206 protein-coding genes, 1 other RNA gene, 1 pseudogene and 3 other annotated features (2 of these 211 running past the window's edge) are annotated in these 230,686 nt (G+C 37.2%); of the genes and pseudogenes, 35 read left to right on the forward strand and 173 right to left on the reverse strand.

Annotated features, from left to right (window positions below; genetic code table 11):
* The 20 genes from QBE53_09065 to dapG all read right to left on the reverse strand — a co-directional run.
* Positions 1–511, reverse strand: partial view of a pseudouridine synthase gene (locus QBE53_09065; GenBank protein ID WZL83240.1) — the 5' portion only. Its footprint begins 212 nt before the window's first position; 511 of the gene's 723 nt are visible here — the first part of the coding sequence; it begins with the start codon at positions 509–511; its stop codon lies off the left edge, out of view.
* Positions 508–1,134 carry an SMC-Scp complex subunit ScpB gene (gene scpB, locus QBE53_09070; protein WZL83241.1) on the reverse strand — a complete coding sequence of 209 codons (627 nt, stop codon included), beginning with the start codon at positions 1,132–1,134 and terminating at the stop codon, positions 508–510. The genes QBE53_09065 and scpB overlap by 4 nt, the downstream gene beginning before the upstream one ends.
* Positions 1,135–1,145: 11 nt before the next feature.
* Positions 1,146–1,886, reverse strand: a complete 741-nt coding sequence (locus QBE53_09075; GenBank protein WZL83242.1) for a segregation/condensation protein A — start codon at positions 1,884–1,886, stop codon at positions 1,146–1,148.
* Between the two features lie 13 nt (positions 1,887–1,899).
* A complete protein-coding gene (locus tag QBE53_09080; protein ID WZL83243.1) occupies positions 1,900–2,502 on the reverse strand; it encodes a hypothetical protein in 603 nt (200 codons plus the stop codon).
* 101 nt (positions 2,503–2,603) lie between these two features.
* On the reverse strand, positions 2,604–3,908 hold the full coding sequence (locus QBE53_09085) for a pyrimidine-nucleoside phosphorylase (protein WZL83244.1): 1,305 nt from the start codon (positions 3,906–3,908) through the stop codon (positions 2,604–2,606).
* 10 nt (positions 3,909–3,918) lie between these two features.
* The gene (locus QBE53_09090) at positions 3,919–5,085 is read right to left on the reverse strand and encodes a phosphopentomutase (protein WZL83245.1); all 1,167 of its coding nucleotides are present in this window, start codon (positions 5,083–5,085) and stop codon (positions 3,919–3,921) included.
* A gap of 114 nt (positions 5,086–5,199) precedes the next feature.
* Positions 5,200–6,084 carry a tyrosine recombinase XerD gene (locus QBE53_09095; GenBank protein ID WZL79963.1) on the reverse strand — a complete coding sequence of 295 codons (885 nt, stop codon included), beginning with the start codon at positions 6,082–6,084 and terminating at the stop codon, positions 5,200–5,202.
* Positions 6,085–6,095: 11 nt separating this feature from the next.
* Positions 6,096–6,641, reverse strand: a complete 546-nt coding sequence (locus QBE53_09100) for an NUDIX hydrolase (protein WZL79964.1) — start codon at positions 6,639–6,641, stop codon at positions 6,096–6,098.
* Between the two features lie 21 nt (positions 6,642–6,662).
* The gene (gene proC / locus QBE53_09105; protein ID WZL83291.1) at positions 6,663–7,463 is read right to left on the reverse strand and encodes a pyrroline-5-carboxylate reductase; all 801 of its coding nucleotides are present in this window, start codon (positions 7,461–7,463) and stop codon (positions 6,663–6,665) included.
* Between the two features lie 14 nt (positions 7,464–7,477).
* A complete protein-coding gene (gene purB / locus QBE53_09110; GenBank protein ID WZL79965.1) occupies positions 7,478–8,908 on the reverse strand; it encodes an adenylosuccinate lyase in 1,431 nt (476 codons plus the stop codon).
* Positions 8,909–9,066: 158 nt separating this feature from the next.
* Positions 9,067–10,626 (reverse strand): ribonuclease Y, encoded by a 1,560-nt coding sequence (gene rny, locus QBE53_09115; protein ID WZL79966.1) that lies wholly within the window; start codon positions 10,624–10,626, stop codon positions 9,067–9,069.
* 86 nt (positions 10,627–10,712) lie between these two features.
* The gene (locus QBE53_09120) at positions 10,713–11,351 is read right to left on the reverse strand and encodes a regulatory protein RecX (GenBank protein WZL79967.1); all 639 of its coding nucleotides are present in this window, start codon (positions 11,349–11,351) and stop codon (positions 10,713–10,715) included.
* Between the two features lie 3 nt (positions 11,352–11,354).
* On the reverse strand, positions 11,355–12,407 hold the full coding sequence (gene recA, locus QBE53_09125; GenBank protein WZL79968.1) for a recombinase RecA: 1,053 nt from the start codon (positions 12,405–12,407) through the stop codon (positions 11,355–11,357).
* A 136-nt stretch (positions 12,408–12,543) separates the two neighbouring features.
* On the reverse strand, positions 12,544–13,773 hold the full coding sequence (locus tag QBE53_09130; GenBank protein ID WZL79969.1) for a competence/damage-inducible protein A: 1,230 nt from the start codon (positions 13,771–13,773) through the stop codon (positions 12,544–12,546).
* Between the two features lie 11 nt (positions 13,774–13,784).
* Positions 13,785–14,318: a CDP-diacylglycerol--glycerol-3-phosphate 3-phosphatidyltransferase gene (pgsA, locus tag QBE53_09135; GenBank protein ID WZL79970.1), complete on the reverse strand. Its 534-nt coding sequence runs from the start codon at positions 14,316–14,318 to the stop codon at positions 13,785–13,787.
* Entirely contained in the window at positions 14,315–15,649 is a 1,335-nt protein-coding gene (gene rimO, locus QBE53_09140; GenBank protein WZL79971.1) for a 30S ribosomal protein S12 methylthiotransferase RimO, read from the reverse strand. The genes pgsA and rimO overlap by 4 nt, the downstream gene beginning before the upstream one ends.
* A 13-nt stretch (positions 15,650–15,662) precedes the next feature.
* On the reverse strand, positions 15,663–16,499 hold the full coding sequence (folD, locus tag QBE53_09145) for a bifunctional methylenetetrahydrofolate dehydrogenase/methenyltetrahydrofolate cyclohydrolase FolD (protein ID WZL79972.1): 837 nt from the start codon (positions 16,497–16,499) through the stop codon (positions 15,663–15,665).
* A gap of 26 nt (positions 16,500–16,525) precedes the next feature.
* The gene (locus tag QBE53_09150; GenBank protein ID WZL79973.1) at positions 16,526–18,196 is read right to left on the reverse strand and encodes a formate--tetrahydrofolate ligase; all 1,671 of its coding nucleotides are present in this window, start codon (positions 18,194–18,196) and stop codon (positions 16,526–16,528) included.
* 39 nt (positions 18,197–18,235) lie between these two features.
* The gene (locus QBE53_09155; protein WZL79974.1) at positions 18,236–20,788 is read right to left on the reverse strand and encodes a DNA translocase FtsK; all 2,553 of its coding nucleotides are present in this window, start codon (positions 20,786–20,788) and stop codon (positions 18,236–18,238) included.
* A gap of 16 nt (positions 20,789–20,804) precedes the next feature.
* Positions 20,805–22,001: an aspartate kinase gene (dapG, locus tag QBE53_09160; protein WZL79975.1), complete on the reverse strand. Its 1,197-nt coding sequence runs from the start codon at positions 21,999–22,001 to the stop codon at positions 20,805–20,807.
* Between the two features lie 202 nt (positions 22,002–22,203).
* Between dapG and QBE53_09165 the strand changes: the two genes are divergently transcribed.
* The gene (locus QBE53_09165; GenBank protein ID WZL79976.1) at positions 22,204–22,851 is read left to right on the forward strand and encodes a CBS and ACT domain-containing protein; all 648 of its coding nucleotides are present in this window, start codon (positions 22,204–22,206) and stop codon (positions 22,849–22,851) included.
* Between the two features lie 100 nt (positions 22,852–22,951).
* Here the strand turns inward: QBE53_09165 and QBE53_09170 are convergent, their stop codons facing one another.
* The 5 genes from QBE53_09170 to QBE53_09190 all read right to left on the reverse strand — a co-directional run bounded on the left by QBE53_09170 (position 22,952) and on the right by QBE53_09190 (position 27,641).
* Entirely contained in the window at positions 22,952–23,653 is a 702-nt protein-coding gene (locus QBE53_09170) for an ABC transporter ATP-binding protein (GenBank protein WZL79977.1), read from the reverse strand.
* A 10-nt stretch (positions 23,654–23,663) separates the two neighbouring features.
* Complete coding sequence (locus QBE53_09175; protein WZL79978.1) at positions 23,664–24,422, reverse strand: ABC transporter ATP-binding protein; 759 nt, start codon at positions 24,420–24,422, stop codon at positions 23,664–23,666.
* Complete coding sequence (locus QBE53_09180) at positions 24,422–25,414, reverse strand: branched-chain amino acid ABC transporter permease (GenBank protein WZL79979.1); 993 nt, start codon at positions 25,412–25,414, stop codon at positions 24,422–24,424. Before QBE53_09180 ends, QBE53_09175 begins: the two co-directional genes overlap by 1 nt.
* Before the next feature lie 10 nt (positions 25,415–25,424).
* Entirely contained in the window at positions 25,425–26,288 is an 864-nt protein-coding gene (locus QBE53_09185; protein WZL79980.1) for a branched-chain amino acid ABC transporter permease, read from the reverse strand.
* 198 nt (positions 26,289–26,486) lie between these two features.
* Complete coding sequence (locus QBE53_09190; protein WZL79981.1) at positions 26,487–27,641, reverse strand: ABC transporter substrate-binding protein; 1,155 nt, start codon at positions 27,639–27,641, stop codon at positions 26,487–26,489.
* Between the two features lie 179 nt (positions 27,642–27,820).
* Here QBE53_09190 and QBE53_09195 point away from each other — a divergent pair, with 179 nt between their 5' ends.
* Positions 27,821–29,560 carry an NFACT RNA binding domain-containing protein gene (locus tag QBE53_09195; GenBank protein WZL79982.1) on the forward strand — a complete coding sequence of 580 codons (1,740 nt, stop codon included), beginning with the start codon at positions 27,821–27,823 and terminating at the stop codon, positions 29,558–29,560.
* Between the two features lie 20 nt (positions 29,561–29,580).
* On the opposite strand, the gene recN is transcribed toward QBE53_09195, so the two are convergent.
* From recN to mtaB, 39 genes are all read right to left on the reverse strand, one after another.
* Positions 29,581–31,266: a DNA repair protein RecN gene (gene recN / locus QBE53_09200; protein ID WZL79983.1), complete on the reverse strand. Its 1,686-nt coding sequence runs from the start codon at positions 31,264–31,266 to the stop codon at positions 29,581–29,583.
* Between the two features lie 9 nt (positions 31,267–31,275).
* Positions 31,276–31,731 carry an arginine repressor gene (argR, locus tag QBE53_09205; protein WZL79984.1) on the reverse strand — a complete coding sequence of 152 codons (456 nt, stop codon included), beginning with the start codon at positions 31,729–31,731 and terminating at the stop codon, positions 31,276–31,278.
* Positions 31,732–31,781: 50 nt separating this feature from the next.
* Positions 31,782–32,627, reverse strand: coding sequence for an NAD(+)/NADH kinase (locus QBE53_09210; protein WZL79985.1), 846 nt, complete (start codon positions 32,625–32,627; stop codon positions 31,782–31,784).
* Positions 32,628–32,631: 4 nt separating this feature from the next.
* The gene (locus tag QBE53_09215) at positions 32,632–33,468 is read right to left on the reverse strand and encodes a TlyA family RNA methyltransferase (GenBank protein WZL79986.1); all 837 of its coding nucleotides are present in this window, start codon (positions 33,466–33,468) and stop codon (positions 32,632–32,634) included.
* Positions 33,458–35,356 carry a 1-deoxy-D-xylulose-5-phosphate synthase gene (gene dxs / locus QBE53_09220; GenBank protein WZL79987.1) on the reverse strand — a complete coding sequence of 633 codons (1,899 nt, stop codon included), beginning with the start codon at positions 35,354–35,356 and terminating at the stop codon, positions 33,458–33,460. Before dxs ends, QBE53_09215 begins: the two co-directional genes overlap by 11 nt.
* A gap of 10 nt (positions 35,357–35,366) precedes the next feature.
* The gene (locus QBE53_09225) at positions 35,367–35,951 is read right to left on the reverse strand and encodes a hypothetical protein (GenBank protein WZL79988.1); all 585 of its coding nucleotides are present in this window, start codon (positions 35,949–35,951) and stop codon (positions 35,367–35,369) included.
* Positions 35,952–36,595: 644 nt separating this feature from the next.
* Entirely contained in the window at positions 36,596–37,036 is a 441-nt protein-coding gene (locus QBE53_09230; protein WZL79989.1) for a divergent PAP2 family protein, read from the reverse strand.
* Positions 37,037–37,051: 15 nt separating this feature from the next.
* Positions 37,052–37,966, reverse strand: coding sequence for a polyprenyl synthetase family protein (locus QBE53_09235; GenBank protein WZL79990.1), 915 nt, complete (start codon positions 37,964–37,966; stop codon positions 37,052–37,054).
* Positions 37,963–38,142, reverse strand: coding sequence for an exodeoxyribonuclease VII small subunit (gene xseB / locus QBE53_09240; protein ID WZL79991.1), 180 nt, complete (start codon positions 38,140–38,142; stop codon positions 37,963–37,965). Before xseB ends, QBE53_09235 begins: the two co-directional genes overlap by 4 nt.
* The gene (gene xseA, locus QBE53_09245; GenBank protein ID WZL79992.1) at positions 38,142–39,341 is read right to left on the reverse strand and encodes an exodeoxyribonuclease VII large subunit; all 1,200 of its coding nucleotides are present in this window, start codon (positions 39,339–39,341) and stop codon (positions 38,142–38,144) included. The genes xseB and xseA overlap by 1 nt, the downstream gene beginning before the upstream one ends.
* A gap of 9 nt (positions 39,342–39,350) precedes the next feature.
* Positions 39,351–39,755 (reverse strand): transcription antitermination factor NusB, encoded by a 405-nt coding sequence (gene nusB, locus QBE53_09250; protein ID WZL79993.1) that lies wholly within the window; start codon positions 39,753–39,755, stop codon positions 39,351–39,353.
* Positions 39,756–39,767: 12 nt separating this feature from the next.
* Positions 39,768–40,145 carry an Asp23/Gls24 family envelope stress response protein gene (locus tag QBE53_09255; protein ID WZL79994.1) on the reverse strand — a complete coding sequence of 126 codons (378 nt, stop codon included), beginning with the start codon at positions 40,143–40,145 and terminating at the stop codon, positions 39,768–39,770.
* A gap of 133 nt (positions 40,146–40,278) precedes the next feature.
* Complete coding sequence (gene efp / locus QBE53_09260; protein ID WZL79995.1) at positions 40,279–40,836, reverse strand: elongation factor P; 558 nt, start codon at positions 40,834–40,836, stop codon at positions 40,279–40,281.
* A gap of 90 nt (positions 40,837–40,926) precedes the next feature.
* Positions 40,927–41,994 carry an aminopeptidase P family protein gene (locus QBE53_09265; GenBank protein ID WZL79996.1) on the reverse strand — a complete coding sequence of 356 codons (1,068 nt, stop codon included), beginning with the start codon at positions 41,992–41,994 and terminating at the stop codon, positions 40,927–40,929.
* Positions 41,995–41,998: 4 nt separating this feature from the next.
* Complete coding sequence (aroQ, locus tag QBE53_09270) at positions 41,999–42,436, reverse strand: type II 3-dehydroquinate dehydratase (GenBank protein WZL79997.1); 438 nt, start codon at positions 42,434–42,436, stop codon at positions 41,999–42,001.
* 17 nt (positions 42,437–42,453) lie between these two features.
* Positions 42,454–42,954, reverse strand: coding sequence for a shikimate kinase (locus tag QBE53_09275; GenBank protein ID WZL79998.1), 501 nt, complete (start codon positions 42,952–42,954; stop codon positions 42,454–42,456).
* Between the two features lie 15 nt (positions 42,955–42,969).
* The gene (gene aroE / locus QBE53_09280; protein ID WZL79999.1) at positions 42,970–43,860 is read right to left on the reverse strand and encodes a shikimate dehydrogenase; all 891 of its coding nucleotides are present in this window, start codon (positions 43,858–43,860) and stop codon (positions 42,970–42,972) included.
* Positions 43,861–43,874: 14 nt separating this feature from the next.
* Entirely contained in the window at positions 43,875–44,384 is a 510-nt protein-coding gene (locus QBE53_09285) for a YqeG family HAD IIIA-type phosphatase (GenBank protein WZL80000.1), read from the reverse strand.
* Between the two features lie 33 nt (positions 44,385–44,417).
* Complete coding sequence (locus QBE53_09290) at positions 44,418–45,032, reverse strand: prepilin-type N-terminal cleavage/methylation domain-containing protein (GenBank protein WZL80001.1); 615 nt, start codon at positions 45,030–45,032, stop codon at positions 44,418–44,420.
* Complete coding sequence (locus tag QBE53_09295) at positions 45,022–45,603, reverse strand: prepilin-type N-terminal cleavage/methylation domain-containing protein (protein WZL80002.1); 582 nt, start codon at positions 45,601–45,603, stop codon at positions 45,022–45,024. The genes QBE53_09290 and QBE53_09295 overlap by 11 nt, the downstream gene beginning before the upstream one ends.
* Complete coding sequence (locus QBE53_09300) at positions 45,600–48,353, reverse strand: hypothetical protein (GenBank protein ID WZL80003.1); 2,754 nt, start codon at positions 48,351–48,353, stop codon at positions 45,600–45,602. The genes QBE53_09295 and QBE53_09300 overlap by 4 nt, the downstream gene beginning before the upstream one ends.
* Positions 48,354–48,365: 12 nt before the next feature.
* A complete protein-coding gene (locus tag QBE53_09305) occupies positions 48,366–49,349 on the reverse strand; it encodes a type II secretion system protein (GenBank protein ID WZL80004.1) in 984 nt (327 codons plus the stop codon).
* Entirely contained in the window at positions 49,330–50,448 is a 1,119-nt protein-coding gene (locus QBE53_09310) for a hypothetical protein (GenBank protein ID WZL80005.1), read from the reverse strand. The genes QBE53_09305 and QBE53_09310 overlap by 20 nt, the downstream gene beginning before the upstream one ends.
* The gene (gene pilM / locus QBE53_09315; protein WZL80006.1) at positions 50,435–52,048 is read right to left on the reverse strand and encodes a type IV pilus assembly protein PilM; all 1,614 of its coding nucleotides are present in this window, start codon (positions 52,046–52,048) and stop codon (positions 50,435–50,437) included. Before pilM ends, QBE53_09310 begins: the two co-directional genes overlap by 14 nt.
* 35 nt (positions 52,049–52,083) lie before the next feature.
* Positions 52,084–52,830: a prepilin peptidase gene (locus QBE53_09320; GenBank protein WZL80007.1), complete on the reverse strand. Its 747-nt coding sequence runs from the start codon at positions 52,828–52,830 to the stop codon at positions 52,084–52,086.
* Positions 52,830–53,282 carry a prepilin-type N-terminal cleavage/methylation domain-containing protein gene (locus tag QBE53_09325; protein ID WZL80008.1) on the reverse strand — a complete coding sequence of 151 codons (453 nt, stop codon included), beginning with the start codon at positions 53,280–53,282 and terminating at the stop codon, positions 52,830–52,832. Before QBE53_09325 ends, QBE53_09320 begins: the two co-directional genes overlap by 1 nt.
* Positions 53,283–53,333: 51 nt before the next feature.
* Positions 53,334–54,542: a type II secretion system F family protein gene (locus QBE53_09330; GenBank protein ID WZL80009.1), complete on the reverse strand. Its 1,209-nt coding sequence runs from the start codon at positions 54,540–54,542 to the stop codon at positions 53,334–53,336.
* A gap of 139 nt (positions 54,543–54,681) precedes the next feature.
* Positions 54,682–55,737 (reverse strand): type IV pilus twitching motility protein PilT, encoded by a 1,056-nt coding sequence (locus tag QBE53_09335; GenBank protein WZL80010.1) that lies wholly within the window; start codon positions 55,735–55,737, stop codon positions 54,682–54,684.
* Between the two features lie 13 nt (positions 55,738–55,750).
* Positions 55,751–57,406 (reverse strand): ATPase, T2SS/T4P/T4SS family, encoded by a 1,656-nt coding sequence (locus QBE53_09340; protein WZL83292.1) that lies wholly within the window; start codon positions 57,404–57,406, stop codon positions 55,751–55,753.
* Positions 57,407–57,513: 107 nt separating this feature from the next.
* A complete protein-coding gene (locus QBE53_09345) occupies positions 57,514–58,758 on the reverse strand; it encodes a U32 family peptidase (GenBank protein ID WZL83293.1) in 1,245 nt (414 codons plus the stop codon).
* Between the two features lie 24 nt (positions 58,759–58,782).
* Positions 58,783–59,454: an O-methyltransferase gene (locus QBE53_09350; GenBank protein ID WZL80011.1), complete on the reverse strand. Its 672-nt coding sequence runs from the start codon at positions 59,452–59,454 to the stop codon at positions 58,783–58,785.
* Between the two features lie 62 nt (positions 59,455–59,516).
* Positions 59,517–60,584, reverse strand: a complete 1,068-nt coding sequence (mltG, locus tag QBE53_09355) for an endolytic transglycosylase MltG (protein WZL80012.1) — start codon at positions 60,582–60,584, stop codon at positions 59,517–59,519.
* 14 nt (positions 60,585–60,598) lie between these two features.
* Positions 60,599–60,943, reverse strand: coding sequence for a YlbF family regulator (locus QBE53_09360; GenBank protein WZL80013.1), 345 nt, complete (start codon positions 60,941–60,943; stop codon positions 60,599–60,601).
* A gap of 11 nt (positions 60,944–60,954) precedes the next feature.
* A complete protein-coding gene (locus tag QBE53_09365; GenBank protein ID WZL80014.1) occupies positions 60,955–62,622 on the reverse strand; it encodes a ribonuclease J in 1,668 nt (555 codons plus the stop codon).
* Positions 62,623–62,640: 18 nt separating this feature from the next.
* Positions 62,641–63,108 (reverse strand): Fur family transcriptional regulator, encoded by a 468-nt coding sequence (locus QBE53_09370; protein WZL80015.1) that lies wholly within the window; start codon positions 63,106–63,108, stop codon positions 62,641–62,643.
* A gap of 68 nt (positions 63,109–63,176) precedes the next feature.
* Positions 63,177–63,440, reverse strand: a complete 264-nt coding sequence (locus QBE53_09375) for a DUF1292 domain-containing protein (protein WZL80016.1) — start codon at positions 63,438–63,440, stop codon at positions 63,177–63,179.
* Between the two features lie 14 nt (positions 63,441–63,454).
* Positions 63,455–63,877 carry a Holliday junction resolvase RuvX gene (gene ruvX, locus QBE53_09380; protein WZL80017.1) on the reverse strand — a complete coding sequence of 141 codons (423 nt, stop codon included), beginning with the start codon at positions 63,875–63,877 and terminating at the stop codon, positions 63,455–63,457.
* A gap of 14 nt (positions 63,878–63,891) precedes the next feature.
* A complete protein-coding gene (locus tag QBE53_09385) occupies positions 63,892–64,155 on the reverse strand; it encodes an IreB family regulatory phosphoprotein (protein WZL80018.1) in 264 nt (87 codons plus the stop codon).
* Positions 64,156–64,243: 88 nt separating this feature from the next.
* Positions 64,244–65,557, reverse strand: a complete 1,314-nt coding sequence (mtaB, locus tag QBE53_09390; GenBank protein ID WZL80019.1) for a tRNA (N(6)-L-threonylcarbamoyladenosine(37)-C(2))-methylthiotransferase MtaB — start codon at positions 65,555–65,557, stop codon at positions 64,244–64,246.
* A gap of 127 nt (positions 65,558–65,684) precedes the next feature.
* Between mtaB and QBE53_09395 the strand changes: the two genes are divergently transcribed.
* Entirely contained in the window at positions 65,685–65,918 is a 234-nt protein-coding gene (locus QBE53_09395) for an HPr family phosphocarrier protein (GenBank protein ID WZL80020.1), read from the forward strand.
* Between the two features lie 38 nt (positions 65,919–65,956).
* On the opposite strand, the gene thiI is transcribed toward QBE53_09395, so the two are convergent.
* From thiI to lepA, 11 genes are all read right to left on the reverse strand, one after another.
* The gene (gene thiI, locus QBE53_09400) at positions 65,957–67,138 is read right to left on the reverse strand and encodes a tRNA 4-thiouridine(8) synthase ThiI (GenBank protein ID WZL80021.1); all 1,182 of its coding nucleotides are present in this window, start codon (positions 67,136–67,138) and stop codon (positions 65,957–65,959) included.
* Between the two features lie 11 nt (positions 67,139–67,149).
* Positions 67,150–68,325 carry a cysteine desulfurase family protein gene (locus tag QBE53_09405; GenBank protein WZL80022.1) on the reverse strand — a complete coding sequence of 392 codons (1,176 nt, stop codon included), beginning with the start codon at positions 68,323–68,325 and terminating at the stop codon, positions 67,150–67,152.
* A 127-nt stretch (positions 68,326–68,452) separates the two neighbouring features.
* The gene (locus QBE53_09410) at positions 68,453–68,818 is read right to left on the reverse strand and encodes a response regulator (protein ID WZL80023.1); all 366 of its coding nucleotides are present in this window, start codon (positions 68,816–68,818) and stop codon (positions 68,453–68,455) included.
* A gap of 2 nt (positions 68,819–68,820) precedes the next feature.
* Positions 68,821–69,561, reverse strand: a complete 741-nt coding sequence (locus QBE53_09415; GenBank protein WZL80024.1) for an RsmE family RNA methyltransferase — start codon at positions 69,559–69,561, stop codon at positions 68,821–68,823.
* Position 69,562: 1 nt separating this feature from the next.
* The gene (prmA, locus tag QBE53_09420; protein WZL80025.1) at positions 69,563–70,495 is read right to left on the reverse strand and encodes a 50S ribosomal protein L11 methyltransferase; all 933 of its coding nucleotides are present in this window, start codon (positions 70,493–70,495) and stop codon (positions 69,563–69,565) included.
* Positions 70,496–70,528: 33 nt separating this feature from the next.
* Positions 70,529–71,677, reverse strand: a complete 1,149-nt coding sequence (gene dnaJ, locus QBE53_09425; GenBank protein ID WZL80026.1) for a molecular chaperone DnaJ — start codon at positions 71,675–71,677, stop codon at positions 70,529–70,531.
* 116 nt (positions 71,678–71,793) lie between these two features.
* Positions 71,794–73,668, reverse strand: coding sequence for a molecular chaperone DnaK (gene dnaK / locus QBE53_09430; GenBank protein ID WZL80027.1), 1,875 nt, complete (start codon positions 73,666–73,668; stop codon positions 71,794–71,796).
* Between the two features lie 25 nt (positions 73,669–73,693).
* Positions 73,694–74,296, reverse strand: coding sequence for a nucleotide exchange factor GrpE (gene grpE, locus QBE53_09435; GenBank protein WZL80028.1), 603 nt, complete (start codon positions 74,294–74,296; stop codon positions 73,694–73,696).
* An 18-nt stretch (positions 74,297–74,314) separates the two neighbouring features.
* Positions 74,315–75,346, reverse strand: a complete 1,032-nt coding sequence (gene hrcA, locus QBE53_09440; protein ID WZL80029.1) for a heat-inducible transcriptional repressor HrcA — start codon at positions 75,344–75,346, stop codon at positions 74,315–74,317.
* Positions 75,347–75,463: 117 nt separating this feature from the next.
* Positions 75,464–76,594, reverse strand: coding sequence for a radical SAM family heme chaperone HemW (gene hemW, locus QBE53_09445; GenBank protein WZL80030.1), 1,131 nt, complete (start codon positions 76,592–76,594; stop codon positions 75,464–75,466).
* Between the two features lie 10 nt (positions 76,595–76,604).
* The gene (gene lepA / locus QBE53_09450; protein ID WZL80031.1) at positions 76,605–78,407 is read right to left on the reverse strand and encodes a translation elongation factor 4; all 1,803 of its coding nucleotides are present in this window, start codon (positions 78,405–78,407) and stop codon (positions 76,605–76,607) included.
* Between the two features lie 164 nt (positions 78,408–78,571).
* Here lepA and serS point away from each other — a divergent pair, with 164 nt between their 5' ends.
* Positions 78,572–79,852: a serine--tRNA ligase gene (gene serS, locus QBE53_09455; GenBank protein WZL80032.1), complete on the forward strand. Its 1,281-nt coding sequence runs from the start codon at positions 78,572–78,574 to the stop codon at positions 79,850–79,852.
* Between the two features lie 75 nt (positions 79,853–79,927).
* Here serS and QBE53_09460 read toward each other — a convergent pair whose 3' ends face one another.
* From QBE53_09460 to trpS, 10 genes are all read right to left on the reverse strand, one after another.
* On the reverse strand, positions 79,928–80,380 hold the full coding sequence (locus tag QBE53_09460; GenBank protein ID WZL80033.1) for a ferritin family protein: 453 nt from the start codon (positions 80,378–80,380) through the stop codon (positions 79,928–79,930).
* Between the two features lie 7 nt (positions 80,381–80,387).
* The gene (locus tag QBE53_09465; GenBank protein WZL80034.1) at positions 80,388–81,101 is read right to left on the reverse strand and encodes a lysophospholipid acyltransferase family protein; all 714 of its coding nucleotides are present in this window, start codon (positions 81,099–81,101) and stop codon (positions 80,388–80,390) included.
* A 64-nt stretch (positions 81,102–81,165) separates the two neighbouring features.
* Positions 81,166–83,181, reverse strand: coding sequence for a ferrous iron transport protein B (gene feoB, locus QBE53_09470; protein ID WZL80035.1), 2,016 nt, complete (start codon positions 83,179–83,181; stop codon positions 81,166–81,168).
* Entirely contained in the window at positions 83,181–83,435 is a 255-nt protein-coding gene (locus QBE53_09475) for a FeoA family protein (protein WZL80036.1), read from the reverse strand. The genes feoB and QBE53_09475 overlap by 1 nt, the downstream gene beginning before the upstream one ends.
* A 26-nt stretch (positions 83,436–83,461) precedes the next feature.
* Positions 83,462–84,643, reverse strand: coding sequence for a DUF445 family protein (locus tag QBE53_09480; GenBank protein WZL80037.1), 1,182 nt, complete (start codon positions 84,641–84,643; stop codon positions 83,462–83,464).
* 97 nt (positions 84,644–84,740) lie between these two features.
* Complete coding sequence (gene ppdK, locus QBE53_09485) at positions 84,741–87,362, reverse strand: pyruvate, phosphate dikinase (GenBank protein WZL80038.1); 2,622 nt, start codon at positions 87,360–87,362, stop codon at positions 84,741–84,743.
* A 198-nt stretch (positions 87,363–87,560) separates the two neighbouring features.
* On the reverse strand, positions 87,561–88,949 hold the full coding sequence (locus tag QBE53_09490; GenBank protein ID WZL80039.1) for a glycine--tRNA ligase: 1,389 nt from the start codon (positions 88,947–88,949) through the stop codon (positions 87,561–87,563).
* A 305-nt stretch (positions 88,950–89,254) separates the two neighbouring features.
* On the reverse strand, positions 89,255–90,013 hold the full coding sequence (locus QBE53_09495; protein ID WZL80040.1) for a hypothetical protein: 759 nt from the start codon (positions 90,011–90,013) through the stop codon (positions 89,255–89,257).
* Between the two features lie 3 nt (positions 90,014–90,016).
* Entirely contained in the window at positions 90,017–90,679 is a 663-nt protein-coding gene (recO, locus tag QBE53_09500; protein WZL80041.1) for a DNA repair protein RecO, read from the reverse strand.
* Between the two features lie 26 nt (positions 90,680–90,705).
* Positions 90,706–91,710, reverse strand: coding sequence for a tryptophan--tRNA ligase (gene trpS / locus QBE53_09505; GenBank protein WZL80042.1), 1,005 nt, complete (start codon positions 91,708–91,710; stop codon positions 90,706–90,708).
* 181 nt (positions 91,711–91,891) lie between these two features.
* Here trpS and QBE53_09510 point away from each other — a divergent pair.
* Positions 91,892–92,485: pseudogene (locus QBE53_09510) on the forward strand (metallophosphoesterase).
* A 128-nt stretch (positions 92,486–92,613) separates the two neighbouring features.
* Here the strand turns inward: QBE53_09510 and QBE53_09515 are convergent.
* Positions 92,614–94,566, reverse strand: coding sequence for a BMP family ABC transporter substrate-binding protein (locus QBE53_09515; protein WZL80043.1), 1,953 nt, complete (start codon positions 94,564–94,566; stop codon positions 92,614–92,616).
* 119 nt (positions 94,567–94,685) lie between these two features.
* Here QBE53_09515 and QBE53_09520 point away from each other — a divergent pair, with 119 nt between their 5' ends.
* Positions 94,686–95,162 (forward strand): S-ribosylhomocysteine lyase, encoded by a 477-nt coding sequence (locus QBE53_09520; GenBank protein ID WZL80044.1) that lies wholly within the window; start codon positions 94,686–94,688, stop codon positions 95,160–95,162.
* Here QBE53_09520 and QBE53_09525 read toward each other — a convergent pair.
* The 3 genes from QBE53_09525 to QBE53_09535 all read right to left on the reverse strand — a co-directional run bounded on the left by QBE53_09525 (position 95,145) and on the right by QBE53_09535 (position 101,021).
* Positions 95,145–95,813, reverse strand: a complete 669-nt coding sequence (locus QBE53_09525; protein ID WZL80045.1) for a TraX family protein — start codon at positions 95,811–95,813, stop codon at positions 95,145–95,147. The two genes, QBE53_09520 and QBE53_09525, sit on opposite strands and share 18 nt — an antisense overlap.
* 1 nt (position 95,814) lies before the next feature.
* On the reverse strand, positions 95,815–97,152 hold the full coding sequence (locus tag QBE53_09530; protein ID WZL80046.1) for a methyl-accepting chemotaxis protein: 1,338 nt from the start codon (positions 97,150–97,152) through the stop codon (positions 95,815–95,817).
* A gap of 98 nt (positions 97,153–97,250) precedes the next feature.
* Positions 97,251–101,021 carry a phosphoribosylformylglycinamidine synthase gene (locus QBE53_09535; GenBank protein WZL80047.1) on the reverse strand — a complete coding sequence of 1,257 codons (3,771 nt, stop codon included), beginning with the start codon at positions 101,019–101,021 and terminating at the stop codon, positions 97,251–97,253.
* 123 nt (positions 101,022–101,144) lie between these two features.
* On the opposite strand from QBE53_09535, the gene QBE53_09540 reads away from it, so the two are divergent.
* Positions 101,145–102,032 carry a LysR family transcriptional regulator gene (locus QBE53_09540; GenBank protein WZL80048.1) on the forward strand — a complete coding sequence of 296 codons (888 nt, stop codon included), beginning with the start codon at positions 101,145–101,147 and terminating at the stop codon, positions 102,030–102,032.
* On the opposite strand, the gene QBE53_09545 is transcribed toward QBE53_09540, so the two are convergent.
* Positions 102,012–102,809 carry a hypothetical protein gene (locus QBE53_09545; GenBank protein ID WZL80049.1) on the reverse strand — a complete coding sequence of 266 codons (798 nt, stop codon included), beginning with the start codon at positions 102,807–102,809 and terminating at the stop codon, positions 102,012–102,014. The two genes, QBE53_09540 and QBE53_09545, sit on opposite strands and share 21 nt — an antisense overlap.
* A gap of 185 nt (positions 102,810–102,994) precedes the next feature.
* On the opposite strand from QBE53_09545, the gene QBE53_09550 reads away from it, so the two are divergent.
* Positions 102,995–105,454 carry an EAL domain-containing protein gene (locus QBE53_09550; GenBank protein ID WZL80050.1) on the forward strand — a complete coding sequence of 820 codons (2,460 nt, stop codon included), beginning with the start codon at positions 102,995–102,997 and terminating at the stop codon, positions 105,452–105,454.
* 9 nt (positions 105,455–105,463) lie between these two features.
* The gene (locus tag QBE53_09555) at positions 105,464–107,221 is read left to right on the forward strand and encodes a M3 family oligoendopeptidase (protein ID WZL80051.1); all 1,758 of its coding nucleotides are present in this window, start codon (positions 105,464–105,466) and stop codon (positions 107,219–107,221) included.
* On the opposite strand, the gene QBE53_09560 is transcribed toward QBE53_09555, so the two are convergent.
* The 9 genes from QBE53_09560 to QBE53_09600 form a co-directional block, all read right to left on the reverse strand.
* Positions 107,218–108,180 carry a D-2-hydroxyacid dehydrogenase gene (locus QBE53_09560; GenBank protein ID WZL80052.1) on the reverse strand — a complete coding sequence of 321 codons (963 nt, stop codon included), beginning with the start codon at positions 108,178–108,180 and terminating at the stop codon, positions 107,218–107,220. The two genes, QBE53_09555 and QBE53_09560, sit on opposite strands and share 4 nt — an antisense overlap.
* A gap of 28 nt (positions 108,181–108,208) precedes the next feature.
* Complete coding sequence (locus QBE53_09565; GenBank protein ID WZL80053.1) at positions 108,209–109,645, reverse strand: ATP-binding protein; 1,437 nt, start codon at positions 109,643–109,645, stop codon at positions 108,209–108,211.
* Positions 109,635–110,321, reverse strand: coding sequence for a response regulator transcription factor (locus QBE53_09570; protein WZL80054.1), 687 nt, complete (start codon positions 110,319–110,321; stop codon positions 109,635–109,637). The genes QBE53_09565 and QBE53_09570 overlap by 11 nt, the downstream gene beginning before the upstream one ends.
* Before the next feature lie 8 nt (positions 110,322–110,329).
* Positions 110,330–110,917 (reverse strand): hypothetical protein, encoded by a 588-nt coding sequence (locus QBE53_09575; GenBank protein WZL80055.1) that lies wholly within the window; start codon positions 110,915–110,917, stop codon positions 110,330–110,332.
* An 84-nt stretch (positions 110,918–111,001) separates the two neighbouring features.
* Positions 111,002–111,844: a TPM domain-containing protein gene (locus QBE53_09580; GenBank protein ID WZL83294.1), complete on the reverse strand. Its 843-nt coding sequence runs from the start codon at positions 111,842–111,844 to the stop codon at positions 111,002–111,004.
* Position 111,845: 1 nt separating this feature from the next.
* Complete coding sequence (locus QBE53_09585) at positions 111,846–112,874, reverse strand: DNA helicase PriA (protein ID WZL80056.1); 1,029 nt, start codon at positions 112,872–112,874, stop codon at positions 111,846–111,848.
* 9 nt (positions 112,875–112,883) lie between these two features.
* Complete coding sequence (locus QBE53_09590) at positions 112,884–114,290, reverse strand: SPFH domain-containing protein (GenBank protein ID WZL80057.1); 1,407 nt, start codon at positions 114,288–114,290, stop codon at positions 112,884–112,886.
* 93 nt (positions 114,291–114,383) lie between these two features.
* A complete protein-coding gene (locus QBE53_09595) occupies positions 114,384–115,478 on the reverse strand; it encodes an HD-GYP domain-containing protein (GenBank protein ID WZL80058.1) in 1,095 nt (364 codons plus the stop codon).
* A 173-nt stretch (positions 115,479–115,651) separates the two neighbouring features.
* Positions 115,652–116,242: a rubrerythrin family protein gene (locus QBE53_09600; protein WZL80059.1), complete on the reverse strand. Its 591-nt coding sequence runs from the start codon at positions 116,240–116,242 to the stop codon at positions 115,652–115,654.
* Positions 116,243–116,403: 161 nt separating this feature from the next.
* Here QBE53_09600 and QBE53_09605 point away from each other — a divergent pair, with 161 nt between their 5' ends.
* Positions 116,404–117,294, forward strand: coding sequence for a cation diffusion facilitator family transporter (locus QBE53_09605; GenBank protein ID WZL80060.1), 891 nt, complete (start codon positions 116,404–116,406; stop codon positions 117,292–117,294).
* Positions 117,295–117,298: 4 nt separating this feature from the next.
* Here QBE53_09605 and QBE53_09610 read toward each other — a convergent pair whose 3' ends face one another.
* From QBE53_09610 to QBE53_09620, 3 genes are all read right to left on the reverse strand, one after another.
* Positions 117,299–117,823: a flavin reductase family protein gene (locus QBE53_09610; GenBank protein ID WZL80061.1), complete on the reverse strand. Its 525-nt coding sequence runs from the start codon at positions 117,821–117,823 to the stop codon at positions 117,299–117,301.
* Positions 117,814–119,343 carry a threonine synthase gene (gene thrC / locus QBE53_09615; GenBank protein WZL80062.1) on the reverse strand — a complete coding sequence of 510 codons (1,530 nt, stop codon included), beginning with the start codon at positions 119,341–119,343 and terminating at the stop codon, positions 117,814–117,816. Before thrC ends, QBE53_09610 begins: the two co-directional genes overlap by 10 nt.
* Positions 119,344–119,473: 130 nt before the next feature.
* Positions 119,474–120,358: a cell wall hydrolase gene (locus QBE53_09620; GenBank protein WZL80063.1), complete on the reverse strand. Its 885-nt coding sequence runs from the start codon at positions 120,356–120,358 to the stop codon at positions 119,474–119,476.
* Positions 120,359–120,676: 318 nt separating this feature from the next.
* On the opposite strand from QBE53_09620, the gene QBE53_09625 reads away from it, so the two are divergent.
* Positions 120,677–121,516 (forward strand): hypothetical protein, encoded by an 840-nt coding sequence (locus QBE53_09625; GenBank protein ID WZL80064.1) that lies wholly within the window; start codon positions 120,677–120,679, stop codon positions 121,514–121,516.
* Positions 121,517–121,536: 20 nt separating this feature from the next.
* On the opposite strand, the gene QBE53_09630 is transcribed toward QBE53_09625, so the two are convergent.
* The 3 genes from QBE53_09630 to glyA all read right to left on the reverse strand — a co-directional run bounded on the left by QBE53_09630 (position 121,537) and on the right by glyA (position 127,246).
* Complete coding sequence (locus QBE53_09630; GenBank protein ID WZL80065.1) at positions 121,537–123,894, reverse strand: ATP-dependent Clp protease ATP-binding subunit; 2,358 nt, start codon at positions 123,892–123,894, stop codon at positions 121,537–121,539.
* 81 nt (positions 123,895–123,975) lie between these two features.
* A complete protein-coding gene (locus tag QBE53_09635; GenBank protein WZL80066.1) occupies positions 123,976–125,952 on the reverse strand; it encodes a fructose-1,6-bisphosphatase in 1,977 nt (658 codons plus the stop codon).
* A gap of 58 nt (positions 125,953–126,010) precedes the next feature.
* Positions 126,011–127,246 (reverse strand): serine hydroxymethyltransferase, encoded by a 1,236-nt coding sequence (glyA, locus tag QBE53_09640; GenBank protein WZL80067.1) that lies wholly within the window; start codon positions 127,244–127,246, stop codon positions 126,011–126,013.
* 188 nt (positions 127,247–127,434) lie between these two features.
* Between glyA and QBE53_09645 the strand changes: the two genes are divergently transcribed.
* A complete protein-coding gene (locus QBE53_09645) occupies positions 127,435–128,658 on the forward strand; it encodes an EAL domain-containing protein (GenBank protein WZL80068.1) in 1,224 nt (407 codons plus the stop codon).
* On the opposite strand, the gene lon is transcribed toward QBE53_09645, so the two are convergent.
* Both lon and QBE53_09655 read right to left on the reverse strand, forming a co-directional pair.
* The gene (gene lon, locus QBE53_09650; GenBank protein WZL80069.1) at positions 128,612–130,990 is read right to left on the reverse strand and encodes an endopeptidase La; all 2,379 of its coding nucleotides are present in this window, start codon (positions 130,988–130,990) and stop codon (positions 128,612–128,614) included. The genes QBE53_09645 and lon overlap by 47 nt on opposite strands.
* Before the next feature lie 98 nt (positions 130,991–131,088).
* A complete protein-coding gene (locus QBE53_09655; GenBank protein WZL80070.1) occupies positions 131,089–132,015 on the reverse strand; it encodes a helix-turn-helix domain-containing protein in 927 nt (308 codons plus the stop codon).
* A 287-nt stretch (positions 132,016–132,302) separates the two neighbouring features.
* Here QBE53_09655 and QBE53_09660 point away from each other — a divergent pair, with 287 nt between their 5' ends.
* The 3 genes from QBE53_09660 to QBE53_09670 all read left to right on the forward strand — a co-directional run bounded on the left by QBE53_09660 (position 132,303) and on the right by QBE53_09670 (position 135,529).
* Positions 132,303–133,697 carry an extracellular solute-binding protein gene (locus QBE53_09660; protein WZL80071.1) on the forward strand — a complete coding sequence of 465 codons (1,395 nt, stop codon included), beginning with the start codon at positions 132,303–132,305 and terminating at the stop codon, positions 133,695–133,697.
* A 75-nt stretch (positions 133,698–133,772) separates the two neighbouring features.
* Positions 133,773–134,678, forward strand: coding sequence for a sugar ABC transporter permease (locus QBE53_09665; GenBank protein ID WZL80072.1), 906 nt, complete (start codon positions 133,773–133,775; stop codon positions 134,676–134,678).
* Positions 134,678–135,529 (forward strand): carbohydrate ABC transporter permease, encoded by an 852-nt coding sequence (locus QBE53_09670; protein ID WZL80073.1) that lies wholly within the window; start codon positions 134,678–134,680, stop codon positions 135,527–135,529. The genes QBE53_09665 and QBE53_09670 overlap by 1 nt, the downstream gene beginning before the upstream one ends.
* A 51-nt stretch (positions 135,530–135,580) precedes the next feature.
* Here the strand turns inward: QBE53_09670 and ilvB are convergent, their stop codons facing one another.
* The 11 genes from ilvB to QBE53_09725 form a co-directional block, all read right to left on the reverse strand.
* Entirely contained in the window at positions 135,581–137,236 is a 1,656-nt protein-coding gene (gene ilvB / locus QBE53_09675; GenBank protein ID WZL80074.1) for a biosynthetic-type acetolactate synthase large subunit, read from the reverse strand.
* A gap of 13 nt (positions 137,237–137,249) precedes the next feature.
* Complete coding sequence (ilvD, locus tag QBE53_09680; protein WZL80075.1) at positions 137,250–138,908, reverse strand: dihydroxy-acid dehydratase; 1,659 nt, start codon at positions 138,906–138,908, stop codon at positions 137,250–137,252.
* Positions 138,909–138,922: 14 nt separating this feature from the next.
* The gene (gene leuB / locus QBE53_09685; GenBank protein ID WZL80076.1) at positions 138,923–139,993 is read right to left on the reverse strand and encodes a 3-isopropylmalate dehydrogenase; all 1,071 of its coding nucleotides are present in this window, start codon (positions 139,991–139,993) and stop codon (positions 138,923–138,925) included.
* Positions 139,994–140,025: 32 nt separating this feature from the next.
* Complete coding sequence (gene cimA / locus QBE53_09690) at positions 140,026–141,618, reverse strand: citramalate synthase (protein ID WZL80077.1); 1,593 nt, start codon at positions 141,616–141,618, stop codon at positions 140,026–140,028.
* Positions 141,619–141,693: 75 nt separating this feature from the next.
* Complete coding sequence (gene ilvC / locus QBE53_09695) at positions 141,694–142,683, reverse strand: ketol-acid reductoisomerase (protein ID WZL80078.1); 990 nt, start codon at positions 142,681–142,683, stop codon at positions 141,694–141,696.
* A 30-nt stretch (positions 142,684–142,713) separates the two neighbouring features.
* Complete coding sequence (gene ilvN, locus QBE53_09700; GenBank protein ID WZL80079.1) at positions 142,714–143,214, reverse strand: acetolactate synthase small subunit; 501 nt, start codon at positions 143,212–143,214, stop codon at positions 142,714–142,716.
* A gap of 177 nt (positions 143,215–143,391) precedes the next feature.
* Positions 143,392–143,615 (reverse strand) — a binding site (T-box leader).
* A 137-nt stretch (positions 143,616–143,752) separates the two neighbouring features.
* Positions 143,753–144,211 (reverse strand): hypothetical protein, encoded by a 459-nt coding sequence (locus QBE53_09705; protein WZL80080.1) that lies wholly within the window; start codon positions 144,209–144,211, stop codon positions 143,753–143,755.
* 13 nt (positions 144,212–144,224) lie between these two features.
* Entirely contained in the window at positions 144,225–144,818 is a 594-nt protein-coding gene (locus QBE53_09710; GenBank protein WZL80081.1) for a hypothetical protein, read from the reverse strand.
* Positions 144,799–145,326: a MotA/TolQ/ExbB proton channel family protein gene (locus QBE53_09715; GenBank protein WZL80082.1), complete on the reverse strand. Its 528-nt coding sequence runs from the start codon at positions 145,324–145,326 to the stop codon at positions 144,799–144,801. Before QBE53_09715 ends, QBE53_09710 begins: the two co-directional genes overlap by 20 nt.
* A 10-nt stretch (positions 145,327–145,336) precedes the next feature.
* A complete protein-coding gene (locus tag QBE53_09720) occupies positions 145,337–147,466 on the reverse strand; it encodes a DNA topoisomerase III (protein WZL80083.1) in 2,130 nt (709 codons plus the stop codon).
* Positions 147,463–150,135 carry a calcium-translocating P-type ATPase, SERCA-type gene (locus QBE53_09725; protein WZL80084.1) on the reverse strand — a complete coding sequence of 891 codons (2,673 nt, stop codon included), beginning with the start codon at positions 150,133–150,135 and terminating at the stop codon, positions 147,463–147,465. Before QBE53_09725 ends, QBE53_09720 begins: the two co-directional genes overlap by 4 nt.
* A 139-nt stretch (positions 150,136–150,274) precedes the next feature.
* On the opposite strand from QBE53_09725, the gene QBE53_09730 reads away from it, so the two are divergent.
* Genes QBE53_09730 through QBE53_09740 form a run of 3 tightly spaced genes read left to right on the forward strand, consistent with a single transcriptional unit; the run spans position 150,275 to position 151,961 of the window.
* A complete protein-coding gene (locus tag QBE53_09730) occupies positions 150,275–151,009 on the forward strand; it encodes an AzlC family ABC transporter permease (GenBank protein ID WZL80085.1) in 735 nt (244 codons plus the stop codon).
* Positions 151,006–151,308, forward strand: a complete 303-nt coding sequence (locus QBE53_09735; protein ID WZL80086.1) for an AzlD domain-containing protein — start codon at positions 151,006–151,008, stop codon at positions 151,306–151,308. The genes QBE53_09730 and QBE53_09735 overlap by 4 nt, the downstream gene beginning before the upstream one ends.
* Before the next feature lie 17 nt (positions 151,309–151,325).
* Positions 151,326–151,961 carry a lactate utilization protein gene (locus QBE53_09740; protein ID WZL80087.1) on the forward strand — a complete coding sequence of 212 codons (636 nt, stop codon included), beginning with the start codon at positions 151,326–151,328 and terminating at the stop codon, positions 151,959–151,961.
* A gap of 3 nt (positions 151,962–151,964) precedes the next feature.
* Here QBE53_09740 and amrA read toward each other — a convergent pair whose 3' ends face one another.
* Both amrA and amrS read right to left on the reverse strand, forming a co-directional pair.
* Positions 151,965–153,338 (reverse strand): AmmeMemoRadiSam system protein A, encoded by a 1,374-nt coding sequence (gene amrA, locus QBE53_09745; protein ID WZL80088.1) that lies wholly within the window; start codon positions 153,336–153,338, stop codon positions 151,965–151,967.
* A gap of 5 nt (positions 153,339–153,343) precedes the next feature.
* Positions 153,344–154,198: an AmmeMemoRadiSam system radical SAM enzyme gene (gene amrS / locus QBE53_09750; protein ID WZL80089.1), complete on the reverse strand. Its 855-nt coding sequence runs from the start codon at positions 154,196–154,198 to the stop codon at positions 153,344–153,346.
* A 171-nt stretch (positions 154,199–154,369) separates the two neighbouring features.
* Here amrS and QBE53_09755 point away from each other — a divergent pair, with 171 nt between their 5' ends.
* The gene (locus QBE53_09755) at positions 154,370–155,056 is read left to right on the forward strand and encodes a Bax inhibitor-1/YccA family protein (protein ID WZL80090.1); all 687 of its coding nucleotides are present in this window, start codon (positions 154,370–154,372) and stop codon (positions 155,054–155,056) included.
* Positions 155,057–155,197: 141 nt separating this feature from the next.
* Positions 155,198–156,487: a M14 family zinc carboxypeptidase gene (locus QBE53_09760; protein WZL80091.1), complete on the forward strand. Its 1,290-nt coding sequence runs from the start codon at positions 155,198–155,200 to the stop codon at positions 156,485–156,487.
* On the opposite strand, the gene rnpB is transcribed toward QBE53_09760, so the two are convergent.
* The 4 genes from rnpB to queA all read right to left on the reverse strand — a co-directional run bounded on the left by rnpB (position 156,481) and on the right by queA (position 159,407).
* Positions 156,481–156,813: RNase P RNA component class A (gene rnpB, locus QBE53_09765), an RNA gene on the reverse strand. The two genes, QBE53_09760 and rnpB, sit on opposite strands and share 7 nt — an antisense overlap.
* A 15-nt stretch (positions 156,814–156,828) precedes the next feature.
* On the reverse strand, positions 156,829–157,758 hold the full coding sequence (locus QBE53_09770; GenBank protein WZL80092.1) for a hypothetical protein: 930 nt from the start codon (positions 157,756–157,758) through the stop codon (positions 156,829–156,831).
* A gap of 21 nt (positions 157,759–157,779) precedes the next feature.
* Positions 157,780–158,373 carry a signal peptidase I gene (lepB, locus tag QBE53_09775; GenBank protein ID WZL80093.1) on the reverse strand — a complete coding sequence of 198 codons (594 nt, stop codon included), beginning with the start codon at positions 158,371–158,373 and terminating at the stop codon, positions 157,780–157,782.
* An 8-nt stretch (positions 158,374–158,381) separates the two neighbouring features.
* The gene (gene queA / locus QBE53_09780) at positions 158,382–159,407 is read right to left on the reverse strand and encodes a tRNA preQ1(34) S-adenosylmethionine ribosyltransferase-isomerase QueA (protein ID WZL80094.1); all 1,026 of its coding nucleotides are present in this window, start codon (positions 159,405–159,407) and stop codon (positions 158,382–158,384) included.
* 164 nt (positions 159,408–159,571) lie between these two features.
* Here queA and QBE53_09785 point away from each other — a divergent pair, with 164 nt between their 5' ends.
* Positions 159,572–160,819, forward strand: a complete 1,248-nt coding sequence (locus tag QBE53_09785) for an AraC family transcriptional regulator (GenBank protein ID WZL80095.1) — start codon at positions 159,572–159,574, stop codon at positions 160,817–160,819.
* A 38-nt stretch (positions 160,820–160,857) separates the two neighbouring features.
* Here QBE53_09785 and pheT read toward each other — a convergent pair whose 3' ends face one another.
* The 3 genes from pheT to QBE53_09800 all read right to left on the reverse strand — a co-directional run bounded on the left by pheT (position 160,858) and on the right by QBE53_09800 (position 165,497).
* Positions 160,858–163,248, reverse strand: coding sequence for a phenylalanine--tRNA ligase subunit beta (pheT, locus tag QBE53_09790; GenBank protein ID WZL80096.1), 2,391 nt, complete (start codon positions 163,246–163,248; stop codon positions 160,858–160,860).
* Between the two features lie 20 nt (positions 163,249–163,268).
* Positions 163,269–164,288 (reverse strand): phenylalanine--tRNA ligase subunit alpha, encoded by a 1,020-nt coding sequence (gene pheS, locus QBE53_09795; protein ID WZL80097.1) that lies wholly within the window; start codon positions 164,286–164,288, stop codon positions 163,269–163,271.
* A gap of 112 nt (positions 164,289–164,400) precedes the next feature.
* Positions 164,401–164,626: a binding site (T-box leader), on the reverse strand.
* A gap of 34 nt (positions 164,627–164,660) precedes the next feature.
* A complete protein-coding gene (locus QBE53_09800) occupies positions 164,661–165,497 on the reverse strand; it encodes a hypothetical protein (protein WZL80098.1) in 837 nt (278 codons plus the stop codon).
* A 366-nt stretch (positions 165,498–165,863) separates the two neighbouring features.
* Between QBE53_09800 and gltB the strand changes: the two genes are divergently transcribed.
* Both gltB and QBE53_09810 read left to right on the forward strand, forming a co-directional pair.
* Entirely contained in the window at positions 165,864–170,387 is a 4,524-nt protein-coding gene (gene gltB, locus QBE53_09805) for a glutamate synthase large subunit (GenBank protein WZL80099.1), read from the forward strand.
* A gap of 11 nt (positions 170,388–170,398) precedes the next feature.
* Positions 170,399–171,868 carry a glutamate synthase subunit beta gene (locus tag QBE53_09810; protein WZL80100.1) on the forward strand — a complete coding sequence of 490 codons (1,470 nt, stop codon included), beginning with the start codon at positions 170,399–170,401 and terminating at the stop codon, positions 171,866–171,868.
* Between the two features lie 79 nt (positions 171,869–171,947).
* On the opposite strand, the gene QBE53_09815 is transcribed toward QBE53_09810, so the two are convergent.
* Entirely contained in the window at positions 171,948–173,108 is a 1,161-nt protein-coding gene (locus QBE53_09815) for an aldo/keto reductase (protein WZL80101.1), read from the reverse strand.
* 235 nt (positions 173,109–173,343) lie between these two features.
* On the opposite strand from QBE53_09815, the gene QBE53_09820 reads away from it, so the two are divergent.
* On the forward strand, positions 173,344–174,036 hold the full coding sequence (locus QBE53_09820; protein WZL80102.1) for a hypothetical protein: 693 nt from the start codon (positions 173,344–173,346) through the stop codon (positions 174,034–174,036).
* 20 nt (positions 174,037–174,056) lie between these two features.
* The gene (locus tag QBE53_09825) at positions 174,057–175,052 is read left to right on the forward strand and encodes a GGGtGRT protein (protein WZL80103.1); all 996 of its coding nucleotides are present in this window, start codon (positions 174,057–174,059) and stop codon (positions 175,050–175,052) included.
* 84 nt (positions 175,053–175,136) lie between these two features.
* Here the strand turns inward: QBE53_09825 and QBE53_09830 are convergent, their stop codons facing one another.
* Positions 175,137–175,781 (reverse strand): histidine phosphatase family protein, encoded by a 645-nt coding sequence (locus tag QBE53_09830; protein ID WZL80104.1) that lies wholly within the window; start codon positions 175,779–175,781, stop codon positions 175,137–175,139.
* A gap of 134 nt (positions 175,782–175,915) precedes the next feature.
* Here QBE53_09830 and QBE53_09835 point away from each other — a divergent pair, with 134 nt between their 5' ends.
* Entirely contained in the window at positions 175,916–176,440 is a 525-nt protein-coding gene (locus QBE53_09835; protein ID WZL80105.1) for a peptidylprolyl isomerase, read from the forward strand.
* A gap of 65 nt (positions 176,441–176,505) precedes the next feature.
* Here QBE53_09835 and QBE53_09840 read toward each other — a convergent pair whose 3' ends face one another.
* The 10 genes from QBE53_09840 to QBE53_09885 are packed head-to-tail and all read right to left on the reverse strand — an operon-like array spanning position 176,506 to position 186,995.
* On the reverse strand, positions 176,506–178,038 hold the full coding sequence (locus tag QBE53_09840; protein ID WZL80106.1) for a diguanylate cyclase: 1,533 nt from the start codon (positions 178,036–178,038) through the stop codon (positions 176,506–176,508).
* Between the two features lie 17 nt (positions 178,039–178,055).
* Entirely contained in the window at positions 178,056–178,949 is an 894-nt protein-coding gene (gene era / locus QBE53_09845) for a GTPase Era (protein WZL80107.1), read from the reverse strand.
* 13 nt (positions 178,950–178,962) lie between these two features.
* A complete protein-coding gene (locus QBE53_09850; GenBank protein ID WZL80108.1) occupies positions 178,963–183,255 on the reverse strand; it encodes an acyl-CoA dehydratase activase-related protein in 4,293 nt (1,430 codons plus the stop codon).
* A gap of 29 nt (positions 183,256–183,284) precedes the next feature.
* Positions 183,285–183,878, reverse strand: a complete 594-nt coding sequence (locus QBE53_09855; protein WZL80109.1) for an HD domain-containing protein — start codon at positions 183,876–183,878, stop codon at positions 183,285–183,287.
* 10 nt (positions 183,879–183,888) lie between these two features.
* Positions 183,889–184,341 carry a response regulator gene (locus tag QBE53_09860; GenBank protein ID WZL80110.1) on the reverse strand — a complete coding sequence of 151 codons (453 nt, stop codon included), beginning with the start codon at positions 184,339–184,341 and terminating at the stop codon, positions 183,889–183,891.
* Between the two features lie 47 nt (positions 184,342–184,388).
* The gene (locus QBE53_09865) at positions 184,389–184,808 is read right to left on the reverse strand and encodes a hypothetical protein (GenBank protein WZL80111.1); all 420 of its coding nucleotides are present in this window, start codon (positions 184,806–184,808) and stop codon (positions 184,389–184,391) included.
* Complete coding sequence (locus QBE53_09870; protein ID WZL80112.1) at positions 184,793–186,208, reverse strand: PLP-dependent aminotransferase family protein; 1,416 nt, start codon at positions 186,206–186,208, stop codon at positions 184,793–184,795. Before QBE53_09870 ends, QBE53_09865 begins: the two co-directional genes overlap by 16 nt.
* A 25-nt stretch (positions 186,209–186,233) precedes the next feature.
* Positions 186,234–186,563: a DUF6142 family protein gene (locus tag QBE53_09875; GenBank protein ID WZL80113.1), complete on the reverse strand. Its 330-nt coding sequence runs from the start codon at positions 186,561–186,563 to the stop codon at positions 186,234–186,236.
* An 18-nt stretch (positions 186,564–186,581) separates the two neighbouring features.
* Positions 186,582–186,818 carry a hypothetical protein gene (locus tag QBE53_09880; GenBank protein WZL80114.1) on the reverse strand — a complete coding sequence of 79 codons (237 nt, stop codon included), beginning with the start codon at positions 186,816–186,818 and terminating at the stop codon, positions 186,582–186,584.
* Positions 186,819–186,833: 15 nt separating this feature from the next.
* Positions 186,834–186,995: a hypothetical protein gene (locus tag QBE53_09885; protein ID WZL80115.1), complete on the reverse strand. Its 162-nt coding sequence runs from the start codon at positions 186,993–186,995 to the stop codon at positions 186,834–186,836.
* Between the two features lie 130 nt (positions 186,996–187,125).
* Here QBE53_09885 and QBE53_09890 point away from each other — a divergent pair, with 130 nt between their 5' ends.
* The gene (locus QBE53_09890; protein WZL80116.1) at positions 187,126–188,139 is read left to right on the forward strand and encodes a nucleoid-associated protein; all 1,014 of its coding nucleotides are present in this window, start codon (positions 187,126–187,128) and stop codon (positions 188,137–188,139) included.
* A gap of 15 nt (positions 188,140–188,154) precedes the next feature.
* Here QBE53_09890 and dinB read toward each other — a convergent pair whose 3' ends face one another.
* Positions 188,155–189,345, reverse strand: coding sequence for a DNA polymerase IV (dinB, locus tag QBE53_09895; protein ID WZL80117.1), 1,191 nt, complete (start codon positions 189,343–189,345; stop codon positions 188,155–188,157).
* Between the two features lie 126 nt (positions 189,346–189,471).
* Here dinB and QBE53_09900 point away from each other — a divergent pair, with 126 nt between their 5' ends.
* Together QBE53_09900 and QBE53_09905 are read left to right on the forward strand one after the other, a co-directional pair.
* On the forward strand, positions 189,472–189,804 hold the full coding sequence (locus tag QBE53_09900; GenBank protein WZL80118.1) for a rubredoxin: 333 nt from the start codon (positions 189,472–189,474) through the stop codon (positions 189,802–189,804).
* A 108-nt stretch (positions 189,805–189,912) separates the two neighbouring features.
* Positions 189,913–190,383: a flavodoxin domain-containing protein gene (locus QBE53_09905; GenBank protein ID WZL80119.1), complete on the forward strand. Its 471-nt coding sequence runs from the start codon at positions 189,913–189,915 to the stop codon at positions 190,381–190,383.
* 26 nt (positions 190,384–190,409) lie between these two features.
* Here QBE53_09905 and QBE53_09910 read toward each other — a convergent pair whose 3' ends face one another.
* On the reverse strand, positions 190,410–190,724 hold the full coding sequence (locus tag QBE53_09910) for a hypothetical protein (protein WZL80120.1): 315 nt from the start codon (positions 190,722–190,724) through the stop codon (positions 190,410–190,412).
* A gap of 218 nt (positions 190,725–190,942) precedes the next feature.
* On the opposite strand from QBE53_09910, the gene QBE53_09915 reads away from it, so the two are divergent.
* The gene (locus tag QBE53_09915) at positions 190,943–193,426 is read left to right on the forward strand and encodes an FAD-dependent oxidoreductase (GenBank protein ID WZL80121.1); all 2,484 of its coding nucleotides are present in this window, start codon (positions 190,943–190,945) and stop codon (positions 193,424–193,426) included.
* An 86-nt stretch (positions 193,427–193,512) separates the two neighbouring features.
* Here QBE53_09915 and QBE53_09920 read toward each other — a convergent pair whose 3' ends face one another.
* Positions 193,513–194,574: a DUF3810 domain-containing protein gene (locus QBE53_09920; GenBank protein ID WZL80122.1), complete on the reverse strand. Its 1,062-nt coding sequence runs from the start codon at positions 194,572–194,574 to the stop codon at positions 193,513–193,515.
* Between the two features lie 144 nt (positions 194,575–194,718).
* Here QBE53_09920 and QBE53_09925 point away from each other — a divergent pair, with 144 nt between their 5' ends.
* Positions 194,719–195,321, forward strand: coding sequence for a hypothetical protein (locus QBE53_09925; protein WZL80123.1), 603 nt, complete (start codon positions 194,719–194,721; stop codon positions 195,319–195,321).
* Here QBE53_09925 and QBE53_09930 read toward each other — a convergent pair.
* The 19 genes from QBE53_09930 to QBE53_10020 all read right to left on the reverse strand — a co-directional run bounded on the left by QBE53_09930 (position 195,318) and on the right by QBE53_10020 (position 216,980).
* Positions 195,318–195,749 carry an SUF system NifU family Fe-S cluster assembly protein gene (locus QBE53_09930; GenBank protein ID WZL80124.1) on the reverse strand — a complete coding sequence of 144 codons (432 nt, stop codon included), beginning with the start codon at positions 195,747–195,749 and terminating at the stop codon, positions 195,318–195,320. The genes QBE53_09925 and QBE53_09930 overlap by 4 nt on opposite strands.
* A complete protein-coding gene (locus QBE53_09935) occupies positions 195,739–196,956 on the reverse strand; it encodes a SufS family cysteine desulfurase (protein ID WZL80125.1) in 1,218 nt (405 codons plus the stop codon). The genes QBE53_09930 and QBE53_09935 overlap by 11 nt, the downstream gene beginning before the upstream one ends.
* Positions 196,949–198,088: a Fe-S cluster assembly protein SufD gene (gene sufD / locus QBE53_09940; protein WZL80126.1), complete on the reverse strand. Its 1,140-nt coding sequence runs from the start codon at positions 198,086–198,088 to the stop codon at positions 196,949–196,951. Before sufD ends, QBE53_09935 begins: the two co-directional genes overlap by 8 nt.
* A 14-nt stretch (positions 198,089–198,102) precedes the next feature.
* On the reverse strand, positions 198,103–199,515 hold the full coding sequence (gene sufB, locus QBE53_09945; protein ID WZL80127.1) for a Fe-S cluster assembly protein SufB: 1,413 nt from the start codon (positions 199,513–199,515) through the stop codon (positions 198,103–198,105).
* Positions 199,516–199,529: 14 nt separating this feature from the next.
* The gene (gene sufC / locus QBE53_09950) at positions 199,530–200,273 is read right to left on the reverse strand and encodes a Fe-S cluster assembly ATPase SufC (protein ID WZL80128.1); all 744 of its coding nucleotides are present in this window, start codon (positions 200,271–200,273) and stop codon (positions 199,530–199,532) included.
* A 108-nt stretch (positions 200,274–200,381) separates the two neighbouring features.
* Positions 200,382–202,556 carry an N-acetylmuramoyl-L-alanine amidase gene (locus QBE53_09955; protein WZL80129.1) on the reverse strand — a complete coding sequence of 725 codons (2,175 nt, stop codon included), beginning with the start codon at positions 202,554–202,556 and terminating at the stop codon, positions 200,382–200,384.
* A 120-nt stretch (positions 202,557–202,676) separates the two neighbouring features.
* Entirely contained in the window at positions 202,677–203,120 is a 444-nt protein-coding gene (locus QBE53_09960) for a SoxR reducing system RseC family protein (GenBank protein WZL80130.1), read from the reverse strand.
* A 19-nt stretch (positions 203,121–203,139) separates the two neighbouring features.
* Positions 203,140–204,141, reverse strand: a complete 1,002-nt coding sequence (gene mgrA, locus QBE53_09965; protein WZL80131.1) for an L-glyceraldehyde 3-phosphate reductase — start codon at positions 204,139–204,141, stop codon at positions 203,140–203,142.
* Between the two features lie 111 nt (positions 204,142–204,252).
* Positions 204,253–206,052, reverse strand: a complete 1,800-nt coding sequence (aspS, locus tag QBE53_09970; GenBank protein WZL80132.1) for an aspartate--tRNA ligase — start codon at positions 206,050–206,052, stop codon at positions 204,253–204,255.
* A gap of 2 nt (positions 206,053–206,054) precedes the next feature.
* Positions 206,055–207,329 carry a histidine--tRNA ligase gene (gene hisS, locus QBE53_09975; GenBank protein WZL80133.1) on the reverse strand — a complete coding sequence of 425 codons (1,275 nt, stop codon included), beginning with the start codon at positions 207,327–207,329 and terminating at the stop codon, positions 206,055–206,057.
* A gap of 60 nt (positions 207,330–207,389) precedes the next feature.
* Positions 207,390–207,633 (reverse strand) — a binding site (T-box leader).
* A 72-nt stretch (positions 207,634–207,705) separates the two neighbouring features.
* Positions 207,706–208,620, reverse strand: coding sequence for a UbiA family prenyltransferase (locus QBE53_09980; protein WZL80134.1), 915 nt, complete (start codon positions 208,618–208,620; stop codon positions 207,706–207,708).
* A 4-nt stretch (positions 208,621–208,624) separates the two neighbouring features.
* Positions 208,625–209,332, reverse strand: a complete 708-nt coding sequence (locus QBE53_09985; protein ID WZL80135.1) for a response regulator — start codon at positions 209,330–209,332, stop codon at positions 208,625–208,627.
* The gene (locus tag QBE53_09990; protein ID WZL80136.1) at positions 209,313–210,911 is read right to left on the reverse strand and encodes a sensor histidine kinase; all 1,599 of its coding nucleotides are present in this window, start codon (positions 210,909–210,911) and stop codon (positions 209,313–209,315) included. The genes QBE53_09985 and QBE53_09990 overlap by 20 nt, the downstream gene beginning before the upstream one ends.
* On the reverse strand, positions 210,908–211,264 hold the full coding sequence (locus QBE53_09995; GenBank protein WZL80137.1) for an FMN-binding protein: 357 nt from the start codon (positions 211,262–211,264) through the stop codon (positions 210,908–210,910). The genes QBE53_09990 and QBE53_09995 overlap by 4 nt, the downstream gene beginning before the upstream one ends.
* Before the next feature lie 11 nt (positions 211,265–211,275).
* Positions 211,276–212,244, reverse strand: coding sequence for a polyprenyl synthetase family protein (locus tag QBE53_10000; protein WZL80138.1), 969 nt, complete (start codon positions 212,242–212,244; stop codon positions 211,276–211,278).
* A 30-nt stretch (positions 212,245–212,274) separates the two neighbouring features.
* On the reverse strand, positions 212,275–214,116 hold the full coding sequence (locus tag QBE53_10005; protein WZL80139.1) for an NAD(P)/FAD-dependent oxidoreductase: 1,842 nt from the start codon (positions 214,114–214,116) through the stop codon (positions 212,275–212,277).
* Positions 214,117–214,195: 79 nt separating this feature from the next.
* A complete protein-coding gene (locus tag QBE53_10010; GenBank protein WZL80140.1) occupies positions 214,196–215,116 on the reverse strand; it encodes an FMN-binding protein in 921 nt (306 codons plus the stop codon).
* Positions 215,117–215,236: 120 nt separating this feature from the next.
* Positions 215,237–215,617, reverse strand: a complete 381-nt coding sequence (locus QBE53_10015) for a RidA family protein (GenBank protein ID WZL80141.1) — start codon at positions 215,615–215,617, stop codon at positions 215,237–215,239.
* A gap of 19 nt (positions 215,618–215,636) precedes the next feature.
* Positions 215,637–216,980, reverse strand: a complete 1,344-nt coding sequence (locus tag QBE53_10020; protein ID WZL80142.1) for an APC family permease — start codon at positions 216,978–216,980, stop codon at positions 215,637–215,639.
* Between the two features lie 103 nt (positions 216,981–217,083).
* Here QBE53_10020 and QBE53_10025 point away from each other — a divergent pair, with 103 nt between their 5' ends.
* Complete coding sequence (locus QBE53_10025; protein ID WZL80143.1) at positions 217,084–217,230, forward strand: hypothetical protein; 147 nt, start codon at positions 217,084–217,086, stop codon at positions 217,228–217,230.
* 40 nt (positions 217,231–217,270) lie between these two features.
* Here QBE53_10025 and QBE53_10030 read toward each other — a convergent pair whose 3' ends face one another.
* From QBE53_10030 to QBE53_10040, 3 genes are all read right to left on the reverse strand, one after another.
* The gene (locus QBE53_10030) at positions 217,271–217,699 is read right to left on the reverse strand and encodes a MarR family transcriptional regulator (GenBank protein WZL80144.1); all 429 of its coding nucleotides are present in this window, start codon (positions 217,697–217,699) and stop codon (positions 217,271–217,273) included.
* A gap of 18 nt (positions 217,700–217,717) precedes the next feature.
* Positions 217,718–218,731, reverse strand: coding sequence for an SDR family oxidoreductase (locus tag QBE53_10035; GenBank protein ID WZL80145.1), 1,014 nt, complete (start codon positions 218,729–218,731; stop codon positions 217,718–217,720).
* A gap of 94 nt (positions 218,732–218,825) precedes the next feature.
* Positions 218,826–220,046: an FprA family A-type flavoprotein gene (locus QBE53_10040; protein ID WZL80146.1), complete on the reverse strand. Its 1,221-nt coding sequence runs from the start codon at positions 220,044–220,046 to the stop codon at positions 218,826–218,828.
* Positions 220,047–220,242: 196 nt separating this feature from the next.
* Between QBE53_10040 and QBE53_10045 the strand changes: the two genes are divergently transcribed.
* Complete coding sequence (locus QBE53_10045) at positions 220,243–220,854, forward strand: 50S ribosomal protein L25 (GenBank protein WZL80147.1); 612 nt, start codon at positions 220,243–220,245, stop codon at positions 220,852–220,854.
* Between the two features lie 68 nt (positions 220,855–220,922).
* Here QBE53_10045 and QBE53_10050 read toward each other — a convergent pair whose 3' ends face one another.
* The 6 genes from QBE53_10050 to QBE53_10075 form a co-directional block, all read right to left on the reverse strand.
* Positions 220,923–221,714 (reverse strand): ABC transporter ATP-binding protein, encoded by a 792-nt coding sequence (locus tag QBE53_10050; protein WZL80148.1) that lies wholly within the window; start codon positions 221,712–221,714, stop codon positions 220,923–220,925.
* Positions 221,707–222,870, reverse strand: a complete 1,164-nt coding sequence (locus QBE53_10055; GenBank protein ID WZL80149.1) for an FtsX-like permease family protein — start codon at positions 222,868–222,870, stop codon at positions 221,707–221,709. Before QBE53_10055 ends, QBE53_10050 begins: the two co-directional genes overlap by 8 nt.
* Entirely contained in the window at positions 222,857–224,092 is a 1,236-nt protein-coding gene (locus QBE53_10060) for an efflux RND transporter periplasmic adaptor subunit (GenBank protein ID WZL80150.1), read from the reverse strand. The genes QBE53_10055 and QBE53_10060 overlap by 14 nt, the downstream gene beginning before the upstream one ends.
* A 171-nt stretch (positions 224,093–224,263) precedes the next feature.
* The gene (gene aguB / locus QBE53_10065; protein ID WZL80151.1) at positions 224,264–225,133 is read right to left on the reverse strand and encodes an N-carbamoylputrescine amidase; all 870 of its coding nucleotides are present in this window, start codon (positions 225,131–225,133) and stop codon (positions 224,264–224,266) included.
* Positions 225,126–226,160 carry an agmatine deiminase family protein gene (locus tag QBE53_10070; GenBank protein WZL80152.1) on the reverse strand — a complete coding sequence of 345 codons (1,035 nt, stop codon included), beginning with the start codon at positions 226,158–226,160 and terminating at the stop codon, positions 225,126–225,128. The genes aguB and QBE53_10070 overlap by 8 nt, the downstream gene beginning before the upstream one ends.
* Before the next feature lie 4 nt (positions 226,161–226,164).
* Positions 226,165–226,707, reverse strand: a complete 543-nt coding sequence (locus tag QBE53_10075; protein WZL80153.1) for a hypothetical protein — start codon at positions 226,705–226,707, stop codon at positions 226,165–226,167.
* Between the two features lie 157 nt (positions 226,708–226,864).
* Here QBE53_10075 and QBE53_10080 point away from each other — a divergent pair, with 157 nt between their 5' ends.
* Together QBE53_10080 and QBE53_10085 are read left to right on the forward strand one after the other, a co-directional pair.
* Positions 226,865–227,311, forward strand: a complete 447-nt coding sequence (locus QBE53_10080; GenBank protein ID WZL80154.1) for an Rrf2 family transcriptional regulator — start codon at positions 226,865–226,867, stop codon at positions 227,309–227,311.
* Positions 227,312–227,393: 82 nt separating this feature from the next.
* Positions 227,394–228,173: a hypothetical protein gene (locus tag QBE53_10085; protein WZL80155.1), complete on the forward strand. Its 780-nt coding sequence runs from the start codon at positions 227,394–227,396 to the stop codon at positions 228,171–228,173.
* 5 nt (positions 228,174–228,178) lie between these two features.
* Here the strand turns inward: QBE53_10085 and QBE53_10090 are convergent, their stop codons facing one another.
* The 3 genes in view from QBE53_10090 to QBE53_10100 are tightly spaced (at most 14 nt apart) and all read right to left on the reverse strand, a layout consistent with a single transcriptional unit that may run on beyond the window.
* A complete protein-coding gene (locus QBE53_10090) occupies positions 228,179–229,117 on the reverse strand; it encodes a hypothetical protein (protein ID WZL80156.1) in 939 nt (312 codons plus the stop codon).
* On the reverse strand, positions 229,114–230,259 hold the full coding sequence (locus QBE53_10095) for an iron-containing alcohol dehydrogenase (GenBank protein ID WZL80157.1): 1,146 nt from the start codon (positions 230,257–230,259) through the stop codon (positions 229,114–229,116). Before QBE53_10095 ends, QBE53_10090 begins: the two co-directional genes overlap by 4 nt.
* A 14-nt stretch (positions 230,260–230,273) precedes the next feature.
* Positions 230,274–230,686 carry the 3' portion of a chromate transporter gene (locus QBE53_10100; GenBank protein WZL80158.1) on the reverse strand. 151 nt of this gene lie beyond the right edge of the window, so 413 of the gene's 564 nt are visible here — the last part of the coding sequence; its start codon lies beyond the right edge, outside the window — the gene reads right to left on this strand; the stop codon is at positions 230,274–230,276.

Genomic DNA, 230,686 nt, shown 5'->3' on the forward strand with positions numbered 1-230,686 from the left:
CTAACCGACGCAAACGAATTTCACAGGGAGCTATAGAATAAACACCAATATCGCCACCTTTTCTAAGTTGGCTTAACTTTTCTTTTGTCGGAATTGGTTTTACTTTGATCACATATTTTTTTGTAACTTCATGTTTAGGATGTGTTAAGCGATATGTCACATCTCCATCATTGGTTAGCAAAAGAATCCCCGATGTATTTTGATCAAGTCGTCCAATCGGATACAAACGCTCCTGGTCCGGAACCAGATCCATAACTGTTTTTCTATTTTTTTCATCACTAACCGTACTGACATATCCACGAGGCTTGTTTAACATATAGTATGCATTTTCTTCCGTCATGAAAATACGTTTCCCACGTACATGAACTGTATCTCTTTTTTCGTCAATCTTTACGCCCATTTCTTTGACCACATGTCCATTGACTTTGACTTTGCCTTCTTCAATTAATTTTTCGCTTTGTCGTCTTGACGCCACTCCGGCCATTGCCATAAATTTTTGTAATCGCATCATTCTTCTTCACCTTCTTCGTCATTAAAACGACTTTCTTTTTTCTGTTCATCAAGATGATCATGAAAACTCATCTGTAGCTCTTGTTCTACTTCACCACGTATTTTTTTTAGCTGCTGCTCATCAATATCCGGTAACTCTTCGACAGAAGCCAGTCCAAAACCACGTAAAAAAGCCTCCGTTGTTCCAAATAAAATCGGACGTCCCGGACTGTCCAAACGGCCCTTTTCTTCAATCAATCCATATTCGATGAGTTTATTAACCGCGTGGTCTGTTTTTACGCCGCGTATTTTTTCAATATGCATTTTTGTCAACGGTTGTTTGTATGCAATAATTGACAGCGTCTCAATCAAAACTTCTGTCAATTCATGTTTGACAACCTTATTCGTTGCTTTTTTTATGTATTCATAATATTCTTTTTTTGTGCACAACTGAAATGCACCTTCTAATTCAATCAAGCGAATCCCACGATGCTTATTTTGGTAAGCGTCCATCATTTGATGAAGAATTTTTTTTGTTGTTTCTTCATCCAATTCAATCACCGTAGCAATTTTATCTAAAGAGACGGCTTCACCTAACGTAAATAAAATAGCTTCGATGATTGCTTCATATTCATATATTTCCATAACTATCCCTTCTAGATAAATTCAATATCAATATCATGAAAAACATTAACTTGAACCACTTTAATCTTACTAACTTTCATGAGTTCAAGAACAGCCAAAAAAGTGGCAATTACTTCAGATTTTGTTATTTGTTGAGTAAGCAATTGACGAAAACTTAACTTTGGCATGAGCTTTTTCTTTTGTAAAATTTCTTCCATCTTATCATGTACTGTGAATGTTTCTTTTTTTATTGTTCCAAACTTGCTTCGAATGGGGTCAATCTTATTTTTATTTTTTTTGATGACCTCATTAAATATTTTATACATCATAGAAAAATCTAAGCCTTCTAACAAGGCGTGCGGATCTGCTTTTGGAACAAAGCTACTGACTTCTTGTGGAATTGTCGGCACTTTAAAAAACACCTGTTGCGCTTCTATTTGTTTATCCTTAAGATGTTCTGCCATTAATTTGTATTTTTTATACTCAAGAAGCTGCTCCATAAGTTCTTGTCTTGGATCGATTTCTTCATCATTTTCATCCTTTTTCTTTGGCAACAGCATTTTTGTCTTGATCTGAATAAGCGTAGCAGCCATTTCAATAAACTCGCTCATGGTTTCCATTTTGTTTTGTTCCATTGCTTCAATATAGGCAATATATTGATCTGTAATGATTGCAATAGGAATATCTGTAATAGAGACTTTGTTTTTATCGATTAGATGTAGCAGCAAATCGAGCGGACCCTCAAACGTCTCTAAACGAATTGATAATTTCATACCTCACACCTACTTATATTAATAATTTTTGAATAGGAAGAAATAGTGAATGCACAAATGCATTTAATATGTTAAATGCAATAAGCAAAATAAAGACTGCATGAATAATACGTTCGTTTTGAATCATCTTAAAATAAAAGTTTGGATTAAGGGAATAGATCATTTTAGTCATATCAAGAGGCGGAACCGGCAATAAATTCACAACAATTAATGCAAAGCTATACTGAATTAATCGAAAAACAAACGTTATCGCATAGCTTCCTACCACCGTTGTCGTTGTCCCATAAAAACGTATAAAAATAGGAATAAGTGCTAAAATCAACAACACATTGGCAGCCATTCCAACTAACATCAAAAACACGAATCCTTTTTCCTTATCTTTAAACTGAACCGGATTAAATTCTCCTGGTTTTTGCCATCCTACACTTGTAAATACAAAAAGAATTAACCCTATAGGATCAATGTATTTTAAGGCATTTACTTTTATATCTTTTCTTTTTCGATAAATAGGATGTAACATCGACAAAGAAAAATAATACTTTGACAATTCATGCACAAGCATAACTATACTTGCAGCTATAATAGAAATAATAATATCAATCGTTAAATTTAACATGCTGTCACCTCTTATTCTTATTGAATACGGCAAGTGAATTAACACCTGCCGTTCTATATTATAACACAGAATTCCTTGTTATACATATGAAATTATAAAACTTATGAGATCACTTTTTTTATTATTGGTTGGGGATGAATCACTGTATCTGAGATAACATAGGCACTTTCAATGATTTTTCTTGCATTTTCCATCTTAGTTTTATCATTTCCATGAAGCACTGCTAAAGTATCACCTTTTTCAACATAATCGCCTATTTTCTTTTCAACAAGAATACCGACGCTTAAATCGATGACACTTTCTTTTGTTTCGCGTCCGCCGCCAAGTACAAGTGCTGAATAACCGATTTGCTCCGCTTCAATAGATGCAATGTATCCTGAACTACTCGCTGTAATCGGTTCTACAAATTTAGCTTTTTCAAATTTTTCTGTATCTTGGACATAACTTGAATCGCCGCCTTGAGCCGCAATAAACTCTTTGAACTTCTCAAGCGCCTTCCCATTGTCAAGGACCTCTTGCAACATGTGACGCGCTTCATCAATGGATGCCGCTTTTTTTGCGTGATAAACCATATGACTTCCAAGTTCAAGCGATACCTCAAGTAAATCTTTTGGTCCATTACCTTTTAGTGTATTAATCGCTTCAATCACTTCCAGATTATTGCCCACAGCAAAACCTAAAGGTTGATTCATGTCAGAAATAATTGCCGTTGTATCTCGGTCCAACTGTTTTCCAATAGTTACCATGATTTGTGCAAGTTCAATAGCATCTTTTTCATTTTTCATAAATGCTCCACTGCCAACTTTAACATCTAAAACTATGGCGTCCGCACCAGAAGCTATTTTTTTACTCATAATTGAACTCGCTATAAGTGAGCGTTGATTAACGGTGGCTGTTACATCACGAAGTGCATAGAGTTTTTTATCGGCTGGCGCAAGATTTGCCGTTTGCCCTGCAATGGCAATTTTTATTGAGTTCACATTCTCAATAAATTGTTCGATCGGAATGGAGGTCTTAAATCCAGGAATCGATTCAAGCTTATCAATTGTACCTCCTGTATGCCCAAGGCCTCGACCACTCATTTTAGCCACTGGAACGCCTAGGCTTGCTACCATTGGCGCTACTACTAATGTTGTCTTATCTCCCACACCACCGGTTGAATGCTTATCCACAATGATGCCGTCAATGGCAGACAGCGATAGCATCTCGCCACTTTCTGCCATACTAAGAGTAAGCCAAGACGTTTCTTCATCATTCATTCCATTAAAAAATATAGCCATCATAAATGCCGAAACTTGATAATCGGGTATTGCATCTTTACTATATTCTTGAATAAACCACTGTATTTCTTCTTTGGTTAATGCTTTGTTTTGCTTTTTTTTCTCAATCAAATCATACATTCGCATTATAATCACCTCACATAAGCTCTTTTTTAAAACTAATCCCTTCAGTAATCGGATCAACGCCAATTAAATCAGCAATAGACTGTCCGATATCTGCAAAGGTCTCACGTGTACCAAGATCAATGCCGGCTTTAATTTGTTTTCCATAAACCAAAAGCGGAATATATTCTCGTGAATGATCTGTTGAAGGCGTTGTCGGATCACAACCATGATCTGCATTAATCACTAAGATATCCTCATCATGCATTGAGTGTATAATTTCTGGTAGTCGATTATCAAATTCAACCAATCCATTCGCATAGCCAATCACATCATTACGATGTCCCCAATGGGAATCAAATTGTACGAGGTTTGTATAAATCAAGCCTTCCTCGACACTCTTCATATAATGTAGTGTCTGGTCCACTCCATCCATATTATCTTTCGTATGTATTGCTTCTGTGACCCCTTTGCCATTGAAAATATCTTCAATTTTTCCTACAGCGACCATGGATAGACCGGCTTTTTTTACTTGATCTAGAACCGTAACACCTGGAGGTGATAAGGAAAAATCACGTCGATTAGCTGTACGTTCAAATGCTCCTGGCTTTCCAATAAAAGGTCGTGCAATAACACGAGCAACACCATGTTCTCCTGCCAAAAGTTCACGCGCAATTTGACAATATCTATAGAGTTCATCAATTGGAACCACCTCTTCGTGTGCCGCAATTTGGAACACACTATCTGCAGAAGTATATACAATTAAAGCCCCTGTTTTCATGTGTTCTTCACCAAGTTCATCTAATATATCGGTTCCAGATGCCGGCTTATTGGCCAACCACTTGCGTCCCGTTTTTTCCGAAAATGGAATCATGATTTCATCTGGGAAACCATTAGGATATGTAGGCAATGGATTTGGTGAATGTACACCTGCCATCTCCCAATGTCCAACTGTTGTATCTTTTCCATTTGACTTTTCATTGCATCGTCCAAAACTTCCTATTGGATTTTGAACCTTGTGCAGGCAGTTAACGCCTTCAATATGACCTATTCCCAATTTTTCCAAGTTAGGCAATGTAATACTTGTGGCATTAACGGTGTTGCATAATGTATGACTACCTACATCACCAAATTTATCTGCGTCTGGAAGTTCACCGATTCCAACACTATCTAGAATAATCCAAATAACTCTTTTTCCCATCTTTTATCCTCCTATGACCGTCAAATTTATTTCTATACTTACCTTCTTATTATATCATGTAATTACATAATTACAAATCGATTTATTAAAAAAAAGCAATCGATATATCGATTGCTATGCTCTTGGATGCGCTTTTAAATATTCTTCTTTAATTTTATGATTTTTTTGATTCAAATATAGCTGTGTCGAAGCAATATCCGAATGTCCCATCATTTCCTTCACTGCATTTAAATCCGCACCATTTTGAACCATATGGCTAGCAAATGAGTGGCGTAGCATATGTGGTGTAATGGTTTTTTCGATATTCGCTCGGCGGGCATAGGCCTTAACTATTTTCCAAAAACCCTGACGTGTTAATTTTTTCCCTTGATAGTTTAAAAACACTTCATTCACTTGCTCTTCTTGGCGAAGAAACTGATGCCTTGAATCTTTAAGATATTTTTTTATAGAATGGCTACAGGTTTTACCTATCGGAATAATCCGCGCTTTTTTTTGAGTTTGACACCGAATATATCCCAACGGGATGTTAATATCTGCCATCGTCAAATTAATCAATTCACTCACACGAATGCCTGTTGCATAAAGTACTTCAAGCATGGCCTTATCACGTAAACCTTTTGCCGAATCATCCGGTTGGTTTAAAAAAAGTTCAACCTCTTCAAGTGTCATCACACTTGGTAATTGCATCTGTTTTTTAGGTGTTGTGATTCGCTTGCACGGATTATATTCAAGCACACGTTCCTGTTCTAAATAACGAAAAAACCCTCTAAATGCTGCCAAATGACGTGAAAGTGTTGAATTGGCTTTTCCTTCATGTCGTAAGTGCATCATATAGTCATTTAAATGTGTATATTGAATTTCTGCAAGGTCACCAACATCGGATTCGATAAGATATGTAATCAAACGATTCAAATCTCTTTCATACGATTGTCGTGTATTAGCAGAAATATTTTTTTCCATTTCCAATTCATCTAAATAGTATATAATATACTTACGCATGGTTGTTCTCCTTAATCATTCCCTCGCTGCAGTTGATGTTTATATGCCAATAACGCGGAAATGGTTTTATTATCTAAGATTTCTCCATCAAATATCATTTGTATGAGTTGATCTAAAGGATAGCTTTTTATCTCAACAAACTCATCGTCGTCTAAATTCTGCTCGGTTTTTACTAATCCCTTAGCAACATAAATATGAATAACTTCATCGCAAATTCCAATTGAAGAATAAAATTTAAATAAAAAGTCCATATGCTCACACTGGTAACCCGTTTCTTCTTCGAGTTCACGTAAAGCACATGCACGCGGATCTTCATGTTTGGCATCTAATACTCCCGCAGGTATTTCAAGAGTAATTGAATCCGAGGCTAATCGATATTGTTTAACCATTAGAATATCACCATTTGCATCAACAGGTATTACTGCTGCTGCTCCAATATGCTTGATCAATTCCCAAGTAACTTCGTCTCCATCCGGAGTCAATAATTGTTCAGTCACAAGGTGTACACGATTTCCTATATATATATCTTGATGCTTTAAACGCTTAAATTTTTCCATAGTACCCTTTCTTACATAACACTAATTTTCTTTTTTCTTAAAACTTAATACTTTTTCATGACACCGCATCATGGCTTCAATAATTGAAGAGCGAAATCCTGTCTTTTCAAGGCTCTGTACAGCTGCTATGGTTGTACCTCCAGGAGAACATACACGATCTTTTAGCACTCCTGGATGCTCGCCAGTTTTTAAAACCATTTTTGCGGCACCTACAACACTTTGAGCTGCCATATCATATGCTAACTGTCTTGGCATTCCTTGAATAACTGCTGCATCTGCCATAGCTTCAATAAACATATACACATAGGCCGGCGAACTGCCTGACACAGGAACGACAGCATCCATTAATTGCTCAGGAACTTCTTTTGCCATTCCAAACGAGGAGAACAGCTCCATGATAAGATCTTTTTCCTCTTGGGAAAATCCATTATCACCAAAGGCTATTCCACTCACACCTTCACCAATAAGCGCCGGTGTATTTGGCATTGCACGAACAAGTTTAGGCGTTCCATTTATAAAGGCATTTACAAATTCAATGGTCATACCAGGGGCAATGGATACAACAATCCTATCAGATGGTATGGTTACCTCCATTAAGACCTCTGTATAGTATTGAGGCTTAATGGCAAGCACAATCACATCGGACTGATCAATCAGATCTTGATTGGATTCTAAGTAGTCAAGATTTGTCTGCTCTTTTACATACGCACATCGTTCAAGTGATACATCTGTATACACAATATTATCTTGAAAAACGGTCTGTGCCCCTTTAATCATGGCATATCCCATATTTCCCGCACCGATAAATCCAATCTTCATAATTGCCTCCTTAATATTTATACATGTAATTCTACTTTTTGTCCTAAGATTCCTTTATTCTCATCAAGTATCGGTTGAATATGGGATTGAATAAACTCTTGGACTTGTTCTGGCGCTCTTCCTACAAAACTTTCTGGTTTTAGCATATCTCTAATCTCATGTTCACTCATATCAAATGCTGAATCTTTAAGAATACGTTCTATAAGATCATTACTTTTTCCTTCTATCTTTACGACTTTTCCGGCTTCCATTGAATGTACTCGGATGAGTTCATGAAGCTCCTGGCGATCGCCTCCACGTTTAACCCCTTCCATAAGGATGGTTTCTGTTGCCATAAAAGGTAACTCTTCCATAATGCGTTTACGTATAACTTTTTCATAAACGACAAGTCCATCAACAACATTTCCATAAATATCAAGGAGTGCATCTGTTGCTAAAAAGGCTTCTGAGACAGATAAGCGTTTATTGGCGCTATCATCCAAAGTACGTTCAAACCATTGTGTACTTGCTGTAATTGCCGGATTAAGCGCATTGACAATAACGTGTCTTGCTAGGGATGAGATACGTTCACTACGCATTGGATTGCGCTTATATGCCATCGCACTTGACCCTATTTGACTTTTGGCAAAGGGCTCTTCGATTTCTTTAAGATTCTGAAGCAAACGTAAATCATTGCTAAACTTATAGGCTGATTGGGCAACCGCACTTAGAACGTTTAACATTTGACTATCTAATTTTCTAGGATATGTTTGTCCGGTGACAGGAAACGTCATACTATATCCCATCTTATCGGCCACACGTGTTTCTAGTTGCTTTACTTTGTCATGGTCTCCATTAAAAAGGCTTAAAAAGCTTGCTTGGGTACCGGTTGTCCCTTTGACTCCTCGCAATGCTTTTTTGTTCAATTGATGAACAATGTCTTCATAATCCATATATAAGTCTTCTAGCCAAAGGCAAGCTCTTTTACCTACAGTTGTTAATTGCGCCGGCTGAAAATGGGTAAAACCTAAAGTTGGCATATCCTTATATTCCATAGCAAATCCAGCTAATTTATCCATAATATTAATGACTTTTGTTCGAATCAATTCGAGTGCTTCTGTCATAATAATTATATCCGTATTATCGCCTACATAACAGCTTGTAGCGCCTAAATGAATAATCGGTTTTGCAAGCTTCGCCTGCTCCCCATATGCAAATACATGGCTCATAACATCATGGCGCACTTCTTTTTCACGCGCTATTGCAACTTCATAGTTTATATCATCTGCATATTTTTTTAATTCAGCAATCTGTTCATCTGAAATATCAATGCCTAACTCTTTTTCTCCTTCTGCCAAAGCAATCCATAATTTTCTCCACGTTTTGAATTTCTTATCTGGCGAAAACAGATACAGCATTTCTTTACTTGAATATCTTGAAACTAAAGGGTTATCAAACGTTTGGTACATATCATATCCTCCAATTAACTCTGTTCACTTTTATCGTACACACGTGTTAAAATCGTAATTATTATAACATAGAATGCTGATTAATTCTATGTAGAAACTAAAAAGGCTGTAGATTTTCATCTACAGCCCTAATTTCATCATTCATTGTATATAAGATATTATTTCGCATATTCAATCGAACGCGTCTCTCTTATAACATTTACTTTGATTTGTCCTGGATATTCCAGTTGTCCTTCAATTTCTTTAGCAACATCCCTAGATAATATTACCATATCATCATCACTGACTTGATCTGGTATTACCATCACTCTGATTTCTCTACCCGCTTGGATCGCAAAAGATTTTTCTACCCCTTTGAAATTATCTGCTATTTCTTCAAGTTGTTCTAAACGATTAATATACAATTCGAGTGTTTCTCGTCGTGCACCTGGTCTAGCTGCACTAATGGTATCCGCCGCCTGTACGATAACAGCAATCAAAGATTCAGGTTCCACATCTCCGTGATGCGCTTCAACAGCATTGATAATAATTGGGCTCTCTTTATATTTCTTACAAAGATTGGCTCCAATTGTTATATGCGAACCTTCGACTTCATGGTCTACAGCTTTTCCGATATCATGAAGTAATCCTGCTCTTTTTGCTACACGTACATCAATTCCGATCTCTCCGGCAATAATCCCAGCTAATTGTGAAACTTCAATAGAATGTTTAAGTACATTTTGTCCATAACTCGTTCTATACTTCATTTTACCCAATAACTTGACTAATTCCGGATGAACACCATGAACGCCCGCATCAAAGGTTGCATTTTCCCCTTCTTCACGGATGATGTTCTCAACTTCACGTTTTGCTTTTTCAACCATTTCTTCGATTCTTGCCGGATGAATTCGACCATCCACAATCAATTTTTCTAGTGCCACTCGAGCTATTTCACGACGGATTGGATCAAATCCAGATAAAATTACAGCCTCTGGAGTATCATCTATAATTAGATCAATACCTGTTAGAGTTTCCAAAGTACGTATATTACGTCCTTCTCTACCGATAATTCTTCCTTTCATCTCATCGTTCGGCAAACTAACAACAGACACTGTTGATTCTGCCACATGATCAGCAGCACATCGCTGAATAGCATGGGCTAACAAATGTCTTGCATTTTTGTCGATTTCTTCTTTGGCTCTTGCTTCATTTTCCTTGATTAATACAGCAGTTTCATGTTTTACATCTTCTTCTACAGATTTCAATAGGTATTCTTTCGCTTGATCGAGGGTGAGCCCGGAAATTTTTTCCAGCTCAGATAGGTGTTGTTGCTTGATTATTTCCACACGTTCTTTTTCTTTTTTAAGTGCATTATCTCTGTCACTAAGTGATTGTTCACGTTTTTCAAACGTTTCACTTTTTCTATCCAAAGTTTCCTCTTTTTGGAGAACTCTTTTTTCAAGACGTTGCAACTCATTACGTCGTTCCTTAACTTCTTTGTCTAAATCACTTTTGATTTTATATATTTCTTCTTTGACTTCTAGCTTTGCTTCACGTTTAATGCCTTCTGCATCTTTAATTGCATCATCAACTATTCGACGCGCTTTTGCTTCTGCACTTCCATATTGGGCTTCTGCAACTCGCTTACGATAGTTAACTCCAAGCATGAACGCAACAACAGCTATTGCAACAAATACTAAACCAATTGCTACGACAACGAAAATTGGAATTTGAATCATGCGTAACACCTCCTCTATATGTAATTGTCATAGTCCATGTTGTACTAACTACAACAAATAAATTCTATATCTTTTTGGAGATATTGTCAAGTTTTACTGATGGTTTCATGAAAGCTTTCATATGCTTTTAGGCAAATATCCATAGAATATCCTTTGCGACTTAAAAAAGCCAGCGCTTTTTGCTTTAACATCTTTTCATCCATCTTAAACTGCTTTAAAAAAAACTTTTTATTCAAAAGGTTCGTTGCGCTTGCAAGTTCATCATCCCATGTCACACTCTCTTGGAGTATGTGTTGTATCTCATCCTTCGAAAACCCCTTTTTTTGTAGGTTAGCCTGAATTTCCATACGACTTTTATACGATTTATATCCATTGACCCTTCGCTTGATCAGTTGCGGATCATTAATAATTTTTTTTTCTAAAAAGGGTTCAAGGATTTTATCAATATGATGAAGGACATATCCTTCTCGAAGTAATTTGTCTTGTAATTGCTTTCTAGGATAGTCTTGTCTTCCCAGTAAATACATGATTCTCTTTTTACCGCGATCAATCACATGCTTATTTAACAGCATATATTCATCATCCGTAAGGGCATACCCTTGTTCAAGCATTTTAAATCGCTGTTTTTTTAAATCTCCACTATAAAGAAATAGATGGTATTCACCATCTATTTCAATTTTTATTTTTTTTTCACTTCGATCAATTTTACTAATTTGATGTGTCATGAATTATTTATCCTTTGGTTTATCCTTGGCTTTTTTTGTATCTTCAGTTTCGACAACTTCATCTGTCGGCAGTTCATAATGCTTACGTACAAGCGTTTCTATTTCGGCAGCTAGTTCCGGATTGTTTTTTAAATATTCTTTTGAGTTTTCCCGACCTTGACCAATACGGATATCATTATATGAATACCATGCACCACTTTTTTTGACAATGTCAACTTCTGCAGCTAAGTCAAGTATGTCACCTTCCCGAGAAATTCCTTGACCAAACATAATATCAAACTCTGCCATTTTAAATGGTGGTGCAATTTTATTTTTAACAACTTTTATACGTGTTCTGTTCCCAACCATTTCATTATTTTGCTTTAACGTCTCTATTCTACGGACATCTAATCGGACAGACGAATAAAACTTCAATGCACGTCCCCCCGTCGTTGTCTCAGGACTTCCAAACATTACCCCAACTTTTTCACGTAGCTGGTTGATAAAAATAACGATACAATGGGATTTGTTAATGATTCCTGTAAGTTTTCTCAAGGCTTGACTCATCAATCGTGCTTGTAGCCCCATATGCGAATCTCCCATATCCCCTTCAATCTCTGCTCGAGGAACCAAAGCTGCAACGGAGTCCACAACAACAATATCAATAGCCCCCGAACGCACCATCGTTTCAGTGATTTCAAGTGCCTGTTCACCATTATCCGGTTGTGAAATATATAAATTATCAATATCAACGCCGATTTTTCTTGCATATTGTGGGTCAAGAGCATGCTCGGCATCAACAAATCCTGCAACGCCTCCACGCTTTTGAACTTCTGCCAGCATATGTAACGCCACTGTCGTTTTACCACTGGACTCCGGTCCATAAATTTCAATAATACGTCCTTTTGGAACGCCACCTGCACCTAGAGCAATATCTAAACTTAAGGCTCCTGTTGGAACGGTATCAATGTTGCGTCCGCTATCATGCTCACCCAGCTTCATTACGGCACCTTTACCATATGCTCTTTCGATTTGACTAATTGCTGCATCCAATGCTTTTTGTTTATCAGTATTCATGTAGTTCCCGGATAACCGGGTACCCCCTTTCAAATTCTCACACTACGAACGTTTGTTCTATAAAGTATTATAGCATACCTTTTCAAGGGAAACAAGCACAAAATTCCTATTTTAGACTAGGGCTTAAGACGGATAATTATTTAAGAATATGCCACAAATCAATTAACGCTGATTTTGCACTTTCTTCCCGAACTTTCTGACGCGTTCCCATAAAGTTATATTTTTTTACAGTGATTTTCTCTGGTGTTTTTATACCAATATATACCAAGCCCACAGGTTTTTCAGGCGTTGCGCCATCAGGTCCTGCTATTCCAGTAATACTGATAGCGTAATCAGTATTTAATGCCTCTGACACGCCTCTAGCCATCGATTCAGCCACTTCTTTACTTACAGCGCCAAATGTATCTATTAGCTCTTTATCCACCTTTAATCGTTGAATTTTGCTCGCATTCGAGTAACTGATAACCCCTTCTTTAAATACTTGAGATGACCCGGGAATAGAAACGATATAATCGGATAGAAGTCCACCTGTACATGATTCAGCAACCGAAAGCGTCTGTTTGTTTGCCGATAATTTGTCTAAAAGAACTTCCACGAGTTCTTGGCTGTCTTTTGTATAAATATATTCCCCTAATCGTCGATATATTTCTTCGCATAGAGGAGAAATCGCTTGTACGTTTTCTTCTGGAGTATCTTCTATTGATGTTATTTTGATATGCACTTCGCGTAATTTGGCATATGGCGCAACAATCAAACGCTCGGTTGAGCACATCAAATCATCAAGGATAGTCACCGCTTTACTTTCGCCTATGTTGACTAAACGTAACGTCACTGTTTGAATGCTTTTATCTATATTTTTTTGCATTCGACTAAGTACACAATGCTCAAGCATGGGTTTTAACTCACCTTGCGGACCGGGGAGCAAAAAAATGTGAATACCTTGATGATTATAATACACCCCCGGTGCTGTCCCATTACCGTTTTTTAACGATTCTCCGCCTTGAATCATAAGCGCTTGCTTATAGTTGTTCTGCGTAGGTGTTTGATTTCTCCCTTGAAACCACGCATCAATCTCTGCTCGCATCTGTACGTCTTCATAAAGAGGCTTGTTTAAGTATTTTGCTACGGCTTCTTTTGTCAAGTCATCTTTTGTCGGTCCTAAGCCACCACACAACACAATACATTTACTCCGTTTACATGCTCGGTCTAATTGTTCAATAATATCTTGCTCAATATCTCCAACGACAGAATGAAACCGACAAAACACACCAATAGTTGAAAGTTGATTGCTTATATATGCTGCGTTGGAGTTAATGACGTCTCCAGATAATACTTCTTCACCTACTGCAATGATCTCTCCTAGCATTCCATCACTCCTTATTCATGAAATATGCTGATGTTTTTTATGATATAATCTAATGCTGACACAATGGTAAAAATGGTTGCAAAAACAACAAGAATCCATTCAATCCCATCTATCATCTTACCTTCAAAGTTAAATAATAGTACAATAATCATAATCATGGTTGAAAACGTTTTGATTTTCCCCCAAATACTTGCAGCAATAACTTTGTTATCTAGTGCAGCAACTAAGCGAAATCCACTAATAATAAATTCACGGCTGACGATAATGATGACTACAATAGCCGACAGGCGACCAACTTCAACAAAATAAATAAGTGCAGCTGTCACAAGTAATTTATCCGCTAACGGATCCATAAATTTCCCAAAATTTGTTACTAAATTACGACTTCTAGCTATATAGCCATCTAAAAAGTCTGTTAGCGATGCAACTATGAAAATAATTGCAGCAACATAATTCGCCGTTTGCGAGGTGCCAAAATATAAAACCAGTAGAAAAAAAGGAATCATAAATACACGTAAAAGCGTTAGTTTATTTGCTAGATTCATACAATCTCTCCAATCAAATCATACTCGTTGGCATGAACTATTTTCACGTTGACATATGCACCTGATAAGAGTGGATCATCACTTTCAAAGAAAACGTAACCATCCACATCCGGGGTATCTTTATAGGAACGTCCAATATATACGCCGTCTTTAGGTACATATCCGTCAACCATGACTTCCAATGTTTTCCCAATCATCTTTCCATTTTTATTTTTTGATATTTCTTGTTGTAGAAGCATGATTTTATCTTTTCGCTGTATACTAATGGATTCATCGACTTGATTTTCCATATGATATGCTGGCGTCCCTTCTTCTCTGGAATATGTAAAGACACCTACACGATCAAGCTGCATTGTTTCAACAAACGTATATAAATCTGAAAACGCTTCCTCTGTCTCTCCTGGAAATCCGACAATAAATGTCGTACGAATACAAATATCCGGAATTTGATCTCTTAAGCGAGCAATCAAATGACGTATGGATTCTTGACGACTTTTTCTTGCCATATGTTTTAGAATCGTATCATTAACATGTTGTAATGGCATATCAATATAGTGCAAAAGTTTAGGTTCACTTTTCATCAGTGTAATTAATTCTTCAGTAACATCTTCTGGATATACATACAAAAGACGAATCCAGTGAACGTCTTCAATGGCTGCAATCTTTTCTATTAATTCAGTTAAGGCACGTTTGTTGTAAAGATCCACTCCATATTTTCCAACATCTTGTGCGACAAGAATTATTTCTGTTTTTCCTTGCTCCACTAAATAATGCACTTCTTCAATTAAGCTATCCATCGGACGGCTTCTAAATTTTCCACGTAGTTTTGGAATAATGCAATATGTACAGTGATTGTCACAACCTTCTGCAATTTTTAAGTATGCGTAATGCTTAGTCGTTTCTGTTGTTCGACGAATAAACGTCTCAGGTTCATTGTCAATCGAATCAAACCTTGCATATTTATTGCCTGCCAATGCTTGATTAACGGCTTCAAGGATTCGATCATAATTGGCTGCACCTAAGATGGCATCAATTTCTGGTATCTCTTCCATAACTTCTTCCTTGTACAGTTCTGTTAAGCATCCAACAACAATGAGCGCTTTTAATTGTCCTTGCTGTTTTAATTTGGCAAATTCAATAATTGTATTAACACTTTCTTCTTTTGCATCATGGATAAAACTACATGTATTTATGATAATAATTTCTGCATTTTCCGGGTCCATCGAAAGACCATAGCCTTCATGATTAAGCATTCCTAACATTACTTCTGAATCGACTAGATTTTTATCACAGCCAAGAGACTCAAAATAAATCAACTTCTTTTTTTCCAAAATATTTCCTCCACTATTCTGCTTCAGCACTTTGAACTACATTTGACATAAGCATTGCAATTGTCATTGGACCAACACCACCTGGCACTGGCGTAATAAACGATGTATGTGCCGCTACATTGTCATAATCTACATCTCCGCATAGGGTTCCATCTGCCAAGCGGTTCATTCCAACGTCAATCACCACAGCTCCTTCTTTTACATACTCTTTAGTAATCATTTGTGCTCGACCAATAGCTGCAATAAGAATATCTGCTTGCTTACATTCTTCTTTTAGATTTTTTGTCTTCGAGTGACAAATTGTCACCGTACCATTTTCTCGAAGCAAAAGCATTGATATTGGTTTTCCTACAATGTTGCTTCGACCGACGACAACACATTTTTTCCCTTCGATGGAAACATTATAGCGTTTAAGTAACTCCATGATTCCATATGGTGTACAAGAAATAAAACCTTGATTTCCTGTACTTAAATTTCCCACACTTATAGGATGAAATCCATCCACATCTTTTTTCGGGTCAATGGCCATAATAACTTTTTCTTCAGATATATGGGATGGCAAGGGTAATTGTACCAAAATACCATTAACATCCGAATTATTGTTCAATTCATGAACTAGGTTTAACAATTCCTCTTCGGAGGTTTCGTTAGGAAGTTCATATGCTAAAGACTTAATACCTATGTACTCACAGGCTCTTTTTTTACTTCGTACATATACATGTGAGGCAGGGTCTTCTCCTAATATTACAACCGCTAGCGTTGGTGTGTTTCCTTTTTGTGATAATACAGCAACTCGTTCTTTTAGTTCATCTTTTATACGCTTTGACGTTGCTTTTCCATCTAATAACATTATATTAACCTCGTACTTTCTAAATTTTAAAATAAACCTATGATTTCACCATCTTCAGTGACATCAATAGCCTGGGCAGCAGGCACTTTTGGTAATCCCGGCATCGTCATTACATTTCCAGTTATAACGACAATAAACTCTGCTCCTGCTGATACATTGACTTCTCGTACATGTATTTCAAAATCACAAGGACGTCCAAGTTTTTTTGGGTCATCCGAGAGAGAATATTGAGTTTTTGCAATACAAACCGGTAAGTTAGCTAACCCCATTTTTTCAATTTTTCGAATCGATTGATTTGCTCCTGCACTATATGCAACTTGGCTTGCTCCATATATATTGGACGCAATGGTTTGAATTTTATCTTTAATACTTGATTGCTCATCATAAAGCAGTTTAAAATCACTTTTTTTATTTTCTAGTGTGTGAATTAACGTTTTTGCAAGTTCCAGTCCACCTTTACCTCCATGTTCCCACACATTTGCAACTGCAAACTCTGCTCCTAGTTTTTCACATCTATCTTTTACATATTGAATCTCTGACGCTGTATCTGAAACAAATGCATTTAGTGTTACCACAACAGGAACTTGGTATTTTTTCATATTTTCGATATGTTTTTCCAAATTAACGATTCCTTGTTTTAATGCCTCTAAATTTTCTTCTGAAAGTTCTTTTTTATCTACACCACCGTTATATTTTAAGGCTCTTATCGTTGCCACCAAAACAATAGCATCCGGCTTTAAATTTCCTTTTCGACATTTGATATCTAAAAATTTTTCTGCCCCAAGATCTGCGCCAAATCCGGCTTCTGTAACAACAACATCTGAAAGTTTAAGGGCATATTTTGTTGCACGTAAGCTATTGCATCCATGAGCAATGTTCGCAAATGGACCTCCATGCATAATACATGGTGTGTTTTCAAGCGTTTGCACTAAGTTAGGTTTTATAGCATCTTTTAAAAGCGCCGCCATTGCACCTTCTGCCTTTAAATCATGTGCTGTAATCGGATCACGGTCATATGTATAACCAACAACGATTTGTCCTAACCGTTTTTTTAAGTCCATTAAATCTGAAGCCAAGCATAGGATTGCCATAACTTCAGAAGCTACACTAATCATATAGCCATCTTCACGTGGAACCCCTTGCATGCGCCCCCCAAGACCAACCGTAATATGGCGAAGCGCTCGATCATTCATATCAACGACACGTTTCCATACAATTTGGCGTGGGTCAAGATTTAATGTGTTGCCATGTTGTAGATGATTGTCAATCATTGCAGATAATAAATTGTGTGCAATACTTACTGCATGAATATCTCCAGTAAAGTGAAGGTTAATATCTTCCATAGGAACGACTTGTGCATATCCACCACCTGCTGCACCGCCTTTTACACCCATACATGGGCCTAAAGAAGGTTCACGAAGAGCGATCATACTACGAACACCTAATTGTCCCAACGCTTCTCCCAACCCAACAGTAATTGTAGTCTTTCCTTCACCTGCTGGTGTAGGGTTAATCGCTGTGACAAGAACTAATTTTCCATCGGTATTATTTTTTACACGATTCCATAAATCATCCGACAACTTCGCTTTATACTTTCCAAATAATTCGAGTTCGTCTTCTTCAATACCTAATTGTCGTGCCACTTGTGTAATGGGTTGAAGCGTTGCTTCTTTTGCAATTTGAATATCAGATTTCATAGGGCCTCCTCATTTATATGGTCATTATATTCATTTTATTTATTCATTCGTTGGTGATAACATTTCCTCTGTGCTTTTGAGCTGCTCATTCTCTTGTTCCGCATCTGACTCGGGTGCATTTGCTTTGGCTTTTAACGCTTCAAACTCAGCTTCACTTAGTAACATCTTACGCGGTTTGCTTCCTTCATCATCTCCTACATATCCGGCTTCATGGAGCTGGTCTAAAATTCGTGCCGCTCGATTATAGCCGACTCTAAAGCTTCGCTGAATCATTGAAGCAGATGCTTTTTGCTTTTTAACGCACAATTCCAATGCCTCTTCAAATATTTCATCATAATCATCTGATTTTTTAGCCTCTTCCGATACGGCTTTATTAAGTTGATTCATAATTTTTTCATCATAGTCTTCTTTTTTCCGCTCTTTTAAGTAGCTCACTATGTTTTCTACTTCTTTATCTGAAATAAATGCACCTTGAATACGTACTGGCTTTTGATATCCAACAGGATAAAAAAGCATGTCCCCTTTTCCGAGGAGTTTTTCGGCACCATTCATATCGATGATCGTTCGTGAATCGACACCCGAAGAAACATTAAAAGCAATTCGAGATGGAATATTTGCTTTGATGAGTCCCGTAATAACATCCACCGATGGGCGTTGTGTTGCAATAATTAAATGCAACCCTGCTGCACGAGCCATTTGTGCCAAGCGACAAATAGCTTCTTCTACATCTCCAGCTGCCGCAACCATTAGGTCGGCAAGCTCGTCCACAATAATCACAATCTGAGGAAGCTTTTTCATTTCTTCTTTTTCAAGAACCATCTTATTATAACTTTTTATGTCCCTAACATTGGCTGCCGCAAAAAGCTTGTATCGGTCCAACATTTCTTGTACTGCCCAGTTTAATGCTCCCGCAGCTTTTTTTGGATCTGTAACGACAGGGATTAACAAATGTGGAATACCATTATAAATCGATAACTCAACCACCTTAGGATCAATCATCAAGAGTTTAACATCCTCTGGTGAGGATTTGTATAAGATACTAGTAATAAGGGTATTAATACATACGGATTTTCCAGAGCCTGTTGCTCCCGCAATAAGCAAGTGGGGCATTCGTCCAATGTCTGTGATAACAACTTTACCACTAATATCTTTTCCAAGTGCAAAAGCTACTTTGGATGGGAATTTTTCAAAAGCGTCGCTATCAATGACTTCTCTAAAAAATACTGCCGCTTGATCCTTATTAGGTACTTCAATTCCCACAGCTGACTTTCCTGGAATTGGCGCTTCGATTCGAATACCAGATGCTGCAAGGTTTAAAGCAATATCATCAGATAAATTCACTATTTTACTTACTTTAACCCCTTGACTTGGCTGCAATTCATAGCGGGTTACCGAAGGTCCTACCGATACATCAATCACTTTGGCATTCACACCAAAGCTTGCTAATGTTTCTTCTAATTTTGTTGCACTTTCTTGTAAAAACGTAGTATCATTCTGTTTTTTCGCTAAAGGATTGGTCTTAAGAAGTTCAATCGGTGGTTTTAAATATGTTGCCGGTGTTTTTTTAATTTCCGAAAGAATTTCTTGTTCTATATTAACTTCTTCTGCTGGTAATTCTTCTGTTGGTGACGCTTGCGACGTCTGTTGAACCGCTTTTGGTTTTTGTGTTTTTTGTGTTGATTCTTCCTGAAGCATAACATCGGAAGATTCTTTTTCAACATAAAGATTCTTATTGGCTTCATCTTCAAACATCGGTTCTTCTGCGATTGCTTCTGAGTCGATTGGTATATCTTCTACAGATGCAATCGTTGCTTTTAATAAATCAGCAACATTCTTTTTATTTTCTGGTTTTTTCTCTTTATTTGTAGATGCATCCAAGCCTTGGATTGCTTCTTGTTCTAATGTCTTCATCTCTTTTTGTTTTTCTTTTTGCTTTTCTCGTTGTGTGCTGATATTTTGTAGCTGTGCGCTGATGAATAAAATAAATCGCTTAATTGCACCTACAAGAAAACGGTATGATTTTTTAATGATAACGATAATGGATTTTTCAGTGATTCCTATAAAAATAGACAGAAAAATAACAATCAGGACAAGTATCGTTGCAATTTTTCCAAGCAACTTCAAAAAGAAATCTCCAATAAGCCCTCCAATAAGTCCACCCGCAATGTGATGACTGGAAGACAATTTAAAATACAGTGTTAATGAAGGAAAAAACGCCGTTGTCGTCTCATCATTAATGCGCACAAATAATTGTGGAAACTCAACATAAATGACATGCGCTGTTATTGATATAAATATGATTGCCAAAAATGAAAGCAACAGTATCATATTTAACCGTTTATTTCCTTTGTTAAATGCTTTCATAAAAGAAGCAACAAAGATACCAATAGGTAAAATATAAGCACCTACTCCAAGAAGTCCAAAGAAAAAACTCCGAAAAAAGGCACCAATTATTCCACCACCATTAAGATATATGCTTACCATTATAAATAATGCGAAAGCTAAGACCACCATGACAACAATTTCATATTGAACCATACTCAACGAAGTTGTTGCGGAGGGATGTTTTTGTTTTTTTGTTGTTCGAGCCATAGTACATTCCCCTTTATTACAAATTAAAAGCCTGGTGTAAAGCCATAATTGCTTTTTCCATGTCTTTTTCATAAACCAAACATGCAATCGTACTTAATGAGTCTGCTGTTTGTAAAATTTCTATCTGTTCTTGTTTTAGTGCATGAATAATCTGAGCCATAACCCCTGGAACCCCTGTCATGCGCTCACCAATGACGGTTACTTTAGCGCAGTCACGAATAAGGCTATATGATAAGTCAAAGGATGTGATGACCTCAATAGCTGCAGCTTCACTGCTTAGTTCCGTTGTAAACACACTATGATCCGGAAAAATATTTATAATATCAATGGAGATTTTTTTCTGTGCCAATGCATTATAAAAAGCATCCGTATCAAATGATCCATTAATTGTAAATTGTATTCGTTCAACACGATGCGCAATTCCTGTGATTACTTTATTTGCATCGATTTCTCCAGTGTTTAGTGTATCATAGTGGGTAATCTGCGTACCATTATGGTTAGAAAAAGTATTCTTGATAATCAAGGGGATCCCTGAGCGTTTTGCAATTTCTACAGCCCCCTTATGTATGACCTTTGCACCAGAATCTGCCATCTGAAACACTTCATCATAGCTAATCATTTGAATAGATTTTGCCTGATTGCAGTATTTAGGGTCGGCTGTCATAATGCCATTAACATCCGTATATATTTCAACACATTTTGCATTTAATGCCTCCCCAATAACCGAAGCCGTTGTATCTGAGCCTCCTCGGCCAATTGTTGTCACATTATATTGGGGTGTTCTGCCTTGAAAACCAGCAATTACAGGGACAATCTTTTTCTCCAACAAAGCCTTCAAATATTCAGGGGCAATACCTATAATCTCTGCATTGTTATATTGATCCGTTGTAATAATCCCCGCTTCACCACCAGTAACCGCAAGAGATTCTATACCTTCTTGTCTTAATGTATTGGACATAACCACAGTGGATATGATTTCACCTGTGCTTATTAATAGATCTTTTTCCTTTGGACTAACCATGGCCTGTTGATGACCAATAAGGGACATAAGCGTATCGGTTGCATAAGGTTCTCCAATTCTTCCCATTGCAGAAACCACCACAACGACCTGTTTTCCTTGATTTATTGTATTTTTAACAATGGATGCAACACGTTGTCGATTCTCCTTTGTTGCAACACTTGTTCCGCCAAATTTTTGTATGATTATTTCCATCTGTTCACCTCGTATTTTGTCTTTAATTACTATACCATAGCCCCTTTTAGATTACAACTTTTTTGACTTTTCATTTTTTTGTCAACGGATAACGCCATAGACGTTTTTATTGTTTTCCATGAATGAATATGTTATTATATTAATATAATATAAGTTATAATTTTGGTTAACTATAAACCAACTTTAGATTGGAGGTATCATTATGTATGTAGGCAATAAAATGATTACAGATATTATCTCGGTATCCCCGGACGCTTCGATTTCCCAAGCATTTCAAAAAATGCACGAACGCGGTGTCAGTCAACTTCCAGTTGTTCAAAACGGAAAACTTGTCGGATTAATTACCGAAACTTTATTAAGTGAATTCACACCTTCAAAAGCAACTACACTTAGCATTTACGAATTAAACTATATCTTAGGTAAAACCAAGGTTGACTCTATTATGGAAAAAGATGTCATCACCTGTTCTGAAGATATGTTAATCGAAGAAGTTGCAAAAATTATGAATGCCAATGATATTAACATGGTTCCTGTTATTAATGACAACCAAACTTTAGTTGGAATCATTTCTCGATCTGATATTATTGAATCCTTTATTGAAATCACAGGCGCTATGGATCCAGGTGGATCTCGCATCACAATTAATTCAAAAGATGAAGCCGGTAAGCTTGCTGAGATTTCTTCTATTATTAAAGACTATGGTGTAAATATTACCCACTTAACAAGTTTTAAAAACGCTTCAACAGATAACGCCGAAATCATCATTCGACTTAATACTCAAGATGTAACGCCAATTATACAAGCGCTTGAAAACAAAGGGTATGAAATCATACGTATTGACCATAATTAATGGATGACACCTATCTTTTATTCTTTTAATTTATCTTTATAAGCAAAGCAGATACCTTCCAATTCACTGGAAAGTATCTGCTTATTTTTTGGTTTTATCTCTATCCTAAGTATGCTTGACGCACCCTATCATCATCAAGTAACTCTTTTGCATCACCTTCAATAATAACTTTGCCTGTTTCTAATACGTAAGCACGATTGGAGATGGATAATGCTTTATGTGCATTTTGCTCTACCAAAAGAATAGTGGTTCCTAACGCATTGGTTTCTTCAATAATACTAAAGATCTCATCAACTAAAATCGGAGCCAGCCCCATAGAAGGTTCATCCATAAGCAAAATATCCGGTTTGCTCATTAACGCACGGGCAATCGCCAGCATTTGTTGTTCGCCTCCACTCATTGTTCCAGACAACTGTTTGTGTCGCTCTTTTAACCGTGGAAAACGAAGATACATTTTTTCGATATTTTCTTCAATTTCTTTTTTATCTTTACGTGAAAAAGCGCCCATAACAAGATTTTCATATACGGACATTTGTGAAAACACCCGTCGTCCTTCAGGCACTTGTGCTAGCCCTTTATATACAATTTGATCTGCTGCCACAGCAGTCAACTCTTCATCGTGTAATTTTATTGAACCTGTTTTAGGTTTAACCAAACCACTAATCGCATGGAGTGTCGTCGTCTTTCCGGCACCATTTGCCCCAATCAAACTAACAATTTCTCCTTTTTTCACCTTAAAGTTCATGGATTTAATTGCATGTATTGCCCCATAATATACGTCTAAATCAGTAACTGTTAACATAAATCTCCTCCTAACTGCCTAAGTATGCTTCGATGACTTTTGAGTTGTTTTTAATCTCATCCGGAGAGCCTTTTGCAATAATCATACCATAATCGATAACAACTAACCGCTCACATATTCCCATAACAAGATTCATATCATGTTCAATCAATAGGATGGTGATCTTGAATTTATCACGAATAAAGTGAATGGTTTCCATCAATTCTTTTGTTTCTTGCGGATTCATACCCGCTGCAGGTTCATCTAACAGTAGCAACTTTGGATCTGTAGCTAACGCTCGACAAATCTCTAGTTTACGTTGTTTTCCATAGGGTAGATTTTTAGCTAAATTATGTGCATCTGATTCCATATTAAACAATTTCAGTAGTTCTAACGCTTTTTCATGAATACTCTCTTCTTCTTTCCAATATCTTGGAAGCCGAAAGATACCTTCAAATGTTGTATATTTCATATCTTTATGAAAAGCAATTTTAATATTTTCTAATACAGATAAATCCGAAAATAACCGTATGTTTTGAAAGGTTCGCCCAAGGCCTAGATTTACAATTTGATATGGTTTTTTCCCATTTGCCAATTGTCCGTCAATATATATTTCACCTTCTGTCGGCTGATAAACTCCGGTTAACATATTAAAAATAGTGGTTTTACCTGCACCATTGGGTCCAATAAGACCAACAAGTTCTCCTTTTTCAATCGTCACATCAAAATTACTAACTGCTCGTAAACCACCAAATGTAATTCCAATATCTTTTGTTTGCAACAAACTCATTAGGCCACCCCTTTTCCAAATTTATTTTTTATTTTGATGATAAGGGCTCTAATACGCTCTGGTGTTTTGACTAAAGAAAACTCAGATCGTCCCAACAAGCCATCGGATTTGAAAATCATGAGTAAGATTAATAAGACTGCATATATAAGTAAGCGCAGTTCTTCATAACTATACAAAAATTCAGCCAACGTTGCCAAAAAGATTCCTGCAACAATAGTTCCTGTAATGGAACCCATTCCTCCAAAGACAACAATAATAAATAACTCTACCGAGAACATAAATTTAAACTTATCTGGGGTTAAGTATTGTTGATACATCCCAAAGCAAGCGCCACCAACCCCTGCAATAAATGCTGATACAAAAAATGCATAAACTTTATAAAAAGTGGTTGGAACGCCGATAGATTCAGCTGCAATCTCATTTTCTCGAATAGCAATAATTGCTCGACCATGACGTGAGCGGATAAACAAAAATGCAAATGCAGTGACAATAACAAGCACAACAAATACATCCATTAGCGATGTGATTTTAGGGATTCCTCGAAGACCTGACGCACCACCAGTAAGGGGGCGTAAGTTAATGATTGTATAACGAATCATTTCACCAAAACCTAGTGTAACGATGGCAAGATAATCTCCTCTTAATCGGAGTGCTGGGATACCAATAATCAACCCAAACAGCCCCGCTACCATTCCTCCTACAAGAATTCCAGCAATCAAGGCTAAAGTATCTGGCAGTGCTATTGTCTTCACAAATAACGCTGCTGAGTATGCTCCTAAAGCCATGAATCCTGCATGACCAAGTGCTAATTCTCCTAAAAATCCGGTGGCTATATTTAAGCCGATAGCAACAATAATGTTAATCATCGCAAAAATCATGACACCTTCAAAGTAACTGTTGATCATATTCATTTGCATTGCAAAGAAAAGGATAAGATATGAAATCACAATAGCAATAATATTTACTCCATATTTTTTAGCAAAACTTTTCATATGTTATCACCTACACTTTCTCTTTAACGTTCTTGCCAAATAGTCCTGTGGGTTTTACTAAAAGCACAATAATAAGCACTCCAAAGACAAATACATTTGCCCAACTCGAACTAATATATCCTTTAACAAAGGTTTCTATCGCCCCGATAACAAAACCGCCGACCATAGCTCCCGGAATTATTCCAATACCGCCTAACACAGCCGCTACAAACGCTTTTAGTCCGGGCATAACACCCATATAAGGCTCAAGGTTTCCATAGTTAAGCGCATATAATACACCGCCAACAGCCCCTAAAGCCGAACCAATTGCAAAAGTCAGCGAAATCGTTCTATCCACATTAATTCCCATAAGCTGCGCAGCATCACGGTCTTCTGATACAGCCCTCATGGCTTGTCCTGCTTTTGTTTTTTTGACAGTATACTCTAAAGCAATCATACAAAGTATGGTAATTGTCATTGTTAAAATTGTAATGTCGGGAAGATCAATGTTACCGATAAGCTTAACCGGTGGCATGATTTTATCCGATGCACCAAACAAATATTTAAATAGGTTGGACAAGAACATACTCATTCCTAAAGCGGTTATCAAAGCGGATATACGTGGTGCTGAACGCAGTGGCTTATAGGCAATCCGGTCAATGGCCATACCTATCAAGGCACAAGCAAGCATGGAAAGTAAAAGCAACGGTATTAATGACATGGAAAAGGTCGTTGCCAAAAAATATCCCACAAAAGCTCCAATCATCAAAATTTCACCATGAGCAAAGTTAATTAATTTTACAATTCCATATACCATGGTATATCCTAATGCGATCAAAGCATAAATACTTCCTACATTGAGACTATTAATTATTTGATCTAAAAACTGTGTCATAAGTCAACCTCCTTGTTTATTTTCCATAGGATAAGATATCCTTTGTTTTCAATAGAACTGGCTTAAACAAACGATCTATTATCATATGCAATTCTTTTATTTGTATAACGCATTACTTTGATAAAGCAAATATTAACATAACAAAAAGGGGAAGTTTCCCCCTTTTGTTATACAAGCAATATCTACATTCTCACTAAACTAATTTGATACTTTTGTTTCTAATGTAAACTCGCCATCTTTGATTGTAATAATGGATACTTCTTTAGATATATCTCCATTTTCATCAAACTTAATGTGTCCGGTAACCGCATCTTGATCAGTATTTTTAATCTCATCGCGTACCGCATCTTTATCTGTGGATCCCGCTCTCTCCATTGCAGCTGCCACTACTTTTACTGCATCATAGCCTAAGGCCGCAAGAGCGTTTGGAACTTCATCATATTTTTCTTCATAAGAAGTAACAAAGCTTTGAACCACTTCAGATTCATCCGTAGTTGAGTAGTGGTTGGTGAAAAATCCACCTTCAGCATCTGCACCATAGTCTGCTTGGATTCCATCCCATCCATCAACACCTACAAGAGTTGCATCTACACCTGCTTCTCCCAATTGTTTTGCAATCAGTCCAGCAACATTGTAATAATCCGGAATATAAATAATGTCCGCATTTAAATCAGAAATTTTTGAAATAATAGCTTTGAAATCATTATCTTCGTTTGTATAACTTTCATTCGCCAAAACTTCCCCTGTGAAATTTTCTGTAAATGCTTCGGCTAAACCAATGGAATAGTCACTGCTCACATTAGTAAAAATAACTGCCGTTTTGGCACTAAGATTTTCTGAAGCAAATTTTGCACCCATAGCACCTTGATAAGGATCTGTAAAACATACTCGATATACATATTCCATTCCAACTGTAACTTCCGCATTGGTTGCTGTTGGTGTAACCATAGGTATACCACGTTTGTCTGCTTCTGGAGCAACAACAAGAGACGTACCACTGATAACAGGACCTACCAAAGCATCAATCTTGTCTTGATCTACTAAACGGTTAAATAAATTGATTGATTTTGTTGGATCCCCTTCATTATCATAATATGTTAACTCAAGGTCTCTTCCATTGACACCACCAGCTGCATTGATTTCCTCTATTGCTAGTTGGGATGCATTAAGAACAGCTTGTCCATAGACAGCCAAGTCACCGCTTGTTGGTGTTAGCATTCCTAATTTGATTGGTCCGTCTGTAGCACCAGCTCCTGAACTTGTATCATCGTTAGTTGCCGTTTCTTTTCCGCATCCAGAAAAAAGCGATACGGTCATCATTAATACGAATAATAATGCAATAAATTTCTTCATTTTTTTCAGTCCACCCTTCGTAACTTTAATATTATATAATTTTAATGTGCTAAATTATATTTGCAATTATACACTTTTTTTCTTGCAAAATCAATAGAAATCTATCGATTTCATTCGAGCATTGCGTTTAAAGTGTGAAAATGCTATACTTTACTTTACATATATGGAAGGAGAATCATATGATTGACGGAATTGTTTTACATAGTATCGCACATGAACTACATACTCTACTTATCGGAGGACGTGTCGACAAGATCACCCAACCCGAAAAGGATGAATTGATTATACATATACGTGCAGGGGGAAAAAAACAACGCTTACTGATGACAGCTTCTGCTTCTATGCCAAGGGTCCACTTGACCTATCAAAACAAGCCAAACCCTGCTTCTCCCCCTTCATACTGCATGTTATTAAGAAAATATATCGGCAATGCTAGAATCACGGATGTTACCCAACTTGGATTAGAAAGAATCTTAAAAATATCTTTGGAGCAACTCAATGAACTTGGTGATTTATGCACGTATTCCTTAATTATTGAAATCATGGGAAAACATAGTAATATTATCCTTTGTGATCAAGAAAACATTGTCCTCGATAGTATTAAACGTATTGGCGCCAATACAAGTCGCGTACGTCAAGTATTTCCCGGACAACTATATACTACCCCTCCCGATCAAGACAAAAAAAGCATCTTAGCATTAGAAACTTATGAAGAAGTACGTACGCTACTGTCTACCAAAAAGATGGATTTATACAAAGCGTTATATACCACTTTTACCGGATTAAGTCCATTTATTGCTAATAATATATGCTTAGCTGCCGGTGTAGATGGCAATTGCCATATTGAAGGAATAAGCGAACAAGAATTCATTTTGATTTTTGAACAACTTCAACGTTTACAAAACAGACTCTTGTCTAATGACGATTATCCTGTGCTGATTCGCCTCGAAAATGAAGAACTTTTTGACTATCATAGTTTTTTACTTACCGAAAGCTTACCGGGACATCGTCTAGAACCCTTTGATTCAATCAGTACGCTAATCAACTATTTTTATGAAGAACGCTCCATTCAAGTACGTATGAAGCAAAAAACTCAGGATTTACGCCGGATCGTTCAAGTATCTTTGGAGCGTTGCTATAAAAAACTTGATATTCAGCAACGACAGCTTGAAGATACAAATAATATGGATACTTTCAAAATCAAAGGCGAACTTATTTTGGCCAATCAATACCAAATCGACTTGGGGATGAAGAACATTGAGGTTCTAAACTACTACACAAATGAATCTACAACCCTATCTCTTGATCCGACCAAAACTGCAATACAAAATGCAAATAAAGCTTTTGATAAATATGCTAAGAAAAAGCGCACAAAAGATGCTGTCATTAAACAGCTTGAGCATACCCATGATGAGATCACGTATTTAGAATCAGTAAAATATACTTTAGAATCCATACTCCATGAAGATGATATCGAAGAAATCCGACATGAACTTATGTCTACAGGCTATATCAAATTTCGTCAATCCAAACGAAAGCGCTCCAAAAGTAAGCCCTATCATTTTGTTTCATCGGATGGATTTCATATGTATGTTGGAAAAAACAATTATCAAAACGAAGAGTTAGCTATGAAATTCGCCAATGGTTCTGACTGGTGGTTTCACACAAAAGAAGTTCCCGGCTCGCATGTTATCGTAAAATGTGAAGGTCAAAAACTTACCGATAAAGGCTTCGAAGAGGCTGCTGCTTTAGCCGCATACTATAGTAAAGCCCGACAAAGTACAAAAGTCACCGTAGATTACACGCAAAAAAAACATTTAAAAAAACCTGCCGGAAGCCCGCCAGGCTATGTGATTTATCATACGAATTATTCATTATTTATCGACCCTGATATTAGTCAGTTGACTCGTATCGATTAAAAAAGCACATGCTATAAAGGTTAAACCTTTGTAGCATGTGCTTTCATTTCAAGTGCATTCGCAATGGTTATATCTGTTGTCTTTGCTCCGCTTAGCATTCGAGCCAATTCATGGATACTGTCCTTTTCATTTAATGTTTTCATTTGGGTTATAGTGGCATCTTCCAAGGTCTCTTTATGAATTAAGAAGTGGCAGTCTGCCATCGCCGCAATTTGAGGTAAGTGGGTAATGCAAATCAATTGACGTTCTCTTGACAATCGACGCATACGTTCAGCAACCTTTTGTGCAGTAATTCCGCTTATTCCCGAATCAATTTCATCAAATACAAGGGTATCTACTCCATCTACACTTGAAAGGATGGATTTGATTGCCAACATGACACGACTTAACTCTCCGCCAGATGCAACATCTGACAATGGCTTTTTGGCTTCACCTTTGTTCGTCGAAATCTCAAAGACAACCCGATCTATTCCTAACGGTGAGTAGCTATCAAGTGGTTTGACTGTAATTCCAAACTCAGCATGTTCCAGGTTTAACGCTTTTAAAGCATCCGTAATTTCGTGTTGGAGTACCAATGCTCCTTTTTTTCGAATGGATGTTAATTTATCTGCATTTTCTTGCATTTTTATTTCTAAGGCATGTATTTGTTTTTTGGTCTGCTGTAATTTTTCTTCATAATGAATCAAATCAGCCAACTCATCTTCTTTATTATTTTTATATTCAAGAATATCTACAAGTGTATCACCATACTTAAGTTTTAAACCATTAATTGTATTTAATCGCTCTTGGGCATGATAAAACACTTCTTCATAGTTTTCTTCATCATCCATGTACTTTGAAAGATCATGATGAATCATATTTAAGATATCTTCAATTTGAGCCAAACTCTCCAGTACGTTGGTCAAGTCTTCATCATAAGCCACCACACGGTTAAGTTCTCCAATATACTTAGATACCATTGAAGAAAAATCCGGGGCATCATAGAATGTGTTTTCAATACTTGATAATATATCCATAATCTTTTTACGATGTGAAAGACGATCAAAGATTTTTTGTTGTTCTTCATCTTCACCAAGCTTTAATTCGGCTTTGGTGATTTCATCAATTTCAAATTCCAAAAAAGCAATTTCTCGGCGTCGCTTTTCATCATCCAACATGTCTTCATTGATTGAATCAAGAAGTTGACGATGATTTTTATATGCCCCATTATACCCTTCTAGAACTGCCAAAAGTTCATCACCAATATATCGATCTAACATTTGCAACTGTTTTTTTGAGATAAGTAGTGATTGATGTTCATGTTGAGAATGAATATCAATCAAATAGCTTGCCAGGCGACGAATAACTTCCATACGAACGACTTCGCCATTTACCCGAAAAACACTTCGACCATTTTGAGCTGTTTTTCGATTAAGAATAATAGAGCCTTCATCACTTTCTACACCATTTTCTTGAAGAATTCTCTGAATATCTTGTCGTTCTACTCCAATTCGCCCAATATCAAAAACACACTCTACAAAAGCTTCTTTTGCTCCGGTGCGAATAAAGTCTTTTTTTATTTTGGCTCCTAGTACATAATGAATCGATCCGAGGATAATGGATTTACCTGCTCCCGTCTCACCGGTTAATATATTGAGCCCTTCACTGAAGTCAATTTCAAGTTCTTCGATTAATGCAATATTTTTAACATGAAGATAGGCTAACATATGTCCTCCTTATGCGCTATGAATAATCCGGTTAAGTTTTTCCATAATAGAAATGCAGTCATCTTCGGTGCGAACGGCGCAAAAAATAGTATCATCCCCAGCAATCGAACCCACAATTTCATCAAAATCTAGCGCATCAATAGCTGCCGCAACCGCCATTGCCATTCCTGTTAATGTTTGAATAACAATTAAGTTCATTGCTCTATCCATACTCAAATATCCATCCTGAAGAACACGAATATATTTCTCATTAAGATTCATGGTCTTTTCTTGAAGAACTACATATTTTTGTCGTCCGTCAGGCAAAGAAACTTTGGTCAATTTTAAGTCACGAATATCTCGTGATATGGTTGCTTGGGTTACTTCAAAACCATTTTGATGCAATAATTCTGCAAGTTCATCTTGGGTCTCGATAACCTGCTCTGTAATTAATTGTAAAATTTTTGTTTGTCGTTTAATTTTCATAAGACCACCTTCACTCGGTTCATGCCACTATAACATGACCACATATTCGTTTATGATAATTTCCGTCGTAGAATTTCAAAGAAATCATTATTACATAGTCGCATTAATTTGACTTTTTTTGCCGCCTTATTTATGCGTATAATATCACTCGTATTGACCCGTGTTACTTCTTGACCATCAATTGTCACCAACAAGTCATTGACATGTTTATTGCGTGGTTGATCAAAACGAATATCTATTCGGTCTTCCCCCGATAAGACAATACTTCTTGCCGTTAATGAATGGGGACATATGGGCGTTAAAACAATCACGCCATTGGTCGGTGTTATAATAGGTCCACCCGCCGAAAGATTATATGCCGTTGAACCTGTTGGTGTTGAGATAATAATTCCATCGGCTCGATATGTATTCATATATAAATCATTAACATAAACATCATAACTAATAATTCGAGAGATTGATTGACGTGTAATAACGATATCATTAAGCGCCCTACCTATCTCTTTATGATCTTGGACATTTGCCGTAACCATCATTCGTTCTTCAATAATAAACCCATCATCAACAAATGCTTGAAGGGCTTCTTCTAACTCACTCAGCTCAATTTCAGCTAAAAAGCCAAGGTTCCCTAAATTAATGCCTAAAAGTGGAATGTCATTATCCGCATATTTTCTACTGGCTGAAATAATAGTACCGTCTCCTCCAAGAATAATTGCATAATCAATAATATCTAACTGTTCATCTTGGATACAAAGATGTGCAAAATCTTGATTGTGTCTATATTCATCCGGCATAAAAATCTGGATATTTTTACTGTTAAACCATGCGATGACACGTTGAGTAATTAAAAATGAAGGGTCTTTTGATGGATTAGGTACAATTAATATTTTTTTCATATCATCACTTTCTGTATAAGTCACGATGTGCATTATTAACAAGTTCACTAACATCTTTTAAGCTCTTCGCGTTGATTTCTAAAGAAGCTTCAATAGACGACGTTTCATTTTTTTGTGCACAAATCAAGTATTCAATATTCCCTTGAGGACCTGTAATAGGAGAATAGCTGATTCCCTTAATGGCTAAATTAATCGCTCCAAATGTCTGAATGATGTTCTCAATAACTTCTTGATGAACCTTTGGATCGCGAACCACACCCTTTTTGCCAATCTTGTCGCGTCCAGCCTCAAATTGAGGCTTTATCAAGCAAACAATAGTCGCACCTTCCTTCATTAACGCACAGACTGCCGGGAGTACTTTGGTTAAAGAAATAAAGGAGACATCAATTGAGACAAAATCAAGTAAATCAGGAATCTCTGCCTCGGTTACATAACGTATGTTTGTCTTTTCTAAGCAAACCACACGTGGATCTTGTCGAAGTCCCCAGTCAAATTGTCCATACCCTACATCAACCGCATAGACTTTAGCTGCTCCATGCTGAAGCATACAGTCAGTGAAGCCTCCTGTCGATGCACCTACATCCATGGCTATTACATCCTCTAGAAAAAGGTCAAAGGTTTGAATTGCTTTTTGTAATTTGAGTCCTCCACGACTTACATAGGGATTCGGATCTTTTTTTACAAGGATTGTTGCTGTTGTGTCTATTTTTGTTCCGGCTTTATCCTCGCGCTGGCCATCCACAAAGACCAACCCTGCCATAATCATTTTTTTTGCTTTTTCTCGTGTTGCAACATATCCATTATCTACTAGTAATATATCTAAACGCTCTTTATTTGCCATTATCTTTCGCTCTTTCTATTGTTAACACTCGATTTGTCAAACCTTCAACATCAATATGCAACGCACGATTCAAGTCAGAAATCTTTCCATGTGGAACAAATTGATTTTCAATTCCGATACCATAAACTCTTGGTATTGCTATATTAGAAGAATCTTCTTCCAACAGCATTTGTGCGATGCGGCTTTGCACTCCACCATATTTTACATTTTCTTCAAAAACATACACACGTTCATATCTTTGAGATATCGTTTGAATGAATACCGGATCAATAGGATTTACAAATCTTAGATTCACAAGATCACATGTATAACCTTCCTCTTTTAATCTAGCATGCACCTGTGTAACACGTGAATAAAAATGTCCGACACTCAATAACAAAATCTTATTGTCTTCTTGTACAAGCCACTCCGGTTGTCCATATGTAATTGGTGCAGCTATCGATTGCACCTCATCTTTTCCCTTTGGATAACGAATAGCAATGGGGCCTTCATTATAATCGGCTGCAAATTCAAGCATGGCCTCTAATTCTTGCCCTGATTTTGGTGCCATTACTGTCATATTAGGAATGTGGCTTAAGTAAGATAAATCAAAAAGTCCTTGATGTGTCTCGCCATCTTCACCAACAAGTCCTGCACGATCAATGCAAAATACAACGGGTAATTTTTGGATGGCAACATCGTGAATAACCTGATCATATGCGCGTTGCAAAAAAGAAGAATACACAACAAAGAAAGGCTTATATCCCTGTACGGCAAGCCCTGCTGAAAAAGTCACTGCATGTTGCTCGGCTATTCCTACATCAAAAAATCGTTGTGGATATTGTTTTGAGAACTTGCTCAATCCTGTTCCACTGCACATAGCCGCCGTAATCGCAACAATTTTTTTGTTGTTATCTGCCAGATGTGTTAACGTCTTTCCAACGATTTCTGAATACGAAGGCTTAAAAACTTCAACCCCCTTATGAAAATCTCCATTGGTTTTATCAAATGGTTTTACACCATGATATGTCATTGGATCTTTTTCGGCCGGATTGTAACCTTTTCCTTTTAATGTTAGTGTATGAATAATAACTGGACCTTTAACATGCTTTGCTTGTTCAATACTCGTAATTAATTGTCGAAGATCATGTCCGTCAATCGGTCCTAAGTAAGTATATCCAAGTTCTTCAAAAAGCATGCCCGGAACAACAAGTTGTTTAACACCATTTTTAACTCCACGTACGCCTTTAACAATAGAATTACCTACTTTTGGGATTTTACGAAGCGTTATTTCAATATCATTTTTAAAATCATTATAAAACTCGCCCGTTCTAAAGCGATCTAAGTATAATGCTAAACCACCAACATTACGATCAATTGACATTTGATTGTCATTGAGAATAATAATAAAATTTTTCTTTATGTTGGCGCCATTATTAAGCGCCTCATAAGCCATACCACCGGTTAGCGCACCGTCTCCAATAATTGGAACAATGTATTGTTCCCCTCCATTTAGGTCTCTGGCTGCTGCCATACCAATACCTGCGGATATCGATGTCGATGAATGTCCTGTATCAAAACAATCATGAATGCTTTCACTACGCTTTGGAAAGCCAGATAAGCCTTTCCATTGGCGTATTGTCGACATTTGATCACAGCGTCCTGTCAAGATTTTATGCACATAAGCCTGATGCCCGACATCCCATATTAATTTATCCTCAGGTGAATCAAAACATTTGTGCAATGCCAAGGTCAATTCAACAACACCTAGGTTTGAACTCAAATGTCCACCTGTTTCGGATGTTACATCTATAAGATAGCGCCGAATTTCGTTCGCCAGTTTTTTCATTTCTAAAATATTCAGTTTTTTAATATCTGATGGTTCTTTGATTGTTGGTAATATCTTCATATGTTTACACCTATTTTCTTTTTAAAGTTAACCGTTTAAAATAATACATAATCAATCCAATTCGGTAAACAATTGTATTCGAAAAACGTAAAGCAATTTCCTTACCTATAGCTTTTCCTCCAACTGTGATTCCAGCGATAATCCCTCCAAGGATAATACCTAAAATAAGCTCTTGCCGATTTGAATCAAGCATCAGCTTTATCACAATTGCAGAGGAAGCACTTCCCGATATAATTCCCGCAATATCTCCGATCACATCATTAAAAAAATTCGACACGCTTGATGCGTTACGAATAATTGTCACACTTTCTCTAGCCCCTTTCACCTTACTTGCTGCCATGGAATGAAAAGGCGTCTCATTGGCTGCAGTTACTGCAATTCCGATCAAATCTGAAAAAATCCCCATAAAAATTATGAAGAGTAGAATAAATACAGCACCAGCAAGTGAAAGAATATCCATAAAAATCATAGAAAAATATCCTAAGAGCATGGCTATAATGAGTGTAATGACTGTAATACTTACAATCCAATGATAATTTACTTTTCGATTAACGTTTTTTTGTCGAAACTTAAATTTTTGTTCAGTTTTCCCCAACGATGTACTCCTTCATCAATTAAATGATTATTATTAACTAAAGATAGTTCATAATGTAAATTTTGAGGCTTATGGTCTAGCAGGTTTTCCCATGAGCTAACTCTTTTGTCGCCAAAAAAAGCGGTTTCCCTTTAATATCCCATTATAATTGTCGCCAAACTATACGCTAGATCGCCTTTAACCCCACCGTAATCCACTATAAACTTGTTGCCAACAGCCTAGAAGTTTTCCTTTCTAACTTTCAATATTCCTAGCCTTTTTAGCAAAGACATGTTTCAGATGACAATAGCTTCAGTCTCTTGGCCGAGAGCCCTACGCCTAAATCATAATCCCCATCTCTTCACGCAAGGCAGGCTACACTGTCCACAGCTTTCGCCGCATGACAGGTTTATTCCGACACCGTAGGACATCTTCCAAAAGATCTTCCCACAAATAGTCGGTCTCCACGACGATAGGGTCAACGCCCACATGCCATTGTGGATCGCCCTAACGTCTTAACTCCCAGCATCAGCCCGCAACTGGGCGTCGCCAGCCAACACCAGGAACTTCATCGATATGCCCTTTGACGGATTTTTAGGCCCGCTTTCAGAATAAGAAAATTAACTAGAATACTGCATCTTTAGTTAAACCATATTATATCATATTTATATCACGATTCCAATAACTATACCAAGTACCATTCCAACAAAGACTTCCAGGTATGTATGCCCAAGCAGCTCCTTAAGTTCTTCATCAAAATGAAAGCGATGTTCCCCAATCTCTTTAATAATCACCTTTATTACACTGGCTTGCTTGCCTGCAGCCATCCGAACGCCGGCAGCATCATACATGATGATTAGTGAAACGACTAATCCCATTCCAAATATCGGGGAATCATATCCATAATTTTGTCCCACTGCAAAGGTTGCTGCCATAACCGATGCTGTATGAGCACTAGGCATTCCGCCTGATCCCATAACACGTTCTAGGTCAAATTTTTTATGTTTAATAATTGAAGTCAAGACTTTAACGCCTTGAGAAACGATCCATCCAATTAATGCTGCAGCAAAAATCTTGTTTGTAAAAATACTCATTACAATTTGCATGTTTATTCACGTCCTTTAGTGATTTCGATTCTGAATATATTCAACAACCTCAGCTAGCATTGATTCATGATGGGGATCATATTCTTCAATCGTTTGATTAATTTGCTCAAAGAGCTTTTCTACTTGCTTTGTCGCTTCATCCATACCATAGAATGAAACATACGTCATCTTACCATTTTTTTCATCACTACCAATCGGCTTGCCCAATACCTCTTGGGTACTATTACAATCTAAGATATCATCTTGAATTTGAAAAGCTAATCCTAAAGCATTCCCAATTTGCGAGAATTTTTCTTGATCATCTTTTGTTCCACCTGCAAGAATACACCCGGCTTCAAAACATGCTTTTATAAGCGCTGACGTCTTATGTTCATGAATATAGCGCATCGTCTCTATCGAAACTTTAGGGTCTTTTTCATGGGCAATATCTGCAATTTGTCCCCCGATCATTCCGTGAATTCCCGCATATTCTCCAAGGATGGAAGCCGCATAGACTAAACGTCTGCTTTTTTCATTCGATACATCGGCATGCATCTGGCGTGTTAATGTCTTAAATAGTGTTTCATAAGCATAATTTAGTAAAATGTCTCCCGCCAAAATACCATTTGCTTCTCCATAAACAATATGGCATGTTGGTTTGCCACGACGAAGAGCATCATTGTCCATTGCCGGCAGGTCATCATGAATTAATGAATAGTTATGAATCATTTCAATAGAGGCCATATAAGGAAAGATAATATCTTCTTCAACCTCTTTAGCAATCAATTGATACGCCGCATACATTAAAATTGGACGCAAACGTTTCCCACCATTTAAAAAACTGTATCGTGCAGCCTCAATGCCAATAGCATTTTCATGATGTTCTTCTTTTGGAAGATAACTACTTAATATTGCCTCAATATTTTTTTGCATTTCATCTAACTTTTTCATTCAATTACTCTCAATTCTTTTTCAATCGTTTCTAATTTTTGGGTACATGATTCAATAAGTTCCATTCCCTTTTTATATTTTGTAACAGCTTCATCCAGAGGAATATCTTTATGTTCTAATTCACCTAATACTTGCTCTATAGATTTAATCATTTCTTCATATGTTTGTTCAGCCATTAAAACACCTCTTTTCTAAGAACTTTTGTCACTGTTTTTCCATCCTGCATATAAAGCTCGATTTCATCACCTATGGAAAGTTCATTGATCGAACGTATGCGTTGCCCATTCACTTCCACATATGCAGCCCCGTCTTCAAGGGAACGTAAAGGAGATTGACCTTTTAAACGCTCACGAAGTAACGCAAGCTCTTGTTTTTTTCTTTCAAATAAAAACCGCATGTTTTTTTGCATATATTCTCTTAATTGCTCAACATGATTTAATCGGTCTTCAAGGCGCTTCCTTGGATGCAAAGCATCCAAACGTTTTTGTAGATGCTCAAGGGTTTGCTTATTTGCTAGGATGGAATGATTGAGTCGTTGACTTAGCCAAAGTTGATATTGAGTCAGTTGCTGTTTTGCCACATAGTAATCAAATACGGCTAATTCAGCTGCAGCAGAAGGCGTTGGCGCCCTCATATCAGATACAAAGTCTGCAATGGTATAATCTGTTTCATGTCCGACTGCAGAGATAATTGGAATATCAGAAGCATAGATAGCCCTTGCAACCACTTCTTCATTAAAAGGCCACAAGTCTTCTATGGACCCTCCACCGCGTCCCACAATGAGGACATCCACAGTTTCATTGGCATTAAAATACTCAATTCCATTGACAATCGACTCCTTAGCCATATTGCCTTGGACTAAACTTGGGTACAAAATCAGTTCCACAAAAGGATACCGTCGTTTCGCCACTTGAACGATGTCGCGAATAGCTGCCCCAGTTTCACTTGTGACGATACCAATACGTTTTGCATATGTTGGAATAGGCTTTTTATATGTGGTATCAAAAAGCCCTTCCTCTTCTAATTTTTTCTTTAACGCTTCAAATTGGATATAAAGATTGCCCAGACCAGCTTTTTGTATAGATGTCACGTAGATTTGATACTGCCCGGTTTTTTCATAAACCGATACACGACCTTTTACAATAACCTTTGTCCCATCGCTTAAGTCGCGTTCTTCACCTGTAACGTAACTACGAAATAATACACATGAAACCTGAGCTTTATTATCTTTTAATGTAAAATAATAATGCCCTGATCCATGTGCTTTAAAATTTGACAATTCGCCTTCAACAGACAATGCCTTTAAAATAAAGTCTTGCTCAAATGTACGTTTAATATATGTATTTAATTGGAAAACAGATAACACATTATCCATAATACCCTCTTATACTATTTTTTTTGCTATTTGCCCTAAGACACCATTGACAAAACGTGAAGATTGACTTTGACCATATATTTTTGACAATTCAACGGCTTCATTTATGGCAACAGATACAGGAACATCATCATATTGCATATCAAAGACAGCAACCCGCAATATAGCCAGTTCTATCTTTGCAATACGATCAATGGCCCATTTGTCTGAACATGCTTCAATTAATTGATCAATAGGTTGTACATATTCAACTAATTTTAATACACGTGTTTTAATTAATTGCTGATCTTCTTCATCCTTTAATTCGAGACTTTGAAGCGACACATCTATATCTTCTACATTGCAATGCGTTCCATCAACATCTAATGAAAAAAGTAATTTAAACGTTAATTCTCTTTGTTTATGACGGTTCATATTTTCCTCCGATTAAGCGTTACTTTTATCAACATTCACGCCTGCTACTTTTATATTCACTTCTTTAACGTCTAAACCTGTCATCGTCTCGACAGCGACTTTCACTTTTTCTTGAACCGACTTTGTGACATCCACAAGCGCACAGCCAAATTCTACAATCACAGCTAATTCAAGCGTAACGTCACCTTCACCAACTGTAACTGCAACACCTTTAGATAGATTCTTTTTGCCAAGAAGCTCTACTAGGTCTCCTGTAAAGTTCCCCACCATACCGGCAACACCATCAACTTCTGAAGCAGCCATGCCTGCAATGATTGCAATCACTTCATCTGCAATGTGTACAGAACCTACATCTTTTGATTCATGTATCTTAAATAATTGTCTATCCATAATAGCCTCCTACTCAATATTGTGATTTGTATACTTACTATTATATACAAAGTATTTCTAATATGCAATTAACTATGCTTATTTCGAAAAAAAAAGCATCTTACGATGCTTTTAACGGTCTAGCCCGTTAGTTTTACGCTCTTGACAGGTATTCTCCTGTACGCGTATCAATTTTAACCATATCGCCCATGTTTACAAATAAAGGCACTAAAATATTTGCTCCAGTTTCAACTGTTGCAGGTTTTGTTGCACCTGTAGATGTATCCCCTTTAATTCCAGGTTCCGTATGTGTAATTTCAAGTTCTACAGTAATTGGTGGTTCCACACCAAAGACACGACCTTCATGAGATAGCATCTTTACAACTTCGTTTTCTTTAACAAATTTTAATGCATCACCAAGATCATCCGCATTCAATGCAATTTGTTCATAATTTTCTTGATTCATAAAATGGAATAATTCACCATCTGAATACAAATACTGCATGTCATAACGTTCGATATGAGCTCTTTTCAATTTTTCACTCGGTCTAAAGGTATTCTCATATACAGCACCGCTTTTTAAGTTTTTTAATTTTGTTCTTACGAAGGCTGCACCTTTACCTGGTTTTACATGTTGAAACTCAATAACGGAATAAATATTACCGTCATATTCAACCGTAACACCATTTCTTAAATCTCCAGCTTGAATCATATTAATCCTCCTAATATGTGTCGTATTTCACACACAATTTCATAATATAGTTTATAGCATGTCTGCTAATTTATCAAGTAAAAAATTGTTTTACAGTTCAATTAATTCCTTGCTTGACGAAACAAAATTATCAATTCCATCTTGAGTGATAAGAACTAAGTCTTCAATTCTTACACCACCAAAATCCGGAATATATACACCTGGTTCAACACTCATGACCATTCCCGATAAAATCACTTCCTCAGATAATAAGGAAAACCTCGGTTGCTCATGAACTTCAAGACCTAAACTATGTCCTAATCCATGTCCGAAATTTGCGCGATAGCCTGCATCATCAATGATTTGACGTGCTAAGGCATCTGCATCTTTTCCGATAATTCCCGACTTAATATGTTCTAATGCATTTAACTGTGCTTTTAAAACAAGATTATATATCTCACGTTGACGTTCACTTGCTTGACCAACAACAATCGTACGTGTCATATCTGAACAATAGCCTTCATAGATACATCCAAAATCCATGGTGACAAAATCACCTTTTTCAATCGTTTTTTCTGTTGGAGTCGCATGCGGTAAGCTAGAACGTTTTCCTGAAGCGACAATGGTATCAAATGACAGCTTGCTAGCCCCTTGTTTTTTCATGAAATATTCTAATTCAAGGGCAACGTCTATCTCTCGCATTCCCGGCTTAATCACGTCCAGAATATGAGAAAACGCTGCATCTCCTATTGATGATGCATGTCGTATTTTTTTAATTTCATCTGTATCTTTTATCATACGAATTTGTTCTACCATGTTGCCGATTCCAGACCAATTGCACTGATCTATCGCACTTGATAAATGGTTAAATTCTTTGACGGTTAATGTCGTGTCCTCATAGCCTAAATTATTGATACGTGCTTCGCTGATAAGATCTGAAATCGTCTCAACTAGACCTTTTTCAAAGTAATTAATAATTTGAAATTCAGGACTCTGAGCTGTCGCCTGTTCAATATAACGAAAATCCGTCAATAGATAGCGCCCTTGATCCGTAATCAGTAAATATCCTGATGACCCTGTAAAACCTGACAAATATCGGCGATTATATTTGCTTGATATCAAAACACCGTCCATTGACAGTGTGTACATTCTTTTTGTAAGTTCTTGAACACGATTCATATCATTACCTCTTTTCTTTAGTACATAAAAAATCTATTGCCTCTATATATCCACGAAAGCCTTTCCCACATATCTGTTTAACACACACATCTTCCACAACTGAAATGCTTCGAAAGCCTTCTCGCTCATGGATGTTTGACAAATGTACTTCAACAGTAGGGATACTTAAGGATGCAATGCAATCTCTTATTGCATAGCTATAATGGGTATAAGCCCCAGGATTTATAACAATACCATCAAATTTTTTATGGTAGCATTGCTGTAAATAATCGATAAGACTACCTTCGCTATTGGATTGATAAAAATCAAGTTGAATCTTTTTTTCCATTGCATAGTCCCTTAACATAAAAATTAAATCTTCATATGTCTCATGACCATAGACTTGTGGTTCTCTAATTCCAAGAAAATTCAGATTCGGCCCGTTGACAACTGCAATTCGCATCTTCCACCTCTTTTTTACTATAATAAGCTAACAATTTCATCTGCTATTTCTTCAATAGATTTATCTTTTGTTTGTATAATCATATTCGACGCTTCAAAGTAAATAGGTTCCCTTAAATTCAATAAATTTTTAATTGTTGTCGCATGATCTTCATCTTTTAATAGGGGTCTTTTTGTATCATCTTGAAGATTATTAAGCAATTGGTCAAGAGGTGTATGTAAAAAAACCACCGTCCCGATGCGCTTTAATATGCTAACATTCTCTTCTTTTAAAATGACGCCACCACCTGTTGCGATAACTTTATTTTTCTTAGTCAACAGTTTTTCTAAATAGGATGTCTCTAGTTCACGAAAGTGCTCTTCACCATATGCCTCAAAGATTTCATTAATTGACTTTTCTTCACCCACTTCAATCTCATCATCCATATCAATGAAGTTGCGTTCCAACTTATCTGCAAGAACCTTTCCAACAGATGATTTTCCACTTCCCATAAATCCTATTAACACTACATTATTCATCTACGATTCACCTACTCAATTATTTGTATTGTTGTATACCGTAGTCTCCAAACGGTGTAAACACCATTCTATTTGAGACGCCGTTAAGGTTATATCTGTCCAATACTCAAATGCTTTTAACGCCTGAAAAAACAGCATACTCAGTCCATTTAGCACCGTTGCTTGATGTTTTTTGCCTTTTGTCATAAAAACAGTCTCTTTTGGATTGTATATTATATCGACCATAAAGTCAACTTTTTGAAAAAAATCTTCACGTGTTATTGGGCTTAACGCCTCATATGGATGCATACCTACAGACGTTGTTTGGATTGCAACAGATGCATCCTTTATCAAATTTATTGCTTCTAAATTCCCAACATAAATGGGAATATTCTTATCCATATCTTGTAAGCTGTTTTTTATTTGAACTGCATTTTCCACTGTTCGGTTTAAAATGGTAATCGAATGCGCCTCTTCTTTTAGACACATGGCAACCGCACCACGAGCAGCCCCGCCGGCACCTATTATTACACAATCTCTATTGCGTATTGGAATGTTATAATATGCACATGCCATTTTCAGTCCGATCCAATCCGTATTGTATCCAACCAATTGCCCGTTTTTTGGAACAATCGTATTAACAGCGCCAATCGCTGCTGCCACCGGATCAATCGTATCCAAAAACTCCATAACCTCAACTTTATACGGAATAGTCACATTAAGTCCCGCCAGTGATAAGCCACGCACAGATTCTACCGCCTGTCTTAGACATCCTTTTGGAACAAAAAAAGGATTATAGGTTCCGTTATAGCCAGCCGCCTCATAAAAAAGCTCATGTAAAAAAGGCGATAGCGTATGCTCAACCGGATTACCTAACAATCCAAAAACTTTTGTTTTCCCGTCAATGTTTCTTTGATGATGTGTCATAAATTCTTCCTCCACTAAGATGACTTTTTTTTACGATGGCGCATATATTGGCGTAAAATTTTTGTTTCTAGGCCACGCTTAATTCTAGACACCCATTGTTCCTTATCTTGAATTGGTTTTACAAGAATCGTTCGACACTTTAGCCTTTTTCCAACCCATACATCAGTAAACAATTGATCACCAATGAACACCGTTTGTTTTGACTCAATATTCAAATTGCGTATAGCGATGCGAAGCTGACGTGTAAGCGGTTTATTCGCCCGTGGAAAGGCATCCACATTAAGGCGTGTATTGAACTTATGAACCCGTTGCGCATTATTGTTTGATACAAGGGCAATTTTAAACCCGATTTTTTTTAATGTGTCAAAAAGGCGTATTAGCTCTTCATCTGGATGTTCACGGTCATAAGGGGCTAAAGTATTATCCAAATCAAACATCAACCCTTTATATCCTTTCTGCCATAATCGTTTGAAGTTAATCTTATAAATGCTAGAGACATATTCATCTGGATATAATTGTTTCATTTTGACCTACTTTCCGTATAGCTTAGCGCTATCCTAGTTCTTGTTTCTGTATTTATAGGTATTACTTAGCGAGATTGTGGAATCATTTTTTTTGAAATTAATAAATATATTGATTCCTCCACTTTCTTCAAAAGACTGATTATAACTAGGTTCAACAGCCCAGCTATCTACATATTCTGCGAAAACATACCATTCACTATTCAGCATGGATACGTTATAGTCTATTTGATAGGGCATACTCTCTAATGTATCTATTGTTTTAAATACAATTCGATTATATACAAAATCGTGCAAAAAAACAACCTTGTCCCCATGATTTCCTTCGCTCACATACTCAAACACCAGTGCATAAGGATTATCAATTCGTCCTGTAGAGGTTATCGCGTTATGTTCCATGCCCGTTCGATGATCTGATGTTATATAGGATACTCCACCGGATTCCATCGCCACTTTACCGATACGATTTAGAGCCAGTTGCCCTTCATATTGTATATCGATGGAACTTTTTGCTGTTTCAAATGACTGGATATGAATGACAAGGAATGAACCCATGACACCGACAATAATTGATACAATAACAGATGCTACCAATAATTCTACAAGACTAAATCCATCCATTTCTCGAATAAGCTTCTTTTTATAAATCATCAACATTCACCCGCCCTGTCAATTTAACAACACTAACCTCCATTGCTTTAGTTGTGTTTTGGCTTCTAATATTTAGTTTAATTACTTGACTGGTTCCTAGTGTACTGTTATATGTTGAAATGCTATCGCCATCAAAGTTACTTTCCACTCCGTCACCAAGTTCTTTTGAAAAACGAAAGGTTAACTCCTGTTTAATTTGATTCGCACTTAGTGTTTCTATTCGGGTGGCTATGCCATTGATTTGTTTATCCACTATAAAATGTTTTGGCCATCTTTTTTCTTTTAGCTCTATAATGGCACCAGAACTTGTATCTTGTTCAAAAATGTTGTACCCATATTGTTGTTCTATGACATCATAGAAAAAAATAAGCGCATATGAATGGTTATATTCCATCATTGTTCTATTGCGGATATCTTGCAAATCAGATTTGAACTCACCTACATTGGCTTCAACACTATTTTCAAAAACACTATGTACACTCATAGATACGATTGTAACCAATATGGATAACACGGCTATAGCAATGATGATTTCTATAAGTGTAAACCCTCGTTCACTTTTTTTAATCATTGTGCAATTCTCCAATTCTTGATATGAATATATTCTTCATAATGCTTGCGCATTTCGCCTATATCGCCAGGAGCCACTAATATTTCTTCAATCACTTCCATCTGGTTAAGTTCAATACCTAGTGGACTGTTTAGCGTATCCCGATTAAATGCACTTGATAGTTTTGGTGTCTCCATAATAAGCTGGGTCAAATAGTTGCGAACGTCCATAGAATTATTAATAATATCGACCGATGCATTTTCTATATATATATTTTCCTGGGCAATGATCGTCCCATAATATGTCATATCACCAACAATCGTCACTTCACCTGAAGTAATGACTACACCCTGCATTTGCGTCGGGCTCTCATCCGTTGTATTGATGACATAATAGTTTTTACCATTAATAGTTTGTAATCCATCGGATAATCCTCTATATTGGGCTGGTGGATTCTCCCCTATCAGCAATATGTCTTGTTGATGCGATGTGCCTTGAAAAATAGCTACTTCCTTTACTTGGCTATCTCCAGATAATCCTGTATTGACCGTATAATAATCCACCTCCTCAATGGTAGCATCTTTCCCAATCCAGTCTGCTGTAGGCGTCTGATCAATATTGGAGTAATTGCCAATCACTCGCGCATTCTTCATGTTTTCAATTGTATCTTTAACATTTGATGTGTCTCCATAAAATCCAATCGGATCCCCTTGTGCTTGTCTATGTCTTAAGTAATTCAAAATATATGTATAGTCTCGTAAAATCTCTGTTTCTGCATAATTGTTCATCAGATTTCCATTGGTGCTATGTACATCAATCGTCTGGTTTCCAGCGGCTGACTTGCCCATCACTGCTCCTTGGGTAAAAATATAGGCATCATGGTCAATGTTAATATTTCCATCACCTTTTTCAATAAAAGGTTCAACCGAAGCTTCCTGGCTAATTTGTGTAAAATAAGTCGCTTTATCCTCGACCGACATCACATCTGAAGCGCCATCAACTTTGTAATATAGCTGAAGACTAGATTCTGCTCCCTTTGCCGGCGTCGCCATCTGGATGCCCGCACCGCCTTCTGCTAATCCGCTTGTATCTGAAATTGGAAATGCATAGGCTAAATAGTTACCTCGAATTCCCATGCTCTCTCCTGTTTCATATAAACTAGAAGGTCCATTATTAGGGTCTGGTGTAAACGTATCGTTAACAAAAGATGTTCCTGCAATAAAAATACCTTCTTTATCGCTTTCTTCTTCAATGGGATGTTTGGGTGGATCCCCAGTGATGTTTAATGATGAGGTTCCTGTTCCACGTTGAATATCTGCGTTGATTACAATAGAGCTTAATTGATGATAATTATTCGACCTTCCAACAAATCCATAATAATTTCCATCAATATTGATATGATTACCTTTTCCATTTAATATCAAATCATTTTTGGTGTAGACATTACCATTAATAACATCAATGCGATTATTCTCTCCAATAATATGATGACGTGAATCCGATTGAATGGCCAAACTGTCGCAATAAATATGTCCATTTAGAACCGATAAGTGAGAATTTTGAGTTCCGGCCTCCATTTGAACAAAGCTCTGTGTCACCACATCTCCAGATACGGAGATAGTATTATCCTGACCTGCAACAATAACCCCCTTATAATTATTGGTATTACGCGGTGAATTGCTATTTTGTGGATCCAAGTTAAAATCGCCTGTAGGATTTGTGCCTAATGCATACATATTACCTATGATCACAGCATCCACATTTGCAAACCGTAAATCCTTCTCCGTTACTAGCGCATATTGCCATAAAGGATTATCTACTGTGGCATATTTAGACTGATTCACAGTAATTGGCATCATATCCTTTGGCGCTTCTATAACTAAATCGGTGGATATAGTTCGTTGTGTCCGATCATGAAATGTAAATGTGGATGTTAACTCTTTAACGACAAATTGGTTATCATACAATGCATGACCATCGGTCTCAGAAAAGTCCAGGATTTCAGAAAAATCAATACTTTCTAATATAAGATTTCCAAGCGTAGCTTCTTGGTCCAGAAAGATATAGTTTGATGTTCCTCCAGAAGATTTGATATCTGCTTCAATTGCAGATACTGCACTGTTAAAATATTCCTTAAAGTGATAATTCATTCGCTCATTATGATATCTCGTCATTGCATCTTGATCAAACACAATTGTATGGTATGCGTGATCTGAGTAATCATCCGCTTTGGTCAGAACACGTGTCATATGATCCGGGGTTCCAGACATTACTTTTAAAAAGTACCCCTCATACAAACCACTTGAATAATCATTATACAAATTATATGTAGCGTGAATATTACTTAAAAACTGCTTAAGGTATAATTTTCGATTCATATAACCACTGGGTGTTGTGCTCGTAGAATAAGCTCCATTATATAGCACATTCTGTTCAATTAAATAGACCATGTCTAGCATAAGTTGAGATTCATAACTTCGAATGTCTGACAATATATTTTCCATAACCGTCTTCTTATGCAAAACATCTAACGCAGTTTCATCAGATGCATATTTTAAAGCCTCATCTACATAATATCCAAGAATTGAATACACTTGATCTATACCAGATTCGGAGTAATACTGGGTACGTTTCATCATCGTATCTGTAAACTTCATATTGTAGTTCATTAGACTCAAGGATAATATTGTTGTTCCAAGAACAGTTAAGACTGCAATGGTAATTACAGTCATAAGAAGCGTCGAACCTTTTTCACTTTGTAAATGTCGCATCAAAATCATCACCTACTCTTTTGCCAGTCGTGTTGTCACAACTTTAGACAGCAGCTTTCCATTTTTGCTCACTTCAATTTCAAATTCATATAGTCGATAGTCAAAAATCAAGGGTTCTGTTATATTGCGATGAATGGTATTTGTTCCTGTGTTTAGGTCAATGATCGGTTTGATTTGATCTTGCGGCGTCTCATACACATAAATATCTGCCACGTCTCCTGAGCTATTTGTAATCTCTATATTGGTTGTTATATGGTCTTCTTGCGTCATAGTATCTAATGTAACAATATTAATGATACCTTCATAATCTATGGCTTTTATTTCTTCACTATAATGGGTTCCGTTTATTTCAACATCTATTTTTAACTCATCCGCGTTAATTTTCTTTATATTGATTGCAACTTCCCTATTTTCCGCCGTTCCTATAATTTCATGCTCTATTAAGTGACGTTCACGATCATATAAATACACTCTCGCCGATGAAGTTTTTGCATCGTCTAGTCGGATTTCCACATCAAATGTATGGGTCCTATTTGCAATTTCAGACACAGGCATTCGATATTTACTATCATCAAATTCATTATTATAGCCAATATCCACATTATCCTTTCTTAGCATAAAAAAGACTTCATATCCTTGTGGGATCATAGGCAAATCAAAACGTGAAAGAACATCATCACTTAATTTTCCTGTTGCATCGACTGCACTATCTAAATCCAACACTTGTTCCATATGCATGGTTTTAATGCTTTCAATAAACTGTTGTGTCAATTGGGTTGCTTTTAGTTGTTCGCGTGTTTGAATTGATGAAGCCAATGCACTTTGAAAAATCAGTGCAATAGGAACAGTAACGATACCTATAATGGCAACGGTGACGATGACTTCAACCAGTGTAAACCCTTGATTTAAGCTTTTATATTTTTCTAGACGCTTTTTTCCCATCCAATCACCCGCTTTTCTTGCCTTAAAAATCTTGTTATTGAATAATGGATACATTCCCCTCTTGATTGATAACATTAAACCGTGGACGGGCCTCATCTTCATATTCAACCCGAACAATCATAGGTAAATCTGTATCATTTATTAACGTTGCATTGACGCCACTTGTATCTTGCGCATCATAGCGTCCGCTTGATATGACTTTGACATCAATTACTTGACCTGGAACAAACTCTTTTCCAATAGAATAATCTTCTGGATATGTTCTAGAACGTGTGCGATACCGATAGTAATACGAATCATTATTTTGACTAACATGTATTTCAATTGGCTCATTATCAGGATTATCTGCCGTTATTTTTGTTAAATTCTCTTGCCCTGCTCGATACATATTGACCGTATCCATCGCTGAATTAATCGACGTAATTCCTATGACTAGATCATCTACTTCATGAATTTCTCCGGCTCGAACACCAGAACTATAGTGAATTCCTAACGAGGAAATCGGTCGAAAAACCGAATCATTTTTGGGTGTAAATGTGCCAAAATGCTCCGTAGGTTCATACTCTCTATTAGGCGATTCTAAGGCGTAAAAAAAGATATCAAAGGTTGACACTACCTGGCTATTGACCAAATCGCTGTTGGCATTCATATTTCCGACAGAAAGTTTAGAAGGGTATGTTTGAATAAATGATAACATTTGTTTGTAATCATTATAGGTTGTCTCAAAATTGACGCTCACCGGAATTTGAATCACTTGTTCATAATTTGTATTCTCATCTGTCTTTGATTCTTCGTCTATATTTTGTACGACGACCATTTCTTTTCCAATAGAATAGGTCTGGATGGTCAATGAGTCGATTGTATCTTCAAGTGTTTTCATTATATAAATTATGTCTTCTTGAACTAATCCAGCCGGAAAACTATCGTTCACTCTTTGAACATAGTTTTGTGCTTCTAACGTTTCTGATAAATATACCTCTTTGTTGGCATATTCTAAAGCTAAAAAAGTCTGTTCTTCACGTAATGCTTCAATTTCCTTGCCCATTAAACGACTTTTTTCTTGAAGAGGCGAATAAATCATGAACCAATATATAGCAACAACAATGATTCCGCCTAAGAACATGAGTAAGTATTTTTCTTTATTGGTCATCATCGGTCACCTCCTGTTTAGAATAGGTACATTGAATCAGTGCTGAAACGATTGTGCTTTCACTATCAGCTTCCCCTATGCGATTGACTGCAGGTATATAGACTTCTTCAAACATTGGTAGGGATTCCCCGTTAGGGCTAGTGACCGTCTGCTTTTTCAAATACGTCAACATCTGTGCCAATGTTTCTTCATCACGAAAAGAAGCATTCATCGTTAATGCCTCAGAAGTTACATTAATAGCCGACAAAAACCCTTGCTCCGGCATTGTCCGTTCTAACTCTTGAATGAATGTCAACAAGCCATCTGATTGTGTCGTTGTCATATTTTCAATCTTTATTCTAAAATCACGTTCTTCAAGTGCTACTTTGTGTTCCTCAATAATGGCATGAATGTCGCTCATCCCATGAATATCTTGTTCAATCTGGCGTTTGGTTCGTTCCAAAGAAGTATACTGCGCATAACCTTGATAAAAATGCGCTCCTAATGCAACCATTAGCAAAATACTTATAAGGATAGGAATTCTTTTTTTTGCTTGAAGTTCATCTTTGTTTTTTATTGAAAGCGGCAATAAATTCATTGTCGATAGAGTGGCACCTAAAGCGATTGGATAATAATGAAGCTCATCTACAGACACTCTTGCACTGTTGATTATAAAATTATCAAATCCATTGACTTTTTTGACGGTTAATCCAAAAAACTTTGATATATACTCTTGCGCACCGGCAATTTCAGAGCCTCCGTCCATAATATATATCTGTTCAATCGGGTTTGGATTACGCGAACTATAATAATCAATCAAACGCGCCACTCCATTTAAGATTTGTTCCATTCCACTTGTAACATCGCTATGTAGATAAGGATTATCCTTATGGTTAGGATTGAGTAATTGACGTTCTTTTGCCAACGCAACGGCTGCATTATAGTCTACATCAAAATGTTGACATATACTGTTATGAATTGCTTGAGTACCAAAAAGAATATTACGACTAAACTTTACAACACCATTTGACACAATCGTAACCATGGTGCTTTCCGGACCGATGTTCAAAAATAGATTTGTGCCTTCATATTTTTCATACTGTACAAAATTCACCATGCTATTTCCCGAAAAATCAACGCCTACTATTTCCAGGTGACAATCACGTGCTAATTCGATGTACGTTTGAATCAGTTTTTTTAAGGCGGCAACAATGTTTACCTTTATTTTTTTTCCTTCTTCAGTCTCAATAATTTCTGATATTGTAAAATCCAAACAATATTCTGCCAAATTAACCGGAAAATACTCATCTGCATTTAACTCAATAATATTTTTTAGTTTTTTGTATGGTACATGAGGCAATTCAACCTCTCGTGTAATAATCTTACTACTCGAAACACTAAAAACTACATGCTTTTCTTTAATCTGATTTTTATCTAAGACGTTTCGTATCAATTGTGCCATCTCTGTTAGATTCGATAATCCACCATCTTGAACGGCTCGTTCTGGTGTTGGGATTTTTTCGCCAAACACAAAGTGACTTTTTTTTCCTTTTCTTTGAATATATGCAACTTTGATCCATTCATTACCAATATCAATCGACACAAGTTTTTTTGGAAGTGCCATCGTATTCCCCCTATACTTTACTTCTATCTATATCTTTATGTACGTTGAATAATTAAAAAATACCATTGAATAATTTTATCGCCATACAACGCAGCTAAAACAATTCCTCCGCTTAAAAACGGACCAAAAGGAATGCGCTGTTTTCGATTCATCACTTTAAGCCCAATCAGTGTCAATCCAATAACCGATCCAAAAACAGACCCAAGAAATAAAGCCAGGATAATTTTTTGCCAACCTAAAATCCATCCTGCTACTGCCATAAGCTTTATATCTCCCATGCCCATCTGTCCTTTGGTCACTATATGAACAATAAGTAATGGTATGCTAACTGCAAAGAATCCAAAGATACTGTGTAAAAAATCTTTCCCAAAAAAACATTCATAAATTAACCCAACGATTAATAAAAATAATAATATGCCATTAGGAATGATCATCCATTGAATATCAATCACGGAAATGACCAGACACGTTGAAAACAAAATAGCGGCCATTACACCTAGTGGTGTTAAACCCAGCACACTATATACCCATACAAATCCGATTCCATTAATCAATTCAATCACCGGATACTGAATAGACACTGTTGCCTTACAACTTCGGCATCGCCCCCGAAGAATAAGGTAACTAATGACTGGAATAAGATCATACCACTTTATTTGTTGTCCACACGCCATACAATGGGATGGCGTGTAAACAATCTCTTGATGCCTAGGAATTCTAAAGATACATACATTTAAAAATGACCCGACCAAAAGACCAAATATACATATAGCTATTACCATTATTCTTGGTCATATTCTGCATTAGCTTCAGGGGCAAGTTCGTAAGTGTCTCCTCCACCAGAAACTTGAACACTCATGCGTCCATTTCCATCTACTACAATAGTAAATGCTGCAAAATCGGAAGCTCTAAAGGAAGGTGCAAGGGTTGTTTGATTTATTTCATCAAATAAGTCTCCCTCAAAACCTGTATCTGTAGCATCTAATCCCGTGACATTTGTTCCAGCCGCATCATCTGTATCATAATTACTATTTTTAGCTAACACTTGAGCAGCTGCATTATAAATAATTTTTGCATTGGCCACATCTGCCGCTTTACGTGAGTTTTCAACCGCGCCTAAAATGTTGGGTACTGCAATAACAGCAATGATTGCTAAGATTGCGATAACGATAATTAACTCAATTAATGTAAATCCTTCTTGTTTGTTTTTCATTCTCTCTACCATTTTTTTCATTCCTCATACACTCCTATTATTAGATATTTTGTGGGGGTTCTCAATTTAACTTTATAGATTACCTACACCTTGGTACATGCCAAACATTGGTTGTACAATGGAGATTACTACAAAGCCTACGACCACTGCCAAAACGACGATGATTATTGGTTCTAGCAAAGAGGTCATCTGAGCAACTGCAGACTCTACTTCCCCATCATAGAAGTCTGCAACTTTATTTAAAATAGGTTCAAGTTGTCCTGTATCTTCCCCGATTTTTACCATATGTGTAATCATCGGCGGAAAAGCCCCTAATTCTCGTATCGGCTTTGATAAGGACGAACCTTCGCTCACTTGGTTTCTTGCATCTTCAAGCCCCTTTTCAACCACGTAATTATCAACAACTTTTGCCACGATGGCAAGTGCGTCAAGTAAGGGCAATCCCGAAGCAAGTAATGTACTTAGCGTCCTTGAAAAACGAGACGCCACAATTTTTGTCTGAACGGGTCCGATAATCGGCATCTTTAATTTTATTCGGGCTAATGTTATCGCTCCCACTTCTGACTTAACATAAATTCGCATCAAAATAATACCAACTATGATCGCAGGAACTAAGATATACCATCGATATTTGATAAAATTGCTTGTGGCAATCAATGCTCTTGTCGTTGCCGGTAACTCCATTCCCATCCCATCAAACATACTAACAAAGGTAGGAACGACAACAAGCACTAGAAGAATGACAACCGCTAATGCCACTACAGAAACAACTGCAGGATATGTTGTTGCTTTTCGAACGGATTGTTGTAATTTGTATTCTTTCTCAAAATGCTCTGCCATACGATGTAAGGCAACTTCAAGACTTCCAGACACTTCTCCCGCTTCAATCATATTGATAAGGATTTCAGGGAAATATTTGCTATTTGCACGCATTGTTGCAGATAATGCCTCCCCTTGTTCAACACGCTCATACATGTTCGCGACAACTTTGGCAAGATACTTATTTTCTGTTTGTTCTTTGAGCAGATATAAGGCTTCCAAAACACTGACTCCAGCATTTAATATTGCCTCAAATTGTTGGCAAAAAATCGTCAGATCCTTAACCTTTACAGGATTACCTAAGACGACTTCACCATGTAAGGCTCCTTGTTCAGAAATAGTCTCCGGAAATAGATTGTTCTCTTTGAGCTTTATAATCGCAGATTGACGATTAGAAGCTTCAATAACCCCTTTTTGTTTTTTTCCATGAATTGTTGATGCAACATAACTAAATTTTGCCATAATACTACCCCTTCACTTTGGCATTTTTACACAGCAAGATTATTATATCACTCTCAATTGGATAAATCAATTATTTATTCACTATTTGTTCATATTTTATTCATAATGTCTCTAGTTTGTTCATATTCCTTCTGTTTTTTTAATGAAGCAATCGTCGTTCCAATGTATTTGGGTCTGTTGCAAACATAATTGCCTGTTCTCGATTAATTATCCCTTGATTAACAAGGTTTAGCAAAGACTCATCCATGGTTTGCATACCCATCTCACGATTTGTTTGAATTATTGAGTTGATTTGATGTGTTTTATTCTCACGAATAAGATTACGAATAGCTTGATTAACATGAAGTGTCTCAAAGGCCGCAACACGTCCGCTTTTGTCAAAATTAGGTAATAACTGCTGCGATACAATTGAGACCAAAACACTTGAAAGCTGTATACGAATCTGTTGTTGCTGATGTGGCGGAAATACGTCAATCACACGATCAATAGTATTTGCTGCACCAATCGTATGTAATGTTGACAAAACAAGATGACCTGTCTCTGCTGCAGTAATCGCAATAGCTATAGTCTCTAAATCCCGCATCTCCCCAACAAGAATAACATCCGGATCTTGACGCAAGGCAGCGCGAAGCGCATGACTAAATGAATTCGAATCAACCCCAACCTCTCGTTGATTCACTATAGAGCGCTGATGGCGATGCAAATATTCGATAGGATCTTCAAGCGTGATTACATGTGCGTTACGATTTTTATTGATTTGATCTATAAGAGCGGCAAGGGTTGTTGATTTTCCGCTACCGGTAGGTCCTGTAACAAGAACCAGCCCTCTTTTTTTACTATACAAATCAACAACTGATCGTGGCAACCCAAGGCTTTGTGGACTTGGTATTTGACTAGCGACTAATCGGATAGCTGCTGCCATTGACCCTCGTTGCCTAAACACATTAACACGATATCGCCCTAGATTTAATATGCTATATGAAAAATCGATTTCTCCACATTCTTCAAATCGTCTGTATATCTCAGAAGACATAATCGGTCGAATTAATTCTACAGATTGACTCGGTGTTAATCGTTCATAATCCATATACGTTAATTTGCCGTGAATTCTTAAAATAGGCGGAACTCCAACGGTTAAATGCAGGTCTGATGCATTTTTTTCCATGGCTTGTGTCAGTAAGTCATCTATCGTCATTATATCCCCCTTTCTACTCCGTTCCATATGAGATGCGTATCATTTCTTCAAGGGTTGTCGTCCCATTAAGAACGTGACGCTTACTATTATCTCGAATCGTCTTTAATCCTTGTGCAAGTGCCTTATTTCGAATATCATCTGTCGTTCCCTTTTGATTAATAATTTGACGAAGACTTTGATCAATCGGTAGAATCTCATAGACACCAATTCGTCCTGTATATCCGGTATTACCACATAAATGGCACCCTTTTTCTTTATATACATACAAGGTTTCTCCCATACTAACATCGAGCATAGCTTTTTCTTCATCTGTCGCTAAAACTTTCTCTCGACATTTTGTACATAATCTTCGCACAAGGCGCTGCGCAATGACACCTACAACAGATGCGCTAATTAAAAAGGGCTCAATTCCCATGTCCATCAAGCGACTAATTGAACTTGCAGCATCATTGGTATGCAATGTACTGACAACCAAGTGACCGGTAATTGATGCCTTGACCGCAATCTCTGCTGTCTCTGCATCTCGAATCTCACCAATCATAATAACATCCGGATCTTGCCGTAAAATAGAACGAAGTGCCGAAGCAAAGGTTAGTCCAGTCTTTGGATTGACTTGAACTTGATTAATCCCTTCAATCTGAGACTCAACAGGGTCCTCTACCGTAACAATATTAAGATCCTCTTGATTAATTTCATTTAAAGATGTATATAGGGTTGTCGACTTACCACTACCTGTCGGTCCCGTGACTAAAATAATGCCATGAGGATGTGATAGAATGCTTTCAAACTTAAAAAGGTCATCTCTAAAAAGTCCAAGTTCTTCTTTTCCTTTTGTAAAGCCTTCTTTGGAGTTAACACGCATTACTACTTTTTCCCCATAAACCGTTGGTAGACTTGATACACGGATATCATAGGCCTTGTTATTAACTTTTATGTTGATACGTCCATCTTGGGGCTTGCGTTTTTCTGCAATATCCATTCCCGCCATAATCTTAATACGGGCGACAATCGCGCTTAATAAGGTGGTTTCATAATCAAACATTTGTTGTAGTTTTCCATCAATACGATATCGAACGCGAATATAGCGTTCATAGGGTTCAATATGGATATCACTTGCTCGATGGCGCACAGCTTGCTCCATAATAGTATTAACAAGTTTGACAATGGGAGCGCTTTGAACCATATCACCACTTAATGTCTCTTCTTGTATTTGCGCTTCGACATAAATTTCTTGTTCTTGCTTATACTCCTCTGCGGCTTTCATTGCTTGCTGCTTTCCATAGTGCATTTCAATAGCAAACTTAATATCTTCCTCATTCGCAAGCATCGGCACGACTTCTTTTCCCGAATATATTTTCACGTCATCAATCGCAAAAATATTAAGTGGATCTTCCATAGCGACATATAGATTACTTTCTGTCAACCGAATTGGAATCAATACATGTCGCTTTGCAAGCGACTCGCTAATAGTTAATACTGCTTCTTTAGATATATCATATTCTTTTAATTCAACAAATGGAATTCCAAGTTGATATTCCAAAACCTCATTAATATTTTGTTGCGTAACAAAACCTAAGCGAATCAAAACCTCTCCTATTTTTTCTCCGCTTTGGCGTTGTTCATTTAATGCCTCATCTAACTGCGCTTCTGTAATAATGCCATATTGCATCAACAAATCCCCAATACGCAATTTTTTCTTAAACGCTTTCACGTTTGATCACCCTCTCCTTAAATTGCTTCTCTTTTTCTATTATATCAGATACTCTTTTGCTACAGTTAATCTTTTTTCTCTATTTTTCGATCCACTTTGCGTAGCAATTCATTTTCCAAAGCTTTTACCGGCAACTTGATCCATAGTTTTTGCTTTGGATGTGGCGCCTCGACAACTGATTCTCCCTCTTGTGTTGTTAATGCCTCCACAGTAAAAACATGGGTTGAACCATCTGTTTTCATAAGCTCTAGAGTGTCACCAACCACAAACTTATTGCGCTGTTCAATCAATGTCAGTTCACTTTGGGTATCTTCTAATACCCTTCCTACAAAAACATACTCGCGTATATAAGTATTACTATCATATATCTGTCCTTCTGCATCGGGACGCTGATGATAAAACCCAGTGGTAAATTGGCGATAACTACATTTTTTTATCTCGTCCATATAGGTTGACTTATTGGCATTGTATAATGCAACATCTGTAAAGTAATCATCAATCGCTTTACGATATGCACGCGTTACCGTTGCCACATATAGCCCTGTTTTCATCCGTCCTTCAATCTTAAGACTAGTAATACCAGAACGAATAATTTCATCCATATATTCAATCATACATAAGTCTTTTGAATTATAAATATATGTTCCTCTCTCATTTTCATATACAGGCATATATTCTCCTGGACGCGACTCTTCCATCAGGTGATATGTCCATCGACATGGATGTGTACACGCACCTTTGTTTGCATCTTTTCCTGTCATATAATTACTTAACAGGCAACGTCCCGAATATGAAATACACATCGATCCATGTACAAAAGCCTCAATATCCATCTCCATAGGTATCTTGCTACGTATCGTTGCTATTTCCGAAAATGAAAGTTCTCTAGCTACAACGACACGTTTTACGCCTTGTTGGTACCAAAAGTTAATGGAAGCGTAATTTGTATTATTCGCTTGTGTACTTAAATGTAATTCCATATCCGGTAGAATTGTTTTTGCAATAGCTAAAATCCCTGGATCTGCAATGATTAGTGCATCCGGTTTGATTTCCTTAAGCTCTTCAAAATATGCCTCAACTGCTGGAATATCTTGATTGTGGGCAATAATATTTGCAGTTACATAGACTTTAACATCATGTGCGTGGGCATGAGCAATTCCCGCTTTCATATCTTCTATTGAAAAATTTCGCGCCTTTGCACGCAATCCAAACTCTTCTCCACCAATATAAATAGCATCTGCCCCATAGGCAACAGCTATTTTCAGATTTTCCAGGCTTCCAGCTGGAATCAATAATTCCGGTTTGTTCATTTCTAAATTATTCACTTTGTTCTCCTATTCTTTAATCTTTACACTAATGGTTGCCCCATCAGCTATATCTAATATCGTAGTGCTCAATTGCGCGTGGTGATTTAACTCCCATAAGTACTGACGCATCCTTTGGTGAATTGTGCGCCGTCGTCTAGGCACATTAAAACGTGACTTTGCAACATCGCCTTGCTGTAACACATTATCGGATACTAACGTTCCTTGATGTGCTAATAATTTTACAACATAAGGTAAAAAAGTTAAATATTGACCTTTCGCTGCATCCATAAAAATAAAATCGTACACTTCTTCTTCTTGACATAACTGTTCCAAAATTTGTGTTGCATCCCCTTCGATTTGATGAATCAAGGGGGCATAGCTTGAAGCTTTGATATTCTCGCTCGCTTTTTGAACCATCGTCTTATCACGTTCTATTGTTGTCATACGAACCTTTGTAATATCAACCACTTCATCTAGTGCCTGCATCATTAAAAGAGATGAATAGCCAATAGCCGTACCAATTTCAAGAATTCGTAACGGTTTTGCCATCTGAATTAAAACCTTCATCATCGATGCCATATCATCTTTTATAATGGGCACTTGATGTTGTCGCGCATATATTTTCATTTGTTGTATTGCCTTTGACTCCTCTTTGCGAATATAGCCAAGATAATGGCTCATTGAATAATTATCTTTCAAGTTGGACTCCTTTTATCAAAAATAGGCTAAAGATATCTTTAGCCTATTTTCTGTCTTCCTTACTAGAATTTTTGATTGTATTTATTTTTTGCTGCATTATGGTCATCTAACGTTGCATTAAACTCATGCGCTCCAGTTTCCGGATCTTTTAATACAAAGTACAGGTAATTATGACTTTCCGGATATAGTGACGCTTCAATAGCTGCAGCACCAGGATTGGCTATAGGACCGATAGGTAATCCTGGATTTCTATATGTATTATATGGTGATTCAATTTCTAGGTCACGATACAAAAGTCGATCACGAGGAATTTCTAATGCATACATAATGGTACTACACATCTGTAAATTCATATCAATGTTCAATCGGTTATAGATAACCCCTGCAACTTTAGGACGTTCCTCTGCAACACGAACCTCTTTTTCAATCATTGATGCAATCGTAATAATTTCATCAACTGTATAGCCCAATTCTTCTGCTTGATCATAATACTCTTGTGTAAACACATCATCAAACTTCATCAGCATCTTACTAATAATATCTTCTGGCGACGCATCCGCATAAACTTCATATGTTGCCGGGAAAAGATATCCTTGTAAGCGTTTTGGGCGATCTGGCAATTGTTCAAGAAAACGATATCCGTAGTTGCCATTTTCTGCCGCATTCATGAATTCATTGGCTGTACATAACCCTTGAGCTGCTACACGTTCTGCAATCTGTTCAAGTGTAAACCCTTCCGGAATCGTGAATTTTACGACTTCACGCTTTTCACCTTCTTCAGAAAGAATCTTCATAATTTCTTCTGGCTCCATTCCGGTATTAAGGGAAAAATCACCATACTGAAACGATCCGTCAACACCCTGAAGCTTTGCCAAAACTCGAAAATACACTGCACTTCGAATCAGTTCATTTTCTTCCAAAATATTTGCAATCGTTTCAGATGATGCACCTTTTGGAATACTGATCTCTTTGGTGACAATTGTTCGATTGGCATCCGGCTCTTTTGCCATCAGTTCGTACCCTGAACCATACGCCCAAATTGCCGCTTGATATACTGCAAAAACAGCTACTACAATAATAACAATTTTTAACAAATAGTTAAAAATGTCTCCAAGAATTTTGTTAATCATAAGATCACCTTTCGCTACTCTAGAAAATGTGTATCAAATTCTATTTTTTCTGTGATTGTGTCATAAACCGACGTCATCAGCTTGGAAAACTTGAGCTCTGCATCCAAAAACATTTTGACCGTCGGCTCACTTAATAACTCTTCATAGTCTTGCTTTAGACTAATTAAATTTTCATACGCATTATATGCACCATAATGGTGTGACACTTGAATTTCAAAGTTTTTACGTCTGAATTCTTCAACTTGACACAGTAATTCTTCATTACGTTCAAGAATCGATCGATAATTTAAGTAATCAATATATTCTTGAGTTTCTTTTATTTTGTTGACGAGTTCAAGCGTTTCTTCTTTGATATCCATTATATCACCTCTTATTCAACTTCCATAATTACAGGTAAAATCATTGGATTACGTTTCATTTGGCGCCATAGATGTTCACGCAAGTCATCTCGAACTGCATTTTTCATCTTAGCCCATCCTTCTATTTTACGCTCTTTGCATTTTTGAAGTGTTTTGACAACGACTTCACGTGTTTCTTGCATCAAATCTGCCGATTCACGAACATACACAAAGCCACGTGATACAATATCGGGTCCTGATAATATTTCTAATGTTCCTTTGCGTACTGTAACTACGACAACAATCAATCCATCTTCCGATAATTTTTGTCGATCTCTCAAGACAATATTACCGACATCTCCTACACCTAAGCCATCAACCAACAACGGTTGGCAAGAAATACTGCCGTTACGATTAGCATGGGTTTTCGTCAATTCTAAAATCTCACCATTGGATAGCAAGAAAATATTATCTTTACGCATTCCTAGATTACTTGCAAGTTCTGCATGTTTTTTCAGATGTTTGTATTCACCATGTACCGGAATGAAATATTTAGGCTTCACAAGTGAATGTAACAGTTTAAGTTCTTCTTGACATGCATGTCCAGATACATGTGTATCCTCAACAATCACTTCTGCTCCACGTTTATATAAATCATTAATAACTTTGGATACATATTTTTCATTTCCAGGGATTGGCTTTGAACTAAAGACAATAACATCCCCTTCTTTGATTTGAATATTACGATGTGCTCCACTTGACATACGTGATAACGCTGCTAGTGGCTCACCTTGACTTCCAGTTGTTACCAATACAATCTGTCCATCTTTATATTTATCAATATCATTAATATCCGTCAACATATTTTTGGGCATCTTTAAGTAACCCAGCTCTGAAGCCGTGGTGACTACATTAACCATTGATCGTCCTTGAACAATAACTTTACGTCGATATTTTTTCGCCGAGTTTACGATTTGTTGTACTCGATCAACGTTGGAAGCAAAGGTTGCAACAATTAACCTACGTCCTTTGTTTTCTTCAAAAATCATATCGAAGGATTTTCCGACACTGCTTTCTGACATCGTATATCCTGGTCGTTCAGCATTTGTACTATCTGCCATCAATGCAAGAACACCTTGTCTGCCCAACTCTGCAAAACGTCCTAAATCAATGGGTTTTCCATGGATCGGGTTATAATCCACCTTAAAGTCTCCCGAGTGAATGACCGTTCCTGCAGGCGTTGTGATTGCAAGTGCCAAAGCGTCTGCAATAGAATGATTGGTTCGAATAAATTCAACCGAGAACAATTTTCCAAGGTTGACCTTTTGTCCCGGGTTGATTCGCTTACGTTTTGTTGAATTCATCATTCCATGCTCTTTTAACTTATTTTCTAATAGGCCTATGGTCAATCGTGTCCCATACACAGGCACATTAACATCCTTAAGAACATAAGGTAAAGCTCCAATATGGTCTTCATGACCATGGGTGAGCACAAACGCTTTTACCTTTTTGATGTTTTGTTTTAGATATGTTGCATCCGGAATGACCAAGTCAATTCCTAACATTTCATCCTCCGGGAATGCAATACCACAATCAACAACCACAATTTCATCTTTATATTCAAACACTGTGATGTTCATACCGATTTTGTCCAACCCACCTAAAGGTATTATTTTCAGTTTTTCATTTGTTTTCTTCAAGAAAACACCTCCGTCTAATTATCGAGTAGGCTTAAGAATCTCTTCATTTTTTTCTTGACATTCTTTACATACTCCAAAAAATTTTGCTTGATGATCATGCACTAAAAAGCCATAGGATTCCAAAAAGCTTTTTTCAATAGAGCCCATTAAATCTTCCGTTACTTCAATGACTTTTCCGCATTGATCACAAATTAAATGATGATGGCGATGTCCTTCGTCTTCATTGGCTAACTCATAACGAATATACCCATCATCTAGGTTCAGTTTTTCAACAATTTTAAGTTCATTTAATAGCTGTATATTACGATAAACCGTTGCCAATCCGATCTCTGGATGTTCAGCTTTCACAATCTGATACAATTCTTCAACGGTTAAATGTTTATCTTGATTTGCCAGCATTGCATCAAGTACTACTTTGCGCTGGGACGTAATCTTATAACCATGCTCCTTTAATCGAATACAAATCTGCTCTTTTTTAGCATCCATTTCTCCACCATTTACCCTTTTCTAATTAATAACAATTATCAACAGTATAAATGAAACTCATCTTTTTGTCAATTTTCGAAAGTTTCAATTTGCTTTTCCAACATAGGAAAAACAACATCTAAGATATCATCATCTTCGACAATTTCATAGATTATATCGTCTCCTTCTAAATATGTAGCTTTAAGTACATACGCAAGAACTTCTTCTTCCTCTTCTTGTGTATCACTTTCTATCACAAGCAAATACCCATCTTCTTTATATTGGATAGCGCTTAAAATATCAAATGTTATTTTTTCTCCTGTTTCATCATCATAAAAATCAATTCTTTCCATGTCATTCATCTTATTCAATTCCTTTTCAAATCAAGATACGTCTGCAAAATTAATGCGGCCGCTACTTTATCAATATATTTTTTTTGTTCGGTTTTGCGTACATTTCCTTCTGTAAGAACACGCTCAGCAGCAACTGTTGATAATCGTTCATCAAAAGTTGCTACAGGTATACCAAGCTCTCGCTCAATACGTTTGACAAAATAAAGCGTCCGATCAGCACGTTCTCCCAAATCATTATTCATATGCTTGGGTAATCCAACAACAATAAGTTCCACCTCATATTCATCAACCAAGCTTTTTAAACGTTTTATCGAATCGATAAGATTTCCAGGATCTTGTCTTGAAATTGTCTCAATCCCTTGTGCTGTCCAACCTAAAGGGTCACTCATAGCCACCCCAATCGTTTTTGATCCATAATCTAATCCCATTATACGCATGGCTTATTCAATCCTTACTCACGAATATTGTGTTTAATATAGTTTTTAACCAATTCTTCTAATAGCTCATCGCGCTCCAACTGACTAATGAGTGTCCTTGCATTGTTATGACTGGTAATATACGTCGGATCTCCTGATAGTATGTATCCAACAATTTGATATATAGAATTATATCCCTTTTCTTCAAGAGATTCATAAACAATTTTCATAGTTTTTGTCACTTGGTTTTCCGGTTCTTTTTCAGGTCGTCTGAAAAATTGCGTATTATCTAGTCCCATGTTTTCACATCCTATCTATAAAATATTTCAATATCTATACTCATATTACAGTAAAGCACTTAAAATATCAATTGTTTATTTATTAAAATCATTTTACAAATGATTTCTCACCTCGTATTCCATCATGGAAAAGCTCAACTAGATCTACAGGGATAATCTGCCCTTTAAGCCCAGTATCACCTTGAATATATACGCGAATATACTCCGGTGTATAGCCTGTTAAAAACATTTTTCCTTCAAGCTCTATCTCTTCTTCAATAAGTACTTGAACCTTAGCTTCCAGGTGTCGATTTAAGTAGTCTTGCTTTAACTGAGCCGTTGTTGCTATCAACTCTTGGCTACGCTGATTTTTTACTTCTCCATCAACTTGAGGTTTCATTTTTGCAGCTTTTGTCCCTTCGCGTATAGAATACTTAAAAACATGAACGTCTGAAAAAGCCACTTTTTCAACAAAAGCTTTTGTCGTCTGCGCTTCTTTTTCTGTTTCCATAGGAAAACCTACAATGACATCCGTTGTTAATGCTGGATCTGTATAATATCGGCGTAGCAGTTCTACTTTTTCATAGTACTCTTTTGACGTATATTTTCGATTCATACGTTTGAGTACGCTATCACTTCCACTTTGCATGGAAAGGTGAAAATGCGGACATACTTTTTCACATTGGCTTAAACGTTGTACAAATTCTTCACTTATTAAACCAGGCTCAACAGAACCAATACGGATGCGTTTTAGCCCTTCGATTTGATTTAACTGTTCAATAAGATGAATTAACGTGACCCCTTCCAAGTCTTTTCCATATGATCCGATATGGATACCTGTCAATACAATTTCTTGATAGCCATGTAAGACCAATTCTTTAACTTCATTTATCACTGCTTGGGGATCTCTTGAACGGACAATTCCCCTTGTATATGGGATGATGCAATACGAACAATATTGGTCGCATCCATCTTGTATTTTTAATGTTGATCGTGTTTTGTTTTGTTGTGCTTCTATATGCAGTTCCTCAAAGACAATGTTATGATGCACGTCTTCGATTTTAGCAATATTTAATGATTGATCTTGAAACGATTGAACAATTTCAACCAATTGATTTTTTTGTGTATTGCCAATCAACAAATCAATATATGGCATGTCTTTTAATTGTTCATGTTGAATTTGAACATAACATCCAACCGCAACTACGATGCCATGAGGATTGTTTTTTTTGGCTCTGGAAAGCATTTTCCGTGATTTTTTATCAGCGATATTGGTCACCGTACATGTATTCACAATGTAAATATCATTTTTTTCATCAAATTCACCAATATTATATCCTGCTTTTACAAATTGTTCAGTCATAGCTTCGGTTTCGTATTGGTTGACTTTACATCCGAGTGTATGAAACGCAACAGACGGCATAATCTTCACTTCTTTCTATAGAATAAATTTACATGTTGCAATAGTTTAGTAATACATTTGTAACTTGACATTATAATGGGTTATGATAGTATTATTGTATAGTTTATTAAATAAAGGAGGCAAGGAAATGACAACTATACAAGTAACTCTCAATTCAATTGACAAAGTCAAAACATTTGTTAATTTAGTCAGTCGTTATGATTCAGACTTTGATCTTGTTTCTGGTCGATATGTGATTGATGCTAAATCTATCATGGGTATTTTCAGCTTAGATTTAAGTAAGCCCATTGAGTTAAACATTCATGATCAATCCATCGTTGATGAAGTTAAAAGTGCATTAAATGATTTTATCATTGAATAAATCTAAGGCAACGAAGACTAGGGGCATGGCCCCTTTTTTTATTGCCCTGGTTTTATTTTTATAACTTCAGTATCTTCTATTGCTTTTTTAATCATTGAATCAATATCCTTTAAGTTTTTCTCGGATTTTTCAATAGCTTCAAGTTTTGGCTTTGTTACCGGATGCTTGGCAACAAACACGGTACAACAATCTTCATACGGAAGAATTGATGTCTCATATGCATCAATCTTTTCACTAATGTCTACAATTTCTTGCTTATCAAAACCAATCAATGGTCTAAATACCGGCATCGTACATACCGCATTGGTCGCCACTAAACTATGTATGGTCTGTGAAGCCACTTGTCCAATACTCTCTCCTGTTACAAGAGCCAACGCTTTTAAATACTTTGCATGGGCTTCTGCAATAGCCATCATCACACGTCGCATGATAATAGTTAGCTGTTCATGAGGACACTGCTCATAGATAGCTAGTTGAATTTCTGTAAATGGAACAATGTGCAAACGAATGGGCCCTGTCTTACGTGAAATAATACGCGCCAAATCAATAACCTTTTGTTTTGCCCGTTCACTCGTATAAGGATGTGAATGAAAATAGACTGCATCTATTGCTACGCCTCGTTTTGCAATCATATACCCTGCCACCGGACTGTCAATTCCTCCAGAAAGTAATAGCATTGCTCGACCATTTGATCCTACTGGCATACCACCTAACCCTTTAATCATTTTTGAATAAATATAAGTTCGGTCACGAACTTCAATCCAGATACGAACTTCAGGATTATGTACATCTACTTTAAGCTCCGGATATACATTTAATAAATGAGCTCCTACTTCTCGACAAATCTCCATAGATGTTACTGGATAAGATTTGACTGCTCGGCGGGCTTCGACCTTAAATGTAAAGTCTTGTGTCGGATACTGCTGTTTTACAAAATCAGTCACTGTCGTTTTGATTTCTTCAAAATCACCACGTTCAATAACAACAACTGGACAAATATAAGCAATTCCAAAGACCTCTTTAATAGCATCTAGCACTTCTTGCTCTTCATAATCCGAATGTGGTTCAACAAAAATACGTCCTTGTTCTTTTTGTACTTTAAACACACCTAAAGCTTCTATGCGATGACGTATCTGATCCATCAAAATATTTTCAAACATATATCTGTTTTTCCCTTTTAATGCGATTTCGCCATACTTAATTAAAAATGCTTTTTTCATGAAAACCTCCATTATTTTTTTACAAATCGACCAAATATTTTATCATTTTTTTTCAATGCATCAATTAAACAATCTACATCTTCTTTTGACTGACTATGTGTAAAGCTAATACGGATGGATTTGTCGCTTTCCTCATCGCTTAATCCAATGGCTTTTAACACATGAGATACATTTAATTTTTTTGAGCTACATGCTGATCCAGTACTTACCGCAATTTTATCATCTTCAAGGCTATGTAGTAACACTTCACCCTTAATGGATTTTGAACGGATATTAACAATATATGGACTTGCAATCTCTTTATCAAACACTCCAGTAGAATATCTTGAATTAACATACCAATCCGGAAGTTCTTCTACAAGTCGTTCCACAAAATATGCTTTAAGTTCAATCAGGCGGGAATAGCGTTCTTCATTTGTTAACATCATTTGTTTTGCTGCTTCATACATTCCTACAATCCCGGCAACATTTTCTGTCCCTGGACGAACACCTTTTTGTTGACTGCCACCATATTGCAGGGGAATGATTTTTATGTTTTCATCAATGTAAGCAAATCCGACACCTTTGGGACCATAGATTTTATGCCCACTTGCAGAGTACATATCCACTTGACACTGTTTAAGCTGTAGGTTAAACTTTCCAAACCCTTGCACACCATCAACATGAAAAAGTGTGTTTGGATTCACTTCTTTGATTATCTTACCAATGGACTGAATATCTTGAATAGTTCCAAGTTCATTATTAACATGCATGATGGACACCATTGTTGTATCCGGACGGATTGCGCGACGTAATACATCAAGAGAAACTTGACCTGTATGGTCCACCGGAAGACGCGTCACTTCAAATCCTTGATTTTCAAGAAATGTGAATGTTTCACCAACAGATGCATGTTCAATTTTTGATGTAATAATATGCTTGCCACTTCTATGATACGCTCTAGCTACCCCTTGAATACATAAGTTATTACTCTCTGTTCCTCCTGAGGTAAAGTAAATCGCTTTTTCTTTAACTCCAAGTAGTTTGGCAATATAATTTCTAGCTTTATTCACTTCATTTTCTGCATCCAAACCTTTGGCATGCAGGCTTGATGGATTGCCATAATCGATTTGCAGCATACGTTGCATTGCTTTAAGCGCTTCATTACAAAGCGGTGTCGTCGCCGCATGATCAAAATATAGGTTCATTTATTTTTTCTTCCTTTCAATACCAATCGGCTAAATCACTCTTCACACAAAAAAGGACATGATGCCTTTTGGTTCAGTAACACAAAAAAATGTAGGTAGTTCCCCACCTACATCCCTATCATACGTTTTATTTTCCTAAAACATTTTCAATCGCTTGTAAAACTCGGGCTTTCTGAAATGGCTTTACAATAAAGTCTTTGGCACCTTTTTTTATTGCATCAACAACCATTGGCTGTTGTCCCATTGCAGAACACATGATAATTTTACTCTCAGGACTTGATTCTACGATTCCGGGAATTGCTGTAACTCCATCCATCTCAGGCATTGTAATATCTAAAGTAATAATATCTGGTTTAAATTCTTTAGCTTTCGTAATTGCTTCTTTACCATTACTTGCCTCAGCAACAACCTCGTATCCTTCTTCGGTCAACATTTTTTTTAATACAGTACGCATAAAAACCGCATCATCAACGATCATCACATTAACTGCCATAACTAGGCCTCCTCTATTTCATACATCAGCATTGCCATAAAGACCATGCCGGCTGTTTCTGTTCTAAGTATTCGATTCCCTAAACTCACAAGTTCTCCACCAATAGCTAATAGCTCTTTGATTTCTTCAGGATCAAAACCACCTTCCGGACCAATCAAGACAGCAATCTTTTTTGCATCATGCAAATGTTTGAAAACTTCTCGCGTCCCTAACATTCCTCGTGTGTTTTCGTACGGAATTATGACTTTATCATAGTCTTTTAGCTCTGTCAACATTTCGCGCCAGTTAAGTACGCCTCTAACCGATGGAATAACGCCTCGCTTGCTTTGTTTAGCCGCAGATTGCGCAATCGCATTCCAACGACGAACTTTTTTAACCGCCTTTTGTTCATCATACTTTACTATAGAACGGCGCATTTGAACGGAGACGATCTCATACGCACCTAACTCAACACATTTTTGTGTAACCTGTTCCATCTTGTCTTGTTTAGGTGCACCTTGATAAAGCGTCACTTGAATGGGTAATTCACTCATGGAATTATCTACTGATTGTATTTTACACTGAATTACTTCATTCGTCAATGCTTCGATTTCACACTGATACTCTAACCCTTCACCATTGCTAATTACAAGAGGCTCTCCTTCTTTTAAACGAAGAACATTCATAATATGATTTACGTCTTGTCCTGTAATGTGAATATGCGTATCGTCTATTGCTGTATTCTCCACAAAAAAATGATACATCTCACACCTCTTTTCCTGCTATGACACTTGCTCTTGAAATGATGGCTACCCAACCTCCATCACGATTAATCTCAATAATCTCAAAGCCTTGGGCTTCTAAATGTGAAACAACCAGCGCTTCTTTTTCTTTAATAATTCCTGATGCAATAAATATACCTTGATCCTTTAAAACTTGGTGGACCTTCTCTGTAATAGATATTATAATTTCAGCAAAGATATTTGCTACGACAAAATCTACATGTTCATTAACATTTTCAAGCAGATCTCCTTGATAAACCGTCAATTGATCTTCTACATGATTAGAAGCGATATTTTCTTTTGCAATTTTACATGCACTTGCATCAATGTCAATTAAGCGCCCCACTCCGGCTCCAAGTTTAGCGGCAGCAATGCCTAAGATACCACTTCCACACCCTACATCTACAAAACTATCACCATGTTCAGTATATTTTTCTATGGCTTTCATACATAAGGAGGTCGTCTCATGGGTTCCCGAGCCAAATGCCATCCCAGGATCAATGTCAATAATTATCTCTGTATCCTTATACATTGGCCAATCATTCATGTCTTCCCAAATCGGCTTAACAACAATACGTTGGCTAATAGCAAATGGTTTATAATATTTTTTCCAATTGTGCGCCCAATCTTCATCATCTGTTTTACCTTGTCTAAAAACATATTTTGGAAATCGAAGCTTTATTTCACCTAAGATGGTTGTAACGTCTTCTTCTTCTGAAAGATAGAAGCGTATCCCTACATACTCTTCCATGGTATTATCAAAATCTAATGCGTCAACAAACATCTGCTGTTGTTCTTGTTTTGATATATATTCATCAAGAATCTCTACACCTTGAATAGGATAATCATATAGGTCTGCGCAAAAAATATCCGCATCGTCGCGATGCACTAAGGTTTCTATTTCAATATATTTCATAATGACCCTTTCATCTTAAGGCAAAGACGCATTTTATTCAAATGCGTCTTTCATTTTGTCAAATATCCCTTTTTTTTTCTTACCTGCTGTAACTTCTTCTCCAAATGCCGCTGCAAGCTCTTCAAAAGCTTCTTTTTGCCGTTGATTAAGTTTTGTTGGTGTCTCTACAACCACATCAACATATTGATCCCCACGGGATTTGCTGTGATTCAAGTAGGGAACTCCTTTTCCACGTAATCTAAAACGTGTTCCCGTTTGTGTTCCCGGATCAATACTATATTTTACTTTTCCATCCAGTGTCGGCACTTCAATTTCTGCTCCAAGGGCAGCTTGTGTGAAGGAGATTTTCATTTTATAATATATATCCGTTCCATGACGTTCAAACTCCGCATGTGGTCGAATATAAATTGTCAGTAAGATATCGCCACGTGGTCCACCATTTTCTCCTGGCTCTCCTTTGCCTTTTAAGCGAATGGTTTGTCCATTGTCAATACCTGCTGGTATATTTACTGAAATTTTCTTACGTTTTTTTACATATCCAGCTCCTGAACAGGCTTCACATTTTTCTTTAATGATTTTTCCGCTTCCTTGACATGTTGGGCATGTTCTTACACTAGCCACGGTTCCTAAAATCGTCTGCTGATTATATCGAACTTGTCCCGAACCGCCACATTGACTACATGTCTCAGGATGTGTTCCTTCTTTGGCACCACTTCCGTGACACACTTCACATTCATCTGACACAGAGATATTGAGATCTTTGTCTGTCCCAAAAACTGCCTCTTCAAAATCTAATTCGATTGAGGCACGTAGTGACGCACCTTTTTTTGGTCCATTACTTGGTCCTCGGCGTCCGCCTCCACCAAAAAAATCTCCAAAAATGTCACCAAACATATCACCCATATCACCAAAGTCAAATCCACCTGAGAATCCGCCATGACCTGGTCCGCCTTGGCTAAAGGCTGCATGTCCAAATTGGTCATACTGTTGTCTTTTTCCAGCATCACTAAGCACTTCATATGCTTCTGTTGCTTCTCTAAACTTGTGTGCTGCTGATTCATCGTCTGGATTAATGTCCGGATGATATTTTTTTGCTACTTTGCGATATGCTTTTTTTATATCTGAGTCTGTTGCATCTTTTGATACACCAAGAACTTCATAATAATCACGTTGTTCAGCCATAATTCACCGCCTATTTCTTTTTTGTGAAGATCTATTCATGGTTCAAGGAAAGGAGACACTTTGCCCCTTTCCTTAATATGTTATATCTTCTTAATTCACGTATTACCTATTATATATTATTCTTCTGTAAAGTCAACGTCAACAACATCATCATCTGCTTGAGCAGAATCACTTGCTTGTCCACCTGCCGCTTGATTTGGATCCATACCTTCTGGTCCTGCTTGCGCACCACTTGCTGCATAGATTTTTTGAGATACTTCATTAAGCACGTGCATTAATGCATCTTTTGCCGCCGTGATTTTTTCAATATCTGCAGTTTCTAATGTTTTTTCTTCTGTTTCTTTAAGAAGTTCTTTTACTTTACTTACTTCGCTTTCAAGGCGAGTTTTATCTGCATCTTCTAATTTTTCACCAAGCTCTTCGATTGTCTTTTCTGTTTGGAAGACAAGTGAATCGGCTTCGTTACGAGCATCAATACCTTCTTTTCTTTTCTTATCTTCAGCTTCAAAAGCTTTAGCTTCTTCAACTGCACGATCGATTTCATCATCTGATAAGTTGGTACTTGCTGTAATTGTGATATGTTGTTCTTTTCCTGTTCCCAAGTCTTTTGCACGAACAGTTACGATACCATTGGCGTCAATGTCAAAGGTTACTTCAATTTGAGGAATACCACGACGAGCAGCTGGAATACCATCCAAACGGAAACGACCAAGTGTTTTATTGTCTCTTGCAAATTCTCTTTCTCCTTGAACAACATGGATATCAACTGCTGACTGATTATCTTCTGCTGTTGAGAAAATTTGGCTCTTTTTCGTTGGAATCGTTGTATTTCTTTCAATGAGTTTTGTCGCCACTCCACCAAGTGTCTCTAATCCAAGAGATAAAGGTGTAACATCTAGTAACAAGATATCACCTGCACCTGCATCCCCTGCAAGTTTTCCACCTTGAATCGCTGCACCAACTGCAACACATTCATCTGGGTTGATTCCTTTGAATGGGTCTTTTCCAGTAAGTTTATATACAGCAGCTTGTACAGCCGGAACACGTGTTGAACCACCTACAAGTAATACTTTATCAATTTCTGATGCATCCAAATCAGCATCTTTTAAAGCAAGATTAACCGGTCCCATTGTCGCTTGAACAAGATCGTGTGTTAACTCATCAAACTTCGCACGTGTAAGGGTAACATCTAAATGCTTTGGACCTTCTTGTGTCGCTGTAATAAATGGTAAGTTGATATTTGATGTTGTAGCACTTGACAATTCTTTTTTCGCTTTTTCAGCAGCTTCTTTTAGACGTTGCATTGCCATCTTATCTGCAGATAAGTCAACACCTTCCGTGCTTTTAAATTCTTTTACTAAGAAATCTATAACACGTTGGTCAAAGTCATCTCCACCTAAATGGTTGTTACCATTCGTCGCTAATACCTCAAGTACACCATCACCAATTTCAATAATTGATACGTCAAATGTACCACCACCAAGGTCAAAAACCATGATTTTTTGCTCGTGCTCGTTATCTAAACCATAAGCTAATGCTGCAGCCGTTGGTTCGTTAATGATACGTTTTACTTCTAATCCCGCGATTTTCCCAGCATCTTTTGTTGCTTGACGTTGAGAGTCTGTAAAATATGCAGGAACTGTAATAACGGCTGCATCAACAGTTTCTCCAAGATAACTTTCTGCATCTGCCTTTAATTTTTGTAATGTCATTGCAGAAATTTCTTGTGGTGAATAGTTTTTATCGTCGATAGCGACCTTATGATCTGTCCCCATATGTCGTTTAATAGATGCAATGGTTTTATCTGGGTTTGTTATCGCTTGACGCTTTGCAGGTTCTCCTACAAGACGTTCCCCACTTTTTGTAAATGCCACAACCGAAGGCGTTGTTCTTGCCCCTTCTGAGTTTTCTATAACGATTGGTTTTCCACCTTCCATTACAGATACACATGAGTTTGTTGTTCCTAAGTCAATTCCTATAATTTTAGCCATGTTTAATTTCCTCCTATACGTTTTCTTAGTTTACGACTTTTACCATACTATATCTTAAAACAGTCTCTTTATACATATACCCTTTTTGGAAAACTTCTGCCACCAAATTATCATCATATGCATCGTTTTCCTCATGCGTCACTGCATGATGTAAATTCGGATCAAACTCTTGATGTAATGCATCGATTTCTTTGACACCAAGCTCAGTCATTGTATCCATCAACTGTTTGTAAATCATTTCAATACCTTTAGTAATACCTAAATCTTTTTCTTCTTCACTAATATGTTCTAACGCTCTTTCAAAGTTATCAATAACAGGAAGCAGATTTTCTAACACTTCTTTAGCTCCACTATCATACATTGCAGCTTTTTCTTTGATTGTACGCTTTCTAAAGTTATCAAATTCTGCTATTGTACGTTGATACTTATCTGCGTTTTCTTTTGCTTGTTTTTCCGCCTCGATAAGCGCCTGTTTTACAAGCTCTGCCTCTGCCACAGTATCTGTTGCATCACTTTCTGACTCAGGCATTTCATCAATCACTTCTGCTTCCACTTCAACTTCGTCTTTTTGGATTTCTTCATTATCGACTTGTGTCGTTTCATCATGTAATTCTTCGTTTTTCTTCATAAGGATACTCTTCTCTTTCTATAACTTATTTAATAAATCATCGACATTTTTGATTAAACATCTCAAATTCTGAACCGTTCGATCATAATCCATACGCTTAGGGCCAATAATGCCTATAGCACCGACCTTCTCACCGCCAATATGATAGGAAGTGGTAATCAAGCTACATTCTTTAAGTCCATCTAATTCGTTTTCTTCACCGATAACAATTTTAACATGCCCATCATCACTTTCAATGGTCGTGTTAATGATATCTTTGAGCACATCTTTTGTTTCAAGGGTTTTTAGCAACGTAGAGGCTTTACTTATATCGTTAAATTCAGGATACTGTAAAATATTCATCGTCCCATATGTATAAATATCTGAATCATCCACTTCACGTATTGTTTTAAAAACAACATCAATGACTTTTCCAATAACTTCTTCCCCGTCTTCAACCGGGTCTTTAATCTTGTGAATAATGTCAAGCCCAATGTCTTCTAATGTCAAACCAATAAGATGTTGATTCAAAGTTAATGTTAATTGATTTAAAAGCTCTTGATTGACTTCATGTTCAAGGTGAATCATATAATCTTTGATTGCATTACCATCCGTTACGATTACAGCTAAAACTGCACGTTTTTCAACTTCTACAAGTTGAATATTTTTAATTTTACTCTTTTTGTAGGACGGAGAACTTACTATACTTGTATAATGTGTTTCTTTGGCGAGATATTCACCAATTGTTTTTAGCATATCTTCAATTCGAGAAGCACTCTTTTTTAATTCTTCTAGATAGACAAGCTTTGTAAATTCTGCTTTTTGCAGCTGTAGCATCATATCCACATAAAATCGATAGCCTTTATCTGAAGGAATGCGCCCTGAAGACGTATGAGGCTGCATGATGAACCCAAGCTCTTCTAAATCCGACATTTCGTTTCGAATGGTTGCCGGGCTGATTCCTAAATCATAATGTCTCGACAGCGTTCGTGAGCCTACCGGTTCGGCAGTTTCAAAATAATCGTGAATAATTGCTTTAAGAATTTGTAACTTCCGCTCATTTAATTCCACAGTCTCACCACCTTCCAATTTGTTAGCACTCACTCATAAGGAGTGCTAACCATGTATCTATAATATTATCTTCATTGATATTTGTCAACCCTTTTTATGTCAAAAAATATTAAAACCTTATAAAAATTCTTGAAACACGTAGTTGCTGACATCAATTCCTTTATCTGTTAGTTTCAGATACCCCTCGTCAACCATCAATAAACCTTCATTTAGCATTTTGACATAAGCTTCTTTCCACTCCTTATGAAAAGGATCATCAAAGGTTTTGTTAAAGGACTCTAGATGAATGCCTCTATCTAATCGTAGTTCTAAAAAGATTTGCTCTTCCATTCGCCTTTTCTTTGAAGCCGTGTCTGTAAGTTCACGGATGGTATCGATATGACTCGAATGTTTAATGTAATTATCCATATCCGAAGTATTGCTATAACGTGCACCATGAATGTATGATGCAGCTCCAAGACCTATCCCAATATAGTTTTTATCCGTCCAATAAGAGAGATTATGTTGACATTCATAGCCATCTTTTGCAAAGTTAGATATCTCATATCGATGATAGCCATATTCTTTTAAAATCTCTTTTGTGCGATGATACATTCTGCGTTCATCTTCTTCAGAAGGTAGTATTAATTGATTGCGTGTATATAAGTCATCGAATGCTGTGTTTTCTTCAATAATTAAACTATAGGTTGAAAGATGTTCCGGCGAAAGCTTTGCTACAGTATGAAGAGTTTTTTCCCATGATGCATTGGTCTGGTTTGGAAGCCCAAACATTAAGTCGATGTTAATGTTTGTAATATTGGCTTGACGCAAACGATGATAGGTTTTTAAAAAATCGTCATAATTATGAATGCGTCCCAACATTTTTAATTCTTCTGCATCTATGGATTGTAAACCAATACTTACCCGATTAATGGGTGTCTTTTCTATCCATTTTGCAAAAGCTTGTGTAACGGTTCCTGGGTTAACTTCGATACTGACTTCTGCATCACTTTGCACCGTAAGATATTGATGGATTGTCTCAAATATCTGATTCAACTGGGCTAGTGTTAAAACCGATGGTGTTCCACCTCCAATAAAAATCGTTTGAATCGGCGCCTTTAGACGTACAGAATAAGCCTGTATTTCATAACACAGGCTTTCTACATAGTTCTGTTTTGTTTTTATGTCGGTTGGAAACGAGAGAAAATCACAATAGGCACATTTTTGTGCACAAAATGGAATGTGAATATATAAACTATAGGGATTCATAACGTTCTCCTTACTCGTCAAGCTTAAGGATACTCATAAATGCCTTTTGAGGCACTTCGACACTTCCTACTTGGCGCATACGTTTTTTACCTTCTTTTTGCTTTTCCAGTAGTTTTCGCTTACGACTGATATCCCCACCATAACATTTTGCAAGGACATCTTTACGCATTGCACGTACTGTCTCACGTGCAATAACTTTGTTCCCGATAGATGCTTGAATCGGGATTTCAAACATATGTCTTGGAATTTCATTTTTTAACTTTTCTACAATTTTACGACCACGTTCGTAGGCTTTTTCCCGGTGGACGATAAAACTTAGAGCATCCACAATTTCTTTATTGATCAGCACATCTAAACGTACAAGATCAGATTCAACATAGCCAATTAATTGATAGTCAAAAGATGCATAACCTTTAGTTCTTGATTTTAATGCATCAAAAAAATCATAAATAATCTCATTAAGTGGGAGTTCATAAGTTAAAAGCGCTCGCGATTCTTCGATATAGTCCATATGAATATATGTACCACGACGGTCTTGACACAAATCCATAATTGTTCCTACATATTCTTTTGGAACCATAATCTCTGCTTTTACCATGGGCTCTTCCATATATTGAATCTCAGAAGGTTCTGGTAGGTCAATGGGATTAGCCAAAGCTATTTCTTCACCATTGGTTTTTTTCACTTTATAAATTACACTTGGTGCTGTTGTAACAATATCAAGGTTATATTCTCGTTCAATACGCTCTTGAATAATTTCAAGATGCAACAGTCCAAGAAAACCACATCGAAAACCAAATCCTAAGGCGACTGAGGTCTCTGCTTCATATTGTAGCGCTGCATCATTAAGCTTTAATTTATCGAGCGCATCACGTAGGTCTTGATACTTTGACCCATCTGCCGGATAAATACCACAATATACCATAGGGTTAACTTTTTTATATCCTGCAAGCGCTTTTTCAGTCTCACGTCCGACTTCTGTAATCGTATCCCCGACTTGGGTATCCGACACATTTTTGATGCTGGCTGTAATATAGCCAACGAATCCAGCCTCTAAGGCATCTGTAGGAATAAAACTTCCCGGCGCAAAATAGCCTACTTCAATGACTTCAAATTCTTTTTTAGTCGCCATCATTTTAATTCTTGACCCTTTTCGAATCGTCCCTTCCATGATACGACAAAATACAATAACCCCTTTATATGGATCATATACTGAATCAAAAATCAAAGCCTTGAGGGGAGCTTTTGAATCCCCTATCGGCGCTGGAATCTTATGTACAATTGCTTCAAGTACATCTTCAACATTCAATCCTTCTTTTGCTGAGATTTTTGGTGCATCTTGAGCCTCAAGTCCGATAATGTCTTCCACTTCTTCAATAACACGCTGAGGATCCGCACTTGGCAAATCAATTTTATTAATAACAGGCATAATTTCTAAATCGTTTTCTAATGCCAAATATACATTTGCCATTGTCTGGGCTTCTATTCCTTGTGCTGCATCAACAACTAAAACGGCTCCTTCGCAAGCAGCTAATGCACGGGAAACTTCATAATTAAAGTCAACATGCCCCGGAGTATCAATCAGATTAAAGACATATTCTTCCCCATCCTTTGCTGTATAAACGAGACGAACAGCTTGTGCTTTAATCGTAATGCCGCGCTCACGTTCTAATTCCATGGTATCTAAAACTTGTTCACTCATTTCACGTTCCGTTAATAATCCGGTCATTTGTATGATACGGTCTGCCAATGTTGATTTTCCATGATCAATATGAGCGATGATACTAAAATTTCTTATATTTTCTTGTTTCATAACGCATTTCCTTCCGAACAAGCTCTTGTGCATGCACAATAAACGCTTGAAAATTATATACTATCCAGTTGCTAATTATAACATAGCAAAACTATAGAATCAACTTGACTTTTCATTACCTATCCAATAAACTAAAAGAAATGTAAATTGAAAGGATGAACAACATGTTAGATATGAATCTCATCCGCAATAATCAAGATATGGTTGTTGCCGGACTAAAAAAAAGGGAATACAGCGTTGACTTCTCAGATTTTAATGCGTGGGACGAAAAACGTAAGTCGATTATTCAAGAAGTCGAAGCATTAAAAGCTGAACGCAATAAAGTTTCAAAAGAAATTCCCGCACTCAAAAAAGCAGGTGAAGACGTAGCTCCTATCATTGAGAAGATGTCTTCTTTAAAAGATGAAATTGCATCACTTGACGAATCCCTTCGTGATGTTGATGAAAAAATAAAAGATTTTGTTGTTAGTCTTCCAAACTTACCTGCAGATGATGTTACACCAGGTGGTAAAGAAAACAATGCTGTTATTCATACATGGGGTGAAAAACCAGCACATGATTTTGAAGTAAAAAATCATGTTGAACTTGCTGAAAGCCTCGGAATTATTGATTATGAGCGGGGAGCAAAACTTGCCGGAAATGGTTTTTGGATCTATAAAGATAAAGGAGCCCTTCTTGAATGGGCATTGCTAAACTACTTTATAAGCGCCCACCTAAAAGACGGCTATACGTTTATGCTTCCTCCACACATTTTATCTTATGAATCAGGATATACTGCCGGTCAATTCCCAAAATTTGAAGATGATGTGTTTAAGCTTGAACAAGAAAAAGGCTATATGCAGTTCTTACTTCCAACAGCTGAGACGGCACTCATTAATTACCACCGTAACGAAACGTTAACTGAAGATGAACTCCCCAAAAAATATTTTGCTTATACACCCTGTTATCGAAAAGAAGCTGGTTCCTATCGAGCAGAAGAACGTGGTATGATTCGTGGTCATCAATTTAATAAAGTAGAGATGTTCCAATACACCACTCCCGAACAATCTGATGCCGCTTTAGAAGAGCTTATCAAAAAAGCTGAAGCGTTGGTTCAAGGATTAGGTCTTCATTATCAACTGTCCAAACTCGCTGCAGGCGATTGTAGTGCTTCAATGCGTAAAACCTATGATATTGAGGTTTGGATTGAAAGTATGCAAGTATACAAAGAAGTAAGTTCCGCATCCAATGCCGGTGACTATCAAGCCCGTCGCGGAAATATGAAGTATCGTATGGTTAGTGAAAAGAAAGCTGCATTTATGCATACTTTAAACGCATCTGGACTTGCAACTTCACGTATTCTTCCTGCTTTACTTGAACAACATCAACAAGCGGACGGTTCTGTTTTGATCCCTGAAGCATTACGACCATTTACAGGTTTTGATAAAATTGAGCCTATAAAATAAGACGTACTTATATAAAAGCTAAAAGCGCTGTTAATATTAACAGCGCTTTGTTTATTCTAGAAAATATATAACTCGTTAAATAAGTGCTTCTAAACGTTCTAAGTGTTTTTCTTCTTCTTTGATAATACGATTAAGAACTTCTTTAACTTTATCATTCGCAAACTCCAATAAGTTTACATAATAATTAATAGTCACACGCTCTGTCTCCGCACCAATTTTTAGTGCGTCGCGTACAGAGTCAATTGGAGCTTGACTTCGATTAAAGCCTTCATTTTTTGCATAGCTTGCAAAAAACTCTTGCACTTGATCTGAAAATAAATAGTCCTCTTGTGATGCATCTACATTTAGTTCATTATACATGCTTTTAAATACCTTTGCATGTTCTTTTTCATCCTCAGCCATACCTAATAAAATTTCTTTAAGTTCTAAATCAGCCATTGTCGCGTATTTTTCATAAAACTTTACGCCTTCTTCTTCCATACTAATTGCAAGTTGTAGCACTTCTGCTCCTGTAAATTTTGGTTGCATATTATCATCACCTTTCCAATGCTTTTTTTATTATTGCATGAACATGATTATGTAGATTGTTCACGTCTTCACGGCTTAATGCAGTCACATCAATCGGTTCATGAAAAATAACAGACAACTCTGTCTTTCGCACACGTTTATGTTCTTCATAAACTTTGTACGTATTTTTCAATGTCACAGGTACAATCGGAACCCCCGCTTTTACTGCCAGTTTTAATGATCCGGGTTTAAATGCATTCATTTGTCCCAGGTCACTTCGGGTTCCTTCTGGGAAAATAACTAGACTCTTCCCATCTTTTAGCATATCAATACCTTCCAAAATTACTTTTAACGATTGACGCATGTTTTTACGGTCCATGAAAAGGCATCCCATCTTTTTCATCCACCATGATAACATCGGTACTTTTTCAAGTTCAACCTTTGCTATAAATGCAGCAAAATGCGGAAGATGAACCATTAAAACCGGTATATCAAAGTAGCTTTGATGATTAACCACAAAAAGCACAGGTTTATCTGGCACAAGCTCGGCATTTTCAACTTGAACACGATTACCTGTAGCAAAAATAATTGACCTAGCCCACAGCGTCGTTAATTTATCAACGAGTCGATGTTGTGCTTTTAAAAGCCCAAGTCCTCCAAAAATCCAATAAGGTATTGCGCCAATCATACTTATAAGTAAGCTAATTCCAAAATAAATAAAGAAAAAGATCGTTTTAATCATTAGTTTTCTCCTTAACATGGTGTGTAAACTATTGTAGCCCAAAAAGTTAATAATTTCAACATAATTAGAAATGTTTTAATATTTGATAGAAAACTAAACTCACAACGTATGCCACGACAAGTTGATATCCTAATGAAAACCACATCCACTTCCATGACTTGGTTTCACTTTTTATAACGCCAAGGGTAGCGACACATGGTGTATATAAAAGGGAGAAAACCATAAATGCATAGGCGCTTGCCGCTGTAAACCCAATTTGATTTAAGGCAGCATACAGTCCCGATTCACCTACGCCATAAATAACACTCATACTACTAACAACAATCTCTTTTCCCAACACTCCGGCAATTAATGCTAACGCTGCCTGCCAGTCTCCAAATCCAAGCGGAGTAAATATCGGTGCAATTACACGCCCAATATCCGCCCCCAAACTATTTGTCATATCTACCTTACCTGATAAATTAAACTCAAGAACAACCCATAAAACTACTGATGCAATAAAAATAATTGTACCCGCGCGTTCTAAATACTCTCGTATTTTTTCCCATACAAAGATTCCCGTTGTTTTAAGTGCCGGTCGTTTATAACTTGGTAATTCAAGAATTAATCCGGGGTTTTGGCTTTCACCCATAACTTTTCTAAAGAACAACGCCATTATAACGGCGATAACGATTCCAAGCAAATATAAGGAAAAAGCAATAAGTATTTCATTTCCTGGGAAGAAAGCTCTGGAAAACAATACATAAATTGGGAACCTAGCGCTACATGACATAAATGGTGTGATCAAAATCGTAATTAACCGGTCTTTTTCACTATTTAAGCTTCGCGTTGTCATGATAGCAGGAACTGTACACCCAAATCCTAAGATTAGGGGAATTACCGCCTTTCCGTTTAGCCCTATTCGGCTCATGCTTTTATCCATAATTAGGGCCACACGGGCCATATAACCTGTATCTTCCAGTAAGCTCATTGCTATAAATAAGGCAGCAATATTTGGTAGGAAAATCAATATTCCACCCACACCGCCAATAATTCCATCAATGATTAGAGAAATAAGCCACTGTCGCACCTGAAATTTTGTCAAAGAACTATACACAAAGGCACTAAAAGAAGCCATTGCACCTTCAAATATATCTGCAAAATAATTTCCAATAGTAAAAGTAAACGTAAATACTAAAAACATCATCAGAAGAAAAATCGGAATTCCCAACATTGGATGGGTTACAATTGCATCAATTTTATCCGATAATATCTCTCTTGGTTTATTCTCTTTATTTATTAGAACACATTTGATAAACTGCTCTATAAATTGATACTTACGCTTACCAATTTCTTCTTCATAAGTTTCTTGATGTCCCGGTAGATGTTCTTCAAGAAAGTGGCGCTGTTGGTCAATAGGCAATTGTTCAATGGACTCATCACGTAGCTTGCTTAAAATCTCACGATCATTTTCTAGAACTTTTATACTCAACCAACGCAGCAAATAATCATCTACAGGTTTTTTCAGATGTATTTTTGATGCGATTTCTTTGATTTTATCTTCAATCTCTTGTCCATAGTCAATTCTTATAGGGACATATGTATCTTTTGTCTTGGAAGAACGAATCACTTGATGTAAAAGTTTTGTCATACCCTGCTTTGATACTGCAACAATAGGAACAACAGGAACGTTTAGCCTTCTCGATAGTTCTTGTATATCGACACTTATGCCACGTTCCTCCAGAATATCAATCATATTTAAAGCAATAATGACCGGATGCCCCAACTCAATCAATTGCAAGGTCAAATATAAATTACGTTCTAGGTTTGAAGCATCAATAATATTGATAATAACATCTGGATTAAAGTTCAAGATATATTCACGGGTTAAAATCTCCTCCAGGGAATATGGTGAGATACTGTAAATACCTGGTAAGTCAACAAGCGTTATGTTTTTTCCGTCATGTTTAATCAAGCCTTCTTTTTTTTCAACGGTTACACCTGGCCAATTCCCTACTTTATGCTTTGCACCTGTATACGCATTAAAGAGTGTTGTTTTCCCGCAATTTGGATTTCCGACTAAAGCCACCTTAATATGCATTAGTGTTTCCTCTCTTTCATAAGGTTTTCTTTAGTCACTTCATTAACATCAATTTGACGAAGTATATTCTCACTTAATGCGACTCTTGAGCCTCGGACACGTAACACATAGGCGTGCCCACCTAATTGTGACATGATTTTTATTTTTACACCTTGTGTGATCCCCATATTCTGTAAATGTTTTTTTGTTTTTGGATCTACTTCTATATAATTCACTTCGTATGTGTGACTTTTTTTTCCGTCATATAGTTTCATTACCAAACCTCGTATTCATATTATGTCTATACCAGCAGTGTCAAGAGTCCCATAATAAAGCCCAACAACGCCCCAAACCATGTTATGGCTTTTAACTCTTTATCGACAATAGTAAATATTAGACGTTCAACTTCTGCAACGCTAAAATGATTGATTTCATTTTCTACAATACGTGTTATATTAAATTGTTGAATAAACACAGGCAAATGTGTTTGTGCAAAATTTTTGTATAACCCGCAAATAGCTTTTGCAAAACTCTGCTTCATATCTTCCGATAATTGAATTTCGATTTTTGATAGTGTTATCAAATAGTTTTGAATTTGCTTTTGGATAACTTCACTGTTAAGTACATCGACGAGTTCATGCTCAACAAAATCAACCAGCTGTTCCGTTAAATGTATATAGTCTTTTGAACTAACCATAGACGAAATTTCTTTCTCTAAAAATCCATCTATTTTTTCACAGATAAACGTTCCCATTTGCTCTTGGTTTTCTTCAACTGCAAGGTAAGCTTGCAAATAGTCTATAAGCATTGTATATAAACTTTCCGGTTGGACAAACATCGCCGCCAATCCGCCAAGTTTTTCAGACAGTATCTGATCAATAACTTGAATTATTTGTATTTTTGCATTCTCTTCTTGAAGCAGAGCAACGATATAGTTTGCAATGTCCTCTTTATGCAATAAAATCTGTTCTTTGATTTTTGCCGATATATTTTCGCCTATAATCTCATTGATTTTTTTTGAATATGGTACCTTTCGCGCAATCATCGCAAACAATTGATTTTTTAGTTCCTGATTATTCGCCAATTGTTTTATTAATTGTTCTTGTACAATCCGCGCTATTTTTTCATAAAAAGCATCTCGCGCATCATCCTCTGAATAAATATGTTGTACAAATTCTTCGATGCATAAGGGCTTTGCAAGTAAATTCTGAACAATGTATGTTTCCAACTGTTCAATAACCTGATCATTGGTCAGCTCTTTTAGAATCACTTCTTCCGTCAATAGATTGTTTCCTACCGCAGAACCTAAGCTCTTAGCGATGCGTTTTTGCTCCCGCGGTATAACTCCAGGTGTGAATGGAAGCTTTAGCTTTCCAATATAAATCGGTTTATGTGGCTTAAATAGCATTTTAATCGCTAGCCAATTCGTTGTATATCCAATAATACTTCCCGCAATCGGTGTAATAATTGTTGTTATGTCCATAAATGATAACCCCTTTCATATACAGAATAGATTGTATCACAAAATGAAAAAAAGGTACATACCATTTTCATGGTATGTACCTTAATATTAGATTAAATTATCTGTTCAAAATTGCTGCATGTGCTGCTGCAAGACGTGCAATCGGCACACGGTATGGTGAACAAGACACGTAGTTTAATCCAACTTTATGACAGAAGTCAATTGTTGATGGATCTCCACCATGCTCTCCACAAATACCTAACTTAATGTTTGGACGAGTTTTACGTCCTTTTTCAACAGCCATTTCTACAAGTTGACCAACACCAGTTTGGTCTAAACGAGCAAATGGGTCAAATTCAAAAATACCTTTTTTATAGTAATCTTCTAAGAAGCTACCTGCATCATCACGAGAGAATCCAAATGTCATTTGAGTTAAGTCATTTGTACCAAATGAGAAGAATTCTGCTTGCTCAGCAATTGCATCTGCTGTAAGTGCAGCTCTTGGAATTTCAATCATTGTACCAATATGGTATTCAAGTTCAATACCTGATTGAGCAATAACTTCTTTAACAATGTTTTCAACAACGTCTTTAACATATGCTAATTCTTTAACTTCTCCAGCTAAAGGAATCATGATTTCTGGGATAACATTGAATCCTTTTTCTTTTTTAACTTCAACAGCTGCTTCGATAATTGCACGTGCTTGCATTTCTGCAATCTCTGGATAAGTTACGGCCAAACGGCAACCACGGTGTCCAAGCATTGGGTTGAACTCATGTAAGCTGTCAACAGTTTCTTTTAATTCTTCAAATGTAAGTCCCATATCTTTTGCTAAATCAGCAATGTCATCATCTTCATGAGGTAAGAACTCATGTAGTGGTGGGTCAAGAAGACGAACCGTCATTGGACGATCTTCTAAAGCTTCATACATTCCTTTAAAGTCAGCTTTTTGGAAAGGAATAAGTTGCTCAAGAGCCGCTTTTCTTTCTTCAACTGATTTTGATACGATCATCTTACGGATCTTAGGAATACGATCTTCTTCAAAGAACATATGCTCTGTACGGCAAAGGCCTACACCTTCAGCTCCAAATTCAATCGCTTGAATAACATCTTTTGGACTATCCGCATTTGTACGAACTTTTAATGTACGTACTTTATCTGCCCATGCCATAAATGTTTGGAAGTCTCCACTGATTTCAGGATCAACTGTTTTTACATCTTCAAGGTAGATATTACCTGTTGAACCATCAAGTGAAATATAGTCTCCTTCTTTTATTGTTTGACCAGCAAGTGTAAAGGATTTTTCATCAGCAGCAATTTTAACATCACCACAACCAGATACACAACACGTACCCATACCACGAGCAACAACCGCTGCGTGAGAAGTCATACCTCCACGTACAGTTAAGATACCACGTGATGCATCCATACCTTCAATATCTTCTGGTGATGTCTCTAAACGCACAAGAATAACACGCTCACCACGTTTTTTCGCAGCAACAGCTGTCTCAGCATCAAAGTATACACGACCTGCAGCAGCTCCTGGAGATGCTGGTAATCCTTTACCATATACTTTTGCATCTGCTAATGCTTTTGCATCAAACATTGGGTGAAGTAATTGGTCTAATTGTTTAGGCTCAACTTTTAATAAAGCTTCTTCTTCTGTAACTTTTCCTTCTTTTACAAGATCAACGGCAATACGAAGCGCTGCTTGAGCAGTTCTCTTACCATTACGTGTTTGTAAGAAGTAAAGTTTTTTGTTTTCTATTGTAAATTCCATATCTTGCATGTCTTTGTAATGATCTTCAAGACGGTTTGCAATATCTAAGAATTCTTTGTATACTTCCGGCATATCGTTTTCAAGACGCTCGATGTGCTCTGGAGTACGAATACCTGCAACAACGTCTTCACCTTGTGCATTTAATAAGTACTCACCATAAATTCCTGGTTCCCCTGTTGATGGGTTACGTGTAAAGGCAACACCAGTTCCTGATGTTTCTCCCATATTACCATAAACCATAGTTTGAACGTTAACTGCAGTACCCCATTTACCTGAGATATCATTCATTCTTCTGTAAATTACCGCACGTTCGTTATTCCATGAACCAAATACAGCTTTAATTGAGTCTAACAATTGTGCTTTTGGTTCTTGAGGGAAATCTGTTCCTTCATGTTTTTTATAAAGTGCTTTGAACGCTTCAACAACTTCTTTTAAGTCATCTGCTGATAATTCTAAGTCACTTTCAAATCCTTTTGCTTCTTTAATTTCATCGAGTACACGCTCGAATTGAGACTTTGGCAATCCTTTTACAACGTCAGAGAACATTTGGATAAAACGTCTGTATGAGTCATATGCAAATCTTGGGTTTTCTGTTGCTTTAGCAAACCCTTCTACAACTTTATCATTAAGTCCTAGGTTAAGAACTGTATCCATCATTCCTGGCATAGATACACGTGCACCAGAACGTACAGATACTAATAATGGTGAAGAATTGTCTCCGAATTTCTTTTCATTGATTTTTTCAAGTTCTGCAATAGCGTCATCAATTTGTGCTAATACATCATCAGATAGCATTTCACCATCATCATAGTATTTAATACAAGCTTCCGTTGTCACAGTAAAACCTTGTGGAATTGGAAGACCTAACTTGGTCATCTCAGAAAGGTTTGCACCTTTTCCTCCAAGTAGGTTTTTCATTGATTTGTCGCCTTCACTGAACATATAAACAAATTTGCTCATTAAAGTTTCCTCCTAAAAAGATTGTGATTTGTAATTAGTATTACATTTATAGTAATAAGCTCGCCTATTATTATAACACAAACAAATATTTATGAAAGTGTTTTTTTTGACAAACTTATTAGTTCGTTGGTAATTTGTGACTATTCTTCTATATTCGATGCTCTTCGAATACGCTCTCTAGATAATCCTTACCTACAGCTAAAAAGTAAAATGTTTTTCAAAATACGCTTTTAAATCATCAATTTTTATTCTCTCTTGTTCCATTGAATCACGGTGGCGAATGGTTACTGCTCCATCTTCAAGGGAATCAAAGTCATAGGTTATGCAAAAAGGTGTTCCGATTTCATCTTGTCGACGATAGCGCTTTCCAATTGATCCGCGATCATCATATTCTGTATTATATGTTTTTGATAAAGTTGTAAATAGCTCTGTTGCTTGTTCTCCAAGTTTTTTTGATAAGGGCATGACCGCTAATTGTACCGGAGCTAAGGCCGGGTGAAAACGTAATACAGTACGCGTGTCACCACCATCAAGCTCTTCTTCGTCATATGCTGCACACAAAAATGCAAGCGTTACACGATCAGCTCCCAAGGAGGGTTCGATACAATATGGAATATATTTTTCTTTTTTCTGATCATCAAAATATGTCATATCTTGACCACTTTGGGTTTGATGTGCTTTAAGGTCAAAATCTGTTCGATCGGCAATTCCCCAAAGCTCACCCCAACCAAATGGGAACATGAATTCAATATCACTTGTTGCATTACTATAGTGCGATAGCTCTTCTTCACTATGATCGCGAATACGCATTTCAGCTTCTTTAATTCCAAGGTCTTGAAGCCATTTTATACAGAAGTTTTTCCAGTATTCAAACCATTCTAAATCGGTTCCTGGTTCACAGAAAAACTCAAGCTCCATCTGTTCAAATTCTCGCGTTCTAAAGGTGAAGTTCCCCGGTGTAATTTCATTACGGAAAGATTTACCTACCTGTCCAATACCAAAAGGTATCTTTTTACGACTCGTGCGTTGCACATTTTTAAAGTTTACAAAAATCCCTTGTGCTGTTTCCGGGCGAAGATAAATCGTATTCGATGCATCTTCTGTAACCCCTTGGAATGTTTTAAACATTAGATTGAATTGTCGAATATCTGTAAAGTTATGTGCACCACAACTTGGACAGTTGATATTATGCTCGTCAATATATGCTTTCATTGCTTCGTTAGACCATGAATCCACTGCGTCTTCCGGCTCAATGCCAGCTGCTTTCATGGATTCTTCAATTAATTGATCTGCCCGAAAACGTTCTTTACATTCTTTACAGTCCATTAGAGGATCGTTAAATCCACCAACATGACCTGATGCTACCCATACTTGCGGGTTCATTAAAAGCGCACAATCCACTCCAACATTATATGGACTTTCTTTGATGAATTTTTGCCACCACGCTTTTTTAACATTGTTTTTTAGTTCAACACCTAAAGGACCATAGTCCCAAGTGTTTGCCAAACCTCCATAGATTTCTGATCCAGGATAAACAAAACCTCTTGCTTTTGCTAAAGCAACAACTTTTTCCATTGTTTTTTCCATAATTATTATTTCCTTTCTAAAAATAACACAAAAAAAGCAATCCTACGCCCTAACAAGGGACGAATTGATTGCTCACTCCGCGGTTCCACCCTAATTGATACAACTTGTATCCTCTTAGTTTTTATTGCTCAAAAGCGCCTTTCATCCGTTACTTGTCCTAGTTCACACTATCCTAGAATCACTGTATTCAAGCCAATCAAATTACTCTTCTTTCTCAATGCAATTATTATGTTTTAAAATCACTTGAAGTATATCATATGTTTCATCAAGACGTCAACCCGATAAAGTAAGACTATTGAATAATTTTATTCAAGTAGGCTTTTTACATATGCTTCGGTTCCATTTTCTGTTATCTGTTGAAGCGCTTGCTTATGAGGATAGGCTTCAACTGCTCCTACGGATTGCTCTAGTGCACCAAACATTCGAAGTATTCGGCTATGGGCATATTGATCGGTTTCAGATAATCCCTCCATTTGCTTTAGCTCAACTTGAACTTCTCCTAAACGTTGAACAATTTGAGCATACTCTTCATCCGAACGCTCCATCGCATTTGAGCTATCCATTAGGCTACTATAGTTCATAAGGTCTCCATACTTCGCCATGATTGCTTCAAGCTGATGATTGTATGTATTTGTTGTGACTTGACCTGCTTCTATGAATCCAGTCAGTTCATTTACTGCTGTCTCAAATTCCGACAAAGCCACTTGACTTTTCAAAAGCATATAATGATAATCTAGCAGTTCAATAAAGAGTTTTACACGCTTTTCATGTTCCTTATTCATATCTTCCATGACTTGACGATGTATATTGGAAAACTCAAGCTCCAGTGTATCAAAATCTTTGTCTAAGGATTGAACAAATTCCGGATAATTCTCCATGGATATGTTGGCTTCAAAAAAATCGCGTTCTTTTGAAATAGCGCTTGCCAATTCTTCGATAAGTACTTCCATCATTTGTGATGTTCTAGACGCCCTTGTAGCTTCTTGATTCCAAAAAAATCCGATGACGCCTAATCCTATTAATATAACACTGACTATCAGAATAATTGTCGTTTGTTTTTTCATAATTTATCCTTCGTCATCTAGTAATCCAACAAAATCAAGAGATTTATAGTTACCGCCAATATAATAGTTAAAATATCGATCAATCACCCTTGTGATTTCTTCGAAACGCTGTTGCTCAATCCTAAAATGATATAATCGTCCAATCTTAACCCGTTGCATAAAGCCCAAGATTGCAAGGGCTTCTTGGGATATACCTGTCGCATCTTGCGACAAATCTGGTTCAAAACCTAAAGTTGAAAGTGAACGAAATTCAAAGACGCGTCGAATCACTTCTGGTGTTTGGGTTTTCTTTTTTAGCGCTGTAAGGGTTGCATACAGCAATCTTAATAATTCTTTATTTGGATCCATTTCTTGAATAACCTGTCCACACACTTCTAAAAAATAAAGCCCATAATATAAACTTTTTAAATCTTCCCTTAGACTATAAAAGGTCTCCGTGATATCAACTTGCTTTAAGGTATAGCTGTTTTTTCCTTCATATAAATGAAATTCCCCAAAAACAAAGGGTTGCGTTCCTGCTAATAGGCTACTTTTAGAGCGTTTAGCACCATTAGCAAAAACAACCATTTTCCCATAATCAATCGAAAAAAGCAAAATGCGCTTATCTTGTTCTTTTATGGGCATCTCATGCAGTACGATCCCTTTTGTTTTAATCAGCGTTGGCATGTACTCACCTCAATACTTTATATTGTCTATATTATGAAACCAACTTTTTTCTTTACTTTTCGAAGTGTCTTTTCTGCTAAATAGGATGCACGTTCACTATTGGTTCGAATGATATCATCAATATATTTTTTATCGTTCATCAATCGGTGAAATTCATCTTGGATTGGTTTTAATTCATTAATTGTTACTTCTGCAACGCTCTCTTTTAATTGTCCGTAATTTTTCCCTTCAAAAAAGGCCAATGCTTGTTCAACACTTTCACCTGTTCCACAGCAATATAGATCAATTAAGTTTTTGACCCCCGGTTGTTCTTCACTATAATTAATAATACCTACAGAGTCAGTTACCGCTCTTTTAATCTTATTGTTTAAAACATTCGGTTCATCGAGTAAGGACAACGTTGCATTAGGATTGGCATCCGATTTTGACATTTTTGCACTTGGATCTTGTAAGCTCATAATTCGTGCGCCAACTTTCCCAAAATATGGTTCCGGTATGGTAAACGTATCGCTAAATGTATGATTAAAGCGTTGGGCTATGTCTCTTGTTAATTCCAAGTGTTGCTTTTGATCTGCACCAATGGGGACAACATCGGCTTGAAACAGTAAAATATCTGCTGCCATCAACACCGGATATGTATATAACCCAGCATTGATATTGCTTTCATTTTTTAAGGATTTCTCCTTAAATTGCGTCATTCTATTAAGTTCTCCCATGTATGTAAAACACCCTAATATCCATGAAAGTTCTGCATGTTGACGCACGTGTGATTGGGGATAGATAATGTTTTTTACCGGATCTAATCCAGTGGCGATATATAAAGCCACCAGCTCTCGAGTGCGGTGTCTAAGTTTTGCTGGTTCTTGTCTAACGGTAATCGAATGCAAGTCAACTACACAATAAATGCTTTCATACATATCTTGCATTTGAGCCCAGTTTTTTAATGCACCATAATAATTTCCAATTGTGATGTTTCCAGATGGTTGTACACCACTAAAAATACGTTGTTTCTTTTCAACTACTTCACTCATTTTTGCACCTCTTTTTTATTTTCGTTCTATCCTATAGGCTAAAGCCTTCTATAATGACAATTGAGACAATTTTAGCATATAGTCTAAATACTGTAAAGATTCTAATTTATTTTCGCTACGTTTAATGCTATACTATAAGTTGTACTATCTAAAACACGCTTAACATTTTGAAAGGATTTTTATGAAAATACTTGTTGTTGCAGATGAAGAATCCACTTACCTATGGGATTATTATGACGAAAAACTCTTTAAGGATATCGATTTGATTATCTCTGCCGGAGATCTCAAATCAAAATACCTTTCATTTTTAACAACGGTTTCCGGTCTTCCTGTATACTATGTTCCCGGAAACCATGACTATCAATATGAAACACAGCCTCCTTATGGTTGTGATAGCATTGATGATCGTATTTTTGTGCACAAAAATCTACGTATCCTTGGACTCGGCGGTTCATTTCGATATAAGTCAGGCCTCTATCAATACTCCGAAAGAGAAATGCAGCGACGCATTCGTCATCTAAATGTTATGATACGTCAATTTGGCGGGGTAGACATTCTCGTAACCCATGCCCCTGCTCTTGGCCATGGAGATGGAGACGATTTATGTCACCGAGGATTTGACGCATTTAATAAATTCATTGATAAGTACGCCCCTTCGTATTTTATTCATGGACATCAACATTTGACATACTCTAGAAGTATTCAACGCCTCTCAAAAATAAAGGATACGAATGTTATTAATGGATATAATTACTATCTTTTTGAATATGAAGACAATAATAAGCAGCTTAATGAAATGAATTTCTTCCAAAAGCTGCTTAATACTATTGTCTTTTATTTTAAATATTCTAGAACGCCCATTATGAAGAATTATCGTGCCTACAAAAAACATCTCAAAAAAAATCAATAACGCTTTTTTACACTCATAAGTTCTAATAAGGGATGATTTTTTTCTAACGCATTAATGGATGGAATAGAACCTAATACACCATCAACAAACCAATTCATTGTTAAAATATCACTTGGATGCAGCGTCTTACCCGGGGCCAACTTTTCATTACCTTTTTGGTCAATTAGCGGCCCTCGAAATGGGTGATATTCACCTTGTATAATCATCATTTTCATAAACTCGACTGATTCACATAAAGAATATGGAATACTTGATTGAGAATAAAAAATGTCGACAACTTCTGTGTCCATTCCCCACCAATAGTTGATAGCCTTATCTGTAATTCCCATCGTACTGGAAAGCCGGTTATAGGAACCATTCATAATATTTCGAACGATTTTTTCATAGAATTCTCCCCAGTTCCACATCGGCGTCGCCAAATAATTTCTACGTTCACTTTGTGATTCTTCATCAACAAAATAGATCCCAGAATTGTTAAGCTTTGATGTTGATTTTGACGATTCCTGATGCGAGATGATGTCGACGCCCATATCCATTAACTGTCGATTAATATCATAGGTTTCTTCCGAAAAGTCCGTCTTATAATTAGTAACCCATTTCACTTGGACGCTCGCGTAAGGATTGACAAAACGCGCCCCCAATGTAAACGCATTAATGCTACTAATCACTTCCGGTATTGGATACGTGACAACATAACCCAAATTATTGGTTTTTGTCATTGCTCCGGCAATCATTCCCACCAAAAAATTCGGTTCATAAAAACGCCCAAAATACGTTCGTACATTTTTTGAAGAAAAATTTTCCGAACAATTTAAGAACTTAATATTACGGTATTCAACGGCCGCTTTTAGCGTTTGATTAATAAAGGTCGGACTCGTCGTAAAGATCACATCAAACCCTTCATCAGCCGCTTTTTTGATATATTCATATGCACTCTCATCTTCGGGCACATCATTAAATGCCTTTGTTTCAATCTGTCCCTTAAAGACATCTTCTAGATGTAGACGTCCGATTTCATGGCCATAAGTCCACACCGATTTTTCAGAAGATTTTGAATGTATAAATGCAATACGTATATCCTTCATTGTTGATGCAAAATTAGTTAGTCCATCTAAAAATGAACGCTTCTCAACACCATCTGAGTCAATTTCAAGTGCAACCTGCTCTTCATTGGAAAGAAGCTCAAGTTCCGTCCAAATATTTTTCAAATCTTTTTGAACGTCTTCTGCCCCTTTGCTCTCAATCTCTGGATATATCTCTAAATACTTGACCAACGCATCGGCTGTTGTAATTTCTAAATTATTGCCGCCTAGGTCATGATATATTTTGCGAAAACGATAGTAGATGGACTCAAACGCACTTAATCTCTTAATCCATTTATGACGTACAAGTAATGTGTATAATTGATTAAACCCATCTTTTTTTGACATCCACAAATAGTTTATTTTTGTTTTTTTATAGAACTCTAAAAACTCATAATAAATCACTATGGTTTCATCTTCCGGATCATATTTAGGTATAATTCGCGTCACATCTGCCGTAATTAATACTGCATCATAATATTTTAAGACAGACACACGTTTATTGCCTTCTTCAACATAAAACCAATTCAAATATTCGTATACCTTGATTGCATCACGAATCCCCTCGTTTAAATGTGCTTCGCATAGATTAGTCCATTTCGAACCAAATTCTGTTTTTCTTAATAGCAAAGGCATAAAATTAGGTGCAAATGAGGATGCGCGTCCAATTGTTTTTGTTCCTTTTATTTTACGTATCGGAATTTCCATCGTTCCAAGATAAACCTCAGAGACCACAGATTCCTTTGCTGTTATTGTATCTAATGCCGGTAAGTATGGATTTTTACCACTAAACTTATGGCTGTTATACTCTTTTAACCCTTTTTTTCTTGCATTTTCATACAAGTTCAGAATCTCTTCACGCATCGTATAATCCTTTCCAAAAAAATATTCTCTTTTCATTATACTCTATTTCAACCGTTATTAAAAGGATGGATAGACAACTCTCCTAAAATATGATTAAATAATAGGAAGGAGGAATGACAATGAATAAAATACCAAGTTTTACTGTAAATCACTTGATTTTAGAACCAGGCGTTTACGTCTCAAGAATAGATCAGCTCGACCAACACTATATTACCACCTATGATTTGAGGATGAAAAAGCCAAACGCCGAACCTGTTATAAACACTGGTGAACTTCATACTCTTGAACATTTGGGTGCTACTTTTTTACGCAATCATCCACAATTTAAAGAAGAAGTCATCTACTTTGGTCCTATGGGCTGTCGAACAGGCTATTATCTTATTTTAAAAGGTGAACGTTCTTCAAATGAAATTGTTCCCCTGCTTATTGATCTCTATCAATTTATGGCTGATTTTGACGGAGAGGTTCCCGGTGCCAGTGCAAAAGACTGTGGCAACTATCATGATATGAATCTTCCCATGGCAAGATATGAAGCAAAAGCTTATCTTCATGTTTTAAAACATATCACCAGCAAGCAACTAAGCTATCAAGAATAATTTAATTAAATACAAGAGAGCTAAGTGGAAGGGATAAATCAAATAAAATACGTATTTGATGCCCTTCCCTTTTTTTCCATTATACATAAATACAAAGATTGCGCTTAACCCCGCATAAATCTCTAGGACAACTGTCGCTCCCGCTAATAAGTTAAGTCCTGCCAACAACACATTCATTGTAATAATCACAATGGCCTTGCCTTTTAACGTCTTGGTTTGATATAGGATAAAAATCAGCAATACACCAAACAATCCATAATCTGTTCTTAATACATCCGCCAAAAGCGCCAATAAATAGACGCCTCCAATGCTTAACCAGCGGTGCCGCTCGTGCCATGTTTCATAAATCCACAAACATAGCAAACCAATAAGGAGTGTAAAGAATATATTTTGATGGGACAAATCCCAAGGGTTGTTATAAAAAGCTAAATTAAAGGGAATCTCTGATACAAGTGCAAAAACACCTAAACGCAGTGCATATTTTTTCTTGTCATGTGTATGCGAAAAACCTTCGGTAAGTAAAAACGCAAAAATCGGAAACGCTATACGTCCAATGATGCGAAAAAGAACATATTCTTTAAAAAGCACTGCGCCTACATGGTCAATGATCATTGTAATAATTGCAATCCACTTTAACTGGTTACTTGTCATCTTATTCTCCTTTTGCTTTTAAAGCTCTACGATGAAGGCGTTTAATGTCTCCTAGATACTTAACCACATCCGCTGATGCTTGGTCCATCTCTTCTAACAATTCATTTGCTCTATCTTTATTGCCCTGATTGTATGCTTGCACCGCTTCCTTTGCATGTTTATGTAATTGTTCATGAGGCTTTTCCAATGCACTGATTTTTTTACAGATATCTTGATTTTCCACTTCGGCATGATCACACCATTGTCCCAAACGGCACGTATGATGCGTCCCTATCTCTGATGCATCAAGTGATTCATAGCCCAAAATCATATTATATACTCTCCATTTCCATAACAAATGATCACTAATACACACTTCTAGTTGTGTAATAAGATCAAGTTGTGGTTGAGTTTTTAAAATATCGGTTCGAATATCATCAATAACTTTTGAAACCGCATGAAAAGCCATGCCTGTTTTATCGGTCTCTGTATGAATTACTTTTGTTTTTTCATTAACAAGCATGATCGCACTAGACATTTCTTGGGACGCAGCTGTCTCTTCTTGTATATTGGCACTTATCTCCATAAATGTCTGACTAATATGATGCAGTCCATCTTTCATCTTTTCCATTCCAGAAAATGCTTTTTCCATTTGTTGCTTACTTTTTGAAAAAGAAGCATTTGATTCTTCAAGTGCATCATCTGTATTTTGAATTTCATGCGTTAGGTTGTTGACAACTTGCCGAATAAAATCAACTTGTTCTTTTGTATTTTCTGCTAGTTTTTTTATTTCTTCAGCTACGACTGCAAATCCTCTACCGCTTTCTCCAGCACGGGCCGCTTCAATAGATGCATTGAGCGCAAGTAAATTCGTCTGATCAGCGACCCCTTTAATAATCGCAACCATTTCATTGATTTTTTCTGCTTCAGTATTAACGCGATTCATAATTCCTTGAATATTTTTTGATTGTTCAAACGTCTCTTCAATTTGAACAAACGATTGATTAATTAAGTCTAAAGAATGATTAGACAGTTCCAAGGTATGATTTGTCTCTTCGGATGAGCGTTGTATAAAGTTAGAAATACCTTCAACCGTTGCTGTCATCTCTTCACTTGTGGTTGCAATACTATCAACCATCTCTGATTGCTGTCGAACATCTATTAACATATCCTTTACATAATCAAGTTCTGTGACATATTTTAGTAAACTATTGACTTGTTTTAAATATTCAACGGTTCTGTCTTTTTTTATGTCTTTCTTTACATCTTGATTAAGTAGCTCTTCTTGTAAGTTCAAAGGTAATTGTGTTTTACTTTCATTAAGCTCCAATGAGTTGCTTTTTCTTTTTTTCCAAAACATACTTCTACCTCCTTCATATTTTAATTGCATTTTATCATATAGGTAGACAAAAAAGAAGCTTTTTCAAAATGAAAAAGCTTCTTTGAAGAATGTATCTATTATAGAAAATACTGTACGCCTGACTTAAAGAGTTGTTGATCTTGTTTTCCATAAATATTTTTGGCAACATGTTGACCAATACGTTCAGAATGTCCCATTTTTCCTAAGACACGCCCGTCTAAACTCATTATTCCTTCAATCGCATACATTGAACCATTTGGATTATCTATAGGGTTCATCGTTGCTTGTCCTTCTTCATTGACGTAAGTTGTAACCACCTGACCATTTTGGAAAAGTTCCTTAATGACGGCATCGCTGGCTACAAATCTACCTTCCCCATGAGATAAGGGAATATGATGAATATCTCCCGGAGTAACATTTTGCAACCAAGGTGATTGATTGGACATGATTTTAGTCCTTGCCATCTTGGATATATGTCGTCCGATAGTATTATAGGTTAATGTTGGCGCATCCGCCGTCAACTCTCGAATGTCACCATACGGAACTAAGCCTAACTTTATAAGTGCTTGGAAGCCGTTACAAATACCTAGCATTAGACCATCACGTTGATTAAGCAAGTCCATTACCGCTTCTGAAACCGCTTCGTTTCTAAAGACTGTTGCAATAAACTTCCCTGAACCATCCGGCTCGTCTCCCGCACTAAATCCACCTGGAATCATGATCATCTGACTCGATCGAATCGCTTGAACAAACTCTTGAACTGATTGCTTTACCATCGATGGCGTCAAGTTTCTAAAAACAACTTCTTCAACATCTGCCCCTGCTTTTTCAAAAGCTCTACGTGTGTCATATTCACAGTTAGTTCCTGGAAAAACCGGAACAAAAACTTTAGGTTTTGCTACTTTATGTTTGCATATATATATTGAGGAAGCCGATGTCAACTGATCAGAAGTCTTACCTTGGCTGTCTTCAACTGTCGGAAATACATCTTCAAGAACTTCTTCCCAATGCCCTTGCAATTCATCAATAGGTATACTTGTTTGCTTATATGTAATCTTAGGCAGTACGGATGTACGCCCTAATTTTATTGCTGTACTTGGAAGCTTATAATCACTCATTGGATTTTTAAGTTCTAGTATAATGGAGCCATAAGAAGAGGCAAATATTTTCTCATCCTCAAGGGCTTCAAAGGTAAAACCTATTCGGTTACCAAATCCCATTTTCACGACTGCTTCTGCGGCTCCAAACTGACCTACACTATTTGCAGATAATATTGTTCCGCTATTAATCGCATCAAAAATCCATGTATAATTAGATTTTAATACATCAATGACCGGAAGGTCATGGGCATCTCTTGGTAATTCAACCATAACAACATCATGATCGCCCGCTTTAAACTCATTAGAGACAACTGTTGTTACATCCACAACATCCACTGCAAAAGAAACCAAAGTCGCCGGAACATCAATATCATGGAATGTTCCTGACATAGAGTCCTTGCCGCCAATAGATGCAAGTTTTAGTTGTTCTTGAATATAATATGCTCCCAGTAATGCAGATAATGGCTCTCCCCATCGCTTAGGGTCGTTACCTAATCGCTTAAAGTATTCTTGGAATGTAAAGCGCATCTTTTTATAATCTGCCCCTACAGCCACGCCTTTTGCGATGGAATCAACCACTGCATAAACCGCTCCATGATATGGGCTCCAGCTAGACAAATATGGATTGTAGCCATAACTCATCACCGTTCCTGTTGTGGTTTCTCCATGAAGCACTGGAATTTTTGCAACCATGGCTTCCATAGGGGTTGTTTGATATTTCCCACCAAAAGGCATAAATACAGACCCTGCACCAATTGATGAGTCAAAGTGTTCTATTAACCCTTTTTGAGAGCAACTATTTAAATCTGCTACCGCACGAACAAAACTTTCCTTATACCCTTGTTGCTGAGTAAGCGTTTTAACCTGTTCACGTTCTTGTTCAAAATAGCTTTGGGCATCTGGTGCTGATACATAGGCTTTCATCTCAACTAAAGCTCCGTTTGTATCGAGAAAATCTCTACGAATATTGACAATCTCTTGACCTTTCCATGTCATAATCAAACGTTTTTCTTCGGTAACCGTTGCCACATGCGTTGCTTCTAAATTTTCTTTTTCAACAAGTTCAATAAATTTTTGCTTATCTTTAGGATCAATCACCACCGCCATACGCTCTTGGGATTCAGAGATTGCCAGTTCTGTTCCGTCTAAGCCATCATATTTTTTGGGGACAACATCCAAATCAATAATAAGTCCATCGGCGAGTTCACCAATAGCCACAGAAATACCACCTGCACCAAAATCATTACATTTTTTTATCATTTGACTTACGGTTTCATTTCTAAATAATCGCTGTATTTTTCGTTCGGTTGGCGGATTACCTTTTTGTACTTCTGCACCACATGTGTGGATTGATTCTGCTGTATGCTCCTTAGATGAGCCTGTCGCACCTCCACAACCATCACGTCCTGTGCGACCACCAAGTAAGATAATATAATCGCCTGGATCAGAGGTTTCACGAATAACGTTTTTCTTAGGTGCTGCTGCAATAACCGCACCTATTTCCATACGTTTTGCCACATAATTTGGATGATAAATTTCACGAACCAATCCGGTCGCCAATCCAATTTGGTTTCCATATGAACTGTATCCATGCGCACTTTTTGTTACGATTTTGCGTTGTGGTAATTTTCCTTCCATCGTCTGACTAATCGCCACCCTTGGATCAGCGGCCCCTGTCACACGCATGGCTTGATATACATATGAACGTCCAGATAACGGGTCGCGAATCGCCCCACCTAGACAAGTTGCAGCTCCACCAAAAGGTTCGATTTCTGTTGGATGGTTGTGTGTTTCATTTTTGAACATCACCAACCACTCTTCGTTCTTTCCGTCAACATCCACATCCACCATTATACTACATGCGTTAATCTCATCAGATACTTCCAAGTCATCAAGATGACCTTCTCTACGCATTTTTTTCATCGCCATTAAGGCGATATCCATGAGACATATGGGTTTTTCATTTAACCGTTCTCCATATATCGCTTCCCGATCCGTCAAATATTGGTCATATGTTTTTTTGATCGGTTCTATACCTGCATTTTCATCAAATTCGATATCTTTTAATTGGGTTAAAAACGTTGTATGACGGCAATGATCTGACCAATATGTATCTAAAGCACGAATTTCTGTAATTGTCGGATTTCTTTTTTCAACACATCTAAAATAATTTTGCGTGTGTAACAAATCTTTGTTTGTCATGGCTAATCCAAGATTATCCCATAATTTATCAATGCCTTTTTCATCTAAGTCAATAAATCCTTCAACCTGTTCCACTGCATGAGGAACCTCATAATCTAATTCCAATGTTGTCGGTTTATCTAAGTCTGCTTCACGTGAATCCACTGGATTAATGCAATATTTTTTTATACGTTCCAAATCCTTTGTAGGTATATTGCCTGATAATACGATTATTTTTGCCACACTGACAATCGGATTTGCATCACTCTCAATAAGTTGAATACACTGCACTAAGGAATCGCTTCGTTGATCATATTGCCCAGGTAAATATTCGATTCCAAAAGCAACCTCATCTTCTTGTAATGCATAATTTTCTATATAGACATCATCCACTGTCGGTTCCGAATAAATTGTATCAATACTTCGTTGGTAGATTGCTTCACTTAGATGGTCAGTATCATATCGATGCAAAATCCGTACATTCGTTATGTTTTTCAGATTTAAGTTTTCTGTTAAATCCGCATGCAATTGTTTTGCCTCAACATCAAATCCTACTTTTTTTTCTACAAAAATTCGTTTTATTGCCATGATAACCTCCAAATTATCCATATTGACGTTATTTACAAATCTACTCTATCATGATAGTATTAAGAAGTAAAATTAATATTATTAATTATATTTATTAATAAGACTTATTAAAGAGGTGTTTATATGAGCATTAATCTTGAACTCTACCGTATTTTTTACCATGTCGCACAAACACTGAGCTTTTCAAAAGCAGCTGACGCACTTTTTTTATCTCAATCTGCCGTTAGCCAACATATCCATTCATTGGAAAAACATTTAAATACCCAGTTGTTTCACCGCAGCACAAAAAAAGTTCAGCTAACTGGCGAAGGTCAATTATTGCTCGAACATATTCAACCTGCCCTTTTTTCAATTTTACAAGGTGAAAAACTCCTTGCGGAAACCGCACAAATGAACCGAGGGCGTTTACATATAGCCGCTAGTGATACAATCTGCAAATATTTTTTGCTTCAGCACTTACGTGCCTTTCACGAGCGCTACCCTAATATAGAGATACTTATTACCAATCGAACTTCCATTGAATGTGTCAAACTACTTAAGAATAACATGGTTGATTTAGTCTTTACAAATTTACCTAACGACTATATTGATGCCAACTTAAACGTTGATGAATTGTTAACTTTTCAAGATATCGTGATTGCACCTCAAAAATATACGCTTCTTAATCAAGGCGCCATTACTTATAGTCAACTATTAGAATACCCTATTCTTCTTCTTGATCGCAACAGCTCTACAACCCAATATTTAAATCAAGTCTTTAAAGACCATGCATTGACTCTTACGCCTTCTGTTGAGCTTGGCAGCATTGATCTACTTGTTGAATTAACCCGAATCGGTTTAGGCATTACTGTTGTCCCAGATTATGTTGTTTCCTTAAATTCCAACGAGTATTTTCGGGTAACCTTAAAGGATAGATTACCAAAAAGAAAGCTTGGGATGGTCTCCCAAGCTAAAACACCGTTGTCAAACGCTGTCAAAACATTCATGCAATTAATGTTGATGCATCGATAATATTTGTTGAGCTGCTTTATCAGCAACCGTATTAATCATGGCCTCTTTGGCTTCGTATGGATTTTTTCCCACCTCTTTAACAATCAAATCCATAAGAACAAAATATTTTGCCCCTTCATCGATTTCACCTAACTGTAAATGATGCCTTGACGCAAATTGTTCCAAAGGGTAAGTGTCAATATACCAATGATATACGTCTTCATACTCCGCCTTTAATTGTTGATGCTCTTGTTTTTTCTCCTGCATTTTCTTTTTGGAGAAAACCCCACCCAAGGCAAATATAACACCTAATCCAATAATAATATATGCCATATTACCAGCAAAAATTTGAATGACGCCTAAGACATTTCCCACTCCACTAATTACCATAATGATTCCTATGCCTAAAAGCGCCTGGTAGCTACTTTTCATCTCGGTCAATTCACGGTTGTCTTCAATATCAAGCATGGTATATTCATCAAAAAAATAATCTTGGGTCTCTACTTCTTCTTTTTCCCCAATTAAAAACCCACGAATAAAACGACTCGCTTCTTCCCAATCATCCTGATGTACATTGACAAGAAACTCTTCTCCACTTGATTGCATCACAGACGCTGTCTTAATTCCTGAATATTCCAAAAACTCTAAAGCACGTTCCCCTTCTTCTTCAGATTTAACCACAATCAACAACCGATCCGTTTCAATATCCTTTATTTCATGTACTAATTCAACATGACAATCTGCACACATCTTCACATGATCTTCATACTCTTCCTTGCATTTGGGACACCATGCCATAATATTATCCTCCAAAATTTTTATTTTATAATCTGATGGCAATGAATTGAATTCTTTCCAGTTTCATATTATAATAAGTTTGAAAACTTATAGCACATCACGTGTACTAGTATAGCAAAAAAAAAAATAGACGACAACAATGATGCACAAATAATTTTACACATTGTTACTAGGAAGGCTTAAAAATGATAACCTACCAATATGAATACACTAGCTCAAATGAACTTGAAAATTACTTACGCGCTTTACACTTAAGTGAAAACAATCGTCATCTATTTCAAATTTATTCAAATAAATGTACCAGTGACTTTCAGGAAATTTATACAACAATCACAAATCAAATATCAAACGCTCAAGTTGTCGGTGCTAAGACAAATGGGCTCATTTATAATGGAAAAGTATGTCACGATAAAACGATTATCGTGCTCAGTGTTTTTGAACGCGTCCATTTTTATCTGATTTCTCAAGATAAGCTACCCATTAATGAAATCAGTCTCCCTGCCAGCGTATCAAACACACCTCTTGAACCCTCTTATATTCAAATGATCAGCACCCTCTCTATTAATCAAAATCACGTATTGCTTGATACCTTTAACGAGATACTTCCACAAGCAACTGTGGGAGGAGGTATTATTAATATTGACCCATCCACTGATGAAGATGTCTGCTTATTTGAAAACGGACATTTTTTTGAGCATGGATATATCGGTGTAATCTTTAAAAGTCCTTGCCTTGACTTTCATGATTTTTATACCACCCATATTATATCTATTGGGCGCGAACACAAAATCACAAAAGCTCATGGGCACTACATTGAATCTATTGATCATATCCCTGCTCGCCAGTTTTACAAAAGCTATCTAGGTGTTGACGTTGGTCAAGTGGAAAAGATTGGCCATAAATTCCCACTAGTACTTCATCATGATAGACTTGCGCTTCCAACAACGGTGACCTTAGCAGAGCAACAAGATGTACTTTACTCTGAAATCCCTGTGCATATCAATGATCAAATTACACTAGGATATGGAAACCCTGGGTATTTTGGCCAACAATTACGCCTTATCAAAAGTCATCTACCTTCTATTCCATGCCAATATTTGGTGACTTTTTCTTCAAAGATACAAACCAATGAGCTGCTTCGCCATATTTCAGACTACAATATTCATCTACCTTTTTTTGGTATTTTAACCGACTATGAGTTTATCCATGAGAATAAAAAAAGTTATATTAGTACACATAGTACATCCATCGTTACGATGGCTTCTGATAGCAGTTCCATGGTTTCTGAAAATAGTGAAGAGATGTATGTTCATCAAACTCAAGAAGAGATTGAACAATCCATTCTTTTAAAGCTTGTTGAAAATACTTCCAAGGAATTAAACACCTTAAATAAAACATTAGAAAAAATGGTCATCGAAAAAGCCGATCAACTGACAAAGCATTATTACCAAGATTCCCTGACACATTTGCCCAATCTTAACAAACTAACTGAAGACATTGCAACCGGAACGATTCAGGCACTTTGTCTTATCGATATCAGTGCATTTATTAATATTAATAATTTTTATGGAACTGTCATTGGAAATAAAGTTCTTATTGAACTTGCCAATTTGATCACCAAATATGACGATCAAAACGCTTTTAAGACCTATCGAATACATTCAGATATTTTTGCTGTTGTCACCTACGACTCTAGCTTAAAAGTATTTACAAATCGAATGCGTCTCCTTCAAAAAAAGATACATAAACATTGCTTTGTCAATAAAAACCACAAAATATATATTAATACGACTTTTGCCATTTCTTCCATGCAGCTTTCACTTTATGAAAATTCAAGTATGACGTTAGAACATGCAAAGTCAGAAAAGATTTCATTTTTAGTTTACAATGAAAACTTAAAAATTGAAGAGTCAATTATTTCTAATTTGACTTGGACTTCCATCATTCGAAATGCCATTGAGGAAGACCGAATCATTCCATTTTTTCAACCGATTTATAATAATTCAATCGATAAGATCGATCGGTTTGAAGTCCTCATGCGACTCGTAGATGAAGATGGCAACATTGTCAGTCCCTTTCAATTTTTGCCTATTGCTAAAAAAGCCGGTTTATATAACCGCTTAACTAAAATAATAATCATGAAATCTTTTGAGTATTTTACTAATAAAGACTATAAATTCTCTATTAACTTATCTGTCGAAGATATATATCACGACTTGACACGTCAATTTATCTATAACCAACTTATGGCCTTTTCCAGACCACATAATGTTATCTTTGAACTTGTTGAATCTGAGGGCATCGAAAATTATACCACTATGTCCGACTTCATCAAAGAAGTAAAACGTTATGGCGCTGAGATAGCCATTGATGATTTTGGTACTGGATTTAGCAACTTTAATTATCTGCATAAGTTGGATGTAGATTGTATTAAAATCGATGGAAGTATTATTCAGCAAATGCTGACGGAACCATCCGCCGAACTTGTTGCAGAAACAATTGTAAGTTTCGCTTCAAAACTAGGGATAACAACTGTTGCAGAATACGTCTCCGATGAGGCTATTTTCAATAAAACTAAAGAAATTGGAATCGGGTATTCCCAAGGATATTTTATCGCACGCCCGGGTTCTGATATTGTGATGTAGGAGGAACATATGAAAAACTGGGATTTAACACCATTATATTCAAATTTTGATTCACCTGAGATTACGAAGGATTTTGAACAGGTTACGACCTTGATTCATCAGGTACAAGAAGAAGTCTCGACCTTAGATACTCAATCTCCCAATTTAGGACAAGCACTGGTATCCATTCAAAAAAAGCGGGATACACTTGAAAACCTTCTTGGTCGATTGCATAATTTTGGTCATCTTGCCTATGCAACCGATACGACAAATCATCCGGCAGCTACTTTGATTGAAAAAGTTGAAGCCATTTTACCTAACTACACTCTATTGCAGGTACAGCTGACCATGTTCTTAAAAAAGATCACTGATTTAGACGCACTCATTGCATCTACACCAGAGTTATCAGAGTATGCTTTTGTATTAAACGAAGCAAAAAAAGCAAGCGATCACCTGCTTAGTCAAGATGAAGAACTTCTTCTTGCACAATTAACAACTACCGGCTCCTTAGCCTGGGGACGTCTACAAGATCAGATCGTCTCTTCTCTCACAGGAGAATTGGATAATACCCCTGTAACATTAACCACACTACGTTCCAAAGCTTATGATAATGATGCCTCTATCCGTAAAAGTGCCTATGAAGCTGAATTGGCTGCTTATGTAAAAAAAGAACGGGAATCTGCTGCAGCTCTTAATGCAATAAAAGGCGAAGTAATCACTGTAGCCAACAAACGTCGCTACTCTTGCCCATTAGAAATGACCCTCGAGGCTTCACGCATGGATCGTCAAACCCTTGATGCCATGTTAAGTGCCATCAAAGAATACCTACCTTATTTCAGAGAATATTTGCTAAAAAAATCTGAGCTACTCGGACATAGCAATGGGTTGCCCTTTTATGACTTATTTGCCCCCATTGGACGTGTTGATATACGCTATACATATGATGAAGCAAAAGCTTATATCATCAAACACTTTACGCAATTTGATTCCAGTTTAGGCCAATATGCTCAAAAAGCCTTTGATCAAAATTGGATCGATCCTTTTCCAAAAGACAACAAAGTAGCAGGTGCATTTTGTTCAAATATACACGCCATTGGAGAAAGCCGTATTCTTTCTAATTTTTCAGGCAGCTTTAGTGATATGACGACGCTTGCACATGAACTTGGTCACGGCTATCATGGTGAATGTTTAAAAGACGCTCGTCCTCTTAATGCCGACTACCCTATGCCTCTTGCAGAAACCGCTTCTATCTTTTGCGAAACAATCGTCTTTCAAGCTGCCCTTGAGAAAGCATCTTTGGAAGAGCAAAAGGTTATACTTGAAAATGATCTTATGGGTTCAACTCAAGTTATTGTTGACATATACAGCCGTTATTTATTTGAGACTGCACTGTTTGAAAAGCGGAAAAATAGCTCTTTATCTGTTGATGAGTTAAAGCAAACAATGCTTGACGCACAAAAAGAGGCCTATGGAGAAGCCCTCGATCCAAATTATCTTCACCCATATATGTGGATGTGTAAACCACATTACTATGAAGCTTCAATGAATTTCTACAACTTTCCATATGCCTTTGGTCTGCTTTTTGCAAAAGGCTTATATCATATGTATCAAAAAGATCCAGTTGCTTTTGTTCCCAAGTATAAAGCTCTGTTGGAAGCAACCGGAGCACATTCCATTCATGATGTATTAAGCATTATGGGAATAGATTCACATGATCCTAGCTTTTTCAAAAATTCACTTGAGTTAGTGAAAAAAGATATTGAAAAATATCTTGATATAAACGCTTAAGTATTATTGACTTTATTTCTTGGCTTTCCTTGAAAAAAAGCTTCAATATTTTGATAAACTTCATTAAGCATTCGATTTCTTGACTCCACACTTGCCCATGCAATGTGTGGAGTTATTATTAACTTATTTTTATCCTTTAATCGCTGCATCGGATGATGTAACTTCATCGGTTCCTCTTCTAGAACGTCTAGCCCAGCTCGAAATATCCACCCTTCATTAAGTGCCTCAACCAACTCTTTTTCATTCACAATCGGGCCTCTCCCAAAGTTCATCAAAATTGCCGTAGGACGCATCTTGCGAAATGCAGCACTATCAAAGAGATTCGTTGTCGCCTCTGTTAATGGTGCATGGATACTAATAATATCGGATTCCTGTAATAACGTGTCAAAATCAACACGTCGATACTCTTTATGATCATTTTTTCCTGTAGTTGAATAATAGATGATGCGGGCACCAAATGTCGTTGCAATCTTTGCCACTTCTTGACCGATTGCCCCTAAACCAACAATGCCAAAAGTTTTCCCAGCAAGTTCATGCCAAGTCATTGTATAATGTGAAAACTTAGTATCTTCAATATAGCTCCCCCGCTTGACATAATCGTCATATCCCGACATCGGAACTAACAAATACATGAGCATCGCAAACGTGAGCAACACAACACTTTGCGTTGAGTATCCTTTGATATTTGAGACACAGACACCACATGCATCTGCTGCAGATAGGTCTACAGTATTTGTGCCTGTTGACGTTAGGCAAATAAGTTTTAGATTCGGTAGAGCAAAAAGAATTTCTTGGGTATAGTGGATTTTATTGGATATCAAGACATCTGCATCATAACAGCGCTTTACTATCTCTTCTTGAGGTGTATGCTTATATGTTATGACCTCTCCCAAACTATGAAAAGATGTATAATCCAGATCATACCCAAGCGAATCCGTATCTAATAAAACAATTTTCATATTTTTGTCAAACTCCTTTTTAGTGAAATTATGGATTTACATGTAGTGGCAAGACAAGAATAAATTCGCTACCTTTTCCAAGAGCGCTTTTGACGCGTATCTTTCCTTTATGTCCTAGAATGATTACTTTTGCAATGGAAAGACCTAATCCATGTCCTCCGGTTTGACGTGTTCTTGATTCATCCGAGCGATAAAAGCGTTCAAACAAATACGGTAGCGCTTCCTTTTCAATGCCAATTCCACTGTCCTTAATATGAATATGAACATTTTGTCCATGTGTATATGCGTGTAATGAGATCTCGCCTTTTTGTGGTGTATATTTAATCGCATTATCCATAAAGATTCGAACAGTTTGTTTGATTTTAATTTCATCTAGTGTAACTAAAAGCCCTTTGGGAACATCACACATGATGCGTTGATCTTTGTTATTAAGCATATTAAACTCTTTTACCGTACTGCATAGAAGTTCTGCCAAATCAAATGTAGAAAACTCAAACTGAAGCGTCTGATTATCTGAACGGACAAGCGTCAAGAGATTTTCCACTAATTGTTGCATACTTTTTGATTCACTAATAATCGCTTCGATTGATTCGTCAATTATTTCCGGGTCTTTTTTTCCCCAGCGTTCCAACATTGAAGCATAGCCATTAATAATACTTATGGGCGTTCTAAGTTCATGGGAGACGTCCGACACAAAACTTTTTTGTTTAGAGTAGTCTTTGTCCAATCGATCAAGCATATCATTAAGTGTCAGCGCCAAATCCTTTAGTTCATACTTTGTCGCTTCCACATCCAAGCGTAATTTTAGATTGCTGATGGACACCTCTTCTGCTGCTTTTGTCATATGATAAATAGGATAAAGAACCTTCTTGACTCTTGCCCCCCCAATCATAGACATCATTACAAAACCGACTATATGGAAAATAATCAATAAAAAGCCTAAAATGACAAGCTCTGATTGATATAATGTCAGTGGATAGAGTGCATAGATAACATATGTGTAATTGGCTTGATCCGAGCGATAGTATTGATTATCCAGACGTTTAACAATAAGCTTTTCATTTGTCAAAAGCTTCATACGCCGAACGAGATCATAAGAAAAATCAAATGAATCAAAAGCACCGGTTTCAATGGTAAACTCCTGAACATTATTGGCAAAATCTGAATACCCCGTTACTCTAAACGAGACATTGGAACTTAAGGTTAATTGATTCATCTTAATTTCAGTTTCTTGAAGCGAATATACGTCTTGGTTATATGCTAATAAAATCCGACTAAGTTCATAGCTGTGTTCTTCCACTTCACCGGATATATTGTTAAATACAAAGATAATCGGAATGAACACAATGGATATAAGACTAATAAAAAAATACAGAATCAGATAGTCAAAAGTAATCTTGCGTCGCATGGATAAATGAAAATGTTGAAAGGTATTCTTAATTGCTATGGATATTCTATTCATCATATATAATATATCCAACTCCTCTAACTGTTTTGATCATATCAACGCCATACTTTTGATCAATCTTTGAGCGTAAATAGCGAATATAAACATCGATGACATTGGTGTCACCATAATAATCATATCCCCAAACCTTCTCGAGGATTTTTTCACGGTCTAATGCTATGTTCTTGTTTTCTAGCAAATATCGTAAAAGTTCATATTCTTTTTTAGTCAGTTCAATAATGTCTTCTTTATATTGAACCTGATGTTTTATATGATCAACTTTTAATTCTTGGTAACGCAACACCTCAGCTGCTGCTGCCGGTTCTGCCCCTTTACGTTTGATGGCAACACGAATACGAGCCAAAAGTTCTTCAATAGCAAAGGGTTTTGTCATATAATCGTCTGCTCCCATATCCAATCCCATAACTTTATCCGATACATCGTCTTTTGCGGTTAACATAATTATGGGTACACTTTCTTTGGCTTGCCTTAAGCGGCGACATACTTCAATACCACTCATCCCAGGTAGCATCAAATCAAGAATAATAAGATCCGGGGCTTCATTTAGTGCAAGTTCAAGCCCCGTTCTTCCATCATAAGCCTTTAAGACCTCATATTCTTCATGACGAAGTTCCAACTCCAAAAAGCGGGATATTTTTTTTTCATCTTCTACAATTAATATTTTTTCTGACATTTTGCCTCCTACTTATCAATGGTCACTTCGTAATAATCTTCACCCTCATCATTTGGCTGCTGGTTTTTCACTTCTTTGTCCGTTGACTTTTCCTGTGTAGCATCTAACTGTCCATCCTCCAATTGTATCGGTTGCGTTGTGTCAAAGTCTTTGGCTTGCGTATCTTTTGCTTTATTGTGTTCCTTATTTTTCTTTTCTTTGTTGACGGTTCTATAAAAACGAAAAGCTTCTTGTGTCTCTACTTTATGTAATTTAAGCTGGCATTCCGCTACAAGGGCAATGATAATAAAAATCACACCAATCGTTATTGTTTTGTCGACACCAATTATGAAGAGTAAAATAAAAAACAAAAAGATAGGCATATCCATAAACACATCATCACTACGATAGACTTTTAACCGATAGACAAATGTCGTACTGATTAAATTCTCAATTCCACGAAAAAAACGATGTGAAAAAGAATTTTGCTTTTTTCTAGCATAGGCTTCAGCCATATCAATATTACCACCGGCGCGGCGCACATAGCGCTCAGCATCTTCATAGGAAACATCTACACGCCGTTGCAACTCTCTTATCATTTTATCTGTAATAATCACGGTGGCACCTCCTTATCATTCTAGTTTTAATTCTAGTATACGCTATGGTTATTTCATCGTGTTTAATATCACATTAGAAATTGATTAAAAACTGCCGCCACTACCACCATGACTTCGTCCGCTGCTTCCCGTGTGCGTTCCACCTCCCGAACTTGAAGAGGATTTTGTCTCTATTTTTACGCGAGTTGTATTTTCTCGAATAAATCGGTCGGTTTGTCGTGTCAAACTAAAACTTCCTGGCTTTTCATATGTTCGGTTTGTAATCGTTACGCTTCCTTTGCTTGCTCCTGTAATCACCCCTGTGATGACGGAAGCAATAATAATCGCCCCTAGATATGGCCATGGTGACGCTACCATGTCTTCTACCCTCGTCGAAACGGTCTCTTCTCTATATTGTACGCTACTTGTATCATCGCTATAGTCATACGCATTGTCATCTTGTGAAGAATAATTTTGGGATGAAGTAGGGACTTCGTTTTCTATACCAATAATTAGATTTAAAAATTCCATTCCAGCTTCATAATACTCACCATCACTTAGATAGGGGGACACACTATTTACCATGCTATTGGTCAAATGACTATATTGATTAATTGTATGGCTACCGGTAGTACTAATCCATAATTCCCTTGCACCCATATTGACCAGTAACAATATCCCATCGTATTCCTCACCAATCCCATAGCCATTATAATCAAAGAAATCATCCGCAAATTCCATTGAAGATTTCCCCTGTGTATCATCTGTAATTACAATAACTGCATCCATTAAATATTGGGTTTGAATGGTTTCAATGGTTGCTTGCAAGGATGCCTGTTCGTCCTCACTTAAATAACCCATATCATCAATAACATTTTGCGTATCTGCATAGAGTACATGCAGCTGTAATATCATTAATAATGCAATACCCAAAATTCCTTTACGCATCTTATCCAAAAAGAGCACCTCCAAACACAATAATTACCCAGGTAATTCCCAGAGCAATAAGCCAAAATACAAGTTGACGTTTGTGATCAATCGGTGTTTCTCCAACCACTTTTCCTGTTTGACCATTCACAATAAACATATGCTTTTTATCTTTGTATTCATTGACAAGTAAATATACAGGCATCAGCGCATAGGATTCTGACGCATAATTAAGATTTGACGAAGCATGTTGAACAGAAAAGCTTGTGTATCCTGTAACAGTATTTCGAATTCGATTTGAAATAAAATCATCGACACGCTCTTTCATCGTTTTTTTACATGTTGCTTCATCAACATCATAAGTTTCAGCAAAAAAACCTGTCATATAGTGCATGGAAAAATCCGCCAATGCCTGATAATCATAAGGTTCAATCATAACCATAAACTTATCGTCAAATTTTGTCGATGCATCCACGGGTATACGTTCATACTTCACCCGTCCTTCACGTTCCACATGATAATACTTGGTACGAGTATATCGATAATTGCCAGAACGCCAACTTGATACTTTTGTTGCTTGTCCCTGAATCTGGCCGTTTGCTTCGCAATCATACAACCAAAAGGGTGCATATACCCCTTTAATCTTTTCAATTTCCTCATCATTTTTAAACTGTGTTGGGGCAAAAAGTTTTTTACGTATCCATTTTTTGTAAATTTCTTCTGCATCTTCATGCGTTATCTTAAATGGAATGACATATTTGGGGTGAAATTCACCTTTAAAACGCTCTTTAATGAGACTTGGACTTTTGCAATACAAACAGAAGGTTGCTGATGTTGTTTCATCAGCAACGATTTCTGCACCACAATTATTACAATGATAAGCGTTTAGTGTCCCTGTGGACTGAGTTACCTCTTCTTCTTTATATACTTTGTCAAGCTCCTGTTTTGTAAATTCACTAAAGCAATAGTGGCATTTCCACTGACCACTTTTGGGATCAAATCCCAAAGGCGCTTGACAGTTCAAACATTTATATGCACTTACCGTCGCCATAGCTCCTCCTTAATTTCGATCCGTTATATCAAATACATCTCCGCAATTTGGACAGAATTTAGGTGGGTTTTTGGGATCCTCAGGTTCCCAACCACATTTATTACAGCTATATGTAACTTCCTGAGCCTTTTGCTTTCCACACTGAGTGCAAAAGTTACCATGATTTACTTGTCCGCAAGTACATGTCCATTCATTGGATTGTGGCTTTTTTTGACCACATTGACTACAAAACTTTGAGCTCTCACCATTTTGCTTGCCACATGCACATGTCCATCCGTTTGTAGCCGCCCCGGTTGCGCCAGAGGTTTGCGTTTGCATGGCTTGCTGTGATTGTACCGGTGTATTGGCTGATGGTTGTGGATTTAAGATACTTCCCATATTGCCTGCAGCATTCATCCCCATACCTACACCGGCAAATCCCATCATTGAACCGCCTTCATTGGATCCTGCGCCTTCTAGGCCAGCTGCTAATCCGCCTGCAACACGGGCTGCACGTGCGTTTGGATCTAAGAGAATCGAATCGTTGCCATATTTTGATAACAACTCATCTGTTTTTTCGTCATAATTGATGCCTGCGATACCTACAGATTGAATGTAAAATCCGCGCTTACTTAACCACTCATCATCTAATGTATCTGCCATATATTTACCTAGACGTGCGCTTTGAATCGGTATATCAGACACTAAGATTTGGTCCATGGATAGACTCGCCAAAGCGGTCTGATATGCCATCAAAAACTCATTGATATATTGTTCTGCCATGTCATCTTTTTTAAAGTCCGTTTTGCTTTGTTTGTCACATACTTCGTTATAAAAGAGTATGGGGTCACTAATTTTAATAGAATAGGTTCCAAAAGAGGTAATCTTACATGGAACAACTCTGCCTGGAACTAAGACTCTATCTGTATAAGGAAGTGGATTTTTTGTTCCAAAACGAATATCTGGAATCTCCATTTTATTTATATATACGACCCGCTGCTTTTGTGGCGTAGAACCTGAAAATTTAAACCGTTCCCATGTATCTAGAAGTGTATTTTCAATTCCACCCGGTCGCTCGATGCTTTGTCCATTGGTATTGTTATATCCGTCAATCGCCACATCTTCTTTTGAAGAAAAAAACAACGAAGGGGCTCGTGAATTATCCACTTGATAATATCCAGCTTCATCAGTAGCTGCAATAATCCGTCCTCCATCTACCAAAAGCATATATGTATTTTCCGGAACATGAATAACGGAACCATTTGAGATGACATCTTCTGTTCCTTTTCTATTACTATTACGTCGGTCATCTTTTCGTACAAGAATCCCCGCTGTTGATAATGTTGAATTATTCATTGAGCGAGGTTCAATTGTTTCTAGCCATTGATCAGCCAACTCCCCTTTGACAGAATTAATTGCTGCTTTTATAATGCCCATTTTTATCATCCTTTCCTAAAAAATATAGTTTAAAAATATTCTCTCACATATTGAATTAAAGCGCAAGAAAAAAAGAATAGACCCTCGTCTATTCTATGCTATATCATTAATTCCAGTTATTGTCACGTTGCGCAATAAACGATCTTCTTTTAAATCAATAATATTCGGCTTTACTTTGTTTCCATATTTATCCACAAAAATTTTAACCTGAGGTCGCATACACGCCTCCGAATTATTCTTCACAACAATTCCCAAGTCTCCTGTACTTAACCGTACATATGTACCTACTGGATACGGAGCAACTTTTCTTGCAAAGATTTTTGTCAATTTGACATCAAACATAATACCACCATTGGCCATAATATATTCCATAGCTTCTGATGGAAGTAATCCTTTCCGATATGGTCGGTTGGATGTTAATGCATCATATACGTCTGCAACACATATAATACGTCCTAAAAGCGATATATCTTCCTTGGATTTTTGATTTGGATATCCCAACCCATTATAGTGTTCATGATGCTGTAAAACTGCAACATATGCAGCTGCAGGTATTTCAAATGTATTTTTTAAATATGTATAGCCATATTCAGAATGTTTTTGAATAATTGCATATTCGCTTTCTGTCAATGCATCCGGTTTATTCAAAATATCCTTATCAATAAAAATCTTACCAATGTCGTGGAGAATAGATGCTAGACCCAGATTATATAACTGCTCTCGTGACAATCCCAACTCCGCTCCAATAAGTATGCTCAATACAGCCACATTGACAGAGTGAAAAAATGTATAATCATCAAAAAACTTTAGGTCAATGAGATTCACCATTGTATCTTTATTTTCAAGAATTTCTTCAACAATATTTGTAATCAGCATCTTGGTCACATCAATTTTTTGCTTTGCTTGTTTATGTCCCTTTGCCGTTGATAAGTCTGTATATATAAAAGCATCTTTAACCGATTGAATCGCCTTCATACGCAGTTCATCACGAATGACATCTTTGACTTCAATATCTTTTGATATCTCATCATCAATATAGATACCTTGGTACCCTAATTGAGCTATACGGTCTATATATCCTTTTTGTACAACTGTTCCTTCGCGTAATAACAGCTGCTGATTTATATCATAAAGGCTTTTAGCAATAACCATGCCTTCCATTAAACTCTGTACCGGAATAAATCTCATATTAATTCTCCTTAGTTACTTCCTAAGTTGATATTATATATGAATTCCATCGCTTTTTCAAGATGAATGTCAAAATGATTTACCCTTTAGGTATAATTCACTATCGTAAAATAGAGCGATTTACACAAAAAAAGACAGGTACAATATTGTACCTGTCTTTTGCATAAGCATTCTTAGAAATTATCACAAAGAATTTCAAAATATTTTTGTGCATGCTGACATGCAGGACAGAGCTCAGGTGCAACTTTTCCAACATGAATATAACCGCAGTTTCCACATTTCCATGCAATCGATTCATCTTTTTTAAAGACAACACCATTTGTGATGTTATCGGCTAATTTACGGTATCTTTCTTCATGATGCTTTTCTACTTCTGCAATTTTTCTAAATGTCGTTGCAATCGCTGGGAATCCTTCTTCTTCAGCAATGTCTGCAAATGTTGGATATAGATCTTCCCATTCTTCTTGTTCTCCATCTGCTGCCGCTTTTAAGTTTTCCAATGTCTTACCTAATGCAATCGGATAGGACGCTCCATTAATCTCATTCATTTCTCCGTTTAGGTCTTCAATTAAAAACTTATAGAAGCGTTTAGCATGTTCTTTTTCGTTATCTGCTGTCTCTTGAAAAATGTTAGAAATCTGAACATATCCTTCTTTTTTTGCTTGACTGGCATAATACGTATAACGCATTCTTGCTTGTGACTCACCTGCAAATGCCTTCATTAAATTATCCGCTGTTTTTGTTCCTTTTAAAGATTTGCTCATAAATACCTCCATTTGTTATCTTTTTATTAACAATTATTATTACATGAAATTGTTTACAATTAAGATTCTATCATTTTCATATACCTATGTCAATATCTACAGGCATATAACTACTTTTTGTGATATAATGACTGTATATTTTTAAAAAAAGGAGTTATATTATGAACAACAGAAATTCAAACATACATTATGTTGCCATAAGCGGTATGATTGGCAATATATTTTTACTTATTATTAAACTTATTGTCGGATTGATGAGCCATAGTCAGGCAATGATTGCGGATGGTTTAAATAGTGCCGGTGATGTGTTTGCCTCTTTAATGACCTATATCGGCAACAAAATTTCTTCACAGCCTTATGATGAAGAACATCCCTATGGACATGGAAAAGCGGAATACATCTTCAGTATGCTTATCAGTATCTCTCTTTTTATTGTTGCTTTTAATATTGTCAAAAGTTCTATTGATTCACTAACGAATCACACTGCATTTTTATTTACTCCATGGTTAATCGTTGTTGCTTTTTTAACAATAATAATCAAATTAAGCTTATATTTTTATTCCAACCATATAGGCCATAAATACAACTCTCTTTTGGCTTTTGCCAATGCTGAAGATCATCGTAACGATGTTTTTATAACTTCATTTACGTTGCTAAGTATCATTACTGCATATTTCGAATTATATTTTATTGACAGTATCGTTGGTGTGGCTATCGGTATTTGGATTGCATATACCGGATTGTCCATTTTTAGTAGTGCATATTATGTTCTCATGGACACAACGATAGATCAAGATATTAAAGACGAACTTTTTGAACTTATCGGCAATATCGACGGTGTTGATCATGTAGATACGATTACTTCAAAACCCATTGGATTAAACTTTTTACTTATTGTTAAAATATCCGTTGATGGTAATTTAAGTATAATAAAAGGTCACCAAATCGGTGACCAAGTCAAACAAAAACTGTTAAATTATAATTATGTGGATGAAGTAATTGTGCATCTAAATGCAACTCAAATCCATCCACAAAAAGAATATATTAAATAATTCTCTAATCAATGCGATACGAACTTAAAATTTCACCATAAAAAATCATATGGTAATCTCCTTCAGGATAATATCGATCATTAATTGTCTGATCGATATATTCTGGAATAAGTTGATGCTTGGCAATTACACGACACTCATAATGCAATCCACATTCCTCAATGATAGGAACATCGACTTTATGCCCCTCTAATGCATGGATATTACAATTTTCAAATTTATCTACATCTCTTCCTGAATGGGTGCCGCAATAGGTGATTTCTTTTTTCAATTTTTGATTCATTGGAATACTCACCGTAAATTCTTTATCCATATCAATGCCTTCATAGCTATATCGGCTAGGACGCACGCCTATAACTAAAACCTGACGCCCCCACATAACACCTGACGTAGCCCATCCAATAGTCATTGTATTGATTTTATCTTGCGTTTTGACGGTTAAAAAGGCGCCTTTTGGAATCTGCTCGAGCAACTCTTTTAAGTGTCTCGTATAAAGTACTTCTTTTCGTTCAATCTTTTCTACTGACATCTAGTCTCCTCCAACATTTTGATTTTTCTATTTTTTTGCATAAAATTTAATACGGTCTCTGCCATCGCTTCTTTTTTGCATATCGTCGTATGTAAAATAGGACGCTTATCAATATCTTTGACCGCTTTGGGTATTTCTACATTTGAAATTGCATATAATTCATGGAGCAAGTCAAAATCATCCATCTTTTCATAACGTTGATCTAAAGCGGACAATGTACTTTTTGTGAATTTATATGGGCTTGCTGTAGATACAATGAGTGTTTTTGTTGTATCCTTTGTTGCATCTATATATGTGTCATATGCTGCCTTTGCCACTGCTGTATGTGGGTCTAGCATGTAGTTTGTCGCTTCAAATTCTTCTTTGATAGCCTGCATCGTCATTGTCTGTGTCGCAAATGCTGGGAAGAAATCTGATAAGTTCGCTTTCATATCTTCAGTAATGGTATAATGTCCTTCCCCTAAAAGGTTGTCCATCAACTGCTGTACCGTTGCTGCATCTTCATCTGCAACTGCATAAAGTAGACGTTCTAAGTTACTAGAAATTAAAATATCCATTGACGGTGAAATCGTCAATAAAAATTCTCTTCGTCGATCATAGTTTCCTGTCGCAAAGAAATCGTATAGAACTTTGTTGTCATTTGATGCGCAAATCAGTTTTTTGATAGGTACACCCATTTCTTTTGCATAATATGCTGCCAATATATTGCCAAAGTTCCCCGTTGGCACGACTACATTCATAGGCTCTCCCAAATCAAGTTCTCTGTCATTTAAAAGACGGCTATAGCTATATACATAATATACTACCTGAGGCAATAAACGTCCAATATTAATTGAATTTGCACTTGAAAGCTGTACACCTAGCGATTCTAAATTTTGATTAAACACTTGATCATTAAAAATAGCTTTCACACCATTTTGTGCATCATCAAAATTACCGTCAATGCCAACAACTAATGTATTGTTGCCTTCGCTGGTGACCATTTGACGCTCTTGAATTTTTGACACACCATTTTTCGGATAAAAAACAATGATTTTTGTTCCTGCCACATCCTGAAAACCTGCTAAAGCAGCTTTTCCTGTATCTCCGGATGTTGCCGTTAAAATAGCAATCTCATTGGTTATTCCTTGCTTTTTTGCTGCAGTTGTCATTAAATAAGGTAAAATTGATAAGGCCATATCTTTAAATGCAATCGTTGATCCATGAAATAATTCCAAATAATAATATCCATCCTTCTTGACAATCGGTGCAATGTCTTTCGTATCAAATTTTTCATCATAGGCACTGTATACACAGTGGGAGACTTCTTCCTCCGTAAAATCTGTCAGAAATTCTCCTAACACATAGCATGCAATTTCTTGATAGGACATCGATTTTAATTCTTCAAAACTTTTTTGAAGTTTTGGAATCGCATTTGGAACAAATAATCCGCCATCATTCGCCAATCCTTTGACAATGGCATATGACGACTCAACATTTTTTTCATTTCCTCGAGTACTATTATATACTATTTTTTTCATCCTGTACCACCTTATATAATTTTAGTTAGAAAGTTTGGGGAAATTATAACATATTCTCCCTTCAAATACAATTGTTTTTCACGCAAAGACAAAAAGTACTGCCTTAGGCAATACTCATGTCTTTATGTTCTTATTTTGCTTTGAAGAATTCTACAACACCATATTTGGTGACAAATTGAAGTTTTGTGTCAAACCACCGCATGTTTTTGGCACTTGTTATATTACGGTTTACAAAGGATAATGCCCCACCGCTATTATCAATGCCTGCCATTGCAATTTCAACAGCTTTTTTAGTTTCACTGGTAATTTTGACATCATAGTAACGCCCGTCTAAGATTGGCGAAAACTGATAAATTTTTCCATTGTTTTGAAAGACCACGCCTTCAATCGTATCTGGATAAGACGTGTCATACATACGGTTAATAATCGCATTGGCGATAATTGTTCGGTTAAATAAATCTTCTGTTCCAACCTCTGCTTCAACAATACGTAATAATACATTATAATCTGTCTCTGATAGTTCCACAGGGTCACGATATTCTATAATCGGTTCGTAGCCAACATACGTCATTCCTTCTAGTAGCTCATCCTCTAAATCCTCAAGCGTTTTTTTATCACTCGTGATTGATTGTGTGGATAATTGCTCTTTTCCACTTTCTTCTTTCATAATAGACAACACTTTTTCATTGCTGGGTGCATCGATGCCTTGTATTGTCGAACGTGAATCTAAACTCATGATGGGATGGCTATAAAGGGTTCGATCTAGCAGCAGAACGATTTCATCCTCATTTTCAACATCCATTTCCAGTTCATCAAGTTCTTTTTCTTTAGAAATGTTTTCTTGTTCTTCTTGGTTTGTGGCACTGTATACATTAACCAGGTAACCATTGGACCCTAAAACGAAAACACTTACAATACAAGCCGTAACGATTACGCAGCCAAAAGTATATATCTTTTTTGATATCGTGTGATTTTTATGAAACAAAAAATCAAACAACTTTTTAAAAAAATTCATATATATCTCCTTTTGAATACTTTTTTACGACTTGGTCATTATACTGAGTTTCATTTTCTAAGTCAATGAAGCCCCTTGCTGTTTAGATGATTTTCTCTTATTTTCAGAATATTCAGTCACAGACTGTAGCACAATGACTATATTTCTCTTTATTTTGTTCGATTTATTAGTTATTTTTTTATATACATTTATTCTTTCATAAAAATCACGAAGAAGAATTTGAGTAATATTTCATTCTAAAATTGTTCTTTTTTCGTGTTTCATGCTATACTTGTTCCTATCAATAGACTATTTTCCCCAAGATAAAGGATGATTATTATGCCAACCGGAGTATATATTACACACAAAAAAAATGGTCAAGAGTATTATCGTGTTTCCATTACATATAAAAACAAACACATCAGCTTAGGTAGCTCCGATTCATACGAACTTGCACATAAACGTTATCTTTTAGCACAGCGAATCCTTCGTAATAGTCACTATCGAATTGATGATTATAATAAAACCAATCAATCGTTAAGCTATGAAAAGTGGGTTATTTTGCATAACTTTAGGGATAACGGGCTTTACTTTAAGACCCCTATCTACCTTCACGAAAAGTATTTTACATATCATCTGTCTCAACACATCATCTTAACTTTTGATGTTGATGATTTGTTTTTTTATGGCTCCCATAAAATTTTTAAACGTGGCAATTATTTTTTCGTCAATGATTTTGGAATGCAATTTAACATTTTATCCCGATTTGGCATTCGCAACCATGCATGTGAAGGAAAAGATTACCTCTTTATCGACAAAAATCCCTATAACTTGAGGTATGACAATATAAACATTATCAATCCATATCATGGCGTTGAAAAGATTCATAAAAATAATCATATACTTTATCGTGCCAAAATCCATGTTAATGGATATATTATTATAGGGTATTTTCACTCTATACACAAAGCCGCTATTGCATATAATAAGGCTGTTGACTTTATGCAACGCTATGTAAGCGAACATAAGAATTATACAAAAAATTATATTGATGCAATTCATGAAGAAGAAATCGAATACTTGTATACCACCATCGTTCTTCCTAAAAATCTATTAAACCTCTCTCCTATATATCAAGAGCTTCAAAGCACTGCAAAAAAAAGCCAGAAACGCTCATAAGAGCGCTTCTGGCCTTTTGTCTATACTGCTTTAACAGTTATTTTTTCACCGTCGTAATCCACCAAAACACTGCTGCCTTCATCGATAATGCTTTTAATGTATAATTCTGCCATTTCATCTTCAATATGTTTTCCAATGGCTCTTCTAAGTGGTCTCGCACCATATTTTTCATCAAAGCCAATCTCCACCAAATAGTCTTTGGCTTCTTCGGTCACTGTCAGATTGATTTTTCTTTCATTAGCAGTAAGGTTAACATCCTTTATCATTACATCAACAATTTCTCGCAAAACAGTTTTTGAAAGGGATTTAAATATAATGGTCTCATCAATACGATTAAGAAACTCAGGTCTAAAGAACTCTTTGAGTGCATTAAGTTCATGCAAGTCCATTGCTTGACTTGTGTCACTATTAAAGCCAATCGTTGCTCCTTTATTCGTTGTTCCTGCATTAGACGTCATGATAATGACCGTGTTTTCAAAATTCACATTGCGCCCTTGACTATCGGTTAATCGACCGTCTTCAAGTATTTGCAACAATAAGTTATATACATCCGGATGTGCCTTTTCAATTTCATCTAGCAAAATGACACAATAGGGTCGTCGTCGAACTTTTTCAGTTAACTGTCCAGCTTGGTCATATCCTACATATCCTGGAGGCGCTCCGATCAATTTAGATACCGTGTGTTTTTCCATAAATTCCGACATATCAAAGCGAATCATCGCTGCCTCATCGCCAAACAGTTCTTCTGCCAAACTTTTTGTAAGTTCGGTCTTACCTACTCCTGTCGGTCCAACAAAAATAAATGAACTTGGTTTAAAGCGCTTCCTAAATCCAGAGCGATTGCGACGTATTGTTCGTGCCAGAATATCTACGGCATGTTCTTGGCCTTTAACTCGTCGCTTTAATCGATTCTCCAAATTAAGTAATTTATATTTTTCTTCTTCTGTAATGCTTTGTACCGGAATTCTTGTCCATGCTTCAATGACATAAGCAATATCTTCTTGTGTAATGGATACACTCTCACACGTCACTTCCAATTGATGGATTTTGTCTGTAAGACGTAATTCTTCAACACGACAATCCGCTGCTTTTTCAAAGTCATCTTGATTTGCCGCCTCTTCTTTTTCGTTAATGACTTTTGTAAGTTGGTTTTTAAGGGCTTCAAGTTCAACGAGCCCTTTATTTTTGAGGTTGGCGCGAGAACCCGCTTCATCAAGAACATCAATTGCCTTATCCGGTAAATAGCGGTCATGGATATAGCGTTTTGACATTTGCACCGCACTTTCGATTATTTCATCAGAAATATGGACTTTATGATAGTCTTCATAATAATCCTTAATACCGAGTATCATCTCGATTGCTTCTTCTTCTGAAGGTTCTTCTACAAGAACCGATTGAAAACGCCGCTCAAGTGCTGTATCCTTCTCAATATGCTTACGATATTCTTCCAGTGTTGTTGCACCGATAATTTGAACATCACCGCGTGCAAGTGCCGGTTTTAAAATATTAGCAGCATTCATTGCACCACTTTCTGCTTCTCCAGCTCCAGTGATATTATGGACTTCATCGATAACAAGAATAATATTGCCACTTGTCTTTGCTTCATTGATAATCGCTTTCATACGCCCTTCAAATTGACCGCGAAACTGAGTTCCTGCAACTAAAGCGGTTAAATCTAACAAGTAAATCTCTGCATCCAGTAATTTTACCGGCACTTGTTTTTCAACTATACGTACCGCTAACCCTTCTGCAATAGCCGTTTTACCTACGCCTGGCTCTCCAATGAGTACCGGATTATTTTTTTGTCGTCGGTTTAAAATTTGAATCACCCGATCGATTTCACGATGCCGTCCAATAATACGATCCACTTCGCCAAGTTTTGCCTTCGCAGTTAAGTTAATACCAAAAGCATCCAAGTTTTTACGTTTGTTTTTGGATGTCTTTTCTTTAACTTTCGTCTGTTTTTTCCCAAATAAGTTGCCAAAATGTTTACTTTCATCAGCTTCCACATCCGAAGCATCATCTTCTGAAAACTTCGCATCTTCAGAAAAATCTTCCCCTTCTTTAGGGTGCATATTTCCCGCAAATGCTCCTAACATCTGGGACATATCTTCTGGTGTTTGTCCATCCGCCATTTGACTCATAAAATTATTAATTGAATCACTAATGTCCGGGTCTTCAAACATCTGCATCATTTGTTGATTTATATTGTCAAATTCTTCCGAACTCATGCCGCTTTGCTGCATCATTTGTTCTATTGGACTAATACCCTGTTTACTAGCACATGGCAAGCAAAGCCCCACACGTTCCGGTTTGTTTTCTGTCATTTTTGTTATAAATACAACAGCTGTATTTTCTTTACATACTGAGCATTTCATACTATCATCTCCATTTACTTTTCATTACAAGTGTATACCTTAAACTATCACACTCAACATGGCTTGTCTATGGGAAAACGCTTAATATAATAAAGTTTTAATAATTCCTTTTCGATATGCTGTGAGCAGGAGTTTTAAATCTTTTATATCATTATATAGCTGCTGACCGATATCTGTATCTCCAACCAGTATCCTCTCTTTGGACGCTTCTACAATAGATAGCGATGAAATCATATCGATTGAATTCTCAAAAGCATCTCTTGCCGAGGTAAACGGTTCATGCGCAGCTAAAAGCATTCCATGTGAATTATAGATTAACGTATAACCTGCAATCCCTGTTACTTCTTGATAAGCTTTAGCCAAGCCTCCATCAATTACTATCAATCGTCCCCCGGATTTTATAGGACTTTCGCCTTCACTCACTTTCACAGGAACATGTCCATTAATGATTCTCGAGTGTTCTGGCGAAAGACAAAAATCATTCAGTATTTTTTTGCACATGGTTTCACTTAATATATGTTCATAATATGGATTTTTCTTTTCACTGTGGGTGCTTTTATCTGAGATAAAAAGACGCTCAAAGGTTTTCATCGCATCTTTTCCAAATAACGATGAATGCCTTCCGGACCAAAGATACCAAAAGATATCCGTCTCATCATTATTCTCACTCTCAAAACGGTTCCCATAAGCTTCTCGTAGCATCAGTTCATACTGATCAAGCAACGCTCGGCCTTTATAGGCTATTCCATCAATCCATACACTGGTATAGCGCCCATCCTCATCTAACGGAATACATCCGTGGAATAATAGATTGTTGTTATAAATCTTATAGATGCTTCCCTTTTCAAATAAAAACGCAACATGTTCTTGAAGGCGAACATTGTTTAAAAAAGACTGTTGTAGTTTTCCCATAATTATTTCTTCATCTTCCGATAATCGGGAAGGATCTTCTTTATCCACGGTTTCAAAAGATTCAATATTAAGACGATATTCACTTTGCCCTAGAACAATCGTTCTTTTATCAAAATCTACGGTAGAAAGCAGACACCGATTCATCATTTGATATTCCGGTCGTCTTTTGGCAATTTGTTCTTCAAGTTTTAAAAGCATAAATGTCGTTGCTTTATTTATTTGCGCTGCCAATATGACTTCGTCTTCCAACAACCCTTCTGTGTTTTTAGGAATAAACTGTTGCTCTACATCAGGAAAATGATACATTGCATATTTGGCTAATGGAAGCAAATTAATTCCATAGGCTTCTTCAAGAAGGTCCAACTGTCCATAACGGGCACTCACCCGAATGACATTCAAGATGCATATCCATGAACCGGACGCTGCCCCCATCCATACAATATCGTGGTTGCCCCATTGAATATCCAATGAATGGTAATTCATGAGTTTATCCATGATGATATCCGGTCTTGGACCCCGATCAAAAATATCTCCAAGAATATGCAAGTGGTCAACAGCTAGACGTTGAATCACCTCACTTATAGCGATAATAAATGCTTTTGCTCGTCCAATTTCAATAATACTTTTTATAATTTGCGAATAATAGTGTTCCTTATCCGGATCATTATCGCGATGATGCAGTAATTCTTCAATAATATATTCAAATTCCTTAGGCAACGCTTTACGTACTTTTGAGCGTGTATACTTCGAGGAGACTTCTTTTAACACTAGAACTAATCGATGAAGCGTTACCTCATACCAATCATAGCGTTCAGCTTCTGAGAGCTTTCCCAGCTCACTATTTTTACTTAAAACTTCATGAGGATAATAAATTAAAATAGCAAGCTTTTTCTTACTATTATTCGTAATTGTTGATCCAAAGACATCTTCTACTTTTTTACGAATAATACCGGATCCACTTTTTAGGATATGCAAAAAAGCTTCATCTTCTCCATGAATATCTGAAAGAAAATGCTCTGTTCCTTTTGGCAAATTCAATATTGCTTCCAAGTTAATAATCTCTGTAGATGCTTCGTACACCGTTGGAAACTGTTTACTCAACAATTTAAGATACTTAAGGTTGTCTATTATTTTCTTTTCTTTCATAGCACCCTCCATGTTTAACCATCATAAAGGCTTGCTCATTAAGGAGCAAGCCTTGGGCTTATGCATATAGTGGATATTTGTCAGTTAAATCTTTAACCATATTCAATGCTTTTTCCTTTGAGTTGTCAAAATCCGTCAACGCAAGGTGTATGATTTCAGCAATGGTTTCCATATCTTCTTCTTTCATTCCTCGGGTTGTCACTGCCGGAGTCCCTAAACGAATACCACTGGTAACAAATGGACTTTCCGGATCAAAAGGAATCGTATTTTTATTACAGGTAACGCGAACTTCATCCAACAATTTTTCTGCCACTTTACCCGTTAATCCTAAACTACGTAAGTCTAAAAGCATCAAATGATTATCTGTCCCACCGGACACGATATCAATACCTCGACGTATCAGTGCATCAGAAAGCGCTTGCGCATTTTTAACAATTTGCTGTTGATAGTCTTTAAACTCTTGACTTAGAACTTCTTTAAAGTTTACTGCTTTTGCAGCGATGATATGCATTAGTGGTCCACCCTGGATTCCTGGAAACACTGCTTTATCGATAGCTTTGGCATATTTTTCCTTGCATAAGATCATTCCGCCTCTTGGACCACGTAATGTTTTATGTGTTGTAGTCGTTACAAAATCAGCATACTCTACTGGGTTTGGATGAAGACCTGCCGCAACAAGCCCTGCAATATGTGCCATATCAACCATCAAATACGCTTCGACCTTATCTGCAATCTCTTTAAATCGCTTAAAGTCAATGGTTCGAGCATATGCACTTGCACCTGCAATAATCATCTTAGGTTTTTCTTCAAGCGCAATTTTTTCAAGCTCGTCATAATCGATATAGCCTTCTTTTGTCACGCCATATGGAATAATGTTAAAATATTTTCCAGAGATATTAACTGGACTTCCATGTGTTAAATGTCCACCATGTGAAAGATTCATACCCATAACTTTATCACCCGGTTCTAAAACCGCAAAAAACACTGCCATATTTGCTTGCGCGCCGGAGTGCGGCTGTACATTCGCATGTTCTGCACCAAAGATTTCCTTTGCACGATCTCTTGCAAGGTTCTCAGCGATATCAACACATTCGCATCCTCCATAATATCGTCGTCCCGGATATCCTTCAGCGTACTTGTTTGTCAACGGTGTTCCCATTGCCGCGATAACTGCTTCGGACACAAAATTTTCGGATGCAATAAGTTCAATATTATTTTTTTGGCGATTAATTTCTGCCTCAATCGCGTCAGCCACTTCTGGATCAAACGCTTGTATTTTTTCAAATGAATACATTTTCTACCTCCGTATTTTAAATTGTATGATAATGCCATTATTATAGCACATACTCCAACACATGGAAAGACTTTACTTCATTAACTCAAAAGAGTGTTTTGGCTTTTCGAAAGCTACTTTTGTTTGTAATACAGTAAAAATTATTGTATAATCAAAGGACAAAAGATGATAACTGTTAGGAGTATACTATGGATAATTATATTGCACGACAGCCTATTTTTGACAGGCATTCACACACGATTGCTTATGAGTTGCTGTATCGCCACACTCATGTAAATTATTTTGATGGGACCATTGATGATTCAGCTGCTACATCTATCGTTCTAGTTAACAGCTATTTGAATTTCGGCCTAAAATTAATCTCTGAACACAAACTATGTTTTATTAACTTTAATGATGATTTAATATTGCAAGATATTCCTTTGCTACTTTCTCCAGACCAAACGGTCATTGAACTTCTTGAGACCGTCAAACCCTCTTCTGAAATTATTGAAAAACTCATCCTCTTAAAATCCAAAGGGTATTTAATTGCTTTAGATGATTATACCTTTGACTATCCATATAAGGATATTCTAGATTTATGCGATATTGTAAAAGTCGATTTTTTTCTTAATCCAAAGGACAAGCTTCCTGCATTGTGTCATTACTTAAGAAAAAATCACAAATTAATCTTAGCAGAAAAAGTCGAAACAAAAGAAGAATTTAATTATGCCTTGGAATTAGGCTTTGACTATTTTCAAGGCTATTATTTTAGTCATCCAATTATGCTGAAAAAAAAGAAGATAAATACCGTATATCAAAACTACATGCTTATCCTTTCAGAAATGCAAAAAGATGAACCGAACTATAACACCGTTGTAAGTATTATCGAAACGGATGTGTCGTTGACATATCGTTTGCTAAAACTTGTCAACTCTTCTTTTTCATTGGTAAATGATATTAAATCAATCAAACATGCGCTAGCTATTTTAGGAATCAATAATTTTAACAAATGGTTTACTTTAGCCACTATTAATCAATTAAGCCAAGATCAGCCGGATGAACTTGTAAAAATCAGCATTTTCCGAATGAAGTTTATGGAAAACTTAGGTAATGCTTCTTCTTTTTATACCTATGTCAGCTCTTTACGTATGATTGGTGTCCTATCCATGCTTGATGCTATATTAGAACAGCCAATGGATGTAGTTCTTAACGAACTCCCCATTCTTGAAGATATAAAAAACACCCTGCTTCTTAAAGAAACAAAGTTTTCAGATCTGTTTCAACTTATGATTGCCTATGAAAAAGGAGACTTTGACGCAGCTCAAGATATTTGCAAAAAAATAGATCTAGACTTTACTGCTTTTCCAGATCTATATCTTAACGCTATATCTTGGGCAGATGAGTTGTTTGATTATCTAAACCATGGGTAACATCAAACAGCTCTTGAGGAGTGTTTATCTCAATGCCAAGTGCATGAATAAGCACTTCTTCTATCTTTTCAACAAAAATAAATTCCATCTCTTCTCGCACCTGTTTTGGTACATCTTCTAAGTCTTTAGCATTGTCTTTTGGCATGAGAATTTTTTTAATTCCGGCGCGATGTGCTGCCAGTATCTTTTCTTTAATTCCACCCACGGCTAATACATAGCCACTCAGTGTTACTTCACCTGTCATCGCTAAGGAAGCATCGACTTTTTTTCCGGTTGCAAGTGAGGCTAGTGCCGTTAGAATTGTAACTCCAGCTGATGGACCATCCTTTGGCGTCGCCCCGGACGGAACATGCAGATGAATGTCCTTCTTATGAAAATCCAAAAAAGTCACTTGATGTGTCAGTCGCGACTTAACAAGAGACAAAGCGATTTTGGCTGATTCTTTCATGACATCTCCCAGCTGACCAGTTAGCATCAATTGCCCTTTGCCTGGCATAAAAGTTCCTTCAACAAAGAGTATGTCACCTCCAACCGGTGTCCATGCTAAGCCTGTTACCACTCCAGCAGCACTTTCTTTGCGCATCGCTTCGTGCCTTGCCGTCTTTTGCCCTAACAACTCTTTCACGGCATTATTATCAACAATATATGCTTCGTTAACTTCTTCAAGAACAATTTTTTCAATCACATTACGCAAAACTTCATCAATATTTTTTTTGAGGGCACGCACACCTGCCTCGCGAGTATATTGGTCAATAATTGTTCGAATCGCCTCATCTTCAAACGCTACTTCATTGGCTTTTAAGCCATATTCTTTAATAGCATTTGGAATCAGATGATTCTTTGCAATGTGAAACTTTTCATAATTTGTATAGCTACTAATCTGAATCACTTCCAAGCGATCAAGTAGAGGTTTAGGAATTCTATTGATATTATTCGCAGTCGCCACAAAAAATACGTTGGATAAATCATAAGGCACTTCGAGATAATGATCTGCAAAGGAGTTGTTTTGTTCTGGATCAAGCACCTCAAGAAGAGCACTTGAAGGGTCTCCACTATTGGACACAGATAGCTTATCGATTTCATCAAGGACGAACACAGGGTTTTGAGTCCCTGCTTTTCGCATACCTTGTATAATCCGTCCCGGAAGCGCACCTAAATATGTTCTGCGGTGGCCTCGAACTTCAGCTTCATCACGAACCCCACCTAGACTAATACGTATATATTCACGCTCTAATGCCTGTGCAATACTTTTACCAAGACTGGTTTTTCCTGTTCCCGGTGGTCCCACTAACAGTAAAATAGATCCCTGTTTGTCATTTTGAAGCTTCATCACAGCAATATGTTGCATAATACGTTTTTTAACCTGATCCATGCCGTAGTGATTTTCATCTAGAACTTCACGCGCTTTTTTAACATCCGTATCATGAAGCTTATTTTCCCAAGGCAACTCTAGAAGTGTATCTAGGTAATTTCTGATAATATGCCCTTCTGAGTTGTTGCTTCCCGAAGTTTCAAGCTTATTTAATTCCCTTTTCGCCGCTTTAATCGCTTCATCCGACATATTTGCATTCTCAATACGCTCGCGATAACTTTGCGCTGAGTTTGGATCACCATCTTGTTCACCTAACTCTTGCTGTATAGCTTTTAGTTGCTCTCTTAATAAATTCTGTCTATAATTTCGATTATTTTTCTTATTATACTTTTGAGCCATTTCAACTTGCAGTTCAACAACTTCACGCTGTTTTGCCAAATACTCTAAAAATAATAATCCTCTTTCTTTTATACTATCGGTTTCAAGCAATACATATTTTTTTGCTAAACTCGACGATAAAAACGGTAACAAATGGCCAACAAGTCCATTTAACGTTTTTTGTCGATCAATGACCTGCAAAAATTCATCATTTCCTTGGAAATGCTCACCAATATCATGAACACTTGCTTTAATATATTGAAGCATTTGTTGCTGTCCTTCTTCTGACAAATCATTTTGCTCTGGATATTCTTCATATGTTCCCAGTGCAATATCCCCGTCAATAAGTACTTGGTCCACTTTAACTCTTTCTAAGCTTGATGCATAGACTAAATAGCCTTTACTTGCCTTTTCAACTTTTTCCAGTTTTAAAAGTGTACCTATAGAATAAAAACTATCTGAACGAATGGTATCTTTCACAACGCCTTCACGAATAGATAGCGCTAGTGCAAATCCTTGTGTTTGGCGCAGTTGATCGGATAGACTCTCACCCAACTGTTCATCAACAGACAATTTTGTCTCTGTAAAGGGCATAATAACGGTATCAACGATTGGAACTATATGTAAAGTATCTAATTTCATAATCATTCTCCTTCCTTAATATATACACTTATGTATATTGGAATATTATAATATACAATTATACGTTATTTGAGAATGAATGTCAATATTCCTCTGACCTATGGCATTACCGTTCTTGGGCTGTAATGAATCCGCACATTGATATCATGGTTATAGTTTCCAAAAGACTTGCCATAAATTGTTAATCCACCAACATGTTCTGCATCTTGGGGAACACTAAAGCGAAACTTTATCGGACTTTGATGGTCCATTTCAAAGGCATCAATTGTCACTTCTGACACTTTTAACCCATCAACAAACGTTCCCTTATTATTAATTGTAATTAGCTTTAACAGACCATATTGATTCCAATTTGGGAACCACCAATCCGGCGTAAAAATCCCTTTGATTTCACCAAAATCTCCAGGGCTTGTCCACATGCCAATCCACTGACCATTCAAATGAAAATGTATATTGGACGGCCATATCTCATTAATTCCCGGCGCTTCTGAACCTAGCTCGACGGATAATGATATTTGGTCGATTTTTTGATTCCTTGGCAGTAAGTTGGGAATAATATATTCTACATAGCCTTGGGTAAACCACAATATATCTGCATCAAAACGATCTGAGTGCCCAAAAAACCTCGCATCGTCAACTTCTCCCACCAAATGATTCGCTGTCGCTAACCCACACGTTGGATAAATTTCATAATCCGAATATTGACCTATACGTATTTCAGTCTCATAGATATTTTTAGGATTTTCCCTATTATTGACTTCTACGAGAATTTTATCCAATTGTGTCACACATTTTTTGATATTTCCATGACCATGAGTTTCATTAACCACAGTAATCAAATGACTTTCTTCTAGTTTTTTAATGTGATTTGTCAACGCACCATTTGTAATATTTAAATGTGTTGCAAGTTCATTCATACTCATGCCACCGCTTTCTGTCAGTAGCTTAATAATATCAATCCGTACTTTTGACCCTAATGCTTTAAATACATCTAAACCTTCTTCAATTGTTTTAATATGTAACATAAGAACCTCCCACAATAGTAACTTATTTTGAATTATAGCTTATGCGAAAATGCTTTTCAAGGAACTTTTCTTTTTCTTTCATCCAAATTTTTGTTCGTAAAACTATTTAGTCTTTTTTTAAGCCTTTTATTTGTCATTTTGAATTATCTTTTAGTATATTCTAAATTATTTTATAAAAACATTGACTAATATTTTTCTAAGTTATATAATACTACTAACAAACGCTTTGGTAAAGCTGTTTTTTTATATCATTTTAACAAAATTAAAAGGAGGATAATTTTATGAAAATGCACACTCAAAGAATGGGAACACTTTTACTTATTTTAATTGTAGCCTTTACTTTAACCGGATGCGGCGGTGGAACCTCAAGTACATCAACATCATCCGACGATACGACTTCTTCATCTGAGGCATCCAGTAGCGACAATACTAGCGAAACCTCTCAACTTGGTTCTGAAACAGCCGGTGATAATGCAACCGAATTTGATTATTGGACATTTGTAGATTTACACGGCAAGCACTTCGAAAAAATGTTGGGATTATGGAACCAAGCCAATCCAGATCGACAAATAAAGCTTAATGTTACGGTGATGCCATATGATGATATGCATAACAAGCTTTTAATCGCAGTTCAGACCGGACAGGGCGCTCCAGATATATCCGATATTGAAGTTGGTCGTTTTCCAGACTTTATTGCCGGTAATGAAGTTCCTCTTGTTGACTTGACCGATGTTGTTGCACCATATGCGGACAAACTCGTACAGTCTCGACTAGATATCTACAGCAAAGAGGGCGCAATTTATGGATTTCCAACACATGTTGGTGCAACCGTTGCTTTTTATAATACCGAGCTTTTAGAACAGGCTGATATTGACTATACAAAAATTGTCACTTGGGACGATTATAAAGCTGCAGGCATTAAGCTTTATGAAACTACAGGTAAGTATCTAGGAACAGCGGATACAAGTGCAGGATGGCAAGCTTCTATGTTATCTGCCCAGCAAGGCGTCGATGTAACTGATGCCGACGGCAATCCTACCGTCAATTCCCCTGAATTAATTAAAGGTTATGAAATGCTTGTTGATCTTCAAGCCAATAATGTGATCGCAACTATTCCTGGTGGTCAACCCGATACTGAAGAAGCCAAAGGGGAATATAACATGGGTAATTATGGCTCTGCTTTGATGCCATTGTGGTTTATGTCCCGCTTTACCAACGAAATGACCGACCTTAAAGGAAAAATTGCCATTGCCCCTCTTCCAGTTTTTGAAGAAGGTCAACCACGTTCTTTAGGTTTAGGTGGAACAGGAACTGTTGTTACAAAGTCAGCCAAAGATATTGAATTAGCTAAAGATTTTCTAACCTTTGCAAAAATATCCGATGAAGCAAATATCGAAATATGGAACACTCTCGGTTTTGACCCTGTCAACACAGATGTCTGGGCCATGGAAGATGTAACGCATAATCCTGAAAACGAGTTTGTTCAATATTTCATCAACAATCCATTTGATGTTTTGAATGAAATTAAGGATGAAATCATGCTTGTAAAATCGACCGCATCTTCACCAAGCATTAACAATATATTAAATACCATTACAACAAATGAGATTTTTGAAGATGGACGCGATGTAACTGAGGCACTTAATGAAGCTCAAGAGCTTATCGAACAAGACTTGCAATAAGAACAACATACACGTAATGAACGCTACCTATAGTAATCTATAGGTATGCGTTGCATTGCTAGGAAGGAGCCCTATATGATCAACTTTAAACGTTTTTTACACTCAAAAAAATATGCACCTTATATCTTTATTCTTCCTTTCATCATTATTTTCTTGATATTTTGGTTGTTCCCATTACTCAATTCTTTTCGGATGAGTTTTCAAGATCAAATGCTTGGTCAGGAGCCTATATGGATAGGATTTGATAATTATAGAAAACTACTTAATGATACTGTATTTGTTAAAGCCGTATCCAATAGTGTCATATATATGGTGGCTACCCTTATTTTGTTGATTCCATTGCCTATGCTTTTTGCCGTCTTAATTGACAGCAAATATATGCGCGCCCGTGAATTTTTCAAATCGTCTTTTTTTGTCCCTGCCTTAACCTCAGTTGTGGTTGCAGGAACCATTTTTCGTTTAATCTTTGGCGAAATGGAAGGTTCACTCATGAACTCCTTTCTTGCAAACTTTAATTTAGGACCTTATAAATATCTAAAAGACCAAACATTAAGTCGGGTTGCGCTGTTGGCATTAGCTTGTTGGCGTTGGACAGGCGTTAATATGTTATATTTTTTGGCCGGATTAAACGCCATTGACAAAGAATATTATGAAGCTGCAGCTATTGATGGCGCCAGTGCATTTGAGCGCTTTAAAAATATTACCATTCCTTTAATAAAACCTACAACCGTCTATGTTTTGACGATTAGCATTTATGCTGGCTTAGCCATGTTCACAGAAAGTCTGATGCTATTTAATGGAAATAACTCGCCTAAAAATATCGGCTTGACCATTGTCGGTTATCTGTATCGCCAAGGCATCGAAAAAAATCGCCTGGGATATGCTGCAACAGTAGGCATTGTCCTTTTAATTGTTGCAATGACAATTAATCTGACTCAACTAAAACTCACAGGTACTTTTAAAAAGGAGGGGAATAATTAATGTCAAAAAAAGCGAAAACAACAAAGTCAAAGTTAATTACCCTTTCACTGATTCTTTTTTTCACTTTGCTTTTCATTATCATAATGCTTCCCTTTTACGCAATTACTTTAGCTTCATTTAAGCCTGGTGAAGATTTAATTCGCTACGGATTGAATTTACGTTTTGACCTTAATCTTATGAGTTTTGATAACTTTATCTTTTTATTTACAGGCGACCATGAGTATTTTACTTGGTTTAAGAATAGTATGGGACTAACGATTGTTCAAGTCACATTAACCTTATTTATCAGTGCATTTGTTGCCTATGGATTTGCTGCTTATGAATTTAAAGGTAAAACCCCATTATTTATCTGTGTCCTTATGATTATGATGGTACCTTTTGAAATTTTATTGTTGCCTCTATACAAATTGATTTTTGATTTAAAGCTCATGAATACTTATGCTGCTATTGTTCTTCCCGGAATTGCCAATGCCGGAACCATTTTTTTCTTTCGCCAATACCTTCGTGGGATTCCAAAGGCAATCATTGATTCCGGACGCGTTGATGGCGCAACAGAATACGGTATTTTCTTTCGTTTGATAATCCCTATTATGAAGCCCTCATTTGCTGCAATGGCTATATTAAATGGTATGAATAGCTGGAATAATTTATTATGGCCTTTTATGGTATTAGGCGATGGGGACAAATTCACTCTTCCTATCGGATTAAAAACCCTGTTAACTCCATATGGTAATAATTATGATTTACTTATTGTTGGTTCTTTTTTTGCCATATTGCCTATCTTTCTCCTCTTTCTCGCCTTTCAAAAGTATTTTATTGGCGGTATGACCGCTGGAGCTGTTAAAGGCTAATTAAAAAAGACAATGCTAAGCTTCTAGCATTGTCTTTTTTATGATTAAATATTATTCTGTCATCAACTCATCAATTGCAGCTCCTGGTGCAACCATAGGATAAACCATTTCATCCTTATGAATCAAACAATTAATAATCACAGGACCATCGATTGCAAGAGCCTCTTTTAACTTATCTTCAACCTCTTCTTTTGTACTAATTGTGACGCAAGACACTCCAAAGGCATCTGCCAGGCTGTCATAATTAATATCATCAAGGTGTGTAAATGAATAGCGTTGATCATAGAATATCGTCTGCCATTGACGCACCATACCCAACACACTATTATTCAGCACAAGTACTTTGATTGGCAATTTGTATCTTGCTGCAGTAATCATCTCGTTAAGGTTCATACGAAAACTTCCATCACCCGCAATATTAACAACTGTTTTATCCATATTTCCCGCTTGTACACCTAATGCGGCTCCTGTACCATATCCCATGGTTCCAAGACCACCTGAAGTTATAAAATACCTCGGGTCTTTAAATCGATAGTATTGAGCTGCCCACATTTGATGCTGTCCAACTTCAGTAGTGATTATTGCATCGCCCCCTGTTACTTCATAGAGCTTTTCAACCGCGTATTGACCAGTTAATCCTTCTGGATAGACCAATGGATATTTTTTATGAATGGCATGTATTTCCTCCATCCAATCTTCATGTTTTTGCTGTTCAAGTTTGCTATTTAATGCTGTAAGAACTTCCTTGACATCTCCAATAATATCTTGATCCACATTAACATTTTTGTTGATTTCTGCCGGATCAATATCGATGTGTATAACTTTTGCATGGGGAGCAAACTTTGCCGTATCACCTGTGACACGATCACTAAAGCGTGCACCAACTGCAATAAGCAAGTCACATTTTTGTACACCGATATTGGATGCTTTGGTTCCATGCATTCCAATCATGCCTGTATAAAATGGATGCTGTCCAGGGAATCCACCCATCCCCATCAAACTACAGGTAACGGGTGCGTGAATTTTTTCAGCAAATTCGACCATTTCATTTTTAGCATCTGAAATAACCACGCCACCACCAGCAAAAATATAAGGTTTTTCTGCTTCATTAATCAAACGAATCGCCTCATCCAGGTCAGAACTTTTTAAGGGTTCTGAAGATTTTACGATTGGTATAGGCTGTTGTGGAGTGTAGTTCGCTTTATTTATCGACACATCTTTGGGTATATCAATAAGTACCGGTCCCGGGCGCCCTGATTGTGCGATATAAAATGCCTCGCGCACAATATCTGCCAAGTCCTTCACATCTTTGACAATATAATTATGCTTTGTTACTGGCGCTGTAATTCCAGCAATATCTACCTCTTGAAAGCTATCTCTGCCTAAAAGGCCTACAGGGACATTCCCTGTAATCGCCACCATTGGAATTGAATCCATATGCGCTGTTGCAATCCCCGTCACAAGATTGGTCGCTCCCGGTCCTGATGTTGCGATACAAACACCTACCTTGCCAGTAGAGCGCGCATACCCATCAGCCGCATGAGAAGCTCCTTGCTCATGGGATGTTAAAATATGTTGAAAATGGTCGAGCTGACGATATATTTCATCATATATATAAAGAACCGCACCTCCGGGAAACCCGAAAATAGTATCGACGCCCTGTTCTTTTAAACATTCTAATAGTATCTGAGACCCTGTTAATTCCATAAGCGTTCCTCCTTTATTTAAGTACAGCTCCTGTGCTAGCTGACGTTACAAGCTTAGCATATCTTGCAACATAACCCGTTTTAATTTTTGGTTCCAAAGGAACAAAAGTTTTACGGCGCTCTGATAATTCTTCATCGCTTACTTCAAGTTCAATCGAGTTATTCAAAATATCAATGCTTATCATATCACCTTCAACAACTAGACCAATATTTCCCCCTTCTGCTGCTTCAGGAGATACATGACCTATAGCCGCTCCACGTGTTGCACCACTAAAGCGTCCATCGGTAATAAGTGCTACTTTTTTATCCAGATGCATTCCTGCAAGTGCTGACGTCGGAGATAACATTTCACGCATACCCGGTCCGCCTTTTGGCCCTTCATAACGAATGACCACAACATCGCCTGCAACAATTTTTTTCGAATAAATTGCATTAATGGCTTCTTCTTCTGAATCAAAAACACGTGCAGGTCCTTTATGTTGAAGCATTTGTTCCGCTACTGCCGACTTTTTAACAACACATCCATCAGGTGCAATGTTTCCTCTTAAGACAGCAATACCGCCAGATTGGCTATATGGATTATCTATTGGACGAATCACATTAGTATCTTTATTGATTGCTTTACTGATATTTTTTTCAATCGTTTGTCCATTAACTGTCATCAACGATGTATCCACTAGTTCTTTTTTAGCTAATTCTTTTATAACTGCTTGAATTCCACCAGCCGCATATAAATCTTGTATATGATACGGACCTGCCGGAGCTAATTTACATAGATTCGGTGTAACTTGACTGATCTCATTTGCCATGGCAAGGTCAAGCTTAACCCCTGCCTCATAGGCAATTGCTGGTAAATGCAGCATGGTATTGGTTGAACATCCCAGCGCCATATCCACTGTCAACGCATTGCGAAAAGCTTCTGATGTCATGATGTCCCTAGGACGAATATTTTTTTCAAACATTTCCATGACTTTCATTCCGGCTGTTTTAGCCAAGCGAACACGTTCTGCATAAACTGCCGGAATGGTTCCATTGCCCGGTAATCCCATACCGATAACTTCTGTTAAGCAGTTCATGGAATTTGCCGTAAACATTCCTGAACACGAACCACATGTTGGACAGGCATTATTTTCACACTCGAGTACCTCTTCTTCATCTATGAGTCCTGCTTTATAAGAACCTACCGCTTCAAAAACCGAATTAAGGTCTAGATGCTTACCATCCTTTTCAAGCGACAACATCGCCCCACCACTTACGATGACCGTAGGAATATTAACTCTAGCCGCTGCCATAAGCATACCAGGTACCACTTTGTCACAATTTGGCACCATAACTAGGGCATCAAACCCATGGGCTAATGCCATGGTTTCAATGGAATCTGCGATGAGTTCTCTTGAAACTAAAGAATAGTGCATTCCTTTATGTCCCATTGCAATGCCATCACATACGGCAATTGCAGGAAACTGTGCTGGCGTCCCTCCTGCCATAGTAACACCGGTTTTAACCGCATTAACAATCGTCTCTAAATGAATATGTCCTGGGACAATGTCATTTTGAGAATTGACAATACCAATTAATGGTCTTTTTAATTCTTCATCTGTGTATCCCATCGCTTTGAGTAATGAACGATGAGGTGCTCTTTCAATACCTGATTTTATGTGATCACTATTCATCTAAAAACCTCCATTTAGATTTCTGCGCAAATTAAGCGGCCCATTTCTTTCGTTCCAACAAGCTTGCCACCTTCACTCATTATATCGCCTGTACGATATCCTGCTGCAAGTACCCGTTCAACAGCCTTTTCAATTGCAAGCGCTTCTGCTTCCAAATCAAAGGAATAGCGTAACATCATCGCCATTGATAAAACGGTTGCAATTGGGTTCGCTTTGTCTTGTCCTGCAATATCCGGTGCAGAGCCATGAATTGGTTCATACATACCTATCTTTGTTTCTCCAAGAGAAGCCGAAGGCAACATTCCAATAGAGCCTGTAATCATACTTGCTTCATCCGATAAAATATCTCCAAACATATTCCCCGTAACAATGGTATCAAACTGTTTAGGGTTAATGACCAGTTGCATTGCAGCATTATCTACATATAGATGATTTAATTCGACTTCTGGATAATCTTTGGCTACTTCGAGAACAACTTTTCTCCATAGTCTTGAATTTTCTAATACATTGGCCTTATCTACACTGGTTAATTTTTTTCCACGTTTCATAGCAATGTCAAAGGCATTGCGTGCAATACGTTCAACTTCTTTTTCTGAATACATCATCGTATCATAAGAGAAGGCACCATTTTCACCTGTTCCTTGACCACGTTCTCCAAAATATATTCCACCGGTTAACTCACGCACAACCATGATATCAAGTCCTTCACCGATGATTTCATCTTTTATTGGGCATGCTGCTTGTAATTCTTTATACATAACTGCAGGACGCAAATTTGCATAAAGGCCAAGTGCACTTCGAAGTCCTAACAACGCTTTTTCAGGACGAAGATCTCCTGGCAGATGGTCCCACTGTGGACCTCCAACAGCTCCCAGTATCACAGAATCCGATTTTTTACATACATCAATGGTTTCTTGTGGAAGCGGATGCCCTGTTGCATCAATTGCTGCGCCTCCTGCAAGAACTTCATCATATGAAAAGGTATGTCCATATTTTTCACCAACAACACCTAATACTTTGATTGCTTGATCAACGATATCTGGTCCGATACCATCACCTTTAATAACTGCACATTTAAAATCCATTTGTCTACCTCTTTTTCTCTTGATTTATATATTTATATGTATTTTTTTGCACGTTCTTCCAAGTCACGTAATAATTTGATTTCTATTGAATCAATCAGGGCAATTAAACTGGCATCGATAACGTCCGTCGATACCCCTACCGTTGACCACATGGTTTGTCCATCTGAAGATGTTATCAAAACTCTAACTTTGGCCGCCGTTGCATCCTTTGAGTCTAGGACCCTTACCTTATAGTCTGTTAACTGAACTTTTTTCAAATTCGGATAAAATGACTCCAATGCAATTCTTAAAGCCTTATCTAAGGCATTAACCGGTCCATCACCTTCTGCAGCACTAATTTTCATCTCACCTTCTACCGCCACTTTTACAATAGCATATGCACTAAAGTTTTCATCAGCCGAAGGTTTTTCTCCCATAATCTTAAAATACTTCAATTCAAAAAACGGCTTGTATTTTCCAAGTTCCTTACGAATAATCAGTTCGAAAGTACTCTCTGCCCCTTCAAATTGATAGCCTTCATGCTCCAGTTCCTTTAATCTTTGCATTAAATCCGAAGTTTCCGGTGAATCTTTTGCGATATCCGGAACAATCTTTTGCACTTTTTTTAGCAATAGACTACGTCCAGCGACTTCGCTCATCAAAAATCGACGCGTATTTCCAATCACTTCAGGCGATAGGTGTTCAAAACTATTCGCATTTTTATTAATGCCGTCAATATGCATACCGCCTTTATGTGTAAAGGCATTTTTCCCAACAAAGCCCATACTCGGATTAAGGATAATGTTCGCTGTCTCAGCAATATAACGCGCAACAGACGTCAGATTTTCTATATTTTCTTCTGGTACACATGTATACCCTTGTTTTACCTGCAAATTTCCAATGACTGTTGATAGATTTGCATTCCCACATCGTTCACCAAAGCCGATGAAAGTCCCTTGAACTTGCGTCGCACCTGCTTCGACAGCCATGATTGAATTGGCAACTGCCGTTCCACAGTCATCATGACAGTGAATGCCTACATTCACATCGATTTTTGATACAACGTCTCGTGTAATCTTTTGAATGTCTAAGGGTGATGTACCTCCATTCGTATCACATAAAACAATACTTTCAACTCCCGATTTAGCCGCTGTAACGAGTGTTAATAGCGCATATTCTTTGTTGCTTTTATATCCATCAAAAAAATGTTCTGCATCAAACACAACTTTTTTTCCCTGTTCATTCATGTAGATAATCGTATCTTCAATCATTTTTAGGTTTTCGTCCAAAGTTGTATTAATAATATCGGACACATGAAAATCCCAAGCCTTACCAAATATAGCTACATATTCAGTTTCTGCTTCTAATAAGGATTGAATATTTCTATCCTCTTCCACCTTAATATTTTTCCTTCGGGTACTTCCAAAAGCAACAAGCTTGGCTTGTTTTAACTGGATATTTTTCATTTCAGCAAAAAATTCTAAATCCTTGGGATTTGACCCAGGGTTACCCGCTTCAATAAACGGAACACCAAATTCATCAAGGGCCTTGACAATACCTATTTTATCTAATACGGAAAAAGATATTCCTTCACCTTGTGCTCCATCACGCAATGTTGAATCATATATCTCTATATATTTTCCCACTCTGATCAACTCCTTATTTTTTTACAAAAGGATACCACATTGTATTATGGTATCCTTTTTAAAAAGAATGATTGTTTACTTCATCCAACTCATCATTTTACGTAATTCGGCACCAACTTGTTCAACTTGCATTTCTGATTCCATACGTCGTCTTGCCTTTAACGAAGGCTTACCTGCTTTATTTTCAAGAATCCAGCGATTTGCAAAGGTTCCATCTTGAATTTCTGAAAGTACTTTTTTCATTTCTTTTTTAGTATCTTCTGTAATAATACGTTTTCCAATAGAATAATCTCCAAATTCTGCTGTATCTGAAATTGAATAACGCATAAAGCTTAAGCCACCTTGAACAACAAGATCAATAATTAGCTTCATCTCATGAACACACTCAAAGTAAGCACTTTCTGGTTGGTATCCTGCTTCAACCAACGTCTCAAATCCGGCTTTCATTAATTCAGAAACTCCACCACATAGTACAGCTTGCTCTCCAAAAAGGTCTGTCTCTGTTTCTTCCTTAAATGTTGTCTCCAATATACCCGCTCGGGCTCCACCGATTCCAGCCGCATAAGCTAAAGCTTTAGCTTGGGCATTACCTGATGCATCTTGATGTACTGCGATTAAGCAAGGAACACCTTTTCCTTCTTCATATTGATATCTTACTGTATGTCCAGGTCCTTTGGGAGCTACCATAAACACATCAACATCAGTTGGAGGTACAATTTGATTAAAATGAATATTAAATCCATGTGCAAACACCAAAGAGTTACCTGCTTCAAGGTTTGGAGCAATGCTTTCTTTGTAAACTTCGGCTTGTGTTTCGTCTGGTAATAAAACCATGACAATATCTGCTTGCTTTGCTGCGTCAGCAGCTACGGCAACACTTAATCCATCTTTTTGTGCAATCGCCCATGATTTACTTCCTTCATATAATCCAACGACAACATTAACACCTGAATCCTTTAAGTTTCTTGCATGTGCATGTCCTTGAGAGCCGTAACCAATAATTGCTACTGTCTTTCCGCTTAATAAGTCTAAATTACAATCACTTTCATAAAACATTTTTGCCATTCTTTTATCCTCCGTTAATCTTTTTTTTGCTTATAATTCTTCTTTTATATCTGCATTGCCTTTTTGTAATGCGATAATTCCGGTACGAGTCATTTCTTTAATATTAAAAGGCTCGACCATCTTTAAGAACGTATCAATTTCATCTTTTTCACCTGTAATCTCTACCGTCAATGCTTCTGTTGCCACATCAACAATTGTAGCATCAAACAAATCAATAATGCCTACCACTTCAATACGTGTATCACTGGATGCTTCAATCTTAACCAAAGCTAATTCACTACATACCGCAAGATTTTGTGGAAGTTCTTTTATGTATAAAACATCATGGAGTTTATCCAACTGCTTTATAATCTGATCAATAATTTGATCGTCTCCCCTTGCTACAATGGTCATCCTTGACATTTCAGGATGTTCGGTTTCTCCAACAGATAGGCTGTCAATATTATAACCTCTTCGACTAAATAAACCAACGACACGACTTAACACACCAGAATGATTGCTCACTAATACCGATAATACATGTCTATGCATAGTTTCCTCCTTCTACGGTCTCCCGTTATATAATATCTCCATTACATTATACACGATAATGCCACCATTTGTATTAATATTTCGCCAATTGCAGTGCCGTTTTAGCAACAGATTATTCACGACACAAGCTAGGATACACTTACTTTTGTTAAAACAAACGCCCCTACAGAAAACTACTGTAGGGGCGAAATAACCGCGTTACCACCCTATTTGTCATTAAAAAATGACCACTCTTTCAGATTCAAACAAATCCTAGTCTTTAACGGGACATACCGTATTTGCCTAATAACCTTCAGCAAATCTGCTCAAGAGTGATTCTCAACTATCATAATATCATCTTACACCATCCGATGACTCTCTTAAATTAGCGGATATATGATTATCTCTTTCAACGCATTTCATATAAAAAATTGTTAGATACATTGTAGCAATGTTGTTATGGCTTGTCAACCTTTAAAAGACAATATTTCAGCATATTTCACCGAACAAATATAATTATTATATATGTAACGCATAACTTAAAGTTATGCCAAGGTTTTTATTCATTTATTTCGCTTTTGACTTTAATCAGCCCATGGCTATCGACATATACGTCAATGATTTGTTCAACCTCTTCAAACGTCTGTTTAATGGCACCTGCATCATACAAAAATACTTCTTGTCCTTTATAGGCTTCAATCTCTTGTTCTATCTGATTTAAAGATATTTCTTTGGTTAATGCTTTATCCGTATAAATTTTATCTTCATAGACAAAAAATTCGAGATTAAGCGCTTCTTCTGCCTCTTGTTCTATCGCTTCAGATTCTTCATCTTGTGCTTGTTCTTGAGAATCCTGGGATTCGATCTGTCCACTTGAGTCTTGATTGCCTACATTGCCTTCGCCCCAATCTGTGGAGTTCCAACCAAATCCCAGCAAACTTAAGATGGCAACCACCATCGCAATACTTGCCCCTTTTAGCCCTAACTTTTTCTTTTTGTTTTCGTCTTTATTTTTCATGTCATTCTCCTTTTTAATAATGTATATATTGCATCTTATGTACTTGAACCGATTGCTCATTTTGCTCTATTTCACGAAATACATTCCAAACCAGATTAAAAGCATAATTATAGGTTCCACCTTTATCTTCCAGCGAAAGCAGCACATATTTAGATTGTTCTTGGTTGTCTGCAATCATTGTTTCAATAAATGTATATATGTCTTGACGCGCTTGTTCTAACGCCGATGGATTATTACGAATGCTCAATGGTAAAAAAATATGTGTTGACTCATCATTCATTATAATTTCATGATTTTTTTCTTTATCTATCCAAACATCAATCACAAGAAATTGTTGTGCCACAAAGTCAAGTTGCTCTAAGCGTTTAGCCGGATCATCACTTTCAATAATCTGGGCAATCTGTGCATTGATCATCTCTTGCTTATTGATAAGGTAATCTAACTGCCTTTGTTCTTGATACAAACTATCTTCTAGTACCTGGATTTCATTTTGAGCTTCTTGTTTTTCCATGCTCATCGTAACTAAAAGACCAAATAATAAGATTAAAACCACATCGAGCAGCGATGTCAAATCAACAATTTTTTCTCTATTTGTCAGTTTGGTCATCTACATACCCCTCTCCATACGCCATGTCAATACGCTCATATAGCAGTTGTAAGTTTTCTTGGTTTTGATAAAACACAGGTGCCAACATACCATCAATGGCTTTAAAGATAATAGCAAAGACCAATCCCCAAAATGTCGATGTTAAAGCAAGGGTAAAATTACTCATAACCACTGTACTTTCCAGCCCAATCATTCGAAGCAGCCCAATAATAGTCCCTAAAATTCCTAAAAGTGGAAAAACACTATTAATTGTCCCAAACAAATGAAAATACATCACTTCTTTTTCCCTTAACTCTTGCAATTCATGAATATTAACCCGAGTATTTTTTGCGGATTGGATACCAGCAATCAAAAGTTGGATGGGTAGATAGACCGTACCTTGGCATTTTTTTCGCAAAGCATTAGAATATTTTCTAAGTCTAGGAATAATAAACACTCCATTAAATACCGCTAACAAAATTATGATCATATCATATCCAAATATATTACGTAGAATATTATTAAACATTGTGTGCTCCTTAACCTGACGTCGATTTGAGTTTGACATTTTTTAACTGTAGCCGCCCACTTGGCTCCAGTTCCAGCGTTGCTATCTTTTCTTCTTTCGTTTGAGGTTGTATAAACTCAAACGATTCAATTTTTTGTTCTTTTAATAAATGTTCTACCATAGCTTCCGTCAACACCCCATAAGGTTCTAAGGCATTTTTCCATAATGTGAATTTGCACCCATCAAGAAAACGACTACAATAATAGGCTTTGGAATTCACTGTTATTTTTCCTTCACCACATACCGGACAAGTTCCATAAACCTTTCCTTTAATTTTGTAATTGCTTTTACGTTTTTGGTCATCTTCAAAGGTCACTAAATGCTTTGATTTTTCAGCACTTTTCACCAAATACGCAACAAAACGGTTAATGCTCGCCATAAACGGTTCTACCGGCAGCTTATCTTGGCTGATTTTTGTCAAACCTCTTTCCCACTTTCCTGTCATTTCAGGACTTTTTAATTCATCCGGAATTATTTGAATTAATTTGATGCCTTTTTCCGTTGGGTATAAGGATTTTCCTTTACGGTAAATGTATTTTACACTAATAAGACGCTCAATAATCCCCGCACGTGTTGCAGGGGTACCAAAACCCGCTTCTTTGAGCTGCTCCTTTAAGTCTTCTTCTTCAACAAAGCGTCCTGCATTTTCCATTGCACTTAATAGTGTTGCTTCTGTATATGGCTTTGGAGGCGATGTCTGTTTTGACTGTACTTGTGTCTCATCAACATGCACAACGTCTTTCTTCTTTAGGTTTGGAAGCGTCTCTTCATCTTGGTCCGACATTTTTTGATAAAGTTTTTTCCACCCCAAATCACTAATAATTTTACCTTTGGATACAAAGGTTTCATCACAAACATTCACCATGATTTTTGTCGTCTTAAATTTGTAGTCTCCATAAAAAACTGCAATAAACCGTTTAACAATTAACTGATAAATATTTTTTTCTTGAGGTGACAAAGATATATTTTCCGGATTTTTATTCGTTGGAATAATGGCATGGTGATCGGTTATCTTACTGTTATTAATAATACGCTTTGTGAATTTCAATTGCAGTTTTGCGCCATTCATCAACGGTGCTATGGCTTTAGAGTAGGGCATCACATTAATTGTATACATCGTTTTGATAACCGTATCTTTCATATCATCACTTAAGAATCGACTGTCCGTACGTGGGTAAGTGATGAGTTTGCGTTTTTCATAAAGATTTTGTGCATATTCAAGCACTTGTGTTGCTGTATATCCATATTGTCGATTCCCATCACGCTGTAATTCTGTTAAATCATATAAAAAAGGTGGTTTTTGATTATTATTCTTCTTTTCTATTTCAATAACGTACCCATCTTGCCCTTTAACTTTTTCTGCAATTTCTTGAGCTTCTTTTAGGGAATCAATTTTAGTATCGGAGATTTGATCTTTATACCAGATGCCTTTAAACTCTCCATAATCTACAACCACTTCATAATAATCTCGCGGTTTAAAGTTCTCAATTTCATGATATCGATTAACGACAAGCGCCAGCGTCGGTGTCTGTACTCGTCCAATGCTAAGCAACGTATTATTGAGCGTTGTGTAAGCGCGTGTTGCATTAATCCCAACAAGCCAATCAGATTCTGATCGACATTTTGCCGATAAATACAAACGGTTATATTCTTTTCCGTCCTTTAAATGTTCAAAGCCTTCTTTTATAGCTTCATCTGTCATAGAACTAATCCATAATCTCGAAAACGGCTTTGTGGATTGAACATAATCATATATGTATCGAAAAATCAGTTCGCCTTCTCTTCCACTATCTGTCGCACAAATTAAGCTATCGACATCTTTTCGGTCACATAATTTTTGAATAATCGATAGTTGCTTCTTGGTTTGTGGATATGGTTTGATTTTGATAGATTCCGGGATAATGGGAAGCGACTGGTAAGACCAGCGCTTTAGACTCGCATCATAATCTTGAGGCTCATAGAGCGTCACTAAATGCCCCACGGCCCAAGTAATTACGTAGTCTTCTCCCTCCATATATCCATCTTTTCGCATTCGAATATTTAAAACTTTTGCAATATCTCTTGCTACCGAAGGCTTTTCTGTAATAATGAGTTTCTTCACTTTTTGGCTCCTAACATGTTGATTTGTTTACCTATTTCACTAAATACCGTTGGAATGACCCCTAGTCCCATAGCAATTAATAATTGTTCAAACGAAAGCGCTACAGTTGAGAAAATTGTTGAAACCCCTGGAAGATAGATAACGCCAAGTAACATAATCACTGCACCGGTAACTGATAGGTTTAGATAGCGATTTGAAAATACACGCATCGTCCATAACGGTTTATGCTCGCTTCGCGCAGAATATGCTCTAAGCATTTCACCGATTATAAGTGTTACAAAACAAAAAGTTCGTGCTAATGCTTCAGCGCTTGCTGCATCTGCAATAGAGTTTAGACCTATCCTAAAAGAAATAAGCGTTGCAGTCATTAAACCTATACTTTGAATAGCAATAGATACTTGCATCGTTCTGTTAACAATCGGCTCGTCTTTATCTCGAGGTTTTTGGTCCATGATCCCTTCTCCGCCTTCTTCAAGACCCAAGGCAAATGCCGGGAATGAATCCGTCACCAAATTGACCCATAGCAACTGAATCGGCAGTAAAGGTACCGGCCATTTCAAGAGGATGGCAATAAAGATAATTAATATCTCGCCTATATTACAGGACAATAAAAATCCGACAAACTTTCGTATATTACTGTATATAATTCGCCCTTCTTCAACGGCATCTACAATACTTGCAAAGTTATCATCAGTTAAAATCATGTCGGCTGCTTCTTTAGATACATCCGTTCCGGTAATCCCCATAGCCACACCAATATCTGCTTGCTTAAGCGCAGGGGCATCATTAACACCATCACCGGTCATCGACACGACTTCTCCTGAAGCTCGAAGTGCTTTTACAATACGTACTTTATGCTCTGGAGAAACACGTGCAAAAATATTCGTGTTCTTCACAGCTTCTTGAAGTTCTTCATCTGTATATTTGTTGATTGTAGCGCCTTCCATCGCTTGGCTATCATCATCAATAACACCGATCTGACGCCCGATGGCACTTGCCGTTATAATATGATCGCCAGTAATCATAACCACACGAATTCCCGCTTTTTTACACAGCTTAATGGCATCTTTAACCTCTTCCCTAGGTGGGTCAATCATACCACTTAATCCTGCAAATATGAGCTCTTGCTCCTCATCTTCTAATTTTGCAGTCTCCGATACTGGTTTATACGCATAGCCTAAAACCCGTAATGCTTGCTGAGCATATTGCTTGTTGATTGCTAAAAGTTCATTACGTTTTTCATCGGTTAACTCAATGATTTCATTGTTGTGAAGAATTTTTGTTGACCGTTTAAGAATGACATCCGGAGCCCCTTTGGTAAACATCAGATGTTCTTTGTCAAATTTATGTAATGTTGACATCAGCTTACGATCTGAATCAAATGGGTATTCTTTTAATCTTGGATGAAGTTGATTCATCTGCTGATAAGAGATGCCACCTTTTTCTCCAAGAACCAATAGTGCCCCTTCCGTTGGATCGCCTACTACATCACCTTCATCAAAATCTGCATCATTACAAAGTGCTGCAATATGTAGCAATTGTTTTATCTGTTCTTTTGCATCATGTCCTGATGCACTTTTAATCTCTCCATCAAAAGAATAACCAGTTCCCGTCACTTCAAATTCTTCATAACCGTTGTAAACTTTTTGTACGGTCATTTTATTTTGTGTTAATGTCCCAGTTTTATCTGTACAAATTGTGGATGTACTTCCTAGGGTTTCTACTGCACTTAATTGCTTAACAATGGCATGACGCTTAATCATACGTTGCATCCCCATAGCTAGAACAACCGTAACTACTGCCGGAAGCCCCTCTGGAATTGCCGCAACTGCTAAACTTACCGCAATCATAAAGATTTCAAAAAGATCTTCGCCACGAAGGATGCCTAAGGCAAAAATCACGGCTGAAACTACAATACAAATAACCCCTAAATATTTTCCAAACTGAGCTAATTTATTTTGCAAAGGCGTCTGGGTATCTTCTGTCTCATCAAGCATCGTTGCTATTTGGCCAATCTCTGTATGCATGCCGGTTCCAATAACAACAGCTTTTCCACGCCCATAGGTTACGATAGTACTCATATAGCCACTATTGATTCGATCTCCAAGCGCTGCTTCTTCATCCACTATGGCATCTGCATCTTTTTCAACGGCTACCGACTCTCCTGTTAATGCAGATTCATCGACTTTTAAATTTACACTTTCAACCAATCGAACATCCGCCGGTATATAGTCCCCCGCCTCTAAAACAACCAAATCTCCCGGAACCAAGTCTTTTGAAGATATACTCATAATATGATGATCACGAATAACCTTTGCTTTTGGCGCTGCCATATTCTTAAGTGCTGCAAGCGCATTGCTTGCTTTATTTTCCTGATACGTTCCTAAAACTGCATTAAGAACAACAATTCCTAAAATAACGACGCCTTCAAATGCGTCACCTAATAAAATCGAAATAATTGCCGCAATGATTAATATTAAAATCATAAAATCCTTAAATTGATCTACTATCATTGCAAAGAGTGATTTTTTTGCTTTACTTTGCAATGCATTTTCTCCATAACGCTCTTTTCGTTTTTGAATTTCTTCTCTCTTTAACCCCTGTTCAAGGTCTGTATCAAAATCCGCAACGACCTCTTGTATTGATTTATTATGTTTATTCTCTTTCACATTATGCCTCCCTATCTATTTTCCTATGCAGCTTACGACATAGGCACTTTGCTTTTTATTATATCATATTTACTTGAATTTACTATACCATTATGATAAAGTCATATCGAAAACTTAAAATGAAAAGGACAGAAGAACTATGCAAAACATGACTTCAAATGAATTTGTTACACCGACTTATATGAATGGATTAAAAGCAGGTTTTCCAATTGCTTTGGGATACCTGGTTGTTTCATTTACTTTTGGCATGACAGCCTGTTTAAACGGATTTACTCTGTACGAAGCCGTCTTCATGAGTATGACAAATGTGACATCTGCAGGGCAATTTGCAGGAATGAACCTTTTAATTTCCGGCACCAAATACGTCGAACTACTCTTAACCGTCAGCATCATTAATATTCGCTATTTATTAATGTCCACTGCCCTGTCTCAAAAGATCTCAAGAACCATGCCACTTTATCAAAAATTTATTCTTGCGTTTGGTGTTACAGACGAGACATTTACCGTCGCATCCGTTGAGGTCGAAACCATTACCTTCCCATACTTTATGGGTCTGGTCACTTTACCATATCTTGGATGGTCTGGTGGAACATTTTTTGGTTCTTTGATGGATACTTTTTTAAATCCTGATATGCAACATGCTGCTGCTATTGCACTATATTGCATGTTCATTGCACTGGTATTACCTCCCATGAAGCATCATAAAAATATACGTCATGTTGTTTTTGCAACAATGCTTATTCGTCTAACGATGTTGCTCTTGCCTGTTGTCAATCAGTTATCATCTGGATATGCCATTATTTTATCCGCATGTATCGGCGCCTTTTACGGTGCGTATCTTGAGCATAAAACATCTACGGAGGTAAACGCATGAAACCTATATATGGAATTATATTAATGGCACTAACAACCTATATTATACGTGTAAGTCCTTTTGTTCTCTTTAGAAAAAAGATTGAATCTCCCTTTATCCAATCTTTTCTCTTTTATATTCCCTATGCAATTTTAACCGCGATGACCATTCCGGATATTTTCTACTCTACACATTTTGTACCTGCCGCTGTTGCAGGCACACTTGTCGCTTTACTATTAGGATGGTTTGAAAAAAGTCTCATCACCGTATCTATGTCAGCTGTCGCAATCGCTTATATTGTTATTACCCTATTTAATTAGAGAAAGGAAGACAAATAATGAATCCTGTTCAACAAAAATATCAAAATCAAGCCAAAACAATTATTGAGGCACTTCAAAAAAGAAATATGAACGGATACTATTTTGAAACTTCTCAAGAGGCTATCTTGTTTATCCAAAATTTTATCAAGCCAACTTCCACTGTAAGTTGGGGTGGCTCCATGACATTACACGAATCCGGGATTATTGATGCTGTAAAAACGATGGACCTGGTTTGTCTTGACCGAGATATGGCTGACACTGTACAAGCACGTCACCAAATTGCTCAAAAAGCTTTAAGTGCCAATTACTATTTAACCAGTACAAATGCTATCACTCTAGACGGCAAACTCGTTAATATTGATGGTAACGGAAATCGCGTTGCCGCCCTTATCTTTGGTCCTGATAACGTTATCGTTGTTGCCGGTATGAATAAAGTTAGTCTCGATGAAACCGATGCACTTAGCCGTGTCAAAAATATTGCGGCGCCTGCAAATACTGTGCGTCTTAATCAAAACACGCCTTGTTCACATACCGGAAAGTGCCACAATTGTCTTGTTGATGATTGTATCTGTTCACATACCGTCATTACAAGACGCTGTAACCGCGCAAACAGAATACACGTTCTTTTGGTTGGTGAAGTGCTAGGCTATTAGCGCCTAGCCATGCCTTTTGACTTCAAATCTAAACAAAGCATAGTGACCTTCGTTAATTCCAGCTTTTTGCTTTGCAATATGAATCTGTTCTTTAACTGAATCAATACCTTCAAGGTTAGGAAGCAACAATCCACGTTTACGCCCTTGTTCAACAATAACACCATATCGACTTACATCAAGTTTATTCACATCGTCAATGGCTTCGATCGGCATAAGGACATCTACCTTAATCTCCAAGTCAGCTAACTCACTCTTAACGACAGGATTAAACCTTGGATCTGATGCACACGCACTAATTCCATTATAAATAATCTCTTCAATAACATTATCTTGCGTCGGCTGAATCGTTCCAATACATCCCCTTAATTGACCATATTTATGAATCGAGACAAATACACCTGCTTTGTTTTTACTTTCTTTTGATATAAACTCTGCCGGAAAAGCTTCAGGTTCAAACGTATATTTTCTACCGGTTTGAACATAGTGTTCTATACTTTTTTTTGCCAGTTTAACATAAGCATCGGCTCTTTTATCGTCTTGAGCACTCCCTCCTGATTCTAAATACCCTGTTAAATAACCAACGCCAAAGGGTCCTTCATAACTTATTATTTTTGATATATCTATAACCTTTGACATAATTCCAAATCCGATAAGATAAGGTCTTAACCCGCACTGAGCTGCATTTTCGATAAAATCCGAGCTTAACTCCAACAAAGGATTGACATTTTTTTCAATGATTGCCTTTTGCACAAGGTGATCAAATACTTGACCATCCGGGTGATATGCATAAGGACCACTATCTTTTAATGCATGGGATAAATCGCCACTAATTACAATAAGTATTTCTTGATTGGTCTCTCGCATGTAATCATCAATGACGTTTCCAATGCACTGACCAATGTGATAATTATCCGTTAACGGCGTAAATCCAGGTGTTAAATGTACAATGTTATATGCATCATACTCTTGATCAATAAAATACATAGGTACTAAAACCCCATGATCTAAACCTGTTCGTATATTATAGGTTTGAGCTAATTCTTTTGTCATCAATACTGTGTTAATGTGCTCTTGTTGTAACACTTCAACAATTTTTTTGGTAAGCGACTGTTCCACAGTTTTTTGGAACGTCATGTGTTCATGACCAAATTGATAAAAAGATCCTTCAAAGACATCACCATCAAGGATGCATGTAGCATCTGAAAACGCATTGCCATGGGGTGAAACAAAGATAATGGTATCGGGTTGAATCTCTCGAATCTTCTTTGCTAATTTTTCCATTCCCTGAATCGTTTCCTTTGCGCCTCGCGCTTCATCTCCTCCGATTTCTTTAATGATAATCGGTGGATGCGGCATAAAAACAACGGTTTTTTTCAACAAATTCACCTCACATTTCCTAAGCTTACATAACTAAAATATTTTTTTGCCACTTCTTTTATTTTTAGCATTAATGCAATGTCTGTTGCCGGTTCATTATAATGATATCTTGGGAAATATCGACTTACATGTAATTCAATATCCCCCACACGTTGATGGATTTGCTCAAAAAGTTTATCAAGCTGTTCAATATCATCGTTAAGCTTTGGAACGATAAGACAGGTAAGTTCAACATGAATCCCATATCCCTTTGCCAATTCAATCGTTTTTAATACAGGCGCCAAGCGTCCAGCACAAATACGTTGATATTGCTTATCATCATATGTTTTGATATCAATATTCATTGCATCAAGCAGTGGAGCCAATTGAATAAACGGCTCAGGGTTAATAAATCCATTGGTCACCATAACATTACGGATTCCATGTTCTTTCGCACATTTGGCTGTTTCTATCATCCATTCGTAAAAGACTGTCGGTTCATTATATGTATAGGCAATACTTTTAAGGTCGTGGTCCATTGCACTATTAACAATATCTTCAGGTTTTATATATTGCTTTGGTATATTAAATTCTCTAGATATGTCGCAATTTTGACAAAACTCGCACTCCATGTTGCACCCATAGCTTCCTACAGAGAGAATCTCGCTCCCAGGAAAAAAATGATGCAACGGCTTCTTTTCAATAGGATCAATGGCAATTGCACTTAGCTTTCCATAATTTAAACTATAAAGCTTTCCTTCAATATTTTTTCTAACTAAGCATCGCCCTGTATGCCCTTGTTTAAGTACACAATAATGTGGACACAATTGACACTGTAATTGTTGATTCTTCATTGTCGTATAATACATTGCTTCTCGCATTTTTGCTCCTTACTTTTTTCTTCGCAAACAAATTGTCCTAACGCTCAAACCCTATTCTAACTTTATTATAGCACTCTGTGTTAGCACTGTCATAATTTTAATAGTTTTTTAATTGAAGCCTCGGCTTTTTTAGCGTACAATGTAACATAACTACTTTAGGAGGGATACTTTATGAACGATAATACATTAACAATACAAGGACTAAATGCTTTTTTATCCAAAGTTTTTATGTGGATGTTTTTTGGTCTGATGCTAACCGCACTGACCTCTTTAACTGTTGCTTCTTCACCTTTACTTCTTAGTTTGATTTTTTCAAACAGACTCATCTTTTTTGGGCTACTCATTGGTGAATTTGCTCTAGTTATTGTTTTATCAAAAAACGCATTAAAATATAGTTATGGAAAAACCGTCGGATTATTTTTATTTTACTCATTCCTTAATGGTTTAACCCTATCTTCCATATTGCTTCTATATACTGGACAAAGTATTGCAACCGCATTTATGATTGCAAGTGTCGTATTTGGAGTAATGGCTCTATATGGTTATGTCACCAAAACAGATTTGACACCATTTCGCTCATTTTTAATGGTTGGTGTTATTGGAATTATTGTGCTGACTGTAATTAATATCTTTTTAGGTAATGGAACATTATTTTATTTGATTAATTTAGCCGGTGTTGTCATCTTTGCCGGTCTAACTGCATATGATTTACAAAAAATGAAGTCCTTATATGCATACAGCGTCAACAACACTCAAGTTGCTTCTGGTAATATTGCTGTAACCGGTGCACTGACACTATATTTAGATTTCATCAACTTGTTCTTATTTATCTTACGCCTGTCCGGCAAGCAAAGATAGCTTATTATTAAGCTTCTTTATATATATATTTCATTATACCCCTTTTAAAGCCATATAACTTGTTATATGGCTTTAAATTATTTTCGTATATTGTTTTCGTCGAAAAAAACCTTTATACTATTAATAAAGGGGGATGTATCTATGAACATATCAAAAAAATTATCGTTTATTTTTATCTTTATTTTTCCATTCGTTTTTTCGTTCTCAACGGGTGTCTGCGCCCAAGCTGAGCTTGTCCAACTATCGAACGGAGAATCCATGTCGTCTCAGGACCTTTTTTCACTGGCTGTTGCACTAGAAAAAAAATATCCCACTCTTATATATGTTGATATTATCGGCTATTCTGTCGATCAAAAGCCTCTCTATTCCATCATCATGACCGCAGATGTTGATACACTTCGTCGCCAAAAAGATTTTAACATATTACGTCAACACTACTTTGTCGAAGCCGGAACCCATGCCCGCGAAACTGTAAATCCTCTCATTGTCATGAAGCAAATTGAAGACTACGCTATTGATTACCATCAGGAAAACCATATTCAAGAATTTTCCCTTTCGCAAATGCTTGAAGAGGTCGCTATCCATTTTTTACCATTAACAAATCCTGATGGTTTTGACCTGGTAAAGTTTGGTGAAGCATCAGTTCAGACCCAACATGGACGCAAACTATTATTATCGGTTGGCGATGACCACTACACCAACTTCAAATCCGGTATCTCTGGAGTGGACCATAATAGAAACTATCCCCAACACTACTTTGACATGGATGAAAATATCTGGAAAAACATTTGGCAATTAAATATAAGCAATTTACATGCAACGTCGCCATCTGCAGAATTTTATCCCGGACCGCACCCCGCATCCGAACCCGAAGTCAAAACTGTTATGAACTATATCTTGCGTTATGATTTTCGCAACTATATAAGTTTTCACTCAAGAGGCAATGTTCTCTATTGGAATAAATACTTTGCCCCCGATTACTACAATCAGCGAAGTAAAACATTAGCTCAAACCATTCAAATCGCAAATGGCTATGAACTCATGGATGAAGATAACGGATTAGGCAGCGGCTATTTGAGTGATTTTACGTCAAGCGAAACACTAAAGCCACTGATTACTGTCGAAACACTCCCTATCTCTACCGATTTACCAACACAAGCGCATCTCTACCCAACTGCCTATGAAGCTAATCGTCTTGTCCCATTGTATGCCATTAGCGAAGGACAAAAAACAGGGTACTTCCCCTATCGATTATATGTGGATGATGTCTATGTCCGTGACTTTGAAAATCTAACTTACGCTAACGCCATCGCGCAAAAATATAATGGTAAAATTGTTGAAGGCGATGCTACACCTTCCATGTTTTTAAATAAAAAGAAAAGAACTCATAGTATCTATGAGTTCTTGATAAAACACTTACCATTAATATGACCAAGCCGATAAGCCGAGTTCTGTCGTGAACGATCATCTATCTAGCCCTATTGTCACCAATAGGATCAAGCGACCAACCAAGAACACAGCGGGCAGCTGTTAACTTTCGTTTGTTCTTTACGGTCTTGCTCCAAGTGGGGTTTACATTTGCCCTGTTTGTTACCAAACAAGCGGTGAGCTCTTACCTCGCCTTTCCACCCTTACCTTACGGCGGTTTATTTCTGTTGCACTATCCTTAGAGTCGCCTCCACCAGACGTTATCTGGCACCCTGCCCTATGGAGCTCGGACTTTCCTCACCTTGCGGCGCGATCGTCTAGCTTAGTCATAATGTAGTTTTTTATTAATTGGTGAGCCGCTTATAAAAAGACGGCTCGTTTATTATATATACAATTGCTAATATAATCAAGTACAAAATAAATGGAAATGGAATTAAATAGGATAACGACTCTTGGAAAAAAAGTCCGTCACGCATCATAAATACAAGAATACTATTTGCAAGTACTATCATACATACACCAATGATTTTACTTCGCCTCTTATAATTAAGCCAACGCCACTGTCGAAGAAACAGCACTATGGATAACACTACCGTAACCGCAAACAATGCCATCCATCCATTTTGTATTGCAACACAATAAAGATGTATTAAAAGCACCACTTCATACGTAAAATTCCAATATCGACTTTGTCCCAATGTCGTATAATTCAAACTATTTTGAACTAAGATTAGAAATACATATATAAAAGCAAAAACAGGTAATCCCTTGGAAAGCCCTATGGAATTCCACAAAATATTAATCATTAGCCAATTCAGTGCAAACCCGATGTATTGATTCATCGCTTTTTTTGACTGATTGACTTTTTTATGTAAATTCAATGAGATCAAATTGTGCGTATTATTTTCCTGATAAAGAATGTATACCACCATAAGAAGAACGATGAGGAGTGTTTGCCAATCATCCGTCTTCTCATAAAGCCCCATTCCCCATAAAACGTTGACTCCAATATATAAAAAAGTGAATCCAAATGTAACACCCAGCGCCACTTGATGCATAAACTGTAGGCGGTTTTTCATCCGTTGCCTTGTTACTGCAAATCGATAAAAAATCCACCAAATAGTGGTTTGGTGACTCACAAGAGCCACTGCTCCAAAAATAAACAAGAGCAAACCCATATCCTTTAATGCCAGCACATGCAACAATAGATAGATGATTAAACTTGACACTGAAATAACAATTCCCAATAGAGAAAGTTTATTTTTTAATAGCATATTCTCTCTTCTTTCTGTGCTTTATTTTAATAGTCCCATTTTGTTGAGCGGCCAGAAGCGAAACATTACACGTCCTTCAATCTTTTCGATAGGAACACTTCCAAAATCTCGACTGTCTAAGCTTACTGTTCTATTATCCCCTAATACAAAATAATGATCTTCTTCAACCAGCAAAGGATAATCCAAACTTTTTGCATTTGTAGGTACAGATAAATATTCCTCTTCCAGACGTTGTCCATTCACAAATACATAGCCATCTTCTATATTGATTTCGTCGCCTGGCAGCCCGATAACCCGTTTAACTAAGCGTAAATGTCCGTCTTTTTGGCGAATTTTTGACAGCATATCTTCATATAATCGTTTAATTCTTGCTGGAATTGTATTTTTGACTTCAAGCTCGTCAATAAACACAATAATATCCCCACGCTTTGGCTCGCCAAAACTATACGACAAACGCTCAACAACGAGTTGATCATTTTCCATGAGTGTCGTCTCCATGGATGATTGTCTAACTTCCGATAAACTAAACACAAACACATTAAGAAAGTTTGTAATTAGCAATGCAATAATGATAATTTTTACATATTCCAATACTTCTGCCATTATTTTTTTCATTTTATACCTCATTTTATAATCATCGCATCTCCAAAGCTGAAGAAACGATATTTTTCATGTATAGCTTCTTGATATGCCTTTAAGACATAGTCTTTTCCGGCAAGTGCAGAGACCAACATGATTAGTGTTGATTCCGGCAAGTGAAAATTGGTGATGAGACCGTCGATGATTTTAAATGTATACCCCGGATATATAAAAATATCCGTCCACATTGATCTTGCTTCTATCCGTCCATGTTCATCGCTTAAGGACTCCAAAGTTCGAAGACTTGTTGTCCCCACCGCAAATACTTTCTTTCCATTTTCCTTAGTCGAATTAATCACTTGAGCGTCTTCTTCTTTAATATAGCAATATTCAGAGTGCATTTCATGGTCTAGGATATTATCCACTTTGACCGGACGAAATGTTCCCAAACCAACATGCAGTGTCACATACGCAATATGCACACCTTTTTGTTTAATTGCATCCAAATATTCATTAGTAAAATGCAAGCCTGCCGTAGGTGCTGCTGCCGAACCGGTATGCTTTGAAAAAACTGTTTGATAGCGCTCTTGATCATCGAGCTCTTTTTTTATGTAGGGTGGCAAGGGCATCGTTCCCAATCGATCTAGAACTTCCTCAAAGATGCCTTCGAACTCAAATTTGACAATACGGTTACCGCCAGGAGCCACCTCTTGGACAACCGCCTTTAGCATACCACCACCAAAAGTTATCCGTGCACCAACCTTTGCCTTTTTTCCTGGTTTTACGAGCACTTCCCATTCATTATTATTTTTTCTATTTAATAATAAAAACTCGACTTTACCTCCCGTATCTGCCTTTTCTCCAATAAGCCTTGCCGGAAGTACACGCGTATTGTTAAGAACCAAACAATCGCCTTCATTTAAATAATCTATTAAATCCCGAAACTTCTTATGTTCAATTGTCTTTTTTTCTTGGTCAAGAACCATCAGTCTAGATGCCGTTCGCTCCTTCAAAGGCTCTTGAGCAATCAAGTGCTCCGGCAAGTCAAAATAAAATTCGTTTACGTTCATATGTTACTCCTTTCAGCAAACTTTATTGTACCACTTTTCAGAAAAAGTTTCTACACTGAAAGTATAAAATACTATACAATTCAATTATTTTCATGTAAACTATAGTATATAAATTAATATTCGTTCTCTATTAACCGGTTTTAAGAAAATAAGGAGTGATTAATATGTATACTCTTTCTCATCTGATTTCTAATAACAAACTGGATCTTGGCGCCCTATACGAAATCATGAAATCTGCCCACTACAGTTTTGGGATTTCAATAAGCTTGTTCAATCAACAAAAAAAGCAATTGAAGACTTATGGCACAGGGCACGAGCTGTTCGCCCAATATTCAGATATATATACTGAATATATGACCTATATGGATCAAAACCTTCCCCTTTCAACCACTCCTATTTTATTTAAATCAAGTTATGGCGTACATTACTTAAGCTTTCCTCTAATACATAACAATAATTTTTATGGTTTCATTGCACTGGGTCCATTTTTAGAATCTACATTGTCCGAACATCAGCTTAATCAAATCATACAATCTAAGGACTTAGCCCTAAGCGAGCGCCATCGTTTCAAAGGCATTTTTTCCAAAATTCCAACCCTCTCAAAAACCCATCTATTTCATATAGAAAAGACATTCATTACACTTCTTGAATCTAACCACTCCCCAAAGACCTCAACAGTAAAACCCGACAGCGAAAACACTGACCAAGCACGTATGACACCTATGCTTGATACACATTCCAAAGATACTTTGTCAAACTTTTTGAATTTTGACTTTGAATTATTGTTTTTGGACAAAGTAGGCAACGGCGACGTCGAACAGGTTTTTGCATTGTATTATGAACACCTTCGCCCTGCTTTTTCTGATTATTCAACAACAGGATTTATAGATAACCAGTTTAACGCGATCATCCTTAACACATTACTTTCCAGAAAGGTAATTCAGTCAAGTGTGGACGCCGATTATGCCATTGAGTTATCTCACCAGTTTATTGAGGCTATTAAATCATCTAAAACCTCCCAAGAATTAATGACGGTGGTAGAAGATATGATTAGCAAGTATACAAACAGCGTCTTACATATTGATTCAATTAATCATGTGGGCGTCATAAAAAAAGCTTCAAAATATGTGCATAATCATCTTTCAGAGGCTATTCGTTTACAAGAAGTTGCTGACTATATCGGTTTATCGCCAAATTACTTTTCTTCTTTATTTAAAAAAGAAATGAACCTTGCCTTTGCCGATTATGTAAATCATATACGTATTAAAGAAAGCCAATACTTATTAAAAACAACCGATCAATCTATTTTAGATATTGCTTTAGCTGTTGGATTTAATAATCAAAACTATTTTACAACCATCTTTAAAAAAGTTACAGGAATTACACCAAAGCAATATCGTATCAAAACATAATAAAGAGCAAAGCGACAACGTCGCTTTGCTCTTTATGTTTATTGTCGAAGCGTTACTCCAAGTTCAAATTCAAGGCCTTTTAAAATTTTATCCATTGCCTTGCTCACTTCTTTTTCGCTTAATGTATGGTCTTTAGCTCTAAATGTAAGCGAGTATGCTACTGACTTATATCCCTCTTCAATTTGTTCACCTTGGTACACATCAAATAGTTTATATCCTTCAAGGATTTTACCCCCACGTTGTTTAATGAAAAATTCAATCTGACCAACTAATATATCATCTTTAACAAGGAGCGCAAGATCTCGATGCATTGCAGGATATTTTGCTATAGGTTCGTATGCACGCATGAGATTCGCAATCTTTGTCAATACTTCAATACTGACTACACCGATATAATTACGCTGTCCAAGATCATAATTATCTGCTGTTTCAGGATGCACTTCACCCAGATAACCTAATTCCATTTTGTCATACATAATCTTCGCTCGACGGCCCGGATGCAAAAACGGCATATCAATATCTGCATCGTAGCTCACCCCATCAACAACGCCAAGTCGAGTTAAAAGTGTTTCAATAATTCCCTTCATATCGAAGAAATCAATTTCTCCATAAGCTCCAATAGTTAAAAACTCCGCTTCAACAGGATAGTCTTTTAATGGCAAAGCTTTTGGTACGTATGTTTTACCAAGTTCATATAAGCGTACATTTTCATTACGACGATTATAATTTGTTGCCAAAACATTTAACATTCCGTTAATCGTTAAGGTACGCATTACAGAAAAATCTTCTCCTAACGGATTAGATATTGTTGCATATTGGCGCAACGGATGGTTTGAATCAATACCGAGTTTATCATATGCTTTAGGGCTTTCAAAAGAATAGCTTATGGTTTCACTAATACCGGATGCTTCCATAATTTGCTTGGTAATATCTTCAATTTTTTGTTTCTTGTTCTTTTTACCAACAGTAGGCGTCCCTGACTCTAGCGTTGTAGGAATTCGATCATATCCATACATTCTTGCAATTTCTTCTGCCAAATCAGCAATACCAACAACATCTGATCTAAACGTTGGCACAATAACTTCTTTCGCCTCTTTATCAATGCCAAAACTTAAGCGTTTAAAAATAGCAAGCATTTCGTCTTCCGAAAGTTTGATACCAACAATTTGATTAATACGTTCTACATCATATGTGATATGACGTTCTTGACGTACTACAGGATATACATCAATAACACCTTCCATGACTTTTCCTGCGCCTAGTAAGTCTATAAGCTGACAAGCACGCTCCATCGCCAAAGATGCAAGATTAGGGTCAAGGTGCTTTTCAAACTTCGTAGAAGCGTCCGAGCGCAATCCTAATTTTTTTGAACCTTTTCGTATATTTGTTCCATTAAATGTCGCCGCTTCAAAAAATATCGTTTTTGTCGTTTCTAAAACTTTTGTTGCCTCTCCACCCATGATACCTGCAAGGCCAATTGCTTTTTCTTTATCTGCAATCACTGTAATTGAAGGATCTAGTTCACGCTTAACACCATCTAACGTTTCTAAGACTTCACCTTCTTTTGCTGCACGAACATGAATCTCATTATAATCTAACAAATCCAAGTCATAGGCATGCATAGGTTGTCCCATTTCCTGCATAACAAAGTTTGTAATATCGACCAGATTATTAATCGGACGGATTCCACATGAACGCAGACGGTCTTTTAACCATTTTGGCGATTCTTGGATATTGACTTCGGTAATAACCTTTCCGACAAAGCGATAACAACGCTCTGTATCTTCAATAAACACTTTCATCTTCTCATCAATATTTCCCGGATAGGTGGTATATTGCGTCGCAGGCATTTTAAGTGGTTTATTTACGGTAGCTGCCGCTTCACGAGCAACACCGATAACACTAAATGAATCTGAACGATTGGACGTAATCTCATATTCAACAACAATGTCTCCCAAACCAAAAAGAGGTTTTACATCACTCCCCAATTCTTTTGGCTCATCAAAAAGATAGATGCCATGTTCTGGCGCTTCAGCAAAATCTTCACGTGATAGCCCCAATTCTTCAACTGAGCACATCATACCATTAGATTCCACACCACGAAGCTTCCCTTTTTTAATTTTAAGTCCTTGTGCAAGCTCGGCTCCCGGTAATGCCACCGGTATATAATCACCTTCCGAAATATTGTTAGCACCTGTGACAATTTGAATAACCTCACTGCCAACATCAACTTTTGTCACAACCAACTTGTCCGCATCGGGGTGTGCCTCAATTTGCAAAATCTTTCCTACAACTACATTGGTAATTTCTTTTCCTAATTCTTCATATGTCTCTACTTTTGTGCCTGCCATTGTCATTGCATCGCAAAAAGCATCAATATCCCAATCCACGTCAACATATTCACGCAGCCATTTCATTGAAATGTTCATAATCTACCTCCATCTATTTATTAAAACTGTTTCAAGAATCGTATGTCATTTTCATAGAACAATCGTAGGTCTTCAATTCCATAGCGAAGCATGGTGATTCGTTCAAGACCCATCCCAAATGCAAATCCGCTATATTCTTTAGGATCAATCCCCGACATTTCAAGCACTTTTGGATGGACCATTCCACAACCAAGGATTTCTATCCAACCTGTCCCTTTACACACTTTACATCCTTCACCATTACACATAACACATGAGATATCCATCTCTGCACTTGGTTCAGTAAATGGGAAAAAATGAGGTCTAAACTTGGCTTTAACTGAATCTCCATATAATTCTTTGATAAAGACTTCAAGCGCACCTTTTAAATCACCCATGGTAATGTTTTTATCAATAACCAATCCTTCAATTTGATGGAAAACCGGCGAGTGGGTTGCATCAACTTCGTCCGATCTAAATACACGTCCAGGAGCAATGATGCGAATCGGCGGTTTTTCTTTTTCCATGACATGCACCTGCACCGGTGAAGTCGCTGTTCGAAGCATCATCTCTTCATTAAAATAAAACGTATCTTGTTCATCTTTTGCCGGATGTTCTTCAGGTATATTTAACGCATCAAAGTTATAATAAGCATTTTCAATCTCAGGTCCTTCAGCAATAGAGTATCCCATCCCGATAAAAATATCTTTTATATCATCAAGAACCACTGTCATCGGATGACGATGTCCAAGTTCTCTTTTCTTTGCCGGTAGTGTAATATCGATTACTTCTTTTTTAAGTTTTAATTCACGCTGTTTTCGAGAAATAACCACCTTGGCTTCTTCTAGCGCTTTTTCGATGTCACTGCGAACTTCGTTGGCCATCTTTCCAACAATAGGTCGCTCTTCATTTGTCAAGTCTTTCATTCCACGTAAAACACTTGTAAGCTCTCCTTTTTTCCCTAGTATTGCTACACGAACATCATCAAGTTTTTTTAGATCCGTTGAAGCTTGTATTGCTTCAACAGCTTTTTGCTTAATTTCATTAAGTTTGTTTTGCATAATTACTCCTTTCATAAATACAATCTGAGTTAAGAGGTCGCACCTCATTTTCTCCCAGCGATAGTGTTAATATAAAACATTTGTTTAAAGACACAAAAAAATCCCCATCCCAATAAGGGACCGAGACTCGGCGGTACCACCCTTGTTTTCGCTTGACGAACACTTAGGAATCACTTAACGCGTGAATCACGATAGACTTATCAAAGCTTGTGCTTGTTCAGTACTACAGCTCGTGTGGGAATTTCAACTTATATAGGTACATAAAGATGCTTTCAGCCTCTGACATCTTCTCTCTGAATGAAAATATAAGTTTACTTAAACACATTCATTGCCTTTAACATTACACATATAATAACACATTCCATTGCGTTGTCAATGTTTTTTTGTAATTTTTGCTGTTTGAATAAATTCTTTTTCTGTAGATGCTAATGTTTGCTCATCTGGGGTAATAATATAAAAGAAATAACTAATACGTTCTTCTTGATCATAGTGTAAATAGATTCGTCCATAGCCTTTTAGACTTTCAAAAGATTCCCCTTGCGCATTTTGAGGTGGCTTTCCATATTGAATATAAGCCATATAATCCTCTTCATATTGATGCCACATCCCTTCCATGTCAAGCTGTGCATCAAAGATGATAAATTCACGTCCATCAATATCCATCGTTCGCTCTTGTTTTGTTATGCGATAGTCAAGCTGCGGAGTCTCATTTCCAATACTGTTATACACGAGATGCTTCAAGTCAAAATCTGTAATTTTGGTAATTGCCTCAATATCCGGCTCCCCTTCTTGAGTTAATCCATAAATATCTTGAGAATCCTTATAGCGAACCGCATACGCCCCATAAAAAGTACTGTAATACGAAGAGTTTTTATCGTAAAGCGTGGAAGCACCATAAAGCATATCAAATGCTCCAAAATTGTATAGTATCGTCAGGTCTACAGGCGCACCGATATAACGGCTAAAAGAAGCTGATGGATCAAAGGTAATGACAAAGGGAAAAAAATCTTTTTGAAACGTTGCCGCTCCCCCTTTCATTTGAATATCTATCTTTTCTTCATGTAAAAATGAATCTCGTTCATGCATTTTGCTGTAAACCGACATCACCACAACACTTTTCGCTATAGGATAAAGGCTGCTTTGAGCAAATAAAAGCACAAATAAAGTGCAATAAATTGTATTTTTTATCCATCGTTTTTTCCATATCATTGGGTATACCTCGTCTCATTTGGTGCCTTGATTATAGCATCATTCATAGTTTTTCGTCAAAGCATCATGTTTTCGTAGCCAAAAGAGGGTTTTTTGCAAGTTTTTATCTTACAAGATTTATTTTTATCTTTTTATTTTTTTCCTTGTTTGCATGTAGTTCTTAACAGTACCACTTTTGCAAAAGTTTGATTATATTAGCTTTTAGGCGTATTGATAACCAACATCATTTATATTTTTATTTTTAACAGAAAATATTTTTGCAACTTTTCTTATCACTTCTTTCATTTTTTTGTTGAACCCCATCTTTCATTATGCTATAATCACTACATAGAGTTATTGACCAAAAATGATTAGGAGGAATTAATAATGAAGAATTCTTATGGTTTGCCTCCAAAACAGGGATTATATGACCCTGTTATGGAAAAAGACAATTGTGGCGTCGGCTTTGTCGCACACATTAAAGGGCAAAAATCACATAGCATCGTAGAGCAAGGTGTACAAATTCTTGCTAATCTGCATCATAGAGGCGCTGTCGGCGCTGACCCAAATACAGGTGACGGAGCCGGCATTCTTATCCAAATCCCACATGACTTTTTATCAAAAAAAGCAGTTGAGCTTGGATTTAACCTTCCCCCAGAAGGACACTATGGCGTCGGTATGATTTTCTTGCCGCAAGAGCCAAATGCCAGATATTTTTGTGAAGGTATCTGTGAACGCGTCTTAGAAAAAGAAAATCTCGAACTTATTGGTTGGCGTAATGTCCCTCAAAACACCGAAGCTTGTGGACTGACAGCTGCGGGAACACGACCGTTAGTACATCAATTATTTATTCATCGCGGCGACTATAGCTCCCTTGAATTTGAACGCAAACTATATATTGTTCGTAAACGCATCGAAAAAGCTATCCGCCAAGCCAATCACAAATATAGTGAAGCATTTTATGTATGTAGCCTTTCATCAAGAACAATGATCTATAAAGGTCAACTTCTAGCTTTTCAAATTCCAGAGTTTTATGAAGACCTAAGTGATCCTAGTATGATTAGTGCTATCGCTCTTGTTCATCAACGCTACTCAACAAATACGTTCCCCTCTTGGGATCGTGCTCAACCATTTCGTTATCTAGCCCATAACGGCGAGATAAATACTTTGCGGGGAAATGTCAATTGGATGAATGCCCGAGAAGGTATATTAACATCCGATGTGTTCGGTGATGAGATTTCAAAATTATACCCAATCATCGAACCTGAAGGCTCCGATTCTGCCAATCTAGATAACGCACTTGAGCTTCTGATTGCCAGCGGAAAATCCATTGCCCATGCAATGAGCATCTTAATTCCCGAAGCATGGCAGGGACATGAGTTTATGGACGAAGATAAAAAAAGCTTTTACGAATATCATGCCGGCTTAATGGAGCCTTGGGATGGCCCTGCTGCAGTAGCCTTTACAGATGGCGTCCAAATCGGCGCACTGCTTGACCGTAACGGACTACGACCTGCACGCTATGCCATTACTGATGATGATCTTGTCGTTATGGCTTCTGAAACTGGCGTTATTCCTTTTGATAACGATAAAATAATTAAACGAGGGCGACTAAAACCCGGACGCATGTTTTTGATTGACACCCATGAAGGACGCATCATTTCAGATAACGAAATCAAAAAAAATCTCACATCTGAAAAACCTTACAAGGAATGGATACAGCGCAACAAATTAACACTTAGCGACTTTGAACTCCCACATAAGATCATCCCCCTTGGAGAACATCGTTTGCTTCAATACCAAAAAGTGTTTGGATATACGGAAGAAGAACTCAAAAAAATAATTGCCCCTATGGCAAGTGTTGGTAAAGAAGCTATTGGTTCGATGGGAAATGACGCATCATTAGCTGTTCTCTCCGAAAAGCCACAGCTACTATACAATTACTTCAAACAATTATTTGCTCAAGTCACGAATCCACCTATTGACCCTATTCGCGAAAAACTTGTCATGTCCAATATCCAACTTCTTGGAGATCGCGGCAATCTTTTAGGCGAATTAAATGCAAATGAAGATATTAACTTCATCGAGCTTAATCAACCCATACTCAATAACGGCAACTTCGAAAAACTCGTACACATTGAGCATAAAGATTTTCGTTCCATCAAGCTTCCTACATTATTCTCAATAACCGAAGCAGGACCCGGATTAAAGTCCGCTCTAGACAAACTTAATCAACACGTCGTTAATGCCATTGATGAAGGCTATAACATTATTATCCTCTCTGACCGAGGCACGGAAAAATATGACGCCCCTATTCCAAGTTTACTTGCTGCAGCAAGCGTTCACCATCATCTTATTCGCAAAAAATTACGAACCAAGGTGGATATTATCGCTGAAACCGGTGACGCAAGAGACGTTATGCATATGGCATTACTCATTGGATACGGCGTTGATGCCATCAACCCATACGTTGCCCTTGATAGCATCGACCACCTTGTCGAGTCCCGATTATACATGAACGATGATATTATCAGCGTTGAGCATGCACAGGAAAATTACATCAATGCACTAAGTAACGGTTTATTGAAAATATATTCAAAGATGGGTATTGGAACTTTACAGTCCTATCATGGTGCACAAATTTTTGAAGCCGTCGGTATTGATAGCGATACCGTTAACACATATTTTCCGGGAACCGTCTCTCGAATCGAAGGGATTAATCTCGATATTATTGCTCAGGAAGTGGCAAAACGTCACCACTATACATTTAATCCCCTTCGAAACCCTTATCCAAATTTACTCGAAGGAGGTAACATACAGTGGCGACGCGGCGGGGAAAATCATCTGTTTAATCCCGAAACTATTCACAAGCTTCAGCACTCTTGTCGCACCAACGACTATGACCTATTCAAAGAATATTCATCCTATGTCAATCAACAAGCCACTCGATTAAACACTATTCGCGGATTGTTGAAATTCAAGTCCTCAACCCCTATCTCTATCGATGAGGTTGAACCTCTTGAAAACATACTCAAACGTTTTTCTACAGGTGCAATGTCTTTTGGCTCTCTTAGTAAAGAAGCTCATGAAAACCTTGCACGAGCAATGAATCAAATCGGGGGAAAATCAAATTCAGGAGAAGGCGGCGAGTCCAGCGATCGACTTTACAATGCTCAAACGCGTAGTTCAATAAAGCAAGTCGCTTCTGCTCGTTTCGGTGTTAATGCCGAATACTTGGTCAATTGCAGTGAACTCCAAATTAAAATGGCCCAAGGAGCAAAACCCGGCGAAGGCGGTCACTTGCCCGGACATAAAGTAACTGAAGCTATTGCCAAAGTACGTAACTCTACACCAGGCATTGACTTAATTTCTCCACCACCACATCATGATATTTATTCGATTGAAGATTTAGCTCAACTCATTTTTGACCTTAAGAATATCAATCCAGATGCACGTATCAATGTTAAACTTGTATCGGAAGTCGGTGTCGGTACCGTTGCAACCGGAGTCTCAAAAGCCCATGCTGATGTTGTTTTAATCTCAGGACATGACGGCGGTACCGGTGCTGCGCCCATTAGCTCCATCAAATACGCAGGACTTCCATGGGAACTTGGTCTGGCAGAGACACAACAGACGCTACTGATGAATGATTTAAGAGGGCGTATTGTTGTTCAAACTGATGGTCAACTAAAAACCGGTCGCGATGTTGCAATTGCCACGCTTCTAGGGGCTGAAGAGTTTGGATTTGCCACAGCTGCTTTGGTTGTTAGCGGATGTATCATGATGCGAAAATGTCAAAACAACACCTGCCCCGTAGGTGTCGCTACACAAGACCCTGAACTTCGCAAGAACTTTACCGGAAAACCTGAACATGTGATTAACTTCTTCACATTTATCGCGCAAGAGCTTCGAGAGTATATGGCAGAACTTGGCTTTCGAACCATCGATGAAATGGTTGGTCGTGTTGACCTTTTGGAACCTAATTATGATGTATTGAATTGGAAATCATCAAAAATTGATTTTAACCAAATACTATATAATCCAGAACTACCTCGTCGTATTGCAAGACACTGTATTACAAAGCAAAACCATGGTCTTGACGCTATTTTAGACCGAACACTCATTGCCGATGCAAAGGGAGCTCTAGAAAACGGTCTAAAAATTCAAAACACGTATTCCATACGCAATATAAACCGTAGTGTCGGCGCCATGCTTGCTGGGGAAATTACCAAAAGTACTCAAGGAAAATTTTTGCCAGAAGACACCATCCATTATAAATTTGAAGGTTCAGCAGGTCAGTCCTTTGGTTGCTTTGCAACTTTTGGAATGACATTCGAGCTTGAGGGTGACTGTAATGATTACATGGGCAAAGGCTTATCCGGCGCCAAACTTATTGTCTATCCTCCGAAAAATGCACGTTTTAGCGCGCATGATAATATTATCGTCGGCAACACACTTCTATATGGTGCAACCGCTGGTGAAGTCTATATTAACGGCATCGCCGGGGAACGTTTTGCTGTAAGAAACTCTGGTGCAACAGCAGTAGTCGAAGGTGTGGGCGATCACGGATGTGAATATATGACCGGAGGCGTTGCTGTTATCCTCGGCAAAACCGGACGTAACTTTGGTGCAGGTATGAGCGGCGGCATGGCTTATGTCTTAGATGAAATCGGCGATTTTACTGACAAGCACTGTAATCAGCAGATTGTCGTCACAGAAAAAGTAATTCATTTTGAAGATATTGATATGTTAAGAACATTAATTGAAAATCACCATACTTATACCGGCAGCGAAAAAGCCAAAGAAATTCTTGACCACTTTGAAAACTATCTTCCAAAGTTTGTTAAAGTGATCTCACCAGCATACAAAAAGATACTCAAAGAAAATGCAGCTAAAGCTGCTAGCGTTTAGGAGGTGGCACGATGGGAAAATTAACCGGATTTAAAGAATATAAGCGACAAAACGGATCCTATAAGGATGAAAATGAACGTATCGCCCACTGGAGCGACATCTATATTCCCCAAGAACGCGAGGAAATAAAGACTCAAGCTGCCCGATGTATGGACTGTGGTATTCCATTTTGTAGTTCAGGATGTCCGTTAGGCAATATCATCCCCGACTTTAACGACCTCGTCTACAATGACCAATGGAAAAAAGCACTCCAGGTTTTACATACAACGAACAACTTTCCGGAATTCACCGGAAAGATATGTCCTGCACCATGTGAAAGCGCCTGTGTTTTGGGAATTATTGATGACCCTGTCTCAATAGAAGATATTGAGCTAGCCATTGTCGAACGCGGTTGGGAAGAAGGATGGATCAAGCCTCAACCTCCTGCAATCCGTACAGGAAAAAAAATCGCCATTGTAGGCTCCGGTCCAAGCGGTATGGCCGCCGCCCAACAACTGGCTCGTGTAGGTCATCAAGTCACTTTATTCGAACGTAACGAAGCCATTGGCGGTGCCATGCGCTTTGGTGTGCCGGATTATAAACTTCCAAAAACTTACATCGAACGTCGCGCTGAACAAATGAAAGCAGAAGGCGTCCTTATTCGGACGAACACTCATGTCGGCAAAGATATTTCTGCGGATGATTTAAAAAACTCCTTTGATGTTATCTGCTTAACCGGTGGTTCAACCGAACCTAGAGATTTAACTATTTCCGGACGACAATTAAAAGGAATCCATTTTGCCATGGACTTCTTACCTCAAGCTAATCGTCGTGTTTCCGGATTAACTGTTCATCCAGATATGGATATTAGTGCCAAAGGCAAGAAAGTTGTGGTCATCGGTGGCGGCGACACCGGATCAGACTGTATTGGAACGTCTCTTCGCCAAGGAGCTAGCGAAGTCACTCAACTCGAACTTCTCCCCATGCCTCCAAAAGAGCGAGATAATTCTCAACCTTGGCCCGTATTTCCACGTTTATATAAGACAAGCACGTCCCACAAAGAGGCTATGGCAAATCTTGGACATGACATACGCATGTTCTCTATTGCAACCAAAGAATTTGTCAGTGATGATAACGGCAATGTCACTGCACTGCGTTGTGTTAAGTTAAATTGGATAACCCCTGAGGATGGTTCCAGACCTACTATGGAAGAAGTTCCCGACTCTGAATTTTTGATTGAAGCCGATCTTATCCTCTTTGCCATGGGCTTTTTACACCCTGAACATACAGGTCTCTTAGATGATCTTGGTGTCGAATATGATCCAAGAGGAAACGTCGCTACCGATAGTCAATTTCAAACTTCTGTTGAGAATGTCTTTGCTGCCGGCGACATGCGCCGAGGTCAATCACTCGTCGTTCACGCTATCTCTGAAGGGCGTAAACTTGCAAAAGAGGTTGACCAGTATCTGATGGGCGAAACTTTTTTACGCAGCCCTTTATAAGACCGATATAATCTAAAAAAGAGTTTTCTACGCTTATATGTAGAAAACTCTTTTTATGATTAATAATAATGACGCGTCCTTATGCCTCCAACGTCTTTGCAACATCAGACAATTTATCTGGAATTGCAATATTTTGCGGACATTTTGAAATACACGTACCACAGGCAACACATGCAGATGCCTTTTGTTCATCGTCTAAATGTTGATATTGCTCTTTTTGATTGTCTTTTATAGCTTTGGAATCAAAGAGATTATATTCATTGTATAGACCAAAGTTTCTGGGTATATTTACACCATATGGGCATGGCATACAGTATTCACATCCTGTACAATCCACTTGAATTCGGTCTCTAAAGATTTTTTTCGCTCGATTCATGATGGATTTTTCCTGTTCTGTAAATGCATTAGGATAGCTAGTACTTGCTATGTCCATATTCTCCTTGACTTGGTCTAACGTAGACATCCCACTAAGCACCACATGCGTTTCAGGTTGTTCCCAAATCCACTTTAACGCCCATTTCGCAGGCGTCTTCTTCTCCTTGGCTTCATCAAAAACCTCTTGAACCGCCTCTGGAATGCTACGTACTAGATTACCTCCACGAAGTGGTTCCATAATAACAATACCCAAGTTTTTTTCCACAGCATAGTCTAAGCCTTCTTTACCTGCCTGATACTCTTCATCAATATAATTATATTGAATCTGGCAAAAAGACCAATCATAGTCATCCACAATTTGTTTAAACGTCTCGAGCTTATCATGAAAAGAAAAGCCAGCGTAACGAATGCGTCCATCTTTTAACGCACTTTCCAAAAAGTCTATAATGCCCAGTTCAAGCATTTTTTTCCATCTAGCCTCGTCTAATGCATGCACCAAATAAAAATCGATGTAGCGGGTCTCTAAACGTTCCAGCTGGCGATTAAGATACATATCCATGTCTTGACGGGTCTCAACAAGCCAACTCGGAAGTTTGGTTGCCAGATTCACTTTTTCACGATATCCATTTTTTAAAGCTTTAGCCACTAAAGGTTCGCTCATTCCGCCTTCTTTGCCTCCAAGACCATGATAGGGATAAGCAGTATCTACATAGTTTAATCCTCGGTCAATAGCAAAATGCATCATTTCAATTGCTTTTTCTTCATCAATTTTTGTTGTGTCTTGATCAATTATCGGAAAACGCATACAACCAAAACCTAGAACCGAAACCTTTTCTCCCGTTTTACCAAACTGTCTGTATAACATAATAACCTCCTATGAATATGTTTATTATAGACATTATACCCTTTAAAGTGCACTATAAGTCAAGATTTTCTCATATAATCCGAAAAAAGCCTAGTCAAATTGTTAAATTTTTGCTAAAATAGAGCAGTATGCGTTATGAAGTCTATTTATAAAGGTTATAGCGGTTTTTTCACCGATGAATTATCGGTGTTGAATAAAATATAAGCGTTCATTAGAAGGAAGGAGAACCATCAAAATGATTTATTCACATGAAGTAGAAAATATGTGTCCAGTTGCAAAAGGTCCAAAAAATGGCCCAGCACCAATTCCTGTTGAGGGAAAATGGGTTAAAGCCTATGATGTTAAAGACATTTCAGGTTTAACACATGGTGTTGGTTGGTGTGCACCTCAACAGGGAGCATGTAAGTTAACATTAAATGTTAAAGACGGTATTATTGAAGAGGCACTCATCGAAACCATCGGATGTTCAGGAATGACCCACTCTGCTGCTATGGCTAGTGAGATTTTACCAGGAAAGACAATTCTTGAAGCTTTAAATACAGACCTTGTGTGTGATGCAATTAACGTTGCAATGCGTGAACTTTTCTTACAAATCGTATATGGTCGTACACAAACGGCTTTCTCTGAAGGCGGACTCCCTATCGGAGCTGGTCTTGAAGACTTAGGAAAAGGTCTTCGTTCACAAGTTGGTACAATGTATGGTACACAAGCAAAAGGCCCTCGCTATCTTGAAATGGCTGAAGGTTATGTTACAAAAATGGGACTAGATGAAAACGATGAAGTTATCGGTTACAAATTTGTTCATCTTGGAAAAATGATGGAATTTATAGCTAAAGGCAAAACCGCTAATGAAGCTATGGAAGAAGCTACAAGTCAATACGGTCGATTCGATGATGCTGTTAAATACATCGATCCAAGACACGAATAATATTAAGGAGGACAAGAAGAATGCCATTATTTGAAAGTTACGCTAGAAGAATAGATCAAATAACGCCAGTATTAGAAAAATATGATATCGAAAGCCTTGAGGCTGCTAAACAACTTTGTTTAGATAAAGGAATTGACGTACATCAAATCGTTAAAGAGATTCAACCTATCTGTTTTGAAAACGCATTATGGGCTTATACACTTGGTGCAGCTATCGCGATTAAAAAAGGATTAACTGTTGCTGCTGAAGCTGCTGAAGCTCTTGGTGAAGGTCTTCAAGCTTTCTGTATTCCTGGTTCCGTTGCCGATCAACGTCTTGTTGGTATTGGTCATGGTAATCTTGCTGCTATGTTACTTCGTGAAGAGACAACATGCTTTGCTTTCCTTGCTGGTCATGAGTCCTTTGCTGCTGCTGAAGGTGCAATTGGTATTGCAAAATCTGCAAACAAAGTACGTAAACAACCACTTCAAGTTATCCTAAACGGTCTTGGAAAAGATGCAGCACAAATCATTTCACGTATTAATGGTTTTACACATGTTGAAACTGCATTTGATTATTATACAGGTGAATTAAAAGTTGTTAACGAAAAAGCATACTCAACAGGCGACCGTGGTGCCGTTCGTTGTTATGGTGCTGATGATGTTCGTGAAGGTGTTGCGATTATGCACCACGAAAATGTTGGTGTATCCATCACTGGTAACTCCACAAACCCTACGCGTTTCCAACACCCTGTTGCCGGAACATATAAAAAAGAATGTATCGAGCAAGGTAAAAAATACTTCTCCGTTGCATCTGGTGGTGGTACAGGCCGTACACTTCACCCTGATAACATGGGTGCTGGTCCTGCATCATACGGAATGACAGACACAATGGGTCGTATGCACTCTGACGCTCAATTTGCCGGGTCTTCTTCTGTACCTGCTCACGTTGAGATGATGGGACTTATCGGAATGGGTAACAACCCAATGGTTGGTGCATCTGTTGCTGTTGCTGTTGCTATCGAGCAAAATGCATAATCGTCGTATATAGACATATTGATTAATATACAAAAGGGTCATGCTTGGAAATATCCAAGCATGGCCCTTCTTTAATTCTTCTCCTTATTGATCGATAAACCATCCACCCTGCCCACTCTCTTGGTCATAATGCTCCGTTTTTCCGATGTATGCATAGGAAAACTTGCGCTCCATATATGTGCTCTTACTTATAGACGTAGGCTTTAACCGCTCTCCCGTCCACAGCTTAGACACCGGTAGATTTTTTGTATATGCTATAAAACTTTTTAAGACAATTGCATGTGCAACAATTAATATATTTTTATTATTTTCCGTATCCAAAACTTCTTGACAAAAGCGCTGAACACGCTTGCGAACATCATAAAAATCTTCACCACTTGTTGCTTGATATTTATCAGGTGTAAACCAAAAGGCCTGATGTTTTTCAGGCTCTTGGGCTTTGACGTCAGAAATACACTGGCCTTGCCACTGTCCAAGATTAATTTCCATTAAGTCTTCATGAGCAACGATGGGTATCTCACGATGCCCTTTAAGAATTGTTGCCGTATCGTAGGCTCGTTTCAACGGGGAAGTATAGATTATATCAATGCGTTCATTTTCTATCCATTTGGATAAGTTTTTTGCTTGTTGTATCCCGTTATCAGTCAATGCAGAATTCAATTGCCCCTGCATTTTTCGAATTGTATTCCACTCTGTCTCTCCGTGGCGTGTCAACCATATCGTTTTCATTCTTCACCTATTGCCTTTCTCATGTTTTTCTAATTATATCAATCTCTGATTTATAAATCAAGATTCCAATACTAATGACAACATATACACTATATGATATAATACTCACGTATTGTTATTGAAAGGAGATTATTATGGAAAAAAACAACCCTATTGTAACGATTGAAACCAATCGTGATGGTATCATACAAGTAGAGCTATATCCTGAAATCGCACCAAATACAGTGAATAATTTTATCGCATTGATAAAAAAAGGCTTTTATGACGGTCTAACATTTCACCGAGTTATCCCCGGTTTTATGATTCAAGGCGGCTGTCCTGACGGAACCGGAATGGGTGGTCCTGGTTATTGTATACAGGGCGAATTTAAGGGCAATGGATTTGACAATCCACTTAAGCACACACGCGGCGTATTGTCTATGGCTCGAGCGATGAATCCTAACTCAGCCGGTTCTCAATTTTTCTTAATGGTAAAAGACTCACCACATCTTGATGGTCAGTATGCTTCCTTTGGAAAAGTTATTGAGGGACTTGATATTTGCGATGCTATTGTTAACAGCCCTCGCAATGCAAACGATCAACCTCATGAGCCTCAAGTTATGACTAAGGTCACTGTTGATACACAAGGTGTTGATTATGATGCACCTATTAAAGCTTAAGCTATCTAGCTATAAGACATCCTATAGCGACCTGCTATAGCCTAAAAAATCAAGCAGTATTCAGATTAACTGAATACTGCTTGATTTTTACCTTCTTTTTTGCCTTTATATAGGCGTTGGTCCGCCAAGTTTATGCTTGAATCAAACTCACCCACCAGCGGTGCCAATCCAAATGTCATCGTAATCTTAAGCTGTATGTCCTTATACCTAAACAAAGCTTTTAACACACGCTCACGAAGGAATTTTACATAAGCAATTGCTTCCTCCATTGTCGTCTCCGGTAGGACAATCAAAAACTCTTCTCCTCCCCAACGTGATACACGATATCCTTTTTTTAGACTCGTCTTTAAAATATCTGCTAATTGTTTAAGGATTTCATCACCACAGGGATGTCCATATTCATCATTAATCAATTTAAAATCATCAATATCGGACAAAACCAATATATGGCGTCCATTATATTCCAAATCGCCAAATGTCTTTTTAATGCCGCGTCGATTCAATAACCCCGTTAGCGCATCACATTGTACTTCTTGCGACAACTTTTTGTTAACGCGTTCCAAACTTTGATATTGCTCAACATACTCTGCCAATTCACGTTCTTTAATATAGAGGTTATATTCATTTTGCAAGCGATATATTTTTTCCTTGTTACTTTCAGCTGTAAAATACTGTTGAAGCTCAGTTCCTGTTTTATATGCATTATAGGCTAATTCAAACTCTTGAATATCTGAGTAAGCTTCTGCCATCGCATAATATAACTCGACTTTGTGCTTTTGAATATTATATTTTCTTGCAATATTTAATGCCGACTCAAAAACTTCAAGCGCTTGTTTGATTTGCCTCTCTTTTAATAATAGTTTTCCAACAAGGCATTTTCCATAAATTCGACCTTCATTATATTGAATATCTCCGGCTAACTCTAGTGCACGTTCATAAAATTCTTTTGACAAAGCACAACTATTTGTACGCTCATAAATAGATGCTATTTCTAGATAAACAAGAACCAGCCCTTTTTTATAGTCAACCTCTTTAAAGACTTCCATTGATTTGAGACCGTATTTTAGCGCCTTGTCATACAGACGTCTAGCCATAGAAATCCGGCACAAAATCAAATTAGCATTTCCAATAAGAATCTCGTCTCCTAAAAGTTCTGCAAGTTGAAGCGCTTCAACAGCATAGTCCATCGCGATATCCATCGCACGGATTTCAATATATACCATTGACATCTTCCTCAACAAGTCACAGCGCTTTTGCTCCACATCATACTCCATAGGATTTTTCAGCGCTTCCATATAATAGTAAACACTTGACTCACTAATTCCTAACTTCCTATATATATCACCAGCTAAACTTAGTGTATAATAATTTTCTTCAAATTCTTTTTTATGTTCTGAGAGATTTAGGCCTTTGAGCACAAAATCCAACGCAATGAAAAAATCATTACAATAATAATAACAATACGCAACTTGATTAATTACTTCATGATGTTCCGGTTTATGTCCATAGATTTCAAGTACCTCCTGCAGCTTTTCTTTGGGAGATTTTGAGTACTTTAAATAAAATTGATACGTAAATCGTTCTCTTGTTTCTTCCATGGCAACCTCATCTTATTTTATTGGTATTGATCATAACCATAATTCTTCAAGTGAAATTCGCTGTCTCTCCAATTGTCTTTTACTTTTACCCATAATTCCAAGTGCACTTTTGTTCCTAATAAATTTTGAATATCTTTTCGCGCCCTAGTTCCGATTTTTTTAATCATCTGCCCTTGCTTACCTAAAATAATTGGTTTGTGGGATTTTTTTTCACAAATAATCGTCGCATGAATATTAAGTCGACCTAATTCTTCATCATCCTCAAAAGACTCTACAACAACAGCGACTCCATGAGGTACCTCTTCTTTTAGAAAATACAAAGTTTTTTCTCGAATCAATTCTGCAACCAATTGTTTTTCCGGTTGATCTGTGACCATACCTTCTGGGAAAAACATCGGACCTTCAACTAGGTGTTTTCTGACCGCATCTAAAACCGCCTCAGAATTTTCTCCCTTTAATGCCGACACAGGAACAATATCATCAAATGCATATAATTGACGGTATGCATCAATAACAAGTAAAATCTCATTTTTGGGAATCAAATCCATCTTATTGATTACCAAGATTACAGGTGTTTTTATTGCCTTAAGTTGTTCAATAATAAACAAGTCTCCTGCACCCACTGTTCGATCCGGTTCAACCAACCATAACACGGCATCAACTTCTGAAAATGTTGATAGCGCCATCTGATTCATGTGCTCCCCAAGTTTATGTTTGGGTTTATGTATTCCCGGTGTATCAATAAAAACAATTTGTTCCTTTTGCGTTGTTAATATAGTTTGAATACGATTTCTGGTCGTTTGTGGTTTATTTGACATAATTGCCACTTTTTTCCCAATAAAATGATTCATTAAGGTTGACTTTCCTACATTCGGACGTCCTATAATTGTTACAAAACCAGATTTAAACATAGTTTTTCCTCTCTTATGCCAAATTTTCATCGTTAAGCTCGTGTTTTTTTGGATACGCCATTGTAACCGTCCCTGTTTTTTTCTCCAAGTTACTAAAGGCAACACTTAACATCAGCTTAATTCTATTTAATTGATTCACTTCACTTGCCCCTGGATCATAGTCAATCGCTGCAATATTTGCATAGGGGTACTCTTTTCGAATTGGTTTAATCATTGATTTACCAACAACATGGTTAGGTAAACATGCAAATGGTTGCACACAAACAATGTTTTCAACTCCATGTTCAACAAGCTCTATCATCTCACCTGTCAAAAACCATCCTTCACCTGTTTGATTACCTAACGAGATCAACTTACCAGCTAACTTAGCTTTTTCTTCTATACGCGTTGGAGCTCTGAAGTTCTTACTGTTGGACAATGCCTTTTTCATCGATGAACGGAAAAATTCAATAACTTCTATCGCAATTTTATTTCCGATCCATTGTTTACGTGAAGCATTAAGTTTTTCATATTTAAACTTCGCATTATAAGCCGAATACAAGAAAAAGTCCATAAGGTCAGGAACACTTACTTCTGCCCCTTCTTCTTCTAAAATCTTTGCCAACTGATTGTTTCCTGTCGGATGATATTTAACAAGTATCTCACCGACAATCCCAACCTTAGGCTTGACGATAGGATGAATTGGAATTTGGTCAAATGCTTCGACAATTTCACCAATTAGCTTTTTATATTCTCTCATTCGTCCTCGGCGAAGAACCTCAAAAGCCTTTTGTCGATAGCGTTCATATACTTGCATCGTTTGTCCTTCATTGATTTCATATGGGCGCATTTTTTGCGTTACCCGCATAAATAAATCTCCAAATACCGTTGCCATCAGCGCTGTCTTGACAAATCGATAATTCATTTCAAGCCCCGGATGTTTTTCCAGACCAACTGTATTCACCGAGACCACTGGAACTGTAAAAATATTGGCATCTGTTAATGCCTTACGAATAAAGCCAATATAGTTTGATGCTCGACAACCTCCACCTGTCTGTGTAATAAAGACTGACGTGTTGTTTAAGTCATATTCTCCACTAAGCAGTGCAGATACAATTTGACCGGTTACAAGAATTGAAGGATAACATGCATCATTATTGACATACTTTAATCCCGTGTCAATAGCTTTATAATCAACCTGTGGAAGCACCACTACATTGTAACCCAATTCACGTAAGCCTACTTGATAGAATTCAAAATGCAGCGGCGACATCTGAGGCGCCAAAATCGTATGTGTTTTTCGGTGTTCTTTGGTAAAGACTAGTCGATTTTCAACTCTTGGTTTTTTTTGTATCTCTTTTCCAGACTTCTCTTTTTCATCAAGCGCAGCTTTAAGCGAACGCATACGAATACGAATGGCTCCAAGATTGTTACCTTCATCAATCTTTATCAACGTATATAGCTTACCATGTTCTTCAAGGATTTCATGGACCTGGTCACTGGTTACTGCATCGACACCACATCCAAAGGAAGTCAGCTGGACTAATTCAAGTCCCGGTGTACGTCCAACATACTCTGCCGCATGATATAAGCGTGTATGATACGACCATTGATCAAGAACCCGAAGCGGACGTTTGGGCGCTGCCAAGTGAGCAATACTATCTTCTGTTAAGATGCCCATACCTAGGTCGGTAATAATGTTGGTTAATCCATGATTAATCTCTGGATCAACATGATATGGACGACCCGCTAAGACAATGCCTCGACGCCCCATTTTTTGAAGCTCTTTTACGACTTCTTCACCTCGTCGGCGTATATCTGCTTTTACGACTTCTTTTTCAGCCCATGCTTTATCGACTGCGCGTTCAATTTCTTCTTGAGTTAATTGGTCTTGTGAAAACGCCTCCATCAAACCTTTAACGATATTTTTCTTTGTATCCAAAGCTAAGAAAGGTTGAATCAAGCGCACATCGCCTTGGACAATCGCATCAGTATTATGTTTGATTGTCTCTGGATAAGATGTAACAATTGGGCAGTTATAATGGTTATCCGCTTGATGTACTTCTTTTTCTTCATAAGCCACTGAGGGATAAAATATTGTTTTAATATTTTTTCCAATAAGATGCATAATATGGCCATGAACAATTTTTGCAGGATAGCACACGGATTCTGATGGAATCGTCTCAATCCCTTCTTCATATATTTTTTTGGAAGACTTTGGCGATAATACAACACGATATCCAAGCTCTGTAAAAAATGTATGCCAAAACGGATAATTCTCATACATGTTAAGTACTCTTGGAATACCAATCTCCCCTCGTACAGCATCCTTTAGAGGAAGTGACTTATAACTAAATATTCGCTTATATTTTTCATCATATAAGTTCGGCATTTTTTCATTATTCGGCTTTGTAATTCCAGCTCCACGTTCACATCGATTCCCTGATACAAAACGACGACCATCATTAAATGTGGATATGGTCAATAGACATTGATTTGAGCACAATTGACATCGATCCATATCTGTAGAAAATTCAAAAGCTTCCATCTGTTCTAAGGAAAGCAATGATGAACGTTCTCCCGCTTCACATCGTTCCTTTGAAATAATAGCCGCGCCATAAGCTCCCATAATTCCGGCGATATCCGGTCGAACGACTTCTCTGCCACTCACTTTTTCAAACGCCCTTAAAACAGCATTATTATAAAAAGTTCCTCCTTGAACAATGATCTTACTTCCCATTGCTTCTGGATCTCTGATTTTGATTACTTTTTGAATAGCATTTTTTATTACTGAATACGACAATCCTGCAGATATATCTCCAACAGTTGCGCCTTCTTTTTGAGCCTGTTTAACCCTTGAGTTCATAAATACTGTACACCTTGAACCTAAATCAACCGGGCGCCGAGAATCCAACGCCGCTTTAGCAAAATCTTCTATTTTTAGATTCAATGAACTGGAGAATGTCTCTAAAAAGGACCCACATCCTGAGGAACATGCTTCATTTAATAAGATATCATCAATGACACCATTTTTAACACGAAGACACTTCATATCTTGTCCGCCAATGTCCAAAATAAATTCAACACCAGGTAAAAAGTGGTTTGCCGCTTTATAGTGCGCAATAGTTTCAATCTCACCTATGTCAATTTTGAGTGCTTCTTTTATCAGCGCTTCCCCATAACCTGTAATCGTACTTTTTGCAATATACGCCTTATCCGGCATTTGATGATATATATCCCGCAATACATCTGCGATCAAATTCAAGGGCTTACCACGGTTACTCCCATAAAACGAATATAAAATTTCATGGTTTTCTCCCATTAAAACCATTTTTGTCGTTGTTGAGCCTGCATCAATTCCTAGATATATAGGACCTTCATAGTCTTTAAGCTCAGCTTTTTTTACTTTGGCTTTTTCATGACGCACCAAAAACGCTTCAAGTTCTTTATCTGACGAAAATAACGCGTCTAAGCGTGCAACTTCGCTTGCTTCAGAAGCTGAGAGGTCTTCACATCGCTCTATAAGCGTTTTAACATTGATAGAATCTTGTGAAAAAGATTCTAATGATGCACCTATAGCTACAAACAACTGTGGATGTTCAGGAAACATAATTTGCTCTTTTTTTAGTTTTAATGTTTCGATAAAGCGTTGGCGCAGCTCCGATAAGAAGTAAAGAGGACCGCCTAGAAATGCTACATTACCGCGAATCGGCTTTCCACACGCCAAACCACTTATGGTTTGATTAACTACCGCTTGAAAGATTGATGCAGCAATATCTTCTTTTGCTGCACCTTCATTCAGTAGCGGCTGTACATCTGTCTTGGCAAAAACGCCACAGCGAGCCGCAATTGGATGGATTACTTGATGTTTTTTGGCTAACTCATTTAATCCAGAAGCATCTGTCTCTAAAAGCGACGCCATTTGGTCTATAAATGCACCGGTCCCACCAGCACAGGTACCATTCATTCGTTGATCAATAGATGTTCCTTCAAAATAGGTAATCTTTGCATCTTCTCCGCCTAACTCAATCGCAACATCCGTTTTGGGAATGATGCGTTCAACCGTCTTAGAGCATGCTACCACTTCTTGTATAAACGGAATAGATAACCATTTGGAAATGCCTAATCCTCCCGATCCTGTTACTTTAATTGTACATTCATGTCCAGGAAAATGTCGGTTGATGCTTTGGATTAAAGAAAATACCGTTGCCCGAATATCCGAATAATGGCGCTTGTATTTACTATAAATCATGTCACATCTTTCATTGAGTATGACAACTTTAACAGTTGTTGAACCAACATCTAATCCAATATGAATCTTATTCATTCTTTTTTCCTCCATACATACTTACACTGCTACCTAAGATATCCCTCAGCATAGGCTTCATCAATAATGTTTTTTATATATTCCCATATAGATAAACTGCCTTCAGCGGCATGTTTATTATAGGCTATAACCTGTTCCTTATATATTCCATGTTCAAGCCAGGCTTTACCTTTCGATAAATAATTGAGCAAAATAGGTTGCACTCGATCAATCGCCGCAGCAAATTTTGCTTCAGGTGTCTGTTTTTGTTCAAAAGCTTCCCATAGTCGTTCATATTCTTGACCTTGTTCTTTTGGCAATAAGCCAAAAATACGTTTTGCAGCCTCTCGCTCTTTTAACAGCTTAAGTTCGTGCCCTTTTTCATCATATGCATAGGTATCACCTGCATCAATTTCAACAATATCATGTATCAGCACCATCTTAACCACTGTCAAAACATCTACTTCTACATTTGCATATTCACTTAGTATTATTGCCATCATAGCCAAATGCCAAGAATGCTCAGGATCATTTTCCTTTCGCGTGCCATCGGCAAGATAGCTTTGTCGAAACACTGCTTTTAACTTGTCTATTTCTATAATAAAGTCCATTTGTTGTTTCAGTCGATTTATGTCTTTTGGCATATATACTCCTTTATATTTGCGCCCCGCAAAATGGGCAAAAAGTAATGGCTGCATCAAATTGAGATAAATCCTTATGACAATGTATACACAGGGTTTCATCTGCCGGTTCAGGGTCACGTAGAATTTTTTTTATGACACTCTCAAGTAAGAACATTGATGCCGGGGTTTGTAGTACGCCATCAATATAGTCTCCCGAAAAATCGGACTTATGAATGGGATTACTCGAAGAAAGTACACATTTAATATGCGGCATTCCAGCTTTTATGAGTTGAATGAGTTTGTCCCCACGCGTTTGTTGCATAATATAGTTCACAATAACAACATTGGGTTCATCACGTTCAATTGCATAAAGCGCCTCATATTCATCCGCTATCTCCACTTCAAATCCCATTTTTTGAAGCATGTCCTTTAATATTAAGCTTTCAAACTTTGAATCATTAATCAACAATGCTTTCTTTTCCATAAGAGATACTCCTATCCAATTTGTCTTTGTCTATTATAACATAAATTCTAAAGGAAGTTCAAAATAAAATACCAGGGAGTAACAAACACTAATGCGTATACAATCAACCTATTCGCCTCTTTTTTTGACAGAGCAATACGAAGCCACAGATACTTTGTCAGCATCATGTAAATCACTACCGCACATAGCATCGATATTATTGTAAGGGTTACATTATGTACATAGTCAAACCTTAACCCGTATGCATGAATGCATAACAACACCGTACTGTAGAGCATAAGTCCTAACGCATGACTTAAAAAAATGTAGGTTCCATGCATCAACCCACTTCGCATAATTACATCTTTACGTCTTTTTACTCCTGCATACTTAAAACCAACAATAACAATAATAAAAGCTATCAAATACATTCCACCAATTATTGGCAGAATCTGATAGGACAAAAAGAGTTCTAATGTAGCCGGCATATGACCTCCTTAATGCGAATAATTCCTTCTTCGACTTTTGATGTTTCTATTCCTCGGTAGTTTAGTACAATAAATTGTTCATAGGTTTGCTCTTGACCTATCATAAATTCTGAAAGCAGGCAACAACGAACATGGTATTTTCTTTGTAGCGAGTAAAACAACTGCTTGTTAAAAGGCTGCTTTACGTTTAACACACAGGTTACACCTGCCGGATCTATCTCAATGGATGCATATTCTTCTAAATGTTTATGTAAGAGCTTTTTTAGCAAAAAATATTTGTTTCGATAATTTTTGCGCAATCGGCGAATATGCCGTCCAAAATCATCATTTTTCAACATATTAGCCAAGGCCAATTGTTCCAGTTTGGACGCACTTTGCGTCCCTCGATAGTTTTCTTTGATATACGCTGTCAGTAAGGGTTTTGGCAACACCATAAAACTAATACGAATACTTGGCAGTAAAAGTGTTGAAAATGACCCCATATAAATCACTCGCTCATGTCGATCCATCCCCTGAAGCGATCGAATAGGCTTACCTATGTATCGAAGCTCATTATTATAGTCATCTTCAATAATATAGCTATCAGAGTCGTTCGCCCATTCAAGCAACTCAATTCGCGTATTCATGGGCATAATACTTCCATAAGGAAACTGATAACTTGGTGATGTGAAGCAAACTTGATTTTTTTGTTTCTTTAGTTGGCTAATATCTAAGACATTATTTTTTAGTCCAATGGGAACAATTGAATAATTGGCCTGCGTAAAGACGTCTTTTGCAATATTAAATCCCGGGTTTTCTATAGCCAACGTCTGATATCCTCTATTATAAAACAATCGTGATAACGGCCCTAACAATCCTTGCATACCAGAGCCAATAATGATTTGACTGTCACGCGCCTTGATGCCACGTACACGTTGAAAATACTCACATATTTGTTTTTTTAGAAGCAGTTCGCCAAATGGTTGTCCCATATGATAGAGTTCAAGTGCATCATCATTGAGTGCACGATTAATATTTTTTTTCCATAGTGTCATGTCAAAATTATCGTATTCTACATATTCTCCTGTGAAATCGTATTGCGTTTCATTTTCCTCTAAATATTTTTGGATTTCTGCATCGTCGTCACTGTCGATCTGATCAGAAAAGGCAGAGAGCTTCATTGAAGTTACATAATATCCTTTTTGCGGTAACGAATAGAGATATCCTTCTGATACCAGCTGCGCATATGTATTTTCAATTGTTGTTCGAGAAATCCCCATATTATTGGACAATTGACGAATAGACGGCATTTTTTCATCCCCAGATAAATGGCCGCTTTTTATTTCTTTGATGATGCTATTATATAATTGTATGTATAATGGATCTTGTGTATTTTTTTCAACAAAAAAGACTTTTTCCATTGCTCCCCTTCTTTATCCTCACAACTTAAACAAAAAATCCTTGATAAAAGACAATACCGTGATATATAAGCCCTAGCCCATGTAAAATCAATGCAATGTGGGCAAAGATTTTTTCTGTATCATCCGGTTCTTCCCCAATAACACCCACACCAATTCCTGCAAGTGTCACTAATGCCCCAATCATCTCTAATGTCCCTGCACGTATAATATTTTGTTCATCACGTGTATAAAACGCAATAATATATATACTTATAGCCGACAACGCATAAGCGATAATTGCAAGTATCAAGGATGTCACCCCAAATCGATTATGCGGTTTAGCATTTAGTTTTAAAACTGCTTTGTTCGTTTTCATACGTTCTCCAATTCACACTTACATAAAGTAAACATAACCACTTCGAAGCACACTGAGTCCAAACCCCAATACGCTAAAAAAAATACCTGCTTTTGATAATCGTCTCTTTTCAGAGTGATACCCTTTTACTCCGGTATATCCTCCCACAAATGAAACAAAAATTGCTAAAAGCGGTATAATCCATAATACAAGACTTATTGATCCTATAATCACAGAAGCAATGCTATAATTACTCAAATCATTATCTATTCGCATGGCATCTCCCAAACCTTAATCAATTAAGTGCTTTCTTAAACTTAATAGTTTACTCCCAAAAATAATCGACATGGTTCCAATGGCTACCGCACCAACAATAGTAATAATTCCAAGTACAATACCTGTTACTCCAGCTTGTGTTATTCTTTTATATATTTTGTCACTATATTCAATCATTTTTTCACTCCTAACAAATAAAATCATTTAGTTAATTATACCATTAATCATAAAAAAGTAAACCTTTTATACTCAGTCCGTTCTATGTTATAATATTCTCGTTTAAACCATTTTAGAAAGAAGGTTCACCATGATAAACCCTGAAGAAATACAAATCAAAAAAATAATTATTCATATACTGGACACATCCATTACCATGCCAGTAATGTCTATGGATGAAATGCCAACCTCCATTGATATCAATGATTTTTTTGCACACCATATCTGCAAAACTACCAATGATGACGCTTTACGAAACTGTGTATTTGACGAAGAATACAATCTCTTTTTAAATTATTTGAAAGAATATCGGGATGAAATAATTGATTTTGTTACCTTTTCCAAGCAAACTGCCGGTCAGCTTTTTTCCATTATGAGCGCACATATCAATATCCCTAGCGCAGACCTTGCTATTATTCAGTACCGATATAATATGCACGACTATCTTGCTTTATTAAAACTCAATTATCAAAACACATTTATTCACTTTACGGACTATGAAAGCGATGTCAATATAAACACCATCATCCAGCATCGAACCACACTACCGAATTATGGTCAAAAAATTACCGAAGCTGCAGTGATTGACCTTGAAACTTTTGATGTTCAACTTTTAGACAAACTTGTCGATATCGACGGAGAAAAAAAGCATTATCTATCAACATTATTTTTCAAATGTCATACCAAGCTCTCCTCTAAAGAGCAAATGCAAGCGGTTAAAACAGCAACCAATAAAGTAGCCAAAAAATATTTTGATACGGATATTGAAAAAAAAGCAGAAATCACAGAAAAACTTTACTCAAACTTAAATGAAGAAGGCGAACTTGACTTGGAAAGTTTTGCCAAGGAAGCTTTTCCGGCACAGGATGAGGCAAAAGAAATCTTCTTTAGTACTCTTGAAAAAAAAGGTATTGACGAACCTAAGATTGCCATTACCGAAAAAACAATCAATCGAACCTTTGAAAAGCAACGTATAAAAACAGATGAAGGTATTGAAATAAAGATACCCATGGACTTTTACAATAACCCTCAAAAGATGGAATTTGTCACTGAACCTAACGGAAAAATCTCTATTATTATTAAAGACATCAATAAGATTATGTAATAAAATTACATAATCTTATTTTATCTTTCCATGTTTGCGGTTCAGTATGGAACCACGATAAATCTTATCATATCCAAATTGATTACGCACTCGGTCCACCATTTGGTCTACTTTGTCAGAGGTTTGCTCAACAGGCTCAAACAGGGATAATTGTCTATCCTCCTCCGCTTTAAAGTTTGAAACAGAAATCCCCAATAAACGGATGGGTTTCTTGGATTTATTCTTTAAATATAGGTCAAATGCCACCGCAAAAATTTGATTGGTAATATCTGTCACTTGATCAATACTCATACTTCGTGTAATGACTTTAAAATCATTGTACTTAATCTTTAATTGAATTGTTCGACCTTTCAGCATTTTTTTACGAAGCCGATAGCCGACAGTATCTGCTAGAACCAAAAGTTCTTGTTTGACCTCTTCTTCTTCAGTCAAATCATGACTATAGGTAAGTTCATTGCCAACACTTTGAACATTGGATGTATTGCCAGGGTCTAATGTGGCGCTAGCGCGTCCGTTAGCTGAGCCTTGCATAGACACTGCATGACGCTCCCCAAAATTATCTTGGAGCATCACTAAGGTTGCCTGTGCCAATTCTCCAATCGTCTTAATGCCTAGTTGATGCAATTTTACCTCAGTCTTTTTTCCGATTCCATAGAGCTTGCCTACAGGCATCGGCCACATTTTTTCTTGTATTTCATAGGGATATAACGTTGTAATGCCCATGGGTTTTTTCATATCAGAAGCCATTTTAGCCAAAAGCTTATTTGTGGAAATTCCTACTGAGCACCCTAAGTCAAGCTCTGTGCTAATGTGTTGCTGTATCTTTAAAGCAATCTCTTCTGGTTTTCCAAAAAGATGTTCTGAACCTGTCATGTCTAAAAAAGCTTCATCAATCGATAGTTGCTCTTTTAGAGGCGTGTACTGATCAAAAATGTCCATCACCTGCTGACTCATTGAAGCATATAACCCATATGTTGAGCGAACGGCAATAACTGTTGGCAGACATTGTTTAGCCTGATAAATCGGCATTGTTGTTTTTATTCCATATGCCTTTGCTTCATAACTTGCCGCTAACACAATACCACTACGTCTATCGGGGTCTCCCACAACAATTATAGGTTGTCCTTTTAGCTCAGGATGAACGACCTGTTCACATGATGCAAAAAAAGAATTCATATCAATATGAAGGATTAAACGTTCTTGCACAATATTGTCCTCCTACGTGTAATACTAACTATTATATCAAATTTTTTGATTTGACACTACAATTTCTGTATGATATAATTTACTTGATTATTAAATAATAATAGTTATTAAATAGGAGGTAACGCAATGAGTTTATGGAAATGTACACAATGTGGTTTTATTAACGAAGGAGAAACAGCTCCGGTAGAATGTCCAAAATGTGGTGCACCACAAGAAAAGTTCGTAGCATTAGATGAGGAAGCTGCAAAAAAAATATACGACGCAGATCGTACAAATGATATACACACAGAGATTATTAATTTATCTGCAGCAATCATCGATTTAGCTCATGAAGGTGTTGAACTTGATTTGGATCCAGGCTGTGTTAGTGATTTTAAAAAAGCCATTGATGATGCTTGGGTTATCAAGCAACGTTCAAAAGCCGAAATCGCTATTCATGCAAGCAAAAGCAAGTGGTAAAATTCGATTAACGTACTTATTAAAAAGCAAATGCTTAAATGCATTTGCTTTTTTTACTTGACGTAACGGCTGTTCCTGTTTAGAATGTGATTAGGTAGGTGAATGAATATGAAAACCATTGTGCTTTATACTACACGACATGGTAGCACTGAAACAATCGCAAAGAACATCGCTTCACAACTTCAAGCAGATCGATGTAATATTTTAAAAGATACCATTCCGGATTTAAAAAGCTATGAAGCTGTTATTATTGGTGCTCCTATATACCTTGGATCAATTAATCCAAAAATGACGGCACTCATCGAAGAAAACACATCATTGCTTTTAACCAAAAAATTAGGTCTTTTTCTTGTTTGCCTTATGGACGAAGAACTTGCCGCAGAACAATTTAATGTAGCTTATGGAAATGAACTGTTGTCGCATTCAAGCGCCGACGGATTTTTCGGTGGGAAGATGCCACAAAATCTGCTAAACCCAATCGAAAAAATGATTACCCATGTTGCATTTCGCCATAAACCCATACATGAAGACATCCTTGCCACTGAGGTCGAAAAATTTATCGACATCTTTAAAGCTTAAAACATTGTAAAAGGTTGAGTATAAACTCAACCTTTTTTATCTTCTAACAAATCTGTCAATATCCCTGTCCGATCATATAATATTCGGCAAAAAGCATGTGTCATGTCATCCGTCTTTACCCATTCACTAAATTCATGATCTGTTCTCCAACGAATATGAACAACAAAGTCTCCAATTTGTGATATTGTCGATATATTTCCCGTCTCTTTACTAATGACACACAAATTCACTGTTTTTTCTTGACATTGAATTGTTTCTATAGTCTTGCAATTATGTAAAATGCCAATTACATGCGAATTTTTCACTAGATCATTGCATACTGCATTAATCACGTCGTTCATTTGCATCTCCCATCCTTATTAATCCCCACGAATAAGTACCCTACCATTTTATCATATTTTGAGTACTTATGCACTAATTCTTATATCAAAATCTATTTTTTTATTGACATCTATGTAAAAACAATGTATTATTTATATATGTTTATTTGAATATATTGTTAAATAGATTTATGCACTACAAGGTTAAGAATTTGTCAATCTAAGAAAAGAGGTATGTTATGTCAAAAAAAGTTCTTATTGTCGGCGGCGTTGCTGGCGGTGCTTCCACAGCAGCTCGATTACGAAGACTCGATGAAAATGTTGAAATCATCCTTTTTGAGCGAAGCCCTTATATTTCCTTCGCCAATTGCGGCCTTCCCTATTACATCGGTGGCACAATTAAGGAACGGGAATCTCTTCTTGTTCAAACTCCTGAAGCAATGAAAGCCAGGTTTAATATTGATATACGTGTTGAAAATGAAGTTATTGATATCAACCCCACCCAAAAAACCGTAACGGTTCTTGATATTAAGACGTCAACCAAATACGAAGAATCCTATGATGAACTTGTTCTCTCACCAGGCTCTACACCTATAAAGCCCCCTATTCCAGGGATTGAGAGCAGCAATATTTTTTCGCTGTGGAATATTCCAGATACTGACCGCATTAAACATTTTGTTACGGAACATAATGTAAAAACAGCGACAGTTGTCGGCGGCGGCTTTATTGGCATCGAAATGGTTGAAAACCTTCACGAGCTTGGCATAGAAGTCAATCTTGTCGAAATGCTTGACCAAGTTATGGCTCCTCTTGACTATGAGATGGCTCAAATTGTTCATAGCCATTTATCTACTCAAGGCGTACATCTGTATCTTAAAAATGGTGTCAAAGAATTCAAGTATGAACAAGGTGTCACACATGTTAAGCTTCAAGATGGAACAAGTCTCGCTTCGGATATGGTCATTTTAAGTATTGGTATTTCCCCCAACGGTGAATTAGCCAAATCTGCCGGTTTGACTACGAATGCTCGTGGCGGTATTGTCGTTGATGAATACTTACGAACTTCCGATCCCAATATTTATGCTTTAGGTGATGTAATTGAAGTTGTTGACTACATGACCAAAGATAAAACAATGGTCCCTTTGGCAGGTCCTGCGAATAAGCAAGGGCGTATTGTTGCCAACAATATATGCAAACGACAAAGCACATATGAAGGTAGTCAAGGCACCAGCGTCGCCAAAATATTTGACCTTACCGTAGCTAATACCGGTCTTAATGAAAAAGCACTGAATAAGATGGGTAAAGTTTATGGCAAAGATTACTTTGTTACTATTATTCAACCAAAATCCCATGCAGGTTATTATCCTGGCGCGTTTCCGATGACACTCAAAGTGATTTTTGACACTTCCGGCAAAGTACTTGGTGCACAAAACATTGGTGTTGAAGGTATAGAAAAACGCATCGATGTCATTGCAACTTCGCTACGCTTTGATGGGACAATATATGACCTTCAGCGACTGGAGCTTGCCTATGCTCCTCCCTATTCTTCTGCAAAAGATCCTGTCAATATGGCTGGTTTTGCTGCTGAAAACATCCTAAAAAAAGATCAAGAGGTTGTCTTATGGCGTGATATCGATACTTTTGATAAAGAGACCACTCTTATCGTTGATGTACGTGAAGACATTGAAGTCGAGCTTGGAAAAATTGACGGTGCAGTGCATATCCCAGTTAATGATCTTCGAGATCGTATTGACGAACTACCAAAAGACAAAACTATTGTTATCTATTGTGCGGTTGGAATTCGTGGCTATATTGCTACAAGAATCTTAAAGCAACATGGATTAGATGCTAAAAATTTAATCGGAGGATATAACCTGTACAAGTACTTCCAAAAAGATTATACCCATCCAAATTGCATTATCGAAGACAAAAAACATGTTTTGTCTGAAGATGGAACGCCAGAAACCGCGATTAACTTTGTCCCCTCAAGTAACTTAGCCTCAGCCATTGTACTTGATGCATGTGGCCTTCAATGTCCTGGCCCTATTATGAAGGTGAATCAAAAAGTCAAAGAGGTCAATGATGGGGATATTATCAAAGTATCGGCAACGGATTCCGGATTCCCTGTTGATGCTCAGGCTTGGTGCAAAAAAACGGGAAACAGTTTTATTAAAACCGTCAAAGAAGACAAGACCTATGTTGTCTATATCCAAAAAGGCTCTTCACAAATTCAAGCCAAAGAGACTAAAGCACTAAACGCAAGTACCATGGTTGTCTTTAGCGGCGATTTGGATAAAGCTATTGCATCCATGATTATTGCAAATGGTGCAGCCGCAATGGGAAAAGACGTGACATTATTTTTTACCTTCTGGGGACTAAATATTTTACGGAAACCCGAAAAACAAAAAGTATCTAAAGGGCTTATTGAAAAAATGTTCGGTATGATGATGCCTCGTGGTGTACATAAACTTAAGCTATCTAAAATGAACATGGGTGGTTTAGGCACCAAGATGATGCATGGGGTCATGAAAGCCAAAAATGTAAATACTGTCGAAGATTTGATTCAATCCGCAATGGATGCAGGTGTTAAGTTCGTGGCATGTACAATGTCTATGGATATTATGGGAATTACCAAAGAAGAACTTCTTGATGGCGTTGAGTATGGCGGTGTTGCTGCATACCTTGGAGCCGCAGAAGATTCCAATCACAACCTGTTCATCTAAATTTTTCTTATAATTATTTGCAATAAACTAATGACCCGATCTACAAAAGTTAGACTTAAAAAATCTAATTTTGCCAGGTCGGGTCATTAATATAGCTGTTTTTTATATCCCAATACAATCAGTTTAGAGACATTGGAATAATTTAAGACACCATCTGGTTGGTTGTTGGCTTTTAAAAATAAATCATTCACTTGATTATGTACTCTTTCCGCTTGAGGCTTTCGGTGTTGTTCCCAAAAATCACTACGCGCCTTAAGGTCTTTGAGAACTGCCGGGCTAATCGAACTATATAAATCTCTATACGCTTTTGCATCCGTTTTATATAAGGAATTGCCCACATAGGACATGCCTGACAAATAGGCTGAATATCTAAAGAGCTTTTCCTCATGCTGTGACGCTGCCAAAAATCCGATAAAATTTGCATCATCTTCACTTGCAAACCCTTGCTGATGTGCCATCTCATGACTCGCAACAAAAGGAAGCGATGTTATATGGGGCATAATATTAATTGTCGGTTCTGAAAACACATATAAATACACACCTGAATAGCCACTTTGACTAAAAAACTTTGAGACAGATAGTGGCTTTACCCGCGCTTGACGCTCAACTATAAATGAATAGGACTGAGATAGAGCCGTGTATCCTTCATCTGTTATGTTCATAATCGTTTTACGATCAAGTATATCCTCTTCACCCATATCTTCTTTTGTCTGATTTGCCTGGGTAATTAACCATTGATAGGTATTTTCCAAGTCTACTTGCGTTATACTTTGCGCATTAAATTCAAAAAGCGTCTCTATATTCAATCGATAATTATTTAGTCCCCAAAGCATCAAAAACATTGTCACATTAACGCTGACAATGACAACCACATTCAAAAAAAAGGATAAACTTTTTTTTCGTTGACGCCTCAGACCATAACCAATCCCCAAAACTAAAAAAATAATGGTTATACTGCCTATAATTAAAAAATACAGCTCAGACAAGCTAAAGGGAAACCATCGAGAGATTAAAGCTAATTGATTTGTGATGGCCACATATATACCTCTAGAATAAATCCGTTCTATCTGTTCAGGCCAAAGATGTCCTACAAAAAGCATTCCTCCACAAGCAAAGGTGTTGACAATAATCCAAGCCCATCGTTTCATAGTAGCCTCCTGATATCTTAATATATTAAAAGAGTATGTCTAAACATTTAATTTTATCATAATCTTTTGTTAAAATCCACTTTTTTTAAAAATGGAGTGATAAAATTAAACTATGTAAATACTACATTGTTAGGAGGTGCTCCTATGTCATTAAAAGTCCTTATGTATCTTATTGTCACAACACAGCTAGCGACATTTATAGGCTATGATTTTGTTGACAGCATGATTGTTAAACATGAATTTATCCAAGAACCTATTCAAGAAAATATCCCTTATGAATATATGATTTCCATCAACGGAAAAGATGGCAGCGTCGATTTAGAACTCCTTGCTGCATATGAGATTGTTGCACAAGTCAAAAGTATCAAGGATTACTCTGATGATTTTACCTCTCAAATTTCTCCAAGAGATTTTGCGTTGGCATGGGGAGATGTGAACATGCCTTCTATAGATAACTATGTCCATTATCGTCAAAACGAGCGCTGGTACTATTTTACCGTTAGCTCCAAAGCTCCGGTTAGTGCAGAATATGTCGACTACTATAGCGCCAACACACATATTATTCCTGCAAATCCGACAATACTTGAAACCGTAAGATCAGTTCAAACAAATGATCGTATCACGATGAAAGGATATCTTGTAAATGCCTATTTTAAAAACGGGTATTGGCAATCAAGCCTAACCCGTTCAGATACAGGTGACGGTTCATGTGAAATCATGTATGTCACCGATATAGTCATTCATTAATCCAACGTATCAATGACATTTTTTAGCGTATGCCATGCCAGTACAGCACACTTAACACGGGCAGGCATATGCTGTATATTAGATAACAGCGTAGCATCTTCAAGTAGTTGTTCGACTTCTTCTTGGGTTTTTTCATTTTTGATTAATTCTAAAAAAGCGTCCACCTTTTTTTTTGCCTCTTCAATCGTATTGCCTTTAATCAGGTCAATCATCATTGACGTCGAAGCCATAGAAATCGCACATCCAGAACCTACAAATGCCGCTTCTTTGATAATTCCATTATCAATATTTAATTCAAGTTCAATATCGTCACCACAGTTAGGATTATGCCCATGTTCTAAATGGGTTTTTTTTGGTAACGGACCACGATTACTCGTGTTACGACTGTGCTCAATAATTAAGTCATTATAAATCATATCAAGACTCATATCCTAGCCACCTCCTTACACTTTTTAACGCCACAATCAATGCATCAATATCGTTGGTAGTGTTATATATCGAAAAACTTATTCGACACGTCCCACTAAGATTTAATCGCTTCATCAAAGGTTGAGCACAGTGATGGCCTGCGCGTATGGCTATATGGCTTTGGTCCAATATGCTTGCCACATCATGGGGATGCACGTCCTTAACTACAAACGAGATAATAGGACCATATGCACTCTCACCGGTCTCCTTAAGCGGTTCGATACATTGAATAAAATCAAGTTTGCCAAGTTCAGTGAATGCATATTGTCTTAATTGTTGCATGTGTTCGATGCCTTCAGATGTGTGCGTCTTGTTGGATAGGATATATTCAATAGCTGAACCTAAACCAATCACCCCATCAATATTTGGGGTTCCCGCTTCAAACTTGTTTGGCAATGGTGCAAACGTCGTCTCTTGTTCTGCAACATACTCAATCATATCTCCTCCAAAACGCGGTGGTGCAAGTCGCGTTAGCCATTGATGCTTTCCATATAAAACGCCTATACCTGTCGGACCATATAGCTTATGCCCTGAAAATGCCAAAAAATCAATATCCAGCGCATCCACATTTACTGGATAATGGGCCATATACTGAGCCGCATCTCCAACAACCAGCGCACCTACTGCATGCGCTTTTTTTATAATCTTAGATATAGGTGGCATCAGCCCCACTGCATTTGACATTAGCGTTATCGCTACAATTTGGGTTTGATCATCAATAATATCTAATGCCTGTTCAGAAAAATCATATAGATATTCTAAACGCATGTTCTTTTTTTTCGCCAACTGCTGCCAAGGAACCAAATTACTATGATGTTCAAAAATTGAAAGCACGATTTTTTTACCGGCTTCAAAATGCGATTCCGATTCAAAGGAACGCACGAGATGATTAATACTGTCTGTCGTTCCTTGTGTAAAAATAACCTCTTCCGGCATTTTTGCCCCAATCCATGTTGCAACTTGCTTACGAATGGCTTCATATTTTTTCGTTGCTTCATAACTAAGCGCATAGGCACCTCGATGAATGTTCGCATGACTATAAGCACCATAGTTTTTCATGGCTTTAACCACTGTATATGGGCGTAAACTTGAGGCGGCAGAATCTAAGTAGATAAGTTCGGGTTTTTTTTCAAAAACCGGAAAATCTTGATGATAGTTTTTATGCATAAAGCAGCCTTCTCTCCAACTCAGCTTCTATTCGTTCTTGAATCGAATCAATCCCAACCCGATCAATTACCGGTGTAAAGGAACCATGAATGACCAATTTTTTAGCTTCTTTTAGGTTAAACCCCCGGCTCATCAAGTAAAACAATTGATCTTCATCAACTTGCCCTGCACTAGCAGCATGTTCACCGCTCACATCGTCCTCATCACATAAAAGTGCCGGCAATGCATCCGAGCGTACATTTTCATCCAATAACAGCACATATTCTGATTCTTCCCCTGCAGACTTTGTTGAACCACGTTCAAATTTTAAGTTCCCTCTAAAAATCTTTCGTGCATGGTCCATTAGCGCCCCTTTTGTTTCAATTAAGCTTTGGCTATAGCGACCATAATGGGTTGAGTTATATCCTAAGTCCAATCGTTGATGTCCATTACCGATATAGGCCGTTGCTACTTCACTTTCAGATGCTTGACCCACAAGGTGGGATGAATAATCTGAAACAATAACATTGGCACCTAAATCAAAGGACACATATTCAACATGGGCATTTTGATGAATCAATGATACCGTGTTTTGCATATGATCTACCTGAGGTGAAAACGTCTGCAAAATCACAATTTTAACACGTGCATTTTCATGGGCTATTACACGAATCACTCCGTTATGATAGTCCATCCCATCTTTTGAAGATTGATAATCAAACACAACGGTAACTTCTGAACCTGGTCCTGCTTGTATGATGTTTTGATCAATAAACCCTTGCGCCTCGCCGCCATCGTAGCGAATAAAAATCGGTTCTTCGACGTACGTATTTTTTTTCACTTCAATAGCAACCGCATGATCAAAGTAAGCATCTGCCTGAGCAATGTATTTTGCATGGGTTCCATATGGATAGGGTTTAAAAGCTCCCATGAACGTCTCATATCGTTCATAAAACGTCGCATCAAGATTGCTGTCACTTCCTCTATAACGTCTTATATCTACGCCTTCTCCTAATGGTTCAAGATGGCTTATCGTCAATATATTTTCATTATCTTTATTTAAATAATTGGTTGTGTTCTTTATTTCGCCAACACGTTTCCATGTTGGATACTCAAGTGCATTAAATCGTTCTCTTACGTTTTGCTGCAACATAGTATCCCTCCTTTCTATCCTATTGCACCGATAAACTCAAGATTAATCAGTTGATTAAGCTCAACTGCATACTCAAGGGGCAACTCTTTTGTGATGGGTTCGACAAACCCTCGAACAATCATTGCTTTAGCTTCTACTTCATCAATACCTCGGCTCATCAGATAAAAAATCGCATCATCTGAGATACGTCCGATTTTAGCTTCATGTCCTATATCGATGTTATCATTATTTAGCTCAATAATGGGCACCGTATCTGACTTTGACTGCGAATCAAGCATTAGCGATTCACATGATACGGTCGACTTAACATGGTGTGCATTTTTACTGACTTTAAGCAATCCTCGATAAAAAGCATAGCCTCCATCTTTTGAAATAGACTTGGTATTAATATTTGACGTTGTATATGGAGCCGCATGGACCACTTTTGAGCCTGTGTCCAAGTACTGACCCGACGCAGCAAAAGTGATGCCTGTGAACTCTGCATGGGCTCTCTCGCCCTTTAAAATACTCATTGGATATAACATACTGACCTTTGAACCAAAAGAGCCAGAAACCCATTCTATGCGTCCGTCTTTTTCAACTTGTGAACGCTTTGTATTTAAATTATACATATTACGTGACCAGTTTTCTATCGTTGAATAACGAAGAGTAGCCCCTTCTTTAACAAACAGTTCCACACATCCTGCATGTAAATTTGTCACATCATATTTTGGAGCACTACATCCTTCAATAAAATGAAGTTTTGCCCCTTTTTCAACAATAATTAAGGTATGCTCAAACTGACCTGCTCCAGGTGCATTAAGTCGAAAATAACTTTGCAATGGATAATCCACCTCTACACCTTCTGGAACATAGACAAAGGAGCCTCCTGACCAAACCGCACCATGTAAAGCTGCAAACTTGTGGTCATTTGGACCTACTAATTTCATAAAATACTGTTTAACAATGTCACCGTGTTCTTTTACCGCAGTCTCCATGTCCGTATAGATCACCCCTTTTTTCTTAAGGTGATCACGCATACTATGATAGACAACTTCCGAATCATACTGGGCGCCAACACCTGCAAGAGATTCTCGCTCTGCTTTAGGAATGCCTAGACGGTCAAAAGTATCTTTTATATCTTTGGGGACATCATCCCAACTTTGTTTCATATCTGTATCGGGTCGCACATAGGTTACAATATTTTCCATGTCCAAGCCGCTTAAATCTGCTCCCCATGTAGGTATAGGGCGTTTGTTATAATAATCTAAAGCTTTAAGACGAAACTCCGTCATCCACTCCGGCTCTTCTTTTTCTTTGGATATGTCACGAATAATCTCTTCGGTTAGTCCTGACTTTGAACGATATACTGAACGATCTTCATTTTTGATATCATATATTCCACGTTCAATATCTTCGACATATGTTCTTTCAACTGCTTTTTCCATTGGAATGCTCCTTTCTATACGACTGAAGCGACAAAGGACTCAAATCCTTCTCTATCGATTTGGTCTGCAAGGGATTTATCTCCAGAGGCCACAATGTGCCCATCGACTAGAACATGAACATAATCAGGGTCTATATAACTTAATAGCTTGTTATAATGTGTTATAACCAAGACACCATTGTCATCACCTGCAAATCGGTTAATACCTTCTGCAACGATTTTTATTGCATCCACATCCAGTCCTGAATCCGTTTCATCTAAAATAGCAAGTTTGGGATGAATGGTCAGCATCTGTAGAATTTCATTTTTCTTTTTCTCACCACCAGAAAATCCTTCATTTAGATAACGGGTCAAATATCCTTCATCCATATTCAAACTTTGCAATGTTTTAATCAACTCACGGCGAAAACCAATAACACTTTGTTTTTCTCCTGTTATTGAAGTTTTTGCTGTTCTTAAAAAGTTTTCAACCGTCACTCCAGGGATTACTTCCGGATGTTGGAAAGACATAAAAAGCCCAGACTTCGCCCGTTCATCAACTTTTTTTAGGAAAAGGTCTTGCTCTAAAAACGACACTTCTCCTTGCGTTACCTCATATTTTGGATGTCCCATCAAGGTATATGCTAATGTTGATTTACCGGCTCCGTTTGGGCCCATAACGACGTGGATTTCTCCAGCATTTATTTTTAAATTCAAATCTTTTAATATTGGTTTCTCTTCAACTGATGCATGAAGATTTTTTATATTTAATAACTCCATAAAATCAATCCTTTCTCATCTATGTATATTCTACAAATAATAATTATTATCATTTACAGAGAGTATATCACAAATGAGAACGTTTTTCAATACTGTTCTTGCACTATATTACTTATTCATAATATATTCATATATTGCTTTTTCTGTCACTTCAGCTAGCTGTTCTAAAATCGCATCTTGCTGCAAAAGCGCACTATCTTCCGGATTGGTCATATACCCGTATTCAATAAGGATAGACGGCATTTGAGTATATTTTAGTACATACAGCTTATTATTGTTTTTTATGGCACGAATTGGATATTCCGGCATCTCTTCACGTAAAATTTTTAAAAAGATATTGCCAAAGTCAACTTCGGTCTCTGAATTTTCTTGACCTGTCGTTGTAAATACTTCTAGACCTCGAACATGAACACCAGCAGGGTTTTTATCCAAATCTAACGCATTATTGTGCATAGATATAAATAAGTCCGCTTCCAAATCATTGGCTAAGCGTGTTCGTTCTCCTAGAGATACTGTTTGATCTGTATGACGTGTGAAATAATACTTGACTTTTGTATTTTCCTGCGTATACGGTTTTATATATTCCAGAAGCTTCGTATTCAAGTCTTTTTCAACAATCCCATAATAAGATGCTCCCGGCTGACTACCTCCATGTCCAGGATCAATAACAACAATATGCTCATAGATATCTCGAGGCTTAACCCCATAGACATAATAATTGGTGTCATCTTCTTCGATACGGTATTCATAAATATGCTTTCCGGATAAATAAATAACCGACGCATCCTCTTGAACATCTATGGTCATCGTCTCATATTTTTCATCATGAATCTGTACTGTTTCATTTTTTTCAAACGCATCTACAACTGTATCATACTTAAGGGTAGCTTGTTTTGTTGTATAATCATAACTTAACGTCAATTCCGATTCTTTAGGTAAAACAATCGCATCATTGTGCGTCTTATCATAAGTTAGTTGCTCAAATCGAAGAGGTATTAGTCTGATACGCGTACGCTTCGTTTCTTCATCATATGTAAGGCTGTAGGCTACATGTTCTTTGGTTCCAAGGGAAAGACGTGTTGTCGTATCATCTTTTAGCGCAAGTTTTGCCCAGGTAAGGAACTGTCCCTTCGCATTCATAAACCGCTGATTTCCCAGTAGGTTGACACTGTCCTGAAAGTCAAAGATGAGCCCTCTTGGACTATCCATTCGCATAACCTGCGCTTTTCGATAATCTCCTGCAAGCTCTATATAGTCGCCTTGATTATCTTGTGCAATGCGTACTTCTGATAACCCAACTTCATTAAAAGTAATGGTCAATTCGGTTCTATCTTGATTAAAGACAAGCTCTCTTGGAAGTGCTTTTTCTTTAAGGTCAAAAACAAATCGTCCCGTCATTGCACCTTCATCAAATTGACTCGTTCGAATAGCTTCTGTATAGATGCTCACATCTGTTCGAATCGTTCCGGGGACACTTTCCATATCAATATTATCAATATCAACGATTAATTTATTATCCCATATAACAGCATGTACAGATGACATTGAAGCATCACTCACAATGGTATGTTGGGACTGGTCTTCATTGCTTATGACTTCTGCTACTCGCGTTAAGGGATAATTTTCGCTGTCTTTATATTCTGTAAATTCAACAATCTCTGTTGCCACATCTTTTTTCAAATGAAAAGAATTTTCATATAAAGGCGTTGGAAGTTCTTGGATATTTTGCGTCGGAATAAGCTGCTGTAAATTTGAGCTTGATGCTAATAATCCGAAGGCATCATAAATATCTCCTTGAAGGGAAATATGATACGTCTCAGGGTCCCACTTAACTTCATACCCAAGACTTTCTGAAATAAATCGAATCGGAACCATTGTCTTTGTAATATTAACGTCTTGGTCCGATATCAACATGGGCGCAACATCAAGTTCGACAGGACTTCCATTAACATATGCCTGTGTATTGCCGATCGAAAGTTCTATACGTATGTCTTCACGAACGATAACGACGGTTTGTGTTTCTGCTATCCACGAAACTTGTGCCTGTATATTGACTGATTCCATGACTTCGCGTACAGGTACTAGCGTTGTTCCGTTAATAATAACAGGGTCCATCCCTTCCGGTTCGATGATATCATTATTGACATCAATTGTTACCGCCTTTGTCGTATACTGATGTTGGGTTCCATTATAGATGAGCGTACGTTCTTGAGCATAGCTTGTCATTCCCATGACAAACATAAAAACAATTCCGGCAACAACTCCCTTAATCATAGTATTCATCTTAATCCTCCATTACCTTCAACAAAACTTTTTTTCTATCGTATTTTTAAAAAAACATCCGGCTATGCATATCACATAGCCGGATGAAATCATTCCAAACATCTAAAGTAAACAATGCACTTAACAACTTATATTTTCTTTTGTCGTATCGACAATGCGAATTGCTCTAGGTTTATAGGTCTTTGTATTAAATCGATGTTCATTCAAATGTAACGTTAAAAAGGTGACTCCTGCACCAAAAATCCCACAGGCAAATCCGATAACATCAGCATATAGGGGTACATAGGCTCGCCCCAATAGCATCCCCGCGAACAGACCTATTAATAATCCTATAAGTGGAATACCATACATAAGTCCAACGGCTTTTAGAAAATTCGTTTCTTCTAAGTAGATTTCAACCCACTCGTTTTCACCTGCATCACATAGATTATTGGCATGTATAAACATGTCTTTACTTTCTAGCCCTGCAGTACATGCGCCACACTTTGCACATGCTTCTTTTCGAAGCAGACGTACAACAACTTCATCATTTTCAACTTTTGTTACTTGACCAATTTCAGCCATTTTGTCACTCCTTAAATCTTTACGCATTCATCCTTTTTACGATGGCATCAATGGCATCTAACTCTGCTTGCGTAAAGGACAAATTATTAATTGCCGCTACACTATCTTCAACCTGACTCACTTTACTTGCACCAATAAGTGCTGTTGTTATTCTATCATCTCTTAGCACCCATGACAAGGACATTTGTGCAAGCGTTTGATTACGCTCTATGGCAATTGCATTTAATTCACGTATTCCGTTTAATAATTCTTCCGTAATTTTTTCTTCGGTCAAGAATTGGCTTCCACTTGCTGCCCGTGAATCTTTAGGAATCGACTTCAAATATTTATCTGTTAGCAAACCTTGTGCCAATGGACTAAAGACAATATTGCCCACTCCATATTTTTCTGTCACATCTTTTAATCCATCCTCTTCTATCCACCGATCTAACATGCTGTACCTTGGTTGTGTCATGACCACTGGGGTCTTTAACTCTTTTAATATTTTTAACGCTTCTTTGGCTTGCGCTCCTCGATAGTTAGAAATCCCTACATATAGAGCCTTGCCTTGGCGAACCGCTTGATCTAAGGCTAACATCGTCTCTTCTATGGGCGTCTCTGGGTCTGGGCGATGATGATAAAAAATATCGACATACTCAAGCCCCATCCGTTGAAGGCTCTGGTCCAAACTAGATAACAAGTATTTTCGCGAACCAAAGTCACCATAAGGTCCTGGCCACATGTAATACCCTGCTTTTGTTGAGATAATCATCTCATCCCGATATGCCTTCATATCTTCACGTAAAATCCGACCAAAATTTTTCTCTGCACTGCCTGCAGGGGGACCATAATTGTTAGCTAAGTCAAAATGTGTCACTCCAAGGTCAAATGCTTTATGTATCATTTTTCGACTTGTCTCTACAAGTGTCACATCACCAAAATTATGCCATAATCCAAGAGAAATCAAAGGTAGTCTTAACCCTGTCTTTCCTGCGCGTCGATAAATCATTGTGTCATATCTTTTTTCATTTGCTTTATACATCCTCTTCCTCCTATAATGATCAAGTTTATATGCTTATATAGTTCTAAAAAAATAAAAGAGTAGAACTCCACTCTTTTATTTTAACCTATAAAGTATACTTGATGTCAACTCTTATTCTTCAATCTCCAACAAATCAACTTTTATACTTAATTCTTCTAATTGTTGGTCATCTACCACACCTGGCGCTTTGGTCATCGGGCAGGATGCGTCTTTAATTTTAGGGAAGGCAATGACTTCACGAATACTGTCTGCTTTAGCCATCAACATAACAATACGATCTAAACCATAGGCTAGTCCACCATGTGGAGGCACACCGTATTTGAAGGCATCCAATAAGAAGCCAAAACGTTCATAGGCATCTTCTTTACTAAATCCTAAAGCGGCAAACATTTTTTCCTGTACATCACGTTGATAGATACGAATACTTCCACCACCGATTTCATTACCGTTAAGACAGATATCATAAGCTTGGGCACGTACTTTTTCCGGTGCCGACTCCAAAAGGTGAAGATCTTCTTCCATAGGCATAGTAAAGGGGTGATGCATCGCTGTATAACGCTTATGCTCTGCATTCCATTCTACAAGCGGGAACTCTGTCACCCATACAAATTCATAGGTGTTCTTATCTAAAAGTTCAAGGCGTCGTGCAAGTTCTAAACGAAGGGCTCCTAAGGATGCATAGACAATATCGTTGGTGTCTGCCCCAAAGAAAAGGATATCGCCGGGCTTACCTTCCATTTTTTCGATAATGCTTTCAACGACAGCCTCATCTAGGAACTTGGTAATCGCCGATTTTAATGAACCATCATCATTAATTACAATATATGCCATACCTTTTGCACCATACGTTTTTACATACTCCGTCAAGGCATCAATCTGACGACGAGGTAAGTTTGCCAGTCCTTTACCGTTGATTCCACGAACAGAACCACCTTTTTTCACAGCGTCCGTAAACACTTTGAAACCACATGATTCAACAATCTCAGAAATATTGACTAGCTCAAGCCCAAAACGTATATCCGGCTTGTCTGAACCATAACGGTCCATTGCCTCTTGATAGGTTATACGCTTGATTGGAAGTTCAATGTCGATATCCATAACGTCCTTGAACATTTTTTGTAATAAGCGCTCATTAACATCAATCACATCATCCACATTTACAAAAGACATCTCCATATCGATTTGGGTAAACTCCGGTTGACGGTCTGCACGTAAGTCCTCATCTCGGAAGCATTTTGTGATTTGGTAATATTTATCATAACCTGATAACATAAGCAACTGTTTAAATATCTGTGGTGATTGTGGTAAGGCATAAAAATGCCCTGGATTCACACGGCTAGGTACCAAATAATCTCTTGCACCTTCCGGTGTTGATTTAGTAAGCATCGGCGTCTCAATATCTAAGAAGCCTTCTTCGTTTAAGAAGTCACGGGTTGCTTGGGTTACTTGATTACGAAGCATTAAGTTACGTTGAATATCTGGACGTCTTAAGTCAAGATATCGATATTTTAGACGAAGCTCTTCTTTAACATTGGAATCTTCTTCGATTTGGAACGGCGTTGTCTCAGCTTCTGAAAGCAAACGTAACTCATGTGCCCGAACTTCAATCATTCCTGTTTTTAAGTTTGGATTAATTGTCTCTTCTGATCGCTTTTCTACGAGACCTCTAGCTGCGATAACATATTCTGTACGAATCTTCTCAGCTTTTTTAAACCCTTCATCACCGATACTACTTTGATCGATTACAACTTGAAGTATACCTGTTCTATCGCGTACATCTAAGAAGATAACCCCTCCAAGGTCACGTCGCTTTTGTACCCATCCCATCACAGTTACTTCTTGGTCAATATGACTTTCAGATACTTCGGTTAAATAGTGGCTTCTCTTTAATCCTTGCATTGATTCACTCATGCTTATTTTCCTCCTTGTTGACTATGAATATAGGAAGCTATCTCTTCCATTGATATATCGACTTGTTCACCATTTTTCATATTTTTTAGGCTCACGGTGTTCGACGCGATTTCGTCCTCACCAATAATTAATGAATACTTGGCATTAATTTTATTTGCATATTTCATTTGGGCACGTACAGACTTTCCAAGTAAGTCTGTTGCACAACGAATATGTTGTTCGCGTAGTTGATAGGTTAATGCCATCGCCTTATTTTTTGCTGCATCACCCATATAGCCAAGATATAGGTCGATTTTCTCCTTAGGCTCGGGTTTCCCTTGAGTATTGGCAATCGTCAACAGCAAGCGTTCAATTCCTGCTCCAAACCCAATCGCTGGTGTTGGCGCTCCGCCCATCTCTTCAATCAGATAATCATAACGACCTCCACCACACACAGTTGCTTGGGAGCCGATATCTTCAGAGATGAATTCAAATACAGTACGTGAATAGTAATCAAGCCCCCGAACAATCCAAGGATCCACTTCATAAGCAATACCCATACTATCAAGCAAGGCTTGAACACCTTCAAAGTGCTCACGATCCGCATCATCCAGGTGATGAATCATTAGCGGCGCCTCTTGCATGATGGTCTGGCAAGTTTCATTTTTACAATCTAACACACGTAAGGGATTCTTATACATACGCTCTTGGCATGTTGGGCACAATTCATTTTTATGCGCCTCTAAAAAATCCATTAATAATCCATTATAACGCTTACGTGAAACCTGATTTCCCAAACTGTTAATATGTAATTTAACACTAGGTATGTTCAGGCGTTTTAACATCTGATAGCCTAAGCTAATAATCTCTGCATCTGCCGAAGGGTCCTCTGCCCCAAATAGTTCTACACCAAATTGGTGGAATTGACGAAATCGTCCTGCCTGAGGCTTTTCATAACGAAAGTTAGGACTGATGTAGTAAAACTTACTTGGCTGAACGTCTGCATACAGCTTACGTTCAAGATAAGCGCGCACAACACCTGCTGTTCCTTCCGGTTTTAAGGCAAACTCACGTTGCTCTTTTGACTTGTCAAAAAATGTATACATTTCTTTTTGTACGATATCCGTTGTCTCTCCAACCCCTCGTTGAAACAGTTCTAAACGTTCAAAAATCGGTGTACGTATTTCGCTAAATCCATAATCATCACATAAGCATCGCATTTGATGTTCAAGGTCCAACAATTGGTCCATATAGTCTCCATAAAAGTCATTGGTTCCTCGAGGTGCTTTAATATTCATAGTAACTCCTTTCCAAATAGAACATAAAAAAAGCCTCTTCCCTATCAATCTATATTGATAAAAAGGGACGAGACATTACCCGCGGTGCCACCCTAATTGAAGCACATCCATGCTTCCGGCTTAAAGTCTTGTAACGTAGACAATACGTCTTTACTTACTAAATCCTATGATGAATCATCATGTATCTTTTAGTAAAGCACTCCTAAGGGTCTTTCAATAAGCAATCAACAAAAGGCTTGCAGCTAAAACCTTTCTCTCTGGTGATGACTTCGCACTTATTTACTCGCTTATTCAACGCTTTGTTAATTTGTGTTTATAACTTTACTCTATTGTAGTGACTCTTCTACTGTTTGTCAAGTATTTTCAAGATAAAAGGCTAATCAATAATAATTCGAACGACAATACCAAGTAAAATTGTCAAAAAATACGCAACCGATATGAGCACAAAGTTTTTGACCGCACATACAAACGTCTTACTTTTTTCTTGAAGTGCTTTAAACGCATCGACATTTTTCTTCACCGGATATAGCGTCAAAAGAACAAGAAGTGTAATAATCGGAAGCACTTCAATTACCACACCTACGATAATCCATAGATACGATAAATAGGCTAGTACCTCAAATAAAACCACTGCATTATCTTTGCCTATATAGTAAGGTAGTGTATGCCGTTTATTTTTTATATCCTCCGCTAAATCGCAGGTATTATTTGCTAACATAATATTGGCAATGCCTAGAATCAATGGCAACGAAACCAATCCAATGATAAGAAACTCAATAATATGAATATTAATATAAATATGTTGGTCGGCATAGCTAAAAATAAAAAATCCAAGTTCATAGATTTGAATATATACGGTTACAAAAAAGATCAACATTCCCATAAAAAAGCCGGAAAAAGCTTCTCCAAATGGTGTTTGAGAAATCGGCAAAGGCCCATAAGAATATAGCGCACCCACTAAAAACGCAATGCCACCAATCAAAAGCACAACAATATCTGTTAAATACACCAGCCATAATCCGGTTACCATACTTACGCTCAACAAGACACCGATAACTGTTTTCGCTTGTTTAACAGACACGCCATACTCAAGTACTTTTAAATCCATAAGATTATTTATCGCGGTTGTCGCCATATCAAGGCACAATAGACTGATAAAAAAGACACCAATAATCATCGGATCAAACTCTTGATATCGATATGAAGTAAATGCGATTCCTGTCAAAAAAGGAATAACACTAGCTACTTTCGTCTGTATTTCAACAAGCTGAAAAAAAGCTTCTCTTTTCATGTATTTAACTCCTTAACTTATAATAATTTTGAGGGCGTCCCACGCTCCCATAATTTGGCTCGACAATCAGTCGGTTTTCCTGCTCCATTTGGTCAAGATAACGCCTTGCTGTAATACGTGATACCCCTAATTCTTTACCTATCATATGTGCAGTAAAAAATTCATCCGGATTCTCTTGTAAAAACTTCAAAATCCCCTGATACGTTTTATTGGTTTCACGACTCGAATGTGACCCATTCAAACCGCCTGTCTTCTCTTCATCTTTTGTCTCAAAAAGTTCATCAAGGCTTTCTTGGTCAAAAGTCTCTGAAGTAGTCAATCGCATCTTCATTTCACGAAAACGTAATAACGCTTCTTCTAAACGTTCAAATCGAAAGGGCTTGAGCAAATAGTCAAACGCACCGTAACGCCATGTCTCTTCTATGGTTTCTGTTGAATTATCTGCTGTTATACATATTACATCTGATTGAATTTGATGTTTACGAATCCATCGCAGCAACTCTGTCCCTTGTTCATTTGGGAAAAAAATATCTAATAGAATAAGATCCGGTTCATGGATTTTCAAAAATTCTTTTGTATCTCTAAGGTTTCCAAAAGAACCTATTAACTCATAACCACTAATTTTTTCAATAAACCCTTCATTAATTTTTCGAACCATTGGATCATCTTCCACAACAATAATTGATAATAACTTATTTTGGGATTTTGACATACCAGGCAACTCCTTCCTGATTTTCTAAATTGTTTGCATATATCTCCCCGCCAAATTGTGTAATTTCTTGATGTATAATATACAAACCTTGTCCATTTTTTGCATTTTTATTGTTTTTTGTCGTAAATCCTTTTTGAAACATTTTCATCTGAATATCTTTTGGTATTGCAGGACCATTGTTAATAATCTGAAGTTCAAACACCTCTTGATCAGAATGAATAAAAAGTTCGACACAGCCTTCCTCTGTCATTGTTGGCTGCATAAGTGCATCATATGTATTATCTAATAAGTTCCCAATAATAGAACATACAATCTCTTCGGATAAATATCCTGGCAACCCCGTAAACTTTGATCCTTTATCCAATGCAAACTCAATCTTATTCTCAACAAATTTATTATATTTTGCCAAAATAATTCCTGCAACTTTTTTATTCTGAATGTGCTGAATCAAAATATGCTGCAGTTCCTTTGAACGCACCGATAGCATATCAATATAATCTAAAGCTTCTTCATAGTTTTCCAACTGTATCAACCCACCCAAAGTATGCAGTTTATTTAAAAACTCATGATTTTGCGCACGTAGTGAATCAATAATATCCTTGTAGTCCGTTATCTCATAGGCCAGCTCCATTGCTTGATTCATCTGATCAATACTTGATACCACACCAAACACTTCTTTGTTAGGGTTATACATCAAGCAGCTGTTAATAATTACATGGACACCTTGATTAATAAAAAACTGTTCATTATATTGATTGTTTTTTTCTTGCAAAACCTCGTCAAAAATCAACGCTAATTTTTCGTTGTATTTTCCTATGGGTTGTCCTTCAACACCTTTAGGCAATTCCAACAGCTTCGCCGCCGCATTATTATAAAAAAGAATAATCCCATTTTTATCAATCGAAATAAGGCATTTTTCTATACTATTAAAGATAAGCTCTCGCTCGCTAATTAACATTGCAATTTCCGAAGGTTCTAAGTTAAACATGGATTTTTTTATATTCATCGAAAGCAAAACTGCGGAAATAATACTAACAAAAATACTGACCACAAGGGCAATCTCTAGGTTCCTTCGATTGACACGAATCTCTTGTTGAACAGTATCCGTAAGCAGTCCCACAAGCACTGCCCCTACCTGTTCACCTTCATGAAAAATAGGAGCAAATCCACGGATAGCTGATATAAGTTCATTGCGATCTGCACTAACATAGGTTTTTCCATAGTGTAGCACATCTTCTTCTCCGCCATTTTTATAGACTTTTCCGACACCACTTTCATAAGGATAAGAATATTGAATACCTTCCATGTCCATGACAATGATATACTGATATTCTGTACGCTGTCGTATTTGCTCAACATATTGATTGATTATAGGATAGTCTACTTCGTTATATAGACCTTCTTGAATCACTTCCATTCCAGCAATCGTATTGGCAAAATCCAATGCTGAAATCCCCATCTGATCTTCCATATTTGTATTGGTTTGATCAGAAAAGACAATATATAAAACACTAATAACACCAACCATAAGCATAACCATAAGCAACATGATTTTAATATGCAGCTTCATTGCTTTCATTGTTCCACCTCACTGGCTTCATGACTTTTAATGGCAGTTTCAACGGCTTGCAACAAACTCTCACTTGTATATGTTGCACCTGATATCACATCAACATCAACACTATTATTTTTTATGATGATCGGTGGCAATTCATCAAAAACAATCTTTGCCAATATCTCAGGTTCATTATGCTCTAGAATAGAAATATCATATATTTTTCCATTTTTAACTTCTACTTCTACTTTGATAATACTATAGTATCCTTCCGATTCACCATAATATATGCCATCTTCGTAGACCTTACCTTCATCACATCCGGTAAAGCTATATGTCATCAATAAAATCATCACCAGCAATAACCCTTTTTTCATAGAACCATCCTTTACTTTTCTCGATGGATTAAATTTGCAGTCAAATCAATCAGTGCTTGTTTTCCCGGCGCCTCCGGCAATTTTTCAATAAGTGCCAGCGCTCTTTTATTGTAGCGCAGCGCAAGCTCCCGGGTTTTTTCAACGCCACCAAGATTTTTGATAAGTTCAAAAATACGTTCTTTGTTCTTACTTATGCCATCTGAGTGTTCTAAAAGGTCTTTTAACTCTTGCCGTTCGGGTGTTTTTTCTCCTTGCATCGCAAACAACACAGGAATATTATAGTAACCTTTAAGCATATCTTTTTCCAAATCTTTGCCGACTTCTATAACGCTACCTTCATAGTCCAGCAAGTCATCTACAAGTTGGAATACCATACCAATCTCATGACCAATACGCGCAAGCAATTTCACCGTATCTTCCGGTGCCTTGGCATAGTACGCGCCTGAACTTAGGCTGATGGAAAAAAGTGTTGCGGTTTTTCGTGATACGATACGTAAGTAATTAAGTGGATTAACATGCACATTAAAACGATGCTTATGCTGTTTCATCTCACCGATACATATCTGATTCATTGCCTTTGCGATTTCAACCAACAATTCTTTTTTAATATCTAACTGGGAAAGCATAATAAAACAACGACTTAAAATAAAGTCTCCCATATAGATTGCATATTCTTTTGAATATCTTGACTGAATCGACTCTTGGCCCCGCCGTAGCTTTGACTCATCAATAACATCATCATGAATCAGCGTCGCCACATGAAGGGATTCTACTGCTGCTGCCAAACGAATTAAATTGTGTTCTTGCTTTTTAGTCGTTTTCTTTCCAAAACTGGCACCAATAAGCAAAAAACGCGGACGCAATAATTTCCCCGTTGTCTCCTTTACATAGTTAAGAGAACCATTAAGATAATGGTCCCCTGTAACTAATTCTTTATGCATGATTGTTTTTACTTGTTCTAATTGTTCGTTAATTCCCATGATTTTTCCCCAGACTAATTCGAATTATGTTTAATCAGTAAATAAATACCACTTTTTAACAAACCCTATACGTTTCCATTGTTTTTTCAAGAATGGAAGCACATAATAATCTAAGCCAAATGTTGATCCGGAACCACCAATTGTAGCCACTCCGGCAATCATATACCAAAGCATCTCGTTTGGAGCCATTCCAGAAGCCCAAATCATCATTCCCATTGCAATAGAAACAATCGATGCTAATGCGCTAAATAAACCACCAAGTAAACAAAGTCCGACAATAATTTCTCCAATAACCATTCCTGTTTGGAAGATAGATGCCAATGCTGTATATCCACCATCTGGTGTGTAGAACATTAAGTCCATCGACCAGTCAACCATATTGGTAATAAATTCTGGAACCGGTAATGCCGTAACTGCCTCTGCACCTTCTTCAACCCATTCACTTGCTGCCGCTGTCGCATCAGCCACTGGCGCCGCAGGGATTAAGAAAATATCTGTTGGGTCTTTAATGACTTGTCCTATTTTTGCAAGACCTTCCATTAACCACTTAAATCCTAAGAACATACGTAAAGGTACAAGCCAGAAATTAGGTGATCGCTTCGCAAAATAACCACCAACAAAGCTTCGTCGATCTTCTACATGGAAAATCTCATGCATCAAATATGTCCATACTTTGTTAAAGCCTGCAACTTGTATAAAATAAATCATATTGATAAAATGCTTGATAAACATCGCAATAAATCCAGAGAAGCAAAACTCTGTCTTATCGGTTCCGACTTGTGCAACACCATAGCGTCCACCAATACATACCATAGCACCGTGGAAAGCAGGCTTGTATTCTTTTAACTCCGTTTTTTTAACAGATGCTTCAATATTGTGTGCTACTGTTGATGCTGAATGTTCTGCATTTTCAACCATTTGAGGCACAGGACGGTCTTCTCCTTCAGGAATGTAGAAAATGTTATCTCCAACAACAAAAACGTCTTCTTGACCTTTTGCACGTAAATATTGATCTGTCTGTACACGGTTACGCCCAACTTTTTCAATATCATCAAGGCTTCCCATTAAGTCACTACCTTCAACACCTGCCGCCCAAATAACGGTATGTGTTTCGATAGTTCCTTTTCCTTCAATCGTTACGAAGTTCTCTTTAACCTCAGTTATGTTTGAACTTGTTAATACTTCAACACCAAGTTTATGAAGACGTTTTACCGTCTTATTAATCAATTTATCTTTAAACGTTGGGAGTACTTTTGGTACCATATCCACAACATAAATCTTCACTTCTTCAGGATCAATAGAGAATCTATGACACAAACTCGTCTTCCATTCCGCTAATTCTCCAACCATCTCTATCCCAGTAAATCCACTTCCGATAACCATGAACGTTAATAGATTACGACGACGGACAGGATCTGTTTCTACACTTGCTTCACCCATAATCTCAATGATGTGGCTTTTAATTCTTATTGCATCTTCATATGACCATAGTGTCAAAGCATGTTCTTTGGCTCCATCACAGTTATAAAATGTTGGTTTTGAACCTGTACCTAACACGAGGTAATCATATGTATAATCTTTTACTTTTCCTTGCAGTTTTTTTGCATTAAAGTCGATGTTTGAAATTTCATCTAAGACAATATCAACTTTTCTTCCTGCAAAAACTTTTTCTAAGTCAATACGTATAGCTTCTTCTGGAACACGTCCAGCAGCAACTTCATGTAATTCTGTTAACATCGTATGATACGAGTTTTTGTCAATTAATGTAATGCGAATATTTTCGTCTTTTTTGAATTTACGAGCCATCTTTTTCGCAGTTAAAATACCGCCATATCCGGCACCCAAAACAACTATATTTTTTTCTTTGCTCATGATATCGCTCCTTATTATTAGAAAGGCATCACCTTAAGATGATGCCCTTCAAAAATTCTAAAACCTTACGTTTTAGCTATTATTTTGCATCTGCTAAAGCTTTTTCTGCTAATGCATAGAAATCATTAACATGAATAGATACACCTGAGATTACGTCAACATGACCTTCATCATCAACGTATTCGATTGCTGTAACGTCTTGTGTTTCTAACAAGTAGTTTTCAACAGCTTCTGCTTGCTCATGCCATTCAGCACTTGCTCCAGCTTTTTCAACCATACCGTATTCACCGTTCATTGATGCTTCTTTTTTGTCTGCGCCGCTTTCATCAACAGCACTCCAGTTTACAGCTACAATATCACCAAATAATACAGTTACATCAATTGTACCTTTCCAACCGCTATCAGCAAATTGGTCTTCTTCTGCATGGTAAGCACCATCAGTGTAAGGACCTTTTTCTTGAGGACCGTTTGCTAAAGCTTTTTCTGCTAATGCATAGAAGTCATTAACATGAATTGTTACGCCAGAGATTACATCTACATGACCTTCGTCATCTTTGTATTCAATTGCTGTAACGTCTTGTGTTTCTAATAAGTAGTTTTCAACAGCTTCTGCTTGTTCATGCCATTCAGCAATTGCGCCGCCGTATTCAACCATACCATAAGCACCATTCATTGATGCTGTTTTTTTATCCACACCTGCTGTTTTGCTAATTGCTGTCCAGTTGATATCAACCATTTTTCCGTCTGCAACTTCAATAACGATTGCACCTTTCCAACCACTATCAGCAAATTCATCTTCTTGTGCATAGTAAAAACCATCCGCTAAACTACCAGCTTCAACAGCTGCATCATCTGATGTCTCATCTGTTGTTTCTTCTGTAGTCGCATCTTCTTGTGTTGTATCTGTTGTCTCATCTGTTGCAGGCTCATCTTTTCCACAACCTACAAATAAAGCGACAACTAATAACATTGTTAAAAATAAAGCAATAATCTTTCTCATTTAACTACCTCCATAAATATTATACATAGTTACAGACTTATGTCTGATAGGTGAATTATATTATTTTGACAAATAATTGTCAATGTTTTGGTCATATTGGTCATTTTGTTATTTAAGTCATTATTTTATGCTGGCAATGGCCTCAATCTCAATAAGCACATCTTTAGGCAGTCTAGCTACTTCTATCGCAGATCTTGCAGGATATGGTTGTTGAAAAAAAGACGCGTAGATTGCATTGACGTGTTCAAAATGATTTAAATCTTTCAAATATACCGTCATTTTAACAACCTTTTCCATCGTTAGTCCAGCTTCTGCTAAAATAGCTTGAACATTTTCTAACGATTGCCTTGCTTGATTATCAATTCCTGTAGGTATATCACCAGTTTGAGGATTGATGGGTATTTGACCTGATGTATAGAGAAAGTCCCCTATTTGAACAGCTTGCGAATAAGGTCCTATCGCCTTGGGCGCATTGCTTGTTATAATTGCTTTTTTTTCCATTTCTACCTCCCTTCACTTCTTACATTATATCGTATTTGCTTTTATAAAACAACAAACCGAAGAGTAAAACTCCTACACATATGAGTAAGTATATTCCGATACTTGGATTTAACATACCACCATAAATAATTGTCAATGCTCCGATTACAGCTATAATCGGCTTGACAAAACGGGAAAAAAAGCTTAAATCACTGAAATTTTTCATTGCATAAATATATAAGAAGATATAGACACCATAGACTAGCACTATAGGTATTTCATCAATTGCAATAAAACGTCCGAAAAGATTGTTTAAACTGGCGTACCACAAAAACAAATACGTAAACGATACAATTCCCGATGCAATTGCTGCACGCATAGGCATATGAAACCTAGGGTTGACTTTGGATAATACTTTGGGCATCGGTCCTTGTCCGCGAACTGCCAATGCATAAGGTCCGCGTATATTTGTTAGGACTAACCCATTTAAAGTCCCTAGACAAGAGACCACTACAAACGCTGTCAACAAAACAGCTGCAATAGGTCCAAAGAGAATGTTTGCCACCAACGTAACTGCATCATCACCTTGATTCATAATCTGCTGAGTTGGAAGCACTCCCGCAATTCCCAAGAAGTATGTGATATATACTAAAAATACAATTAACGCTCCCATAACCAAGGCTTTAGGCAGGTTTTTTTTAGAGTCTTTAATTTCATTATTGATTGTGATAGCTACAATCCACCCCTCATAGGCAAATGCTGATGCCACCACCGCAGAGGAAAGGGTACTGCTTTTACTTCCTACTGTATAGGATGCTTCAATAAAATTATCATATGTCATGCCATTAATCACGCCATAAATTGTACCTGCAACAGCAATTAAGAGTAGCGGTATCAATTTGATAATAGTTGTTCCAACTTGCAAATCTCCTGCAATTTTAGGCGCAACAGAGTTAAGAATATACATAAATAACAAGAAAAAAGCTGCAAGATACCAAATAATATTAGGATCTACATCTCCAAGATTAAATAGAGAGACGGTATATCGCGCGGATACCCAAGCTAAAATAGCAGTTAGCGGAGAAAAGTACAGTATCCAATTAAACCAGCCAACTAAATACCCTGCTTTTTTCCCGTATGCAGCTTCTGTATAATCTACAATACCATTCGTTTTTTCAATACGTTGTGCATAATCGGCAAAGACAAGTGCACCAAAAACCATGGCAATAGCTCCAAGTCCCCATGCAAGCAATCCTAAAATTAAATTTCCTTGGGTCGATATTAATACATCGTCTGCTTTAAAAAAGACACCTGAACCAATAACAACTCCGACAACCATGGCTACAGCTGTAAATAGCCCATATTTTTTTTCAAGGTTTTCCATAATTTTCTCCTTGTATTTTCTATTTTATTTGTTACAATTATAATATAGTAATGTTATGTTTTACTATGAATGACCATTCATCATAAATATCGAGGAGGTATGTATGACGTATAAAGAAGTAATTAAAAAATTAGAATCTATCGGTCTTGAAATCGACTATGATTTTATTGACAAAGAAGTCAAAGATCTTGATCAAGAATGCGATAACCCTAATGATTTCGAAGCAAAAATTCGTGCACACCAAAAGTAAAGACCATGAGCAAATAACAAAGAGGCATAGCCTCTTTGTTTTATGATGTTCTTCCTAAAATTTTATACAGCACTTGATATAATATCGTTGCTTCTTCTTCAGTTATATTCATTTCTTTGGCCATTGCATGAGGAATAAAGAGCGCTTTATTCTTAAGCTCCCATCCCTCTGGCGTCAACTCTACAACAACGCTACGTTCATCTTCTGGCAATCGGCGTCTACGGACCCAATGTTGCTTTTCCAGCTTTTTTACCACGGGTGTTAACGTTCCGGAATCAAGAAAAAGCTTTTCCCCTAACTGTTTAACCGTTAATTCTTTATGTTCCCATAGTACGAGTAACGTAAGATACTGTGTATATGTTAATCCAATTTCATCCAAATATGGTCTATAACGTTTTATAATTTCCTTAGAAGCTGCATATAAAGGAAAGCAAAGCTGGTTGTCTAATCTTAATGCATTATCGTCCATTATCGATGCATCACTCCTTTAAAAACTTTTTTTCGCCTGTTCAATAACTTCTATGACACGGTCACACCACTGATCAAATTCCGGGTCTTTTTTTTGCATGTCTTCATGGGACAAATGATAGTCTATGCTTTCACGAATACCTTGATCAAAGCGTGTTGTTGCCACAAACTCAGGAACAAGCCGCTTTAGTTTAGCGTTATCAAAAACAACAGAATTTGCCTTATCACCTAAAAGTCCACCGTTAAAGTCATAGGAACTTGTTGCATCTAAAAACTCTGAAGCAACATGTACTGCATAAAGCGGTCTGTCACAGGCATTAGCAATCGATTGATAGATTTGATTCCATGTTAGACTTTCATCCGAAGTAATCTGAACCGCTTCTCCAATGGCATGTAGATTTCCCATTAAACCTATAAAACCTTTTGCAAAATCACGTGAATGGGTCATCGTCCAAAGGGACGTTCCATCTCCATGAATAATAACCGGCTTTTCATCAAGTATACGTTGAACTACAGACCAACCACCGTTATCTCCATGAACACCTAGCGGAATAGAGCGGGCATCATAGGTGTGACTTGGGCGAACAATCGTCACCGGAAATCCACTTTCTCTATATTGGGTCATTAAATACTCTTCACATGCAATTTTATCTCTAGAATATTGCCACTTAGGATTGGATAATGGAGTTCCTTCAGTAATCCGATAATCGGACAATGGTTTTTGGTATGCTGATGCTGAACTTATGAAAATATATTGACGCGTTCTTTCTTTAAAAAGTCGTACATCCCTCTGAACATGTTCTGGTACAAAGGCAATAAAGTCACATACCACATCAAATGTCAGGTCTTTAATACGTTCGTGTATTTGTTCCTCATCATTGATATCTCCATGAATCAGATGAAGGTTCTTGCCATCTAAATCATGCTTGCGATTCCCTCGATTTAAAATATATAGCTCCCATCCAAGTTCAAGTAATTTTTTGCTAATGGATAAGCTTATAGTCCCAGTTCCTCCAATAAATAAAGCCTTCATCTACCTTCTCCTCTCCAATGCATTTATGTTTTTCCTCAAAAATGGTGTCACAATACATGTGACACCATTTTATTATACTAGGAAATATAAACTTTTACAATGCATGGATTTCTTCGACTAAGCGTTCCAAATCCTTGTCAATTTTGGCGTAATCATCTTTTTTGGCTTCACCTTTAAAGATGTGAGAATCGACCACATTCCATTTCATACGCATACGTTCCATAATTTCATTAAATTCCTTAACCGTACCTGGCGCCCAACCATGAGATCCAAAGCAATAAGACAAACGGTTAACAATGCGTTTACGTCCTATTTCTTCTAAAGACATAGCTACTGGTGGGAACATATTATATTCATAGGTTGGCGCAGCTACAATAATTGTTGCTGATGCCAAGGCAGAGGTTAATACCTGCCCTAAGGATGTCTCAGGTACACGATGCGCATGTACTTTTAAACCTTTATTTGTCAAATACTTAACAGCATGATCAACAGCTTTTTCCGTCATGCCATACATAGATCCCCAGAGGATCATAACTTCTTCTTTTTTTCCATGGTTTAAGCTGTACTCAATGTATCGCTTATAAATATCAATAATTGTCTGTGGATTTTTTCTCCAAATCAAACCATGCCCCGGCGCAATAACTTCCACAGGTAACGCTTCTGATTTTTCAACAGCTTTTTTTACTTGGTGGGAAAAAGTTGCGAGAACATTGGCATAGTATCTTAATCCCTCTTCTTCAAAAAATGGGTGTGTATCCGGATTAAAATCATCATCAAAAACATGTCCTTCAAATAATCCAAAGGTACCAAACAAGTCACAAGGAAATAACGTTTTTGATTGTGTATCAAATGTCATCATCGTCTCGGGCCAATGTACATTAGGAATCTCTGAAAATTCTAATACACGTCCTTGGCCAAGATCTAATTGATCACCTTCTTTAACAACCATAATGTTTTCTTCGTGTTCATAAAAGTGGGTCATTAAAGCGGCTGCTTTTTGTGTACAAACGATTTTAAAATCATTGGTAATCTTTTTAAGGTCTTCAATCCATCCCGAATGGTCCGGCTCCATGTGATTAACAACAAGGTAGTCAATATCTTTTGGGTCAATATTAATCTCATCAAGCATTTTGATTAATGTCTCAGGTACACCATCCCATCCGCAAACACCATCAATAATCGCTGTCTTTTCACCTTTTACGATGTATGAGTTAACTGTTACACCTTTTGGAATCTCCCAGATTCCTTCAAATAAAATATCTTCAACGGCTACAGATAATTGGTATATGCCGCTACTTACTTCTACTGGTTTCATATAATCTCTCCATTTCTTTTTACTTCATTAATGTTAAACAATAATGATTATCACGTGTATTATAGCTTATTTGAGGTATAAATTCAAGGTACTATAGAAGAAAATTTGACATTCGACCATATAATGATATAATATATTGAGCGATAAAAACGAATATAGGTCTTTTATCTATGTTCGCTATCATAAGGAGGTTTATATGCCAGTATTAAAAAGCGAAAAACGCAATGAACAACTGAACGGTAAACAACTTAGAAAAAATGGAATTATTCCTGCTATTCTATACGGAAAGAACTTAGAGGCTCCAGTAAAATTACAAATTAGCGAAAGTGACGCTATGCAATTTCTTAAAAAGAACTCTGCTGGTGCACAAGTAGAATTAACCGTTAATGGAGAAAAACAATTAGCAATGCTTAAAGATGTGTCTCGTACAGTTCTTAGCAACAACATTGAACACATTGATTTCCAAGCTTTAACTGCAGGTGAAAAAGTTAAAGTAAGTGCACACATCAACTTCTTAAATGGAGAAAAGGCACCTGCTGATGCACTTGTAAGCGAATACCTACAAGAAATCGAGTACGAATCATTACCTCAATATCTTGTAGACCACATTGATGTTGATCTTGCAGGTCTTCAAATTGGAGATTCTATCCAAGTTAAAGATTTAGACATGTTTAAAGATGATAATTACAACGTAATTACTCCTGAAGATTCAACAATCGTTGTTCTTTCATTAGCGAAAGAAGAATCTGTGGAATCTGATGAGAACGCAGATGCTGAAGTACCAGTTATTGGTGCTGACGAAGAATAATACATTCTTACATAACATCGATTCTAAAACAGCTGATATATATCAGCTGTTTTTTTGTTTCTACTTTGCTAAAGAACATATCCTGCCTTTGTCTGCCGTTGTTTTCCACAATATTTACAATAATCTGGTGCCACTTGCGAAAATGCATCGTCCTCTGATAGTATTTTATTACTATAGTCTCGACTTATGCGACCATCACTTAATTCAATGACACGGTCTGACTTTGCCGCTATATGATCATTATGTGTAACAATAATGATGGTCGTCTTAAGGTTTGCGTTGATTTCGCGAAACAGACGATATACTTGTTGTGTCGACTCACTATCTAAGTTCCCTGTCGGCTCATCCCCTAAAAGAATCGCCGGCTCATTAATCAACGCTCGTGCAATCGCTACACGTTGCTGCTGACCACCTGAGAGGTTGGTCGCTTTATTGTTCATATATTCTTTGAGTCCCACAAGTTCAAGCAATTCCTTTGCTCGCTTTAAGCGTTTGTTATGGGATCTTCCCTCTTTAATCCATGTTGGAATTAACACATTTTCCAAAGCCGTAAATTCAGGTAACAAATGATGGAATTGAAAAATGAACCCTAAGTTTTCATTACGAAATACCGCCAACGCATCTTCATTCATTTGACCAAAATCAACACCATCAAAAATAATTTTTCCTTGTGTCGGTTGATCAAGCGCTCCCAAAATATTTAATAGTGTTGATTTTCCCGAGCCAGAGTAACCTATAATTGAAGTAAACTCTTCACGCGCAATTGAAAAATTTAAATCATGCAAGACTTTATTACGAATTGTTGTTCCATAGACTTTTGATAAATCAATAGCTTCCAACAATGTTTTTTGATTATCCATTACGTATCACCTCCACAGCATTTAAGCGCGCTGTTTTTCTTGCCGGAATTGCAGCCGCTAAGGTACTTGCTACAATCGCAATTACAATAATCACTATCAAGCTCTTATATTCAACCGTCAAAGCAAATAGGGGCGTCCCTGTTTCTATCGATGTTCCAAACAAAAAACCATAGACCAATGCAATGCCTAGTCCGGCACCTAATATTGCCCCCAAAAAGCCTAATATCGCCCCTTCAAGTAGAAAGATACGACTGGCATGTTTGTTTTTTGTTCCCATGGCTTTTAATATGCCTAGCTGCTTTGATTTTTGAACGACCGAAACTGCCAACACACTGGCAATTCCAAGTGTAATAGCCAATAGTACAAAGACCTGTATCATGATGGAAGACGAACTTTGACTTTGAAGCGCGGTCAATAAGGAACGATTACTGTCAATCCAATTACCTACTTCAACGTTTGCCAGACGTTGTTCTAAGTCTTCGTCTATTACTTGGGCATCAAAGATTTCTTGAATTTGCATCTCAATTTTTGATACCCTGTTGCCTAATCCAACAATTTTTTGCGCTTGATTGAGATCTAAAAGCACCCATGTTGCATTACTTCCTTCATTGCCTAAATCAAAGATTCCGGCAACTGAATAATTTTGAACTACACCATTGGGTAGGGATAAGCGAATGCTTTGTTCCCTAGCTATTGCATATTTATCTGCAATCCCTTTTCCAATGAGTACTTGATTACCACTTAACTCACGGGTTTGTACATCTAAACGATTAATAATTTTATAAATCGCATCTGCCTGCTCTAGTTTGACGCCTTTTATTTGTACCGGAACCGCTTCTGAAGTCGTAACTATAAATCCGTTACTTTCAACTAATGGAGATATCGCAACAATGTCTTCACGTTGGTCGACAATCTCCATAATACTCTCCCATTCCAGTAACTTCGTCTCACTATCAAACTCTGATTCTCCTTGAATCCAAACATGTGGGCTACTTCCAACCGTTTGGTTAATCAAGTCTGCCTGCAAGCCCGTAATCAGGGTATTTAAAAAAACTTGTACCGCGACGCCAACAGCAATTCCCATAAGAATAAATACTGTCTGTCCACGTCCTTCACGCAAAAAACGCAATGCTACTTTTAATTCAAACAGCATCATTTATCACCTCTTGTATTTCCACCCTATCTCCAGGTGCTATATCCAAAGGCGCGACAATAATATCTTGAGGCGCCAATCCATCCATAACATAAATCATCTCTTTATTTTGATTTTGAATCTTGATTGGTCGCGTCTCTACACGTCCTTGTGCATTAATGACAAGAACTGTCGTTGGATTATCTCCATAGAGATAGTCACCTGGGATTAAAACAACGTCATTTAAACTTGTAGTTATAACCTCAACCCGTACTGACATATTACGAATCAATGCCTCTCTTCCCTCAACTACCTCAACTTTGACGCCAATCGTCCCCGTTTCTTTATTGACCTGAGAATCAAAACCTGTGATGCGTCCCGTAAAGGTTTGATCAGCGTAGGCTTCTGCTGTTAACATCGCCTCTTGACCGATGGCAAGAGTACCAATATATTTTTCATCCACTTCCACCCATACGACTTTTTTGTTTGCCAACCCTATTTGCATAATATCTTGTCCGGCTTGAACCAGTTCACCTTGATTAATATAAATATCAAGTATCACAGCTTCAAACGGGCTATGTATAGAATATTTATTTAACTCTAAGGCTTGTTGATCGAGTTGCTCTTTTGCCACATCAACAGAAGCCTTTAATTCTTTGCTAATCAATGCAGGATTATTAAGTGCGTTTAGCGATGCCTTTCCCACCTCAATATTATTTTCAATAACCTCTTGTTCATTTTTGACACTTTCTAATTCAGAATAAGAAATCACGCCTTCATCATAAAGCTGCTGAAGTTTTATAAGTTCCGTGTCCAACTGTTGTTGGGCTAGCTTATATCCATCTATTTCAATGTTTTTTGTCTGTCGCTGTTGCGAAACATTTCGCAAAGCAGCTTCATAATTCTTAAGATAGTCTTCATATCTTGATTGCGCCAGCACCAAAGCCCCTTCTAAATCTTGATACATCTGACGTGCTTTTACGTCATCAATACTTGCAATGATGGCTCCCTGAGCAACCTTATCCCCTTCTTGTATATAAATCTCATTCAGTTTTCCTGACACCTCCGCTTGTATTGATGTCTCAATCTCATATTCAACATAGCCTACTGCACTTATTCCCTCTTCATAATCACCTGTTGACACTGTATATCCAGCCACTTTTTTTGGCATTTGGCTATAATACACCAATGTACCACTTGCTACGATGACAAAAATAATTAATCCAATGCTCAATTTCTTTTTCATGCGTATGGCATCCTCCTATCAACTTATTCTCTTTTGATAATAATTATTATATCACTAAATGTGATATATTGTAAATATATTTTCATAAAATATGCTTTCGCGCAATAAAAAAAGGTTGATGCCAATATTTCGGCAGCAACCTTTAGCTATCTTGAGATATCCAGTTATATATTATTGGTTCCCATCTAAGGAAAGTATCTTCGCATAAAGTTCAGGGCGTCTATCCCTAAATACACCCCATTCAATACGTTGATGCATAAGCTCGTCCAAATCAAATGTAGCTAATAGAATCTCCTCTTGATCACGGCTGGCTTGGCGAATCACCTCTCCGGTTCCATCTGTAATAAACGATGTCCCATAAAATGTTATGGTCGAATCTTCGATGTACTCCTGACCAATACGATTAGACGCAATCACCGGAACAAGATTACTCGCAGAATGTCCCGTCATACAGCGTTGCCAATGGCGGCTTGAATCAATTGTCGGATCTTCCGGCTCTGATCCAATCGCTGTAGGATAAAAAATAAGTTCCGCGCCCATAAGAGCCATAATGCGGGCTGCTTCCGGAAACCATTGATCCCAGCAAATACCTACACCAATAGTGCCATACATAGTCTTCCATACTTTAAACCCTGTATCTCCCGGGCTAAAATAGTATTTTTCTTCATATCCCGGACCATCTGGAATATGGCTTTTGCGATAGATATCTAAAACTGAACCGTCCGCATCGATAACAACAAGTGCATTGTACCTAGCATTGTTTTTCTTCTCAAAAAAACTAATCGGCAAGACAACTTTTAATTCTTTTGCAATTGCCTTAAAATGGTTAATTGCTTGATTTTCTTCTACCGTCGTTGCCAGATGATAATAGTCTGGATTTTCTTTTTGACAAAAATACAGGGTTTCAAAAAGTTCCTGCAATAAAACAATTTGTGCCCCTTCATTCACTGCTTGACGTACAAATTTTTCAGCTTTTTGTATATTCGCTTGAACGTGATCTGTACATGACATCTGTATTGCTGCTACAGTAACTTTACGCATTGTTCTTCACCTCTTTTGGAATCTGTTGAGTAATGCAATGGACATTACCCCCTTCTTTAATAAGCGCCATCCCATCTATCGTCACAATTTCTCGATCCGGATATATTTGGGCTAGTGTATTGATTGCTTTTTCATCATATGCTTTGGCATCTCCACCAAATACCGGCAAGATAACACCTCCATTAACCAGATAATAATTTAAATAACTTAGTGTTAGTCGTTTTCCATGATAAAACCTTGCTGGTGGTCCTTCAATCTCTATGCAGGCTAGTGGTCTATTCTTAGCATCTACGCTACCATTTAACGTTGCCATTGCTTTTTTACTGATGGAATAATTCGGATCATCCGGATTCGAGCATGTTTGAATAAGAATCGTTTGTTCTTTGGCAAAGCATGCAATATTGTCAATATGTCCATCCGTCTCATCACCGTATAGACCTTGATTCAACCAAATAATATGTTCAATTCCAAGATATTTTGCAAGTATGTTTTTTAGATCATCTTGATTCAAATGAGGGTTTCTATTTGGGTTCAATAGACATTCTTTTGTTGTCAAAAGGGTCCCTTCACCATCTACATGAATAGAACCTCCTTCCAAGACAATCTCTACATCAAGTCCTTGATAACCCAACGCTTCGTTTACCGTCTGTGCCACCGCATTATCCAATTCAAAATTCGGATACTTTTCTCCCCATGCATTAAATAACCACGAAATCCCCGTGAGTGTTTTTGATCTTAAATCCCAAACATAAGTAGGTCCGTTATCACGTATCCACGCATCATCATGTGCAATATTTAACCAATATACTTGTTCACTATCACAATACATCTTTGCAATCGCTTGTGTCTTGTCATCAACAAGGACATACACCGGCTCAAATTTTGCAATAGCCAAAATGACTTCGCTATAACCCCGACATACTTCTTCATAGTTTTCTTCCCATACCATGGAAGCTTTAACCGGCCAACTAATAAGGGTCCCTTCATGTTCTTCCCATTCAGCCGGCATTCTATATAATGCATTCATTTTTTTATCTCCTTTTTATGGCATATCTTACTCGCATCCCAATATACTTTCCAGCCCATCCTCCAATACTTCCAAGGAGCATAGCTAATAAAACAGTCACTGCAATCCACCGCCCGTCAACAGCTACAAACAAAGCATCACCAATAAAAAACTTTGAAATAACAATGGATGTTAGTACGGTTAACCCAGCATACGTCATTCCTACAAATATTCCGCGATAGGTTTTGTGTAAAAATATACTACAGATTAATTGGGTGCCTATACCAGTAATTAATATTGCAATTCCCATATATATCGTTATAACACTTAATATACCTGCCAATACGACATTAATTTTTAGAATGATATAAGATGTAGAAAAAAGATACACAACTGCACTCATAACCAACCCGATATATGCTCCCATAAACAAATACTTTGTTCCAGGAATTGGTAAAAAGCGACTTAAAAAAAGAACACCTACGCCTCCTGCAATAAGCATTGCCACCGACATACCGATCTGTGTGATTTCATGGGTCATCTGTTGATTTTTTTCTTGTTCACTCATTCTTGTCCTCCTATGCATTCCCCCTCATTATACACGTTTCGCTTATTATTTTCTAGACGAAGTTAAAGGTTTTATTCATATATGTTTAATATGTCATTGACAAACCCTATAATATGACCTATGATATAACATATGAACTTGAAAAAGGAGGATTTTCATGCGTATTTCAGCAAAAGGTCGTTACGCCATTGCTGCAACTATATATTTAGCCAAGCGCTATGCCAACGACGAATACATAACTGTTATTAGCATCTCTGAGGAGTTAGACATCTCAAAGATTTACCTGGAGCAAGTGTTTTCCCTACTTAAGCAAGGAGATATTGTATTATCCGTAAAAGGATCACAAGGTGGATATAAATTGACACGTCATCCCAAACACATTAATGTTTATGAGATTTTATCGCCCATTGAATCGGCTTTATTTGAAACCACCAAAGAGTCCGTAAAAAAATCAGCTGCACATATCGAACACTCTGCTCAACATCTTATCTATTTACCACTTGATCGAACACTTCAACAATTTTTTCAACAAATCACTTTGGAAGAGCTTGTCCTTGAAGCTGATAAACACAATGGCGAAGCCGGTTATATGTTTTATATTTAAATTGACTTTTTTTTATTTTAGCTCTATAATTACACGGTTATAGAGTTTTTTTATATTGAAGTAAGAATAAGGAGTGTATTGAATGAAATATATTAGCTTCGATACGTTACGCACATATGATTTTAATGGTATTCATTTTCTAAAACCTGATTTATATCTAAAAGAAATCGAATCTGTTCGTAATGCAGAATGGATTTTATTCCCCCCCTACTGGCAAGTTAACGCATTAGTCTATGGCTTGCATAAAAAAATCTTTCCAAGTCTTGCGACCTATCATCTAGGACACAATAAGATAGAGATGACACGCGTGCTAATGACTTCCTTTCCTGACTTTGTTCCTTATACAGAAATACTTAGTAATACAGACTACAATCAAGAATTTATCCTCACCTATTTTGATTATCCTTTTATTGCTAAAGAAGTGAAAAGCTCCATGGGTCAAGGTGTATATAAAATCGAAAACCTTAATGATTTTAAAGCTTATTGCGCTCTTACCGATACATTGTATATCCAAGAGTACTTGCCAATTGACAGGGATATGCGCATTATTTTTATTGGAGATCAAGTGGTAAGTTCCTATTGGCGTATTGCTGCAAAAGACAATTTTAAAAACAACGTCGCTCAAGGGGGACAAATCTCCTATGATCCGATCCCCATCGAAGCGATTCGTATTGTCTCACAAATTGCCATTTCTCTTGGTATCAACCATGCAGGGTTTGATGTTGCATATGTCAATGGAAAATACTATATTTTTGAGTTTAATGTTATGTTTGGTACACAAGGTCTCATTGACAAAAAAGTCCCCTATGGCTCCATTGTTCTTGACTATCTAAACCGCATGGAACTTGCGCAAAATTCATAGTCACTCTAAAGAGACCAAAAAGTCATGACAAGAATATATCCCACAAACGAAACAACCGTACTATAGACAAGCATTTGACTAAAAAACTCCGCTTCTTTTTGCTCTCTTATATATAAAGGTAATATATAAGGGGGCGGCAACAATAAAAATGCGACAAAGGATAGAGCAAACATTGGGTCGCTTATGCCTGACATCTTAATGGCCAGGAACATTGTACTCACTCCTAGTATCCCAACAATAAGAGCTCGTCCTCCTACATATGCAAGTACTTTAGCTGCACCACTCTTCTCAAACGTCATCGAATAGCCAATAACGATAAGTATTAACGGCGACGTCAGCGGCGTAATCATGGCTAGTGTAGCATAGACCCCTGCCCCAAGGGCTGTTAATCCAAAGGGGATATACATGCCGCTTAAATTAAATACAATCCCTAAAAATATTGCAATAATCGTTGGTGTCTTTAAAAAAGCGACCAGCGTTTTTTTAAATTGAAACGTGTGTCTATCTTTATTTTCCAATAGTGGCACATAGACAAACCAAATAAATAGTTCATGTCCAAAACCAATTAACATAATTGTAGCAAGGTGCTCGACACCCCATATAGCGCTAAAAAGCCCAACCCCAATCATACCAAATTCAAAGCCTGTAAAAAAACCTGAAGTAAAGCGTTCCGGAAAAAGACTGGGTGTTTTTTTGTGTAGAAGTTCTCCCATTCCATATAAAAGGCAACATAATAGAAATACCAGAACAAAGATCCAAATGTAGCTGATTTCAAGGTGAACTGTAGCAAAAGCCCCGAATAAAACTGCCGGCAAGGCAATCTTCACAATAATTGTTTTAAGTCCTTCGATAAGCACCGTATCAAATAGCTTGATTCTTCGTGCAAATATACCAATACCTATCATAATAATAATCGGTAGTAATCGTTCAACTAAAAGTATCATAGCATCTCCCATCCAAGCGCCTTACACACAGATAATACTGTAAATCGCTCTCGAATAATCGGACCTTGCTTCATTGCATAGATTATTTGATCTTTTGAATATTTTTCTCGAATATGCACAATCAATTTCTGATAGTCCTTAACAAGTTTCTCATAACTTAGCGCCTTATTAATGGCATGTCTTAATTCTAAGACCTGTTGATCTGTTAGTTGATAGTGTACCTGGACTTTATCCATATCCTCATAGAGACCTTGATATAACTTTAATACATCTTGGGTTGCCATCCCCACTTTAATTCCATGAAAGTCAACTTTTCGCCCTTCTTCTATAGCTTTCATCTCAAGTGTATGACTAATAAGGTGTTCTGCACCTGAAGCCGGTCTAGAATTGCCTACGTAATACATATAAATACCTGACTGTATTAAACTTTCACTGATAAACTCTCCAAGTTGTTGCTCTGTAGTGCCGCCATAGTGCAACCCTTCATCTGATATAATTAAGTGTTGCATTAAGGCATCAATGTATGCATACATTCCCTTATAAATTCTAGGACAAAAATATTCCCCATGAATAATATGACTCATCTTCCAGTCCGTCAGCGCCGTTATCTTGCCCAATAAATCCCCTAATCCAGCCACCACCATCTCTTTGGGCGCTTGATTAATCACATCTTTTTCTCCATATATCCGCTTTGCGACATGACAATAGTAGGTCTTTTTAAACCCTTGGACAAGAATTGGTGAAGCTGTGGAAGCATATCCATCCATTGACGGCGCGGACATAACAATCCAATATGGAATGTCTAGACGATAACTTACATATCGGCACAAATCGTTGATGGTTCCTGAGCCAATCCCCACCATAAGTTTTGTTCTGTCTGTGGTATGTAAGAGGATTTCGCCAACACCTTGTTCGTCAGGCAATACTTCCATGTTACGTTTAAGCTTAAGTATCGTATAGCCTTGTTCGTTTAATTGATGTATTAAGCATACATATGCTTCTGAAACCGGAATATCCGTAACAATAATAACCTCCTCTTTAGCATAAGTTTTTAAATCGTCAAGGATAACCTTATCAATATGATGTTCAATCTGTATTTTTTCAATACGTTCTACATGTTCTCTTCCACATTCACACTTCATGCTTGCCTTCCTTTCTAAAAAAGAATTATACCTATAGCGCCTGCAGCGATAATAAAAAAGATAGGATGAATTTTAACTTTCATAACAGCGATTGTAAATATACAAAAAAGAATACTACTTTTAAAATCAATGCGTTCAAACCATGAATTCCATGTTACATCTGTAGATGTATTTAAAACACTTACTCTCCCAATTGATAGAAGTGTTGAGCCAATAATACCAATAACGGTCGGTCGAACCCCTTTTAGAACACCTTGTACAATCCAATGTTCATTAACTCCCTTTAAAAACTTTGCAATCCCGTAGATAATTAGAAGCGAAGGCATGACTATACCTGCTGTCGCAACAATGGATCCTCCAAATCCCAACTGGGATAGTCCTACGTATGTCGCCATATTTACGCCTATCGGTCCAGGTGTAGATTCAC

This window comes from Vallitaleaceae bacterium 9-2 (assembly GCA_038396585.1).
Lineage (GTDB): Bacteria > Bacillota > Clostridia > Lachnospirales > Vallitaleaceae > UBA1351.

Coding starts and splice junctions, on each gene's coding strand:
- QBE53_09075 (WZL83242.1), bottom strand. CDS start 1,886: ATGAAATTATCAATTCGTTTAGAGACGTTTGAGGGTCCGCTCGATTTG.
- QBE53_09900 (WZL80118.1), top strand. CDS start 189,472: ATGAGTTTATGGAAATGTACACAATGTGGTTTTATTAACGAAGGAGAA.
- QBE53_09515 (WZL80043.1), bottom strand. CDS start 94,566: ATGCGTGAAGAGATTCTGAACTTGTATGAAAATGCAAGAAAAAAAGGG.
- QBE53_09310 (WZL80005.1), bottom strand. CDS start 50,448: ATGATGACCAATAAAGAAAAATACTTACTCATGTTCTTAGGCGGAATC.
- QBE53_10020 (WZL80142.1), bottom strand. CDS start 216,980: ATGGAAAACCTTGAAAAAAAATATGGGCTATTTACAGCTGTAGCCATG.
- QBE53_09525 (WZL80045.1), bottom strand. CDS start 95,813: ATGACAAGTAACCAGTTAAAGTGGATTGCAATTATTACAATGATCATT.
- QBE53_09150 (WZL79973.1), bottom strand. CDS start 18,196: ATGAAATCTGATATTCAAATTGCAAAAGAAGCAACGCTTCAACCCATT.
- ruvX (WZL80017.1), bottom strand. CDS start 63,877: ATGCGTATAATGGGATTAGATTATGGATCAAAAACGATTGGGGTGGCT.
- QBE53_09230 (WZL79989.1), bottom strand. CDS start 37,036: ATGCAAATTGTAATGAGTATTTTTACAAACAAGATTTTTGCTGCAGCA.
- QBE53_09665 (WZL80072.1), top strand. CDS start 133,773: ATGATCAACTTTAAACGTTTTTTACACTCAAAAAAATATGCACCTTAT.
- QBE53_09360 (WZL80013.1), bottom strand. CDS start 60,943: ATGGATATCAAAGAAGAAACGCTTGAACTCGTCAACAAAATAAAAGAA.
- ilvB (WZL80074.1), bottom strand. CDS start 137,236: ATGGAATTAACAGGGTCTCAGATACTATTAGAATGTTTAAAAGAACAG.
- serS (WZL80032.1), top strand. CDS start 78,572: ATGTTAGATATGAATCTCATCCGCAATAATCAAGATATGGTTGTTGCC.
- QBE53_09865 (WZL80111.1), bottom strand. CDS start 184,808: ATGCCGGCTACATTAGAACTCTTTTTGTCCTATCAGATTCTGCCAATA.
- QBE53_09935 (WZL80125.1), bottom strand. CDS start 196,956: ATGCATAAAAACTATCATCAAGATTTTCCGGTTTTTGAAAAAAAACCC.
- xseA (WZL79992.1), bottom strand. CDS start 39,341: ATGGATAATGTGTTATCTGTTTTCCAATTAAATACATATATTAAACGT.
- QBE53_09820 (WZL80102.1), top strand. CDS start 173,344: ATGATTTATTCACATGAAGTAGAAAATATGTGTCCAGTTGCAAAAGGT.
- QBE53_09880 (WZL80114.1), bottom strand. CDS start 186,818: ATGCGAATAGATAATGATTTGAGTAATTATAGCATTGCTTCTGTGATT.
- QBE53_09600 (WZL80059.1), bottom strand. CDS start 116,242: ATGAGCAAATCTTTAAAAGGAACAAAAACAGCGGATAATTTAATGAAG.
- QBE53_09670 (WZL80073.1), top strand. CDS start 134,678: ATGTCAAAAAAAGCGAAAACAACAAAGTCAAAGTTAATTACCCTTTCA.
- xseB (WZL79991.1), bottom strand. CDS start 38,142: ATGGCTGAACAAACATATGAAGAAATGATTAAATCTATAGAGCAAGTA.
- QBE53_10085 (WZL80155.1), top strand. CDS start 227,394: ATGAAATATATTAGCTTCGATACGTTACGCACATATGATTTTAATGGT.
- QBE53_09560 (WZL80052.1), bottom strand. CDS start 108,180: ATGAAAATTGTTTTATTAGATACGGATTCGCTTGGGTATGATCTGGAT.
- dnaK (WZL80027.1), bottom strand. CDS start 73,668: ATGGCTAAAATTATAGGAATTGACTTAGGAACAACAAACTCATGTGTA.
- gltB (WZL80099.1), top strand. CDS start 165,864: ATGAAGAATTCTTATGGTTTGCCTCCAAAACAGGGATTATATGACCCT.
- pheS (WZL80097.1), bottom strand. CDS start 164,288: ATGCAAAACAAACTTAATGAAATTAAGCAAAAAGCTGTTGAAGCAATA.
- argR (WZL79984.1), bottom strand. CDS start 31,731: ATGAAAATTAAACGACAAACAAAAATTTTACAATTAATTACAGAGCAG.
- QBE53_10050 (WZL80148.1), bottom strand. CDS start 221,714: ATGGATAATCAAAAAACATTGTTGGAAGCTATTGATTTATCAAAAGTC.
- QBE53_09330 (WZL80009.1), bottom strand. CDS start 54,542: ATGGCAAAATTTAGTTATGTTGCATCAACAATTCATGGAAAAAAACAA.
- ilvN (WZL80079.1), bottom strand. CDS start 143,214: ATGCATAGACATGTATTATCGGTATTAGTGAGCAATCATTCTGGTGTG.
- QBE53_09385 (WZL80018.1), bottom strand. CDS start 64,155: ATGGGACTAGATAATACGCAATTTTTCAGACGACCTGAAAAAGAACCG.
- QBE53_10025 (WZL80143.1), top strand. CDS start 217,084: ATGACGTATAAAGAAGTAATTAAAAAATTAGAATCTATCGGTCTTGAA.
- dapG (WZL79975.1), bottom strand. CDS start 22,001: ATGGAAATAATCATACAAAAATTTGGCGGAACAAGTGTTGCAACAAAG.
- QBE53_09095 (WZL79963.1), bottom strand. CDS start 6,084: ATGCGTAAGTATATTATATACTATTTAGATGAATTGGAAATGGAAAAA.
- QBE53_10000 (WZL80138.1), bottom strand. CDS start 212,244: ATGGGAATTAACGAACAATTAGAACAAGTAAAAACAATCATGCATAAA.
- QBE53_09210 (WZL79985.1), bottom strand. CDS start 32,627: ATGAAAAAAATATTAATTGTACCTAATCCATCAAAAGACCCTTCATTT.
- QBE53_09660 (WZL80071.1), top strand. CDS start 132,303: ATGCACACTCAAAGAATGGGAACACTTTTACTTATTTTAATTGTAGCC.
- hemW (WZL80030.1), bottom strand. CDS start 76,594: ATGAATCCCTATAGTTTATATATTCACATTCCATTTTGTGCACAAAAA.
- QBE53_09490 (WZL80039.1), bottom strand. CDS start 88,949: ATGGAAAAAACAATGGAAAAAGTTGTTGCTTTAGCAAAAGCAAGAGGT.
- QBE53_09120 (WZL79967.1), bottom strand. CDS start 11,351: ATGACACATCAAATTAGTAAAATTGATCGAAGTGAAAAAAAAATAAAA.
- QBE53_09925 (WZL80123.1), top strand. CDS start 194,719: ATGTCATTAAAAGTCCTTATGTATCTTATTGTCACAACACAGCTAGCG.
- QBE53_09530 (WZL80046.1), bottom strand. CDS start 97,152: ATGTTTTGGAAAAAAAGAAAAAGCAACTCATTGGAGCTTAATGAAAGT.
- QBE53_09990 (WZL80136.1), bottom strand. CDS start 210,911: ATGAAAGCAATGAAGCTGCATATTAAAATCATGTTGCTTATGGTTATG.
- ilvC (WZL80078.1), bottom strand. CDS start 142,683: ATGGCAAAAATGTTTTATGAAAGTGATTGTAATTTAGACTTATTAAGC.
- QBE53_09130 (WZL79969.1), bottom strand. CDS start 13,773: ATGCTAGGAGAGATCATTGCAGTAGGTGAAGAAGTATTATCTGGAGAC.
- QBE53_09860 (WZL80110.1), bottom strand. CDS start 184,341: ATGGAAAAGAAAGCATTGTTGATTAATGATTCAAAGTTTGAAAGCTTA.
- aroQ (WZL79997.1), bottom strand. CDS start 42,436: ATGCGAATTGCAGTTGTCAACGGGCCGAATCTGAATTTTCTTGGAATT.
- QBE53_10095 (WZL80157.1), bottom strand. CDS start 230,259: ATGAAGTGTGAATGTGGAAGAGAACATGTAGAACGTATTGAAAAAATA.
- QBE53_10035 (WZL80145.1), bottom strand. CDS start 218,731: ATGAAGGCTTTATTTATTGGAGGAACTGGGACTATAAGCTTATCCATT.
- QBE53_09705 (WZL80080.1), bottom strand. CDS start 144,211: ATGAAAAATAAAGACGAAAACAAAAAGAAAAAGTTAGGGCTAAAAGGG.
- QBE53_09480 (WZL80037.1), bottom strand. CDS start 84,643: ATGGACATAACAACAATTATTACACCGATTGCGGGAAGTATTATTGGA.
- QBE53_09960 (WZL80130.1), bottom strand. CDS start 203,120: ATGGCTGAAATTGGTCAAGTAACAAAAGTTGAAAATGATGAAGTTGTT.
- QBE53_09835 (WZL80105.1), top strand. CDS start 175,916: ATGGAAAAAAACAACCCTATTGTAACGATTGAAACCAATCGTGATGGT.
- QBE53_09760 (WZL80091.1), top strand. CDS start 155,198: ATGAACATATCAAAAAAATTATCGTTTATTTTTATCTTTATTTTTCCA.
- QBE53_09320 (WZL80007.1), bottom strand. CDS start 52,830: ATGGTAATAGCTATATGTATATTTGGTCTTTTGGTCGGGTCATTTTTA.
- lon (WZL80069.1), bottom strand. CDS start 130,990: ATGAAATTAGATACTTTACATATAGTTCCAATCGTTGATACCGTTATT.
- QBE53_09655 (WZL80070.1), bottom strand. CDS start 132,015: ATGTTACATATTAAAACAATTGAAGAAGGTTTAGATGTATTTAAAGCA.
- feoB (WZL80035.1), bottom strand. CDS start 83,181: ATGCATATTAAGGTGGCTTTAGTCGGAAATCCAAATTGCGGGAAAACA.
- QBE53_09255 (WZL79994.1), bottom strand. CDS start 40,145: ATGGATAGACAATTATTTAAGATACATGAATCAAAAGATGTAGGTTCT.
- QBE53_09175 (WZL79978.1), bottom strand. CDS start 24,422: ATGAGTTTGTTGCAAACAAAAGATATTGGAATTACATTTGGTGGTTTA.
- nusB (WZL79993.1), bottom strand. CDS start 39,755: ATGAACCGTCATAAACAAAGAGAATTAACGTTTAAATTACTTTTTTCA.
- QBE53_09840 (WZL80106.1), bottom strand. CDS start 178,038: ATGGAAGAAACAAGAGAACGATTTACGTATCAATTTTATTTAAAGTAC.
- QBE53_09815 (WZL80101.1), bottom strand. CDS start 173,108: ATGTTATACAGACAGTTTGGTAAAACGGGAGAAAAGGTTTCGGTTCTA.
- QBE53_09540 (WZL80048.1), top strand. CDS start 101,145: ATGAGCATTAATCTTGAACTCTACCGTATTTTTTACCATGTCGCACAA.
- QBE53_09555 (WZL80051.1), top strand. CDS start 105,464: ATGAAAAACTGGGATTTAACACCATTATATTCAAATTTTGATTCACCT.
- ppdK (WZL80038.1), bottom strand. CDS start 87,362: ATGAGCAAATTTGTTTATATGTTCAGTGAAGGCGACAAATCAATGAAA.
- QBE53_10015 (WZL80141.1), bottom strand. CDS start 215,617: ATGGAAAAAAAAGCAATTATAACAAGCAATGCGCCCAAGGCGATAGGA.
- QBE53_09770 (WZL80092.1), bottom strand. CDS start 157,758: ATGCTATTAAAAAATAAACTTTCTCTATTGGGAATTGTTATTTCAGTG.
- QBE53_09580 (WZL83294.1), bottom strand. CDS start 111,844: ATGCGTAAAGGAATTTTGGGTATTGCATTATTAATGATATTACAGCTG.
- QBE53_09495 (WZL80040.1), bottom strand. CDS start 90,013: ATGAAAAAACAAACGACAATTATTCTGATAGTCAGTGTTATATTAATA.
- QBE53_09645 (WZL80068.1), top strand. CDS start 127,435: ATGGATAATTATATTGCACGACAGCCTATTTTTGACAGGCATTCACAC.
- QBE53_09275 (WZL79998.1), bottom strand. CDS start 42,954: ATGAATAATGTAGTGTTAATAGGATTTATGGGAAGTGGAAAATCATCT.
- rny (WZL79966.1), bottom strand. CDS start 10,626: ATGATTCAAATTCCAATTTTCGTTGTCGTAGCAATTGGTTTAGTATTT.
- QBE53_09570 (WZL80054.1), bottom strand. CDS start 110,321: ATGTCAGAAAAAATATTAATTGTAGAAGATGAAAAAAAAATATCCCGC.
- QBE53_10010 (WZL80140.1), bottom strand. CDS start 215,116: ATGAGAAAGATTATTGCTTTATTTTTAACAATGTTATTAGTTGTCGCT.
- thiI (WZL80021.1), bottom strand. CDS start 67,138: ATGAAAAAAGCATTTTTAATTAAGTATGGCGAAATCGCATTAAAAGGG.
- QBE53_10090 (WZL80156.1), bottom strand. CDS start 229,117: ATGATACTTTTAGTTGAACGATTACTACCGATTATTATTATGATAGGT.
- QBE53_09830 (WZL80104.1), bottom strand. CDS start 175,781: ATGAAAACGATATGGTTGACACGCCACGGAGAGACAGAGTGGAATACA.
- QBE53_09930 (WZL80124.1), bottom strand. CDS start 195,749: ATGAGTCTTGATATGATTTATAATGACTTAATTATTGAGCACAGTCGT.
- sufC (WZL80128.1), bottom strand. CDS start 200,273: ATGGAGTTATTAAATATAAAAAATCTTCATGCATCAGTTGAAGAGAAA.
- QBE53_09955 (WZL80129.1), bottom strand. CDS start 202,556: ATGAATACTATGATTAAGGGAGTTGTTGCCGGAATTGTTTTTATGTTT.
- QBE53_09465 (WZL80034.1), bottom strand. CDS start 81,101: ATGATTAAAACGATCTTTTTCTTTATTTATTTTGGAATTAGCTTACTT.
- grpE (WZL80028.1), bottom strand. CDS start 74,296: ATGAAGAAAAACGAAGAATTACATGATGAAACGACACAAGTCGATAAT.
- QBE53_10070 (WZL80152.1), bottom strand. CDS start 226,160: ATGAATGCATTATATAGAATGCCGGCTGAATGGGAAGAACATGAAGGG.
- QBE53_09985 (WZL80135.1), bottom strand. CDS start 209,332: ATGTCAAAATCCCAAAATAAGTTATTATCAATTATTGTTGTGGAAGAT.
- QBE53_09305 (WZL80004.1), bottom strand. CDS start 49,349: ATGTATCCATTATTCAATAACAAGATTTTTAAGGCAAGAAAAGCGGGT.
- QBE53_09875 (WZL80113.1), bottom strand. CDS start 186,563: ATGAAAACGAACAAAGCAGTTTTAAAACTAAATGCTAAACCGCATAAT.
- aspS (WZL80132.1), bottom strand. CDS start 206,052: ATGAGTGAATCAATGCAAGGATTAAAGAGAAGCCACTATTTAACCGAA.
- QBE53_09595 (WZL80058.1), bottom strand. CDS start 115,478: ATGAGATTTATTCCGGTACAGAGTTTAATGGAAGGCATGGTTATTGCT.
- dxs (WZL79987.1), bottom strand. CDS start 35,356: ATGAAGATATTACCAACAATCAAAGAACCATCAGATATTAAAAAACTG.
- mgrA (WZL80131.1), bottom strand. CDS start 204,141: ATGTATAAAGCAAATGAAAAAAGATATGACACAATGATTTATCGACGC.
- QBE53_09620 (WZL80063.1), bottom strand. CDS start 120,358: ATGAATTTTTTTAAAAAGTTGTTTGATTTTTTGTTTCATAAAAATCAC.
- QBE53_09090 (WZL83245.1), bottom strand. CDS start 5,085: ATGGGAAAAAGAGTTATTTGGATTATTCTAGATAGTGTTGGAATCGGT.
- QBE53_09905 (WZL80119.1), top strand. CDS start 189,913: ATGAAAACCATTGTGCTTTATACTACACGACATGGTAGCACTGAAACA.
- QBE53_09565 (WZL80053.1), bottom strand. CDS start 109,645: ATGATGAATAGAATATCCATAGCAATTAAGAATACCTTTCAACATTTT.
- QBE53_09155 (WZL79974.1), bottom strand. CDS start 20,788: ATGGCTCGAACAACAAAAAAACAAAAACATCCCTCCGCAACAACTTCG.
- QBE53_09185 (WZL79980.1), bottom strand. CDS start 26,288: ATGACACAGTTTTTAGATCAAATAATTAATAGTCTCAATGTAGGAAGT.
- thrC (WZL80062.1), bottom strand. CDS start 119,343: ATGAAAAAAATAGTATATAATAGTACTCGAGGAAATGAAAAAAATGTT.
- trpS (WZL80042.1), bottom strand. CDS start 91,710: ATGAGTGAAGTAGTTGAAAAGAAACAACGTATTTTTAGTGGTGTACAA.
- leuB (WZL80076.1), bottom strand. CDS start 139,993: ATGGATTTTAAATGTGCAGTTATTAAAGGTGATGGTATCGGACCAGAT.
- QBE53_09395 (WZL80020.1), top strand. CDS start 65,685: ATGACAACTATACAAGTAACTCTCAATTCAATTGACAAAGTCAAAACA.
- ilvD (WZL80075.1), bottom strand. CDS start 138,908: ATGAATAGTGATCACATAAAATCAGGTATTGAAAGAGCACCTCATCGT.
- QBE53_10045 (WZL80147.1), top strand. CDS start 220,243: ATGCCAGTATTAAAAAGCGAAAAACGCAATGAACAACTGAACGGTAAA.
- QBE53_09800 (WZL80098.1), bottom strand. CDS start 165,497: ATGATATGGAAAAAACGATGGATAAAAAATACAATTTATTGCACTTTA.
- QBE53_09295 (WZL80002.1), bottom strand. CDS start 45,603: ATGATTAAAAAAAGTGAACGAGGGTTTACACTTATAGAAATCATCATT.
- QBE53_10005 (WZL80139.1), bottom strand. CDS start 214,116: ATGAGCAAAGAAAAAAATATAGTTGTTTTGGGTGCCGGATATGGCGGT.
- QBE53_09410 (WZL80023.1), bottom strand. CDS start 68,818: ATGGCAGTTAATGTGATGATCGTTGATGATGCGGTTTTTATGCGTACT.
- QBE53_09170 (WZL79977.1), bottom strand. CDS start 23,653: ATGTTAACAGTTACTGATTTAGACGTATATTATGGGGCAATACATGCA.
- QBE53_09870 (WZL80112.1), bottom strand. CDS start 186,208: ATGGAAAAAGTCTTTTTTGTTGAAAAAAATACACAAGATCCATTATAC.
- QBE53_09715 (WZL80082.1), bottom strand. CDS start 145,326: ATGTTTAATAATATTCTACGTAATATATTTGGATATGATATGATCATA.
- QBE53_09545 (WZL80049.1), bottom strand. CDS start 102,809: ATGGCATGGTGTCCCAAATGCAAGGAAGAGTATGAAGATCATGTGAAG.
- QBE53_09885 (WZL80115.1), bottom strand. CDS start 186,995: ATGATTGAATATAGTGACAAAATATATAAAAGAATAACACAAGCTGGA.
- scpB (WZL83241.1), bottom strand. CDS start 1,134: ATGGAAATATATGAATATGAAGCAATCATCGAAGCTATTTTATTTACG.
- QBE53_09300 (WZL80003.1), bottom strand. CDS start 48,353: ATGCGACATTTACAAAGTGAAAAAGGTTCGACGCTTCTTATGACTGTA.
- QBE53_09520 (WZL80044.1), top strand. CDS start 94,686: ATGAATAAAATACCAAGTTTTACTGTAAATCACTTGATTTTAGAACCA.
- lepB (WZL80093.1), bottom strand. CDS start 158,373: ATGAAAAAAATAATGGCAGAAGTATTGGAATATGTAAAAATTATCATT.
- QBE53_09995 (WZL80137.1), bottom strand. CDS start 211,264: ATGAAAAAAGGGTTATTGCTGGTGATGATTTTATTGATGACATATAGC.
- queA (WZL80094.1), bottom strand. CDS start 159,407: ATGAACGTAAACGAATTTTATTTTGACTTGCCGGAGCACTTGATTGCT.
- pheT (WZL80096.1), bottom strand. CDS start 163,248: ATGAACATTTCAATGAAATGGCTGCGTGAATATGTTGACGTGGATTGG.
- QBE53_09755 (WZL80090.1), top strand. CDS start 154,370: ATGAACGATAATACATTAACAATACAAGGACTAAATGCTTTTTTATCC.
- QBE53_09415 (WZL80024.1), bottom strand. CDS start 69,561: ATGTATCATTTTTTTGTGGAGAATACAGCAATAGACGATACGCATATT.
- sufD (WZL80126.1), bottom strand. CDS start 198,088: ATGTTGCAGCAAAACGTAAGAGAACGATTTAATGCACTTGAGTATCCA.
- QBE53_09215 (WZL79986.1), bottom strand. CDS start 33,468: ATGGCAAATAAAGAGCGTTTAGATATATTACTAGTAGATAATGGATAT.
- purB (WZL79965.1), bottom strand. CDS start 8,908: ATGTACCAAACGTTTGATAACCCTTTAGTTTCAAGATATTCAAGTAAA.
- QBE53_10030 (WZL80144.1), bottom strand. CDS start 217,699: ATGGACGATAATGCATTAAGATTAGACAACCAGCTTTGCTTTCCTTTA.
- era (WZL80107.1), bottom strand. CDS start 178,949: ATGTTTAAATCTGGTTTTGTAACAATTATAGGACGTCCGAATGTAGGA.
- aguB (WZL80151.1), bottom strand. CDS start 225,133: ATGCGTAAAGTTACTGTAGCAGCAATACAGATGTCATGTACAGATCAC.
- QBE53_09475 (WZL80036.1), bottom strand. CDS start 83,435: ATGAAACTATATGACGGAAAAAAAAGTCACACATACGAAGTGAATTAT.
- QBE53_09730 (WZL80085.1), top strand. CDS start 150,275: ATGCAAAACATGACTTCAAATGAATTTGTTACACCGACTTATATGAAT.
- QBE53_09785 (WZL80095.1), top strand. CDS start 159,572: ATGTATACTCTTTCTCATCTGATTTCTAATAACAAACTGGATCTTGGC.
- lepA (WZL80031.1), bottom strand. CDS start 78,407: ATGAAACAAGAAAATATAAGAAATTTTAGTATCATCGCTCATATTGAT.
- QBE53_09550 (WZL80050.1), top strand. CDS start 102,995: ATGATAACCTACCAATATGAATACACTAGCTCAAATGAACTTGAAAAT.
- aroE (WZL79999.1), bottom strand. CDS start 43,860: ATGACACATCATCAAAGAAACATTGACGGGAAAACAAAAGTTTTTGGA.
- prmA (WZL80025.1), bottom strand. CDS start 70,495: ATGAAATATATTGAAATAGAAACCTTAGTGCATCGCGACGATGCGGAT.
- QBE53_09810 (WZL80100.1), top strand. CDS start 170,399: ATGGGAAAATTAACCGGATTTAAAGAATATAAGCGACAAAACGGATCC.
- QBE53_09610 (WZL80061.1), bottom strand. CDS start 117,823: ATGTCAGTAGAAAAGATTGAACGAAAAGAAGTACTTTATACGAGACAC.
- recN (WZL79983.1), bottom strand. CDS start 31,266: ATGTTAGCCTATCTTCATGTTAAAAATATTGCATTAATCGAAGAACTT.
- QBE53_09190 (WZL79981.1), bottom strand. CDS start 27,641: ATGAAGAAATTTATTGCATTATTATTCGTATTAATGATGACCGTATCG.
- recO (WZL80041.1), bottom strand. CDS start 90,679: ATGCCAACGCTGATTAAAACAAAAGGGATCGTACTGCATGAGATGCCC.
- QBE53_09335 (WZL80010.1), bottom strand. CDS start 55,737: ATGACGATAGATGACTTACTGACACAAGCCATGGAAAAAAATGCATCA.
- QBE53_09325 (WZL80008.1), bottom strand. CDS start 53,282: ATGAAAAAAATGGTAGAGAGAATGAAAAACAAACAAGAAGGATTTACA.
- QBE53_09605 (WZL80060.1), top strand. CDS start 116,404: ATGAACAACAGAAATTCAAACATACATTATGTTGCCATAAGCGGTATG.
- QBE53_09345 (WZL83293.1), bottom strand. CDS start 58,758: ATGAACAAACCGGAATTATTGATTCCAGCTGGAAGCCTGGAAAATCTG.
- QBE53_09165 (WZL79976.1), top strand. CDS start 22,204: ATGTATGTAGGCAATAAAATGATTACAGATATTATCTCGGTATCCCCG.
- QBE53_09590 (WZL80057.1), bottom strand. CDS start 114,290: ATGGGCATTATAAAAGCAGCAATTAATTCTGTCAAAGGGGAGTTGGCT.
- QBE53_09850 (WZL80108.1), bottom strand. CDS start 183,255: ATGAATAAGATTCATATTGGATTAGATGTTGGTTCAACAACTGTTAAA.
- mltG (WZL80012.1), bottom strand. CDS start 60,584: ATGATTAACAAAATTCTTGGAGACATTTTTAACTATTTGTTAAAAATT.
- amrS (WZL80089.1), bottom strand. CDS start 154,198: ATGCGAGAAGCAATGTATTATACGACAATGAAGAATCAACAATTACAG.
- QBE53_09920 (WZL80122.1), bottom strand. CDS start 194,574: ATGAAACGATGGGCTTGGATTATTGTCAACACCTTTGCTTGTGGAGGA.
- QBE53_09290 (WZL80001.1), bottom strand. CDS start 45,032: ATGATTTATAAAAAGAAGCTTATTCGAGAAATGGATGGATTTAGTCTT.
- QBE53_10040 (WZL80146.1), bottom strand. CDS start 220,046: ATGAAACCAGTAGAAGTAAGTAGCGGCATATACCAATTATCTGTAGCC.
- QBE53_10080 (WZL80154.1), top strand. CDS start 226,865: ATGCGTATTTCAGCAAAAGGTCGTTACGCCATTGCTGCAACTATATAT.
- QBE53_09710 (WZL80081.1), bottom strand. CDS start 144,818: ATGACCAAACTGACAAATAGAGAAAAAATTGTTGATTTGACATCGCTG.
- folD (WZL79972.1), bottom strand. CDS start 16,499: ATGTTATTAGATGGAAAAGCAACGTCAAAGCGTATAAAAGATGAACTA.
- pilM (WZL80006.1), bottom strand. CDS start 52,048: ATGGCACTTCCAAAAAAACTTGTGTCGATTGATATTGGTAATGAATGG.
- glyA (WZL80067.1), bottom strand. CDS start 127,246: ATGTATTCATTTGAAAAAATACAAGCGTTTGATCCAGAAGTGGCTGAC.
- recA (WZL79968.1), bottom strand. CDS start 12,407: ATGAATACTGATAAACAAAAAGCATTGGATGCAGCAATTAGTCAAATC.
- QBE53_09625 (WZL80064.1), top strand. CDS start 120,677: ATGCCAACCGGAGTATATATTACACACAAAAAAAATGGTCAAGAGTAT.
- QBE53_09635 (WZL80066.1), bottom strand. CDS start 125,952: ATGAAAGAAAAGAAAATAATAGACAACCTTAAGTATCTTAAATTGTTG.
- QBE53_09085 (WZL83244.1), bottom strand. CDS start 3,908: ATGCGAATGTATGATTTGATTGAGAAAAAAAAGCAAAACAAAGCATTA.
- QBE53_09910 (WZL80120.1), bottom strand. CDS start 190,724: ATGAACGACGTGATTAATGCAGTATGCAATGATCTAGTGAAAAATTCG.
- QBE53_10060 (WZL80150.1), bottom strand. CDS start 224,092: ATGAAAAAGAAATTGAGCATTGGATTAATTATTTTTGTCATCGTAGCA.
- QBE53_09585 (WZL80056.1), bottom strand. CDS start 112,874: ATGGCGACGGTAAGTGCATATAAATGTTTGAACTGTCAAGCGCCTTTG.
- QBE53_09735 (WZL80086.1), top strand. CDS start 151,006: ATGAAACCTATATATGGAATTATATTAATGGCACTAACAACCTATATT.
- dnaJ (WZL80026.1), bottom strand. CDS start 71,677: ATGGCTGAACAACGTGATTATTATGAAGTTCTTGGTGTATCAAAAGAT.
- QBE53_09195 (WZL79982.1), top strand. CDS start 27,821: ATGATTGACGGAATTGTTTTACATAGTATCGCACATGAACTACATACT.
- hisS (WZL80133.1), bottom strand. CDS start 207,329: ATGAATATTAAAGCACCTCGAGGAACCAATGACTTTTATGGAGACTAT.
- sufB (WZL80127.1), bottom strand. CDS start 199,515: ATGGAAAAAGCAGTTGAAAGAACATATGTCGAAGATATTGAACGTGGA.
- QBE53_09980 (WZL80134.1), bottom strand. CDS start 208,620: ATGAAAAGAGAAGCTTTTTTTCAGCTTGTTGAAATACAGACGAAAGTA.
- QBE53_09855 (WZL80109.1), bottom strand. CDS start 183,878: ATGCCAAAAGACATAAATCGACTGAAACAACAAATGGACTTTATTATA.
- QBE53_09740 (WZL80087.1), top strand. CDS start 151,326: ATGAATCCTGTTCAACAAAAATATCAAAATCAAGCCAAAACAATTATT.
- QBE53_09535 (WZL80047.1), bottom strand. CDS start 101,021: ATGGCAATAAAACGAATTTTTGTAGAAAAAAAAGTAGGATTTGATGTT.
- QBE53_09405 (WZL80022.1), bottom strand. CDS start 68,325: ATGAACCTATATTTTGATCATGCGGCGACGACACCGCTTTGTAATGAA.
- QBE53_09235 (WZL79990.1), bottom strand. CDS start 37,966: ATGAAAAAGTTAGATGAAATGCAAAAAAATATTGAGGCAATATTAAGT.
- efp (WZL79995.1), bottom strand. CDS start 40,836: ATGATTCAAGCTGGAGATTTAAGAAATGGTGTTACGGTTGAATATGAC.
- QBE53_10055 (WZL80149.1), bottom strand. CDS start 222,870: ATGATGCTGTTTGAATTAAAAGTAGCATTGCGTTTTTTGCGTGAAGGA.
- QBE53_10075 (WZL80153.1), bottom strand. CDS start 226,707: ATGAGTGAACAAGAAAAAAATCAACAGATGACCCATGAAATCACACAG.
- QBE53_09340 (WZL83292.1), bottom strand. CDS start 57,406: ATGCAATATGGCATTATTACAGAAGCGCAGTTAGATGAGGCATTAAAT.
- QBE53_09375 (WZL80016.1), bottom strand. CDS start 63,440: ATGGAAAGAATTGATTTTTATGATGATGAAACAGGAGAAAAAATAACA.
- QBE53_09915 (WZL80121.1), top strand. CDS start 190,943: ATGTCAAAAAAAGTTCTTATTGTCGGCGGCGTTGCTGGCGGTGCTTCC.
- QBE53_09265 (WZL79996.1), bottom strand. CDS start 41,994: ATGAATCGTGTTCAAGAACTTACAAAAAGAATGTACACACTGTCAATG.
- QBE53_09180 (WZL79979.1), bottom strand. CDS start 25,414: ATGAAAAGTTTTGCTAAAAAATATGGAGTAAATATTATTGCTATTGTG.
- QBE53_09100 (WZL79964.1), bottom strand. CDS start 6,641: ATGGAAAAATTTAAGCGTTTAAAGCATCAAGATATATATATAGGAAAT.
- pgsA (WZL79970.1), bottom strand. CDS start 14,318: ATGAATCTAGCAAATAAACTAACGCTTTTACGTGTATTTATGATTCCT.
- QBE53_09630 (WZL80065.1), bottom strand. CDS start 123,894: ATGAAATGCTCAGTATGTAAAGAAAATACAGCTGTTGTATTTATAACA.
- QBE53_09825 (WZL80103.1), top strand. CDS start 174,057: ATGCCATTATTTGAAAGTTACGCTAGAAGAATAGATCAAATAACGCCA.
- QBE53_09080 (WZL83243.1), bottom strand. CDS start 2,502: ATGTTAAATTTAACGATTGATATTATTATTTCTATTATAGCTGCAAGT.
- QBE53_09285 (WZL80000.1), bottom strand. CDS start 44,384: ATGAAACAATTATATCCAGATGAATATGTCTCTAGCATTTATAAGATT.
- QBE53_09460 (WZL80033.1), bottom strand. CDS start 80,380: ATGCAACCAAAATTTACAGGAGCAGAAGTGCTACAACTTGCAATTAGT.
- QBE53_09370 (WZL80015.1), bottom strand. CDS start 63,108: ATGGATGCTAAAAAAGAGCAGATTTGTATTCGATTAAAGGAGCATGGT.
- mtaB (WZL80019.1), bottom strand. CDS start 65,557: ATGCCGTCTGTTGCGTTTCATACACTCGGATGTAAAGTCAACCAATAC.
- QBE53_09890 (WZL80116.1), top strand. CDS start 187,126: ATGATAAACCCTGAAGAAATACAAATCAAAAAAATAATTATTCATATA.